Below are 222,846 nucleotides of genomic sequence, written 5' to 3'. Positions count from 1 at the left end.
GCATCAGATGGCCTATGACACCCGCAACCTGCTGCATTACTTCAGGCTGATGCCGGACAACCGGTTTCTGTTCGGAATGCGCGGCGGGCTGCTGGCTTCCCCCCGGGCTGAAGCAGGTATTCGCCGTAAACTGCGGCAGGACTTTGAGGCGATGTTCCCAGCCTGGCATGATGTGGAAACCACGCATTGCTGGTCAGGCATGGTTTGCCTCTCGCGCAACCTAGTCCCCTTCATTGGCCCTGTGCCGGAGCACCCCGGCATGCTTGCAGGGCTGTGCTATCACGGCAATGGCGTGGCAATGGGCAGCTATGCCGGACGGCTCCTGAGCGATCTGGTACAGGGGGCCGCCCCCAAGTTGCCCTACGCTCCGATGGTGCAGAAAATGGCACGCTTTCCTTTTGGCCGCGCCCGCCGGATGCTGATGCCTCCGGCTTATGCAGTTCTTGGCCTGATGGACTGAAGCGCCGCGCGCTCCAATCCCGAGGCCTGCAAGTCCTGCGCGCCTCCGCGTTCGGCCCGCCACTGGCAATAGGCTGCCATGCGCCAATGGAACCAAGGCTTCAGCGCCAAGGCCCGCCCGACAATCCGCGGGTCGGGATAAGCTTGCAGAAAGGCGTCTTCTTCATCCTTTGACAGCGCCGCGCCCCGGTACATCAGCTGCATCGCGGGCGACAGGAAAAGCGCCAGGTCCTCTGCCGGATCGCCGATTTGCGGGCATTGCCAATCAATCAACGTCAGCGTGCCGTCATGTGCCAGCAGGTTGCCAGGCACCGGGTCACCATGAATCAGCACCAGCTGAGGCAACGGCGGAACCCGGCCCAACGGGCGAAGCGCAGCCAACTGATCGCGATCGCGGCAATTTCTCAGAATTTCAACGGTTTGCTGTTCCAGCGCCGCGCTGCCATTCACGCCGCAAGGCAAGCCCGGCGGGGGCGCCAGATCATGCAATCGCCCCAAAAGCTGCGCCACATGGCCAGTGTCCTGCTGCCAGGGGCTGCCGTTGACATGCGCATAACCCAGCCATTTCCTGCCTTCAAATTCACCGGTCTGGACCAGCGGCGGAACCATACCAGTGCCGGACAGTGCCGACAGCACAGCGACCTCGCGGTCCGGGTCATTGGCAAACAGCGGGTTTGCGCCTTCGGTTAAGTAAAGTTTGATGACCAGCGCGCCGGCCCGCCAGACATGATTTGACCGCCCGCCTGCCAGCCGCCGGGGCGCGGGCACATGCAGACCTAACGCAGACAGATGCGCAAAAAAGCGGAGTTCGAACTGATCAGGAAGCGGTTGCAGGGCGGTCTCCGATGTTATGCCGCCCTGTTCTTAGACAGTTTTTCTGCCTGCGCATACCACCGGATCAAGCCTCGGGATCGCGCAGCGCGTTCACCGAGGAGGCCAGGACCACGGAGCCGCCTTCGGTAATCAATCCCACTTCGCCACCCTGCATCCGGGTTTCGTTCACCTTGAAATAGATCTCGGCATATTCCTGCAGCAGCAGCTCGTCCCCCTTGCTGCTTTCGATAACAAAGGCGTATTCCCCCGCCTCAAGCGGGTTGCCGTCATCATCCAGACCGTTCCATTGATAAGGCTCTGCGGAGACCGGCAGGGCGACGCGCTGCACTTCGGTTCCGTTTGAGTCCTGCACGACCAGCGTCACTGAATCCGCGGCAGCAGCCGGGTTGGGCGCAATAGTAATTTGATTGCTGCCATCAAAGTAACCAGGAGCCACGGCCCGTGCTTCCATGCCAACCCAGCCTGAAAGAGCCGCCATATTTGCCAGGCCAAGCTGTGATTGCAGTCCTTCCAGCAGGTTGTTGCTCTTGGTTTGCTGTTCGACCATCGAGAATTGCGCGAGCTGTGCTGCATATTCGGTGGAATCAATGGGCTCCAGAGGGTCCTGATACTTTGCCTGCGCGGTCAGCATCTTAACGAAGGTTTCGAAATCGGATGTCAGGCCTGAAGCCTGCTGCGACGATGGCGTCAGCGGGTTGGATTGCCCTGCGGCAGCGCCCGCGGATGTAACTGCTGTTGTCATGTGTTCAGACCCTCATATCCACACCGGCTGCTCCGAGCCGGAGGTTTTTTATTGCTGCTTCGCCGGCGTCCATTGCATCGGGGCCGCCTGTCTCTGTTGTTCCGCTGGGCAGCCCGGAACCGCCCTCCGCGTCTTCGCCATGGTGACCCCCGCCGGCCTGTCCGCCGCTGAATTCAAAAGAGATGTCTTCATATCCCATGCGGCGGAATTCCTCCGCAAGTTCATGGATGTGGCGGCGCATCAAATCTCCGGTTTCCGGACGTTCCGTCTGGATGATCATGGTGATGCCTGTTTCGGTGGAAACCACGCGCATTTTCACATGGCCCAACTCCTGGGGGTTCAAACTCACCTCAACCTTCTGCTCGCCTTTGGCTGCAAATGCTTCAGCCATCTGGGCCGCAATCATGCGCGGCGCTTCTGGCCGGTGCGCCCCATTTGTGCCAATTGAGGCTTCCGTCAGCAGCTGCGTCAATCCCGGTACCTCACTGGACAAGCCCAGCGTTCCGGCCAGCGCTTCATCGGTTCCGAACAACAGCTGCGATCCTGTTTTTCCAGCATTCATCCCGCCGGCAAGCAGTGGCTGCAGCTGAGCAGCTGACCACTGAAGGATTTGCGGCGCTGCGGGCAATGTGACCGTCCGGACTTCACTGCCTTTCAACGGATCGGCTAACGGGCGCTCAACTCCGGCTGATTCCGCTTTCACCTGCGCTCCATTTCCGTTCGAAACAGGTGTGAAAGCCAGGTCACTTTTCTGACCCGATCCCTTCACAGCAACCTGGTTGACCGCAATGCCCGGATTTTCTCCTTGCGCAGACGGATAGCCAGCCCTCGCTATGCTTTCAGGTTCTTCACCAATCGACTGAGGCACCGCTTGGGTACCTGAACTTGTACCAGTCTCGAGCGATTTCGGCTGTGCCGCGCTGATTGCTGTTCCGTTATTGATTTGCCTTAAGCCGTCGCTAGCTTGTGTCTTTTCAGCCCGAGCCCTTTCGGTGGCTGGCACAGCTGATTGAGCAGCAGTCTCAAGCGAAACGCGGGCAGCGTCTGCCCGGCGATTTCCAGATTCCCTTACGTCAACCCTGCGGGCCCCGGGTTCAGTACTATCCCCCCGCGGCTTTGTGGCTGAGTTCTCTGGCGCAGCTGCTGGCGCGCTTGCTGCTGCCTGTGGTGCTGATTGAACTGAAGGCTGAGTTTTCTCTGAGTTTCCAACTTCCCCGGCCTTCTCAGCAAGTTGCACGTTGCCTTCAACTGCTGGACCGTGATGAATAGCTGCCCCTGCTTTGAGGCCCGCAACCTGATCAGTGGGATTTGCGCTGGAGGCTGCTTTGGATATAGCACCTGGTTGATTGTTTTCCTCGACAGGTGGAACTGCCCCGGGATTAATACCGGCGTCGGCCCCAGAGCCCTTCACAATCGGCAGTCCGCTCCGCTGCTCAGCGGCCCGTGCTTCAACTCTTTCTCCAGCTGCTATACTGACGCCCTGCGGGGACTGAATTTTAGTCTCCGCGGCATAGGCCTCTTCAGCGGTGGAAGTTCCAGTTTTCTGCAACCCAGAAGCCACTTCCGCATCGGAGAAAATTGCTTCAACCTTGGAGTGTTTCTGTGCCGATGTATCCCGCCCCACTTCGAAGGGTGTGCCTTGGCTTGCCTGAACCGGTACGCCCTCGGGTACGTCCTGCACAGCCTTAATGCGTGTGCTTTGGCTTTCGTCGCTGTCCTCGGCCGTACTCTCCTGCATCCTGGGTTCAGCTTCGGTCTCAGCCGATTCGCTCTCGGTCGATTGCAGTTCATCCGCCCGTTCACCTGAGCCGGGATGAACAGACATAAAGTCTGAGAAGTCCCTGGAAGTGTTTGATTTTTTACCGCCTTCTGGAGAGACAGACGGTGACTTACCAGCAGAGCCGGCTTCCAAGCCAAGGATTGAATTCATATTCATGATCGTTTTCCAGACATTCTATCTCGACCCGGACAGAGATACCCCAAAGCGGTTACGGCAATTTTAACCGGTTCCTGTGCAGTCTTAGAAAAATCGATGAAATTCGACTTTCAACCGGAGAACCGGACATGTCAGATCTATTGCCAAACCTGCTTCAGACTGCACCTGCAGCCACCCCGGTGCGTCCAGCAGTCAACGATCCCCTGCGCGAGGCCGCGATTGAGCTCGAAGCCTCCTTCCTTGCAGAAATGCTGAAGTCCGCAGGGCTCGGCGAAGCCAGCGAAGGCTTCGGCGGCGGCGCTGGAGAAGAGCAGTTTTCCAGCTTTCTAATTCGCGAACAAGCCACGCAGATCGCCCGCTCTGGCGGGATCGGCTTGGCTGAATCACTTTACCACGCACTGAAGGAGACCCAAGATGAGTGACCCGAAACCCCAGCAGCTCATTGACGAACTTGATCTAATTTTGGACCGCGAGCGCAAGGCGCTGATGGCCGGCGATCTTGGCAAACTGGAAGATCTTCTGACCAAGAAAGAGAAAGTCATCGGCAAGTTGAATTCCGTGTCAGAGCTTGAACGCGAGTCGCTCGAGCAAGTCCAGACCAAGGTGTCGCGAAACCAGCAGCTTCTGAACAGCGCCAAGGACGGGATACGTGCCGTCGCCGAACGAATGGCCGAGTCGCGCCGCATCCGCAAGGGATTGGATGTCTATGACCATGCCGGCAAGCGGGCCCGTTATGGCACCCGTGGCGGCGGCAAGCTCGAGAAACGGGCCTGAGTGCAATTTTGGGAAAATTCTAAAAAACCAAATCCCGGCATTAGCACTCCCTTAGCAACTCCTGCGCCAATGTCGCCTTGCACCTTATGAAGGGTGGCGCGGAAGCCGGACGGCGGAACGCACAGTCAGAAAGACGTCACACAGCGCCCCTCGGGGCAAGTAATACTGGGGCCAAAGCGTCCCGCAGCTAAAGGAAAAAGCTATGACCAGCATTCTGACCAACAACGGCGCAATGGTTGCTCTGCAGACCCTGAAGTCCGTGAACAATAGCCTTGAGGAAACCCAGAACCAAATCTCGACCGGTAAAGAGGTCGGTATGGCCAAGGACAACTCCGCTGTATGGGCGATCTCCAAGTCCATGGAATCGGATATCTCCGCGTATGAGCAAGTGACCGATGCTCTGAACTTTGGCGAAGCTACCGTTGGCGTTGCCTCTTCGGGTATGGAGCAGATCGTGGAAACCCTGAAGGACATGCGTGACCTGGTGGTCGCTGGTGTTTCGCAGAACGTCGACCACGCTCAGATCGAGGCTGACTTGGCGAACAAGCGTGACACTATCGAATCGATCATCGACTCGGCATCCTTCAATGGTGCAAACCTGCTCGACAATGCTGTCACTGCACAGCTTGATGTTCTGGGCGGCTTGGATACGACCGCCTTAACCGGCGATATTATCTCTGTCACAGGTGTGGACTCAGCCACCAACTTGAACACTGGTGCCATGACCGCGTTGGCTGCCGGCAACGCAGATACGGTTATGACGGAAATCGAGACCATGCTGACCTTTTCGATCGGCGAAGCAGCAAGACTTGGTGCCTCCAGCAACCGCCTAACCGATCAGAACGACTTCATTTCGAAACTGTCTGACTCGATGAAGACGGGTGTCAGCTCCATGACCGACACCAACATGGAAGAGGCCTCTGCCCGCCTGAAGGCGCTGCAGACTCAGCAGCAGCTGGCAGTTCAGTCGCTGACCATCGCCAACTCGGCGCCGTCGACCCTGCAGCAGCTGTTCCGTTAACAGCCTGATCCGGGGCGCTGATGGCGCCCCGGTCTTCCCCTCTCAGAGAACCTGAAGAATAATACGTTAGGAAAACACGTGAATGCCCTTCTGAAGGCGAAGAGTGCCTATTCGGCGGCAAAGGCCCCGACCCGGACAGCAAAGAATTTCGAATATGAAGTGATCGCCCGCGTCACCCGCCGGCTGATCACAGCGGCGCAAAAAGGCCGTAATGAGTTTGCTGAACTTGCAGCAGCATTGAATGACAACCGCAAGCTCTGGTCAATTTTCACTGCTGATCTCGCGTCAAAGGGCAACCCCCTGCCGGATGAACTCAAACTCAGCCTGTTTGAGCTGGCAGAATTCACAAGGCAGCACACCAGCAAAGTGCTTCAGCGCAAGGCCGATGTCCGGCCGCTGGTAGAAATTAATACGGCCATCATGCGTGGCCTCCGTGGCGGAGCTTCCTGAATATGAGCGGACTTGTCCTGAAACTTGCCCCCAAGGAGCGTGTCCTTGTAAATGGCGCGGTGATTGAAAACGGCGACCGCCGCAGCCGCCTGTCCATTGTCACCCCCGATGCCAACATCCTGCGCCTGCGCGATGCGATCCATCCGGAAGAAGCCAATACGCCGGTGCGCCGGGTGTGCTATGCGGCGCAGTTGATCTTGTCTGGCGACACTGATCCCCAAGAGGAACACTTGCCGATGCTGCGCCGGATCGAAGAGTTGAGCCAAGTCTTCACCGATCCGGACAGCCGCGCATCCATTGCCGAGGCAACAGATGCTTTGATCGGAAATAACCACTACCGCTGTCTAAAGGCGCTGCGCACCCTGCTGCCGCGCGAAGACCGGCTATTTGCAGTCAGACCGTCCTAATCGCCTGCAACTTCTCCAGCCTGCCACAAGACTTGCGGGCTGGAACATCTTTCAAGCGCATTGCGCATGAAATGCACGCGGCAGCGCTGGACGGTCGCTCCAAGCACCTTGGTCGCGGCGGCTTTCAGGCCCTTGTGATCGTCCGTTGCCCGGCAGGCGCCTGCGCAGCATGCTGCCGAGAAGGGCGATGATCAGGCATGTGCCGCGCAGGCCGCGATTGGCGAGAGCGGCAGGAACTCGTCCCCAAAGACCTCCGCTTCATTGGGCTGAACAGCGATGCCCAGAACCTCGCGACGGCCATCCAGATTGACCGCCACGGCCACTATGGCCGCGGCGCTGATGATCCGACCGGAGCGGCGCACCTTAAGGCAGGTGGCATCCAGCCAGAGGTAGGGCCATTCCCCTTCCAAAGGGCGGCTCAGGAAGGCATCGACCTGTTCGTCGATCTCGCCGCAGAGCCGTGAGACCTGGCTTTTTGACACACCGGTCATGGCCTTGACCGGATCGTCCACCGAGCGCGTCGAGAGGCTCTGGACATAAGCCTCTTGGATCACCGCCGTCATCGCCCTTTCCGCCGCCCGGCGCGGCTCCAGGAACTCGGGAAAATAGCTGCCCCTGCGCAGCTTCGGGATTTTCACGTCAACCGTCCCGGCGCGCGTCCCCCACGCTCTGGACCGGTAACCGTTGCGCCGGTTCACCCGGTCGGCACCGCGCTCATACGCACCGGCGCCGCAGATCTGGCCGGCATCCAGCGCCATGAGACGGCCGGCGACAAACTCGAGCATCCCAGCAAGCAGGTGGGTGTCGGATGTCTCCGGCAAAAGCGCGCGCAAGGCCGCGGTCTTTGACAGGCTGTCCTTGGTCATGGCCGTTCACCTCGGTCAAAGTCAGGTCGGCAAACCAAACCTTAGCCGAAGAACAGCCGTGGCCGCCAAGCGACCCACATGAAAATGACACCAACCGTCGGGACACTGCTCGGAACTCCAACCGCCCGTTCGCGAGTTCGAAGCTGTCCACGTATTTGCGGCGTCCGCGGTCACCTCGTTCTTCTCGAGCGGGATCCACTGGCGGTCGTAAGAGAAGCCCAACTGGCGGCTGACAAAGCGCTCATCGCGAAAGCACGGGATTTCCCGCAGCCGATCCGGTCCGGCATTCAGAGGCAGTGCAGATCATCCGGGCAGGCCTGCGGCTTGAAGAACTTTGCATAGCCCTGTTCCATGAAACCGGGAAAGAACGTATTGGCTCCCGCCATGCTCGAGATGGCGGCCAGCTGCAGTTCCTTCACCAGCCGGTCCTGCAACGTACTGTTGGCCCGTTCCACGCAACCCTTGGCCTGGATCGAATAGGCGCAGGGGATCTCGATAGTCAACTCATTCAAAGCCCGGCCGAACTGGGTTGTTTCATGGCCGGACTTTGTCCTTGGTTGCGCTTGTGTTGCCTGTCTACCGACAGAGGGCTCGATACCGGCTTGGCCCAGCCGTTCGTTACTTGACCGACAAATACAGGGCGGATTCAAGCGGTCGTCGCAACAGGGCCTGTTTACACTACCGTAGGATCTCATCCAACGCCTCAGCCGGAGTTTTCCAGCCAAGTGTTTTTCTCGGGCGGCTTTTTAATGTAAAGGCGACGGCCTCCAGTTTGTATGGTCCATGGCTGCTGAGATCAGTTCCTTTCGGAAAGTACTGGCGCAACAGGCCGTTAGTGTTTTCATTGCTGCCACGCTGCCAAGGGCTTTGCGGGTCGCAGAAGTAGACCTGTATCCCGGTTTCGACCGTCAGTCTTTCATGCTGGGCCATTTCTGCGCCCTGGTCCCATGTCAGGGGTTTCCGCAGGTGCTGGGGCAGTTCAGTAATCTACTGAGCAATTGCAGCACGGACGGCCTCGGCACCGTGGCCGGCAAGAGCCGGGCCATTTTTCAGGCGAGGCCCGCCACCATGGCCAGGCATCGGCGGCAAGTGCAGGAGAAGGGTGAAACGCGTGCTGCGCTCGACCAGCGTGCCAATCGCCGGGCTTTTCAGACCAAGAATTAAGTCGCCTTCCCAATGGCCCGGCACCGCACGATCCGCAGCTTCGGCAGGGCGCTCGCTGATCATGATTTGATCGGAGACAAAGGCCTTGCCCTTTCCCTTGCGGCGGGCCCTCGGCACGCGCAGAGCTCGCCCGAAGCGGAGACAGGCCGTCAGTTCACGGCGCAGAACCCCGCGTCCCTGAATGAACAAGGCCTGATATAGGGCTTCATGACTGATGGGCATTGATGCATCTTCCGGATAATCCAACGGCAGCCGCCGGGCGATCTGTTCCGGGCTCCATGCAGTCGCCCATTCCCGGTGTCGCCGCCGCACGGAACGGCGCTTCGTCCAGATGACTTCGGGACCTCGCGCGACGCCGCCTTCTGGCCCGACAACATCGCCCGACAGGCGTTCTTCGACATACTGACGCAAGGCGGCATGCTGCGCCAGCTTTGTTGCCTTGGGCCGGCGCGCTGCTCTATCCGCATGCCACTGCGCGGTGGTTGCACGATACTCGAAACCGCCGCTGCGTGTCGCAGCATTCCGGCGCAACTCTCGTGACACCGTGGACGCCGAGCGCCCGATCTGCCGGGCGATGGCATTCACCCTCAGGCCGCTGGCACGATGCAGAGCGATCTCTTCCCTTTCGGCAAAAGACAGATAGCGCCGTGACAACGAAGGTGCAGACGCCGAATACTGAGACGGTGGCATTTCGCCGGCCTCCCGGAACCACCTGCCACCAACCGCGGGCGAAGCCCCAATTCCTGTCGCGGCATCTTCACTGGATAGTCCTTGCGCAATCAAGCGCCAAAACTTCGCCTGATCCTCTCGCCGAGCTGCTTTGGGGCAGCCGGGTGGACTCAGCTTCTTCCGTCCGCAACGGTCCGAACCACGCTTCCGTTCTATCATCACAACTTCCTCCATGGCCCTGTTGCGAAGACCGCTTGAATCCGCCCTGGCTGCCGCGACCGGAGAGGTGAACAAACCGCATCACCGCCGGGAACCATCGCTCATGAACGGCCTGTTCCAGGGCATCGGCAGCGAACCTGGCATGGGCCGGGGTTCTGACCAGCCAGCCGACAGTCTTGCGGGCTTAACGGCTGCATCTATTGCCGGTAGAGTTCTCCAGAACAATCTGGAAGCAGCCTTTTCTTGAAAGCTCGAAAGACTGCCAGGCCCCCTGTGTCAGGGAAGTTGTCCGCTGCTCGATTTCGTCTCTATTTTTCAGGTGGGCGGGATAGGACGATGACGTGGGATATTTACCGGCACGGAAAGCAGCTGTGCTGAAGCGGATACTTCCGCCGCACAACATGGCCATTCGGCAGCTGTCGCGGGAGGAAGGGATATCGGAGGGAACGCCGCACAAGTGACGGGCTGAGGCACGCGGCAAGGGGCAGCTTTTGCCTGATGCAGATGCGGGTCCCGAGGGCTGGTCTTCGCGCAACAAATTCGCGGCGGTGTTGGAAACGGCGGCACTGAACGAGGCCGATCTGGCCGAATATTATCGCACGCGCGGGCTCTATCCTGCGCAGATCACAGCATGGCGGTCAGCCTGTGAACAAGCGAACGATTGGGACCGCGCCCTCACTGCGCGCCTCGGTCAAGCGACAAAGGAAGAGAAGAAACGGGTCAAGGATCTGGAACGGGAACTGGCTCGGAAGGAGCAAACCCTGGCCGAAACCGCAGCGCTGCTTGTGCTGCGAAAAAAGGCGCAGGCGATCTGGGGGACGACGAAGACGCATGATCAGCGACCGCACCCTGCGGCGCTGGACAAAAGACGGGTAGGTTCAACCTGATCAGCCGCCCCTCGCGTGGCGCCCGGAACCGGCCAACAAGCTGAGCGTGTCTGAACGTGCAGCTGTGTTGGATGCCTGCAATTCTGAGGAGTTTGCCAGTCTTCCACCCAGCCAGATCGTGCCGAAACTGGCGGATCAGGGGCGGTATCCGGCATCTGAGTCCAGCTTCTGCCGCATCTTGCGCCGATGGACAACAGCATCACCGGGGCCGAGCAAAGCCACCGGTGCGGCGTAAGCCAACCACCAGCTACAAGGCCAGTGCGCCCTGCCAGGTCTGGACCTGGGACACAACCTGGATGCCAGGTCCGGTCGCAGGCACGTTCTTCTACTTCTACCTGATCGTGGACATCTTCAGCCGGAAAATCGTGGGCTGGGAAGTGCATGAGCGCGAAGGCGCGGAACTGGCAGCCGCCCTGATCCGTCAGGCGGTGCTGGCCGAGCGCTGCATCACGCGCCCCTTGGTGCTGCATGCCGACAATGGCAGCCCCAAGAAGGGCGCGCCGATGAAAGTGACGATGGAAAAGCAGGGGATCACGGCGTCTTACAGCCGCCCGCGCGTCAGCAATGATAACCCCTTCTCAGAAGCCCTGTTCCGAACCTGCAAATACCGCCCAAACTGGCCAGCCAAGGGCTTTGCCACCAAGGCTGGCGCCCAGGCTTGGGTGAAATCCTTGGCCATCTAGTATAACGGCGAGCACCTGCACAGCGCCGTCCGCTTCGTCACACCAGAAGCCCGCCACGCTGGCTTTGACCGCGCAGCGCTCACAAACCGCGCCATTCTCTATGCAACTGCGCGTGCGCAAAACCCGAAACGCTGGTCAGGAAAAACCCGAAACTGGCAACCCGCCGGACCCGTCTGGCTCAACCCAGAACGCGAAACCAGCGTCCCTGAAATCAGAGACGCCGCATGAAATCAGCGGACAACTTGTTTGACAAACACCGCAGGTTACCGCCCGGCCTTTGCGCGGCGCAGCAAAAGAAGCAGCCGGTTGAAACTGCTGGTGATTCCTTCCGGATCTTCGCGGCCAAAAAAACCGTCCAGCTCCGGCCACAGTTTCACAGCCTTGTCCAGCACCGTATCATTACCCTCAGCATAGAGACCAGCCCTGATCATCACTTCCGACTGTTCATAAGCGCCTAAGAATTTGCGCACATCCTGGATTGCCGTGTTTTCATCGGCAGTGGCCGCAGCAGGCAGACTGCGGGACACTGAGCGTGAGACGTCGATCGCCGGGAACCTGCCGCGTTCGGCGATTTCACGGTTCAGTACAATATGACCGTCCAAAACACCGCGAAGAATATCTGCAATCGGCTCATCCATGTCGGAACCGGCCACCAGGACGCTGAACACGGCGGTGATATCCCCCTGCCCGTCTGCGCCCGGGCCAGCCCGCTCGCACAGGCCGGTGATCAGCGGTGTTACGGATGGAGGGTATCCGCGCAAGGCAGGTGCTTCGCCCGAGGCCGCCGAAATCTCCCGGTGCGCCTCGGCGAAACGGGTAACCGAGTCGGCAAGGAACAGAACATTCTTACCCTGATCGCGGAAATGCTCGGCAACTGTCATGGCGGCCCAGGCGCAGCGGCGGCGGACCAGCGCGGACTGATCGGACGTGGCAGCCACCACAACGGCCCGGCGCATGCCATCGGGTCCCAGAACCTGTTCGACAAAGTGATTCACCTCCCGGCCGCGTTCCCCGATCAACGCCATGACCACCACATCCGCTTCCATGCTTTGGGCCAATTTTGCCAACAGCGACGATTTCCCGACGCCGGAACCCGCAAAAAGACCCACCCTTTGGCCGCGCACAATTGGGAGAATCGTGTTCAATACCGCCTGTCCGGTCGCCAAACGTTCCCCCATCGGCCGCCTGCCAGCGGCTTTGGGCGGGGACGCCATCAGATCCCGCGGCGCGGATCCTGGCAGCAAAGGGCGGCCATCCAGCGGCTCGCCAAAAGGATCAATCACCCTGCCAATCCAGTGATCGCTGGGCAAGAACTCCGGCGAAGGGTGCAGCACAACTGGATCGCCAACCGCGGCGCCATCTGGCGCCCTGTCAGGTAACATACTGATATTACTATTGCTAATCTTCAAGACTTCGCCATGCAACTCGTTTTGCGGGCCGCGGCGCAGCACCAGCCTGTCACCGATCCGCGCGACCGCAGCCAGCCCGCTGACTTCGATTTCCCCGCCAGAGATCCCGGTAACCCTGCCTACCTGTGTTGCCAGACGTTTTCCGGCTATTTGACGGGTCAGCGCTTGCAGCTCTGCTTTCATTGCAGCGGCCTCCATTGATGTCCTGAAAACAATTTCTAAAGGAATCGGGGTTAAGCCTTGATTGAAATCGATCAAGGGAGAAGCCCTGGTGTTCACAGAACTGAACGTATTCAAAATTTCTCATTCCATGGCAGTTCATGCCGGGAAGCGCCAGGCATTGGTGTCCCAGAATATCGCCAACGCCGATACGCCCGGCTACCACGCCAAGGACATCAAGCCATTCAAGGAAATCTTTGCAGCCGGGGCCCGTCCGAGCAGCATGATTGCAACCCGCGGCAGCCATCTCAACGGCACCGCCGGCGATGGTATGGACTGGGCAGTGACCTCAAGCGAGGACGGCAGCGATCCTAATGACAACTCAGTGTCTGTCGAAACCGAACTGCTCAAAGGCGTTGAAGTTTCCCGGCAGCACAAGCGGGCTTTGGCCATCTACAAATCCTCGATGAATGTCCTGCGCGCAAGCCTTGGCAAAACCTGAGGGAGGTGAGAGATGAGTGAATTTTCCAGAGCCCTTTCCGTCACTGCAAGCGGCCTCAAGGCGCAAGCTTCGCGTTTGCGCCACGTGTCGGAAAACATCTCCAACGCTGACACTCCGGGCTATCGGCGCAAGACCGTGCCGTTTGAAGCGGTGCGCGAACTGCAGACCGATGTGGAGCATGTGCGCACCGGCCGGGTCACATTGGACCGCAGCGATCTGGAGGAAGTCTACGACCCTTCGCATCCGATGGCCGATGAAAGCGGGCATTACGACGGCTCCAATGTCGATCTGATGATCGAGATCGCCGACGCCCGTGAAGCCCAGCGAAGCTATGAAGCCAATCTGAAGATGTTCGAGCAGACACGCACGATGTCGGCATCACTCATGGACCTATTGAGACGTTAACTAAAACATTTGGAGATCCAGAATGGATATTCGCAGTCTTTCCGCCGCAACCGGCTATGCCGCTGCCCGACCCGCCACCAAGGCCGATCCCGAATATGCGGGCGCTGGCGCAGGCCCCCGCCTGAAAGAGAGCTTCGAGAATTTCGCGGCGACTCTGCAGCAAAGTGAACAGGTCTCAATGCAGGCGATGACCTCAGGCGCCGACCCGCACGCTCTGGTGCAGGCCCTGGCGCAGACCGAACTGGCAGTCGAAACTGCGGTTACCGTGCGCAACAAGGTCGTCGAAGCTTACCAGGAAATCCTGAGGATGCCGGTTTAAGCCATGATGAGCGAAAGCCTCTTCTATGACACGCTGCGCCAGGCGCTGTGGGCCGCCGTCACCATGTCGACGCCGATTCTGGTAGTTGCACTGGTTGTCGGTCTGGCCATCGGCCTGTTTCAGGCTCTGACATCGGTGCAGGAAATGACCCTGACCTTCGTGCCCAAACTGACAGCGATCCTGGTCGTGTTCTGGATGACAATGGGCTTCATGACACAAACGCTGGTGGCCTTCTTCCACGGCCACGTTGTTCCGATGATTGCCGGAGGTTCGTAATGGAAAATGCAGGCTACGCAACCCTTTCACGCCAAACGGGCTTGATGCGGGAGATGCGCGTCATTGCCAACAATATCGCGAACTCGGCCACCACTGGTTACCGCCAAGAGGGCCTGATCTTCTCGGAGTTCGTGCAGTCCTCGCCTGGCCAGCAGTCGCTGTCAATGTCGCGCGCGAATATCTTCAATACTTCGATGGAGCAGGGCCAGCTGACCAAAACCGGCGGCTCCTTCGATTTTGCGATCGAGGGCGACGCCTTCTTTATGGTGGAAACGCCGCAAGGCGAAAGGCTGACCCGTTCGGGTGCCTTCTCTCCCAATGCTGATGGCGATCTGGTGACCATGGATGGATACCGGGTGCTGGATGCGGGCCGTGCTCCGGTCTTTGTTCCGCCGGATGCCGGCAAGGTCGAAGTCGGGGCTGACGGCTCGCTCAGCGCAAACGGGCGGCTGCTGGGGCAGCTTGGTCTGTTCAAGCCGATGGAGCAGCACGAGCTGGTGCGCGAGGACGGAGTGATGTTCCGCGTCGACGGCGAGATTGAGGACAGTTTTGATGCGAAGGTGCTGCAAGGCTTTCTCGAAGGTTCCAACGTGAATGCAATTTCCGAAGTGACTCGGATGATCGAAGTCCAGCGCGCCTATGAAATGGGCCAAAGCTTTCTGCAGGCGGAAGACGAACGCATCCGCAATGCCATCAAAAACCTGATCAAGACCTAGGAGAATCCAGATGCGTGCCTTGAAAATCGCAGCGACCGGCATGAGCGCTCAGCAATTGCGGGTGGAGACCATCTCCAACAATCTCGCCAATATGAACACCACGGCCTACAACGCCCGGCGCGCCGAGTTTGCCGATCTGCACTATCAGCAGATCTCGCGGGCCGGCAGTGTCAACGCATCGGATGGCACCGTGCTGCCGACCGGCGTGCAGGTTGGCCTGGGTGTGCGCCCCGCCGCCGTTTCGGTGCATTTGTCGCAAGGCGCGCTGCAGCAGACCAACAATGATCTGGATCTCGCCATCGACGGCAAAGGCTACCTTGAGGTCACACTGCCCTCCGGCCAGACCGCCTATACCCGCGACGGCGCGCTGAAACGCTCGGCCGAGGGGCTGATTGTGACGTCGGACGGTTTCGCAGTTTCTCCCGAAGTCACCATTCCCGATGATGCCGTCAGTATCTCGATCAACGCTGAGGGCGAAGTTTACGGGTACTTTGATGAAACCTCGGCAGGCCAGCTGTTGGGCCAGTTCACTCTGGCGGGTTTCACCAACCCCAAAGGGCTTGAGGCGATCGGCAGCAACCTGTTCACCGAAACAGAGGCCTCTGGTGCTGCCACTGTGTCTACGGCCGGCGAAGACGGGCTTGGCACCCTGCGCCAGGGCTATCTGGAGGCCAGTTCGGTGGATGCAGTGCGCGAGGTCACTGAGCTGATCGAAGCGCAGCGAGGCTATGAAATGAATGCCAAGGTCATCTCGGCTGTCGACCAGATGATGGGTGCAACAACACAGGTGCGCTGATGAAACTTGCTCTTGCCTGTCTGACCGCCGCCGCGCTGTGCGCGCCGCCCGCCTGGGCAGAATATTTGATCCCGCTGCGTACGATCCGCGCAAAGGCGATCGTCAATGCCGAAGACCTTGCCCTGAAAAAAGGCGAGATCCTTGGTGCCCTGTCAAACCCGGCAGCGGTTGTCGGTCAAGAAGCGCGCGTCGCCCTGTACGCCGGACGGCCGTTGCGGGCTGGCGACATCGGCCCGCCGGCCATCATTGAACGCAATGACCTGGTCACTTTGACCTTCCGCCAGGGGGGCCTGACCATTGCCGCCGAAGGCCGCGCCCTGGGACGCGGCGCTGCAGGTGAGCCAGTCCGGGTCATGAATCTTAATTCCCGCACCACCGTAACCGGGCGGATCGCGGCAGACGGTTCCGTTGAGGTAAACTGATGAAAAAGAAATTTTCCCCCGTCAAACCGTTGCTGTTCGGGCTCGTCCTTCTGGGTGCCTGCGGCCGGATGGATCATATGGGCAAACCACCCTCTTTCACCCCGGCCAATGAAAGCTCTGAGCATGTTGCGATGCTGTACCAGGGGCTGCCTGCGCAGACACAGAGCCGGCGCACCGTTGATGGCGCTTCACTGTGGAGTGGCTCGCAGCAATCATTGCTGGGCGACCGCCGTGCGATCAAGCGCGGTGATATCCTGACGGTAGTGATCGAGATCGATGAGGAGGCGGAGATTTCCAACGACACCCAGCGGTCGCGCTCGGGGTCCGAAAGCCTGAACATGCCGCATCTTCTTGGCCTGCCGCAGCGTCTTGACAGAAAGCTGCCGGAAGGCGCCACGTCTGCCGAAGCGGTGGAACTGGGCAGTTCCAGTTCTGCGGGCGGAAAAGGATCCGTCAAGCGCAGCGAAAAGCTGGAGCTGCGGGTTGCGGCGACCGTTGTCGATGTTCTGCCCAACGGCGTGCTGGCTATCAGCGGCACCCAGGAGCTGCGGGTGAATTTCGAACTGCGCGAGCTTTTGGTGACCGGCTATGTCCGGCCTCAAGACATCAGCCGCCAGAACGAGATCACCTATGACAAGATCGCCTCGGCCCGTGTGTCCTATGGCGGCCGTGGCCAAATCACCGACGTTCAGCAGCCGCGCTACGGCCAGCAGCTGCTCGACGCCATTCTGCCGTTCTGAGGATTGCCATGCTGTCTAAACTCCTTCCAGTCATCCTGCTGATCATCGGCACCGGGGGCGGCATTGGTGCCGGCATCATGCTGGCGCCTCCGCCTGAAGAAAATCAAGCCGCAGCCGGAGGCGAGGCCGCGCCAGCCCCGGAAGAGGCAGAAGTGGAAACCGCCGAAGAAAGCGAAGAGAACCAGCGCGAATACATCAAAGTCGGCGACCAGTTTGTGGTGCCGATTGTGGAGCGCGACCAGATGACATCCCTGGTGGTGATCTCGCTCAGCCTTGAGGTCAAGAAAGGCATTGCCGAGAAAGTGCATTCCTACGCGCCCAAGTTGCGGGATGTCTTCCTGCAAGTTCTCTTCGACCACGCCAATATGGGCGGTTTCCGCGGGGCGTTTACCCGCTCAGATGTCTTGGAGCCCCTGCGCACAGCGCTGCGCGAGGCGGCACAGAAACATATCGGCAAAGGTGTCTATGACGTTTTGATCATGGAGATATCGCGGCAGGACGTCTGACACGCGAGCGGCAGACCCATTCTAGGTAAGGCCGGTCCTGCAAGGGACCGGCCTTTTTGGTTTACACCAGACTCAAGGTATCTCAGCCGTCCAACAGCCGGTCCATGAAGGCCTTTGCTTGCTCCGCCTTGTGCCGCTTGCGTTCGGAAGCCGCCATGGTTTCCACCGCGTGTTTGCGCCCAAAGGCTTTGCGCAGCTGATCCATCATCCGCAGCTTTTGTGCCGTGGCCTGCGCCAGCTCCAGGTTCAATTGGCGCCGGGTGCGGGTATGCCAGCCCTGCCACAACAGATCTGCCCCCAAAGCCTTCATTGTGTGATCGCTGTCTGCCTGTTCCCGGACTGTCTGCACTTGGCTGTTCAGCTTAGCCAACTGGCCGCGAAGCTGCGCCTCCCGGGCCAGAGCCGGCTGTATTTTCGCATGTTCCTGCATATACTGCGCGGCAGTCACTGCCGCCATCTGATCCAGCATCTTCTGCTTCATGTGATTTTTCCTTTAGCACGCTTGCGCATCTCTTCGGCAAATCGGATGGCCGCCGCCACCGGTGCGTAATGCTCTTCCAGAATTTCGCCGCCGATCTCAATCGTGGCATGCAATGCCCGCGCCGTCGGCGGATCACTGTGAATCGGAACGCCGTTTTCATTGGCAACACGCCGGATCGCCGCGGCAACTTCATCAACCCCCTTGGCAACGCAGACAGGCGCGGAACCCTTTTCGCGGCTCCATTGCAGCGCCACCGCATAATGAGTCGGGTTGACAACCACTACGTCGGCTTTGGGCACATCGGCCATCATTTGCCCCATCGCGATCTGCTGGCCGCGCTGACGGCGCTGGCCTTTCATATGGGGATCGCCTTCGGATTCTTTCATTTCGTCCTGGATCTCCTTCCGGGACATCATGTTCTTGCGGTGGTGTTCCGCATGTTGAAAGGCAGCATCCACAATACCGATCGATAGCGCGATGAGCAGCGCCAAAAACAAAAACTCCATCGCCAGCTGCGCCAGCATCAAGACAACTGACTGCGGGCCAGTGCCGGACGAAGCGATCATGTCCGGAAGCCGGTAAGACAGGTAGACGCCCAGACAGATCGAATAGAGCACCAGCTTCACAAAACTTTTGAAAAACTCGAACAGCCCGGATCTGCCAAATTTATTCTTGGCTCCCGAGATGAGAGAAATACGAGACAGCTTTGGCTCCAGCTTACTGGGCGCAAAAACCAGCGCACGCTGTCCGACAATCGACAGCAGAACCAATGCAAAGGGAACCAGAAACCATGGCAGCGCAGGGCGCACCGCACTTCCGATGAACCCGCCCACAGGTGCCGCAGCCGGCCCTTCAAAGAACAGCGGGGCCAGCTTGTCCGGCTGGTCCAGAAAGGCCATCAGAGCAGTGCCTATCCCCTCAACGCTGCTGCTGCCGGCAGTGTAGACTGCTATGATCAGACCCAGATAGGCGGCGGCGACGGACAGATCCGTAGATTTGGCAACTTCGCCTTTCTCCCGGGCCTTGCGAAGTTTCTGTTCCGTCGGCTCGAATGATTTGTCTGAATCGTCGTCCTGGCCGCTCATGGCATGCCGCCTCCAGGATTCGACATAAAGGTCATCAGAGCCCTGGACCAAACATCCAGGATCATCGGACTGCCGACCATCAGGATAAACAGACCGCCGAAGGTAATCGCCGGCGCGCCGACCATGGCCACCATCAGCTGCGGCATAGCCCGGTTAATCACGCCCAGCGCCAAGTTGTAAATCACCGCTGTAATGACAAAAGGCGCCGCCAGTGTGAACGCCAGCGAAAAGCTTTGCGAAACCCGGTACACCCCCCATTCCGCCAACCCGGAAGCCGCAGGAAACTGACCAGCAGGAAACAGCTGGTAAGAGCCAATAAGCAATTCCGCCGCCCGGATATGCAGACCCATCATGACAGCAAGGGTCACACCGGAAATCATCAGAACGGCACCCAGAGCCGGCATCGGCTCTGCGCCAATGCCGCCCAGAACCTGTGACAACGACGTGCTTTGCGCCGCCATTGTACCGGCCGTCTGCAGCGCCAAAACAAAGATCCGGACACCAATACCCATTGCCAGGCCGATGATCGCTTCGGCAACAGCAATCCGGGCAAATTCTATGGCTCCATCCGGCTCTGGAAGGGCCGGAAGTGCAGGCGCCACCACAAAAGTAAAGGCCGCAGCAACTGCAAGTTTGACCCGGGTGGGGACATACAGCTCACCCACCGCAGGCAGCACCGATACCATGGCCGACACCCGCAGAAATACGATTGCAGCATGCCAGAATCCTGCCCCCAGCAGCACTATAAGCTCTGGCGGCAGAAAGTTCAGGTTCATGCTTGCACCATTCCAACCAGGGCAGGCCGCGCTTCAAGGCCGATTTCTTCGAAAGACAGAACCGGGTTGGTGATGCCCCGTGATTTCAGAATGGTCTTCAGGTAACGGCGGCGGCGGGTCGATGTCACCACCGCGGCAAACACACCTTGGTCGGTGATTGCCGACAGCTTCTCGGTCAGCCCATCCGCAAGCATATTGAACAAGTCGGGCGGCAAGGCTATGTCCAACCCGGCACCCTGCGCATCCACTTGATACGTCGAAAACTTGTCTTCCCACTCCGGCGCCAGTTGGATCAACGGAATGGTCCCGTCCTCGCGTTTCATCTCGGCCACCAGCTGGAACCCCAGCCGCTGGCGCACATGTTCACAGATCAGCTCGGGCTGGGTGGTGTGCTGCCGGGCTTCGGCAATCGTTTCCAAGATCAGCGGCATATTGCGGATGGAAACCCGCTCCTCCAGCAGCAGACGCAACACCGAGTGAAGCGTATCCATCGGAACCTTGTCCGGCACCAGCGCATCCAGCAGCTTGCGGTTCGCCTCAGACCGGAAGTTATCAGAAAGCTGCGTCATCTCATCCAACAGGCGGCGCAGCGATTTAAGTGTCAGCAAGCGGGAGAAATTCTGTTTGATGATCTCCAGCAGGTGGGTTGCCAGGATTTCCGGCGGTGTGACCACAGTAGCCCCGGCCAAGGCAGCCTGTTCCTGCGACTTGGCAGAGATCCAGCGGGCCGGCGCGCCGTAGACCGGCTCTGTCACATCAGTGCCGGGCGGCAGCGCGTCATGATTGTCCGGCATCAAGGCCAGAACCATATCGGGATGCAAAGTGCCGCGCACCTGCTCAACCCCCTGCACTTTTACCACATAGGTGCCTCTTTCCAGCTCATGCTGATCGGTCAGCCGGATTTCCGGCAGGATCAGGCCAAAGGTGGTGGCAATATGGGACCGCATGTTGGCAATGCGGGCATCAAGCCCGGTGCCAGCATCAAGCACCATGCTGACCAGATCCGGGGAAAACTCCAAATGCAGATCATCCAGATCCAAAATATCTCCCAATGGCCGGGTTGCAGTAGGGTCTGCAGCTTCTTCGATCTTTTCCTCAATCTCCGCCTCTGCGTCGTCCTGCTTCTTCTTTGCCATCCGGAAAGCTGCGTAGCCCAGCACGCTGCCACCGGTCACAAAGGGCAGAAATGGCAGACCGGGAACCAGTGCAAACAAGACCATCAGCACGGCAACAGTTGTCAGCGCGGCGGGATGGCGGCCGAATTGCTCGAACAGGGCAGTATCGGTGGCGCCGGTGGTACCGCCGCGAGCCAGCAGCAGCGCCGCGGCAATTGAAATGATCACTGATGGGATCTGCGACACCAGGCCGTCGCCCACAGTCAGGATGGCATAGGTTTCAAACGCGCTGCCAACAGGCATGCCATGGACCAGAACGCCCATGATCAGCCCCATGACCAAGTTCAGCAAGGTGATCAAAAGCCCGGCAATGGCGTCGCCTTTGACAAATTTCGACGCGCCGTCGAGCGATCCAAAGAAAGTGGTTTCCTGCTGATCACGCTCACGGCGTTCCTTGGCGGTCTGGTGGTCGATGGCACCGGCTGACATGTCGGCGTCGATCGCCAGCTGTTTGCCTGGCATACCATCCAGTGCAAAACGGGCGCCCACTTCGGCCATCCGGGCGGCCCCTTTTGTGATCACCATGAAATTAACGATCAACAGCACTCCGAACACCACAAGACCCAGGAATACGCTGCCCCCCATCACGAACTGGGCGAAACCTTCGATCACATTGCCGGCCGCGTCGGTGCCGGAATGCCCCTGGCCGATGATCAGTTTGGTGGAGGATATATTCAGTGACAGCCGAAGCATCAGCGAGGCCAGAAGGATCGTCGGAAAAGAGGAAAAATCCAGCGGCCGTTCGATGAACAGAGTGATGGTGAAGATCAGGATGGCAAGCCCAAAGGAGGCCGCCAGGCCAACATCCAGAACCCAGGCAGGCATCGGCAGGATCATCATTACAATGATCGCCATCAACGCCAGCGCCAGCAGGACGGTCGGACTGAATAGTTGTTCAGTGGTAAGCTTAGGCACAGTTCAGGCCCCGCAAATTTCTAGATTCAAACTGATGGAATGCCTGGATAGGTGCCCAAGGGCCCAATCTGAAGCGCATGTCCGTTTTCCGAGGCTTTGTCAGCACCTGCGGTTGCCGCGCAAATAGCCGTCTTCCAGCCAACCGGTGCCGACGATCAGGCTTTGCGATACCGGTTGCCGGCAGTCGGAGCCTGTCAATCTTTATCAAGAGAGGATTCAGAACGGCACTCGGTACTGAGCGCGTCCTGAACTCTGCGCCTATTGCGCGCAGAATCAGCCCTTTCAGGCAAAGTAAAATATAGTTTTCCGGCATTCTGCCCGTTCCAAATCAGGATTCACCCGATCATCACGTTATCGGCAGCCCGTTGACAAAGTGTTATCAGCGCAAACAAAGGCCGCCCTTGATCCGGGCGGCCTTTGTTTGTGTGAACATTCTGTCAGATCACTGAAAATACTAAGGGCTTTCCAAGTCTGTGCCAACTTTGTTCAAGAGATCAGCAATGCCGCCACGTGTGCCTGCACTGCTTTCAACCAAGGCCCGTGCGTGAGCCAGCGGAGACAGGCCCTCTGGATCTTGCGCGGTTTCGCCAATTTGCGTGGTGACAGAGGCAACGGCACCGAATTGCGCGTCATCTCCAGTCTCCATCGCTTCGATGGCTCCCAAGTTTTCGGAATGCCAGAACCCGCGGGCTGCTGCGTCGGCCTCATCTTCCGCAAGAAGGTACTCTCCGGCCCGGTCATATTCACCATTGCGCCACAAGGCTGCCGCACGCATCCGGTTGGCTTCGGAACCTTCCAGCCCCATCAACTCAACAAGGGCCCGATGCGGTTTGTCCAACTCCAACGCGGCCTCGGCCATCATCAGGCGGCGGGCTTCGTTTTCCGGCTCCAGCGCAAGCTTGGTTAGCAGGCCCTGTGCTTGTTCGGCAAACCCAAGATCCAGCAGCCTGCGGGCGACGGCCGGTGCTACCGATGCGGCTTCCGTCGCGCTTGCCTGGCTGGAGAAAACCAGTGAGTACTGCAAAAATGTCACGTCATCCGCACGTTCCGCCAACAGCAGCATCAACGGCTCCAGCGCCGCCGACCGTGCATTCGGGCCGTCTTGTTCAGACAGGCTGTTCAGTTCTTGAAATGCATCCTGAAACTGCCCCATCAGGGCTAGAGAGGCCACCTGCGCCTGACGCAACTCTGCTCCGAGCTTTGTATCGCGGTTTTCAAGTTCATAGGAGGCAATCAAATCCGGCACGTCAGGAGACAGCGCCTTGCGCTCCTTGACGCTGAGAGCAACCAGATCGATCAGTGCGGCCGGTGCATTTCCGTTCCGTTCTGCAACCTCGCTGGTCAGCTCTTCGGCCACCTTTTCGGTATCGCCTGCCAATTCGGCAATCGCCGCCTCAGCAAGGTTGATTTCCGGAACGTCCTCAACCCCGGTCCGGTCAACTGCTCTCAGCACTGCCTCGGCGATATGGTTATCTCCGGCTTCGGCAAACATCTTGCTGATCCGAGGCCCCAGGTGCACCCGCAGGTGAGTCGGCATTTTGGAAAACGCTTGCTGAATAGCGTCGGTGTTGGCGCTCTTCTTGACCAGACCATCCGCCAAAGCGCCCCACAGGGCACTGTCGCCTTCGCAGCCTTGCTGTCCTGATAACGGGTGATTAACCGGCAGAACCGCTCCATCCATCAGCATCGCCATTGCCTCGAGAAAGGCTATATCCGGCGCATCCTGATTTTCTGGAGGGAGAATAGTCAAAATGGAGCGGGCTTCGGCGCCAAAGCCGAAGTAGAGATACATCCGTGCGAGCGTAAAAACACTTGCTGGATTCACATCATCAAATTCCCGGACCAATGCGCTGCGCACCGGTGCCATCTGATCCGCAAACGAGCTTTCATTGCCCCAGGAATGGATGGCAACATCACGGTCTTGCAAACAATGCTCCGCTTCTCCGCTGCCATCAGTCAGGGCAGCCATTAGCCCGGTTTCACGATCGATTGCAGAGGTCACAGAAATGTGGTCCAAAGGGTTCAACGGCCTGTCTGTACGGCCCAGAGGATCCAATACAACAGCGCTATCCGCACCAGCAAGCCCATTTGCCGCCACACTCAAAAGTCCTTGATTTGCAGCCCGTCCGATCTGTTGCAGCAACCGTTGCTCGGAATCTTTGACCGCTGCCGCACGCTCAGTTTCTTCCATGCTGAGCAGCACTCTGGTCTCAGGGAGCCCGGAATCCGCATTGGCTTCAGCGGTTTCTGCCTGAACCGGAAAGCTGTTGCCATCCAACGGCAAAGCAACTTCCACAGCTTCTTCTTGCTGTTTGGCTGCGCCCGGTTCAGGCGCTTCTTCAGTGTCCTGCGGCCGGACTGTTTGCGCCGGATCCGCACGACCCGCGACCGCCGCAGCCAATTCCAGCGCCATCCGCGCGTCAGCTGCGGCCGATTGAGAGAAACTGAACCTGTAACCGCTCTGTGTGGCCTGAGGAGTGAGTGGCAGAATACTGCTGGTAGCAGAATACTGCCTCTGTGTTTCCGGTTTGCCGCCATCACGTATATCAAGCACCAAGTAGCCATTCTTCTGAACATAAGACGTGACCGTGCAGTCACAGCCTAGCTGCAATCGAAGCGGCTGACCTGGCCCGTTCTGCACGAGTGATTGCAGGCGGGTGCGAGGGATCAGGTTGAAGACACGTGACGTATCGAAAACTGCCTGTGGCGCGTCAATGTTCACTGTCGCCGTCGTGCCGCTTTGAGCCAGCGACCAATCCGCGCCATCCGGCAGGCGCATCACCAGGCGGGTGAAGCCGTTGTGCTCTCCTGACCGGGTCACAATTGTCTGCGCCTGGACAGCTCCTGCCGTCAGAAGCACGGCTGCAGTGGCAAGTGCTCGCCAAATCATGCTGCGTCCTGTTTCACCGATTTGAGGGCTTCTTCAAGTTCAGCGAAGCCGGGACGGAAATGCGAAGGTGTGTTCTGGCGCCCGACTTCGATGCAGATTGCTGCTGCATGGTTGTGCAGATTGGCCACCAAAACCTCACGGATAAGCTGATAAAAATGCGCGTCTTCCTCGGTTACCGCTTTTACCTTGGTCGCAAAGGGACCCACGAGGCCATAAGCCAGGAACACGCCAAGAAAGGTACCAACCAGAGCGCCGCCAATCAGCTTGCCCAGAACTTCCGGGGGCTGGTCGATGGACCCCATGGTTTTGATGATGCCAAGCACCGCCGCAACAATTCCCAGTGCCGGCAACCCGTCTGCCAGGGTTTGCAAAGCGTGGCTGGAGTGCATTGCATGATGCAGGTTGGCCTCCATGCGCTTTTCCAGCACTTCTTCCACCTGATGCGGATCGTCATAGTTCATCGAGGCCGACCGCATGGTGTCGCAAATCAGGTTCACCGTTTCCTTGTCAGCCAGAATCTTGGGGTACTTATTGAAAACAGAGGAGTTTTCGGGGTCTTCGATGTGTTGCTCCACTTCAACCGGATTCGCCCGCGCGATCCGGATCAGGGCAAACAGAAGGCACAGCAGGTCGCGGTAATCGTCCGGCTTCCACTTCGGGCCCTTGAAGACCTTACCGACGTCCTTCAACGTATGCTTGATGCCGCCCATGTCATTGCCGATCAGAAAAGCACCGGCTCCGGCACCGCCGATCATCATCAGCTCAAAGGGCATGGCCTTAATAATGATCGCCATCTTGCCGCCGGCCAGGAGATAGCCGCCGAACACCATGACAAAGATCACCACTATGCCTACAATCCCGATCATGGGTCCACTCCGAATTCCATTGGTTTTTATTAGCTTAGGCGAGTCTTCCTAAGGAAAGACTAAACGGCGGCGGCCGAATTACTCCTTCGGCACTGCTCCGTTACGTCCAGCCAAAACAACGCTGATAGTATAGGCGGCTTCCGGGCTCAGCCCTGCCATGATTCCCGCCGCAGCCTCGGGCTGCATCCGGGCGAGGAAACCGGCCGCAAAGGCAGGGTCCATTTCCTCAAACAACGCCGCGGCTTCTTTGGGTTTCATCTGTTCATAGACCGACGTCAGACGTGTCACATCCGCTTCGGTCGCACCATCCGCCAAGGCGAGGGTTGCCCGTAAATTCTCTTCTGCCTGTTCCAGCGAAGCCAGTTTCTTGTCGATTGCCTGATCGGCAATTTCCAGGGCCTTCATCCGGTCCTGAATTTCCGCTTCACGGGCGGCCAGGGCCTGTTCCCGTTCCTTGAAGGCTGCCAGCATCGTTTGCAGCTCTGCAGAAGTGGGCATCGAGTCGCGCTGCGGCTCCCCCTTATGAGGTTGCGCTTCGCCACCGGGTTCCTGCAGACTGGCCACTTCACGGGCAATTGCAGGCCCCGCTTCAAGAGCCAGCCGCACAGCAGCAGAGCCCATCAGCAGCACCGCCAGCATCATCAATGTGCCACTGCGCCGGAACCGCCTGGTTTTCTTTGCTGCCTTTGCCATTACGCCACCCGATTCTGGCTGCGGTTATGCCGGACGAACATCAAGCCGGAAGGCTTTGCGTCATCCTGCTCTTCGGCAGACGGCTGCGAATCGGCCTCGTATGCGGCAGCCATCGCGTCGTCCTCGGCCGAAGATTTGGCTGCCGGAGCCTCAGTTCCGGCCTCGGGGATGTCATGCATGGACGCCATCATCAGCTCCAGCCGCTGCGCCACGGTTTCAGCCCGGCCCGTCAGTTGCTGCAGCGCCTTGCTGGAGCCATCAGAGATCTGTTGCGCCGATTGCAGTGATTTGTTCAGATCATCGACCTGGGCAGACAGGACGGCAACTGCACCACCCACGCCTTTTTCCAAATCATTGAACCGCTTCAGCCTGCGCGACAGCACCAGACAGTAAAATCCGGCACCCAGCGCACCGGCCGCAAGCAGGATATCAGCAATAATTTCCATCCTGTCCTCCTAGTTCAGTACGAAATCCATAATCAGCAGATCACGCACCCGGCCCTGGCCGGTTGCAATATTGATCCGCCGCAGCATCTGCGCCCTCAGTTTCGGCAGCGCCATTGGATCAGTCAGATCCTCTAGCTCCAGTGCTCTCAGGTAGCTGTTCAGGACATCGATAACCCGCGGCAGGATTTTTTCGACTTCGGCCTGGTGGGCCAAGTCGACCTCTAGTTGCGCGCGGAACCGTAAATGCTTGATACCGCTGGCTTTACGCAGGGTAATCACAATCGGGTCCATTTCGATAAAGGCAAGATTGGCGATATCCTCCGCCGTCTCACCACTGTCCACGCCTTCTGGCGCCACTTCGGCCGCAGGCGCCGGTTCCGGCGCCGCTTTCTGACCAAAGGGAAGAAGGCCTGACTGAACGGCAAAGAATCCGCCGCCGCCGCCTGCCAATGCCAGCACCACCCCGATAATCAGGGGCAGTTTGCTTTTCTTGGCCGGGGCTTCTGCTTCCGTATCTAATGCAGCGTCTGTCATGGCTATCCCTAAAACGTCGTGCAGCATCTTCATAACCTGCGAGGAACTAACCGAATGTTAAGGCCGATCCGTCAAAAAGGTTGCACGCCGGAGAGAACGCCGGTGCGACGGAGGTTAATGTGCAGCAGATCAAGAATGTCTGGGCTGAAATGGACATGCGAAAGCGTCTGATAGCCGTGGGTGCCACGGTAATCATGATTCTCAGCGTGATCGCGATGTCCCATGTGGCAAGCAAGCCAACAATGACACTGCTCTATGCCGGGCTGGAAAGCGGCTCGGCCGGAGATGTGGTGCGGGCGCTGGAACAGCGCGGTGCCCAATATGAAGTGCGTGGCAGCTCAATCTACGTGCCGTCAACGCAGCGTGACGAACTTCGGATGACATTGGCCAGCGAAGGCCTGCCCGCCAATGGCGGCAAAGGGTACGAGCTGCTCGATTCGCTCAGTGGCTTTGGCACCACCTCGCAGATGTTCGACGCCGCTTATTGGCGGGCAAAGGAAGGCGAGCTGGCCCGCACTATTGTTGGCAGCCCGCATGTAAGCCAGGCACGGGTGCATATCGCAAATGCCGGCTCGAACCCCTTTCAGCGCACCGTAGAACCCACCGCGTCGGTTTCAGTCGTGCCGATGGGATCCCCAGTAACACCTGCACAAGCCAACGCGATTCGCTTCCTCATTTCGTCTGCCGTCACCGGCCTTGCCGTTGAAAACGTCGCAGTGATTGATGCCAACGGCGCGTTGATCGGGTCTTCGGATGCCACTGCAGCCGCCGGTGCCGGAACCGATGACCGGTCCCAGACGCTTCGCGAACGTGTCATGCGCTTGGTTGAGGCACGCGTCGGCCAGGGAAATGCCGTGGTCGAAGTGAGTGTCGCGACCGTCACCGACACCGAATCAATCCGGGAAAAGCGGGTGGACCCGAAAAGCCGTGTCGCCGTCAGCACTGACGTCGAGGAACGGGCCGACTCCTCTACCAACCAATCCGGAGAGGTCACGGTTGCCTCCAACATTCCCGACGGCGACGCGGCCTCAGGCCAGGGATCAAAAGCCAATACCAGCGCCACCCGGGAGCGAATCAATTATGAAATCTCGGAAACCGAGAAAGAGATCCTCCGCGGTCCCGGGGCCATCAAGCGCCTGACTGTTGCAGTGCTGGTCAATGGCTCTGCAGTGACAAATGACGCAGGTGAAACTGTATTCCAGCCCCGGCCGGAGGACGAATTGGCCGCATTGCGGGAGCTGATTTCCGCCGCTGTCGGTTTTGACGCGGACCGCGGGGATGTGATTACGCTCAAGTCCATGGACTTGCCGACAGTGGAACCGCAGGGCTCCGTGGCCACCGCAGGGTTCATGGACAACCTCTACTTTGATGCCATGTCGCTGATCCAGCTCGCGGCTCTGGCCCTGGTCAGCCTGATCCTAGGCCTGTTCGTTGTGCGTCCCATTTTGTCGAATCAGGCGGCTCCCGTAGCAGCGCTGTCCGGTCCGGATGGTGGCGGGCTGCCCGGGCTGCCAGGTGTTGGCGGCGACGGGTTCATGACGGCCCCGGATCTTGGTGCGGGACTCGCACTTGAGGGTGAAATTGAAAACAACGAAACCGGACAGTTCGAACCATTGGGCGACCTGCCTGCCATGGGAACTGGCGGTGACATGATGGGAGCGGCCGGTTTTCCGGCACTGGGCGGTGGCATGGATGACCCGGTCGACCGTTTGCGCAACTTGATTGGCGAGCGTCAGGAAGAAACCGTGCAGATCCTGCGCGGCTGGCTGGAAGAAAACAAGGAGCAAGCCTGATGACGATTGCACATTTGCTCGAAGACTTCGGAATGAACACCTCGGCAGAGCCTGCCCTGCCCGCAGTTTCCGAGGAGCTTATTGAAGAACAGCGGCTGGTCTCCTTTGAGAACGGCTACAGCGCCGGCTGGGATGATGCCGTGACAGCCAAAGATCAGGAAAGCAGCCGGATATCGGCAGAGCTGGCCAATTCTTTGGAAGATCTCAGCTTCACCTATCACGAAGCACAAAGCCAGTTGCTCGATTCACTGGACCCGATGTTCAAGGTGCTGACCAGTGCAGTGCTGCCGGACGCGATGGCTGCCTCTTTTGGGCATCATATTGTCGATCAGCTTGCTGATATGGCCAAAGGCCAGACCGATCAGCCAATGCAGATTGTGGTCGCTCCAGGGGAGGCGGCACCGGTGCGCAGCTTGCTGCCGGACAATTTCTCCGTTCCAGTCACCGTGCAAGAAGACAGTGTGCTGTCTCCCGGCCAGGCCTATCTGGGCATTGGCAGCACGGAATGCGAAATCAATTGCGACGCCCTTCTAGAATCGATCCAGGACTCGATTGAGGCCTTCACCTATCACGCGAAAGAGGACAGCCAGTATGGATGACGCTGCCGACCTGAACATGAAATCCGCTGATGCAAACAATCCCTTTGTTTCGGTTCCCGTCGAAGTGGTTGTCTCGGTCGGCAAAGCCCGGCCGCTGATCCGTGATCTGGTCAGCCTTGGCGAAAATGCGATTCTCACATTGGATAAGCGGGTCGAAGACCCCGTGGATCTTTACGTCGGCGACCGGCTGGTCGCCCGGGGCCAGCTCGAAGAGCTGGAGGGAGATCAGGCTGGCCAGCTGGCCGTGCGCCTGACAGAAATTGCGGATCTTCAAAGCGGTTTGGGATGACACACAAGACTATTGTGCGGGCGGCCCTGGCTGCAGCAATCCTGCTGGCCATGCCGCAAACCGCCCTGGCTCAAGAACTGAGCCTTTCGCTGGCAGACGGCGAGTCGATCTCTGCCCGTTCAATCCAGCTAATACTGCTGATTACCGTGCTCAGCCTGGCACCTGGCCTGCTGATCATGATCACCTGTTTTCCATTCCTGGTGACCGTGCTATCGATTCTGCGCCAAGGCATCGGGCTGCAGCAGGCACCGCCCAACATGCTGATCATCAGCCTGGCGCTGTTCCTGACCTATTTTGTGATGGAACCAGTTTTTACCGAAGCCTGGACCACTGGCATCAATCCGCTTCTGGAAGAACGACTGGAACCAGGCGAAGCCATCACCCGCAGCTTGGAACCCTTCCGTGCCTTCATGGCCAACCGGCTGGATCCGGACACATTTTATGCAATTGCAGACCTCAGGCCGGAAACCCAGGGCATGGACCCCGTGCCCGAAGCGCCTCTATCGGCGCTGGTTCCAAGCTTCCTGCTGTCGGAAATTTCACGCGCCTTTCAAATCGGATTTCTCGTCTTCTTGCCTTTCCTGGTTATCGACCTGGTTGTGGCCGCGGTCCTGATGTCCATGGGGATGATGATGGTGCCGCCCGCCATCGTGTCCCTGCCCTTCAAACTGGCATTTTTTGTAGTTGCAGATGGCTGGAGCTTGATCGCCACCGCTCTGGTACGCAGCTACTACCCCTGACCCCTTCCAATGACCTGGCGTAAGCCCCGGCATCTATGTAGTGCCCGGGCTTTCTCCAGATTCCAGATCACAGTAACTGTCCACAAGCATTCATAATTGACTCTGTTTTTGGAATCAAAGGCGTCCCAAAGCACCTCCCTGAAATTTCTACTCAGAGGCTCCTTCGGGGGATTGAGAGGTAACGATCCGACGTAGACCGCTGACGTGGGCAGTTCTCAGGTAGTGCCCTTGGGGGTTTTGGGTTTGCGGGGCCGCGGAGTCCATTTCTTTGCAAGCTGGTTAAGCCGCTCGACGATCCTGTCGGCCTTGGGATCGTCGGGATCAAACGAGCCACCCGACCAGCGGATCATGTCCTCGTGTTGCTCGTGGCCGGGATCAGCGAGGGCTTCGAGGAACTCTTCGTAGCCCCAAGCGCCGCCGACGTCCTCGGGCGGACAGGCGCCGGTGGCCTTGAGAAGCCGTGGGTAGAGCACGCCGGGGGTGGCATCGTTGACCCCCTCGACCCGGATGCTGTGGTCCCAGTCGTCGCCGAAGTCATAAATATATTGGACCGTCCTGACGCCGGTCCCCTCGAGCACCTTCTCCAGCGTCGTTTTCTTTGCGGGCAACGGGCCATCATAGAACCCATCCGGATCTGGTATGCCCCAACCAGCATCGCCGGCACGGAACTCATAGAGATGGGTATCGGTCCAGCCCATAGCTGCCTGCATAACCTCATGCAGCCAGTCGAGCCTGATCTTCAGCGGCACCTCGATATGGCGCATAGGCAGAGGATCAACGTCGTTCAGGATGATCCGCAGGCGGGCGATCAGGGTCATGCAGCTATCCTTTTCTCGGCCGGGGGCCAGTTCCAGGGCAATAGATCCGGCACACGGGATGCCGTCGTGCCGGGCAGCCGGGCGAGGACATCGGCCAGCCAGGCTTGGGGATCGGCATCGTTCATCTTGGCAGTGACGATCAGGGAATACATGAACGCGGCGCGGCCGCCGCCGCGCTCGGACCCGGCGAAGAGCCAGGGCTTCCGGCCGGGAGAAACGCCCCGCAGGGCCCGTTCGGCCGCATTGTTCGTCAGGCAAATACGGCCATCGTCAAGGAAGCGGCTGAAGGCCGCCCATCGGTCCTTGGTGAACATGTAGCTGATCGCCTTGGCAACTGGGTTATGCTTCGACATCCTGTCGCGCTCCGTGCGCATCCAGTCGTGCAATGCCTCGACCAGAGGGCGGGACAGCCGTTGCCGGATGGCGTGCCGTTCTTCGGTGGGCAGGCCATTGATGCCGCGCTCGATGTCGAAGACCGCGTCGATCCGGGCCACCGCCTCCAGCGCCACGGGCGAGATGTCATGGGCAGGCTTGCCCCTGCGGATTATTCCTTTGATGTCGGCGAGCTCAAAGAATTTGCGCCGGGCATGGCTCCAGCAATGAGCCGGTGAAGGCGCCACTGGTTCGAGCCCACCGGCGAATGCGCTGCTGACTGGCGCCGGATCGCGTCCGGCGCGGTAGAGGTCGTTGTAGCCGCCATAGGCATCCGCTGCCCGGCAGGCGCATGGCACTGCCATGCTGCCGAGAGGGGCTTGCAGGATGCCCTGCCACCCGGCGAGGTGCCGGTTCGGGTTGACCATTCCGCGGTCACGGGAGAAGTGGAACAGAGCGGCAGGTGGAGCGCCGCCGCCAAAGGGGCGTTCGCCATGGGTCGCGAACGCATGGCGAACGCCAGCAGGTTCGGCCCGGCCCAGCCGCGGGGCGTGGGATGGAAGGGCGCCGGGGGCTGGCTGATCTTCTCGCAAGCCCGGCAGGTGAACTTCTCACGGACCGTCTGGATCACTTTCCATTGCCGCGGGATCACCTCCAGCGTCTCGGCAATGTCCTCCCCCATCTTCACGATGCGATCTGAGCCGCAGCAGGAACAGGCGGTGGGGGCCTCGACCACCACACGTTCACGCGGCAGATGGTTCGGAAAGGGCTTGCGTGCCGGGCGGCGGCGTTCGAAGCCGGCCACGGCCGCGGCCTTCGTCAGCCTCATTGCCGCGGTCTCATCCTCGGCGGCCGCAGTTTCGAGCTCCTCGAGCTGCATCTCCATCTGGTCGATCAAGCGGGCACGCCGTTCCGAGCTGTGGCCATATTGTTCGCGCCGGAGTTTGGCGATCTCGAGCCGGAGATGCTTGATCATCGCCTCGGAGGTCGAGACCGCCGCCCGGACCTGCGCAAGTTCAGTCTGGGCAGCTTCGGCACGTGCTTCCGATGCCGCAAGTGCGGCGCGCAATCCGGCAATCCCGGTAGCGGCCTCTGGCATGGCCGAGACCTACCACGTGCGCACCGCAAAACCTATGGAAACAGGGCTGATGAGACCAGTTTATCCCGCCTTTGCAGGGCGTTGTGTCCAGCGCGGATTACGCCAGCCGATCCCCCCCCAGCAGGTATCCGAGCTGGGCAGCGGAGATCTGCACCGCTTCGCCGGTCCCGCTGACCGGCCAGATGAACTTCCCCGCTTCCAGCCGTTTGGTGTAGAGCGACATGCCGACGCCATCATGCCAAAGCAGTTTGACCAGGTCGCCCTTGCGCCCCCGGAAGCAGAAGATCTCACCCGCATGCGGGTCGCGCCCAAGACCCTGCTGAACTGTCAGAGCCAGGGTGTTCATGCCGCGCCGCATGTGGGTCACTCCGCCTGCGATCCAAACGCATACCCCCGCCGGGAAGGCGATCATCGCCCCTCCAGCACCGGAAGAAGCCGGGCCAGCATCTCGGGGTCCACTGTGGAGGGGACAAGGAGCCGGCGCCCGTTCCTCAGCACGATCTCGAGTTGGACATCGCCGGCTCCAGACTGTGCGACTGGTGCTGGCGCGGGCGACCCAGGCGAAAGCGTCAACGGGATAAATGCCGGTGAGGTCTCGTCGCCAGGTTCCCCGTCCCGGTATTGCCGCCGCCATATCGTCAAAAGAGAGCGCGATACACCATGCCGCCGGGCTGTCGCTGCCACCTTGCTATGCCCCGCAAAGCTTTCCTCCACGATCCGGATTTTATCCGCATCGCTCCAGTGCCGCCGGCGCGGAGCGTCAGCGGCGGAAAGGACTTCAATCTCGGGTCTGAACTTATGGTCGGCCATAAGGTCGGACTTATCACCAGCACCGTGATCTCGTCAGACGGCCTCCGCCGGAAGCATACATTGAGAGAGCGGATTGGTGAAGTTGGCGGTACAAAAAACTGCGAAGATCAGCGGGCGTATTTCCGTTAGGTTAAGTCCTTCAAGCAGATCTACCGCGAGTTTCAAGTTTCCGCGCGAGACGCGATAGATTGTGCATGACGCCCAATCGGACGGACCTGCACTCCCGCTTCCGGTTCGGAGAAAGGTCGGACCGAGAACCAGCTCGGCGTGATCCGGCGCCGGTTCTTCGTGTCTCGGTTAGAATTCAATTCTTATGGCGAGCTGAAGGCCCGGCTGAAAGCCCGCTGACTGGCCTATTTCCTGGCGCAACCGCATCTGGAGCTGCAAGGCAGAACGGTCCGGAATAGCGCACCAGCCTTGTTCCGTATGTCAGCCCGGTGTGATCAGGGCCTCTGCCGACCGATTGGACTGCTGGCAGTAAGGGCGTATTGTCGGCAGCCGCGCGCGCCTTCGGACCCGGCAAATCACTCTGCGACCCGCGACACTGTTTTCCTGTTTCAGCCCGAGATCCTGGGACATTGCGCAACGGAGCGCCGTTCAAGAATTGGGAACTGCCTACCGCGGTCAGACGCGGTCAGTGCAAACTGGAACGTCGGCCCTATGCTGACATACAAATGGCAGACATCCTTGGGGCCATCCTGGCTGATCGGCTGGCGGTCGTAGAAGCCGTCTGTGCCGGGGCACTTATCAATGGCATCTCACATTTTCCCAAAACAGGCAGGCTACAGTTCCCCAGTATTGCGGTTTTGGTTGTCAGCCGGTTCAGTGACTTGCAGCTCCGTTTTTTGGTGGACGGCCGCGCCGTTTGGCGGCGGCGGTGTGATGGGTGCGTTTGTGCGGGTGTGTTCAGGTATCAGATCGATGTGGCCGCGCAGGCGGTAGCTGGCGCCTTCGATCTGGATGACGGCGGCGTGATGCAACAGCCGATCCAATAGCGCTGTGGCCACGACGGGGTCGCCGAAGGCATCACCCCATCCGGCAAAGCCTCGGTTGGATGCCAGGATCATAGCCCCCTTTTCGCAACGGGCATTCACCAGTTAGAAGAACAGATTTGCACCGCCCTGGGCAATGGGCAGGTACCCGATTTCATCCAGGATCAAGAGCAATGGCCTTGCATAGAAGCGGATCTTGTCGTCCAGACGCCCCTCACGCTCAGCCTTGACCAGGGCCTCGATTAGCTCGGCCAATGTTGCACGATGGACCTGCTTTCCAGCCTTCACAGCCGCTACGCCCAGTGCCGTCGCCAGATGGGACTTGCCGGTACCAGGCGGGTCCAGGAAGTGGACGGTCCCGGCGTGGCGAATGAAGTCCAGCTGCGCCAGCGCGGTAATCCGTTCCCGATCAAGCGAGGGCTGGAAGGTGAAGTCAAAAACTTCCAGTGTTTTGATCGGCATCAGCTTGGCGGTCTTCAGTGCGACATCAATCCGGCGGGTTTCTCGGGTGGCGTATTCCTCGCTGAGAAGTGCATCCAGTGCCTCGATCCCTGAGATCTCGCCTTGTTCCAGCTTCTGCATCGTGTGGTCCAGCGCTTCGAGTGCGCGTGGCATCTTCAGGCCGACAAGTGCGCCCCGGATCCGGTCGAGTGTTGCGGTCATTGCACGCCTCCTGCGGCCAGCCGCTGACCGACCGCATCATAGAACGCGAGTGAGCGCTGCGGTACGCCCTTCGACCTTTGCGCTATGGTGCGTGGCGGCGGAGATTTGCGATGCGCGGGGTCAACCCGGCGCCGATTGCGCCCTTCCAGCACCGGGTGGCGAGCAATGCAGATGCCATCTTCGAAGACGCGGATCTCGTCGACGTGGTTCTGCACTTCGACCGTGCGCCTGCGAGTGGTGTCCGGCACCGAGTAGTAATTGCCATCGACTGAGACCATGCCTTCATGGCTGACCCGCCGTTCAACCGTCAGAACAGCGCTGTAGGGAATGGCGGGCAGCGATTTGAGCGCAGGTTTCTCCTCTGCAAAAGCTTCGTCAACGACCCGACTCGTGGTTGCGTGCACCCGGGGATTGGCGATCTCGCACCGCCATGCGTCGAACTGGGCGTTGAGATCGTCGATATTGCGGAACGTCCGAGCCAAGAAGAAGTCCTGCCTGATGTATCGGAACGGACGCTCAACCTTGCCTTTGGTTTGCGCTCGGTATGGTTTGCAGGCCCGTGGCGCTGCGCCGTAATGGTTCAAAAGGGCAACGAGCGAGCTGTTATACGTGACGACGCCAGCGCTATCCTCGCCAATCACGGCGGTCTTCATTCGGTCATAGAGGACCTCCTCCGGTGCCCCACCCATTTCCCCAAAGGCAGCGATGTGGCACCGCAGAACCGTCTGCAAGTTCTGGCTGGACGCAAACCGGCCCCAGAGCCGGCGCGAGTGACCAAGAACGAGCCTGCAAAGCCAGACTTTCCGGGTCATACCAGGCTCGTCTTTGAACTCCACCTTGAACTCGGCAAAGCCCACCTGCGCCTGACGACCGGGCGGTGTCTCAAACCGCTGCGCAAAACCGCGAAGATAAACAACGATGATGCGCAGGCATGGCTCACCTGGGTTCTGGCTCAGATTGCGGATCAAAAGATCACACCCATGAACGAACTGGTGCCATGGTGGTACGCTGCTATCGCAGCGTCGCAGGGAGCACCGGAACCGCGCCAAAGCGCCTTTGCCGGGCGGTTACTTCTGATTTGCGGCGCAGGCACCTGCATCCGGAACGACCGGTGCGGACCGGTCCTTGACGTCGTTGATCTGGTCGCAGACTGGATGCTGGAGCACGCGGAGAACGCCAGGTGCAAATCGCGGACCTGATCTTCCGCCCAGACTTCCTGATCCTGGATTAGCATTAATACCTGCCCATCGCCCGGATCGGCGGGCAGCTGCTGTTCCACCTGATCAGCAAGTACTATGTGCGCAACTCCATCACCGTCACAACCAACCTCGGTTTCGGTGAAAGCCAAGTGTTTTCGGCGACGCCAAGAGGGCAAGGCCAGTATTAGTTTTAGTGCTTGCAACTTTCATGTTGCAATACCCACGAAACTTGCGCGGATGAGCCCCCTTCTCCACCCAAACGAAACCGTGCAACAGCATGGGTCCTTGTCCAGAACTGCGTGTCCAGCCCGCATATCGCGATACAAAAAAGCCCTGGCCGCTGCAAGCTGGGCCAGGGCTCTTCTCCGCGTCTGCTCATGCTGATCTAACGGACAACAAACTCTGCATGCAATGCACCGGCCGCTTTCAGGCTTTTGAGAATATCGATCATGTCCCGCGGCGACACCCCCAAGGCATTCAAACCTGCCACGACTTCGGACAGCGAAGTTGTCTCCGGCACTTCGGCAAGTTGGACGCCCTCTTCTTCCTCAATAGCTGCACCGGTGCGCGGAACGACAACCGTTTCACCATTTGCGAAGGGATTAGGCTGCACCACCAGCGGCGTCTCTTCGATCCGCAAAGTAAGGTTCCCTTGAGCCACCGCAACGCGGGAAATCCGCACATCGCTGCCCATCACAATCGTTCCGGAACGCTGATCCACAACTACCCGCGCCTTGCGCTGAGGTTCAACCAGTATGTTCTCGATCCGGCCCACGGCGTGAGCCGTCGAACGGGTGTTTGTGCGCTTGATATCAATCTCGACCGTTCCGGAATCCCGCATCAGGGCAACGTTGCGGCCAAACTCATCGTTGATCGCCCGTTCAATCCGGCCGGCTGTGGTGAAATCCGGCTCCCGCAAGGCCAGGCGCATGGAGCTAAGAGAGGACAGATCAAAGCCGATCTCACGTTCGACCCGGGCGCCCGAAGGGATCACACCGGCCGTTGGCACCCCTTGGGTTACCGTGGCCGCGTTGCCTTCAGCAACCGCTCCACCCGCCAGAATTGTACCTTGGGAGACAGCATAAATCTGCCCGTCCGCTGCATTGAGCGGTGTCATGATCAGGGTGCCACCCAAGAGGCTCTTGGAGTCACCGATGGCTGACACCGTTACATCAATGGTGCTTCCTACCCGGGCAAAAGGCGGCAGCGTGGCGGTTACAAAGACCGCAGCAACGTTTTTTGGCCGGAACTGCTCACCGGTCACATTGACACCTAGCCGCTCCAGGATGTTGGACATGATTTCTTCGGTAAACGGCGAATTTCGCAGCCCGTCACCGGTGCCATCCAAGCCAACGACCAGGCCGTAACCGACCAGATCGTTGCCGCGGACGCCATCAAATTCAACCAGATCTTTGAGACGGATGGTATTTGCCTGCGCCATTGCAGGCATAAGGATCAGGCAAGCGATAAGGAGGCGAAGAAATACCAGCATCAGAGATAATTCAACAGTGAGAGCTGTGAGCTGCGCGAAGTGATTGTATAAAGACCTTCAAGCTGTGTTTGTGCTTCTTCCAGCCGTGTATAGGTTTCATAGGGATCAGCTGAGACCAGATTGTTTTTAACAATGCTCAAGCTGGTTTTCGAAGCCTCATTGCGGGTATTCACCGCTTCAAGCTGGCCTTCGATAAAGCCAACATCCGCTTGCAACTGAATCAGCTTGTCCACGCTGTCTGTAAGCTCGCTGCTGGCTTGGCGGACAAGGTCGACTTTCACATCATCCGTCAAACCGAGACTGGGTTCATCTGCTAATGCTGTAATGACGTAACTCTGCAGCGCATGTTTGAGATTGTCATCATCAGCGCGGATGCCCAGTGTTACCTGTTCACCCTCGCCAACAGTGACAGGCTGCAGCGAAGTGGTGGAACCGCTGTACATGACAGTGTCGAATCCAGCTGGATCATCAAACCAATCCTTCACGGCCTGAATGACGTCATTGCTTGTCGTCAGCCCGGAGACCTCAGTGAGGATAGCACTCATTAGGGTACCGGTATCGTTGAGCGGTTTAGTATCGGTCGCGGTCCCGGCAAAGATTGTACGTCCACCGGCAGATGCGTTCAAAAGATTGATTGCACTGGACATTCTTTGCTTGGCTTGGCTTCCGAACTGCTCAGCGTTGTCCACGTCAATTGCGGGTGACAATGTCAGGATGTCATTCCGCATCGCTTGCACCTGGCTTTGCACCTTATCAAGGCTGCCCTGCGTCGTGGTGGCAAACAGCTGCACTTCGCCATTGGCGACCATATAACTGTCGAGCCGGTTCAAGGTGTTTTCGAGATCCGCCAGATAGGTAAAGTCACCACCCAGACGTTCGGTCAGGTTAGACGACTTACCGGTCGCAAACTCTTCGGAGAGCGTGGTTATATTCTGCTGCAATTCCGCATTGCGGCTGCGGAGAAAGAGGTGCTGCGCCATATCACCATAGGAATTCAAAATCATGCGTCAGATCCTCAATAGTGTATCCATAAGTTCGTCGACAACGGTGATCACCCGAGCATTGGCCTGGTAGTACTTTTCCACCAGCAACAGGTTCTGTAATTCAGCATCCGTATCGACGCCGAGCCCCAGTTCCGCTTGGCTCAATTCGTTGAAGCTGGCCGCCGCAAAGGTAGATGCGCGCGACGCTGTTTCATTGTCCTGTGCAAACCGCGACAGAAGGTTTGCACTCAGCGTCGAGGCTGTCATGTTCGCTGTGCCTAGCCCGACCGAAGATACAGTCCGGGTGGCGTTCAGCGTGTCGGAGTAAGCCTGCAGCAAGCTGGAATCACCTGGATCACCTTGACCTGCTGCATAAAGACCGTCGCGGAACCGCCATGTTTCCCCGGTCCCGTCCAAGGCCACCAGATCATTCAATTCAATGCGGTTAGAGATGCCAACGACGTTTGCCGGGTCATAGAATCCGCCATCATCCGTGAAGATTCCGGCGTCGGTGACGCCAATCGTGGCATCCAGAGCAGGATCCTGAAACCGCTCGATCAGATCGGCGGCCATTGTGTCAAGATCCTCTTGCGCTTCCACAGCAGTTACATCCCGGATTTCGAACTGGGCTGTAAGTTTGCCACCCCGAAGCGGTCCGTCCGGGCTGGTGTCAATCACCTTGCCGTTGACCTCAAGGCCGGAAATCAATGCATTGCCCAGTGTCATGTGCGGAAGGATATCCCGCGACGGAGTAAAGCTCAGCTCGGACGCCTTGCCATCCAACAGCATAACCCCGCCGGTTGAGTAGAGCGTCACTTGGCCATTATCGCGCCGGACAACATTGACTGGAATGATTTCATTGACCTGATCAATCAGTTGATCCCGCTGGTCATGCATCGCTACTGCATCCATGCCACCGGCTTCGACGACCATTATGCGGGCATTCAGTTTTTCGATTTCCTTAAGCGCCTGGTTCACGGTTTCAACCTGAGAACCGATCGCATTGTCCGCATTGATCCTAAGATCCCGCAACCCTTCAGCCGTGCGGGAAATCGAGTCGGCCAGCGAATTCGCCTTCACAGCCAAATCATTCAGCCTGGGCTGTGAATCCGGGCGTGAGACCGCCTCAATCAATGAAGACTCGAAATCCGATAGGTGCGAAGCCAGTGACATCTCGTCGTCAACTGTGCCAACCAGTTCGGACATCCGGCCGTAGAAATCAGACTGAATCCTGGACGCGCCGTAGTCTGCCTCGGCAACTCTGCGGTTAGTGATCAGAACCGGGTCGTTGATGCGCTGAACATGCCCGACCCGGACGCCGGGAACGCCAGCGCCGGGACTGTTCAGATCCAATACCCGGCGTGAGTAGCCAGGTGTCAGAGCGTTGGCTAGGTTTTCCGAAACCACTTGCGAGGACCGGCTGGCCGCGGTTAAACCACTCATCGCGCTGTTAAGGGCGGAATAAATAGACATGTTCAGCCTGCTTTCGTGAAGCCAATGTCAGGGGGCATCAAGCGCTTTAGCGCTTGATGTTGGTGGTTTCCTGCAACATTTCGTCAACAGTCTGGATTACTTTGGCGTTGGACGAATACGCACGCTGTGTCTGGATCATATCCGTCAGTTCGGTCGCCACATCCACAGCGGATTCTTCCTGGGCATAACCCAAAATCTCACCCGTCGGCCCGTCGCCGGCATCCCAAAGGTAAAAGTCCCCGGATTCATCGGTCGGCATGTAAGTTTGTGAATCCAGTGCCCGCATTCCGTTGACGTTGGAAACATCTGCCAAAGGAACTTTATAAATAACCTTGGTATCGCCGGAGTCATATTCTGCAATGACTTCACCGCTCTCGTTGATCTCAACCGAGACAAAGGAACCTACTGCATTGCCGTCTTTTGTAGTGGTGCCTGGAACAAATTCATCGCCAAGCTGGCTCATACCGGTGTTGCCGCCGATGGCGCCAATGTTAATCTCAACCGGTCCGCCTGCGACGTTAATAGTCACCGAACCAGCGGTCGCGTCATACGCACCGCCTGTAACGGTTGCCACGCTCGCCAGAGAACCGCCCGTGGTGCTGCTGTCATCGAAGGTCAGCGTGTATTCACCGATATTGGCCGCGCCTGTCGCGGAATCGACAATTTCCATCGTCCATTCATTGGTACCGGACGTCGCCGGCGGTGTTGCAACATTCGGCGTGTAGGTGATTGTCAGCTCTTCAGCGTTGCCCATATTGTCGTAATACAGGACTACTTGCTCAAGCGGGTCGCCTGATGCCCCGACATCGGTTTCATCAGCAGGCAGGTTGGCTGTCAGGCTGATTTCCGTGGTGGGTTCTGCCGACAGGCGATTCAGATCGACATGGATAGGTTCCAGGGCATCGTCTGTATCACGTGCCGCATCCGGGACGCTGCCATCTGCAAGTGCAGGCCAGCCCATCAGCACCAGACCGGATTCGGTTGAAAGATACCCGTTGGAATCTGTGCGGAAAGATCCTGTGGTGGTTAGCATCATAGACGGGTTTGCGCCCGCCTCCACTTCGGTAATTGAAGCGACAGGCAGCATTCCACGACCGCGCACTGCAATATCTGTGGCATTGTTGGTTGACACCAGGGGCCCACGCTCATCGATCAGGCGAACATTTGTCGTACGCACACCACCAGCCGAATAGGTGCCGCCTGAATTCGACAAGACCATGGAATGGAAATCTGTTTGAACTCTCTTGTACCCGCGGGTCGAAGAGTTGGCGATGTTATCGGAAATGGAAGCCAACCGGCTGGCGTTGGCGCTCAATCCTGAAACACCCGCGTTCAGCGACGAAGAAATGGTCATAGCGCGCCTTTCTGCTGCATCTAATCATTCTGGATGCAACAGCTAGCGCAGGAGCGATTAACGGGCGGCTAACAGATAAAATATGAATTATCTGCTAGCCGCCTGCCGTAATGTTTTCAGTGACTTATTCGCGCAAAAGGATGATTTCGATCCGGTCATTGCGGGCTGCCATCGGGTTTCCGACCGCCAGCTTGCGGTCGGCATGGCCGGTCACCCGGTGAATCCGGCCTGTTGCCAGCCCACCCGATTCGAGCAGCGTGCGTGTTTTGTCGGCTCTGTCATGGGACAGCTCCCAAACCGGATTCTTTGCCAGTACAACCGGATGGGATCGGATGTGGCCACCAATGGCTACATTGCTGGTGACATTCTCTGACACCCGCGCAATCATCCTGACCAGATCCCGGAACAACGGCGTTGGCTCAGCCGCACCCTCTTTGAACAGCGGTATGTCTTCTGTGGCAAAAAGTTCAATGATCAGCCCTTCGTCAGTGACCCGGGTCACAATGTGGCGGGCCATCGCAACCGTCACCATGCTCTCGCCGCCGCGTCCAGACAACTGTTCTTCGATAGCGCGGAACTTGGAGTCTTCTTCCTCGCGCTTTTCGTTGGTCTCGACTCCGGTTTCTCCCTGCGCTTGCTGCGCGTCCATAGGATTGATGTCCGTTGCCCCGGTGCCTGATTGCGGCTGAATTTCCTCGGTGAACATACTGTCACCTTGAAACGCACCATTGCCACCGCCGGAAACCCGGCTTAGCGGAATTGACGGCGAGAAGTAATCCGCCAGACCCTTGCGTTGTTTTTCTGTCGTCGCGTTCAGCAGCCACATCAGCATAAAGAAGGCCATCATCGCGGTCACGAAGTCGGCATAAGCCACTTTCCACGCGCCGCCGTGATGACCATCGCCACCACCTGATTTTTTCTTCTTGATGATAATGGGCGCCACATTGCTTTGTGCGCTCATATCCACCACCACTATTTTCACCCATCCCCGGGATAACAGGCGGCGCGTTAAACCGGGCTTAACAATTAAATTTGCCGGCAGTTCTCCTTCTCAGCCACCGTCTGGTCCAGGCAGGCCGCACCAGCCTCCCTGCTGTAAATTCTGCATCTTAAAAACAACTTATCTTGACATCGAGAAATCTTATCGAAGGTTGATCGAGAGCAACCACCGGCAACAGGCTGAGGGCTAAGATCTCCTCAACACGGTAAATGGGACACGAAAAGGAGAACACTATGCTGACCCGCAGAGCCGCACTGATGGGGGCTGCAGGCGTAGCAGCGCTGCCCGTACTGGCCAAGGCCGCCAAGGCCGAAAGCACCACCGTCCACGAGGCTGCCGCACCGGTGGACCTGTCCAGTCTCCAGCGCATCAAGCGCCAACTGGTTGCGCCGCCCTTCGTGCATGAGCACGAACAGGTTGCACCGGGTGCGCCGCGCATCGTCGAATTCGAAATGACCATTGCCGAGAAGGAGATCGAAGTCGACCAGGGCGCCTATCTTCAGGGGATGACCTTTGACGGCTCCATCCCGGGTCCGATGATGGTTGTGCATGAGGGCGATTATGTCGAGCTGACCCTGATCAACCCTCCGGAAAACATGCTGCAGCACAACATTGACTTCCACGCGGCCACCGGTGCCCTGGGCGGCGGCGCGCTGACCCTGGTGAACCCGGGCGAGAAAACTGTGCTGCGCTTCAAGGCGACCCGGCCCGGCACCTTTGTCTACCATTGCGCACCGGGCGGCCCGATGATCCCATGGCACGTTGTGGCTGGCATGGCCGGCGCGATCATGGTTCTGCCGCGCGAAGGGCTTTCGGACCACAACGGCGATCCGGTCAGATATGACCGCGTCTACTATATCGGTGAAAATGAGTTTTACATCCCGAAGGACGGGAATGGCGACTACATCCGGTACGAAGATGTCGGCGAAAGCTACCCCGACACCTTGGAAGTCATGAATGGGCTTATTCCCAGCCATGTGGTGTTCAACGGCGCAGTTGGCGCGCTGACCGGCGAAACCGCGCTGAAGGCCAAACAGGGCGAGAAAGTCCTGTTTGTTCACAGCCAGGCCAACCGTGACAGCCGTCCGCACCTGATCGGCGGCCATGGCGACCTGGTCTGGGAAGCCGGCAAGTTCAACAACGTGCCGGACCGCGATCTGGAAACCTGGTTCATACGCGGCGGCTCTGCCGGGGCGGCGCTGTATGAATTCCTGCAGCCGGGGGTTTATGCCTACGTGAACCACAACCTGATCGAGGCGGTGAACCTCGGTGCGACCGCCCACGTAGTGGTCGAAGGCGAATGGAACAACGACCTGATGGAACAGGTGGTCGCCCCGACCGAATACTCCGGCTCCTGACCTTCGGCCGGATGGGAAACTGGATCGGGCGGCTGCATCACGCGGCCGCCCATATTTGTTTTCAAGGGAGCAGACCCATGAAAGCCGAACTCATCACTGCTGCCCTGGCTGCCGCGATCGGTATTCCCGGGCTGTGGCTTGCTACTCCGGAATCGGTGCTGCAGACCGAAACCGCCGCCATTGCCGCGGCCACGATCCGCTATCGGCCGATCGGCAATTTCCACCAGGGCGGCAAAAGCGTGGTTCCGCCAGAACAGATGCGGCAAGTGGCAGCGTTCGAGATCATGAAACATCAGGTCTCGCATGCCGAATATGCCGCCTGTGTGGCGGATGGCGGCTGCAAGCGGGCAGATGCAAACCCGGCAGATGGCAGCCTGCCGCAAACACACGTCAGCTGGCATGACGCCACCGCCTACGCGCAATGGTATTCAAAGAAGACCGGCCAGCCGTGGCGGTTGCCGGATGAGGCAGAATGGCAGCTGGCTGCGGCTGAAATCTTTGGCGATGCTTCGGTTGAAACGGATAGCACCGACCCGGCCCAGCGCTGGCTGCGCCAATACGCCCGCGGGGTGACACTGCGTGGCCAGCCAGGACCGGCACAGGACCCCAAAAGCGAACCCGGCACCAACAGCAATGGCCTCAGCGGCCTTGGCGGAAACATCTGGGAATGGACAGCCGGCTGCATGCAAAACGGCGAATTGCGCGAGGACGGCAGCCTCACGTTCGGTGCGCCCTATTGCAGCGCACGCATTACCGGCGGCCGACACCGGGCCGTGGTGATCGACTTCATCCGCGACGCCAGTGTAGGCGGCTGCGCGGTCGGACTGCCGCCGGACTACCTAGGGTTCCGGTTGGTGAAAGAAGGCTGACACAAACGAAAGCGAAATACTCCTGTGCCCAGCTGCACCGGAGCACCTTGGCGGCCTTGGGCATGGCAGCTGCGCTGCCAATTCTGCTGAGCCACAGTTCAAGGGAAATCCTGTCTTGAACAGCCACTTCGATTGCTGGCGTGGTGCAGGCCAGTGATGCAAGCGGTTGCGCTGCGCGATGCCAAGCAGTGAAGGGTATCCTTAGGATTCCCCGGGACAGGCTAGAGCACCCGGCTTCGGGATCAAGACGCCCGGCTGTAGCGCACCCCTTCAGGCACATGCGCATCAAAGCAGCTTGCGATAATCCGGGTCAGCGGCCGGCCTTCGGGCAGGATCTTCAGTGCCGCATCATCCAATTGCACCAGATCTCCGAACCGCGCCGCGATCCTTGCCAGATCCGCATCCAGCATCGCTGCAAGGCTTCCGAAACGCTGCCTAAGCTCTACCCGGTTCAGCCGGAATTCGCACATCAGCATCTCAATGGCGCGGCCGCGCAGCAAGTCTTCATCGCTCATCACATGCCCGCGGGCGCCGGTCAAATGCCCTGCCTCGACCCTCTGCACATACGCAGGCGTGGCCGCTGCGTTCTGGATATAGCCGCCGGTAAATCGGGAAATCGACGATGCACCGAATCCGATCAGCGTCGGGCAGGTGTCATCGGTGTAGCCTTGGAAGTTGCGGCGCAGATGCCCGGTGCGGGCTGCCACCTCAAGCCCGTCGCCGGGCTTGGCGAAATGGTCAATGCCAATGGCGGCAAAGCCCGCCTCGGCGAATTTTTCGGCCGACAGCCCGGCCAGATGATAGCGCGCCTGATCGTCCGGCAGCGTCTCTTCCTTGATCAGTTTCTGCCGCTTCGCCACCCAAGGCACATGCGCATAGCCAAACAGCGCCAACCGGTCCGGCTTCAAACTCAGCACCTTCTCCACCGTATCCGCCATCCGTTCCGGTGTCTGATGCGGCAGCCCGTAAACCAGATCGGCGTTCAACGAGGTGATCCCCGCCGCGCGCAAATCCTCAACACACGCCTTGGTCACTTCGAACGGCTGTTCGCGTCCGATCGCCTGCTGGACCAGCGGGTCAAAATCCTGAATGCCGATGCTGGCGCGGTTCATGCCCTCCGCCGCCAGTGCCGCGATCTTGTCCCGGTCCACCATGGTCGGGTCGATCTCCACCGAGAACTCCCAGTCATCAGTCTGCGGGAACACCGCCTTTACAGCCTGCGCCAGCCGATGAATAAACGCCGGCGGCAAAATGGTCGGCGTACCGCCCCCCCAGTGCATCCGCCCCATCCGCAGTCCCTTGGGAAGCAAAGGCGCCACTTGCTTCAGCTCTTGCTCCAGCGTTCCAATATAGCTTTCCACCGGGCTCAGCGTCTGAGTGCCTTGTGTGCGGCAGGCGCAAAACCAGCACAGACGCTCGCAGAAAGGGATGTGCAGATAGACGGAAACCGGCACATCCGGATCCAGCGCCTGCAATTCGCGGGCCTGATCCGCGGCGCCGACGGCTGCAGTAAACACCGGCGCGGTTGGGTAAGATGTGTAGCGGGGCACCCGGCTGTCGAACAGCCCAAGGGCTTGGAGGTGGTCAATCTGTTTCATGACTTTGCTATGCCCCTTTTCCAGCCGCGCCACTTTGCGCAGGATCAAACCAGAAATCATTTTGACGCCCGCAGCGACGTCAGAGACGCTTCTTCAACACTCTGATTTAAATCGAAAAAAATAAATCCCCGATTTTTTCGGGAATTCGGCGCCTGCGTGTATTTTCCGTTTGACGCCCCTCTCGAACCGGCTTATACGCCGGTTCCACGACACCTGCCCAGGTGGCGGAATTGGTAGACGCGCTAGCTTCAGGTGCTAGTGTCCGTATGGACGTGGAGGTTCGAGTCCTCTCCTGGGCACCATATCCCCCGAATATGTGAACTCTGCACTTGGCAACAGCAGGTATCCATCTGCTCCGGCAAGAAGGCACCCGCCGTTTCCGGCAGGCACAACGGCAGGTTTCAGGCCGCCGTGTATTGCGGAGCCGTCGCCAGGAACCGGCCATAAGCACTGGCATCCGGCGGTGCAAATTGCTCAACCACCAGGTTGAACCGCTTCCACTGAGTCGCCCCCATATCCATCAGCAGTTCGTCAAAATGCTTAAAATGGAACGGCGCCGAGCACAGGCCGCCATAGATCTGCGCGGCAGGCCGCTCCTTGCGGCGCCAATCAAGCATCATCCGGATATTACTCTCCATTTCCGACCGCGTGGGCTGGCGTGCCAGCTTGCCGTCGGCATAGCGGACCAGCCAGTTCGCCACCATCTCCGCCGATAGGATCGTGCAGAAGCTGGAGTTGAAACCAACAAATCCCATCTCCGGCAAGTCCGGGTTCACCGACAGCCGGTAGGTCCGGTACTGGCCATCAGCCTCGATCAGCTTGTCCAAATGCCGCTGGGCCAGATAGGGGATGCCGAGCTTCCAGCCCACCGCCGAGATCACCAGGTCAGCGCCGATTCTTTCGCCGTTTTCCAGCACCGCCTCATCGCCCTCATACCGCGAAATCGTTGTGCGCCTCGGAATAATCGAGCCGCTTTGGAAACTTTCAAACAGACCTGGCGTCACAATCGGAACCGAACAGGATACATCCTTTTCGATCGGCATTTCGGGCACCATGTCCCATTTCTTCAACCCCAGCTGAAGCTTCAAAAGCGTCTCCAACCCACGAAAATTGATCCAAATCAACGGTTTCGCCAGACTATAGATTGCCTTGTGCAGCCAGCTGCGGCCCCAACCGTTAAACTGCACCTCCTGCGCACGCATATAAAGCAGCTTCTTAAAGTTGATGCCGCCGACGAAATACGGAACCCGCCAGACATTCTGCCGATAAACAAGATGCACTTGCCGCGCACCATTCTGCACAGCATTCACAGCCACATCGGTGGCAGACTTTGAACCGCCCAGCACGACCACCCTCTTGCCGCGTGCATGGCCTGGGTCGAGATACTCCGAGGAATGCATCACTTCCCCGCCCTGCTCTGTGAAAGCGTCCTGCCCGGGATGGGTCAGGATGTTCCTCTCCGAAAACTGGCCGGTGCAGACCACGGCAAAATCCACATCCCGCACATTGGTTTCACCACCCAATTCTGTCACCAGCCGCCAGCCCGGCTGCCCGTCCGGCCGCCGGTCCATTTCCAGCACGTTTGTGCTCAGTTGAAACAGGTGGTGCAAATCATGCTTGCTGGCATAGGAATGCAGATAGGCATGCACCTGCGGTCCCTTGGGCCACTCCGGATACTCTTGCGGCATCGGGTGGTCGGTATAGCAGTAAAGTTCCTTGGGTGACTGCGTCTGGACCCCCGGATAAGAGCGCGACGGCTCCCACACTCCGCCCAGGTCATGGCTGCGCTCAAACCCCAGAACCTGATGCCCCTTTTCTGCAAAGGCCTTGGCAGCCGCCAGTCCGCTTACTCCGCCGCCGATCACGGCAACCGTTTTGCGTTTTACCATGTCCCGCTCCTTCACTCCGCCGGGGGCGGCAGAAAGTCGACCTCATGCAGCGCCGAAAGCCGCACCAGTTCTTCCGGATCGGTCACACCGTCCAGCACGCAAAACAATTCATACAGCTTACCGGAAGGCGCGACGCCAAACACGCAAGAGGACGAAGCGCCTGAGCGATTGAAGATGCCATGCGCTACGCCCATCGGCATCCGCACGGTATCTCCTGGCCCGGCCCGATGGACAATACCGTCAAATTCCACCTCCAGCGCGCCCTCCAGCAGAGTGATCCACTCGTCCTGCGCGGGATGGATATGCGGCGGCACAAATGTGCCATCCGGAATCAGCGCGTGCCAGATGAATGCGTTCTCGCTATGCAGCTTGGGCGTATAGGTGTGACCAACTACGTTCCAGGACAGGCCCTCCAGCCCGTCGGCCGCCTTGGTTATTCCCTGATCCAAAGCCATGCTTTTCTCCCTTTTGTCTCTGCCTTCCAGCCTAGGGGCGGCCCCGCAAAAGGATTATCCAAAATGCGCAAAAATAGCGCAGGCTGCCACAGTTGCCTGATCGGGCAACCGTGTTAGGCTGAACTAATGACCACACAACAGGTATCAACCAGGCGCGAGCCCTTGCGCGCGTGGCGGCAATTCCACAGCAGCGATATTGATGAAGCGCGCTCGCTTGTCGCGCAAAAATTCTGCGATCACCGGCTGGAACCGGCAGGGCAGGCCCGAAGCTTTGGCACCCGCCACAACCATGTCTGCGGACAGAGCCTCTCTCTAAATTACCTCAGCTATGGATCCACCGTGCAGATTGACCCCGGCGAGCTGCAGGATTTCTATCTGGTGCAGATACCCATCGACGGCCAGGCGCAGGTGAATAACGGCGCAGAAACCGAGGTTTCGGACTGCCGCATGGCCACTGTGCTGAATCCGACACGGGCCACACGGATGACCTGGCATGCAGATTGCCGGATGCTGCTTTTGCAGATCGACCGGAAAGCGTTGCATGAAACCGCGGAACGCGCTGCCGGGCTTGCTTTGGCCGAAGCCGTGATTTTCAACATTGCAGTTCCCGTTTCGGCAGGGCCTTTGCACCGTTGGGCATGTCAATTTGCCGCCTGTGTCCACGCCACCGACGCGCAGGCAGGGTTCGGTACCTGGAGCCCTCTACAGCAAAGATTGATCGAAGAGCAGCTGATCCTGGGATTCCTGACCCATCAGCAAAGCAACATCCGCCATCTTCTGTCGCCGCGAGCAGCGGCCGGCAGCAGCCAACAAGTCCGACGTGCGCGGGACTTCCTTCACGCGCATGCAGAAGATCCCTTAACCGTCTTAGAAATAGCTGCCGAGGCAGGATGCAGCATCCGCACCCTGCAAACCGGGTTCCGTCAGGCCTATGGTTTAACGCCGGTGGCGTATCTGCGCGATTTGCGGTTGGATCTGGCTCACTATCTGCTGTTGTCCCGGCCCCCTGAAACGCCGGTCAGCAGCATTGCATATGACTGCGGCTTTTCTCACTTAGGCCGGTTTTCCCAGCTCTACCGCGACCGGTTTGGCGAGCTGCCCAGCACCACCTGCGCTGCCCGAGGGAAACCAGAAAAACCCGCAGGATCCCCACTTGCACGGCATTCAAGCAGTGTTTAAACGGGTAGCACTGTTTTCAGTGGCAGGCAGAAAACAGCGCCGGTGTAGCTCAGCTGGTAGAGCACGTCATTCGTAATGATGGGGTCGTAGGTTCGAGTCCTATCACCGGCACCAAAAATCCTCCGCTGCCCGCACTGCAAATTGGCATAAGGCAACAATGCCCACCCAGGTACACGGGAACTCCTTCGCAAAGTACATGTGCAACACTTCCCCAGCGCCTTGGTATAGGAACTAGCAATCTATGTTCGCGACGTGGGAAGGATACACGTGCCGCATTGTAATATAACCGATACCGACGTCACACACCTAATTTGACCGACTGGTGACAAGCCCCTTCAACAGTGAGGGCCAGGCTTTGTATTGTCTATATTTCTTGCCATCACTGATCGTCATGCTCACAAGCCGCTCCGACTTGTGCACTAGTCCGAAATTTCACAGCTACCCGTCTTAGCTTCTGTACCACGCGGCCGCGATCAATGATGCGCGGGTTTTGCCAGGCAGGCTGGTCCATTTTCATTTGACGCTGCCTGCGACTCCGCTTATACGCCGGTCCCACGACACCTGCCCAGGTGGCGGAATTGGTAGACGCGCTAGCTTCAGGTGCTAGTGTCCGTATGGACGTGGAGGTTCGAGTCCTCTCCTGGGCACCATTGTCAAGCCCAAAAACCCTCGAAAACTTCGGTTCTCGAGGGTTTTTTGTTTGCGGCGCTAGAAGTTGCCACACAAACTGCCCCGCAGAGTGCGAAACCAGGCTCTTCGTCCACATGGCAGACACTGACCTCCTCCATACATACTCCTGCTCAATTAACTCATGGCGCCAAAGTCCATGCGCGGGCTGGTTTCCGGCTATCACGACATGCACCGACTTCCTTCCGGCAAAATCAAAACCGGAGGCAATATGAAACCGTCTATCTCAGGCCTGAAGCAGGCCTTTGACTTCATGATCCAAGTCGTTTCGGAGCGTTCAGATGGGGAGGGTTACGTGCCTATAGTTCTCCACCTTAAACAGCAGACTGCAGCGCACGAAAGCACAGAAACAGAGTATGAACGCATCCGCCAGCTGGCGCGAAAGAACGCCGCTTGAGGAATGCAGAACCAGCTATGTGTTGTCCTCATTCAGCCCACTTAAAGCCCGTGGTACATTCTCCTATCCGCAAACAGTCTGACAGCATGGCAGAGTGGCTTCCTGCCGAAGCTTCAAGGAGCCCTAATCCGAGATCCGACGCCACCTGCTCGAAAGCGACGTGGTCGAAGCCATCATCGCTCTGCCCCAAGAGATATTCTTCCGCACCGGCATCGGCACTTACACCTGGATTCTCTCAAACAAGAAGCCCGAACATCGCCAAGGCAAGGTCCAGCTAATCAATGCCACCGAGATGTTCGAGCCGCTGCGCAAATCAGAGGGAAACAAACGCCGCCGCGTCAGTGAGCAGGACACCCGCGATATCGTCTGCCTCTACTCGGAATACGGTTCGAGCGACGACCGCAAAAAGAGCAAGGTCTTCGATTATCAGTCATCCGGTTATCGCCGAGTCCGTGTCCCGCGCCCCCCCTGCGCAAGAAGATGGTCATTTCGCAGGAGGGCTTCACCAAGCTCGAAGACGAGAAGGCCTGGCAGAAGAGCTCTAATGCTGAGCGCGCGGCCTGTGACGTCGCGAGCTTCGGTATTCAGGCCGCCCAAGCCCTTTTGGTTGATCAGTACTTTCTGAACCCAAGGGGCGGGGAAAGCCAAGGTAATCCCCCCATTTTTGCGAGGGCTTGGTCGTAGAATTTTACGCGGCCAATCTTAGTTTCTGTGCAGGTGTCATTCCACCCACTTTCCGACGCCCGCCCTTGCCTCAGATCCGGTTTCCCAAGCCTGCAGGTAGACGCATTCGTATTTCAGCGGCCGCCATAGCCGTTCCACGAAGATGTTATCAAGGAACCGGCCTTTACCGTCCATCGAGATGCGCACGCCAGCCCGGTGCAGCCGGTCTGTCCAGGCGAAGGAGGTGAATTGCGAGCCCTGATCGGTGTTCATGATGCCGGGCGGGCCGAAGCGGTGGATTGCCTCGTTCAGCGCCTCGACGCAGAAGCCGGCTTCCAGCGTATTCGAGATGCGCCAGGCCAGCACCTTGCGCGTGTGCCAGTCAATGACCGCCACCAAATACAGGAACCCCTTGCGCATCCATTGCCCGGCAGGCGATTGCGAAGCAATCCGCCGAGAGGGGCAGGTAGGTGATGCCGGCCGCGCAGACCGCGCAACAGATAGGGGTATGTCTTGTGTCCCTTTGCCGCCTTGCTGATGTTGGGCTTCTGATAGACCGGCATCAGGCCCATGAGCCGCATCAAACGGCGGATGCGTTTCTCGTTCACCAGATGGCCTTCGCTCCGCAGGTGCCAGGTCATTTGGCGAACACCGAAGAACGGTGTTTCCAGGAACTGCTCATCGATTTGCCGCATCAGCATCAGGTTCAGAGCCGTTTCGCCCTTGGGCGTGTAATAGAACGACGGCCGCGGGATCGACAGCAGCCTGCATTGCTTGCCGGTAGACAGCTCAGGATTGGCAGGTTCGACCATTTTGCGCCTCACTTGCCGATCCGCGGCTTGCGCTTTCGTGGCAAAAAATCGTTGGCAACTGCCAGCTCCCCGATCTTGGCGTGCAGTTCTTTACCCTGCTCTTCGTCGATCTCCGGGCCTTTCTTGCTGCCACGCTCGAACACACCGGATGCCCCTCCAGTATGCCTCCGCGCGACAACCGGGCTTCCCAGTCCTTTTGAAGGCTCTCTTCTTTAGCGCGAAGCGCGCCATAGCCTCGTCGTAGTCCTGGGTTCCCAGAGTCTGATTGATTTCTCGCCGTGTCTCAACTTCAGCGAACTTCACTGGCACTCGGAACCGCATGTAATATACCCGACCACGGCGCTCTACACCGTCAATGCAAGTGTTCTCGGTTGCAATCATTCTGCCCCACAGGGGCTTTTCCACGACCTGCCGCCTTCCGGTCCGGAAGCGGCGTTTTCCGCAGTGAATGTGGGTAAACACGCTCGACCACGGAAATCACTCCTCGTGATCAGTGGTGCTTCTCCTGAGCACCATTTCACCAGACATGTGCATTCAGTTGTTTCCCTGTGCCGTGTGTGAAAATTTGCTTCTTCCCGCGTAAACCAGCTTGCCCTGCTGCAGTTGAGTTTGGCCGCCAAAGCGCCTATCTCCACTCCAGCACCTGTGGGCGCGTTGATCAGCAAAAGGGAATTCCAGTGGCCAACCACCTGTACAAGAACGACCTGCCCGACGGGCTGGATCTCGGTCCCGTTGTCGCAATTGACTGCGAGACCATGGGGCTGAATCCGCACCGTGACCGGCTCTGCGTGATTCAGATGTCGGGTGGTGACGGCAATGCCCACATCGTGCAGGTCGAAAAGGGCCAGACCGCGGCCCCCAACCTGTGCCGGATGCTGGAAGATCCGAATGTGCTGAAGCTGTTCCATTTCGGCCGTTTCGATATTGCTGCGATGCACCACGCCTTTGGCGCCCTCGCCGCACCGGTTTATTGCACCAAGATCGCCAGCCGCCTGGTCCGCACTTATACAGACCGGCACGGGTTGAAGAACCTGACCCAGGAACTTTTGGCCGTCGACATATCCAAACAGCAGCAGATGAGCGACTGGGGCGCAGAGGAACTGACCGAAGCACAGCTTGAGTATGCCGCCTCCGACGTGCTCCACCTGCACAAGCTGCGTAAGGCGCTGGACAAGCGCCTGGCCCGCGAGAGCCGCACCGAAATGGCGCAAGCCTGCTTTGACTTCCTCCCCATGCGTGCCAAGCTGGACCTGGCCGGCTGGCCCGAAATCGACATCTTTGCCCACTCATGACTGACACAGAAAAACTCCTCGTCACCGCACGGCAGGTGATCACCGATGAAGCCAGGGCGCTGGACACCCTGGCCGAAGGCCTGGACGAACGCTTTGCCGAAGCGGTGCAGCTGATACTGCAGGCCAAGGGCCGCATCATCGTCAGCGGCATCGGTAAGTCCGGTCATATCGGCCACAAGATCGCTGCCACCCTGGCCTCCACCGGTACGCCAGCCTATTTCGTGCACCCGGCAGAGGCCAGCCATGGGGATCTGGGAATGCTCTCCGAAGGCGATGTGGTGCTGGCGATCTCCAACTCAGGCGAGGCGCCGGAGCTGGCCAATCTGCTGGTTTTCACCCGCCGCTTCGGCATTCCCCTCATTGGCCTGTCGAGTAAGATGGACAGCACCCTGATGAAGCAAGCGGATGTGCACCTGCAAATCCCCTCGCTGGGCGAGGCCTGCGGATTTGGCATGGTGCCCTCAATTTCAACCACCCTGACACTGGCAATGGGCGATGCGTTGGCTATTGCACTGATGAAACACCGGGATTTCCGCCCGGAAAACTTCCGCGACTTCCACCCAGGCGGAAAACTGGGGGCGCAGCTCAGCAAGGTGCGCGACCTGATGCACGCTGGCGACGCCCTGCCGCTTGTCACTGAGGACACGCCGATGTCAGATGCGCTGATCGAAATCAGCCAGAAGGGATTTGGAGTGGCAGGTGTGGCTGCCGCAGACGGATCCTTGGCCGGCATCATAACAGACGGCGATTTGCGCCGCCACATGGACGGCCTGCTGGACAAGTCTTCCGCCGAGGTCATGACCGCAAACCCTGCTTCAATCGCCCCTGGAGCCATGGCCCAGGAGGCCGTCGCCGTGATGAACCAGCGCAAGATCACCTGCTTGTTCGTGGTTGATCCGGACAATGGCGGCAAGGCTGAGGGCCTGTTGCACATCCACGATTGCCTGCGCGCAGGCCTGGGCTGACGCAAGGCCGGGGGAGCAAAAACATGGACAGCTACTCCAGAGCCGTTGCCTATCTTAAGGTGCTGCTGCCGCTGGCCGCACTGGTTCTGATGTCCACCATGTTCCTGATCTCCCGCGGCGTGAACACCGACGCGGTGATCCCCTTTGCTCAAAAGGAAATCGAAGACCGGATGAAGGGCCAGCAAGTCACTGCCCCATTCTTTTCCGGCACCACCGCCCAGGGCGATGAAATTATGGTCACTGCTGCGCTCGCCCGTCCGGGCGGCGACGGCACACCCGCTGTTGCCAGCGACCTTTCCGCTGAATTCGACTTGGCTGAGGGCGGCAGGATCACGCTTAAATCGGAAAGCGGTGCGATCCACCCAGGCCGGGACATGGCACGATTTACAGGCAATGTGACTATCACCTCCGCAGACGGGCTGATTGTCGAGACCGAAGAGCTGAACACAGCGCTTAGCGGGTTGGAAGCCGACAGTCCCGGATCAGTCCGTGCGACAGGCCCAATCGGCGAGTTGACCGCAGGTAAAATGCGGATCGGCGTAAAAACCGAGGGCGGACCGATCCATATGCTGTTCAAAAACGGGGTTAAGCTGCTATATGATCCCCAGAAACCGGAAAGATAGCCTGTGTCCTATTTGCGCGCATTGATTTTTTGCCTGCCGCTCGCGGTATTTCCCGGCCTCGCGGCGGCGCAGACGGCCTCCGTCGCTTTTGGCGCTGTCAAGGCTGACCCCAGCCAGCCGGTTGAAGTCACCGCCGACAATCTGGCAGTTAACCAAGCAAATGGCTCGGCGGAGTTTACCGGCAATGTGCTCATTATTCAGGGCATTATGCGGCTGTCTGCAGACAAAGTTTTGGTAATCTACAAAACCGCTGGCGAAACAGGTGCCAAGGCCGGCATTGAACGGCTGGAAGCCACTGGCAATGTGGTGCTGGTCAGCGGCCCGGACGCCGCCGAGGCACAACGCGCTGAATACACCATCGACCAGGGCACCATCGTTATGACCGGCAATGTTCTGCTGAACCAGAAAAGCGGCACCCTGGCCTCTAACCGACTCGAGGTGAGCCTGACCTCAGGCACCGCCAAAATGGCCGGCCGGGTGAAAACAATCCTTAACCCGGACGGCGGCAGCAACTGATGGCGAAGCCAGATCTGACCGTCACCGAAGGCTCCTCCGGGCTGCGTATTGAAAGACTGCGCAAATCCTATCGCAAACGGGTAGTGATCCGGGACGTGTCGATGTCGCTGAACCGGGGTGAGGTGGTGGCCCTTCTGGGGCCAAACGGGTCCGGCAAAACCACCAGTTTCTACGCCATTGCCGGCCTGGTCTTTCCCGAAGCCGGCACTGTCAGCATCGACGGCCAGAACGTCACCGGCTTGCCGATGTACCGCCGCGCGCGGCTGGGCATCGGATACCTGCCGCAGGAGATGTCGATCTTCCGCGGGTTGTCGGTCGAGGACAACATCTCTGCCGTTCTGGATATCTCGCAAAAGCACGAGCACAAACGCCGTGAGCGGCTGGAAGAGCTGCTGTCCGATTTCTCGATCGAACACCTGCGCCGCGCGCCCGCCCTGGCGCTGTCAGGCGGTGAACGGCGCCGAGTCGAGATTGCCCGCTGCCTTGCCGCAGATCCGAAATACCTGTTGCTTGACGAACCCTTTGCCGGCGTTGACCCGATCTCGGTCGGCGATATCCGCCACTTGGTTGCCGACCTCAAGAAACGCGGTATCGGGGTGCTGATCACCGACCACAACGTGCGCGAGACCCTGGAGATCGTGGACCGGGCCTATATCCTGCATGACGGCCAGGTGCTGATGTCCGGCAGCCCTGAGGAAGTGGTTGAAAACGAAAACGTCCGCCGGGTTTACCTCGGTGACAACTTCCGCATTTCCTGACCCCGGCAGACTGCATTAGACAACCTCAATACATGCCTGAAACGCATGTTTCTTTTTTCGGGGTTATCCATTGACTCTCCCGCTGTCTTGCCGTCGAATTGACCCATGGCATACGCGCAGACCGATGCAATCCGCTTAACAGCCTTGGCGACAAGGCCCGGATGGATGCAACCGGGTGCCTGGCCTGCCCCCCGGTTCCGGACCTGATGTGACACCGCCAAGGATTGCCTTGGCGGCAGGCCCGGCCGCAATAATTCGTAAAGGAGATCACATGCGTTACAAAATCAGCGGCAAACAGATCGACATCGGCGAAGCTCTGCAAGTCCATGTGCAGAACGAGCTGGGTTCGGCCGTTCAGAAATATGCAGAACGGCCAACCGACGCGACAGTGGTCTTTTCCCGTTCGGCGCATGAATATGTGTGTGAAGCCACTGTCCATCTGTCGACCGGGCTGAGCGCTCAGGCCAAGGCGCACGAGACCGAAATTTATGCAGCATTCGATGCCTGCTGCGAAAAGATGGAAAAGCAACTGCGCCGTTACAAGCGCCGGCTGAAGGATCACCACAAGGACCGCAGCGAACCGGTTGAACATCTGGGCGCCAATTCGTATATCCTCGCCTCTGAGGAAGCGGATTCCGAACCGGACTCGCTGCAGCCGATCATCGTCGCCGAAATGGAAACCCGCATACCGTCGCTGTCGGTCGGCGAGGCGGTGATGCAGATGGAGCTGGCAGGGGCACCGGTTCTGGTTTTCCGCAAAGAAGGCAAAGACGGGTTGAATGTGGTCTACCGCCGCGAAGACGGCAACATCGGCTGGATCGATCCGTAATCACATCTAAGGCATCGGCGCCCCAGAGGGGGCGCCGGAACGGAGCAGACATATGCAGATTTCCAGCATCCTCAAGCCAGAGGCCGTCCGGGTAATCGGTGCGGCATCAAGCAAGAAGCGCTTGTTCCAGGAAATCGCAGACATTGCTCAACTTGCGTACGGGCTGAACGCCCAGGCGACGGTCGAGGCTTTGCTGGACCGCGAAAGCCTTGGCCCCACCGGGGTTGGCCATGGCGTCGCCCTGCCGCATGCCAGGCTGGACACTGTCAGCGAAGTCCGCGGCATCTTCCTGATCCTGGAGAAACCGCTGGACTTCGGAGCGGTGGACCGCCAGCCAGTGGATATTGCCTTTGCCCTGTTTGCCCCGGAAGATGCCGGCGTCGAGCATTTGAAAGCGCTGGCGCTGGTGTCACGCACCCTGCGCGAACAAAGCTTCTGCACCAAACTGCGCGCCAACCACGACCCGGCAACGCTCTATACCATCCTGACAGAAGATCAGTCCGTCCAAGCGGCCTGATCTCCGGGCTGTGTCTGACCGCATCTGATTTTCCCGTTTTTTTTCTGCTCGCTCACTTACGGCCAGGAGTTGCCTTTCCGCCGCTTCTTTCCCGCAAGCTCTCCTGCCTGTCATCAACCGCCATCCAGCGGAACTCTTTCCGTTGAGCCATGCCCAATGCCGTCGCGGAGGTTTGCCTCAGCCAAATCTTCGGCGGACACGGTAACACTCCGCCTGCAATCATGCTGCCGGATCAGCCTGCACGCCAGGGACCAAAGCCAAACGCCAGATAGTCGCGCTGGTAAACGGAGGCGATAAGCGCCTCCAGATCCGCGTCGTAAATATCATCCAATGCAAAGGGCACCTGCGGCGCAACAGCCGGCACCGTTCCCGGCTCCATCCGGCCCTGCCTGCGGGCCAGTGCGGGCAGATCTTCACTCATTTCTGTCTCGCGGATCAGCAGGTCCGGCGGCCCGAGTTCAGCAAACCCGGCCAGCACCTGGCTTTGGCTGACCCATTCCGCATCCACCCGGATCGACGTCTGCCCTGATAAATTGGCCCGGACAAAATTCAGAAAACCGGCAAAAGCGTCCCGGTGCTGCGCCCGGGTATAACCGTCGTCCGGCCCTTCCTCCGGCAAAACCAGCCCGAACTGCCGCCGCAGCGTATTGCGAATGGCCCGAAAGCTGCCCTCGCCGGCATTCAGGATCCGATGACAGAACACCGCATGGGCCCGCGCCGCAGGATGACGCAGAACGGTAAAGCTGCGGAACCCCTTATTGCCGCGTTTCCATTGGCGCAGCTGTTTCTGGTTCATACCCTGGATCAGCCCTTCCGGCGCCACGTGATCCAGCCCGGCCATCCACTGCACAACTTCTCTTTCCGGCCCGCCCTTGAGCGGTAAATACAACAGCGGCGTCACCACCCCCGCCACATAACCAGGCACCGCCGGGCCGCGGCGCGGCTCAAAATTCGGGGTGCGGGTCAGGTTGAAGCGGTCCATGCCCGACAGTGCCTCTTGCATTGCGTCAGGGTTTGCCACCTTGGCCAGCACTGGCGCCGGGTTCTGCCGCTTGAGGCTTTCATCCAGCGCCTCAAGCCGCTGGGACACTCCCAGCCAGCGCGCCAGCCCGTTCATCACCTCAACGCTTTGCAGATCCTCATAGGCTACGTAGAACGCCGTCTGACCCAGCGACTGCAGCCGGTTCAACAGCGTGACCTGGAAATCTTGCAACGCTTCTACATGGGCGGAGAATTCCGCTGCATCAAACCGCACTTTGGCTTCCTTGCGGCGCTTTACATCGGTCAGCTTCCACTGCCCGGTTGCCTTGGCAATCTTCCAGGACACATAACTGTCCAGTGGGTTTCGGGTCAGGATGATCTTGGCACAGCGCGGATCCTCCAGCATCAGGTCCAGCACCCGCGGATCATGGTCATGGAAGTAGCGGTAGCCGCCCAGCGCCCTTGGGTCTGCCTTGATCTGCTGGATCAGCCGGGCTGGATCCGATTCCCGCCTGGCCTGTGTCACCCCCAGGATATCGTTCTTGTTCGGATAACCAATGAAATGCGGATTGAAGGCTTCGCCGTGGCAAGCAAGCCCGTCAAATGCATTCAGATTGGTCTCCAAAAAATTGGACCCCGTCCGCATTTCAGCAAAGACAACAAAATAATCAAATGAGGAATCAGACATCAGAAATTATCGCACCAGATAGGGTTTGCGTTGCGGCTTGGAGAGGCTGACCGGGCCTTGCTCAACCGGGAAATCCCCCATCAAATAGGGATGCATGCCCTGGTTCTTCAGGTTCTGCAAAAACTGCCCAAAGCCCTCAAGCTCCGTCATTTTGGGGGCCTCGCTCAGATGACGCGCCGCAAGGGGACCGATTTCGTCAATGATCGTCTGCAATGGTTCCATTGGCGCCTCTACGAACTCCGCCATGCTCCAGATCCGCACCCGTGCCTTGGTCCATTGCGAGCGCAGGATCTGCAATTGCTCAGCCTCGGTCTGCTGCAGCTTTGCCGCTTCCTGCCGGAGTTCTGTAAAATTGCGGTTGGATTTGAACAGCGGCACCGCCCAGGCACCGCTTATGATAGAAATTTGCACATTTGCATCCCGTGCCAGCAACCAGTTCACTGCCTGATTGTCCCCTGGTCCGAACTGAAAACACTGGCGTTCCCCGCGGGTGTTCCAAATCAGGCTGGTGAGAAAGCTTTCCGGATTATAGTCGCGGATACTGGCATGGCCGTTGAGGCAGCCATTGACCAGGCTCTGCCCTTCGGAAAACGCCGCTCCTTCCGGTGCAAATATGTGCCCATGAACACGCGCCCCAGTGGTTCGAGCCAGCCAGGTTTCAAAATCATCAAACAGTTCGGTAAAGCCTTGAAACACTGAATACGGGCTGGAAGTGATCCCATTCTCCGAACCATGGCCGGGAAACCGGCTTTGCATGTATAGTCCAGACCTGCCGCGGGTGCGCCGCTCTACCGCCTTGGCAAAAATCCGGTCGATCTTGCCTGGGTTCGGCTCAGTCCGCTTCATGGCGCCAGCAGAGTCGGTTAGAAACGCCTGATACAGACGTTCTGCATGGGGCCAGATCTTGCGGGCAACAAAGCAATCAGACCGGCGCAGAAGCTGCAAATGGTCATCGTAGAAGATATGCGGCTTACCCTGGAAATCGAATTTCGACAGCGTCAGCGAGCGGCTTTCGATATTGCTGGAATACTGCCGTACCAAAGTCTGGAAATAGCTCTCATCCGGAATCCAGACCTTGCGGAAATAGGCATCATAAACCGGACGTTCCGGGTCCTCCAAGATCGCCGACAGGGTTTGCCGGGTCAGACACCACCACTGGCTGCCCATATGCGGCACAAGCCCGGGAGGGATCCGGCGCCTGATGCGCAGCCTGCGTTGCAGATCCACGTAGCGGTCAAACAGGTAGCGGTGTTTTTTCCAGGAAAACGGGAACCGCAGGGTGAACCGCTCATGGCTGAGCCCACCGACAATCCACGGCACATCCGCGGTGGTAGCACTTTCAATGAAATCGGTGCGCGGGCGGGCAGCCAGATAATCGATCAGCTCCTGCACCGGCCTGAGCGGCAGGCACGACCCGGAGGCCAGATAGACATGCCGCACTTGCGGAAACTCCGCCAGCATCACCTCGGATGCCGATTGCGAGGCTGCAACAATCCCCCAGGTGCCCCATTCGCACCGGTGGCGGGCGGAGAACCGGACCAAGGGATCATTCGCCAGAGCGTCTTTGAAGCGGGTGAACGCCTGATGCCCCACGTTGCGGTCCACATGCAGCACCACCGGGCAGCCGCTGGCTGTCCAGTGCTGCACCACCTGCACCCCCCGCTCTAGCGCGGTGTGCACCAGCATGACGACCCCAACCGCGCTCATGCCCAGTTTCCTTTGGACATCATTCCCAAAATCTCAAGCTGGCGCCAGTTGATGTATTTCTCACTCCATTTGCACCACAGCTCCGGCTGTTCCGACAGCTTGCCCGCATAGGCCTTGTACTCTGTAGACCCAGCATAATGCTGCCCGCGGACCAGCTCCTCTTGTGCCTTAATAGTAAAGGTATCGAGGAATTTGGTATGCAGCAGCGCCCCGCTTGCCTTCTCGCCGCCATCAGCTTCATAGACCTGGTTCAATCCTCGCGGCAGCAGCGCGTGTGTAGAGCTGGCATAGGCATAGCGGCGGTGCCATTTGACGAGCGGTATCTTGTTCAGCGCCGGCGCCCGTTGGGGCTGATCTGCAAAGAAGACCCGCGATCGCGGCCCGCCCTGGATCCACAAATTACCGTATTCAGGGTTGCGGCTGATCGTGTAGTTGCCGCTGTCAAACCAATGGGCAATCTCCAAAGGATTCTGACCAGCTTGATACGGAACCTCGCCAATCCTGCCCTTGGGATAGACATCGATCAGCATAGCCGAAAAACTGCGGATCGCGGAATTGTCCAACCAGTCAGTCAAAGCGCGGATCGGCCGGGTATCGCAGAACGGGTAGATAAAGAACTCATCCGGATCGACCACCAGAACCCAATGCCCATGCGCATATTTGCGTTTAAGGCCGTTCATCCAATCGATGCCGAAACCTGAACGCTTGTAGCTCGCCGTGGTGTGCCACAGCGAAACATCGCCCATGCCGCGCAGATAGTCTGCGCTGCCATCGGTGGAGCTATTATCGACAAACAGGAAATGATTGATCCCCATGCCGCGGTAATACTGCAAGAAATAGGGCAGCCGGATCTGCTCGTTGCGCATGGTGCAAACCAGCAGGATATCCCCCGGCCGGATTGCTTTCGTGTTGTCCTGCACAACGGTCAGCTCACTGGATTTGCGCACCGCACGGATCAGACGCCGCTTGCGCCGCAACCGCATCCGGTAAGAATCCCAAAGCCCCACGTTCACTCCAAACCAATATCCAGGGAGCACGCTCACCCGTTCAGGCCTAACAGGACCTGCCTCAAGTTTCCGCGCAATATGTCACGGGAATATTGTATTAACAACGAATTTAGAAACAGTTACGCATCCGCACGGCCTGGCTGCAACAGTTCAGTGGCCGTTCGGCAATTCACCAGATGACCGGAGTCATCAGCCCAAGCTCTGCCAGCTGTTCCGGATCCTGGTACCGAACTGATCCAGAATGCCACAAATCCGGAGTTCCCGAGATCCCATCATAGTAGCCGTCAAACTGGTGTGGTGTGTGAAAGTGCTGCTGCCGCTGTTTTTCTGTTGCTGATTTGGAAACAATCTCGGGCAGAAACTTGGTGTGCAGCAGTATTCCTGAGGGCTCCGCCCCTCCTGGCCCGTCATAAAGCACATTCATCTGCGGCGGCAGCAGCGAATGGGTTGAGTTCATATAGGCATAGCGGCGGTTCCAACGGATCAGCGGCAGCTTGTTCAGCGTTGGGGACCGTTCCGGCTGATCTTGGAAAAACATTCTCTCGCGAGCGCCGCCCTGAACCCAAAGGTTGCCCATCGGCTGCTGCCGAACGGCCCGGTACGGCCCCGCGTCAAACCACTGCAGCACATCACAAGGGTTCTGGCCCGGCACATAGCTTTGCGCGCCCAGCCGCCCCTTCGGATAGAGATCAAGCATCAGCGCGCCAAAACCCTGGCGCTCTTGCTGCTCCAGCCTTTGCGTCAGGTCGTCCAGCCCGTGACTTTCCATGCCGGAATAGACCAGCAGCTCATCCGCATCCACCGTCAGGCACCAACGACCATGGCCATAGCGGATCAACAGCCAGCCCAGCCAGTCCAAGCCAAAGCGCGCTTCCCGGTAGCTGGCAGCAGTCTGCCACACTGAGACATCGCGCTGGTCTGCCAGCAGCCCTGCGCTGCCGTCATCGCTGCCATTGTCGACAACCAGGAAATGCGCGGCACCCAGCCGCCGGTAAAACGCCAGGAAAAAAGGCAGGCGGCTGATCTCGTTACGCAAAACGATAAAGACCAGAACCCCTTTCGCGGGGATCTGGCCTGTACGGTCAGCCAAATTGCGCATCAGGCGCCGGGCCCGCAAAGCCCGCCACAGCATCCGCCGCCGTTTCCACCGCATCCGGTAGGCCCCAGCGAGGCCTAGGGGCGGCATGTCAGCAGCAGCGGAGCGCGTCATGTTATGATCAGGCCTCGTAGTGGCCTGTCTTATGCCACTCCCAGGCATCGGCGATCATCACCTCCAGGGTTGAGCGGCGCGGCTCCCAACCCAGATCGGTGACCGCCCGGGTCGAGCCCGACACCAGCTTAGTACAGTCTCCCGCCCGTCGCTCACCTGTGTTGCACGGTACCTTATGACCGGTCACCGCCTCGGCCTTGTCCATCACTTCGCGCACAGAAAAGCCAGAACCGGTGCCAAGGTTGAACACCTGGCTTCCCTTACCTGCTTCCAGCCACTTCAGCCCCAGCACATGCGCGTCCACCAGATCGCAGACATGCACATAGTCGCGGATGCAGGTGCCATCCGGGGTATCGTAATCGGTGCCAAAGATGGTCAGCGCATCGCGCTTGCCTGCAACAGCATCCAGCACCAGAGGCACCAGATGGGTTTCAGGGCGGTGGAACTCGCCCACCTCTGCCTCTGGATCAGCACCCGCCACGTTAAAATAGCGAAAAATAACCGAACGCAACCCGTTCGCAGCCCCAAAATCTTTGAGGATATCCTCCACCGCGCGCTTGGAGGCGCCATAGGCATTCAGCGGCAGCTGCGGCGTGTTCTCGTCCAGCACCACATTGTCATGCTCACCATATGTGGCGCAGGTCGAGGAGAACACGAAATCCATACAACCTGCCGCCACTGCGGCCTCAATCAGGTTCAGCGACCCGCCTGTGTTGTTGGCCCAGTAGCGGCCCGGCTCGCTCATCGCTTCGCCAACCTGGCTGAGCGCTGCAAAATGCATCACAGCAGCAGGATTGTACTTGGCAAAGACCTCATCCAGCCGCGCCCGGTCATTCAAGTCGCCCTGCTCAAACGGGCCGAACTTCACCGCGTCCTGCCAGCCAGTCACCAGGTTGTCGTAGGTTACAGGGGTGTAGCCCGCCGCTTTCAGCGCCTTGCAGGCATGCGAACCAATATAGCCGGCCCCGCCGGTCACCAGGATATGTGTCACTGTCTCTGCCCCATGCAGGGCCGCCCCGGGCGGCGGCCAGAGTGGTTATTGCGCGGCTTTGCCAACCTGCGCGATCTCAGAAATGTAGTTCATCAGATCATCCCGTAACTCTTCACGTGCCAGCGCAAAAGCGACAGTGGCCTGCAAAAAGCCGGCCTTGGAACCGCAATCAAACCGCTGGCCGCGGAACCGGTAGCCGTAAACCGGCACGTCCTGCGCTATGTCCTCGGCAATTGCGTCGGTCAGCTGGATCTCGCCGCCCGCACCCGACTTCATCTTGTTGAGGTTCTTCAATACAGAAGGCGACAGGATATAGCGGCCGATCACAGCCAGGTTCGAAGGCGCCTCGCCTGCACTTGGCTTTTCTACCATCCCATTGGCCGCAACCACCTGGCCCATGTCGTCTTTCACATCAAGCACACCGTAAGAGGACGTCTTTTCAGGCGGAACCTCCATCGCAGCCACCATGTTGCCGCCGGTTTCCTCGTAGGCTTCGACCATCTGCTGCAAGCAGGGTTTTTCTGCCGCGATCACATCATCCGGCAGGATCACCGCAAAGGGTTCATTGGCGATCAGCCGGCGGGCACACCAGACCGCATGGCCCAGGCCCAGCGCCTTGTGCTGGCGGATATAGGCGATGGCACCGGATTCCATATTGGTGCCTTGCAGCAAATCCAGCAGATCCTGCTTACCCTTTTTACGCAGTTCCTGCTCCAGAACCGGTGAATGGTCAAAATAATCTTCGAGCGCACCTTTGCCGCGCGACGTGACAAAGATGAATTCCTTGATCCCGGCCGCGCGCGCCTCGTCGATGGCGTATTGCACCAGTGGCCGGTCGACCAGAGTCATGATTTCTTTCGGAACGGATTTGGTTGCGGGAAGGAAACGAGTTCCCATGCCTGCAACGGGAAAAATTGCCTTAGTTACCTTTTTACGCATGGCGCTCTCTCAATACTAAAATTCCAGGCCGGATACCGCCCTCCCCGCAAGCGAGGAGAGATAAAGCTCCGCTAGACCTGGCTGTCCCCAACAATTTGCGATGCGGCTGCCAGCGGCCCCGGGCTGCATCCCATCAGTGTGCTTTTGCCTGTGTCAGTACTTTTTACCATTCTTCGCCTACTCGTGACCCATCTTCTTCATCATCGTCTCCAGCCGCGGCACATCTTCCGGGTTATTCAGCTCCCAAAACTCGCGCCCTCGGGCTTCGACTTCGACACACAGAACTTTGCGGCCGTTCTCCAAGAAGCGCAGCTGTTCCAGCCCTTCCAGTTTCTCCAGCGGCCCCGCCGTCCAGCCAGAATACGCCGCCAAGGCGTCCGGGCGGTAGGCATAGACGCCGACATGGTGAAAGACCGGCGTATTTTCGCCATCACCAAAGGTCTGCGCGCAGTACGGGACCACTTCCTTAGTGAAATAGAGCGCACTGCGGTCTTCGGCAAATACTGCAGTGGTGCCGCCAACCCGGCCGGCCTTGCGATCAGCCAGAAGACTGTTCAGCGTCTCGCCATTGCAGCGCAGAACCGGTGTTGCCAGACCCATGCCGGGTGCCGCCCACAGCCCTGCTACCAGATCCTCGACAAACCAATGCGGTGTCAGCGGGGCGTCGCCTTGCAGGTTCACCACGATCTCATAACCGCCGCCCAGTGCCGCATGCGCCTCGGCGCAGCGCTCGGTGCCGTTGGCGCAGGTTTCCGAGGTCATTACCACCTCGGCGCCAAATGCTTCAGCGGCCTGTTTGATGCGATCGTCATCCGTCGCCACCACCACCCGGTCCACACCCTGCACCAAACAGGCCGCCCGCCAGGAGCGCTCTATCAGCGTGCGGGCCTCACCGGTGGCACCGGTCAGCGGCACCAGCGGCTTGCCAGGATAGCGGGTCGAGGCATAGCGGGCGGGGATGACGATCAGGACAGACATCAGGCTTTCTTCAGCTCCACAGCCGGGGCATAGGCGATAAAGAACGGATTCGCATATCCCTCCTTGCCGTAGACAAGCGGGGAATGATCGTCAAAACGTACCACTTTGCCGCCAGCGCCCGCCAGCACTGCGTGACCGGCAGCAGTGTCCCATTCCATGGTGCGGCCGACACGCGGATACAGATCCGCCTCACCGGTAGCCACCAGGCAGAATTTCAGCGAGGAGCCGGCGCTCTTGCTGTCCTTCACATTGTACTTGCCAATGTAATCGTCCGTTGCCTGGTCGCGGTGCGATTTCGACGCCACTACCATCAGCGCGGCGTTATCACTGCTGGCAACCCGGATCGGGCGGGTTTCACCAATGGTCTCTGCATCAAACGCGCCGGTTTCCTCGACCGCGCTGCCATCCGCCATGGTGAAGAACATCCGTTCTTTGGCCGGTGCATAGACCACGCCGCGGGTCGGCACGCCTTTTTCCACCAGCGCGATGTTCACTGTGAAATCGCCGCGGCGGTGGATGAATTCCTTGGTGCCGTCCAGCGGATCGACGATCAGAAAGGTATCGCCGCGCTCTTTGTGCGATTCCGACTGTTCTTCGGTGACCAGCATCATGTCCGGGAAGGCCGCCCGCAGCCCGGCCGAGATCAGCACGTCCGCAGCCTCATCCGCTGCTGTTACCGGGCTTTCGTCGGATTTCACCTTCACGTCGAAATCGTCGGAATTGTAGATCTCCATGATCTTTGCGCCGGCCTCAATTGCCAGGCGGCGGATCACGGGCACCAGGTCTTCATACGTCACGCAGATCTCCCTAACACGGGTTTAATTGAAAATTTGCCTCTTGCCCCTTATGCTGCGCAGATAACAGAACGGCAAGCAGCCGCATCAAATTCGAGCAGAGAATACAGGTCTCATGTTTCAGCAGCGCACTCAGCAATCCTCGTTGTCCGGGCTCCTCACACTTAGCGAGGTGGTATTCCATTCGGTCGTGCGCAGCGTCCGTTCCAAACACAACAATGCCTTTGCAGCCCTGGCTCTGAACATCCTGCAGGCAGTCCTTTTTGTGGGCGCGTTTTTTGCAATGTTCGCGCTGCTGGGCCTGCGCGGCTCTGCCATTCGCGGTGACTTTCTGCTTTATGTTATGTCCGGCGTGTTTCTGTTCATGGTTCACACCAAGACAGTCGGTGCCGTTGCCAGCGCCGAAGGGCCCAGCAGCCCGATGATGCAGCATGCGCCGATGAACACGATGGTGGCCATTCTATCTGCCGCAATCGGCGCGCTGTACATCCAAGTGCTGTCACTGTTCATCATCCTGTTTGTCTACCACGTTGCATTCACGCCGGTGCATATCGAAGAGCCCATACCCGCCTTTGGCATGATATTGCTCGCCTGGATCACCGGCGCCTCTGTCGGGCTGGTGTTCCTGGTGCTGAAACCCTGGGCACCTGGACTGGTGAGCATTTTAACGATGATCTATCAGCGCGCCAATATGATCGCGTCGGGCAAGATGTTCCTGGCCAACACGCTGCCCAGCTTCATGCTTGCCATGTTCGACTGGAACCCGCTGTTTCACTGCATCGACCAGGCCCGCGGCTTTGTCTTTATCAACTACAACCCGCACTTCAGTTCCTGGCAGTATGCGGCCTGGGTAGCGCTGGTGCTGATCGTAATCGGCCTGATGGGCGAATTCTACACGCGCCGTCAGGTGTCCATCAGCTGGAGCGCTCGACGGTAACCGCCGCAGCTGGACCAAGACTTTCCAAAAATCTTGGTCAAAGTTTTCCGGAAAACTTTTGCGCCCCGCCGGCCTCACACGACCACTCTGAGTGTCAGATTGATCCGCCCGCCCTTGGGCAGCAGCCGCGAGGATTTGAACCGGATCCTGTCCACCCCGTGATAGGTCAGCCGCGCCTCGCCGCCCATCACCACCGCGTCGCCTGAGTTGAGCCAGACCGATTCCGTCTTTCCGCCACGACTGCGGTTGCCAATCCGAAACAGGGCGTCATCGCCCAAGCTGATGGATACCACGGGGTAGGAGAAATCCGCCTCATCCTTGTCCTGATGCAGCCCCATCCGCGCACCCTCTCCATAGTAATTCAGCAAGCAGCATTCCGGTGCCCGCTCCAGCCCGGTCAACTGCTGCCAGATCTCCAGTACCGCCTCAGGGATATCCGGCCAGTCCCGTCCTGAAGGATGCTGCTCCGCATAGCGGTAGCCGGAGGTGTCAGAATACCAGCCGAATTGCCCCGCCGACGTCATCCGTACCGACATCTGCCCGCCCCCCGGCACCTTGGGTGAGAACAGCGGCGCCGCCTTCAGCACCGGCCGCAACGCGTCTATCAACGCTGCTTGCCGGGCCGGATCAAGAAACCCCTTGTAAACATCAAATCCGCGCACACGCAGCAAGGTCATTGCCGTTCATCCATCCTTAACCATGACCCCTGCAAAAAAGCGCATTGATTCACGCATCAACGCGTGTCTGAGCGCTTGCAGGGGCGTTTTCTGCTCCCTATATACGCCGGGACGCGGCAAGGTGCAGACCAAACCGCAACTTCCATCGGGGCCAGGATGCCGCAACGGGTTCAGGCCTCGGGTAATCGCCTTGAGTAGTAAAAAGGGATCGCAAATGAGCAAAGTTATCGGCATTGACCTGGGTACCACCAACTCCTGCGTGGCCATCATGGATGGCTCCCAGCCCCGCGTGATTGAAAACGCCGAGGGCGCACGCACCACCCCGTCTATTGTTGCCTTCACCGACGACGAGCGCCTGGTCGGCCAGCCCGCCAAGCGCCAGGCTGTCACCAACCCCGACAACACCGTGTTTGGCGTCAAGCGCCTGATCGGCCGCCGCTTCGACGACGCCGCAGTCGCCAAAGACAAAAAAATGGTGCCGTTTTCCATCGTCAACGGCGGCAACGGCGACGCTTGGGTCGAAGCCAAGGGTGAGAAATACTCTCCGTCCCAAATTTCCGCCTTCACCCTGGGCAAGATGAAAGAGACCGCCGAATCCTACCTGGGCGAGGAAGTCACCCAGGCTGTGATCACCGTGCCGGCCTATTTCAACGACGCCCAGCGCCAGGCCACCAAAGACGCCGGCAAGATCGCGGGCCTCGAAGTTCTGCGCATCATCAACGAGCCGACCGCGGCTGCGCTGGCCTATGGCCTCGACAAAGAAGAAACCCAAACCATCGCGGTTTATGACCTCGGCGGCGGCACCTTCGACGTGACCATCCTGGAAATCGACGACGGCCTGTTCGAAGTGAAATCGACCAACGGCGACACCTTCCTGGGCGGCGAAGACTTTGACATGCGGATCGTCAACTATCTGGCGGACCAGTTTAAAAAGGAAAACGGCGTCGATCTGTCCAAGGACAAGATGGCCCTGCAGCGCCTGAAAGAGGCCGCGGAGAAAGCCAAGATCGAGCTGTCCTCCACCTCGCAGACCGAGATCAACCAGCCGTTCATCTCGATGGACCCGTCTTCGGGCCAGCCGCTGCACATGGTGATGAAACTGACCCGCGCCAAGCTGGAAAGCCTGGTCGGCGACCTGATCAAGCGTTCGATGGATCCGTGCAAGGCCGCGCTGAAGGACGCAGGCCTGTCCGCAGGCGACATCGACGAGGTGGTTCTGGTCGGCGGTATGACCCGCATGCCGCGCGTCATTGAAGAAGTCACCAAATTCTTCGGCAAAGAGCCGCACAAGGGTGTGAACCCGGACGAAGTGGTTGCCATGGGCGCCGCCATCCAGGCCGGCGTTCTTCAGGGCGACGTCAAAGACGTGGTGCTGCTCGACGTGACCCCGCTGTCCCTGGGTATTGAAACCCTGGGCGGTGTTTTCACCCGGCTGATCGACCGCAACACCACCATCCCGACCAAGAAGAGCCAAGTGTTCTCGACCGCGGAAGACAACCAGAACGCCGTAACCATCCGCTGCTTCCAGGGTGAGCGTGAAATGGCCGCCGACAACAAGATGCTCGGCCAGTTCAACCTCGAGGAAATCCCTCCGGCACCGCGCGGCCTGCCGCAGATCGAAGTGACCTTTGACATCGACGCCAACGGCATCGTGTCGGTCGGCGCCAAGGACAAGGCGACCGGCAAGGAACAGCAGATCACTATCCAGGCATCGGGCGGCCTCTCGGACGACGATATCGAAAAAATGGTCAAGGACGCCGAAGAGAACGCCGAAGCGGACAAAGAACGCCGCGAGCTGATCGAAGCCCGGAACCAGGCCGAAAGCCTGATCCACTCGACCGAAAAAGCAGTGGAAGAGCACACCGACAAGGTGGACCCGTCGACCGTCGAAGTGATCGAACTGGCCATTGCCGCGCTGAAGGACGACCTGGAGAACGAAAAGTCGACTGCCGAGAAGATCAAGGCAGGTATCCAGAACGTCACCGAATCCGCCATGAAGCTGGGTGAAGCGATCTACAAGGCGCAGGCCGAAGCAGACAGCGAAGAAGAGCCTGCCGCCGCTGACGAAGCCGCAAGCCCGGCTGACGACGACATCGTTGACGCGGAATTCGAAGACCTGGACAACGACAAGCGCTAACGCCTGATACGCAGGCCATAGCGGGCCGGTCCGGACCCCGGACCGGCCCATTTTCGTTGAGGCAGATGGGGTTATCCGATGTCAAAACGCGACTATTACGACGTTCTGGGCGTGGCCAAGGGCGCCACCGCAGACGAAATCAAAAAGGGCTTTCGCAAGAAGGCCAAAGAACTGCACCCCGACCGGAATTCCGACAATCCGGACGCCGAATCGCAGTTCAAGGAAGCCAACGAGGCTTATGACGTCTTGAAGGACGCCGAGAAAAAGGCAGCCTATGACCGCTTTGGCCATGCCGCCTTTGAAAACGGCATGGGCGGCGGTCAGCGCGGCGGTCAGGGCCAAGGCTTTGGCGGCGGTGATTTCTCTTCCGCCTTTTCGGACGTGTTCGACGACCTCTTTGGCGACTTCATGGGCGGCCAGCGCGGTGGCGGCGGCGGACGGCAGCGGGCCTCCCGCGGTGCTGACCTGCGGTATAACCTGCGGGTCTCGTTGGAAGACGCTTTTGGCGGCTTGCACAAGACCATCAAGGTTCCGACCTCGGTCTCCTGTACCTCTTGCGAGGGCACCGGCGCTGAAGGCGGCGTGGAACCCACAACCTGCCCGACCTGCTCCGGCATGGGTAAGGTCCGCGCGCAGCAGGGTTTCTTCACCGTTGAACGCACCTGCCCGACCTGTTCGGGCCTGGGTCAGATCATCAAAAACCCGTGCAAATCCTGCCACGGCCACGGCCGGGTCGAAAAGGACCGCTCACTGTCGGTGAACATTCCGGCAGGGGTGGAAACCGGCACCCGCATCCGTCTCGCCGGCGAAGGCGAAGCCGGCCTGCGCGGCGGCCCTCCGGGAGACCTCTACATTTTCGTCGAGGTTGCCCCGCACGCCCTATTCGAGCGCGACGGCAACAATCTTTACTGCCGGGTGCCGGTCAGCATGGCCAAGGCAGCCCTTGGCGGCTCCATCGAGGTGCCGACCATCGACGGCGGCCGCGGCCGGGTGCAGATCCCCGAAGGCAGCCAGTCCGGCCGTCAGATGCGTCTGCGCAGCAAGGGCATGCCAGCCCTGCGCGGCGGTGCCACCGGCGACATGTTCATCGAACTGGCGGTGGAAACTCCGGTCAACCTCACCGCCCGCCAGAAAGAGCTTCTGCGCGAGTTCGAGGAAATGTCCGAGGACAACACCAACCCTGAATCCCGCAGCTTCTTCTCTTCAGTGAAAAGCTTCTGGGATGGGATGAAGGGCTGAGGCGCGCCCGGAAAACCATCCACTGGATGGTTACTGCAGAAAGCGCCCCTATCAGGGGCGCTTTTCTTTTGTGCTCTGCCTGCCCCATGCCGCACCGCTGCGGTGTACAGCGGGTGCACAGGCCGTGCACGTCTGTCACCCCCGGCTGGCGCCGCAACGCGGCGCGCATTAACACTTTCTCAACCAAGATGGCGCCACCATGGCGCCATGGCCAAGGATCCCGCATTCGAGGAGATTTCGCTGCCGCTGTTTCCCGGCAGCGGCGAAGCCTCTGCGGCCCCCCTGCCCCAAGGCCGCCTACCCTCTTACATCAAGGACCACCGCGCCCGTCTGCGTGAGCGTTTCCTGCAGGGCGGTGCCGCTGCAATGCCGGATTACGAACTGCTGGAACTGGTCCTGTTCCGCTCCATCCCGCGCCGCGATGTCAAACCCCTGGCTCGGCAACTGCTTGATACTTTTGGAGATTTCAACCGCGTTGTCACGGCTTCTCCGGAACGGCTGGTGCAGATCCGGGGCATCGGCGACGCGGTGATCACCGACCTCAAGGTGCTGGAGGCCGCAGCCCACCGCATGGCCCGTGCCCGGGTGATGCAGCGCCAGGTGATCTCCAGCTGGGACGCGCTTCTGGACTACTGCCACACCACCATGGCGCACCGCGAGACCGAGCAATTCCGCATCCTGTTCCTGGACCGCAAGAACGTGCTGATCGCCGACGAGGAACAGGCCCGCGGCACCGTCGACCATGTCCCGGTTTACCCCCGAGAAGTCGCCAAACGGGCTCTTGAGATAAATGCTAGTGCTTTGATTTTGGTCCATAATCATCCATCCGGCGACCCCACGCCTTCGGACAGTGACCTCAGTATGACAGATCAGATCCAGGCCGCCCTGACCGCCCTTGGCATCACCTTGCACGACCACTTGATTATCGGAAAATCCACCGAACTCAGCTTCCGCGCCCGCGGGCTTCTCTAGCGCTGCCGCAGCGCGCGCCAGCGCGGTGCCCGGCCCAAGGATTTACAGGGCATCTCTGATGCCATGTCAAATGCGCGGGAGCCCGCCCGCCGCCCCGGCACTTAGCGCACCCAGACCTCAACCCGGCGGTTAATCTGCCGCCCCCATTCGCTGTCGTCACAGGCCATCGGCAAAGCCTCGCCAAAGCCATGTGTGCTGATCTGCACCCGGGCTGTATCTGCCGTCTCTGCTGCTTTGATCACAGCATCCCGAACTGCACCGGCTCGCTTCAAAGCAATCCGCCGATTGCCTTCAGATGGTCCGACCCCATCGGAAAACCCAGCAAAAACAATTTCTTTTCCGTCGAACTCTCCTGCCTCCAGCGCGCGGGCCAGCTGCTCGACGTTACTGCGGGATTGTGCATCAGGGCGCGTCGATCCAGGTTCGAACCGGAACGAGATGGTCAACCGCCGCATGGCGCCCAGCAAGGCCACCATCCGCTGAAGTTCCTCCAGTCCGGATTTGTCCTCCGCCGCCAAGATCGCATTTGCCAGACGGCGGCCTTGGCGGCTGACCGGGATCCGTTCTGGCGCCTGATCGACAAAACCCGCCCGGCGGATTACTGCTTGTGCCGCAGACCCCCGCACATAAGCCAGGAAGTCCCGCGCAACTTTGGGCAGGCGACGGGCCGGCAAGTAAAGGAACATGGGAACAGTCAGCGGATAGTCTTCAGTCTTTACTGCCCGGCGGCTGGCCTGCAGAGAGAACCCGCAAGGGCCCGTTAACGTCAGCATCCGCGCCGCGCCTTTCTCAGCAAAGCTGGCGATGCCAATTGCAAAGGGATCGACGAGAACCCGGCGGGCAAGTGTACTGCTGCGGTCATGGCGGCGGATTCGTGTTGTGAACCCAGCTCCGAAAGGCAACATCAGCCTATCCTCCACCGCCTGGGCGAGGCCTGAGCCCGAAACCGGCATATGCAGTGAAATCGCCGCATCAGGACCGCCAACCGTTTGCCAGTTAGTGATTTGACCGGAGAATATCCCAGCCAGTTGCGGCAGAGAAATCTCGCGCACCGGATTGCTAGGCGCCACCACCGGCACAAAGGCGTCCAACGCCAGAACCCGGCTGCGGCCCGGACCGGTCAGATCACCCAGTCCTGCGGCCCGGGCGGCTTTTTGTTCCAGCGGTCGGATTTCCCGCAGTGCCATCGTCACATCCGCCTCATCTGCGATAAGAGCCGCAAACCCGCCATCGGTATTGCTGGCCAGGAAAGTGAAGCGTGCGGCCGGCTTTTGCCCGCGCAGAAGGACATGACTGAAATTTCCGTCCGGCAATGCCTCCAATTGAGTCTGATAGCCATTTCGAAGGGCGAAGCCTTCAATCAGCGCAGGCATCAGAACTTCAGACATGGCTGAAGAACCAGCCAAAGTGATTTCCGAGACAAATCCGGACAGACTGGGGCAGCCTGGCCCATCACACGCTACGCCTGAACCATCGACGGTCAGTTCGCCGAACTGGGTCTGTACCCGGTAAAACTCGCCGTCGAATCCCAGCAACGTGCCGGTGATTTCTACTACGCCATCCGGGGAAGACAGGGTGACGTCCTGAGCAGCAAGACCGCGCGCAAGGACTGCCAGAAAAAGTGCGGCGCAAATGGCCGCACGAAAGAAGGTCATATGGATACCTGAAGTTACCGCAAATCAGTTGGATGCGATTTTCAAGTCTTCTACCAGATTATTCAACACCAGAAAGCTGCCTGTTGCATCGCAATCCGGCATTGCCATCACCAAATCCCGGCTTGTGAGCTGTCCAGCGCGCAATTGCAGTGCCTGAGCAGAAACATCCCGGCCGCAATTGACCGCCGTAACTTCAGCCTCAGCAGTCAAGGACACAGTGCCGGACTCGCTTGTGTCATTTGGCAGGCTGTAAACCTCGGCAATACGCGGCGCCAGTTGCCCGTCGTCACCCAAGCGGACGACCTGCCCAGCCCCGGCACCGGCCGTGCCGTGCCAAACATGGCCAGTGCTGCCATAAGCGGCACCGAACTCGCGGGCGTGGATTTCGAAACCGCTGTTACCGGTCCACTGCAGAACAATACGCTCAATGGTTTCGAGGCCATCAACCTTTGCAACGGCAACAGCGCCGCCGCCATTTGCGGTCTCCGCGATGAAGACAGCCGTCCGGGTCAAAGCCGGCACCAGCGCGCTGAACCGGCCGGACTGGTCCAGCGCAGCAGCAAAGGTCATGCCGCTGTGATGCACGGTCAGCCGCTCATTTGCCCGGCAAAGCGCCTCAACAGATAGTCTGGCCATCGCCATCGGCGCTGCTTCGGCTGCGGCGGTCATCTGGCAAGACACTGTCTGCACCGGTTCAGCAGGCTGGCTGCCCGCTTTCAACTTACTGGCAGCATGCGGCGTCGAGGTCAGGGTGATCTTTTCGATCTGCAGTTGAGCAGCTTCGGGTTCCCCTGGCAGTTTAGGATCAGCCGCGGCGGTCCGGCCGGTCACGTTGACCACCAAGCCAGGGACTGAGGTCTGCATGTAGAATCCGATACCCAAGGCGCAAGCCAGCGTCATCGCGCTCGTCAGCATCACTTGTTTACTTAACATTAGATCCTCCTGAACCTGTTTGGTTAAGGAAGCTTGTCTGGAAATGCCGGCCAGTTTGTGGCCGCCAGCAGGAGAGATTCCGGCAAATACGGCAATCACGCCATCTTTGTTGCGCATCGGGAAACAAAGACACCCCCTGCGCCAGAGGCTCTCTGGCGACCTCGCGCGTTGTGCCTTGCACAGCGCCATGCCCAACGGGAGCGGCCTTTGCCAAATAGCCGGCGACGGGCGGGAGATCACCCGCCCGTCGCTGGACGCAGGTTCAAAATGGAACCTACATGTCTTCTTCAGGTTTCAGGTAAGGCTGCCGTGGCAGTGCTTGAACTTCTTACCCGACCCGCAAGGGCATTTGTCGTTGCGCGAGGGGTTGCCCCAAGTCGCCGGATCATCCTCCACGAAACCCGGTGCCGGGTCTTCTGCCGAAGCTTCGGCAGCGGTTGGCTGCGGGACTGCCATTTGCTGCATCGCGGCCTGGCGGGCAGCCATTTCCTTGAGCATCTGCTGCTGCTCGTCCTCAGTCATCGGACGCACGCGGCCAAGCTGCTGGGACACTTCTTCACGCAAGGAATCGAGCATGCTTTCAAACAGCTGAAAACTTTCGTTCTTGTATTCATTGAGCGGATCACGCTGCGCATAGCCGCGGAAACCCACCACCGAGCGCAGATGCTCCAGCGTCAGCAGATGCTCGCGCCAGTTCTTGTCTATTGTCTGCAGCAGAACCTGCTTTTCAATATTGCGCATATTTTCCGGGCCAAATGCCTCGGTTTTTTCCGCCATCATCTTGTCAGATGCCTCAACCAGCCGCTCGCGGATCTGCTCGTCATCGACGCCTTCTTCGGCGGCCCACTCTGCCACCGGCGCGTCAATGCTCAGCATTTCGCGGACCTGCTCCTGCAGGCCTGCCGTGTCCCACTGATCGGCGTAGGTCTTTGCCGGCATGTGGGTGTCGAGCAGATCGTCGATCACTTCGTGACGCATGTCAGCGACAATCTCAGACAAATCCTCGGCGGCCATAATTTCGCGGCGCTGATTGAAGATCACCTTGCGTTGGTCGTTCATCACATCGTCGAACTTCAGCACGTTCTTGCGCATGTCGAAGTTGCGGCCTTCAACCTTGGCCTGGGCGCGTTCCAGAGATTTGTTCACCCAGGGATGAATGATCGCCTCGCCTTCCTTCATGCCAAGCGACGACAGCAGCTTGTCCAAGCGTTCAGACCCGAAGATGCGCATCAGGTCGTCTTCAAGGCTGAGATAGAACCGGGTACGGCCCGGGTCGCCCTGACGGCCTGAACGGCCGCGCAGCTGATTGTCGATGCGGCGGCTTTCGTGGCGCTCCGAAGCCATCACAAACAACCCGCCTGCGTCCAGCACCTTCTGCTTTTCTTCAGCGTGTTTGGCTTCCTCAGCCGCACGCAGCTCTGCGGGATCAGCCTCAGGGTTTTGCTCCAACACTTCCAGCACTTTCATCTCGACGTTGCCGCCGAGCTGAATATCGGTGCCGCGGCCGGCCATGTTGGTGGCAATGGTCACCGCGCCATAGCGGCCGGCATCAGCAACGATCTGCGCTTCCTGCTCGTGGTGGCGGGCGTTCAGAACGTTGTGCGGGATGCCGTCCTGCTGCAGCATCTGGCTCAGTAGTTCGGATTTCTCGATCGAGGTCGTGCCCAGAAGAACCGGCTGGCCCTTTGCATGCGCTACCTTGGCTTCCTTGATCATCGCCTCGTATTTCTCACGGGCGGTGCGGTAGACTTGATCATCCTCATCCACCCGCGCGATCGGGCGGTTGGTCGGCACTTCGACTACACCGAGGCTATAAATCTCGGCAAATTCTTCCGCCTCAGTCATCGCGGTGCCGGTCATGCCCGAGAGCTTGTTATAAAGGCGGAAGTAATTTTGGAAGGTTACTGAGGCCAGGGTGGTATTCTCCGGCTCGATATTGACCTCTTCTTTGGCCTCAATGGCCTGGTGCAATCCTTCGGACAGGCGGCGGCCCGGCATCATGCGGCCAGTGAACTCATCGATCAGAACAACTTCGCCGTTGCGGACGATATAATCCTTGTCCCGCTGGAACAGCTTGTGCGCGCGCAGGGCCTGGTTCACGTGGTGGACAACGGTGGTGCTTTCGGGATCATACAGCGAAGCATCTTCTTCCAAGAGCCCGTGCTCGCGCAGCGTCTGCTCCAGGTATTCGTTGCCGTCCTCGGTGAAGGTCACACCACGGGTTTTCTCGTCGATCTCATAGTGTTCTTCCGACAGAAGCGGGATCACTTTGTCGATGGTTGAATAAAGTTCGGATCTGTCTTCAGCCGGGCCGGAAATGATCAGCGGGGTGCGGGCCTCGTCGATCAGGATCGAGTCGACCTCGTCGACGATGGCAAAGTTGTGCTGCTTCTGGAACACTTGGTCCAGCGACGGTTTCATGTTGTCGCGCAGGTAGTCGAAGCCCAGCTCGTTGTTGGTGGTGTAGGTCACATCACTGCTATAGGCAGCCATCTTTTCGGCGTCGGGCTGTCCGGACCAGATCACACCGGTGGTCATGCCCAGCTGGGCAAACACCTTGCCCATCCATTCACTGTCGCGCGTTGCCAGGTATTCGTTGACGGTAACCACATGCACGCCCTTGCCGGTCAGCGCATTCAGATAGGCCGGGAAAGTCGCCACGAGGGTCTTGCCCTCGCCGGTCTTCATCTCGGAAATGTTACCCTGATGCAGGAAGATCCCGCCCATCAGCTGGGTATCAAAAGCGCGCAGACCCAGCGCACGCTTGGCAGCTTCGCGCACGTTGGCAAAGGCTTCGGGCAGCAGCGCGTCCAGGCTTTCACCACCCAATGCGCGCTTACGCAGCTCTTCGGTCTTATCCTTCAGCCCGTCATCGCTGAGCTTCGCGAACGTTTCTTCCAGCCCGTTGATTTGTGCTATCAGCGGCCGTGTCGCCTTGATTTTACGGTCGTTCGGTGTGCCGAAAACCTTTTTGGCGAGTGTTCCGAAACCCAGCATGTTTTCTCCAGCGATCCTATGTCCGGCCTTTGCATCGGGCAGGCTTGCCCGCCGTGTCCGCAACCCATAAACAATGGTGGAAAGACGGTCCTGCCAATGGCCTCAAGGCGATGTAAGCGGCAGGGTATAGAGTGTCAACGGCAGGCCCCTATACGGCCTATGAATAGGAAGGTTTCAATGCGTAAAGGTCTCACTTTTCTGCGTGGCGTGGCGGTGGCAGCCTGTACTGCGCTGCCGCTGGCCGCAGCTGCTGCGCCTCATGCCAACACGGTTGTTGCCTCGGTCAATGGCGAAGAAATCACCATCGGCCATATGGTCATGGCCCGCGAAAACCTGCCCGCACAGTACAAACAGCTGCCTGATGACGTACTCTACAATGCCATCCTGGATCAGCTGGTTCAGCAAACCGCGCTGAAACAGCAGCTGCATGGCGAAATGCCTCGCTACGTGCAATTGTCCGTCGAAAACGAAGAGCGCGCTATGCTTGCCGCCAACGTGATCGATATGATCATGGAAAAGGCCAGCGGCGAGGAGGCGCTGCGTGCCGCCTATGACGGAAAATACTCTACCGGAGACGGCGGAGACGAGTTTCATGCCGCCCATATCCTAGTCGAAAGCGAAGAGGACGCAGAAGACGTAAAGAAGGAACTGGACGCCGGCGCCGATTTTGCCACGCTTGCCAAGGAAAAGTCCACTGGCCCCTCCGGCCCCAGCGGCGGCGATCTGGGCTGGTTCACCACAGGCCGTATGGTGCCAGAGTTCGAAGGTGCTGTTTTGAAGCTTCATTCCGGTGAAATTTCAGGGCCCGTGAAAACCCAGTTCGGCTGGCATGTGATCCTGCTGCATGAGCGCCGCAAGACCGAAGCCCCCGAGTTTGAAGAAGTGCGGGCACAGCTGGCCGAGGAATTGCGCCAAAAGGCAGTGGAAGAACGCGTGAATGAACTGACCGCGTCCGCAGAAATCGAACGCCCCGAGATCGAGGACCTGGATCCAGCAATTCTCAAAGACCTTAGCCTGGTAGGGAACTGATCATGGCCGCACCCATGCCCGTCTCGCCGCTGGCGCCTGCCAGCTTCCCCGATCTTCCGGTGATCAAAGGCGTGCGTTTTGCATCAGCCGCGGCCGGGGTCAAATATCAAGACCGGACCGACGTAATGCTGGCGGTCATGGACCCGGGCACTTCGGTTGCCGGGGTATTCACCCGCTCCAAGACCCGTTCTGCTCCGGTTCTGGACTGCCAAGCCAAACTGGGCAGCAGTGCTGACGCCGGTGCGGCAATCCTGGTGAACTCTGGCAACTCCAACGCCTTCACAGGTCATTTCGGGCAAAGCTCGGTGGCTCAGATCACGACTGCAGTTGCGGATGCAACCGGCCTGCCTGCCGAGCGTGTTTTTACTGCCTCCACCGGTGTCATAGGCGAACCTCTGCCGCACGACCGCATTGTGGCAAAGATTGGCGAGCTGCACAGCAATTTGAACGAAGGCGCGCTGGAAGGTGCCGCCAAGGCGATTATGACAACCGACACCTTTGCCAAAGGTGCCAGCGCCACGGTTGGGATCGGCGGCCAGACAATCAAGATCGCCGGCATCGCCAAGGGTTCAGGCATGATTGCGCCGGATATGGCAACGATGCTGGTCTACATCTTCACCGATGCGAAGGTCGGGCAAGCTGACCTGCAGGAACAGCTCGCTGAGATCTGCGACCGGACTTTCAACTGCATCACCGTGGACAGCGACACCTCGACGTCCGACAGCCTGATGCTGTGCGCCACCGGCGCCTCCGGCGTGGATGCCACCGGCAATGCAGAATTTGCGGCCGGGCTGGAACGGGTGATGCTTGACCTGTCGCACCAAGTGGTTCGCGATGGCGAGGGCGCGACCAAATTCGTGGAAATCCAGATCACCGGTGCCGCTTCGGACGCGGATGCCAAGATCCATGGTCTGGCAATCGCCAATTCACCGCTGGTAAAGACAGCGATTGCAGGCGAGGACCCGAACTGGGGCCGCGTGGTGATGGCGATCGGCAAATCCGGCGCTGAGGCGGACCGGGATCTGCTGTCGATTTCCTTTGGCGATGTGCTGGTGGCCGAAAACGGCTGGGTATCGCCGGACTACAAGGAAGAGCTGGGTGCCGCCGAGATGAACAAGCAGGAGATCACTCTAAAGGTGGACCTGGGTCTGGGTGATGGCAAGTCGACCGTCTGGACTTGCGATCTGACGCACCAGTATATCTCCATCAACGCGGACTACCGGTCATGAAGGTTGTTCTGGTCTCAGCGGTTGCTCTCATCGACATGGATGGGCGCGTGCTGCTGGCGCAGCGCCCTGAAGGCAAGTCCATGGCCGGCCTGTGGGAGTTCCCGGGCGGCAAGATCGAAGCTGGTGAGACACCGGAGGTTGCGCTGGTCCGTGAGTTGCAGGAGGAACTGGGCATTGACACCTGGGCGTCTTGCTTGGCGCCGCTGACCTTCGCCAGCCATTCCTACGAAGATTTCCACCTGCTAATGCCGCTTTTTGCGTGTCGCAAGTGGGATGGCATTCCGCAAGCCAATGAAGGCCAAACCCTGAAATGGGTGCGGCCGCAGGATTTTCGTGACTATCCAATGCCGCCGGCCGATATCCCGCTGATCCCAATCTTGCGCGACTGGCTGTAGGGGCAAAAGGCTGCGGCGCCGAGTATCTTACATGATGGATTTTGCCGCTTTTCCAAGGCTTTAATTTCCCAACCGGAGCGTGTGAACACTTTATTAATCATTTTGTCCAAGCATCAGGGTACGGGTCATGTTGACTACCCGAAGTTGCAATTGGGCAGGAGAAGACCATGCTACGGACAATCGCAGTTGGCAGCTTTTCGCTAGTTCAGGGCATTTTCATACGGGCGCTCCCTGACGGGAAAATCGCGGTGCGGGTTGGCAAAAGAACATATGAAGGCCGCCCGGTATCACCGGCCGGCTAAGACGCAGGCCGGGCAAAAGAGGGCCGCAGGCGATGCTACCCTTCTTAGGTACCACCTTCCCGATTCGGTTTCCAGTTTACGCAACCTTTCGGATTTTCAGTCTGCTACTGCGTTCACGGGCACCGCTTGAACACGACTCGGCATTTCACCCGTAGCGCTGGCATGCCCTTTTAAAACGGCGAAAAATCTCCGCAAACTTTCCAGCTGATAAAAGTGTAGAACACGCGACTTGATCCGACATTTCTGCTCTTCAGGAGCGCAAGCAAGGAGTGCCGATCAATGACGAGTATTCAGAACAAGATCATCAAGCCGAAGCTGGGGCTGCTGGAGCTTGGGAAGCAGCTCGGCAGCGTTTCGCAGGCCTGCAAGGTGATGGGGTACCTATGCGCGGGTGGCGGCCTGTAAGCTCTGCACCGGGAAAACGGCGATCACCGCCGCCGGTCTGCTGAATGACAGGGTTACCCCTTCTTTGCCGGACACGGCATCAGCCTGTTGCGCATCCTGACGGACCGCGGCACCGAACATTGCGGCAAAGCCGGAAGCCATGCCTATCAGCTCTACCTGGCCGTCGAGGACGTGGACCACACGAGAACCAAGGCGAACAGCCCCCAGAGTGAGACCGTAAGGCAATCGATCCAGTAAATCGATTGCAGGGCGAACGGGATCTGCGAGCGCTTCCACCGGACCATCAAGGATGAGTTCTGCGAACATCGCCTTCCGCAAGAAGATCTACCGGCCGGTGGAGGAATTGCAAGTGGACATGGACGCCTGGCCGGCCAGATACAACGAGCAGCGGCCGCATTCGGGAAGATACTGCTATGGCAAGACGCCTATGCAGTCCTTCCGCGAAACGCTGCATATTGCCAGGGACAAGACGATCACGGCTTCCGATCCATCGGACAGTCGGCAACCCATTCTCAGCACAGAATGCTGAGGTGTCCGTCAGATCAAGTCTGAAGTTTTACAGATAAAGGTCAATAGCGACGCCCTGTTCTTTGCAAACGTTCCGACAGCTGCAGCGCGCCTTTGAGAACGGCCAGGCAAACCCCAGCGGAAAAAACAAGCCCCGGCAATTCTGCCGGGGCTTGTTTTCCATTTCAGCTTCCGTAGCGATCAATCGAGGGTACGGGTGACTTCTTCGCGTTCGAAGATCTCAATCACATCGTTCGGGCGGACATCATCGTAGTTTTCAAACGCCATACCGCATTCCTGGCCAGACTGAACCTCGGACACTTCGTCTTTGAAACGCTTCAGCGTCTTCAGCGTGCCTTCGTGGATAACCACGTTGTCGCGCAGCAGGCGGACACCTGCCGAACGGCGGGCAATGCCTTCGGTAACCAGACAGCCGGCAACCTTGCCAACACCGGTAACCTTGAAGACTTCCTTGATCTGCGCATACCCGATGAAGTTCTCGCGGATCTCGGCAGACAGCAGACCGGAGGCCGCCGCTTTCACATCATCCACCAGGTCGTAGATCACCGAATAGTACCGGATCTCGACGCTCTTCTGGTTGGCGGTGTTGCGGGCCGAAGCATTGGCACGGACGTTGAATCCCATGATCGGCGCACCGGAGGCTTCGGCGAGGCCGACATCGGTTTCGGTGATTGCACCGACGCCCGAGTGCAGCACGCGCACGCGCACTTCGTCGTTACCGATCTTTTCCATCGCCTGAACGATGGCTTCGGCGGAGCCCTGCACGTCGGCTTTGACCAGGATCGGCAGCTCGGAGACATTTTCGTCATCCTTGGCCTTCTGCATCAGCTGTTCCAGCGTGGTCGCAGCACCGGCAGCGGCGCGTTTATCCTTGGCGGCCTGCTCACGGTATTCTGCGATCTCGCGCGCCTGTGCTTCGGTGTCAGTCACGTTCAGCACGTCGCCTGCTTCCGGAGTGCCGTTGAGGCCAAGAACCTCAACAGGAACCGACGGGCCGGCTTCCTGAACGCGCTCGCCCTTGTCGTTGATCAGGGCACGGACCTTGCCGTACTGCTCACCCACAACAAAGATGTCGCCCTGGCGCAAGGTCCCGGTCTGAACCAGAACAGTTGCCACGGGGCCTCGGCCCACATCCAGCTGTGCCTCGATCACGGCACCTTGGGCGGCACGATCCGGGTTGGCCTTCAGTTCCAGAATTTCCGATTGCAGTGCAATGGCTTCCAGCAGCTCGTCCAAGCCTTGGCCGGTTACCGCGGAAACTTCAACGTCCTGCACGTCACCGGACATCGCTTCCACCACCACTTCGTGCTGCAGCAAGTCAGTACGGACCTTTGTCGGGTCAGCCGCCGGTTTGTCGATCTTGTTGATCGCCACGATCATCGGAACCTGTGCTGCCTTGGCGTGGTTGATAGCCTCGATCGTCTGCGGCATCACCGCGTCATCAGCGGCCACAACCAGGACCACGATATCCGTCACCTGAGCACCGCGCGAGCGCATCGAAGTAAAGGCCGCGTGGCCCGGCGTATCCAGGAAGCTCAGCACGGTGCCGCTTTCTGTTTTCACCTGATACGCGCCGATATGCTGAGTAATGCCGCCTGCTTCACCAGCCACAACGCGGGCGTCGCGGATCGCATCCAGCAGCGAGGTCTTGCCGTGGTCGACGTGGCCCATGATGGTGATGACCGGCGGACGCGGTTTCAGATCATCGTCTTTATCCACGACCTCCTTGATCACGTCTTCGACGTCGGAGTCGGACACCCGGACCACCTTGTGGCCGAATTCTTCGATGATCAGCTCTGCGGTATCGGCATCAATGGTCTGGTTCTGCGTGACCATCATGCCCATGTTCATCAGCGATTTGACAACTTCGCCAACGCGCTCCGCCATCCGGTTGGCCAGTTCCGAAACCACAATCGCTTCAGGCAGCTGAACGTCGCGGATGACCTTTTCACGCTCGACCTGGCCGCCCATGGCTTTTTGCCGGGCACGCTCTTGCTTGCGCTTCATCGAAGCCATCGACCGGTGGCGGTTGCCGCCGCCGCCAGTAGCCTGTCCCAATGTCAGCTTGCCCGAACGGCGGCCATCATCCTGGCCCTTGCCGCGGTTCTGACGCTGTTCGCGTTCACGGTCTGCTTTACGCGGCGCGGCAGCAGGCGCGGGTTTGTTCGGCGCCGGGCGGGCCGCTTTGGGCGTGTCCGCCGCAGGAGCAACAGCTGCAGCAGCGGCGCGTTCTTTTGCCACTTCAGCTTCACGCTTCTTGCGCTCTTCTTCTTCTTGCTTGGCCTTGGCGCGTTCTTCGGCTTCCCGCTGCTCGCGTTCCTTGGCTTCCGCTTCGGCGCGACGCCGGTTCCGGTCTTCTTCGCGCGCTTTTTCTTCCGCGGCCCGTGCGGCCGCTTCTTCGGCCTCACGCGCTTTGGCAGCCTGCAGCGCCTTCAGGCGGCGCTCCATTTCAGCGTCACTGATGCCGGCAGGCCGGCGCGATCCGGATGTGGAAGGCGCAGCGCCGCCGCCGCCCTTGGCCGCACCCGGCTTGGGAACCACAACGCGCTTGCGTTTGGTTTCCACTACGACATTCTTGGTCCGTCCATGGCTGAAACTCTGTTTCACGTTCCCCGGACGGGAACCCCCACGCAGACCCAGTGTCTTTTTGCCGTCACTATCGCTCATAAAGCTTCTTATCCTTCCGTGCGGCCGTCGCCGCCCACCATTTCGCGCAAACCTTGCAGTCGTTGCGCCTCATCTACAACACGTTTGCTGAGTCCGCCAGAGGCGAGGGCGGCATGTATTGCAGTTTGGCGCCCAAATGCCATTCCCAGCTCGTCCGCCGTGAGGCAGCCGATGAATTTGCCCTTGTAGGGGGTGCTCAGCTTCGACTTTCCGCGGCCTGACCCGTCGGACGCCTGGATCAGCACCCGGGCATCCTCTTTGTAAAGCCAGTCTTTCACCCGCTCAAAGCCGGACACCGCATCACCCGACTTGCGCGCCAGGCTGATCAGTTCAACAAGCCGGCGGACAACCTGCCGCTCAACTTCCTGAACCAATTCGTCCGGCACCTGAACCTGGGACTTGAAGCCGCGGGCGAACAGTTTCTTCTTGACCGCGGTTTCCAAGGCAGCCCGGCTGGAGGCCACATAAACGCCGCGGCCGGGCAGTTTGCCCATCACATCAGGCACAACTTGCCCGTCAGGACCCATCACAAAGCGGATGAGGCCCTGTTTGGGCTGGATCTCGCCGGTTGCGATGCATTTACGCTCGCTGCCGTCGGTCCGGTCTTTTGTAGCGCCGCCGCGTGTCATGCAGTTCTCCTCTGTGAAGCCTGCCCTCAGGCTTCACTTTCCTCTTCGCCAGCATCTTCATCTTCAGCCGCATCTGCTTCCAGCTCAGCCGGGTCAACCCAACCCAGCATGATACGGGCGGTCATCACCCGGTCCTGCGCCTGTTCCAGCGTCATGCCGAAGGGTTCCAGAATGCCATCGTCCTTGACCCGTTCGCCGCCGTCGTTGGTCCAGCCGCCGGCCAGTTCCCAATCCGCACAGGTGGCGAAATCTTCCAGCGACTTCACGTCGTCCCTGGCAAGCGCCTCGACCATCTGCGGTGTCAGGCCCTCGAACTGGATCAGGCTGTCTTCAGCGCCCAGTTCACGGGCAGCATCCAGAGCGGCCTTAGCCTTGGCTTCCAGGTAATCACGGGCACGGGCCTGCAGTTCCCCGGCGGTGCCTTCGTCAACACCGTCGATGACCAATAGCTCGTCCACCTCGACATAGGCGACTTCTTCGAGGTTGGTAAAGCCTTCGGAAACCAGCAACTGGGCAAAGAATTCGTCCAGATCCAGGGTTTCCATGAACAGCTTGGTGCGCGCTTCGAATTCCTTCTGGCGGCGCGCTGATTCTTCTTCCTCGGTCATGATGTCGATGTCGAGGTTAGTCAGCTGCGACGCCAGACGCACATTCTGACCGCGGCGGCCGATGGCCAGGCTCAGCTGTTCTTCCGGGACCACAACTTCGATCTTGCCGGCTTCTTCATCCAGAACAACCTTGGTTACTTCGGCCGGCTGAAGCGCGTTCACCAGGAAAGTCGGCTGGTCTTCGTTCCACGGGATAATGTCGATCTTCTCGCCTTGCAGCTCGTTCACCACGGCCTGCACGCGGGAGCCGCGCATACCCACACAGGCGCCGACCGGGTCGATCGAGCCATCGTAGGAGATAACAGCAATCTTGGCGCGCGAGCCGGGATCCCGGGCAACCGCTTTGATATCGATGATGCCGTCATAGATTTCCGGCACTTCCATTTTGAACAGCTCGGCCATGAATTCCGGCGCGGTGCGCGACAGGAAGATCTGCGGGCCGCGCGGCTCGCGGCGCACGTCCTTGATGTAGCAACGCACACGGTCGTTCGGGCGATAGCTTTCGCGGCCGATCTTCTCGTTGCGGCGCAGGATAGCTTCGCCAGCCCCCACATCGACGATGACGTTGCCGTATTCCTCGCGCTTGACCAGACCGTTGATGATGGTGCCGGCGCGGTCTTTGAATTCTTCGAACTGGCGGTCGCGCTCTGCTTCGCGGACCTTCTGCAGAATCACCTGCTTGGCCGACTGGGCGGCGATCCGCCCCATTTCAACCGGCGGCACTTCCTCGACATAGGTCTGGCCTACTTCAGGATTCGCCATGTACTGGCGGGCCTGTTCGACGGTCAGCTCAGCCTGATAGTTTTCCAGCTCTTCGTCCGCGACAACAGTGCGCACGCGGGTGAATTTCGCCCGGCCGGTCTTGCGGTCGATCGACACACGAATGTCCATTTCGGCGCCGTAACGGCTTTTGGCCGCACGGGCGAGGCTCTCTTCCATCGCTTCGATGACCAGACCAGGGTCGATCATCTTTTCGCGCGCCACGGCCTCGGCGGTTTGCAACAGCTCCAGCTGATTTGCAGAGGTGATAGCCATTACTTGTTCTCCTCTTCGGACTCTTCGGTCTCGATTTCGTCGAATGCGTCTTCGTTGAGCGTGCCGGCCTCTTTGCGCTGGCGCAGCATTTCCTTGATCAGATCATCAGTCAGAACCAGCTTGGCGTCGCTCAGCCAGTCGAATTTCAAACCAATGGTCACGGTCTCGCCCTGATCTTCGATGTTGATCAGGACTTCGTCTTCTTCGGTGCCCGCCAGCTCGCCCTTAAAGCGGCGGCGGCCGCCGACCAGCTCATCGGTTTCGAGCTTGGCCTCATAACCCTCGAACATATCAAAATCTTTCAGCCGGGTCAGCGGCCGGTCGATGCCAGGGCTCGACACTTCCAGCGCATAGGCGTCGATAATCGGATCCTCGACGTCCAATGTCGCGCTGACCGCATTCGAGATTGCGGCGCAATCATCCACTTCGATGCCGCCATCCGGCTTGTCGGCCATGATCTGCAATGTGGTTGCCTTACCAGACATCAGCCGGATCCGCACCAGCTCATAGCCCAGATCCTCGATCACCGGAGTGATGATCTCGGCCAGGCGCCGGTCGATGGCAGCTTTGGCAATCAGGTCGTTGGTCATCAGACCTCCACTTGGGGCTTGCAGGCAATGGCCTGCGGGCACAAAAAAACGGGCGCGCGGCCCGTTGAAATTCCCGGTGGAGCCTTAAACCAGAGGTTCAACGCGCCGCTGTTGTCAAAGGCATATAGGACGGTTCGGGCGAAACTGCAAGAGGCTCGTGCAGCGCACAGAGTTGCTAACCGCCGGACCGCTACCCCAGCTTGCCTTGAAGATCCGCAGCAACCCCATCCACAAAGCTCTGATCCTGACCGCCAATCACCAGATAACCGATACCATCACTGACCCAGGAGGCGGCGGCCATGCCAGCCAAAACTTCGCTTTGCATCGCCTTATCGGCACCAGAGGAGCGGATGATACAGAAGGCCACCGGCACGCCGTCCGGGCCGAGATAAGCCATTTGCAGTAGAGGCTTACCTTTGAAACCCAGCAACTGGGCGCGTTTGAATTCCAGTCCTTCGACAGTTTGAGCTGGAGACAAGTCCACGCCATGGCCGCTGCTAAATCCGTCCAGCACTTCGGCTGTCACTTCGGTCGGCTGACCGGCATTTACCACAGTGTCGGTGATGTAGAGTGACTGGTAAGATGCCACGACAGCTTTCCATCCCGGCGCCTTTTGAGGCTGGGCTCCGGGATGCAGCATGTAGGTGGAAAGAACTCCAAGACCAAAAGCCATCGCCAGCCCGGCAACCAGCCGCAGCGGTACACGGGCGGGGCGGGATGCGGGAATCAGCCCATCCGGCATCTGCGGAGCGCCCAGCGCCGCTGTGGAAAAGACGTCCCGCAACGCAGCCACAGGCAGATCCAGCGTCTGCAGACGCTGCGCCAAAGCCGCATCCGAAGTCAGCGCAAGCTCGACCCGGCTGCGCAGGGCTGCGTCCGCCTCGCCGTCCAGGTAGGCTGTCAGCTCATCATCGGTGAATGCCGCTTGCGCTTCATTCATGTTCCCGTCTCCGTTTCCGCCAACTCTCCCGCAATCTTCTTGCGGGCAGCCGCCAGTCTGCTCATCACCGTGCCGATGGGGATATTCAGGATTTCCGCTGCCTCCTTGTAAGCAAAGCCTTCGACATAGACGAGCAGAACCGTGACCCTCTGGCTTTCAGGCAGCTCCCCTACCTTTGAAAACACCTGACGGGCAAAAATATTCGTTTCCGTGTTTACGCGCTGATCCGGGATCTCGGTTTCTTCCAGCGCCACCAGCCCGCCGCCGGTGCGTACTGCCGTTGCCCGCAACTCGTTCAGCCACAGCCGGTGCGCGATCCGGAACAGCCAGCGGTCCAGATGCGTGCCTGCCTGATAGCCTGCGTGTTTTTCCAGTGCGCGCAGACAGGTCATCTGCGCCAGATCATCCGCCCGGTCCCGCCGCCCGGTCTGCATCAGGCAAAACCGCCACAATCGGGGGTAGAAGGGGCTTATCCCCTCCCGAACCTCTTCCTCAGCCGAATTTTTGCCGAACCAGCGAATAATCCGCGCTCCTGCCGTGTTTTGATCTCAGGGCCGGTCAAGACGCCGCGCCGCAAGGTCATTGATAATAGGAAGGACATAGGATGCTCAACTCACTGTTTCGTGGCGTTTCTGTTGCGGCGCTTATTTTTGCAGGCCAATCCGCGCTGTCGGCAGACTGGGTGCTGGACGGCGCAAGCTCCAAGCTCGCCTTTGGTTCGGTTAAAAAAGACACAGTGGGCGAAGTGCACAGCTTTGAAGAGCTGACCGGCAATGTGAGCAAGGACGGCACTGTCACTGTGGCAATTTCGCTGCCATCGGTGGAGACCTTCATTGATATCCGCAACGAACGAATGATTGATCATGTGTTCAATGGCGAACCTCAGGCCACGCTGACGGCCAAGGTTGACATCGCTGCGCTGGAGGCGCTGCCTGCAGGCGGCACCTTGGTTGCGGATGTGGAAGGCAAGTTGAGCCTGCTGAGGCGCGATATTCCTGTGGAAACGGAAATGTTTGTGGCCCGCCTGTCGGACCAGAAGGTCATGGTCACCACCAATGATCTGCTGTTTCTGGGTGTTGAGGACGCGGGCCTGACCAAAGGCGTTGATATCCTGCAAGAGCTTGCGAAACTCTCCGGCATTACCCGCACCGTCCCGGTTACCGCCCGGTTTGTGTTTGAAGCTGGTAGCAACACCGCCCAGACGGCCCCTGCAGCACAGGAAACAGAGGTGGCGCTGTCAGGCGATCCGGCCAAGGGCAAGAAAGTGTTCCGCAAGTGCCAAGCCTGCCACAGCTTTGAAGAAGGCAAAAACGGTGCCGGCCCCAGCCTGCACGGCATCATGGGTACTGGTTCCGCCGCGGCATATGGCTTTAAATACTCAAGCGCCTTTAAGGACGCCAACCTGACCTGGAGCGAAGGCCAGCTAGCGGCCTTTCTTACAGATCCCAAGAGTGTGGTGCCCGGTAACCGCATGGGCTTCAGAGGTTTGAAGAAAGATGACGATGTCCAGAACGTTATAGCCTACATTCGTCAGGAAAGCTGAAGCGTCAATACTGGGGATGGCCGCTCAGGCCATCCACCAGCGCTCAGCGATCCGCCCGTCATCCATCGGTTCGCGCTGACCTACTTTTCGCGGAATGCCGACATTGAGCCGGGCGGCCAAAGCCATATTGCTGGAAGACGGATGATACAGGAATTTCCCGCGCTTCAGGAGGCCGCGCGGTTCCGGCAATGCAGCGACATCGACATATCCGTCCCGCAGCGCTTCGGCACGGACTGCGGCATCAGGAATCACTATAATCTCTACTGTCTCAGCCCAGCCCGCGATGCCGGATTTGTAGTGATTTGCAACTCGGGACGCGCGGAAATGGCGGCCGTCCTGAGCTCGTTCCACCTTGTAGCATCCTGTGCCAATCGCAGCGGACAGCGGTGCTGGCAGTTCACCAGCGGGTGCAATCATCAGATCGGCACCAGCCAAAAGGTAGGGCAAATGCGGATTGGGCTGCGCCAATTCCACCAGCAATTGCAGGTTGCCCAACGCAGTGACCGCGCGGACTTCCCCCCCGGTAATGCCCTGTTCGGAAAGCGACGCGGCTGCATCCTCTGCCGTCAGCAGTGAGCCGTCATGAAAATCCACGCCCGCACGCAAATCAAAGGTCCAGGTTTTGGCGTCCGGCGTTGAATGCCAGCCTGTAGCCAATTCTCCGCGCAGCAAACCATCAGGAGCAATTTCTGTCAGCGTGTCATAGACTGCACCGCGGGCGGCCTGTTCCAAAAGCCCGCCGTCGCGAGGAACCGCAAGACGCAGCGCGCCACCGGCCTTGGGCGATGCATCTACGGCCCCGCCAGCCGCCGCCAGCAAGGCTGCGGCTGCACCCGAGGTGAACAGCGCGCGGCGGTCAATGCGCGTCATGGCACAAGCTCCCCTGCAATCCGGTCCATTGCCCGGACCAGTTCAGCACTGATTCCCGGCTCCGACAGAGCATGGCCGGCATTGCGTACCATCTTCAACTCCGCATTTGGCCACAGCTCGTTCAGGCGCCACGCGGAGGACGGCGGGCAGATCATGTCGTAACGGCCCTGCACGATCACCCCCGGGATATGCGAAATCCGGTCCATATTGGCGAGAATCTGACCATCGTAATCGAGGAAACCGCTATTGATGAAATAGTGGTTCTCCAACCGGGCAAAGGCACGTGCATAGTCGCCGGGGCTTTCACCGCTCTGGCCGTTGGAATGCACCGACGCCAGCGCATTTTCCCAGGCCGACCAAGCCCGGCCATAACGCACTTCTTCATCTAGGTCGCCGGAAAACAACCGCTTGTGATAGGCAGCGATCATGTCGCTGCGCTCCGCATCAGGGATCAGCGAGACGAATTTGGCCCAGGTTTCTGGCCAAAACTTGCCGGCACCGCCGCCATAGAACCAATCCAGCTCAGACTTGGTCATCAGGAACACGCCGCGCAGGATGATCTGCTGCACCCGGTCCGAGTGGGTCTGAGCATAAATCAGCGCCAAGGTAGCCCCCCAGCTTCCGCCGAACAGGATCCAGGACTCGATTCCCAGCTGGCGGCGAATCAGTTCCATATCGGCAACCAGATGCCAGGTGGTGTTGTCCTCGCACGACGCATAGGGGCGCGAGCGGCCGCAGCCGCGCTGATCGAACAGGATGATTCGATACACATGCGGATCGAAATACCGCCGCATCGCCGGACTGCTGCCGCCGCCGGGGCCGCCATGGCACACAATCACGGGAATGCCATTGGGATTGCCGCTTTGTTCGGCATATATATTGTGGCCCTGGCCTGCGTCGATCATGCGCTGGTCAAAGGGCTCGACCGGCGGATAAAGATAATGCACAGCGCGCTTTTGGTCCGGGTATCTATCCATTACTGACCTTAGTGAAACGTCAGACTACAAAAGAGCACACGGAGACAGGAATGCAAGCGCCTCAATCCACGGTCGACCCTGCGGAAATCGCCAAATTCGAAGCGATGGCGGCGGAGTGGTGGGATCCGAATGGCAAGTTCAAGCCTTTGCACATGCTGAACCCGTGCCGGCTGGACTATATCACCCGCCAGATCGCCGGGGAATTTGGCCGCGACCTGACGTCACAGCGTCCTTTCGAAGGGCTGCGGTTGCTGGATATCGGCTGCGGCGGCGGGCTTCTGAGCGAGCCGATGGCACGGTTGGGTGCCACAGTGGTTGGCGCCGATGCGGCAGAAGGCAACCTGCCGGTTGCCCGCATTCATGCCGAACAATCTGAGTTGGAGATCGACTACCGCCACACCACCGCCGAGGCACTGGCTGCTGCCGGTGAACAATTCGACGTCGTGCTGAACATGGAAGTGGTCGAGCATGTAGCCGATCCGCTGAGCTTCCTCGCCGCCTCCCGGACATTGCTGAAACCCGGCGGTCTGGAAATATGCTCAACCATCAACCGCAACCCAAAGAGCTTTGCCATGGCCATAATCGGGGCAGAGGTTATCATGCGCTGGCTGCCGCGCGGCACTCATGAGTGGTCCAAGTTTATCACCCCGGAGGAACTCTACGAACTGCTGCGCAACGCTGGCCTGAAGCCTGTTGATCGCAAGGGGTTCGTGTTCAACCCGATCACTTGGAACTGGTCCATATCCGAACGGGACCTGTCGGTAAACTACGTGACCGCCAGCATAAAGCCTGGCTAAGGGTGCCCTCGCCGGCCAGTTTTTTCTGCCTCCTATCCTAAAGGATAGGTAGTAATCCTTATGCACTCTTTGGCCACTGCATCCCGCTTGCTATCTTTATCAAGCGGGGTTTGAGTATTTTTCCAAGCCGCGATTGGGCGCAAGCTAAGAACCAAACAACTGCTTGCCATTGTGACTGGGGGTTTGCCCAAAGGCTAAATGATCGCCGTTCACGGCATGATGGGGACTGATGGGGAAGAGGGGCGCCTGCTTGCAGGCGTCCCCTTTTTTAACTCCGAGCAGATGACTCTTTGGAACCAGCCGCTCAGCCGCTCTCTTCCAGTTTGCCGCGCAGCTCGCGCAGAATAGGCAAAGTCGCCCGCACCCGGTCGCTGCCCAATTCACCCACAACTTCGGAGATCACCGGAATGATCCCGGCCAGTGCTGCATCCCGGGCCTGCTTGCCAGCCGGGCTGATCGCCACCATCTTGCGCCGTGCATCGTCCCAATCAGGGCGGACATGGATGTATCCCGCCATTTCCAGTTTGCTCAGCGTGTTGGTCATCGCCCCGCGGGTCACGTGAAACGCCTTGGCCAGCTGCGCGGGCGAGCGCTCCAGTCCAGCCCGTGCCAAGTGGTTCAACACCGAGAAATGCGACAGTTCCATCCCTTTGGGCAGCACTTTGCTGAGGCGCGACCGGGCCAGCTGGTCAGCCATTAGTATCTCGCTGAACAGAGATACCGCCAGGGAATGGGTTTCATCCATCAGGGTCCGTCAAACTCCCGGTCGTGGGTCAGGGAAGGCACGCGTTTGCGCGCTTCTGCAACTTTTTCGAGGTCGAGATCAACGTAAGTCACGCCCGGTTCCTGGCCGGCATCAGCCAGCACTTCGCCCCATGGGGCCACGGCAAGGGAATGTCCATAGGTATTGCGGCTTGGCCCGCGGGAAGCCGGATGTTTGCCAGTTTGCGCAGGCGCCAGCACAATGCAGCCGGTTTCAATCGCGCGAGCCCGCAACAGAGAATGCCAATGTGCGGCTCCGGTGATATATGAAAACGCAGCCGGCACTGTGATGATCTGCGCTCCGCCTTTGGCGAGCGCCCGGTGCAAATGCGGAAAGCGCACATCATAACAGATAGTCATGCCGATTCTGGCAAAAGGCGTCTCTGCCACAACCGCCTGGGTACCCGGCCTGTAGCCATCGGACTCGCGGTATGTTTCCTCGGGTGTGACCTCGACATCGAACATATGGATCTTATCATAGCGCGCCTTGATTTCACCCTGCGGGCTGATCAGGAACTGCCGGTTGGCAAAGCGCCCGTCGTTGTCGTGGGTCTTGATGCCCAGAGAACCCAGCAGCAGCCATATGCCGTGTTTTGCCGCCTCGTCACGCAGGTCGGCCAGCGTTAGGTCATCCTCTTCGTGACACAGGACACCATTCTGATGGGTCCGGCTGCCGGAGAGGCAATTGGTGACCTCGGGTGTCAGCACAAATCCCGCCCCGCCGCGCACAGCTTCCGCCATCATCGCCTTCACGGTCTCCAGGTTTTCAGCCGGGATGTCGGTGGATGTCATCTGAAGCAGAGCTGCGCGCATTTTGTCTCTCCGGGTTCAGGCCGCAAGCAGCGGGTCCAGTTTGCCCGCCTGTTCCAGCGCAAAAAGATCGTCACAGCCGCCGACATGGGTTTCGCCGATAAAGATCTGCGGCACCGTGCGGCCTCCATTCGCGCGCTGGATCATTTCAGCTTTGCGGTCCGGCTGCGCCAGCACGTTGATTTCCGAAAAGGTAACACCCTTCTGATTCAGAAGACGCTTGGCAGCGTGGCAAAAACCGCACAGCGGCGAGGTGTAGATTTCAACGGTATTCATTCAGGACCCCATGTTCTGGTTTCGAAAGTTGTGGAGGAATTGGGTATTCATTGCAACAATTGCCAGAGGCGGGCAGGCTGCCTCACGCTTGCGTGACCCGGGCCAGCACTGCAACCCGAACCTCTGCTGCACCTGCTTGCAAGCAGGCATCGGTGCAAGCACTAAGAGTAGCACCGGACGTCATCACGTCATCCACGATCAGAACGACACGGTCTTTCACCCTGCTGCGGTGTGCCGGATGCGCTGCAATTGCCGGACCCAATAGCTGATAGCGCTGATCCCGCGTCTTGCCCTCCAGCACAGGCGTCTGCCGGGTCCGTCTTAGCAGATCCGGGCAATGTTCCAGACCGGTGCGGCGTGCCAGCCCCTCCGCCAGCAGTGCCGATTGATTGTACTTGCGCTTCAGCAACCGGGTCCAATGCAGCGGTACCGGGCATATCAAAGGGCTGCCCTTCAGCAACGGCTGCACCGTCTGCACCAGCCATCCAGAAGCCATGAGCGCAATTTCCGTCCGGTCCCCGTGTTTCAATGCCAAAACCAGTTTGCGCCCTTGCTCCTCATAGAGCAGGGCAGATCGCCCTTGGTTCCAAGGACGCGGATGGCGCAGGCAGCTGTCGCATTCCAGGCGGAAGCCGTCCGCCTCCCCCGGCAGCGGAGCACCGCAGCCCTCGCAGACCGTGCCGCTGATAAAATGCATCCCAGCCCAGCAAGAACCGCACAGGCCAAAGTCGCTGCCAACCAGCCCCCCGCAGCCCATGCATTGCGGCGGGTAGATCAGCGAAACAGCGGTTTGAATCCTGGCCAGCAGCATCTAAATAGCTCCCATGACACAAGCACCCGCACAGCTTTTCGACCGCCGCACCCTGGCAGCCCGCCGCGCACGCCGGCGCCCGGATGCGTTGTTCCTGCACCAGATGGCGCGGGATGAGGCCGAGGATCGCCTGAGCATGGTTAACAGAACCTTTACAGCGCCTGCCATTGTCTGCCCTTTCCCGGAAGTCTGGGAGGGGTTTCTGCCTGGCGCAGCTGTGGTGCCGGATGACGATATCCTGGCTCTGGAAGAAGGTGCGCATGATGTGGTGATCCACGCCATGTGCTTGCATTGGGCCAATGACCCGGTTGGCCAGCTGATCCAATGCCGCCGCGCATTGAAAGAGGACGGGCTGCTGTTAGTTGTCATGCTCGGCGGCCAGACCCTGCACGAACTGCGCGCAGCTATGGCAGAAGCCGAAACCATCGTATTGGGCGGGCTATCGCCCCGCGTTGCGCCGATGGGAGAAATCCGCGATCTGGGTGGTTTATTGCAGCGGGCGGGGTTTGCCCTTCCTGTCGCCGATCTGGTGCCGCTGACCGCTGAATACCGCGACCTCACGCACTTGATCCACGACCTGCGCGGCATGGGAGAGACCAGCGCCCTCGCCCAGCGCCTGAGACGCCCGGCACCGCGTGGCCTGTTCCAACTTGCTGATCACATCTACCGGGAGCATTTTGCCACCGCAGATGGCCGGCTGCCCGCAACTTTCGAGATGGTCTGCCTCACCGGCTGGTCGCCATCGGACAGCCAGCAGAAACCTTTGCGCCCCGGTTCCGCCCAGATGCGCCTGGCCGATGCGCTGAAGGTGCCGGAAACCAAGCTCTGACTCTCATAAGTTTACGCTATCGCTGCGCCAATGCGATCCAATTGGCCATTCACTTGTAAAGACAGTAACTTCCCCTCGTTCAACGAATTCTCAGCCGCACAGGACCTGCCCATGCTGGACACCGCCCGGACCGCCAATTGCCCCGCTCACGCCCCTGCCGATCACCCCAAGATCGCGGCAGAGAAGGTCGGCATTTTGCTGGCAAACCTCGGGACACCGGATGATTACTCCTATTGGCCGATGCGCCGGTATCTGAGCGAGTTCCTGTCCGATAAGCGGGTGATCGACTATCCATCGTGGAAGTGGCAACCGCTGCTGCAGCTGATCATCCTGACCAAACGTCCGTTCTCCTCGGGCGCCGCTTACAAATCGATCTGGAACCACGATAAGGGCGAAAGCCCTTTGATGACCATCACCAAAGAACAAACCGCAAAAATAGCGGCCGAGATGAAAGAGCGCTATGGCGATCAGGTGATGGTCGATTTCTGCATGCGCTATGGCAACCCTTCGACCAAGTCCAAGGTGCGGGAAATGGTTGAGGCAGGCTGCCGGAAAATCCTGTTTGTGCCGCTCTACCCGCAATATGCCGGCGCCACCTCCGGCACTGCCAACGATCAGTTCTTCCGCGCGCTGATGGAGGAGCCCTGGCAGCCCGCCGCACGCACGATCGAACCCTATTTCGACCAACCCGCATATATCGATGCTCTGGCACGATCAGTGGAGGAGGCCTATGCCAAGGCCGAAAAGCGGCCCGATATCCTGGTGGTTTCTTATCACGGGATGCCAAAGCGGTATCTGATGCAGGGCGACCCCTATCATTGCCAGTGCCAGAAAACGACGCGGCTGCTGAAGGAGCGGCTGGGCTGGGACGACACACGGATCACCACCACTTTCCAGTCGGTGTTCGGCCCCGAGGAATGGCTGAAACCCTACACCGTGGACCACGTCGCCACGCTCGCCAGAGAAGGCAAGAAGCACATCGCAGTGATCGCTCCCGCCTTCTCCGCCGACTGCATCGAGACGCTGGAAGAAATCAACGAGGAGATCCGCGAGAGCTTTGAGCACGCCGGCGGCGAGGACTTCCTATATATTCCCTGCCTCAATGATGATGACGGCCATATCGCCGCACTGGCAGGTGTAATCGAGCAGAATCTGCAAGGCTGGCTGGACTAAAGCGCTCTCCCGGTTCAAATAGGATCCAATATTGGATCGCCGGGTACTCCGGCAGACCGGGGAGAGTTTGAATGACGCTTGCGCATTGGGCCGCCGCCCTGAAACAGCATTGGGGCATCGATGCGGAATTGAGCCGCCTGGATGGGGAATATGACCTGAACTTCCTAGTCAATGGGAGGGATGGCCAAGGTTATATCCTGAAGGCCATGCGCCCCGGCTGCGAAACCTGGCTGGTCGACATGCAGGTGAAGGCGTTTGACCACATCGCTGCACGGCAGCCCGATCTGCCCTGCCCGCGGGTGATTGCAGCAGCCAGCGGCCAGTCTCTGCTGACTCTCCCGGATGAAGACGGCCAGGACCGGCTGGTCTGGCTGCTGAACCAGCTGCCCGGTCGCTGCTATGCCAAGGCAGAGCCGAAATGCGATGCGCTGATCCATGAGATTGGTAAGGTTCTGGGCGGCTCGGGCAAGGCCCTGGCGGACTTCCGGCACGAAGGGCTGGAGCGTGATTTCAAATGGGACCTGACGAGGGCTGGCTGGATCACGGATCATCTCACCTGCATCGCTGATCCCGGACGCCGTGCGATTCTGAAAGGGATTTCTGCAGATTTTTCCAAGTTAGAGCCTAATATGGCGGAGTTGCCCAAGCAAGCCATCCATAATGACGCAAACGACTACAACATCATGGTGGCAGGTGTTTTGGCCGAACCACAAATGGTTTCTGGCCTGATCGACCTGGGTGACATGTGCGCCGCACCAAGGATCTGCGACCTGGCAATTGCTGCGGCTTATATCGTGCTGGACCACCCGGCGCCGGAGGCGGCACTGGCAGCACTGGTTGCGGGGTATCACGAAGCTTATCCGCTGACGCCTGCCGAGGTGAACATGGTTTGGACGCTGCTGCGCGCGCGGCTGGCGGTGAGTGTTGTCAATTCCACCATGATGGCAGCGGACAATCCGGATGACCCCTATGTGACGATCTCGCAGGCGCCGGCCTGGCGGTTCCTGGAAGGCACCGCACTGCACGGCGGATTGCTGACCGCCCGGCTGCGCGCAGCCTGCTGCATGCCGGTGGTCGAAGGTGCCGACCGGGTCCTGGCCTGGCTGGAGCAGCAACGCGGCGATTTCGCGCCGCTGATGGGTGAGGACTTGTCGGATGCGCCGATGGGCTCGCTGTCAGTGGAACACTCCACTTGGCCGCAGAACCCGTTCCACATGCCGCTGGAGGAAGCAGCCAGGGTTGGAGAGGAATTCGATAATCAGGGGCGTATCTGGCTCGGATACTATCACGAACCCCGGCTGGTTTACACTGACCTGGCCTTCCGCAAAGGCCCGTATAAGGCAAGTGACCGCCGCACCGTTCATCTGGCCGTGGATGCCTTTGCCCCGGCCGGCACGCCGATGTTTGCGCCTTTGCGCGGCGAGGTCTTTGCGGCTGAATACCGGGACGGGCATCTGGACTACGGCGGGGTGGTCATCCTGCGCCATGAAACGCCTGAAGGCGATCCGTTCTTTACCCTCTACGGCCATTTGGATCCGGAATTCCTGGACCGTTTGAAACCGGGTGATGTGGTGGAAAAGGGCGAGGAGTTCTGCCGCCTGGGCGATCCTTCCATGAATGGCGGTTGGGCCCCGCATGTGCATTTCCAGCTGGCTCTGACCACCGAAGGCATCGAGGTCGACTGGCCCGGTGTCGGCGACCCGGATGAGATGTACATGTGGCGCGCGGTTTGCCCGAACCCGGCAGCTCTGCTGAACCTGCCGGATGAAAAGGTCCGCTATCGCCCCACAGACAAGGACGAGGTCCTGGCCGGCCGCCGTGCGCATTTCGGCGGCAACCTCAGCCTAACCTACACCGACCCGGTGATGCTGGTGCGCGGCTGGAAGCACCATTTGTTTGACGAATGGGGCCGCCCCTATCTGGACGCCTATAACAATGTTCCGCATGTGGGCCACGCCCACCCGCGCATCCAGGCAGTTGCCGCGGACCAGCTGAAACGGATGAACTCCAACACCCGCTACCTTCATCCGGCGCAAACCGCCTTTGCCGGCAAGGTGCTGTCAAAACTGCCCGATCATTTCGAAGTCTGCTTCTTTGTGAACTCGGGCACCGAGGCCAATGAACTGGCCCTGCGCCTTGCCCGCGCCCATACCAGCGCCAAAGGCATGGTGACACCCGATCACGGCTATCATGGCAATACCACCGGCGCGATCGGCATCTCTGCCTACAAGTTCAACAAACCCGGTGGCGTTGGCCAGGCGGGCTGGGTGGAGCTGGTGGAAGTCGCAGATGATTACCGCGGCTCCTTCCGCCGCGGCGACCCGGACCGGGCCCAAAAGTTTGCGGACCTGGTGGACCCGGCCATCGCAAACCTGCAGCAAAAGGGCCATGGCATCGCCGGCTTTATCGCCGAAACCTTCCCTTCGGTCGGCGGCCAGATCATCCCGCCCAAAGGCTACCTGCCTGCGGTCTATGAGAAAATCCGCGCGGCAGGCGGTGTCTGCATTGCTGACGAAGTGCAAACCGGCCTGGGCCGCCTGGGCGAATACTACTTTGGCTTCGAACATCAGGGCGCGCTGCCCGACATCGTTGTGATGGGCAAACCAATCGGCAACGGCCACCCGCTGGGCGTGCTGGCCACCACCCGGGAAATCGCTGAAAGCTTTGACAATGGGATCGAGTTCTTCTCGACCTTTGGCGGCTCAACGCTGTCCTGCCGGATCGGCAAGGAAGTGCTGGACATTGTCGACGATGAAAACCTGCAAGAGAATGCCCGGACCATCGGCGCTCAGCTGATCGAGGGGCTGAGGTCGCTGGAACCAAAATACGCCTGCGTCGGCGATGTGCGCGGCATGGGCCTGTTTCTGGGACTGGAATTGATAAACCCGAACGGCTCCGAAGCAACGGAAATCTGCGCATACGTCAAGAACCGGATGCGGGATCACCGTATCCTGATCGGCAGCGAGGGCCCTAAGGACAACATCCTGAAAATCAGACCGCCCCTGACCATCGAATCAGAAGATGCCAAGATGATTATCAGCGTGCTGGACCGCATCCTTGCAGAACTGGAGACGGCCTGACGGCCCGCTCTGCACTTCAATCAGGCACCAAAAAAGGCGGTGGGAAACCACCGCCTTTTCCGTAACCGTGTATCGAACTTAGTTCGAAGCAACAGCTGCGCCGACCAGAACCAGCAGCAGCAGCGGCAGCAGAATGCCGCTGGAAGAACCCTGAGCTTCTTCCACGATGACCGGCGGTTCTACAACCGGCTCGGACAGGTTGCCAGCAGTGGCGGTCGAAGCAGCAGCAGTCAGCGCAGCAGCGATAACGAGTTTTTTCATGTTAACCTCCAGAATTCGCACGGATCATACAACTGAACCACGCACCCAAGACTTATCTCGTATTTTTTTCTAACCAGCAAAACCACGGGATTGCAATTGCTTGTTATAGTTAGCAGCTTAGCGTCCCGCCACGTGTCGTCAAATTAGCAACACCTGCGTGCCGACTTTGGTCAGGCTGAACAAATCGGCGATGTGTTCATTGTAAAGCCCGATGCAGCCATTCGATGATTTGCGGCCAATTTTCCGCGTATCGTGGGTTCCATGGATGCGATAATACTTCCAGCCAAGATACAGCGCATGGGTGCCAAGCGGATTATCCGGTCCCGGCGGAATGAACGCAGGCCACTCTGGGTTGCGCTTGCGCATATTAGGGGTTGGAGCCCAACCCGGACCTTCAACTTTTCGAACGATCTTGGTCCGGCCGCGGCGGGTCAGATCGTCGGACAGCGGCACCGAAGACGGGAACAGTTTATAAACGTTCTCATCCTGAGACCAGTAGTGCAAAGCCCGGCTGTCGATATCGACCAAAATCGCCCCGTTTCCCAGATTATCAAAGTATGGTCTCCAGGATTTGGCCCGGAATGCAGATATGTTGCGCCGGACAGGCGGTTCCGGCTCTGGCGGCGGGCGCAACGGATCAAAGGCCTGCTGCGTCTCGTCGCCGGTCTCTTGCGCCAAGGCTGACGAGGAGATCAATGCAGCGCTTCCGGCAAGAAAATGCCGCCTGCTGAGGGTATCAAAGGGGTTTCGGGGCATCACTCTTTCCAACTTGCGCAATCAGGATCAAAGGTTGCGCCATTTTATGGCCGGAAAGCCGCAGTCGCAAATCAATCCGACAGGCAGGTCTGCATATTTCTGCCGGTCCATTTGCACCTCTGCCACAGGAAGGATAAGTGCATCAGCAACCGACGGAGCGAGAGAGCAAAATGAAACGTGTTTTTCTGCTGATAGCTGCTGCCTTTGTAACTTTGGCGGCAGCATGTACGCCCGCAACAGATTCCGGCAGCACATACCGTATTAGAAACGCAGACAAAGTGCAGATCCGGATGCTCGATTCAGTCAATGCGCTGCGTCAGGCAGCTGGCGCGCAAACCGTTCAGCTGAATGCAGAGCTGACCGCGGCGGCGGCGACCCATTCCCGGGACATGTCAGTGCAAAACCGGCCCTGGCATTTTGGATCCGACGGCTCCTCGCCGCTGGACCGGGTGTCGCGTGCTGGGTACACCGGCTCGCTTCTGGGGGAAAACATCTCTGAGACCTACGAGAACGAGCAGCAGACCCTGTCTGCTTGGCTGGAACGCCCGGCCACTCGCGCCGTGATTCTCGACCCAAAAGCCGTGAACATGGGCTTCTCCTGGTTTCAGGAGCCGAATGGTAAAATCTGGTGGACAATGGTTATGGGCAGCTAAGCCACCGAGCCGTGCATCAGCACGGCGCCAGGCCTTGCCAGAAACTCAGGGCCGCAAAGCGATGGGTGTGCCGTCCTGCACCATGGCATAGATCTCTTCGATCTCTTCATTTGACACCGCAATACAACCCGCGGTCCAATCATCAACCCGGGCTGCGCGTTTGCGCTCCTTGCCGTTGTTCGGCTCTCCGTGAATAAAAATCTCACCGCCCGGACGCTTGCCTTGAGCATGCGCATTGGCCCGGTCCTGCCTGTTCGGGTAAGAGATTCCGACCGACAGATGATAGCGGCTGTTGGGATTGCGCCGATCAATAACATACGTGCCCTCAGGTGTTTTTCCGTCACCCTCGAACGCCTTGTGCCCCAATGGTGCGAACCCCAGATCGACCGCATACTCGCGCAGGATGTCTTCGTTGTGCATCAGGTAAAGCTTACGCGCACCCTTGTTGATCACAATCGAAGTCACTTGCGGCCCGTCATACGAGTGAAACCGGCTCACTGCGCCGCCGGAGGTGCTGCAACCAGCCAGCGCAAGGCTCGCGGCTGCACCGAAACCAAATGCCCTTCTGTCCATTCTCAAAGCCTGTATTTCTTTTATTGCCTCTATTCAGCCTTTACCGCGAATTGCCTGTTAAGGAAATTCACAATTTCCTGTCCGGGGCCGATTGACTGCTTAGCCTCTGTTCAATCGCTTCCAGCCGGCTCAGCACTTCGTCCCTATAGGCATCGGTGCGTTCCACCTCTTCTTCGCCATGGGCATCCTGCATGGAGTTCACGATCAGGCCGACAAGAAGGTTCACTACGGCAAAGGTCGTCACCATGATGAACGGTACAAAGAACGCCCAGGCGTGCGGATGCACCTCCATCACTGGCCGCACAATACCCATCGACCAGCTTTCCAGCGTCATGATCTGGAACAGCGAATAGGCACTGCGGCCCAGGTCGCCGAACCATTCCGGAAAGTCGTGACCGAACAGCTTGGTCGCGATCACAGAGCCGATGTAGAAAATGATCGCCATCAGCAGAAAAACCGACCCCATCCCCGGCAGCGCGGTGATGAACCCCTCGACCACCCGGCGCAGGCGCGGTGCAACCGAAATAACCCGCAACACCCGCAGGATACGCAGCGCCCGCAGTACTGACAGGCCTTGCGTCCCCGGTGCCAGCGCAATGCCGACGATCACGAAATCGAACACATTCCAGCCGCTCAGGAAAAACCGCAACCTGCGCACAAAGAGTTTGGCCAGGATCTCCACCACAAAAATAGACAAACAAATGTAGTCGATCAGGTGAATCAGACCGCCAATCTTAGCCATGACAGATGGGGCTGTCTCCAACCCCAGGGTGACCGCATTGACCAGGATGACAGCGGTAATAAACCGGCCGAACCGGTCACTGTCCAGAATGGCTGCCAGGCGGCGGGTCGGGGTGAAAGCAGGAGTATCGGTCATCTCAGTCTTTCATGGTAAATCGCGCAGCCAGTTCGGTATGGGCCGACCAACGGAACTGATCAACAACCTGCACCCAGTCAAGGCTGTAACCCGCCGCAACCAGTGCTTTGGCGTCGCGGGCAAAGCTCACCGGATTGCAGGATACATAGGCGATCACGGGTGTTCGGGCTTTGGCCAACTGGGCAGTTTGTGTCTCAGCGCCTGCGCGCGGCGGATCAATCACGGCAGCTTCAAAGGCAGCACCAAACGGGTTCAAATCCTCGGGCAACAGCGGATTGCGGAACAGGTCGCGGACTTCGGTGGTGACTTTCTTCAGACCCGCCGCCCTGCGCCAGCCAGCATCCAAAGCTTCCAGCATTGAACGTTCACCTTCCACCGCATGCACTTCGGCGGTTTCCGCCAAAGGCAGGGTGAAGGTGCCGCAGCCTGCAAACAAATCGACGATCCGTTTGGCTCCGCTTGTTATTTCCTGAACCGCTGCCAGCAACGCCGCCTCACCTTCCCGGGTGGCTTGCAGGAAAGCCCCCGGCGGCGGGCAAACGCGCGCGGCGCCAAAGCGTTGCATTGGCCGCTGCTCCATCGCGACCGGCTCATCCTCCCAGGTCAACCGGGCAATCCGGTGCTGGTCTGCCAGCCGCGCCAGTTCGATGCGCAATTGCCCGTCCAGCGGCTTGCCGTTCCTGACCAGCATGTCCAGCCCAGCGTCCGAGGTGGCGACCGTCACGACCAGCGGTGTCTTCCGGCCAGCCCCGGCCATCGCCAACGCCTCTACAACGGGAATCGCGGCCTTCAACGCAGGTTCCAGCAGCTGGCACTCAGGGATCTCCGTGATCACATCCGACGCCTGTCCATGAAATCCGGCCATCGCACCCTTCTTGGTGCGCCGCACCGCAAGCGTCGCGCGGCGGCGGGAGCGGGACGGCGAGGTGTGGATCGGGCGGAATTCAGTCTCTAACCCCTGTGCCGTCAACGCTGTGCGCACGACTTCCGTTTTCCACTCAGCCACAAATCCGTCACTTGCGTGCTGCAGCTGGCAGCCGCCGCAGGATTTGTAGTGGCGGCACGGCGGCTGCACCCGGTGCTCGGATGGGGTCTCGATCCGGATATTGGTCAGCCGGCTGCCCTCCGTGAAACCTGAGACGGTTTCTCCTGGCAAAGCACGCGGGGCAAACAAGGGTCCATCGGCCACGCCGTCGCCCTGATGGCCCAGCCGGCTGATCGTTGCTGTAGTTCTGGCTGCGTCAGTCATGGCTGCTCATTACCGCGGCAAGATGGTCAGCAAAAGCAAAATGCGCCGGAAAATTTATTCAGCTGCTGCCCTGTTCTCATCCGTACAGATGAAGCCGCCGGACTGGCGCGCCCAAAAAGCAGCATAAAGCCCGGCCTTGGCCAAGAGCTCTTCATGACTGCCGCTTTCAGCAATCCGCCCTTTTTCCATCACAATGATCCGGTCCATTTCGCTCAGCGTCGATAGCCGGTGGGCGATGGCCAGCACCGTTTTACCCTCCATCACCCGGTGCAGTGCGGTCTGTATGGCCGCCTCCACCTCGGAATCCAGCGCCGAAGTGGCCTCGTCCAAAACCAAAATGGGCGCGTCCTTAAGGATAGCTCGGGCCAGAGCGATCCGCTGCCGCTGCCCGCCCGAGAGTTTCACACCGCGCTCGCCGAGAAAAGCGTCATAACCTTTGTGGCCTTGCCCATCCTCCAACTCGGTAATGAACTCATGCGCCTCAGCTTTCTCTGCAGCGGCGATCAGAGCTTGCTCCGACGCATCCGGCCGCCCATACAAGATATTGTCCCTGGCTGAACGATTGAACATGGCAGTTTCCTGGGTGACCATGCCGATCTGGCTGCGCAGCGAATTCTGGGTGACACCGGAAATATCCTGTCCGTCGATCAGAATGCGCCCGTTTTCTCCGTCATAGAGCCGAAGAAGCAATGAAACGAGCGTTGACTTCCCCGCCCCGGAAGCGCCGACAATGCCCAGCTTCTCACCTGGTTTGATTTTCAGGCTGATGCCCTGCACCCCGCCCACATCGCGGCCATAGGCGAATTCCACCTGGTCAAAATCAATGCCGCCTTCACTCACAACCAGCGGCTTGGCACCGTACGTATCCTCAACTCTTTCGCGGGCCGAGAGAGTCTTCATCCCGTTTTCGATCTCACCAATGTTGGAATAGATCGCCATCAGCGTGAAGCTGACCCAGCCTGTCATCTGCGCAATCCGGATCGAGACTGCGCCGGCTGCCACGATGTCCCCTTCCGTTGCGCTGCCCGCCTGCCATAGAAACAGCGTCGCGCCAATCAGAAGCACCGGCAGGATGCCAGCCAGGCACATTAGGCAGAACCGAAAGCTGGCCGAAAGATAGCCGAATTGCAGCGACTTCTCACGGTAGCTAACCATAGCATCCTGGGCAGTCCGTTCTTCGTGATCAGCATGCGCAAACAGTTTGACCGTCTTGATGTTGGTAATTGAATCAACCACTTGCCCGGTGACCATCGCCCGCGCCCCTGCCCGCATGCCAGATCGCTTGCGGATACGCGGCAGGAACCGATGGATCAGCCCGAAGTAGCCAACCAGCCAGACCAGAAACACGCCGGTAATGCGCCAGTCTATAGAACCTAACAAGGCCAGTGACCCGGCGAGAGACGCCAATGCAAACGCAACGACACTGATCATCTCGGTGGTGACCGAGGTGACAGCCGTCGCCGTTTGCATCTGCTTCTGAGCGATCCGCCCGGCAAAATCATCGTCAAAGAACCGCACCGACTGGCCCAACGTCCAACGGTTCAGCCGAGACAGAACCAGCGGGTTCACGTTGGGCTGGACAATTATTGCATTTGAGGCTGCAGACAAACCGAACAACACCGGTCGCACAAACAGGAAAAACCCCAATGCCAGCGCGATCACCGCCACATTGCCGGCCGAAAAGAACTGCTCAGGCCCGCTGGTTATTGCGGTGTCGATCACAATTCCCAGGATATAGGCCGTGCCCGCCTCCATCGCGCCGGCCAGCGCCGAGAATGCCGCCGCCAGCAGCAGCATTGGCCAGGCGCCAGCCAGGCACCAATGCAGAAAGGCCCCCAGCCGCTGCGGCGGCGGGCCATCGGCCGGGCGGAAGGCGTCGATCAAATTGCCTATGTTCATTCTGCTGCCTCGATGTTCAGGAAGCCGCCGGACTGGCGCGCCCAGAGCTGTGCATAAAGCCCCTGCGCCTGCAAAAGCGTCTCATGCGAGCCTTCTTCAACTATACGCCCCTGGTCCATCACCAGAATACGGTCCATCTGCGCGATGGTGGACAGCCTATGTGCGATGGCGATCACCGTCTTGCCCTGCATCATGCCGTACAGCGTTTCCTGAATCGCCGCTTCGACTTCGGAATCCAGCGCCGAGGTGGCCTCGTCCAGAACCAGAATCGGCGCGTCCTTCAGGACCACCCGGGCCAGCGTCACCCGCTGACGCTGGCCGCCGGACAGTTTGACTCCGCGCTCACCCACATGGGCGTCATACCCCTTGCGGCCCTGGGGATCTTCCAAATCCAGGATGAAGTCATGCGCCTGCGCCTGTTTGGCGGCGGCGATCATCTGCTCCTCGCTGGCATCCGGACGGCCATACAGCAGGTTGTCCCGCACCGAGCGGTGCATCAGCGCGCTGTCCTGCTGCACCATGCCGATGTGGCTGCGCAAGCTGTCCTGCGGCACCGCGCGGATGTCCTGGCCGTCGATCAGGATCTGACCGCTTTCAGCGTCGTAGAACCGCAAGAGCAGCTTCACCAGGGTCGATTTGCCCGCACCTGACCGCCCGATCAGGCCAATCTTCTCACTTGGCTGGATGGTCAGGCTGATCTTGTCCAGCCCGCCGGCCTCGCGCCCGTAATGGTGCGAAAGATTGCGCAGTTCGATCTCACCCTTGCTCAACTGCAATGGGTCCGCATTGGCCGAATCCACCAGATCTATGGGCTGGGCAATGGTCTCCATCCCCTCGGCCACAACACCCAGCTGCCGGAAGAAGGAGGTCAGTGCCCACATAATCCAGCCGGTCATCGCATTCAGCCGCAATGTCAGCGCCGTGGCCGCCGCCACCAGGCCGACCGAGGCCGAACCCTGCATCCAAAGCGTGACCGCCCAGCCGACAACACCCACGATCAGCAGCCCGTTCAGGGTGACAAGCGCCGCGTCCATGACAGTGAAGATCCGCATCTCCGCCTGAAAGGTTTTGCGCGTGTTCTCGATCGCATCGCGGGCATAGGTCAGCTCGTGATCGTGATGCGCGAACATCTTGACTGAATGGATGTTGGAATAGCTGTCGACCACCCGCCCGGTCACAGTCGAGCGCGCGTCCGACGAGGCCTGGCTGGCCGGCCCGACCCGTTTGACGGTCCACATCACCAGGAGGCCGTAAAGCGCAAACCAGATTGCGAGCGGCAGCATCAGCCGCACATCGGCGACCCACAGCAGCACCGCCGCGCCGACAAGATAGGCCAGCGAAAAGGTGATGGCGTCAAAGACCTGAAAGATCACCTCCCCTGCGGCGGGCGGCGTTTGCATGATCCGGTTAGCAATCCGGCCGGCGAAATCGTTCTCGAACCAGCCCACCGATTGCCGCAGCACGTGTTTATGCGACCGCCAGCGGATCAGCGTGCCATAGTTCGGCAGGATCGCGTTGTTGAGCAGAACCACGTCCAGGAACTGGATCAGCGGCCGCAGCAGCAGGATGAACAGGGCAACCAAGGTCAGCTCGGTCCCATAATCCTCCCACACCTGCTCAGGCGTGCCGGACATGATGTCCACCACCCGGCCCAAGTAGTAGATCAGCCCGACCTCGATCGCGGCGACAATGACCGACATCAGCGCAGTCAGGATAAAGACGGTTTTGAACGGCCTGGAATAGTCGCGCAGGAACGGCCACAGCCGCGTTGGCGGCGTGTTGGTCTCAGGGTAGGCGCAATAAGGGTCAATGAGGTTTTCAAAGAAGCGAAACATGCGGGTGCTCCAGGCGTTCGAGCATTATTTTGGAATACAGATGAAGACAGCGGGCCGCCCATAGGCTCCGACGTCCAAACGGGGCAAAGTCTCAGGCGTTAGAGAAGCCAAATCCCGTAATACATCAGCATTCCTCCCGTCATGTGGTGACTGCCTAGTGCGTACGCAAGATTTTTTATTTTGTCACCCCCCAAGGTTGTGACGCTGCTGACACTCTGTGTCAGTGGAGGGAGGCGAGCAACTGTTCCCGGCTGAGCGAGAAGCCCGAGGCAATCCAGTCCGCCTCCAGCTTCCGCAGCATCGCCCCTAGTTCCGGGCCTTTGCAATCCGGCAACAGATCGCGGGCTTTGACTGGAAAAACAGCCTTTGCGCCCAGCGCGATATCATTCTCTAAATTGCGCAAAACCGGTTGTTCCAGCAATGCAGACCGCAACAGCAGCACATCCAGCGCCTGTTCCGCTCCCAATCGGTAGCCCAACTCTTTTGCCCCGGCTGTGCCAGCCGCAGCTTCGCGGATCGCCTGCAGGTGAGAGGCCTGCGCCTTGCTGAGCCGCAACGCCTCCTGAAGGCCCTCCCCCCCGAGCACGGCAAGCCGCCGGATGCTGGATGCAGCTCGCCCGGCCTCCAAGTGAATCAGCGGCGCCAAGGCGCGGTCATCGGCGCCAGGCAGAATCTGTGCCAGGACACCAGCCTGCCGCATGGCCGCGGCCGAAGGTACAGGATCAGGTGCCGCCAGCAGTTTCAGCATCTCCGCCCCGACACGTTCCTTGGAGAGCGTTGCCAGCCCCTCCAGGTTGGCCGCAATCGCCGCCAGCGCATCCGGGTCAAAACCCAGCGCGTGATCGCCGTACCAAGCGTAAAAGCGAAAATACCGCAACGAACGCAAGTAATCTTCACGGATGCGGTTCTCAGCCGTGCCGATGAACCGGATCCGGCGCTCTTGCAAATCCTCGACACCGTCCAGAGGATCGACAATCTCACCATCCGGACGCGCATAAATCGCGTTCATGGTGAAATCGCGTCGGTGGGCGTCCTCAGTGATATCGGTTGAAAATGCGACAATTGCCCGGCGGCCATCAGTCGCAACATCCTTACGAAAGGTGGTTATTTCATGCGGGATGCCGTTCTTGACCAGCGTGACGGTACCGTGGTCGATACCGGTGGGAACCGCCTTGATCCCAGCTCGGCCCGCTAGTTCCATCACCTGTTCCGGACGCGCATCGGTGGCGATATCCATGTCGGAGACCGGCTCGCCCAGCAGCGCATTGCGCACGCAGCCGCCGACAAACAGAACCTGCGCGCCGTCTGCCGTGACTGCCGCACAAACAGCCTGGGTTGCAGGATCCTTCAACCAGGATTGGTCAATCCGCATTACATCTCCATCCGTGCCGCAAAACCGCGCAGCATCCGCGCTGTGGCGCCCCATATGTAGTAGGAGCCGTATGGAACGGTATAGTAGCGGCGGCGGGTGCCGCGCCAGCGGCGGGATTCAATGATGTATTTTTTTGGATCCAGCACATGGGCCAGCGGGACGGAAAAAACCTCGGCCACCTCCCCCGCTTCCGGACGCACGGTGAATTCCTCCCGGATCAGAGCCACAACGGGCGTCACCGAAAAACCGGTCACCGTCTCATGCTCCGGCAGGCAGCCGACAATCTGCGGCAGCTCCTGCGGCAGCCCGATTTCCTCCCAGGCTTCGCGCAGCGCAGCAGAACAGGTATCCGTGTCGCTGGGATCCACCTTGCCGCCGGGAAAAGCGATCTGGCCCGGATGATGCTTCAGCGCAGAAGAGCGTTTGGTCAAAATAAGCCGTGGTGCATTTCCGGTGACAGAGATAGGTACCAGTACCCCGGCCGGCCGCAGCTTGCGCCCTTCTGGCAGCACGGTACCGGGGTTGAGGTCAAAGTCGGAAGAGCCGCCGCCCTGGTGTTTCAGCGCGGCGGAAATCCTGTTGGCAAGGTTCTGCGCGGCCTCACTCACCGGGCGGGTTTTCCGCTTCAAAACCCACGCTTTCCGGGTCCAAATCGTAATGCGCGCTGCAAAACTGGCAATCCGCCGTGACCCGACCATCTTCGTTTGTCATAGTGCCAATGTCTTTGGCCGAATAGATCGACAGGCTTTGACGTACTCGGTCTTCGGAGCAGGTGCAGCCGAAACGAACGGCCTGGACATCGTAGACCCGCGGTTGTTCCTCGTGAAACAATCGGATCAACAGATCGGTCGGGGACACTGACGGTCCGATCAGCTCCAATGCCTCCACGGTATTCAACAACATTGTGGCCCGGTTCCAGTTTTCTTCCTGATCACCGGACACCAAATCGCTGGCCTGCAGAACTTCACCCGACCCTTCGCTTTGCGCAGCAAAGGGTGACGCTTTGGGCATGCTCTGCAGCATGATGCCGCCCGCGCGCCAATGCTCGTCAACTCCGGGCTCGGATGATTTTCCAAAGCTCATTTTGAACATGGTCGGCAGCTGTTCGGATTGCGCAAAATAGGCCTCGGCACAGGCGCGCAGCGACCCGCCAGACAACGGGGTGATGCCCTGGTACGGCTTGGTGCCTTTGCCTTGGTCGATCATGATTGCAAAGTACCCTTCTCCAACCTGATCAAAGGGGTCGCTATCCGTAATCCGGTCACGGTCGAAGCTTGCGTAGGCACGGATCCGGCCGATTTCACCTTCTTTTTGCGGCGCATAATAGTCGGTCGCGATCATCCGCACAGCGCCCTTGGACTGCACCTGCAACGACAGCTTCCAGCGCAGGGAAATCGTCTGCCCGATCAGCGCCGTCAACAGCGCCATCTCGGCGACCAGCGCCTCAACCACTGGCGGGTAATCATGCTGTTTCAGGATGCCATCCAGCACGCCGTCCAGCCGCGCAACGCGGCCGCGCATGTCCGATGCATCAAGCTGGAAGGGCAGGACGGTGTCGTCCCACGCGATTTTCGAACCAAGTGTCATGGGGTTTCCTTACGCGCCGGGGATTGGCATACCGGGGCTATATAGGAGAATTGATACTGGAGTGAAGGGGCCAGCCCGTGATCAGGCGATTTGGTAAGACACCGGAGAACGGCCAGCGTTACCGGATGCGTCCGGGCGCCTATGCTCTGCTGCCGCGGGACGGCAAGCTGCTGATCACTTGCCAGTATGCTCCTCATCCAGACCTGCAACTGCCAGGAGGGGGTATCGATCCAGGTGAGTCGCCAATTCCCGCACTGCACAGAGAGGTTTATGAGGAAACCGGCTGGAAGATTGCCACGCCGCGCAAGATGGGTGTGTTCCGGCGGTTTGCCTATATGCCAGAGTACGCTCTTTGGGCCGAAAAAATTTGCCATATCTACATCGCCCGCCCATTGCGCCGGATTGGCCCGCCTGCAGAAGAAGAGCATGAAGCACTGTGGGTCACCCCGCAGGAAGCCGCCCTCCGGCTGGGCAATGCTGGCGACCGGCATTTCGCAGCCAAACTGGCAGCCCGGTTGTAAGAAATTGAGAAGTCTACAGCTGAAAAAGCAACATCCCAGCCGCGGCCAGGACAACATCAGACAACCAATCTGACTGGTTTACGGACCCTGATACTCGAACAATGTGGCCGAGACGTCATCCTCAAGCCCGTGTTCCTTGCTCATAACTTGTGTCAGATGCCAGTAAAGATCATCCAGAAATTCCTTACTGCTTTGCTCTGACCCGCATTTTTGAACCAGCTCCAGCAGACCTTCCGGCTCTAGCATCGAACCGTCTTCCAGCCGCGCCTCTGTAAAACCGTCTGAGAACAGCAGCAGGCGGTCGCCACGTTCCATGACAAATTCTTCCTGGCTGTAGCCGATATCGGGAACCAGCCCCACCGGCACACCACCCTTACCGATGAACTCCAGTTCACCGTTCTTGCGCAGCAACAGCGGGTGCGGGTGGCCTGCTTGCACCATCTTAACAACACCGCTGCGCAAATCGGCGATGCAATAGGCCATGGTGAAGTACTCTTCGATCCCGGTATCAGCGATCAGCCGTGCATTCAGCAGGCTGGCAACTTCCTCCGGCTGGCGCAGCGCATAAAACCGGTTGAAGCGTTTTTCCATCCCGACATTCTGATCGAAGTAATTCGAGGACAGATAGCCACCGAGACGCGCTGTCATCATCGCCGAAGTGATGCCGTGACCGGACACGTCGATAGAATAGAAGCCGATTCGGTTCACGCCTGGAGAGAACATTCCCACCAGATCACCGCCAATATGGCCGCAAGGTTTCAGCAGGAGGCTGACGGTGGAGGATCCGAAATCCTTGGACAGTTCCGGTACCAGTGATTCCTGAATCTTTCGGGCTTGAATCAGGTCTTTGTCGATCGCATCGTAAACCCGCTGCAATTCCCCCAGGGTTTCGGACACGATACGGTTCTTCTCGGACAGTTCCCTTTGCATTCTCAGGATACGCTCACCTGCGGAAATTCGCGCTCGCAGTTCATCCGAGCTGACCGGCTTGGTCAGGAAATCATCGGCACCTGCATCAAGCCCTTCTGCAACCTCGTTCTTTTCGCTCTTTGAGGTCAGCAAGATGAAGTAAGCATACTCCTCGCTGGAGCGGGTACGGAACGCGCGGCAGAACTCCAGCCCGTTCATGCCCGGCATCATCCAGTCGCTGAGGATCAGGTCAGGAGTTTCTGTCTGGCATATCTCCATCGCGGCCTCGCCGCTCTCAGCCTCGACGACCTCAAATCCCCATTTCTTGAGAGAAGCAACTAGAATGCGTCTTTGCAGGCGGCTGTCATCAACAACCAGCACACGGCGTATTGATCCGGCCACTGTGTGGTCCTCGTTGTCCATCGAACTTTCTGGCAGCACCGAAGGCACCTCACAAATGGCAAAATCAGACGATCTTGTGATACTATCGGTCCAGAAATTTAACAGGCGGTGAAACCTAAAATTTGAGCTTCCTCCTTTATTTCACTATATTTTTACTGCATTCAACTTAAGAAATCGCTCATGGCAAAACATCGTAAGGACATTACACATGATAGACTGGCCGCGTGTAACTGAGCTGCGCGAAGAAGTAGGCGCCGAGGACTTTGGCGAAGTTGTTGAAATCTTTCTTGAAGAGGTTGAAGAAGTAATCGGCAAGCTTCAAGGCGGCGATCACAGCCAGCTGGAACAGGACCTGCATTTCCTGAAAGGCAGCGCACTCAACCTCGGGTTTGAAGAGTTCTCCGCATTGTGCCTGAAAGGTGAGCAGAAGTCCGCGCACGGGAAGACTGAAGATGTCGACATCCCTGCAATCATTGCCAACTTCGAAACGTCCAAGTCCGCCTTTCTGACAGGTCTGTCCGAAAAGTTCTGATCTCCGGCTTCAGATCACAAATTGCGCCAGCGTCTCGTCCTGAGTGATGTCGGTGAAGGTCATCCCAGCCGCATCCAACCGCGCAAACAACTGCTCAAAATTCTCCGGCCGCTTGGTCTCAATTCCGATCAGCACCGAGCCGAAATTGCGGGCGGACTTCTTCATGTATTCAAAGCGGGCGATGTCGTCCTCCGGGCCTAAGATACCAAGAAACTCTTTCAGCGCACCAGGCCGCTGCGGCAGCCGCAAGATGAAGTACTTCTTCACTCCAGAATAGCGCTGCGCCCGTTCTTTGACCTCTGGCAGACGTTCAAAATCAAAGTTGCCCCCGGATGTAACGCAAACCACTGTCTTGCCGCGGATCCAGGAGCGCACATCCTGCAGCGCTTCAACCGACAGCGCGCCGGCCGGTTCCAGCACGATGCCTTCCACGTTCAGCATCTCGATGATGGTGGCGCAGATCCGGTCCTCGGAAATGCCCAGAACATCCGGCAGCGGCACATCCTTCAGAATGTCGAATGGCAGCGCGCCGATCCGCCCCACTGCAGCGCCATCGACAAAGGTGTCGACCTTTTCCAGCGCAACCGGTTTACCTGCGGCAAGCGCTGCCCGCAGACAGGCACCGCCGTCAGGTTCAATAAATAAGCTGTGCACTTCCTGACCAAACCATGAGGAGACCCCGGCAGACATGCCGCCGCCGCCTACCGGCAGCAGGACATGATCCGGCGCCTTGCCAAGCTGCGCCTCAATCTCCACCGCGATGGAGGCCTGGCCTTCAATCACATCGGCATCGTCAAATGGCGACAGGAAATGGCCGCCTTCCTTGGCGCACCACTTCTGTGCGGCAGCCAGACAGATATCGAAATAGTCGCCGACAAGATGGATTTCGATATGGTCGCCGCCGAACATCCGGGTCTTCTGGATCTTCTGTTGCGGCGTGGTGACCGGCATGAAGATCACCCCACGCTTGCCCATGTGGCGGCACATGAAGGCGACCCCTTGCGCGTGGTTGCCGGCCGAGGCGCAGACAAACAGCTCTTGATCCGGCTGCTTGCGCATCGCGTTCAGCGCACCGCGGATCTTGTAGGACCGAACCGGGCTCAGGTCTTCACGCTTCAGATAGATGTCGGCGCCGAAACGCTCGGATAGATGCACATTGCGCTGCAACGGAGTTGCAGGAAACACATCGCGCATCGCCTGTTCAGCGGCGCGGGCCTGGCTCTTGAAATCGTTCATGGATTATTCAGTGGCGCAAGCCCGCCCCCAAGACAAGGGGCAGGTGCAAAGCATACATAAGAATACCAGAGATCAGACCGGACGACCTTCGACGTAGTGGCCGTAAAGGGTGGTCAGCAGGCTGATGTTCAAAAGGGCCAAGGCAGCTGATACGAGGAGTGAGACACCAAAAGCCAACGATGGGGATGCCGCCAGCGCTTCGGCAGCGAATTGGGCTGCGTATTGTGCTGCAACCAATATGGCAGCCAAACCCAGAAGGTCACCAAAAGCGTTTCCAGTGGAGTTCCAAGCTTCGCGCAGCCCCATGTCCGCTCCCAACGCTGCCGCCGGCAGGATCACTGAAAGCCTGAGAACCAGATAGGTGACAAAAATTGCAATCGGCAGGTTGGCCAATTGCAGAACTGCCGCCCCTGCCCCGCTAAGCAGTGTTGTTACTAGAAGAACCATCAGCAGCACAGGAATCATCATGCACAAAAGAACCAGCGCAATCTGCACAGACCGTCCAAAGTAGGCCATCACGCGACCGCCTTCCAAACCCGGCAGCCAGCCCTGCGGCATTTCCTCAAGCAGAACAAAGCGGTGCCAGGAAACCACACTCCACATCCCAATCAAGAGCGAAAACATTGCGACCAGGAACAGCGGGCCGCTTAAGCCTGAATTTTCCGGCAGCGGTGTCATTACACCCCATTGCAGGATGCCCCACAAACCCGTCATTTTAAAAAAAGTCGCAAATAGTGCCGCAATCAGCAGCGTGGGAACCAAAAACACCCGCAGCATATCACCAAAATTCCGTGCCAGCATTCCCACTGAATGACTGAACAGCGCCCAAGGTTTCATCAAAATCTGCTCCAATTTGAAAACCACATCTGGCGCGGACCATAGTTGCAGCCGACTCTGCACGAAACCCCAGTTAACCTTGCCCTTCCGGACAAAACCCGCTACGCCGCAGGCGTTCTGACCTGAGAGGGAATTCCATGTCCGCGCCCAAGAAAGTTGTGCTCGCCTATTCCGGCGGCCTCGACACCTCGATCATCCTGAAATGGCTGCAGACCGAATACGGCTGCGAAGTTGTCACCTTCACCGCCGACCTCGGCCAGGGTGAAGAACTGGAACCCGCCCGCAAGAAAGCGGAAATGCTGGGTATCACGCCTGAAAACATCTTCATCGAAGATGTGCGCGAGGAATTTGTCCGCGACTTCGTCTTTCCGATGTTCCGCGCCAATGCGGTCTATGAGGGCCTCTACCTGCTAGGCACGTCGATTGCCCGCCCGCTGATCTCCAAGCGTCTTGTAGAGATCGCCGAAGCCACCGGTGCCGACGCGGTCGCTCACGGGGCCACCGGCAAGGGCAACGATCAGGTCCGTTTCGAATTGGCTGCCTACGCTCTGAACCCGGACATCAAGGTGATCGCACCCTGGCGTGAATGGGATCTGACCTCGCGTACCCGTCTGCTGGAGTTTGCTGAACAAAACCAGATCCCGGTGGCCAAGGACAAACGCGGCGAAGCGCCCTTCTCGGTTGACGCCAACCTGCTGCACACCTCCTCCGAAGGCAAAGTTCTGGAAGACCCGGCGGTGATGGCGCCTGACTACGTCTACCAACGCACCGTGCACCCCGAGGACGCGCCGAACGAGCCTGAGTTCATCGAGGTCGGCTTTGAAAAAGGTGATGCCGTCAGCATCAACGGTGAAGCGCTGAGCCCGGCAGACCTGCTGACAAAGCTGAACGAACTGGGCGGCAAGCACGGTTGCGGCCGTCTCGATCTGGTCGAAGGCCGCTTTGTCGGCATGAAATCCCGCGGTATTTATGAAACGCCGGGCGGCACCCTGCTGCTGGAAGCCCACCGCGGGATTGAATCGATCACCATGGACCGCGGCGCAATGCATCTGAAAGATGAGCTGATGCCGAAATACGCAGAGCTGATCTACAATGGTTTCTGGTATTCGCCCGAGCGTGAAATGCTGCAGGCTGCGATCGACAAGAGCCAGGAACATGTCACCGGAACCGTGCGCCTTAAACTTTATAAGGGCTCCGCAACCTGTGTCGGTCGCTGGTCGGATCACTCTCTTTACTCCGAAGCACACGTGACTTTTGAAGAAGATGCCGGCGCCTATGACCAGACCGATGCAGCAGGCTTTATCCAATTGAATGCCCTGCGCCTCAAGCTGCTGGCCGCCCGCGAGCGCCGGATCAAGAAGTGAGTGATTACGACGATATTGACGGCGAATTCGAAGACGATTTCGCGGAAGAGCTGGAAATGTTCGTCGAGGCTCAGGACACCGTTTGGGCGGCTGTACTGGCTGAACTCTCCGCAGGACAAAAGACGAGCCACTGGATGTGGTTCGTCTTTCCCCAATTGGCCGAACTGGGCCAATCGCACATGGCACAGCTTTACGGGATCGAAGACCTGGCCGAGGCCACAGCCTATCTGAACCACGAAAAGCTGCGCAGCCGCTTGGTGGACGCCAGCCGTCTGATGCTGCAGCATCAGGGTTCAGATCCCGTGCAAATCCTCGGCAGTACCGACGCCAAGAAACTGCGCTCTTCGATGACGTTGTTTGCAGCTGTGCCCAGTGCGCCGGCGGAATTCCGGCAGGTGCTTGAGATCTTCTATGGCGGTCAGCCCTGTCCACTGACCAAGGCAGCTCTTGCCGGGACGTAACCCGGCGCCCTCCCCTTTGGTCACTATTGCCCGGTATCCCTAACGTGCCTAACCCTCACCGCGAGCAAGGGAGGAACATATGGCACTTCAGGACATCGCCGAGGACATCCGGACAGGTCTGGCTGGAAAGAGCTTTGACGGCACGCTGAAATTCGACTGTGGGGAGGATGGCGTTATCGTGCTCGCCGAAGGCGGTGCCAGCACCTATGACTGTGACACCGACTGCACGCTTCAGCTTTCCAGAGAGAACCTGAAAAAGCTTCTCACCGGCAAGCTCAACCCGATGACGGCCGTAGTGATGGGAAAAATAAAAATCTCCGGCGACATGGGTGTTGCCATGAAACTGGGCAAACTGATCGGCTGAGCCTCTTCTTCTGACTGAAAACATCCTGGGGGTGAGCGCCGCAGGCGCGAGGGGGCAACGCCCCCTTCTCCCCTCAGATTCTCGCTGCCTTCATCTGCTCATATAAAGGCAGCGCCGCCTGCAGCACGGGCTGCAGGTCTTCCTGCACCTCCGGCAGCGAACCTTCCGGGCCGGCAAAACCGGTTGAATTCCAGACCGCACCGTACCAGTGCGCCGCCCACACGCCATCGTCTTTGTGTCCGCCCCTTGGCCAGGTCAGCATCTTCGGGGAATACGGCATGCCGAGCGTCTCGCACAACTGTTCCAGTTTGCCTGCCGGATCCTTCCGAATGTCATGGCTGTCCACGACAACCGGTGCATGTCCCCAGCTGCGTACCAGCTCGATCAGCTCCGCCTGTTGGCGGAACCCAATGTCCTCCAGCGTGGGATTTTCCCGTTTCACGGCATAAGAAGCTATCACTCGTGCCGGATGACGGATCAGGAAAACATTTGTGACCTCTCGCATCCACTGGCGCGGAACACCGGGGATCATGTGCTGTGTCATATGTTTTTGGTAGTAGTAGGGCCTGGCGCTTGGGACCTGCGCCAGCAGCGCCTTTGCTACCTCGTCCGGTTCCCGCGACTGGCTTTCCAGAATTTCCGCTCGCATCGGGTGATTGAGGCCGGTCATCGCCAGATAGGCCGCATAAAACGGTTCATCCACCACCGCGCAATCACCGCGGTTGCCAAAGGCATACATCATCGCCGTCGACAGATTCCGCGGCCCGGACCACATTGCAATCCGCATCAGGCACACTCCCTTTCAATCAGATCCTTGTAGAGAGCACGAAGGCGTTCAGTCATGGGCCCCATTTGCCCGCTGCCAATCTGCCGTCCGTCGATCCTGCCCACCGGAGTCTGTGCCCCGAAAGTGCCGGTCAGGAAGGCTTCGTCGGCGCCGTATGCATCCACCAAAGAATAGTTCCGCTCGTGAACCGGAATACTGTTGGCGCGACACAAGTCGATCACTTTCTGCCGGGTAATGCCATTCATGCAGTAATCCCCGGTCGAAGTCCAAACCTCTCCCCTGCGCACAATGAAAAAGTTGCAGGCATTTGTGGTGTTCACAAAACCATTCACATCCAGCATCAGCGCTTCATCCGCGCCGGCCTTCTCGGCGGCGATGCAGGCGATAATGCAGTTCAGCTTGGAGTGGGAATTCAGTTTGGGGTCCTGTGTCATCGGCAGCCCGCGGATATGCGGCACTGTGGCCAGTTTAATCGGGCGTGGCAGGTTGGGGCGGGAATGCTCCATAATAATGGTCATGGTCGGGCCTTGCTGCGACAGCGAAGGGTGCTGGAAGGGGCGCGTTTTTACTCCGCGTGTAACCATCAACCGGGCATGGGCATCAGTGATCATGCCATTGGCTTTCTGTGTCTCCAACACGGCAGTTTTCACGCCCTCCCTATCCAACCCGATATCCAGGTCAATCGCCTTGGCGGCCTCAAACAGCCGGTCCAGATGCTCGTCCATGAAGGCCCAGGTTCCGTTGTACAGCCGCAACCCTTCCCACACACCGTCCCCCAGCATAAAACCGCTGTCATAAACGCTCACCTTGGCCTCAGCCTTGGGGACAGTTTTTCCATTCAGATAGATCAGGATTTCTTCGTTGCGCTGATCTTCTTCAGCCTGGTGAGTGCTCATCTTTTCAGTCATGGGATCCTCCTTTGCCGGCACGTTAGTAATATTGGATCCAATTTCCAAGCAGTAACTTGCTGTCACCTGTCCGTGAAATCCGCCGCTGCCGGGTTGAGGGGCTGGGCATCAGCCGGCAGGGTGACAGCAAAGCAGAAGGGAGGCCCAAGATGCGTTTTCTGGAGAATCTGAGACCTTTTACTTTGATAGGGCTTATTGCGATCGGCACGATTGCACATGCCAATCCTGTGCAGGCGCAATCAACTGAAGTCCTGACTGTGGCCGGTGGATGCTTCTGGTGTGTGGAAAGCGATTTTGAAAGCGTGCCCGGGGTGACTGAAGCCGTGTCGGGCTATACTGGCGGCAAAACAGAAAACCCGACTTACAAGGACGTCAGCCGCGGCGGCAGCGGCCATTACGAAGCAGTACAGATTTCCTTTGATCCGGCAAAAGTCTCACGCGAACACTTGTTGGAACTTTTCTTCCGCTCGGTTGATCCGACAGACCCGGGCGGCCAGTTCTGCGACCGCGGCGAGAGCTACCGCACAGCGGTTTTTGTCTCTAACGAAGAAGAAAAGGCACTGGCTATGGAAGTGAAAGCCGAGGCTCAAGACGCCCTGGGACAAAGGATTGTGACCCCGGTCCTAACAGCAAAGGTTTTTTATAAAGCCGAAGAATATCACCAGGACTACTACAAGGGGAACAACTTGGTATTCACCCGATTTGGCCCCAAGCGGCAAGCTACGGCTTATAAACGATACCGCCAGGCTTGCGGGCGCGATGAACGAGTAGCGCAGCTATGGGGGGACGCGGCGCCCTTTGCAAACGGGCATTGAAGCGGGGCGCTGCCCCTTAGCCTGACGGCCAATTCTCCCAAAGTATTTTCAACCCAAAAGAAGCAGGCTGCCTCAGGTCAAAAGCGAGCCGCCTGCACTTCTTTCAGTTCTGGAATCACGTCCGCTGTGCCATGGCGTGCGACCATCAGCGCCGCAGCTTTCGCGGCCAGCGGCATTGCCTCTGACAACGGCAAACCTTGGTCCAGACCCGAAAGGACATATCCGGTGAAAGTGTCTCCTGCCCCTGTGGTATCTACAGGCGTAACCGGAAGAGCCGGAACATTCAGAACCGCACCGGTTTCGCCGTCGATATGCCGGGCCCCTTTAGCACCAAGAGTGATAATCACGTCTTTGATGCCAAGCTCATCGGGCGACTTGCCAGACGCCTCCTTCAGCTGTCCGGCTTCAACCTCGTTCAGGATCAAGAAGTCAAGAAACGGAAGAACCGCTTGGACTGCGTCGGCGTCAAAGGGGGCGGCGGCGTAGCAGACCCGCATCCCGTGATCGCGGCCCGCACGGGCGGCTTCGGCCTGCATATTGGTTTCATTCTGCATCACCAGAATGTCGCCTGCATTAGCCTGCGAAAGCGCTTGGTCCAACTGGTCCTGAGTCAGCGCACGGTTGGCGCCGAGAAACAGGATGATCTGGTTTTCCCCCTCCGGCTCCACCGCAATGATGGCGTGGCCGGTTGGGATGTCCACCTGGGCAATGTCTCGAATTCCAGTGCCATAATCCTTCAACCGCTCAACTGCCCAAGCCCCGTCAGGTCCAACAGCGCCGATGTGATTAACCTCGCTGCCAGCGCGGACGGCGGCAACGGACATGTTGGCGCCTTTCCCGCCTAGAAAGCGGTCAAGACGTCGGGCGGCAAGGGTTTCCCCCGCCACCGGCAGATGCGGCAAGGCATAGACCATGTCCGCATTGATTGATCCCAGGTTCCAGATTGCCATTCAGATCACCCGATGTTGCAGGCTGCCAGTACCGCCATATTCAAAATGTCATTGGTGGTGGAGGTGGTCGAGCAGATCTGGATCGGCTTGTCGATACCGGACAGGATCGGGCCGATAACCGTGGCACCGCCCATTTCCTGCATAAGCTTGACCGAAATCGAAGCTGAATGGCGGGCCGGTACAATCAGAATGTTGGCCGGGCCGGTCAAGCGCTGGAACGGGTAATACCGCTGGGCCCGCTCGTTGAGCGCCACATCAACGGTCATCTCGCCTTCGTATTCGAAATCAACACCGCGTTTATCCAAAACGGTGGGCGCGACATGCATCTTTTCCGCGCGTTCCGACACTGGGTAACCGAAGGTGGAGAAGCTGACAAAGGCCACCCGCGGTTCAAGCCCCATGTGGCGGGCAACACCCACCGCACGTTCAGCGATGTTTGCCAAGTGGTTCTCATCCGGCCATTCATGCACCAACGTATCCCCGATCAGCACGATCCGCCCCTTGTGCAGCAGCGCAGTCACACCAGCGGCACCATGATCGGCATCGGCATCAAACACATGGTTGATCCGCTCCAGAACATGGGCCGATTTCCGGGTTGCGCCGGTGACCAGACCGTCGCCATGCCCATGCGCCAGCATCAGGCTGGCAAACACGTGCCGGTCACGTCCCACCAACCGGTGAATATCCTTGTGATCAAAGCCTTTACGCTGCAAGCGGCTGTACAAAAAATCCTTGTACAAATCGAAATTCGGTGTGTTGGCAGCATTGACAATTTCCAGCTCACGCACGGCATCGCCAAGGCCGGCCTTTTCCAGCTTGGTCCGCACATCTTCCTGCCGGCCCACAACCAGAGATTTCCCAAAGCCGGAACGCTGATACATCACTGCAGCTCGCAGCGCACGCGGGTCGTCACCTTCGGCGAAGATCATCCGGGACTGGGCGGAACGGGCACGGGCATTCAATCCGCGCAGGATAGAGGCGGTCGGATCCATGCGGGACTTCAAACCCACCTCATAGGCATCCATGTCCACGATCGGACGGCGGGCGGCACCGGTATCCATGCCAGCCCTGGCCACTGCCAGCGGGATCCGATGGATGAGCCGGGGATCAAAGGGAGTCGGAATGATGTAGTCGCGGCCAAAAGACAGAGACTTGCCATAGGCCAGTGCCACTTCGTCCGGTACATCCTCGCGCGCAAGGGCAGCCAGAGCATGGGCACAGGCGATCTTCATCTCGTCATTGATGGCGCGGGCGTGGATATCCAGCGCGCCGCGGAACAGGTACGGGAAGCCCAGCACGTTGTTGACCTGGTTCGGGTAATCGGACCGGCCGGTGGCGACGATGGCATCGACACGCACCTCGTGCGCCTCTTCAGGAGTGATTTCCGGATCCGGGTTTGCCATCGCAAAAATCACCGGATTGTCGGCCATCGCGGCCACCATTTCCTGGGTTACCGCGCCCTTGACCGATACGCCCAAAAAGACGTCGGCACCGCGCATGGCTTCTTCCAGAGTGCGCAGATCCGTGCTGATCGCGTGGGCCGATTTCCACTGGTTCATACCCTCGGTACGGCCCTGATAGATCACGCCTTTAGTGTCGCAGACGATGCAGTTCTCGTGCCGCGCGCCCATGGCTTTCAGCAGCTCGATACAGGCAATGCCGGCTGCCCCTGCCCCATTCAGGACGATCTTCACATCCTCAATCTTCTTACCCGACAGATGCAACGCGTTGATCAGGCCGGCCGCGCAGATCACCGCGGTGCCATGCTGATCGTCGTGGAAGACGGGAATGTCCATCTCTTCCTTGAGCTTCTGCTCAATGATGAAACACTCGGGCGCCTTGATATCTTCCAAATTGATGCCGCCAAATGTCGGCCCCATCAGCTTAACCGCCTCGATGAATTTGTCCGGATCTTCGGTATCCAGCTCGATGTCGATCGAGTTCACATCGGCGAAGCGTTTGAACAGGACAGATTTGCCCTCCATCACCGGTTTGGACCCCAATGCCCCCAGATTGCCCAGCCCCAGCACCGCAGTGCCGTTGGAAATCACCGCAACCAGATTGCCCTTATTGGTGTAATCATAAGCAGTTTCAGGGTTTTCCGCGATCGCCTCGCAAGGCACCGCAACGCCTGGAGAGTACGCCAGCGACAGATCCCTCTGCGTTGTCATCGGGACAGTGGCATTGATCTCCCATTTGCCCGGAGACGGCTCCAGGTGAAACGCCAGGGCTTCCTCGTCGGTGATCTTTGTTTTGGGCATTTGATCTCGTGTCCTCTCCTCGTCGCGGTCCGTCTTAGCCCAGCCAACCGCGCCCCTCAATCCGGGCTTTCAAGAATCTGTATAGCCAGAATTGAGATAAATGCGACTAAAGGACGATGGATAGCGCCAGATTTTCACCTTAAAGTAGACGCCCGGCTGCAGTAATTTATTAATAAGTATTAACCCGCACCTGTAAGCCAGGTGGCGCTGCGCGCTCGAACTCATGAGTCTGAGAAGCACGTGTCAGAATGACATTTGTCCGCCCGGCACACGGGCCTAGGATCAAAGGAATAATGAGGAATGATAAGTTTCCAAAACAATTCCGGCGCGATGGTTGCCTTGCAGACATTGGGTGGCGTCAATAGCCAGCTCGACACCGTGCAAAACAGCATATCCACCGGCAAAGAAGTCAACACGGCGCAAGATAACGCCGCCCTCTGGGCGATCTCCGAACTGATGGATTCGGATATTTCGGGATTGCGTTCTGTCTCAGACACGTTGTCGCTGGGGGAAGCCACCGTAGCGGTTGCTTCCGCCGGAGCTGAACAGATCACTGACGCTTTAACCGAAATGCGGTCACTGGCAGTTATGGCGGCAAGCGGCATGGGGGATTTCAGCAAATTCGAAGCCGCCCTGTCGCAAAAGACCGAGCAGATCAATTCCATAATCTCATCCTCCAGTTTCAATGGTGTGAACCTTCTAAAAACGGATGTGGACGGCAATGGCGGCACAGCGCTGACTGTACCATCTGCACTATCCGGGGCCGGAGGCGTGACCACGCTCAGCGTAGATGGCGCGGACTTCGAAGGCAGCCCGCAGTTTGACATTGGCAACCGGATTGCCATCACCGACAGCACCAGTGCGCTGACCGCCCTAGGAGAAATCGAGGGGTTTCTGGCTTACGCAATCGACAGCTCCGCTGCTCTTGGCGCCAGCGCAGGCGGCATTGCCGAACAAAACCAGTTTGTCGGGAAACTGTCGGATTCGATCACCCAAGGAGTCAGTTCGATGATCGACACCAGCATGGAGGAAGCGGCGACAAAACTTCTGGCGCTACAGGCGCAGCAACATCTGAGCACGCTGTCGCTTTCCATTGTCAACACAATGCCAGACACACTGCGCAACCTTTACTGACAGCAGACTGCCGCCGGAGGTCTTGGCGGCAGTCACATCCGGGTTTTCCTCGCACCGCCCCCATTGTACACGTTTTACAACGACGACCCGGGGGATTTTTCATGACCGTAACGCCCATGATGGCGCAGTATCTCGAGATCAAGGCAGCGCATGCGGATGCGTTGCTTTTTTATCGGATGGGCGACTTTTACGAGATGTTCTTTGAGGACGCAGTCAATGCCGCAGAAGCCTTGGACATCGCGCTGACCAAACGAGGCAAGCACAACGGCGAGGACATTCCGATGTGCGGCGTGCCAGTCCATGCCGCCGAAGGCTATCTGCTGACGCTGATCCGCAAGGGCTTTCGCGTTGCCGTGGGCGAGCAGCTGGAAAGCCCGGCCGAAGCCAAAAAGCGCGGTTCCAAATCGGTAGTGAAACGGGATGTGGTGCGGCTTGTGACTCCGGGCACTCTCACCGAGGAGTCTTTGCTAGAAGCGCGCCGCCATAATTTCCTGGTTTCTTACTCTGAACTGCGGGATGAGGCGGCGCTGGCTTGGGCGGACATCTCCACCGGAGCGTTCCACGTGATGCCGGTCGCGCGGGTCCGCTTGTCGCCCGAGCTCGCCCGCCTGGCGCCGTCGGAGCTGATCGTTGCTGATGGCCCGGCCTATGACGCTGCCCTCCCTCTGGCTGAAGAATACAAGATCCAGCTCACTCCGCTGGGCAAAGCGAGCTTTGACAGCACCGCGGCAGAAAAACGCATCTGCACCCTGTTCAACGTCAGCGCCCTGGATGGATTCGGTACTTTCACCCGGGCCGAGGTCTCAGCCATGGGCGCACTGATCGACTATCTGGAAATCACCCAAAAGGGCAAGCTGCCGCTGTTGCAGCCGCCGCAGCAGGAGGCGCAGGACCGGGTGGTGCAGATTGATGCCGCCACCCGCCGCAATCTGGAGCTGACCCGTTCCCTATCCGGGGGCCGTGCCGGCTCGCTGCTGGCAGTAGTGGACCGCACTGTCACCCCCGGCGGCGCCCGCTTGCTGGAACAACGGCTGTCCAGCCCCTCCCGTAATCTCGATGTGATCCACCAGCGCCTTGCTGCATTGGATTTCACTGTTGAACAATCTCAGACCGCCGAAGATCTGCGCGCGGCTTTGCGCAAAACACCGGACCTCGATCGGGCGCTCTCCCGTCTGGCGCTGGAGCGCGGCGGCCCGCGCGATCTGGCTGCTATCCGCAACGGGTTGTCGCAGGCCGAAGCAATTGCCGGGTTCTGCGCAGGGCTGGAACTGCCTGCGCTGATGGCCGGGGCCATGTCGGATCTGCAAGGTTTCGACGATTTGCTGTCTCTCCTGGATGCAGCCCTGGTGGCCGAACCGCCGCTTATGGCACGGGACGGCGGTTACATCGCAACCGGCTACGACCCGGAACTGGACGAAGCCCGCACCCTGCGCGACGAGGGGCGCTCAGTGATTGCTTCAATGCAGAAGAAATACGCGGAACACACCGGTGTCACTTCGCTGAAGATCAAACACAACAATGTGCTGGGCTATTTCATCGAAACCACCGCGACACACGCGGACAAAATGATGTCTCCTCCGCTGAACGAAACCTATATTCACCGCCAGACGACTGCCAATCAGGTCCGTTTCACCACAGTGGAACTGAGCGAGATTGAAACCCGCATCCTGAATGCCGGAAACTTGGCGCTTGAGATCGAAAAGCGGCTCTATACTAGACTTTCCCGGGCAATTCTGGAAGCAGCCGCCCGCCTGAACACCGCCGCCCGCGGGCTGGCTGAACTGGATCTTCTGGCCGGGCTGGCCAATCTGGCGCGTGGCGAAAACTGGACCCGTCCCAAGGTTGACGGCAGCCGCGCGTTTCACGTTGAAGGCGGCCGCCACCCGGTGGTGGAACAGGCTCTGCGCCAGCAAGGCGGCGAGACCTTTGTGGCCAATGACTGCGATCTGTCAGCTCAGGATGGCGCCGCAGTCTGGCTGCTCACCGGTCCCAACATGGCAGGTAAGTCGACCTTCCTGCGCCAGAATGCACTGATTGCACTGCTGGCCCAGATGGGCAGTTATGTCCCTGCGGAAAGCGCCCACATCGGCCTCGTCAGCCAGCTGTTCAGCCGGGTTGGCGCCTCGGACGATCTGGCCCGCGGCCGCTCCACCTTCATGGTAGAGATGGTCGAAACCGCCGCCATTCTGAACCAGGCAGACGACCGCGCCTTGGTGATCCTTGACGAAATCGGCCGCGGCACCGCTACCTATGACGGTCTGTCCATCGCCTGGGCGACGCTGGAGCATCTGCACGAGATGAACCGCTCCCGGGCGCTGTTTGCCACCCATTACCACGAGCTGACCCAGCTCGCCGCCAAGCTCGAGGGCGTCGACAACGCCACCGTGGCGGTCAAGGAATGGGAGGGTGAAGTAATCTTCCTGCATGAGGTGCGCAAGGGTGCCGCTGACCGTTCCTATGGCGTGCAGGTGGCGCAGCTTGCTGGCCTGCCCGCATCCGTTGTTGCACGGGCCCGCGACGTGCTCGACATGCTGGAACAGGGCAGCCGCGAGGGTGGTTCAAAGATTCAGATCGACGATCTGCCGCTTTTCGCCGCAGCCCCGCAGCCCCAACCCAAAGCCCCAGCGGGTCCTTCGCCGGCGGCAGACCTCCTGTCAAAAATCCACCCGGATGACCTGTCGCCACGTGAAGCGCTGGAAATGCTCTACAAGCTGAAGGAAGCCGCTGGCTGAAAAGACAAAGGGCGGCCCCATCCGGGACCGCCCTTTCATCTTTTCAAAAGTACTCGCCGAAGGCACAGGTCCGAAGGGCCTGTTTTTTAGCCCGCCGGTGTCGAAGAAACGCCAACCTGTGCCGCCCGCAGCAGGCGGTCATGCAACATGAAGCCTTCTGCAGAAACCTGGATGATGTCGCCTGCCTTGGTGCCCGGAACCGGTGCTTCGAACATAGCCTCATGCACCTGCGGATCAAACTTGTCGCCAACTTCCGGCGACACAACCCGGATGCCGTGCTTTTCGAACACACCCAGCAGCGAGCGCATGGTCAGTTCCACACCTTCGATCAGTGCCGCCGCAACTTCGCGCTGCTCGTCGGTCGCCGCTTCGATCGCGCGCTTCATGTTGTCGTAAACCGGCAGCATGTCACGAGCCAGTTTCGAGCCACCGTAATTCTCTGCTTCCCGGCGTGCCTTGTCACCGCGCTTGCGGGCGTTCTCAGCATCCGCCAGCGCCCGCATGAACCTGTCCTTCAGCTCATCCCGTTCCGCCCGGAGTGCATCGATTTCCAACGAGGCATCATCAAATTCCTCGGTCTGCCCCGCCAGCTCTTCAGCCTCGGCGGCAGCGATATCATCCAGAAAGTCTTCGTCCTTGAGCTCTGCCATGTTTCACCTCTAACTCCGGTCCGACAACAGTTTGCCGACCAGTTGTGCCGTATAGTCTACAATCGGCACAATCCGTCCGTAATTCAGGCGCGTCGGGCCAATCACCCCTACCGCACCGATGATCTTTCGATCCGCGTTCATATAGGGAGACACCACCAAAGAGGAACCCGAAAGTGAGAAAAGTTTGTTCTCCGAACCGATAAAAATGCGCACGCCATCGCCGTCTTCGGTCAGTTCCAGAAATTCGGCGATGTCACGCTTGCGCTCTAAATCGTCAAACAGGGTCCGTATCCGCTCCAGCTCCTCCGCCGCACCGGTTTTGGCCAGCAGATTCGCCCGCCCGCGCACAATCAGCCGGGCCTGCTCGCTGCCATCCTGCTCCCAGACCGCCAGTCCGCTTTCAATCATAGCATGTGCCAGGCTGTCGATTTCCTGGCGCCGCGCCGAGATTTCGGTCTGGATCTGCCGCTGCACCTCGCTCAGTGTCTTCCCCTCAATCAGCGCATTGAGGAAATTCGCCGCCTCCCGCATCGAACTGGGCGTCTGACCCGGCGGCGGGGTAAACAGGCGGTTCTCCACATGGCCGTCCGAGAACACCAGAACCACCAAGGCCCTGTCATGCGCCAGGGACACAAATTCAATATGCCGGATCTCAGCCTCATGCTTGGGAGTCAGCACCAGCGACGCCCCCTGGGTCACACCGGACAACGCTGCGCCGACCCGGTCCAGCATCCCGCCGACATCGCCGGCATTCCGCCCAAGTGTCGCATCAATCTTCTCGCGGTCCTGCACGTTGAGGTCGCCAACTTCCAGCAACCCATCGACAAACATCCGCAAGCCCATTTGTGTCGGCACCCTGCCAGCGCTTACGTGCGGGCTGTCCAGAAGGCCAAGATATTCCAGGTCCTGCATTACGTTACGAACCGTGGCCGCGCTTACCTTTTCGCTCAATGAACGTGTCAGCGTACGGCTCCCAACTGGATCGCCGCTCTCCAAATAGCTTTCGACCACCGTCCGGAAAACTTCCCGCGAGCGGTCATTCAGGTCTTGCAGAATATTGTTCGCGTCGCTCATCGATATTCCAGCGTTTCTTGCGGATTCAACATAAGAACCCAAAGCTAGGTTGTCATTAAAGAGCAGCGTGGGAAAAGGTCAATCGGGCTTGCATAGCTTGGCATCCGGGGGATATCCCCAAGCCAGCAAATAAAGGATGTGCCATGAGACCCTCAGGACGAGAACTGAATGAAATGCGCGCCGTGTCGATCGAGACCGGATTCACCAAGCACGCTGAGGGCTCTTGCCTGATCAAGGCTGGCGATACCCATGTCCTGTGCACTGCCACCATTGAAGACCGGGTGCCGCCGTTTATCAAGGGAACCGGCTTAGGCTGGGTTACTGCAGAATACGGTATGCTGCCGCGCGCCACCAATACCCGGATGCGCCGCGAAGCTGCGTCAGGCAAGCAAGGCGGCCGTACGGTGGAAATTCAGCGTCTGATCGGCCGCGCACTGCGCGCTGGCGTCGACCGCGTTGCATTGGGCGAGCGTCAGATCACCGTCGACTGTGACGTCCTGCAAGCCGATGGCGGTACCCGTTGCGCCTCGATCACCGGCGGCTGGGTAGCCCTGCGCCTGGCGGTCAACAAGCTGATGAAAGCCGGCGACGTCCACATTGACCCGCTGATGGATCCCGTTTCTGCTGTGTCATGCGGCATCTATGCAGGCCAGCCGGTGCTGGATCTGGACTACCCGGAGGATTCCGAGGCCGGCGTCGACGGCAACTTCATCATGACCGGCTCGGGCAAGCTGATCGAAGTGCAGATGTCCGCTGAAGGATCCCTGTTCTCCCGCGATCAGATGAACCAGCTGATGGATCTGGCCGCCAAGGGAACCGCAGAACTCGCAGAGATGCAAAAGGCCGCCTGCAAATGATCCGCAAACTGGAAGGCGGCAAGCTGCTTGTCGCCACCCACAACAAGGGCAAGCTGAACGAGATCACTGAGATACTCGCCCCCTTTGGTGTCAGCGTTGCCGGCGCCGGCGAAATGAACCTGCCGGAGCCAGAAGAAACTGAGGACACATTTGTCGGCAATGCCCGCATCAAGGCCCATGCGGCGGCCAAGGCAACCGGCCTGCCAGCCTTGTCCGACGATTCCGGGATCACTATCGACGCTCTGAATGGTGCCCCGGGTGTCTACACCGCCGATTGGGCAGAAACCCCTAATGGCCGTGACTTCCAAATGGCGATGACCCGCGCCAATGACGAACTGAACGCTGCAGGCCCCGCGGCGGCCCGCACCGCCCAGTTCCGCTGCACCCTGGTCATCGCCTGGCCCGACGGCCACGACGAGGTGTTCGAAGGCGTGATGCCCGGCCAACTGGTCTGGCCGATCCGTGGCGAGCATGGTTTTGGTTACGATCCGATGTTCCAACCGGACGGTTATAGCATCACCTGCGCCGAAATGGACCCAACGGAAAAGAACAAGATCAGCCATCGCGGCAAGGCAGTCGCCCAGTTCATCCGGGGCTGTTTCGGTGGATGACTGGCGCAATGGGGGCTTTGGTCTCTACGTGCATTGGCCCTTTTGCCAGGCCAAATGCCCCTATTGCGACTTCAACAGTCATGTCTCCGCGAAAATAGACCAAAAACTATGGGTTAGAGCCTATTTGAGCGAACTCGACAGACTCTCGGAACAGCTCTCAGGCCGTGTCCTCAACTCAATCTTCTTCGGCGGCGGCACTCCCTCTCTGATGCAGCCGGAAACTGTCGCCGCTGTTATCGATAGGGCACGTGAAATTTGGCTCTTTGCCAATGACATAGAGATCTCTCTTGAAGCAAATCCCGGCTCGGTTGAGGCAGGTCGCTTTGCCGGCTACCGCGACGCCGGAGTCAACAGGATCTCCATGGGCATTCAGGCCCTGAACGACGAGGACCTGCGCCGGCTGGGACGTATTCACAGTGTCTCCGAAGCAAAAGCAGCCTTTGATATCGCCCGCAAATGCTTTGACCGGGTCAGCTTTGATTTGATTTATGCCCGTCAGGGCCAAACACTGAAAACCTGGGAAGCAGAACTTAGCGAAGCACTTTCCATGGCTATTGACCACCTGTCGCTCTACCAGCTGACAATTGAGGACGGCACCGCTTTTGGTGATCGCTACGCCCGGGGTAAACTGCGCGGCCTGCCGGCCGACGACACCGCCGCGGATATGTACCAGGCGACCCAGGACATCTGCGCGTCTTTTGGCATGGCCGGCTATGAAATCTCCAACCACGCCAAGCCGGGTTCGGAATCCCGTCACAACCTGATCTATTGGCGATATGGCGACTATGCCGGGATCGGCCCCGGCGCCCATGGCCGTTTGAGTATAGATGGTACCCGGTACGCGACGGAAACCCATCTGGCCCCAGGTGCCTGGCTGAAAGCGGTCAGCAAGGGAAACGGAGAATCCCTGCGCGACTCTCTTTCGAAGGAAGATGCTGCGGCAGAATACATGATGATGGGGATGCGCCTGTCCGAAGGTCTGGATTTGGCACGGTACACTCAACTTTCAGGCGTTATTCTCCCTGAGAGTCGACTTTCGGACCTTGTACAGATGGGCATGATCACTATCTCAGAGCAGAGGCTTTGCGCGACGGATCAGGGACGCGCACTATTGAATGCGGTCCTCCGCGAACTGTTGATGGATTGAAGCAATGCGCTTTGTTTACGCCGGCCTAGGACTGTTCTGTGTCGGTTTGGCCGTCATAGGTATTGTTCTGCCCTTGCTTCCAACGGTCCCCTTCCTTCTCCTCGCTGCGTTCTTCTTCGCCAACTCATCCGAACGCCTGCACACTTGGATCGTTGATCATAACATTTTTGGTCCTATGATCCTGGATTGGCGCGACCACGGTGCCATCCGGCCGGGCGCAAAAAAGGCGGCAACCGTTTCGATTACCGCCGTATTCGGACTATCTCTGCTGCTTGGTGCCCCTGGTTACATAGTAGGGATCCAAGCACCTGTCCTCTCTTTGGTTCTAATATTCATCTGGACCCGGCCTAGCGGCTGAGAAGATTGCACAGCTCATCCAGTTGATCCAGACTTTCGTAGCTGATCGTAACAGCGCCGGCCTCACCGCCAGGCTTGTGATCGATGGCCACTTTCATTTTCAGAACTGCCGACAGATCCCCTTCAAGGGCACGGGTATCCGCATCCTTTTCCTGCGGCTTTCTCGGTTTCTTTTCGGCAATCGTCTGAACTCCAGCGGCATCTTTCTTGACCAATGCTTCAGTTGCGCGAACCGACAAGCCACCTTTGACAATTTTCGCAGCAAGATCCGAAGCATTGTCCGAAGTGATCAATGCCCGGGCATGGCCAGCCGACAGTTTTCGTTCCTGCACCAGGGTTTGAACATCATCCGGCAGGTGCAGCAAGCGCACTAGATTGGCAATATGGCTCCGGCTCTTTCCAAGTGCCTCTGCCATCCGTTCCTGCGTATGACCGAATTTTTCCATCAGCTGCTTGTAGCTCTGCGCCTCTTCCAACGCATTGAGATCCGAGCGCTGGATGTTTTCGATGATGGCCACTTCCATCATTTCAAGATCCGAGTAGTCCCGGATCAGCACAGGAACTTCATGCAGCTGGGCCGCCTGAGAGGCGCGCCAGCGGCGTTCACCAGCCACAATCTCGAATTTTCCACCCGGCCGCGGCCGCACGATCAGTGGCTGAAGAACGCCCTTTTCCTTAATCGAGGCCGTCAGATCATCCAAATCTTCTTGCAAGAACTGCCGGCGCGGCTGATTTGGGTTGGCAATGACATTTTCGATCGGCACCAGAATTTCTGCGTTCCTAGGTGCCTCTGGCTGCGTGCTCACCGGTGCAGGGTTCACATCTGCCATCAACGCTGACAATCCCCGGCCCAGTCCGCGTGGTTTTGTTTTTTTGTCTGCCATGATTGCCTCCGGTAGGTATTCTGCATTTACGCCGCTATCTTGTGATGTTTAGTAAGGATTTCCTCTGCCAACGCTCGGTATGCCTGTGCGCCAAGAGAGTTTGTGTCATAGTTTAGAACCGGTTGCGCATAAGAAGGTGCCTCGCTCACCCGGACATTGCGCGGGATCTTTGTTTGAAACACCAAATCTCCCAGATTTTCCCGGGCGTCCTGCTCCACCTGCTGCGACAAGTTGTTGCGACGATCAAACATAGTCAGGACAATCCCTTCAATCCGAAGGTTTGGATTCGCTGACTGCCGCACTTCTCTAATTGTCAGCATGAGTTGGGTCACGCCTTCTAAGGCAAAAAACTCGCTTTGCAACGGAACCAGAACTGAGTGCGCTGCTACCATTGCATTGACTGTCAGAAGATTCAGCGAGGGCGGGCAATCAATCAGAACATAGTCCCAATCATATTCGTCCATCGCGGTTTGGCGCAGAGCATCATGCAGAAGGAAACTGCGTTTTTCATTGGTAAACAGTTCGATGTCAGCCGAGCTGAGATCAACAGTCGCTGGGATGATACACAGATCCTCAATCTCCGTCGTTTGAATGACGTCACTCAGAGATGAGTCTTCAACCAAAAGATCATATGTTGTCAGATCCCGATCCGACGGTTCAATCCCAAGGCCAGTTGAGGCATTCCCTTGAGGATCAAGATCGACGACCAACACACGAAGTCCGGTTTCTACCAAAGCAGCCGCCAGATTTATGGCTGTCGTTGTCTTCCCAACCCCGCCTTTCTGATTTGCGACCGCGATAATACGAGGCCCCTCAGGGCGGGAATAATCAGACACGTGCCACTTCCCTTATTTTTAGGATTACTGCTTCTTGTTCTGTCAGACTTTTAACCTGTTCCGCATCGAACTGCCATTGCTGCCGTGCGTTATCCACTTCTTTTTTCCAGCTCTCTCCCTTGGGAAACAGCGCTACCCCTTCGGGTGACAGATGGCGCTCTGAAAATTCTAGCAAAGTGGACAAGTCCGCCAAGGCCCGTGCAGACAGAATGTCAGCCGCCTGAGGTTTAGCCTTTTCAATTCTTTCCGTCAAAACAGTCGCTTTGACGGAACATTCTCGTGCAGCTGTTCTAAGGAATGCAGATTTCCTCTGATCACTTTCGATCAATGTTACCTTCATGTTTGGTGCTTCATCTGCGGCCAAAAGGGCGATAATCAGACCGGGGAATCCGCCCCCACTACCTATATCGACCCAATGCTCAGCAGGATCTGTACAACGAAAAACTTGTATTGAATCTGCAATGTGGCGCATCCAAATATGTTCCAAGCTCGATTTCGATACGAGATTTATTTTTGGGTTCCACTTTTGAATAACCTGTTCAAACACCTCAAGCCTCTGAAATGTTTCACGTGAAACATCAAGGCTTTCAAAAAGCATTCCTTTCTTCACGCGGTCTTCCCCTCTCTGGAAAGACCACGGCGCAAACGTGCGAGAAGAAGCGCAAGCGCAGCAGGTGTTATTCCATCAATGCGCGCAGCTTGCGCCAGAGTTTCTGGTCTGGACTGGGACAATTTGCTTTGAAGTTCCTTGGAAAGACCTTCAATTCCTTCAAATGAAAAGTCGGCGGGAAAGCGATAACCCTCATCCCTCTTCATCGCCGAAACTTCCCGCTCTTGGCGTGCAATGTAGTTAGCGTAGAGAGCATCACGCTCCAACTGCCGACGAATATCTTCTCCGACTTCTGACAACTTCGGAATCAGCGGGATAACATCCTCAAAGGAGACATCAGGAAACGCAAGAACGTCCATTCCATTTCGACGGTTTCCATCTTGATTGATACGTATACCAGCCGAGGAAACTTCCTTGGGTGTAAATGTTTGTGATTCCAAGATGTTTCGACCGGAGGTCAGACACTCATTTTTCTCCAAGAACGCAATCCGCCGGCCTTCGCTGACACAACCCAGTTCGATCGCTTTGGGCGTTAGCCTCTGGTCTGCGTTATCTGCCCGCAAGGATAGGCGAAATTCAGCACGGGATGTAAACATTCGGTAGGGCTCGCTGACACCATTTGTGGTGAGATCGTCGATCATTACGCCTATGTAGCTGGTCGACCGGCCAAACGTAACCGGTTCCTCCTTCCGAGCCATACGCGCAGCGTTCACGCCGGCAACCAAGCCCTGTGCGGCTGCCTCCTCGTATCCGGTTGTCCCATTTATCTGCCCGGCCAAATACAAACCTGGAACGTCCTTCACGGACAGGTCCAGCCTCAAAATTCTGGGATCTACATAGTCATATTCAATTGCATACCCTGGCTGGAGGATCTCTGTTCTTTCAAGCCCCTTGATGGACCGGACATATGCCTCCTGAACGTCTTGCGGCAGGCTTGTAGAGATTCCATTTGGGTAGACTTTGTGATCCGAAACACCCTCCGGCTCCAAAAATATCTGATGCGATTCCTTGTCAGAAAAGCGAACAACCTTGTCTTCTATCGACGGACAGTATCGTGGACCGACACCTTCAATGTGCCCGCCGTACATGGCTGACCGCTCCAGGTTTTTCCGGATGATGTCATGTGTCTGTGTATTTGTGTGGGTAATCCCGCAGGAAACTTGCTTAGCGCTTATTGCCCTTGTCATAAACGAGAAGAAAACTGGGTCATCGTCCCCTGGTTGGGCTTCCAGACTGTCCCAATCGATTGTACGCCCGTCCAGCCGGGGCGGCGTACCAGTCTTCAGCCGGCCTAGGGGCAGTTCAAAACTGTCCAGGCGTTCAGCTAGCCGTACGGAAGGTCTATCACCAATCCGGCCTCCAGGTCTGGAAACATCTCCAATGTGAATAACGCCACGTAGAAATGTTCCGGAGGTGAGAATAACCGTCTTAGCCGGTACTTCACTACCATCAGCCAACACTGCACCGGAAACCGACTTACCCGACATGAGAAAATCGGTCACTTCACCTTCTAGAATTTCCAGGTTCGGTTGCGCTTCAGTTAGCCTCAGCATTTCCTGACGGTAAATCGTTCGGTCAGATTGCGCTCTTGGACCTTGAACCGCAGGCCCTTTCCGGCGATTCAGGAGACGGAATTGTATCCCAGAAAGATCAGCAACACGGCCCATTACTCCGTCAAGGGCATCAATTTCCCGAACAAGATGCCCCTTACCCAATCCTCCAATAGCAGGATTGCAAGACATCACACCGATTCCATTGCGATCCAGCGTGATCAGTACTGTTTTCGCACCCATTCGTGCGGCAGCATGAGCGGCTTCCGAGCCGGCATGCCCGCCACCAACCACAATCACATCATATTTCGAATGTTTCACGTGAAACACTCCTTCACTTTCCCAGACAGAAGCTCGAGAAAATCTCATCTAGGAGATTCTCCACCCCGATCCGGCCAACCAGCGTTTCCAGGGCCCGGATTGCCGAGCGTATCTCTTCGGCGGCGATATCATAGAATTCCGAACCACGCGACAGAATTTCCTGTGCCTCGGCCAAACTCACCAACGCAGACAGCATAGCATCCCTGTGTCGAGCGCGAGTCGCGATTCCAGCTTGAGCTGACCGGTTTTGCAGAACTAATGAAATGTGTTCGACAAGCCTGTCAATACCCTGACCTGACCTTCCTGAGATGGCATTTACCGCATCTTGGCGGAGGTCAGCCTTTGGTTGAAGACGGATATCACCATCCTCCATCGCGACATCCAGAACATCACTATCTTCAGCCAAAAATACACGCATATCCGCATCTTCCGCGCGTTTCCGCGCTAAAGCGATGCCAATGCCTTCAACGTGGTCGTCGGTATCCCGCAAACCTGCAGTGTCCAGCAAAGTGACTGGCAAGCCGGCCAGATCCATGCGCACTTCGATAATATCGCGGGTGGTCCCGGCAAATTCAGACGTGATTGCCGCTTCGCGGCCGGCCAGCGCATTCAGCAGCGTGGATTTTCCCACATTGGGTGCACCAATGATGGCAACTTCGAATCCGCTGCGGATTCGTTCAGCAATTTTCACCCCATCAGTCTCTCTTTCGAGACCGGCTTGAACTTCAGCCAGCAGCGCAGAAACTTCCGGGGTTACATCAACAGGAACTTCCTCGTCAGCGAAATCAATTGTTACTTCGATCAAAGAAGCCGCGCGAATCAGACTGGTGCGCCAAGTTTCAGCCAACTTCCCGAGCCCGCCGGCAAGAATGACCTGTGCCTGCTTGCGTTGTGCGTCGGTTTCCGCATCAATCAGATCCGCGAGCCCCTCGACCTGAGCCAAGTCAAGGTTTCCGTTTTCCAAAGCACGCCGAGTGAATTCTCCCGGTTCAGCCATCCGTAAACCAGTGAAGCGGCCTAGATTTTCAAGCACAGCTGATACAACAGCCGTACTTCCATGTACTTGAAATTCAACAGTATCTTCACCAGTGAAGCTCTTGGGAGCCGAAAAGCTCAGCACCAATGCTTCATCAAGGCGCTCACCGGATTCTTCTTGCAAGATACGCAGGCTCTTACCCCGCGCCGGCAATACGCCTCCGCAAAGCTGCGCGCCGACTTCATGCGCCAAAGGACCGGAGATTCGGATTACCGAAACTCCGGCCTTTCCTTGTGCGGAGGCCAGCGCAAAGATCGTGTCCATGGGATGGCCCTTTTTAACTCGCCCGCCCGGATCAGGTGTTCATCGAGTCGAAGAACTCGGTGTTCGACTTTGTCTGCTTCAGCTTGGACAGCAGGAACTCAATCGCATCGGTAGTTCCCATCGGGTTCAGAATACGGCGCAGAACAAAGGTCTTGGCAAGATCGACCTTGTCGACCAGCAAGTCCTCTTTCCGGGTGCCAGACTTGAGGATGTCGATCGCCGGGAATACGCGCTTGTCGGCAATTTTGCGGTCCAGCACGATTTCCGAGTTGCCGGTGCCTTTGAATTCTTCGAAGATCACCTCGTCCATCCGGCTGCCCGTGTCGATCAGTGCAGTGGCGATGATGGTGAGCGAGCCGCCCTCTTCGATGTTCCGGGCAGCACCAAAGAAGCGCTTGGGACGCTGCAGGGCGTTTGCATCAACACCACCGGTCAAAACCTTGCCTGACGACGGCACAACAGTGTTAAAGGCCCTACCAAGTCTTGTGATCGAGTCGAGGAGGATCACAACATCTCGTTTATGCTCCACCAGACGCTTGGCCTTTTCGATCACCATTTCCGACACTGCAACGTGGCGTGTGGCAGGCTCATCAAAGGTAGAAGAGACAACTTCGCCCTTCACCGAACGCTGCATGTCGGTCACCTCTTCCGGGCGCTCGTCGATCAGCAGAACGATCAGATAGCACTCGGGATGGTTCTTCTCGATCGAATGCGCGATGTTCTGCAGGATCACCGTTTTACCGGTCCGCGGCGGTGCCACGATCAGCGACCGCTGGCCTTTGCCGATCGGCGCGACCAGGTCGATCACCCGCGCTGAGCGGTCCTTGATGGTGGGATCCTCGACTTCCATCTTCAGCCGTTCATCCGGATAGAGCGGCGTGAGGTTGTCAAAGGCGATCTTGTGGCGGGCCTTTTCAGGCTCTTCAAAGTTGATCATGGTGACGTTGGTCAGCGCAAAGTAGCGTTCGGTCTCCAGCGGCGCCTTGATCTGGCCGTCTACGGTATCACCAGTCCGAAGGGAGTACTGACGGATCATGTCAGGCGAGACATAGATATCGTCTGGACCCGGCAAGTAGTTAGCCTCAGGCGAGCGAAGGAATCCAAACCCGTCCTGCAACACTTCAAGCACGCCGTCACCGCTGATATCCCAGCCCTCATCCGCGCGTTCACGCAGGATCTGGAACATCATCTCGCCCTTGCGCATGGTCGAAGCGTTTTCGATCTCCAGTTCCTCAGCCATAGCCAGCAGAGACTTGGGGCTTTTCGCCTTGAGATCGGACAGATTCAGGGATTGCACGGTCATATAGATACGGCCTCTACTCCCCCGCTTACCCAGGGGTTGGTCACACGACAGGATTGGAAAACACGGTGGCCCGGACGGGCCCGTTGGGAGCCATACATAGGGACTCGTTCCAGATGAGTCAAACGCCGGCTGCAGACGTTCCAGGCCTGTCAGGCCCCTTTCTGCGCCTCTGTGCTAGAATTTGAAGATCACCGAGACGACAATCACCACCATCAGAGCAGTCGGCACTTCGTTCATCATCCGAAACTGCCGGCCCGACAGTCTGTTCTTCCCTGCAGAAAAGTCGCGATAGCGGAACAGCAGCCAATGATGGAACCAAGTCATGGCGATCACGGATACGCCCTTGGTCCAGGGCCAGACATAGCTCCAGTCGACGATCCCAGGCGTTAGCACAATGAACAGCCCTGCAGCCCACGATACATACATAGCGGGTCGCATGATGATCCTGAGGAGTTTCTCTTCCATTTGGAGAAAGATCGGTACCGTATCCTGGACCTTCTCTGCCTGCTCCACGTGATACACGAACAAACGGGGGAGATAGAAAAGCCCTGCCATCCAGCTGAGCACAGCCATGATGTGCAGCGATTTGGCATACGGGTAGAGCGTGAACATCAGGTCGCTCAGGTCCATTGGCAGTTCTCCCCGGTCAGATCAGTTCACCCTAATAAATAAAGAAATATTAGAAGGATGATGTTTTTGTAGTGTGCATGGATTCCGGTGGATAAGTGAATCCTCCTCCGCTTATCCCCAGCAGGGATAAGATTCCAGATGGGATGGGACAGGCGCATGGAAATTTTCTGAACGCCCTTTAAATAAGGCACATTAACGCTGTGTTTACCTATCCATGCTTGGGGATAAGACCGGGATGATCCGAGGAGAGCCGGCATATCCACGAAAATAAAGTTATCCTGCCCCACAAAGGACGACTCTGCGAATTGAATCCCGGGATTTGCGTCAACCCCGAGAGTCTTTACTTAACCGCGGAAAACCATACAAAACGTCCTGAAACCGTCTGCTTCTTTCCCACGGGGTTTTCCACATGACTGCCCACATAGTGCTGGCTTCTGGATCCGAAATCCGGGCGCAACTGCTGCGTCAGGCCGGAATAGAATTTGAAACCGATGTCCCGCGTCTGGACGAGCAGGCGATCAAGTCCGCGCTCTCGGCCGAAGAGGCTCTTCCGCGTGATGTCGCCGATGCGCTGGCAGAAGCCAAGGCACGCAAGATCAGCGGGAAGCATCTCGGAAAGCTGGTATTGGGATGTGATCAGGTTCTTGATTTCGAAGGAAGGCTTCTTTCGAAACCTGTCAATGCCGATGAAGCGGTATCGCAGTTGAAGGAGATGCGCGGCAAACGGCACATGCTGTTGTCTGCAGCCGTGATCTACCGCGACGGTGAGCCCATCTGGCGCCATGTCGGACAGGTCCGTCTGGTCATGCGGAACTGCACTGATGCATATTTGGAGGATTATGTTAGCCGGAACTGGCACAGCATCCGCCATGCAGTGGGCGCGTACAAACTGGAGGAAGAGGGTGTGCGGCTGTTTGTCAGCATTGATGGCAGCTACTTTAATGTCTTGGGATTGCCGCTGATGGAGCTTATCAGTTACTTGGGTTTGCAAGGGGTAATCGAGCAATGACAGTAGCAAAAATCCCGCTCGCCGGCGTGATCGGCTGTCCAGTTGCACATTCCAAATCTCCGCAGCTGCACCGCCACTGGCTGAACACCTATGGCATTTCCGGTTACTATGTGCCGATGCATGTGGAACCTGATGATCTGGCCGAAACCGTCCGGTTGATGCCTAAAATGGGGTTTGTAGGTGCTAATGTCACCATTCCGCACAAAGAAAAGGTGATGGAGATTGCAGATAAGGTCACTGACCGGGCTAAACTGATCGGCGCTGCCAACACGCTGATCTTTCGCAGGGATGGAACGATCCTGGCGGATAATACTGATGGTTACGGCTTTATCACCAACCTGCATCAGGGAGCACCGGACTGGGATCCGCAATCAGGCCCAGCAGTTCTGCTGGGCGCTGGCGGTGCCTGCCGCGCTGTAGTTGCTTCACTGCTGGAAGCCGGAGTGCCGGAGATCCTGCTGACCAACCGTACCCGCGACCGGGCTGACCAGTTGCATACGGACTTTGGCAACCGGGTCCGGGTGGTCGAATGGGTTCAGGCCGGCAATGTCATCGAGGAGGGTGCGCTGATTGTGAACACCACCTCCTTGGGAATGGTCGGCAAACCGCGTCTGCGGGTACCGCTGGATGGTTTGCAGCGCAATGCAGTTGTGACTGACCTGATCTATGCGCCGTTGAAAACAGACCTGCTGCAGACGGCTGAGGATGCTGGCTGCACTGTGGTTGATGGGCTGGGCATGCTATTGCATCAGGCGGTGCCAGGGTTCGAACGCTGGTTCGGAAACCGCCCCGAAGTGGATGCCGCAACGCGCGCGGCGGCTCTCAGATGAGTTTCAGCCTCGGCCTTACCGGCTCCATCGGAATGGGCAAAAGCACCACTGCCAAGCTGTTTGCCGCCCAGGGCTGTGCGGTCTGGGACGCGGATGCGGCTGTTCACCGGCTTTATGGCCGGGGAGGCGCAGCTGTTGCTGCCATGCAGGCGGCGTTCCCCGGGGCAGTCGAAGGCGGCGAAGTCAGCCGCGCAGCGCTGAAACGTATCATCGGTGAAAACCCTGATGCACTGAAGCATATCGAAGCTATCGTGCATCCGCTTGTCGCACGAGACCGGGCAGAGTTCCGGGAAGAAGCGCAAAGCGATATCCTGGTTTTTGACATTCCTCTGCTGTTTGAAACGGGCAATGATGCCGAAATGGACGCAGTGGCTTGCGTGTTCGTGGATGCAGAAACTCAGAAGGAGCGGGTTCATGCCCGCGGCACGATGACGGCTGAGCAATTCAAGCATATCCTTCAGAAGCAGCTGCCGATTGAGGAAAAACGCGCCCGTGCCGATTACGTGATCGAAACAGACACGCTGGAACACGCCAAGACGCAGGTGGCAGTAATCCTCGCAGACATCAGAAATAGGCTTAGCCATGCGTGAAATCGTTCTTGATACCGAGACCACCGGGTTTGATCCGTTTTCCGGCGATCGGATTGTCGAAATCGGAGCGGTGGAGCTTTTCAATCATATGCCCACCGGCAAGACGTACCACGAGTATATCAACCCGGAACGCTCTATGCCGGCCGAAGCGTTTTCGGTCCACGGCATCGGTCCTGATCTGCTGGAACCACCTCAAAAACCTGAACCCGGCGCCGTGACGCTGCGGGACAAGCCGGTTTTTGCCAAAGTCGGGCAAAGTTTCCTCGATTTCGTGCAGGATTCTAAACTGGTCATTCATAATGCCAGCTTTGACATGAAGTTCCTGAACGCTGAACTGGATTGGATGGGCCTGCCCAAACTGCCGATGGATCAGGCGCTCGACACGCTGGCGATGGCACGCAAGCGTTTTCCTGGTTCGCCGGCGACGCTGGATGCGCTGTGCCGCCGCTTCAACATCGACAATACCAACCGGACCCTGCACGGGGCATTGCTCGACTCTGAAATTTTGGCCGATGTCTATCTTGAGCTCATCGGCGGTCGCCAGCCGGATTTCGGTCTGTCTGCTCAATCAACTTCTGGTGCAACTAAGGCGGAAGATGACTGGCGCCCTGCCCCTCGCCCCTCGGCTTTGCCCCAGCGGATCACTGCGGAGGAGCAGGCAGCGCATGAAGAATTCGTGGCCAAGCTGGGTGATGAGGCTTTGTGGAAGGTTTCCTGAACCCTAGCCAGACCTGCAAAATAAAAACGCCGCTGAAACCCAGCGGCGTTTCTTATTCCGAATATTCGAAACCTTACTGAGTAGGGGCTGCTGCTGCCGCTTCGGTCTGACGGCGGGCCAGTTCGTTGCGGTAGATCGCTACAAAGTCTATGTTGTCCAGGTTCAGCGGCGGGAAGCCGCCATCGCGGGTCACGTCCGACACGATGCGGCGCAGGAACGGGAAGGTCATGCGCGGGCATTCGATCAACAGGAACGGGTGCAGCTGATCTTCCGGCACGCCGGCGATGTTGAACACGCCGACATATTCCAGTTCCAGAACAAACAGGACTTCGCCGCCTTCCTTGTTCTTGGATTCAACGGTCAGCTTGGTTACAACCTCATACTGGTTCTCGGCCGAGCGCTTTTTGGCGTCCAGGTTCACCTGCACGCTGACGTCCGGCTGCACGTCGCCACCGGTGCCTTTTTGCGCCATCACGTTTTCAAACGACATGTCGCGGATGAACTGGCCCAGAATGTTCATCTGGACTTGCGGCTGCTGCTGGGCTTCGCCGTTTTCGGCCATCGGGATACTCCTGAAAATATGCTTTTGACCGTGCTTAGCAGCTTGGTCCGGGTAGCTCAACGGGGGCCGTCAACCCAGCCTGACGGGCCGCTTGGACGCTCACCTGGGGTCACATCTTCGAAATCTCCGTCAATTATATCATCCGGCCTGCCGGCGGTTCCTGGATAGTGGCGGCCCTGCATGCTGCCGGGCCCCATTTGGAACTGTGCCACGGTGACACGGGCCCGAATGTAGCGGTAAACCGCCAGCCGCACCGGCGGCATCAGCAGGGCAAAGCCAAAGGCATCGGTAAAGAAACCCGGGGTCAGCAGCAGCGCGCCGGCAAACAGGATCATAGCCCCATGGGCCAAAGGTTCGGCCGGATCGGACAATTGTTGGAACGATGAGCGCAGCTGTCCCATTGCCATGCGGCCTTGGGTTTTCACCAGCCAGGTACCCAGCACCGCCGTCAAAACCACGATGGCCAGGGTCGGCCACAGCCCGATCGCGCCGCCAACTTGAATAAACAAAGCAATTTCAATGATGGGAACCATCAGAAAGGCCAGGAAGAGATACATGAGGGTTTCCTTGCGATCATACACCCGGACGGTAGACTTGCCCCCGCCCGTCACCTACATAAGGTCTGACCGCTTTGGTTTCAAACAAAGCACGAACGCCTAGCATGAGGTATCCATGGAGTCGCCTGTGATTCAGCTTTTGGTTCTGGCCGGTATTGCTGTGTTTCTGATCCTGCGCTTGAAAAGCGTACTTGGGACACGCGAAGGTTTCGAAAAGCCACCGCTGCCGCAATCCGAAGCGCGGAGCCGCCGCCCCGATCTGGAAGTGATCGAAGGCGGCCCTGACCGCGACATTACCGATTATGTGGCCGATGAAAGCCCGCAGGCCCAGGCCTTGGCTGCGATGAAGCGGGTTGAGCCGTCCTTCCAGGTCCAGGAATTCGTTCAGGGTGCACGCGGTGCATACGAAATGATTTTGATGGGCTTTGAGCATGGCAACCTGGACGACATCCAGCCGTTCCTGGCCGAGGATGTGTTCGAAAGCTTTGTAGATGCCGTTGCGCAGCGTGAGGATCAAGGGTTCAAGATCGAGGCCGAGTTTATCGGCGTGCGTGAAACCACCGTGGCGGATGCCACGTTCGACACGCAAACGGGCCGCGCTGAGATCACCATGCGTTTTGTTGGTGAGATGACGTCCGTTGTCCGCGATCGCGGCGGCGACATTGTCGAAGGCGACCCCAAGGCAGTGAAGCGTCAGAAGGACACTTGGGTCTTTGCCCGCAACATGGGTGCCGATGACCCCAACTGGCAGCTGGTTGCGACGGACGCATGATTGCGGCGCTTCGGGGGGCAATTGGGGCAGCTGCTATCGCAGGTGCCGCGATGACCGCCTCCGGGGCGCAATCTGAAGCCGTGTCCAGCATCCTAGACTTTGCCCAGCTGGATGGCTGGGCACAGGATGATCATGCCCAAGCGCTGCAAGTTTTTCTGGGAACCTGCAAGGACTTGAAGGATCCCGACTGGGCAGCCTTGTGCAAGGCGGCGCGATCGCAGACCTCCGCAGGGGCGCGGGCGTTTTTCGAACTGTTCTTCCGCCCGGTTCTGATTGAGGACGGCAATCCGGCTCTGTTCACCGGCTATTTTGAGCCGGAGCTGAGCGGTTCCCGCTACCGGACAGGCCGGTTTCGCTATCCAATCTACAAGATGCCGCCTGAGGCGCGCGGCACCGGTTTGTGGCTGCCCCGGCGGGACATTCTGACCAGTGGTGTCATGGAAGCCCGCGGGTTGGAGATTGCCTGGGTGGATGATCCGGTGGAGCTGTTCTTTCTGCAGATCCAGGGTTCTGGCCGGATCCGCTTGCCGGATGGCTCTATGATCCGGGTCGGTTATGGCGGCGCCAATGGCCACACTTATAAATCCATCGGCAAGGAATTGGTGCGTCGCGGTGTCTACAACCCCCATCAGGTCAGCGCCCAAGTGATCAAATCCTGGGTCCGGCGCAACCCGGCTGACGGCAAGGAGTTGCTGTTACACAATCCGTCTTATGTGTTCTTCCGTGAAGTGCGCAAAGTGGCCGCTTCCAAGGGGCCGCTTGGCGCGATGAACCGTTCGGTCACGCCAATGCGCACCATTGCCGCCGACCCTGCATACACCCCGCTGGGTGCGCCGGTCTGGGTGGAAAAGGACGGGCATATGCCGCTGCGCCGCCTGATGGTGGCCCAGGATACCGGATCCGCAATAAAAGGCGCGCAGCGGGCTGATATTTTTGTCGGTACGGGTGATGAGGCCGGCGAGACCGCTGGAACGATGAAAGACCCGGGGAGGATGGTGGTTCTGCTGCCGATCCAGCGGGCCTATGCGATGCTGCCGGAAGACCTTTGAATGACACGGCGGAAACTGACAGGAGATGAGATCGACCTCTGGCACAAGGTCGTGAAACACGCCGAACGTATTCATCCGGGCGCGCATTCCACGCCCCCTGCTCTGCCGATGCCGAAACCCAAACCGGTTAAGCAACCTGAGCCGAGACTGGATCCGTTTCAGATTGGAAGCCGCGCCAGGCCCAAACCGCTGAAACACGATCTGAAGCCTTCGATTGCCCGCAGCCTGGCCGGGGATCCGGTGCAGATGGATGAAAAATCCTTTCGCCGCATGAAGCGCGGCAAACTTAAGCCGGAAGGCAAGCTCGACCTGCACGGTATGCGGATCGACTCGGCACACCCTTCTCTCACCCGGTTTATCCTGTCTGCCCAGGCCTCCGGAAAGCGGCTGGTGCTGGTGATCACCGGCAAGGGCAAGGACCGCGACGAGCCAGGCCCAATGCCGGTCCCGCGCGGGGTGCTGCGCCACAAGGTGCCGCAATGGCTGTCACTGCCGCCGTTGGCGCAAGCAGTGATGCAGGTCACCCCTGCCCATATCAGCCATGGCGGTGAGGGCGCCTATTATGTTTATCTCAGACGCAGCCGGTGACTATCTGTTGTCCGCGGGCGTGCTTTCCAGTGCGACCTTGATGGTACTGTCCTGGATAACAATCTGACCGGGCAGAATTTTCTGCAGCAGGTCCTGGTTGTGCGTGAATGTGTCTGCGGTTTCCCGCGCACCGTTTAACAGAGCAATCAAGGCCGGCGACGAGGCTGCCACAAAATGCTGCGATTCCGCTTCATCTGCAAAGGCTGTGGTGTCGATCACTTCAACCGGCAGACCGCTGACTGCGTCAATACTGCCGAGATTTCCCAGTCTTTCACGGCCATTCAGGCCGCGCAGGCGCTGTGACAGTGTCAGGACGTTATCTTTTCGTGAAACGAAAATCAGGAACGGCTGCGGCACCTGCGTGAATCTCTGCATCTGGGATTTGAATACGTCAACATCCAGGTCAGGCGACATCAGGATGACACCGCCCAGGTTTTGCGATGTCCAGCCAGGAGTTTTGATCTCCATTTGACGCAGGGTTTCCATAGTGAGCAGCCCGCCCATGGAATGGGCAACAACCACAATCCGTTCGACCGCGGAAGCGCGCAATTTGCGCAGCAGAGTCTCCAGCCCGTCGCGGGCAAACAGCACGCTGTCACCATCGTAGGCGTAGCCCAGCGGACGGCCCTTGCTTGGCCAGGAATAAATGACCGTTGCCCCGGGAACATTAATGTCGTGAGTCAGCTGGGCGGCCCGGAAAGCGGTCTCGGCCTGGGTGGAGTTGAAGCCGTGAACAAAAACCGTGACTTCGCGCTCCTTTTTGGGAAACTTTGCCAGCTCTTGCTGCAGCCGGGCGGAAAAGGCTGCCTCTGACTCGAATGTCCTTCGTCCCGCCATAGTGAATTCAGTGGAGGGATCCGGGTTTGCGTAGCCGAACTTCAGCGAGCCAGGCTTATGATCCGGCGGGATTGAAACCGTGAGTTCAAGCAGGCTGACTCCATCGGTGCGCTCCGACCCAAAGGTGCCGTCGGGCAGCGGGTCTCGGTTTGTGGCTGCGAAAATGGTCTTGGGAGTGCCCAGTTCCAACGCCTCAGGAATTGTAGGTGTAAAGGATCTGTCAGTACAGGCCGCCAGAAGGACCATAATCACACCGGAAATCAGGCGCAGCCCGTGCATATTGTTCACCTCAATCAATTGGCGGCAGGCTAGTGCACCTGCCGCCAAAGTCCAGTGGCTGCTATAGATCCGGTGTTTTAGAGCACGTAACGGCTGACATCCGCGGAACGGCCAAGCTCGCCGAGGTTTTTCTTTACAAAACTCGCGTCCACGGTGACCGCGTCGCCCGACCGGTCCGGCGCAGTAAAGGACAGCTCTTCAAAAACCCGCTCCATCACTGTGTAAAGTCGCCGTGCGCCGATGTTTTCCACGGTCTGGTTTACCTCGGCGGCAATCTTGGCCAACGCGGCGATACCGTCTTCGGTAAAGGTCACCTCAACCTCTTCCGTACCCATCAATGCAGTGTACTGGAGGGTCAATGCGTTGTCGGTCTCGGTCAGGATACGCACGAAATCCGCTTCGGTCAGCGCCCGCAGGCTCACCCGGATCGGCAGACGGCCTTGCAGCTCCGGCAGCAGGTCCGAGGGTTTGGCAATATGGAACGCGCCGGAGGCAATGAAGAGGATGTGGTCAGTCTTGACTGGTCCGTGTTTGGTGCTGACGGTGGTGCCTTCGATCAGCGGCAGCAGATCCCGCTGCACGCCTTCGCGGCTGACGTCGCCGCCGCGGGTCTCCTGGCGCGCGCAGACTTTGTCGATTTCGTCCAGAAAAACGATGCCGTTCTGTTCCACCGATTCCAGCGCGGCGCGAGTGACGGTTTCATCATCCAGCAGCTTGTCGGCCTCTTCGCTGATCAGCACCTCATAGCTTTCGGAAACGGTCATCTTCTTGCGAGTGGTGCGCCCGCCCATTGCCTTGCCGAACAGGTCGCCTAGGTTCAGCGCGCCCATGTTACCGCCGGGCTGGCCGGGGATTTCGAACATATTGCCCATCGGGTTGGATGTGTCTGCAACATCCAGTTCGATCACTGTGTCGTCGAGTTCACCTGACTTCAGCTTCTTGCGGAACATTTCGCGGGTGGCTTCACGCGCGTCTGAGCCGGCGATAGCTTCCAGCACCCGGTTCTCGGCAGCTTTCTGCGCGTTGGCTTTCACATCCTCGCGCATAAATTCGCGGGTCTGGGCGATGGCGCTGTCTGCCAGATCCCGGATGATCTGCTCCACATCGCGGCCGACATATCCGACTTCAGTGAACTTGGTCGCCTCGATTTTGATGAAGGGCGCGCGCGCCAGTTTTGCCAGCCGGCGGGAGATCTCCGTCTTGCCGACACCGGTTGGGCCGATCATCAGGATGTTCTTCGGGTACACCTCATCCCGCAGGTCATCAGCCAGCTGCTTACGCCGCCAGCGGCTGCGCAGGGCCACGGCAACGGCACGTTTGGCTTCTTTCTGGCCGATGATAAAACGATCCAGCTCAGAAACGATTTCGCGTGGGGTCAAATCAGTCATTGGTACTTCCGTTTCAGTGGGATGGCGGCAGCCGGTCAAGCGGCAGCACGCCAGACAAGAGGGAGAGCAGCGCAGCACGGATATGGCTCCAGAAAGCCCCCAGAGCGACCAGGAACACGCCGAGCGCCAGAATCGTAATGGCGGTGCCTTCACCGTTGAAAACAGTTCCTGCAAGGGTAACGCTATAGCCGATTGCGGCAATCAGGAACGAACGCCGGTCAATGATGATTGCGATCATGGCAAACAGCAGCAGCACACCGAGCAGCAGCACGTTGGAACCTGAGGTTCCGGCGTCCAGCAAGCTGAGTGCAATTGTATTCACTAGGGCCGGCGCCGCAACGACGTGCAGCCAGAAACCTTGGGCCGAGCGTCTGGTTGCCCGGTGCGGATCGCTGAGATCAAAGGCCATGGCTGCTGTAAATACGGCAAATCCGACGGCCAGCGTGATCCAGGCAAACGGTCCGCTGGCCGACAGCAGGAAAAGGTCGCCTATGCCGGCAGGAGTGCCCGCCTGTATCGATCCTGATAAGAGGGCGAGAACAAAGACACCCAAGGCAATCAGTGCCATGGCAAAAGGAACGCGAAAGCGCAGCCAGAAAACAGCAATGGCAACGGTTGCCAGCGCAAATGGCAGCGGCAGGCTCGAAAAATCGTTTTGCGCGATCATGAAGGGCTGGGAGTAGCCTGCAGAAAAACCGGTGCCGGCGTTGCCGGCCCACAGAAGCGAGAGTGCGATCGCGGGTGCCACCATGCGGCGTCGGCGTATGAAGTATTCAGACAGCATCCATAGCACGGCTGCACCGGCGATGGCCGAATAGACGGCCTTGTCCTGATAGCCGCCGATTGACCCGGCCAGATCAACCGCTGTGAAGGCCATCCAGCCAGAGGCCAGGATTAACAGCCCGATCACAATGAAGATTTCATTAAATCCCTTGAACAGCTCAAAGGGTTCATCGCCAGGTGCCAAATTTTCCCGCGCGCCTCTGCGGCTGTGCGCCAATGCCAGAAGCGAGGCAGCTTGGGCCTCGGATAGCAAGCCGGATCCTACAGCAGCCCGCAGATCATTTTGATCAACCTGGGTCACGTCAACTTTCCTGACCTATGCTCTCAACTGTGAGGTTGCCATTGGTGTAGACGCAGATATCGGCAGCGATGGCCATGGCATCGCGGGCCACATCTTCGGCGGATTTGCTGCTGTCCATCATGCCGCGGGCGGCGGCCAGGGCAAAGTTGCCGCCCGAGCCGATAGCAGCGACACTATGCTCAGGCTCCAGCACGTCGCCGGCTCCGGTGATCACAAACATGTCTGCACCATCGGTGACGATCAGCATGGCCTCCAGTTTCTGCAGGTATTTATCGGTGCGCCAGTCCTTGGCCAGTTCCACGCTTGCCCGCGCCAGTTGTCCAGGAGTGGCCTCAAGCTTGGCTTCCAGCCGCTCCAGCAGGGTGAATGCATCGGCTGTTGATCCGGCAAAACCCGCCACCACGTCAAATCCGCCCGGCGACAAGCGGCGCACCTTGCGGGCCGTGCCTTTTATCACCGTTTGCCCCAGCGACACCTGGCCATCGCCGGCGATGACAACCTGGCCATCCTTCTTCACGCCGATGATGGTGGTGCCGTGCCAGCCGGGGAATTGATCGTCTGCCATTTGTGCCTCCGCATTGTTGCCCTCTATATGGAACCATCCCCCCGCCGGCACAAGAGAGCGCACAGAGTCCAGTGCCGCGCAGCATCGGCATGGCTGTTCACTGCTATGCAGAAATTGCAATTCGGGGCTGATGAACCGGCAATTGTGGGACTCAGCCGCACAGCCTACATGGGGCTCACAACCGGCACAGGGTCGGCTGTTTCTCAGAAGGACTAGCGCTATGACCACCGCAAACATCTACGCGCCGCTCGGAGCAGTCACCGTTCTCCGCGTGGTCGATGTACTGATCAACGTGAAGACCGCTCTCGTGGAATGGAACGAGACCCGTGAAACCCGCAAGGCTTTAGCACAGTTGTCGGATGCTCAGCTGGAAGACATCGGCATGAACCGCGCTGATATCGCCAATATCTGATATCAGATGATCAACAGTTTTGAATGAGCCGCCCGTAATCGGGCGGCTTTGTTCATTTTTGGATGCTGGTTTTATACTTGCCAGCCTGATCCGGCAGCCAGGCCTCAATAGCAGCCGTGGCGATCACATGACGCGTTCCGGCTTCTGCATCCTCTACATCCAGCCCGCCCATCACGGCGCGCACGCTGGCGCGGCCCCGGGGCAAATCCTGGGCCACAAGATCGCAATCTACTGCTTCCGGCTGCTGCACACCGATTGTCACGTCCACCCGCATTTCGCTGTGATCAATCCCGAGCTTAGCAAACAGGGTGATCGACGAATGGTGCAACGCGTCCTGCACCGCACGTCGGGCGGCCTTGGTGTAATCCTGGCCATACAAATCATTGCCGGTGCCCATTTCCAGGATGATGCGTTTTTCGGTCATTCCGCGGCCTCCATGTCAAAGGACACAACCACGGCCGCATTGGCGATTACCGTGCACCCGCCGTGGGGTTTTTCGATATTGAGACCACCCTCCACAACCCGGATGCCGGGCCGACCGTAGGGGAATATCTTCAGCAGCGCATCCTTGTCCACGGCTTCGGGTTTTTGAACGCCGATCTCTGCGTCGATGATCATGTCTTCTTTCTGGAAATCAAACAGTTCCGCCATGCTGACGGAGTTGTGCCACAGCGCGTCCTTGATCGCGCGGCGGGCAGCTTCAGTGTAATCTTCGCGCCTGAGCGATGTGCCCATGCCGAATTCCACCAATACCCGTGTCTTGGCCATAATGCCTCCTGTACCTGCTCCAGGCCGGACCGTTGCAGGCAATGGACGCAATGGAAAGCGCCAGTTTACCGTCCGCAGATACGCCAGCGCTTGCGTGCAAAAGAAAAGGGTTGTCCCTGCGGGGACAACCCTATGAAATCCGCAAAAGGGAACAGGATCAGATCGAGTCTTCGATCCAGCTTTGCAGCGCGGCTTTGGGAGCGGCGCCAGCACGGTTCGAAACTACTTGCCCATCCTTGAAGATAAACAGCGCCGGAATACCGCGCACGCCCATGGCGGCGGCCGAATTCGGGTTGTTGTCGACATCGACCTTGGCAATTTTCACCTTGCCGCCGAATTCCGCGGCCAGCTCTTCCAGAGCCGGGCCGATCTGCTTACAGGGACCGCACCACTCAGCCCAGAAATCCACCACAACGGGGATATCGGAGTTCTTGACTTCGGCGTCAAATGTGGCGTCGGTGACGGCTACGGTGGACATATGCATGTCTCCATGAGTGTGTGGCAACTGGAGTCGGAACCTAGGTACGGCTTAACCGATCGTCAAGGTTCCATCCGCCGCAGAAGCGCGCCTGTCACAAGCTCGTGCGGTAGCTGCATTAGGGTTGCATTGCAGGTCCAAAGCAACGCGGTTTCAATGGCGCGATCCGGATAAATCTGTGCAAGCGCATGGGCATAGGCGCCCATCTGCCGCAGCAGGCCTTCGGGGCATTTTTCAGGCGTTGCAGGTACAGTTGCGTTGGATTTGAAATCCACTGCCAGGACTTTTTCCGGGGTTACGATCAGCCTGTCGATAACTCCATGCAGGCGCGAACCATGCAAATCTGCGGTAATAGGCACCTCGGCCAGAGTGTCCGGCTTAAAAATATGACACAAATCAGCGTTTTTGAGAACGGCTGAGGCTTCGGCCAGAAGATCGGCGCTGTCTTCTGCACCTTGCAGAAGGTTTTGCGCGAGCTTTGGCCAATTCCCCTCGGATCGGCCGGGCAGGTGTTCCAGCAGCAGGTGCAGCCTGCTGCCGCGGACTTTGGCGGTCTCCTCTTCCAAGCCCTGATCCCCCGGCAAGGCCTTGGCCCCGCCCAAATCTGAAGGGCTGAGCGCTGGAGTTGGTGCTGCATAAGGTCTGGCCAGCCGGGTAAAGACTTCCGGCAAGGCGTGTTTCTCAACGTCCTGGGCAGGCTTTTCAATGAGCGGCAGCCCGTTCCAATCACCGTGTTGCAGACGTAATCCGGTGCCGCCCTCGTCTTCAAACTCCACCGCTCCGCCATCCCGCAAAGCACGTTCCGTCATACGGTACCAGCTGTCGTTCTGCTCACCGACGTCGCCGGCTGCGGCGACAATCAGCCATTTTTCTGCCCGAGTTAGAGCCACATACAATAGGCGCAACCGTTCATTTTGAAGTTTTTCCTGGGCGGCTTCACGGGCGGTCAGCATAGTGGCTGGCATCTGGTCCTTGGGCAGCTTCCACACCGGGGTGCTGCCGGCCAGCATGATTTCCGCATCGCGCGGCGCTTGGCGTTTGGCAGTATCCGGCAGAATCACAATCGGCGCTTCCAGGCCTTTGGAGCCATGCACCGACATCACCCGGATCATATTGCCGGCTGCCCCCATTTGGCGTTTGATTTCCAGATCGTCGGTCTGCATCCAGACCAAGAACCCGGTGAGACTGGGCACATCGGTGCGTTCATAAGCCAGGGCCTGCGAAAGCAGCGCATTGATGCCGTCCTCGGCTTCCGGCCCCAGCCGGCCCAGCAGTTTCTGGCGGCCGCTGTGGCGTGTCAGGATCCGTTCGATCAGATCATAGGGGCGCAGGAAATCCGCATTGGCGCGCAGGTCATTCAGCACCGCCATGGATTCAGGAAACTCCTCTGCCCGCTCACGCAGCGCCGGCCAGAGATACATTGCCTCACGCCGGTGGGCGAGGTCGAACAGCGCTTGTTCATTCCAGCCGAACAGCGGCGACTTCAGTGCTTCCGCCAGTGACAAAGAGTCCTCTGGCAGAGCCAGGAACCGCAACAGTGCAGCGATGTCCTTTACCGCCAGTTCCGCACCTACTTTCAACCGGTCAGCGCCGGCAATGGGCAGTTCGGCCTTCTTGCAGGCACGGATGATCTCAGAGAACAAATCAGACCGGCGCTGCACCAGAATCAGGAAATCACCTGCCTGAACCGGCCTTCGTTGGAAGGTGCCGCGTTCAGCGCCGTCCTCAGGGATTGTGACGCCGGTGCCGATCATCTGCTTGATCGACTGGGCGATGCGTTCCGCCAAGATCACTGTGTGATGGCGGCTGCTGGGCCGGTCAACGGGACTGGTCCAGTCAGGATCCTCGTCGTCCTCGACCTTTCCGACCACCGGCCAAAGGTCCACTCGGCCCGGCAGGTCGGACTTGAAGGCCCGATGCAGCGCTTCCTTGCGAAACCCTGCACGCGGGCTGTCCCGGAACACCAGATCCACCAGCTTCAGAATCGCAGCAGAAGAGCGGAAAGAGAAATCGAGCGAGGCATCCTGCAGCCCTGCCCCTGTTTCCGCCAGCCGGTGCCCGAATTCCTGTTGCATCCGGTCAAAGGCATCCGGATCGGCGCCTTGGAAAGAATAGATCGACTGCTTCTTGTCGCCGACTACAAAGATCGTGCGCTCAACATCCGAGCGCGCACCCACGCCGGCAGTGAATTCCTGCGCCAGCTTTTCAATCACGTCCCACTGCACCGGGCTGGTGTCCTGCGCCTCGTCCACCAGGATATGGTCGATTCCACCGTCCAACCGGTACAGTACCCAGGCCGCGACACCCGGATCGTTCAGCAATTGCCGCGCCTTCAGGATCAGGTCGTCAAAGTCGAGCCAGCCGCGCAGCTGTTTGCGGTGCTCATACTCCGGCAGGAAGGCGGCGGCAAAGCGATGCAGATCATGGCTCTTGCGAGCGGCAGACAAGGCCAGGCGTTTGGTGCGGGCATCTTCGATGCGCAGCATTAGCGGTTCCAGTTGGTCCATTAGCGAGAGATGCGATTCGCGTAGCTTTTTGGTTGGAAACTTACCGACTTTGGCAGTGAACGGCTCTTTGGCGCTGGCGCCGGTGAGGAAGATACTTTCCAGCGTGCTCAAGTCGGCAAGTGCCGGCTTGGCTAGGCCAGTCAGCTTTGCAGCTGCCTTTTGATCGGTCGCACCGCCCTGCCCCAGCATCTGGCGAGTGCGTTGCAGAAGTTCCTCCTCGCCGCCTAAATACACCAGGGTTTCCAGCGCGGATTCGTCAAAACCTTCAGGCAGCTCAAACAGCTCCAGCAGCCCGTCCCAGTCTAGCGGCTGGCCGAAATCGGCGCGGCGCTGGCAGATGGAGGAAGTCAGGGTTTCAAAATCGCTGTCGCTGACATGGCGCGCCAGGGAGTCGACCAGCGGGGCATCGGACCCTCGGGCGAAATCCTCCATGATTTCCGCACGCAGCAGCTGGCCTGCGCGGTCGTCCATCTCTGAAAATTGCGGGCTGACGCCGGCCTCCAGCGGGAAGCGGCGCAGAAGCGAGGCGCAGAAGGAGTGGATGGTCTGGATTTTCAACCCGCCTGGCGTCTCAATCGCGCGGGCAAACAGGGTGCGGGCCTGGGCCAGATCCTCAGCGCCGGTGTTGACCTCGCCCAGCTCCGTCAAGGCGGCGATCAGCGCCGGATCTGCCAGCATTGCCCATTCGCCCAGCCGTTTGAACAGCCGGTTCTGCATCTCGCTGGCGGCGGCCTTGGTGTAGGTCAGGCACAGAATGTGCTGCGGCTGCACACCCTTCAGCAAGAGCCGCGCCACCCGGTCGGTCAGAACTTTGGTCTTGCCGGATCCAGCATTGGCCGCCAGCCAGGTAGAGGCATCAGGACGTGCGGCGCGGAACTGCGCCTCGGAGGCAGCGTCGCGGATGGTCATGACAGATTCTCCGGGTGGGGCGTGGCGCTGCGGTCCCATTCGCCGTAACGCGCAAGGTGGTCGTAGTCGCCGGCAAAGTCGTCGCGATACACCATACGGCGGCTCGAATAGCCTTGTTCAGGCTCGAAATAGGCACTGATCAGAGTGTGCAGCTCGTCCCACACCTTGGCCGGCGGTTCTTCTTCCAGCGGTGCACGCACTTCCTTCATGCTGGATCCAAGCCCGATGAAAAGGGCGCGGGCAACTTCTGCCGGGCCAAGGTCGTCAAAGGCGCCCTGCTCGGCCATGGCGGCTTCGATCAGCAATTGCTTTTCAAACTTCTTCTGTTGCGATTCCGAGGGCGGCGCGCCGGTTTTGTAATCATAAAGATGCAGAAACCCGTGGTCGTCCATGTCGATCCGGTCGGCGCGGCAGGCGATGGTGAAATCCAGAGGGTCCAGCCGGGTGCTGCCTTTGGCCTCAAAGGCCACCGGTTTTGCACGTTCCTGGCGTTCCCGTTCAGCCAGCACAAAGTCTCCGGCGATCTTACGGATGCGGCTGTGCCACAGGATGCGCGCAACTGGCCAGGGGACGTGGCTTTCCAGCAGCTGGCGGGTTTTGTCGATCAGGTGACCGGCAGTCAGCAGGGAAGGATCCGCTTGGGCTTCCTTGATGAACTGCTCAAACACCTCATGCACCACAATGCCGCGCAGCAAGGCGTCTGGCTCTTGCACCAGCGGGTTCAGAGGCTTCAGCCGCAGAATATGCTTGGCGTAAATTGCATAAGGGTCGCGGATCAAGCGGGGGATTTCCGTGATGGTGAGCCGGCGCGGGCGGGCGGCAACCGGTGGCCGCGGAGACGGACGCGGCACTTGCGGGGTGGATGTTGGCTCCTCCAATACCTCTGCCTGGCCGAGCCACTTGCGGCCTTTCGTTCGCATGGTTTCCAGCGCATCCCGGCCGCCCTGATCCGGCAGTCCAGACAAGAGATTGGTCAGCCGGTTCAGCCAGCGCGAGGGCACCGTGTCTGCTTCCTCAGAGCGCTCGGCGCGAGTCAGCCATACTTCGGGTGCAGCGATGGCCTGTTGAAAGTCATGCGCTGACAGACCGATTCGGCGCTCTGGCAACAGCAGCCCTGCCTGGTTGCGCAGTTGCCGGTTCAGCCAGGGATCGGGGCTGGCGGCCTCTGGCCAGCTGCCCTCGTTAAGGCCGCCAAGAATCACCAGATCGGCGCCCTGCACCCGCGCCTCCAGCGTGCCCCAGATCATGATTGAGCCATAGGGCGCATCGCGGTCGCGGACCTCGCCCTGGCTCAGCAGCGCACCCAGCAGATCGGCAAAATCGCGGGCGGACATGTCGCCGCCATAGGGGGCTTCGGCTTCCAGGTTTTCAATGCAAGAGCGTGCGGCTTGACCAGCCTTCTTGTCCCACAGCGTACTGGTGCCGTCTGATCTGCTGCCGGCAGCGATGTATTCAGCGCGGTCACGCAGACGCCTGACCCAATCGGCCAAGGGAAGGGTGCCTGCGACTTCCTGATCTGCGAAACAGGCGCTGAGCCAGGACGTCCAGCCTGGGGTCAGATTGCGTCCCTCTTCAAATCCGGAAAATGCTGCGGCATCGGGGAAAGGCGGGCCGTTTCGGCGCAGGGACAGCTCAAGCTCGCGGGTTTGGCGCAGGTGATTGCCACGATCTGCGCCATCGTGGGTCAGCGGGTGCTTCAGCAGTGTCAGAAGGCTGTCGCATGCCAGCGGTTTGCAGAACAGCCCAGTCACATGGCGCAGGAAACGGCCCGGAGGCGATAGCTGCAGGGGCTGGCCGGCAGAATCGTCAGGAAGGATATCCCAGCGGTCCAGCGCTGCCGAGACCTGGCGGGTCAGCATCCGGTCCGGCGTAATGAGCGCGGCGGTTTGCCCGTCTTCCGCTGCTTGGCGCAGTCGCAGAGCGATGGCGAGGGCTTCGGCGCGGGGGTTGGCGGCCTCAATCAGGGAAACGTTATCTGTGGCGGGTTTCAGACCTGACAGTTTTGGGCCTTCGCTCATCCATGCATCGGTCACTGGGGCTGGACGCAAGGCAAGAGAAACCAGCTTGTTGCGCTCAGAAGAGACTGGCGGTGTCTCCGTCCAGCGTTGCACGTCTCCTGGTGAAAGCTCCAAGTCTTTCAATAATTTGTGGAACCGGTACTGTGGATGATCCTCCGAAATCATCGGATCATCCAGCCTGTCCCAAACATGATCCGGCTGGTTAAAGTCGAAGCCGGGAAGGACCACTGCGCCTTGCGGCAGCCGGGAGATGGCCTGCATCAGCATAAGCGTAGTCCCGCGCGAGCCGGTGGAGCCGGCAAGGATCACTGGATGCGCCGGCGGATTCTCCTGCCATTGCCCGATCAGGTTCAGCACCGCCTGCCGCTGCCGCGCCTGGGCATCCATCGCACCTTCATGCAGGCCGGTGAACTCATCGGCGATTCCGATAAAGGCCTGCGCCCGTGCCCAGTGACCGGACATGTCGGAGACATCCAGATCGCGGATCACATCAGTACTGACGCCTTCGCCCTGCATCTCGTCAATCAGCGCGGCAAGACTATCGGACAAGTCATAGAGCGACGCCCTGGAGGCCAGGTCGGGCTGCGCATCCAATAGCTTTGCGATCAACTGAGACAGTTCCAGCCGCCGCCGCAGCGGCGGCAAAGCCGGCGGCAGCCCGTCCAGTGTGGCACGCTGTGCCAGATCAGTCAGCAGCAGCATGCGCGGCAGCAGCAGGGCAGGTCCATTGTCAAACAAGGTGCGGACACGCCGCGCCATACGGGAGGTGTTGACGATCAGTTCAACCCTCGCCAATGCCTCGGGCGGTTGGTCTTGGCTGCGGATGCGCAGTCCGTCGGTCAGTGCATGCGGGAAGTCGACACCGCAGGGCAGGGCAAAGACGCGCGGTTTTGCGGAAGGTTCAAACATCATCTGCGGCTATCAGATCCTCGGCCAGTGTGATCCCCTCTGGATAGCCCACATCGCACCAGCGGCCAGGATATTCCAGGGCAAACAACCGGCCTTGTGCGGTCATCTGGTTCCACAGGACATTCAGAGAGAACACCTGCTCCTCAATCTGATGAAGATCCTGTGTTTTCAGGATCTGAACCCCGCCATAGACTAACTTCCCGCCGCGGCTGATGCGGCCGTCGGCATCCGCCGCGAAATCCCCACCGCCGGTGCGGCCCACTGCACGTTCCAGCGGCACACAGACCAGAAGTGCGTCCATGCGGTCGGGGTCCCAAGCTTGCAGGGCCAAATGCAATGGGTTCGGGCCCTTCCATATGGCGTCGGTATTCATGGTGAAAACCGGCCCGTCCTCCAACAGCGGCAAAGCCTGGCGCAGACCGCCGCCGGTGTCGAGAATTTCGGGGGATTCGAGACTGATGAGCACATTTTCATGCTCTAATAAGGTCTTTAGCGGCTCCGGCTTGTAATGCAAGTTTGCCACTATCCGGGCTGGCCGGACGGCTTGGGCGAGCTCCAGCGCATGGGCGATCAGTGGCCGTCCTGAGACTTCGATCATCGGTTTCGGCTTGTCGCGGGTCAGCTCCCGCATCCGGGTTCCAAACCCCGCGGCAAACAGCATAACGGCATCAGGAGAGCGCTGCATCAGGGCCTCAGCTTGTCCAGATTGTCCGGGGTTGGGGGCGGCAGGCTTTCACGCAACAGATTCGCAACCGTAGCCAGCGCAGGATGCTCCAGCCCGCGAATGAAATGGCTCCACACCCGCGGGATCAAGTCCACGTAATGGGGCTTGCCGTATTCCTGGCTAAGCCGGGAAAAGACGCCGAGGATACGCAGGTTTCGCTGCACGCCCAACACGTTATAGGCGGTGCGGAAACCGGACTCATCCACTCCGGCGGCAGAGATGTAGCGATCAATCATCTGCATTTCGATGGCAGCCGGCACGTCGCGGCGGGCATCCTGCAGCAGCGACACCAGATCATATGCGCAGTGGCCGGCGCGGGCGTCCTGGAAGTCCAGCAGACCTACTCGCGCCACCCCGTTGCGGCCCGGCAGCCACAGCAGGTTTTCGGCGTGGTAGTCACGCTGAACCAGAACAGGATCGCCTTTGACGGATTCACGCAGGATGTCTTCGAAGTGATCCTCGAACCTGGATTGCAAGTCAGGATCATGGCCGCCGAGGATGCCGTCGCGGTATTTCAGCAGCGCCAGACCGGCCATTTCTGCCATCATTCGCGAGCCATATGGTTCCAGATCCGGCATCGGTGCTTGGTGCAAGGAAACCAGCGCATCGGTGGCTGCCTTATAGAGCTCCATTTCCAGCGCCGGTTTCTGAAGAACGACGCGGGCAAAAAGATCATCGCCCAGGTCTTCCAGCAGCAAAAAGCCATTCTCAACGTCCTGTGCCAGGATCTCCGGGGCGCTGAGACCTTGGGCACGCAGGTATTCGGCAATGCGGATAAAAGGGCAGACATCTTCGCCCTTTTCCGGCGGCGCGTCCATTAGCACAACGGTCTTACCATTGTCAGCCGTCAGCCGTTCGTAGCGCCGGTTCGAAGCGTCGCCGGCCAGCGGTCCCCGTTGCCAGTCGCCAAATGGCGTGGCCGAGAGAAATGTTTCGCACAGTGTGTTGCGGTCAGTCATGCGCAGATGCGCTCCATCAGGGGCCGCCATTTCGCATCGCTCCAGCTGAGCGTCAGATGGCGGCGGTCTTCGTGTTCCGGGTCCAGCGCCAGCGTGAGGCGCAGGGCATGGGGCGGCGTCAGCTCAGCCAGCCGGTCGGGCCATTCCACCAGGCAGATGGCGGTCTCAAAAGCTTCAGTCAGTCCCAGCTCCTCCATCTCGTCCAGGGAGGACAGCCGGTAGAGGTCGGTGTGCCACAGCTCGCCGGCGGGCACGTCATAGGTCTGCACCAGTGTGAAGGTGGGCGAAGGGACGTCTTCTGGTACCTCCATCAGCGACTGGATCAAGTGGCGGGCGAAATGGGTCTTGCCGGCGCCGATTACCCCTTCCAGCAACAGGCAATCGCCGGGGCACAGGGCCCCGGCGATTTGTGCGGCCAAACGGGCCGTATCATCCGGTGAGTTCAGCGTGCAGGACGCGGTATCCGTGGTCATGGCGCTAGAATGGCGCCGCCGCCGGTCTGCTGCAAGCCGGTTTCCGGGCTCAGCCCTGACTGATAGCGGGGAAGCGCTGCTGGCCTTCCGGCAGGGTGACAGTTTCCGGTGCGCGGAAGCTGACCATTGTGGCACCGTTCTGGATTGCGGAGACCTTGCAGATCATGCGCGTGCCGTCGCGCAGCTGGACATTCGACCACCAGGCCTCGCGCCCTTCGCCGCCGGCGACAAAGTCGCGGATCTCACCCCAAACCGGGGTCGGCGCGCAGGTGTCCTGCCAGATCCGGCTGGCGTCCATGATTGACACTTTGGCAAAGCTCGCTTCCGGGTCCATCGACCAGAGGCTGCCATATGCACTGTTGGAAAAGGTCATGCTGCCATCGCTGGCGAAGACCGCAATCGCCTCGTCCATCTGGTCCATGATCGACTGACCCATCTCCAGCTCGGAGCGGAACTGGCGGGTGAGGGTGACCTCGGCTGTGATATCTTCGAACAGGAAGGCAATGGCGCCATCCGGATGCGGCCGGCCCGAAACCTTGTAGACGGACCCCGACGGCAGCGACCATGTTTCCTGGTACCGGCCTTCGGCAGCGGCCTCCAAGAGGTCAGCCATCTGGTGGCGCCAACTGGAGTAACTTTTCGGTTCCGGCATCATCCGCTGGTCGCGCAGCCGGTCGAAGAAAGTCAGCAGATTGGGACGCGAGCTGAGGAAGTTGGCGGGCAGGGCAGTGAGGTCTATCAGCACCGGGTTGAACAGCACCAGCTGGCGGTTGCGGTCAAAAATCGCAAGGCCGATCGACAGCTGTGCAAACGTCTTGGCCAGAGTCTGCACGAAATTGCGCTGGGCAACCTCGGCGTCGACTACGGCATTCACATCCACCGCGTGGCACAGCCAGCCGGCTTCGGTTTCTGTGGTGGAAACGTTGTACCACAGTTTTTTGTTGCTTTCCGGCAGCGGGATGTAGATCCGCTCCGGCTTGCCGCTGGTCATCGGGTCGTGGAGGTCAGTGAACAGAGGCTCGGCAAAGTCGGCATTGCGGCCGCGGATCTTCTGGCTGAGGTCGTCATAGGCGAGGTTGGACCAGGTGACGTTGCCCTCCTCCGACTGCAGCCAGACCGGGTAGGGCGCCTGATGCACGGCAGCGCGCAGGGTGGTCAGCTCCTGATCCAGGGATTTGTTCTGTTCCTCCAAGGTGCTGCGGCGCAGCTGGACGCGGGTGACCCCGTCGATCCATTCGCAATGCGCCTCGCGGCTTTCGGCGGATGCAGTGCCGGAAAGCACGAGCGGGCCGACATCTTTGAGGAAGCCCGGCGATTGCGGCAGGCCCGGGTAGCTGCGGGCCAGTTGGTCGCGCAGCATGCCCCAGTCAAAGTTTTCCGCCTGGTCGCCAATGAATTTGCGCGCGCCCGAAGACCAGCCGATCAGGCTGTTTTCGTCAAACAGGAACACCGCATCAGTACGGCCGTCGCCGGCCAGCAGATCAGTTTCCATGCCATTGCGGCGCGGATTAGGCGACAGCCACCAGACCGCCGCAGCCGCTGTTGCAGCACAAAGCACTGCCAGTACAAACCATTCGATCGAAGCGAAGTCCTGCATGTCGTCCTGCCCAGTTCAGCTCTCGTTTACCCGCATGGTTCCCTAATAATGGTTAAATGAAGTTTAATTGGTTGCCCAAAAGTGAATAGTTAAATTTCTAAAGGTATATTTTTCCCAATGACAGGGCCGCCGTCTGCCATGGCGTCGATTTTTTTGCGCGGCCAGGCTACTTCGACGATGGCGCCGCGCCGTTCGCGGTAGGGGCTGAGAGTCTGGAAAGGGTCTGCGCCATTGGCGAACCTTACCTGTGCGCCAGTGCGCTGCAGCAGCGTTTTAGCAATGAACAGACCCAGCCCCATGCCTTCATACTCAGGCCGCTGCTTCAGCTCGTTTTCGCCCCGTCGGCGGCGCACAAACGGATCGCCAATGCGGCCCAGCAGATGCGGCGGAAACCCCTGGCCATCGTCGCAGATCCGCAGGATGATCCGGTCGTTGTTCCACGCAGCATCGATCCAAACAGTGGAGCGGGAGAAATCCACTGCATTCTGCACCAGATTGCGCAATCCATGAATGATCTCGGGCTTACGCATCACCGTCGGCTGCTGGAAATCACCTCCCTCCAGCGGCTCCTCATGGTAGATGACGGATTTGCCGCGGTTCATGTGCGGTTCTGCCGCTTCGGTCACCAGGGTTGAAATTGGTGCCTGACGCAAATGCAAATCGTCATTTCCGGCCCGGCCCATGCCGCGCAGGATGTCGCGGCATCGGTCGGCCTGTTCACGGATCAGCGCCGCATCTTCGCGCAGGTCAGGGCGGTCGTCCAGTTCCTCGATCAGTTCTGCACTGGCGAGTTTTATGGTGGCCAGCGGAGTGCCCAGCTCATGCGCCGCCGCCGCCACCACGCCGCCCAGGTCGGTCAGCTTTTGCTCGCGCGACAATGCCAGCTGGGTGGCGCTGAGCGCATCCGACATCGAGCGCATTTCATTGCTGACCCGGAAGGAATAGGCGCCGATGAACAGGATGGCGATAACGATGGCGATCCAATTGCCGAAGATGAACACGTCGGGGATACGCAGGATGAAACCCTGCTCAGTGCGCAGCGGCAGGTGGAATTCCGCCATCAGGGTGACCAGAATGACGGCGGTGGCACCTATGGTCAGGGTGGAACGCAGTCCCATAACAGCGGCGGAAATGGTCACTGGCCCCAGCACCAGCAAGGCAAAGGGATTGTTCAGCCCGCCAGTCAGATACACCAGGAAGGCCAGCTGCAGCAGATCGAACAGCACCATCAGGAAGTTCTCAAATTCGGTCAGGCGCTTGTTTTCCGGGAAGGCGAAAATGGCGATAAGATTGCCTGCGGCTGAAATGCCAATAGCCAGATAGCACAGGCCCAGCTCCAACTGCAGGTTAAAACGGTGCTGCGCCACGGCAATGGCGGCGATTTGTCCGGCAATGGCCACCCAGCGCAGCAGGATCAGGGTCCGCAGGCGGATCCAGTGGCTGTGTTCCTGGCCGCTCATCAGTTTGAAGATGCGATCGCTCATTAGGTCTGTTGCTCCCGCAGATGTGACGCCGTGCGCCAGTTGCATCGGCTGTATTTCTTGATAGGTCTGGCGCAGCAAACGATCAACAACCCTTCCCTGACGAAAAGTGTGATCTCATGACCCGCGTCTATGCTCTTCTTGCTGTTGCTTTTGTTGCTGCCCTTGTGGGGGGCGCCTGGTTTATGACCCGCGGAGGGGCTGGAAGCGACAAATTCGCACAGTGCCGCAGCAGCCAGATCGCTGGAGGCACCGATACCATCGGCGGAGCGTTCGAGCTGGTCAATGCCAAGGGTGAGACAGTCACCGATAAGGATGTGATCACCGAACCGTCTATTGTTTACTTCGGCTACACCTTCTGTCCCGACGTTTGCCCGATGGATTCTGCCCGCAATGCAGATGCTGTGGATGTGCTGGCAGAGCGCGGCATCAGCGTGACACCGGTGTTCATTTCCATCGACCCGGACCGCGATACCCCTGAAGCTGTTGGCGATTTCGCCGAAAACCTGCATGAAAAGATGATCGGGCTGACAGGGTCTCTCGACCAGGTGAAGGCCGCCAGCAAGGCCTACAAGACCTACTTCAAGAAGAACGAAGGCGACGAGGATTATTACCTCGTCGACCATTCCACTTTCTCTTACCTGGTGCTGCCCGGAGACGGCTTTGTGGAATTCTACCGCCGTGATGAAACGGCCGAGCAGATGGCCGACAAGACCGCCTGCTTCATCGAAAAAATCTAAAGCAGGATAGCTGTTTGACCTTTTCCCATGCCCGGACATATTCTTGCGTGAACAGATAATAATTTCGCGGAGGACTGGGCATGGCCGAAACTGCTCTGCAGGATATTGGACCCGATAAGACACTGCTGCTGGTTGATGATGACGAGCCGTTTCTGCGGCGTCTGGCCAAGGCAATGGAAAAGCGGGGCTTCACAGTGGAGACCGCGGGGTCGGTTGCCGCAGGCAGTGCCATTGCAACGGCCCGTCCGCCGGCCTTTGCGGTGGTGGATCTGCGGCTGGAAGACGGCAATGGTCTGGATGTGGTCGAAGTGCTGCGGGAAAAACGCCCGGATAGCCGCGTTGTGGTGCTGACCGGTTATGGCGCCATCGCCACGGCTGTCGCAGCGGTCAAGATCGGTGCGACAGATTACCTGTCCAAGCCGGCCGATGCCACCGACATCATGAACGCTTTGCTGGCCAACGAGGATGTGCTGCCGCCGCCGCCGGAAAACCCGATGAGCGCCGACCGGGTGCGCTGGGAGCATATCCAGCGGATCTATGAATTGTGCGACCGCAATGTCTCGGAAACCGCACGGCGGCTTAACATGCACCGCCGCACCCTGCAGCGTATTCTGGCCAAACGCAGCCCGCGTTGAAGCTCAAAGCTGATTTATCAATTCCGCGTGGCGGTCTAAAAAAGCCACCCGGGTTTCCAGCGGCGGGCGCAGAACGATATTGAAGCCCTCGACGGTTTCCGGCTTTGGACGTCCAAAAAATCTGCTGGCCTCTTTTTCTGAAAAGCCAGCAATCTGCACCGCTTCCATCCAGGCACTGATCTTGTCGGCCCGCTTGATTTGCGTTTTCACAGTCTTGGGCAAGGCAGCGGGCAGGCCAAACCGCAGGTGAATGGCCGCGGTCAGTCGCAAGTCCAGTTCGCCATACCCCGGCCCCACAGCGGCTTTGACCGGAGAAATCATATCCCCGATCACATATTCTGGTGCATCATGCAGCAATGCAGCCAGCCGCCATTTAACCGGCGCCTTGGGATGCATCCTGGTGAACAGGTCTTCAACCAGCAGCGAATGCTCAGCTACGGAATAGGCGAAGTCCCCCCTGGTTTGGCCGTTCCAGCGTGCGACAAAGGCCAGGCCGTGGGCTATATCCTCGATCTCGATATCCATCGGTGTCGGGTCCAGCAGATCCAGGCGGCGGCCGGAAAGCATGCGCTGCCATGCACGGGCGGGTTTTGCGGGCATGAGGGTTTCCTGTCGCTGCACTCCCCCTTTGACTAACCGTTGTGCGGCAGCCGGGCAATGCTTGCCGGGTTTGGCTGCGGGATGCCTGAACACAGCCAAAAACGGAGTGTTTATGCCTTGTGAGTTTGAAACGGGCACTGCGCGGCCCAATATTATAGGTATACAAGGGGCACCGCCCCCTCTCTGCGGCAACCCCTTTTCGTGACGTGACACGCAATGGAAAGGAGTTTGTCATGTTTAAGCGTCTTCTTGGTATTTCTCTGTTATTCGGCATGGCAGCGACGGCGCCGCCAGCCTTGGCAGCCAGCTGCGGCGACCGCGAGGTCATGACCCGGAAGCTGGAAAGCGGATACTCCGAGCGGCTGACCGCCGGCGGATTGCAGAAAAGCCGTCCTGAGGCCACTGTGATCGAGGTCTGGTCGTCGGATGAAACCGGAACTTTTACTGTTCTGGTCACACATGCAAATGGGGTCAGCTGCGTTGTTGCGACCGGTTCCTCATTCTTCCACATTTCGAAAAATACGCCGGAACCAGGCACGCCAAGCTGACATTGGCCGCCTGACAGGCTCCCCCCAACAGCCTGCTCCACCATAAAAAGCCAGAGCCTTAGGCTCCGGCTGCGGGTATCTTCGTTGAATATCAACATTTGCAGTGTTAGGCCCTGCTGCAACTTTACTCGTAACCTGAATGGAGCAGACAATGGCCGGGGATTACATCGTCAAGGACATCGCGCTGGCCGGGTTCGGCCGCAAAGAGCTGGACATCGCCGAAACCGAAATGCCGGGCCTGATGTCCCTGCGTGCGGAATACGGCGAAAGCAAACCGCTGAAAGGCGCGCGGATTGTCGGCTCGCTGCATATGACTATCCAGACAGCTGTGCTGATCGAAACGCTGGTGGCGTTGGGCGCCGATGTGCGCTGGGCGTCGTGCAACATTTTCTCGACCCAGGACCACGCTGCCGCAGCGATTGCCGAAGCTGGCATCCCGGTCTTTGCGATCAAGGGCCAATCGCTGGAAGAGCATTGGGATTACCTGGATAAATCCTTCATGTTCTCTGAGGGTCCGAACCTGATCCTCGACGACGGCGGCGATGCCACCCTTTATGTGCTGCTGGGCGCGCGTGCCGAAGCGGGCGAGGACATTATCCCGGTGCCGCAGTCCGAAGAAGAAGCTGTCATCAAGGTGCAGATCCAGAAGCGCATGGAAGCGTCCCCGGGCTGGTTCACCAAGACCCGTGACGCGATCCTGGGCGTTTCCGAGGAAACCACCACCGGCGTTCACCGTCTGTATGAGTTGCAGAAGAACGGCCAGCTGCCGTTCCCGGCGATCAATGTCAATGACTCTGTCACCAAGTCGAAGTTCGATAACAAATACGGCTGCAAAGAATCGCTGGTCGACGGCATCCGCCGCGCCACTGACACCATGATGGCCGGCAAGGTTGCCGTGGTCTGTGGTTACGGTGACGTTGGCAAAGGTTCTGCAGCTTCGCTGCGTGGCGCAGGCGCCCGCGTGAAGGTCACCGAAGCGGACCCGATTTGCGCGTTGCAGGCCGCGATGGACGGTTTTGAAGTGGTGCTGCTAGAGGAGGAAGTTTCCTCCGCCGATATCTTCATCACCACCACCGGCAACAAGGACGTGATCCGCATCGAGCATATGCGCGAGATGAAGGACATGGCAATTGTCGGCAACATCGGCCACTTCGACAATGAGATCCAGGTTGCGGCGCTGAAGAACCACAAGTGGACCAACATCAAGGAACAAGTGGACATGATCGAGATGCCCTCGGGCAACCGCATGATTCTGCTGTCCGAAGGTCGTCTGCTGAACCTTGGCAATGCCACCGGCCACCCGTCGTTTGTGATGTCGGCCTCCTTCACCAACCAGGTGCTGGCCCAGATCGAGCTGTGGACCCGTGGAGACCACTACGGCAATGACGTTTACATCCTGCCTAAGCATCTGGACGAAAAAGTCGCCCGCCTGCACCTGGGCCGCATCGGGGTCAAGCTGACCGAGCTGAGCGCCGAACAGGCCGCCTATATCGGTGTGGCGCCGGAAGGCCCGTTCAAGCCTGAGCATTATCGCTACTAAGCGGTTCCTCTTTTCAATAAAATCAGCGCCGCTGGAGCAATCCGGCGGCGCTTCTCTATTGCCGGGCCTCGGATCAGCGCTGACTGGGCATATGGTCGCCGCGCCCCTCAGGGGTGAGGTCGAACAGATTCCACATCGGCCATAGTGCATCTACATGGCGCGGCTGCCAGGGACTTGGCTCAAAGAGCATCTCCGATCCCCAGAAATGCCGGATACCGTCCTCTGATCGGGTAAAGACATGCAGCATCGGCAGCTGCGCGCCCTCGCTGCTTTCACCCAAGTAGTCTTGCTGATAGCTGCTACCCGCAGCAGAATAGAGCGGCAGATCCTGCCAGTCCTTTGCGATCTGCAGTGCTGCAAGCCGTTCCGGCGACGATTGCGCGACAACCGCAAACCCCATGCGCGCGTGCACATGGGACACTTGCCCGCGCCAGCCATCAAGAATCGCTGCACACATCGGGCAGGCGGCCTTGCTATCCGGCCCGTACATCAGAGAATAAACCGCTAGGGCACTGTGCTGGCCGAACAGGTCCAGCAGGGATGCCGAAGCACCGCTGGTGCTGCGGAATTCATAAGTCTCCGCAACCCGCCCGCCGGCAGGCAAAGCCCGGCGCAGGGCGGCAACTTTTTCGGTTTGTGCGCGCAAAGCGAGCTCAGCTTGCAACAGTTCATTGCGGGCTGTGCGGTAGGCGGCGCTCTCGCTAGGGAAGTTTACAGGCATTGCGTGCCTTTCCTGACTGGAGATACCTTATATTAACAATAATGTTAAATAATATTACGATCTGTCAAGAGGCTTCACAATTTCCGCAGTGAGACCCGGGGTTTTGTGCCTGGCTTCCGGCGTCGCTGATTTAGTTCGCATTGTCAGGGTTATTGATTTGCGGAATCGTGTTTCAAAGAGCTACACATAAAACACCGGCCAGGACGGCCAGGTACCAGATTTTCAAACGCGTGTGGTGGATAGTGGAGCACGCGGGGTGGAAGGGAAGGTCCTGATTGTCTTCAGGTCCTTCCCTTTTTCAATTCAGAACAGGCTCAGTACCAGGCCAGCAATTGCGCAGGCCAGCGTCGCATAGCCGCCATCAATCAGCGTCAGCTTCACCGGCCGCATCCCATACATGTTGTTCAAGGCCATCCAGGGGCTGATGAAAAACAGTCCGACACCTGCACCGCCAACCAGGCCCGCGCCAAGGCTCTCGATGCCGGACAGAGTGAACACATGGCGCATCATGCCAACAACGATCAACTGCAAGAAAAAAGCCATCGCAAAAATCATTGGGCTCTGACCGCCCTTCGGGTTTCCGTCTTCATCACATTCAACACCAGCGGCCTCGACCCACGGTTTGGCGAGGGCGCCGTAATATCCTGCCCCCAGCGCAAATGCCGCCGCAGCCGCCACGATCACACTCAGAAATTCCATACTGTTCTCCTAAATGGTTTCAGCCACTTAGGAGCAGATTGACAGATCAGCTGGGATCTGTCTCTCCCAACGCGCAAATGGCAGACCATTCCGCCTCGCTCACCGGCTGCACCGACAGGCGGGAGTTCCTGACCAATACCATCTCTTCCAACTGCGGGTCGGACTTGATCCGATCCAATGAAACCGGCTTAGAAAAAGGCCGCACTGCTTTGATGTCGACGCACTCCCAGCGGTCGTCTTCGGTGGTGCTGTCAGGATGGGCCTCGGCGCAGACCTCAACAATGCCGACCACGGATTTTTCTTTCTGGGAATGATAGAAAAACCCACGGTCGCCGATCTTCATTTCACGCATGAAGTTTCGCGCCTGATAGTTGCGCACGCCGTCCCATTCCTCGCCTTCCTCGCCCTTGGAGACTTGGTTGTCCCAGCTCCAGGTAGAGGGTTCGGATTTGAACAGCCAGTAACGCATCAGCCGATGACCTTTTTCCAGGTGATCAATTCGACAGCTTCAAACAGGCCGGCCTTATTGTATGGGTCGCTTGCCGCCCATGCCTCGCCTGCAGCCATGTCTTCAACGTCCAGAATAACCAGAGATCCGGCCATATTGCCATCCTGATCCAGCAGCGGGCCTGCCTGCGCTACGGCGCCGGTGTCGTTGATATAGGCTAGATGGGCGTCACGGTTGTCCAGCCGGGTCTGCAAATGGCCGGGTTTGTCACGAGCGATCAATGCGATGAGCATTTTATTCCTCTTTTAATGGTCTTTTAAGCAAATGTGCCGCTGCCTCGCCAATCGTCAAGCGCTGATCGAGCAAATTGGTTACCGTGAGTGTGACCGGCATATCCAGAGCCATCCTCTGGGCCTGCTCTGCAACTGCCCGTGCTGTGGCTGCCCCTTCGACCGTGATGGTGGAATCGAAATCCTCCTCCCGGCCAATGGAAAGTCCAAGACGGTAGTTGCGGGACAGGTCGGAACTGCAGGTCAACGTCAAATCGCCAAAGCCGGAAAGCCCGGCCAATGTCTCTGATTTTGCTCCACAAGCCAGTGCCAAACGCTGCATTTCGGCATACCCGCGCGTCATTAGTGCGGCGCGGGCACTGTCGCCCAGCCCGGCCCCAATGACCGCTCCACAGGCAATTGCCATCACGTTTTTCAAAGCGCCGCCGATTTCGGCTCCAATGGTGTCCGTGGTGCGGTAGAGCCGCAGGTTGGCCGTAGTCAGCTGCTCCTGCAATGCCTTGCCTTGCGCTGGATCGTTGCAGGCAAGGGTTAGTGCGGTTGGCAGCCCGCGCGCTATATCCGCGGCAAAGCTCGGCCCCGTCAGCAGCGCTGAACAGGTACCTGGGAGAACTTCCTGGATGACCGCTACCGGGCCGAGGCCAGAGTCCAGCTCGATCCCTTTACAGCAAGCGACAAGCGTCTTTCCGGTCAGGTGATCCTTGTGCTGTTCCAAGGCACCACGCAGCGTTTGCATCGGTACCGCCAGCAGCAGGACGCCGGATTCGCAGGCTTTCACAATGTCGGAAGTGATCAAAAGGTTCTTGGGCAGTTCAACGCCCGGCAGCCGGGTCCCGTTGCGGCGGCTATCCTGCATCGCCTGAGCTTTCATCGCGTTGCGCGCCCACAGGGTCACAGGGCCTTTGCCTGCCAATGAGATTGCCAAAGCTGTGCCGAAGGCGCCGGATCCCAGTATAGAAATGCTCATGCCTTGGCTCCCTTTCGGCCGGATCCGATCAGTGCCGGGCTGCTTTGATCCAGCGGCCAACGGGGGCGGGCGGTCAGATCCAGCCCGTCGCGGGCGCCGGCCTTGAACCGTTCCAGGCCGGCATAGGCGATCATCGCCGCATTATCGGTGCACAGCCGCAACGGCGGTGCGGTAAAGGTGGCGCCTGCCTCGGCACAAACAGTCTCTAACGCGGCGCGAATGGCAGTATTTGCTGCAACCCCGCCGGCAACGGCAACGGTAGGTTGCGCAGGTTGTTCTTCCAGATACAGGCGGATAGCGCGCCGGGTTTTTTCGGCCAACGTGTCCACCACAGCGGCCTGGAAACCGGCGCACAGATCAGCCCGGTTCTGTCGGGAAAGGCCGCCTTTTTCCGCCGCGATTTGGTCACGCATCCGCATCAATGCAGTTTTCAGGCCTGAAAAGGACAAGTTGCAATCCGGCCGGTCCAGCAAGGGGCGGGGAAAGCGGTAGCGCTTGGGATCGCCGTTCTCCGCCTCTGCCTGCACCGAGGGTCCGCCGGGTTGCGGCAAGCCCAGCAGGCGGGCGGTTTTGTCAAACGCTTCGCCCGGGGCGTCGTCGATAGTGCCGCCGAGCCGGGTGAAATCCTCAGGTCCGCGCACCAGCAGGTATTGGCAGTGCCCTCCGGAAACCAGCAGCATCAGGTAAGGGTAGGCAATCCCATCGGTCAGCCGCGGCGTCAGCGCGTGACCGGCCAGGTGATTTACTCCGACCAACGGCAGGCCGGTTGCCGCAGAAATGCCCTTGGCGCACATAACGCCAGACATGACTCCGCCAATCAGCCCGGGGCCGGCGGTCACTGCGACCGCATCCATGTCTTTCAAGGTCAGCCCGGCCTCGACCAGCGCATCGCGCACGCAAATGTCCAGCTTTTCGGCATGGGCACGCGCAGCGATCTCCGGCACCACGCCGCCAAAGGGGCTGTGCAACTCCGTCTGGCCGAACACGACCGAAGAAAGAACTTCGGGCTGGGTGCCCTCCGATTGCCGCACCACGGCGGCGGCGGTATCGTCACAGCTGCTCTCCAGCCCCAGAATTGTCAGGGTCTTTGTCATGGCCTTACCGTTGCATCGCATTGCCGCCGGGGCTACCACCTAAGCGGCTTGCAAACAATCCCGGGAGCCCGCGATGGTGCCTTTGCTGATGACACGCCCGCTGCCAGTGGCAAAGCAGTTTGTGGCCGGGCTGCCCCAAGGGGCACGTGCTGGGCTGCAAGTGATCTATGCGCCGCTGATGCAGATCCGGTCGACACAGGCGCAAGTCAGCCTGGATGGCGTGAAAGGCGTGATATTCACATCGGCCAACGGGGTGGAGGCCGCTTCACGTGAAACTGCTGCCCGTCTGCCGGCTTTTTGTGTTGGCGAGCGCACCGCCAGGGCTGCTGCGGACGCCGGCTGGCAGGCGGTTGGCCTGGGGCAATGCGCGGATGAATTGGTCGAAAGAATGCTGCAACAACCGCCAGAAGCACCGCTTTTGCATTTGCGGGGCACCCATGCCCGGGGCGGGATTGCACAAAGGCTTACTAATGGCGGTATCCCCTGCCGTGCGCAAACCGTGTATGATCAGGTACTTCTGCCGTTGTCAGGCGAGGCGCAGGCTGTGCTTTCTGCGCAAAATGATGTGATCGTGCCGCTTTTTTCTCCCAGAACTGCGCGTCATTTTGCCAGTCTGTGCGGGGATGCTGTGCATTTGCACTTGATTGCGCTGAGCCAGGTTGTTGCAGAGCCATTGAAAAGCTTGAATTGCAAGGTGTTGCGCGTAAGTAAGGAACCCAATGCTGAAGCCATGGCAGAGGCTGTCCTTGATGCCGCAGCGCAGCTGTCGCGGCTTGAGGGCAAGGGGCGCGCAGAGTAGTGTCCGGCGTGTTCGCAGGAATGTATTTTAGGAATCGAGGGGGAGGCCGGCGTGGCTGACAAGAAAAATCCGAAAGACGTGATTGAGCCTGGCCCCGAAGAATCTCATCCGATTGAGGACACTGCTGAAGCGCTTGATCGGGATGTGGCTGACGAAAGCGCCACCGAGGCGGTTGACGTATCTGAGGACATGGAGTCCGCGGTTTCCGAGACCGAGACCGAGACCGAGACCGAGACCGAGACCGAGACCGAGACCGAGACCGAGACCGAGACCGAGACCGAGACCGAGACCGAGACCGAGACCGCGGTTTCTGGTTGGGAAGAGGCCCCGGAAGAAAAAGCCGCCTTTGAACCGGCAGAGCCAGTTGCTCACGCAGAGCAGCCTCGTGAAATCGAGCGGGTGGTGGAGAAGCGCGGCGGTTTCGGCTCTGCTGTGCTGGGCGGTGCCGTGGCTGCGGTTTTTGGATTTATTGCCGGCCAGGGCGGTTGGCTTGACAGTGTCTTGCCGGCTTCATTGCAAAACCAGGGCACAGATTTGACGGTACTGGAAACCCGCCAATCGGACCTGCAGGCATCCTTGGCCGCGTTGAAGCAGCAGGTTGAGGCTAACCCGGCGCCAGACTTGTCGCCTTTTACTGCGCAGATCCAAGCTCTTGCCGCCGACATTGAACCGCTGAAAACCGCGCAGGCCCCGGACGCGATGCTGCGTGCGGATTTGGAGACTTTGACCGCCCGCGTTGCGGCGCTGGAAACCCGGCCTTTGGAAGGCGCCTCGCCCGAAGCTGTGGCCGCGTTTGAAACCGAGCTGGGTAAGCTGCAGGACAGCCTTGCGGCGCAGCGTTCCGAAGTCGAACAGATGCTGGCAGACGCCCAGGCGATGGACGCGGCGAGTGCCGAGGCCGCACGGATTGCCAGCGCTCAGACGCAGCTGGCGCAGCTGCGTTCTGCCTTGGACACCGGTAACAGCTATGCGGCCAGTGTGCAGGAGCTTGCGGCCCTCGGTGTTGATGTTCCGGAAGTCTTGTCCGGTCCTGCGGAGAGCGGAATAGCCTCGCTTTCTGCCTTGCGGGACGGGTTTACCCCGGCTGCCCGCGAGGCGCTGGCCTCAGCCCGGGAAGACACTAAGAAGGGCAGCGGCCTGCTCGATTACGTGAATCGCCATCTGGGTGCCCGCTCTGTCACCCCTCGCGAAGGGGACGATACGGATGCGGTCTTGTCCCGTGCCGAAGCGGCTGTGGCCGGGGGGAAGCTGCAGGAAGCATTGTCAGAACTTTCTGCCCTGCCCGGCTCTGCCCGCGCTGCCCTGTCCAGCTGGGAAGCCGCGGCAAACGCGCGGGTGGCAGCTGTGACTGCCGCCGCTGATCTGGCCCAAAGCCTGCAAGCCAAATAAGGAAGCCGCCATGCTCTGGTCGTTGTTAAAGATCCTCGTTTTCGTCGCGATTATCGCGCTTCTGGCATTTGGCGGAGGCCTGCTGATGGAAACCGCCGGCGGGGTGCAGATCACCGTAGCCGGCACTGAATATACTCTGGGTGCGCTGCAATCGGTGATAGCGCTGGGCGTACTGGTCTTTGGAGTCTGGCTGTTCCTCAAGCTGCTGTCGCTTCTGGTTGCCACCCTGCATTTTTTGAATGGTGATGAAACCGCCTTGTCACGGTATTGGGACAAGGGGCGCGAGCGCAAAGGCTATCAGGCACTGGCCGATGGTCTGATGGCGCTTGCCTCGGGTGAGGGGCGTCTGGCGCTGGCCAAGGCGGCGCGGGCAGAGAAATACCTGCAAAAGCCGGATCTGACTGATCTGTTGGTGGCACAGGCTGCGGAGATGAGCGGTGACACTCGCAAAGCGGCCGAAGCCTATAAACGGCTGCTGTCGAACCAGCCGACCCGTTTTGTCGGTGTGCGTGGGATAATGAAGCAGAAACTGTCCGAAGGCGACACGGAGACAGCCCTCCAGTTGGCCGAGAAAGCACTGTCGCTGCGACCCAAGCATGAGGAAGTGCAGGATACGCTATTACGTCTGCAGGCTCAGGCCGAGGATTGGGCCGGTGCCCGCAAGACACTGTCCACCAAGCTTAAGACCGGCACCCTGCCGCGCGACGTGTTCAAGCGCCGCGACGCGGTGCTGGCGCTGTCATCCTCCAAGGGGATCCTGGACGAAGGCGCGACGGTCGAGCAGCAGGAGCAGGCAATCGAGGCCAACCGCTTGTCGCCGGATCTCGTGCCGGCCGCGGCAATGGCCGCCCGCGCCTATATCGCCAAGGGCAAGAAACGCCCGGCGGCCCGGCTGCTGAAAAAGACCTGGGAAAGCCAGCCGCACCCTGATCTGGCTCATGCCTTTGCAGAAATCGAGCCGGAGGAAAGCGCCGCCGAGCGCGTCAAACGTTTTGATCAGCTGGCCCGGCTCAAACCGCAGGATGACGAGACCCGTTTGATTATGGCCGAATTGAACATTGTCGCCGAAGACTTCCCCGAAGCCCGCCGCTGGCTGAATGATCTGGCCGAGCGTGCACCCGACGCTCGTGGGTTGACGCTGATGGCTGCGATTGAGCGTGGCGAAGGTGCTGGTGACAAGGTGGTGCAGGGCTGGCTGGCCAAGGCGCTGACCTCTCCGCGCGGACCGCAATGGGTCTGTGATAGCTGCAACCATATTCACGCGGAATGGGCGCCGGTTTGCGAGCATTGTGCTAGCTTTGATACCCTGTCCTGGAAGCGGCCGGAAACGCCGGAAGTTGCCAGTCTTGCAGCAGCACATATGCTGCCGCTGATCACTGGTGCGCCGGAAGAGAAGGTCTCGGAGACGGTGGAAGTGGCTGAGGTTTTGGAATCCGGTCAGGAACCAGTGTCAGAGTCTCAGGACCAGATCAAAGAGCCGAATTGAGATAATATTTATAACAAGGTACGGCAGGATTTCCGGCCGTACCTTCCACTCTCAGAGATGGGCGGCCATCAGCCTTAAGAAAAAGAAACTCTGAGAATACGGCGAATGCAGCGCCGGAGTCGCAGCTCATTTTGACAATCGGGAATGGTGCCCAGGAGAGGACTCGAACCTCCACGTCCATACGGACACTAGCACCTGAAGCTAGCGCGTCTACCAATTCCGCCACCTGGGCAGGTGTCGTGGGAGCGGCGTATAAGCCGGTTCGAGAGGGGCGTCAAACGGAAAACCGCCGAATATCCAAGCTAGGCCGGAATGTCGGTCCAGGCCGCCCTATCGTCTAGTAAGAAAGTCCCTCTTAAATGCCACATGAGTCAGGAATCTTGCCCAGGCTTGCTGTGTTTCGCTGTTCCAGTCCGGACCCAGCGTGTTGGCAAGGGGTATGCCAAGCTCTACGAGCCTGGTCCCGATGGCACTCGGCGTTTGCGCGAAGCGGCCTGTTGGACTTACTTGCGCCGAGACTTCCACGACTTCTGGACCTCGACCAAATCTGAGATCGCCCGCGAGGCGTTCGACCGGATCGGCAAGTTCTATGACATCGAGCGCGGCATCAACGGCCGGCCCGCAGAGGCCCGCCGTGCAGCGCGTCAAATGCTGGGCCGGCCAAGGCTTTCCGCTATGGTCTGAGCCGTCGGGACGCCTTTAGCCAGTTCCTGACCGACGGGCGTGTGGCCATCGACAATAATCCAGCCGGGCGTGCCCTGCGCCCCATCGGAATCGGACGGAAAAATTGGCTCTTCGCAGGAGCAGACACTGGGGCGGAAACTTTGGCCCGCGCCATGACCATCATCGAGACCGCCAAGCTCAACGGTCTCGGCCCGCAGGCATATATCGCTGACATCCTCGACCGCATCCACGACCACAAGATCAAACGGCTGGATGAATTGCTGCCGTGGAATTGGGCGCCAATGACCTCCGAGACAGACGCTCAAGCTGCATAAGCTGCGGTATCAATGGCGCGTTTACGGTGAAACTGCTTATGACGCCATGGCAATGGGCATCTGACACCTCAAGTTTGCGATGCTTTTCACCTTGCGTTTGCAAGATCGAATCCAGCGGTTCGGAGTCATCCAGCGCTTCGGCGATATGGGTCAGCGAGGCCAGCAGTTTTCCTTCTTGCGGGATCAGGTCGCCGGGAAACAGGCTCCGGATATCCGGGCAGACAGCAAAGAAATTTCCGTAGAACGCCGGCACAAAGGCTTCGATATTCATCCGCTCGCTTTCAAAGCTTAGCCGGATCAGCGTTTGTCCTACTCACAAACCATTGAAATTGACCTCCTGAACACGTGCAGATACAGGTGTTACCGCTGCATCACTCCATTCTAGCGCTGAAGAGTTGAAAGCAGTGTTAACCAACCCGTCCAATTCACTGAAATCTGTTAACGGCTCTTGCAGTTTCTGCCGCCATTGTGGCCGCAGCCCCCGTTTTGCGCCTTGTTTGGCGCCCCTTGCGGCGCTAGAGCTTAGGAGCAGCTAAGTTCAGGAGCCAAATGATGTCCAAACTGGTCACGGTCTATGGCGGATCCGGTTTCGTGGGCCGCTACATTGCGCGGCGCATGGCCAAAGAAGGCTGGCGGGTGCGGGTGGCTGTGCGTCGTCCCAACGAAGCCATGCATGTGAAGCCTTACGGCGTTCCAGGCCAGGTTGAACCGGTGTTCTGCAACATCCGCGATGATATGTCTGTTGCTGCGGTGATGCAGGGCGCAGATGCAGTTGTGAATTGCGTAGGTGTCCTGAATGAATTGAGCAAAAACACGTTTGGTGCCATCCACGCCGAAGGCGCAGGCCGTATTGCGCGCATCGCGACGCAGCAGGGGATTCCCAGCCTGGTGCATATCTCGGCGATTGGCGCCGATGCGGACGGTCCCAGCGAATATGCCAAAACCAAAGCCGCTGGAGAAGCCGCGGTTCTGCAGAGCTTTCCCGGTGCGGTGATTCTGCGTCCGTCGGTAATTTTCGGGACCGAGGACGGCTTCTTTAACCGTTTTGCAGGCATGACCCGGCTGTCGCCGGTGCTTCCGATCGCGGCGGGCGATACCAATTTCCAGCCAGTGTTCGTCGATGATGTGGCCAAGGCCGCGGTTAAGGGGGCATTGGGCGAGACCGCAGGTGGCATCTACGAACTTGGCGGTCCTGAAGTGAAAAGCTTCCGAGCGCTTATGGTGCAGATGCTTGAGGTGATCCACCGACGCCGCCTGATCCTGTCGCTGCCGCGCCCTGCCGCTTGGCTGGTGGCCTTCGGGTTCGACATGCTGCAGGCGGCCAGTTTTCAATTGATTGAGAACAAAGTGCTGACCCGCGACCAGCTGCGGAGCCTGAAGGCGGACAATGTGGTGTCCGAGGGCGCCAAGGGATTCTGTGATCTAGGTATCAGCCCGGTGACCGTGGGTTCGGTGTTGCCGGGTTACCTGTGGAAATTCCGCCCCTCCGGCCAGTATGACGAGATGACCAACTCAGCCCGGAATCTGCGCAACGGCGCCTGATACTATTATCGGTTCAAGGATAAAAATGCGCGGGGTTGTCCCCGCGCTTTTCGTTTCAGTTTCAGCTGCCGTAGGCGATGGCCAGCAGGACAGCACCCAGGATCACCCGGTAGATCACATAAGGCGTAAAGCTGACCGAGCGCAGCAGCCGCATCATCAGACTAAGTGCGGCCAGCGCCGCCACCATGGCCAGCACGGCGGCAATGCCCGCGTCGCGTACCAGTGCGGTGTTGGCCTCCAGCGCCACCTCGGTTCCCAGCAGTACGCCTGAGGCGATGATGGTCGGGATCGACATCAGCATGGCAATGCGGGCGCCATCCTCGCGGGTATAGCCCAGCTGCCGCGCACCAGTGATGGTGATGCCCGAGCGCGAGGTGCCTGGGATCAGCGCCAGCATCTGCCATAGTCCCATGACCAGCGCATCACGGACACCCCAGTCGCCAGCCTGCTTCACTTCGGCGCCTTTCTGATCGGCCCAGTACAGCACCAGCCCGAAGCCCAGCATGGTCCAACCGATTACTGTCATTGATCTCAGTGCATCGCTGAGGCCGGTGTAATGCAGCACAGCACCGAACAAGACTGTGGGAACAGTTGCGATGATCAGCCCCAGGGAGAGTTTGGATCCCGGCGTATCCGTACGGCCGGTCAAGGCACGTGGCAGGCCTGCTAGTCCTTCGCGTACTTCGCTCCAGAAATAAATCATCACGGCGGCCAGCGTACCGACATGCACAGCGACGTCGATTACCTGGCCTTGATCCTCCAGCCCGGTCAAACCGGGCAGCAGAATCAAATGGCCGGAGGAGGAAACTGGCAGGAATTCGGTGATGCCTTGGATCAACGCAACTAGGATCAACTGAAAAAGCGGCATGCTGAAATCATCCTTCGCTGGCCGCGGACGGACCGTAAACTGTCGTGACTCTGTATAAATCCCGGCTCTGGATTGGAAAGCGGATATTAAGGTCCGATTCGGACTTAATAACTCTGTACATTTCTGTGAAACACGGTATCAGAAATCAAGCGCTGGCAAAATAGGTCAGCACAGTTGACATAAAAGCGTACCCGTACCTGCAAAGGTGCCTGCGCAGCCAGACAAACGATGGAGTCCAGCCCGTGGCCAAGCAACCGATGCTGAAATTCGTGCAGATCGAACGCGACATGCCTCAAAAGCGTGACGCAAGTGTACGCAAGGAAGACTTCAATGAAATTTACGCGGAGTACGCCGCGGTTAAGGCGGAAGAGCAGGCCAGCCGCTGCAGCCAGTGCGGTGTGCCCTATTGCCAAAGCCACTGCCCGCTGCACAACAACATCCCTGACTGGCTGCGCCTGACCGCAACCGGCCGCCTGGAAGAAGCCTACGAGACCTCGCAGGCCACCAATACCTTCCCGGAGATCTGCGGCCGGATTTGCCCGCAGGACCGCCTGTGCGAAGGCAACTGCGTGATCGAGCAGTCGGGCCATGGCACCGTGACCATCGGCTCGGTCGAGAAATACATCACCGACACCGCCTGGGAAAACGGCTGGGTGAAACCGGCAGCACCGCTGGCGGAGCGCGGCGAGAGCGTCGGCGTCATCGGTGCCGGCCCCGGCGGGCTGGCGGCGGCGGACATGTTGCGGAAGGCCGGTGTGCAGGTCACCGTTTATGACCGCTATGACCGCGCCGGCGGGCTGCTGATGTACGGCATCCCCAGCTTCAAGCTGGAAAAGGAAGTTGTGGAGCGCCGCAACAAGCTGCTGGCCGACGGCGGCGTGACTTTCAAGCTGAACTGCAACGTGGGCGAGGACATCCCGTTTGAGGAGATCCGGGGCAAGCATGACGCGGTGATTATCGCCACCGGCGTCTATAAATCGCGCGATCTGGCAATGCCGGGCAGCGGCGCTGAAGGGATCGTCAAGGCGATCGACTTCCTGTGCGCTTCGAACAAGAAAAGCTTTGGCGACGAGGTTGCGGAGTTTGACAACGGCGACCTGAATGCCGAGGGCAAGAAGGTTGTGGTGATTGGCGGCGGCGATACCGCGATGGATTGTGTGCGGACCTCGATCCGCCAGGGTGCGACCTCGGTCAAATGCCTCTACCGCCGCGACCGCGCCAACATGCCTGGCTCGCAGCGTGAGACCCAGAACGCCGAGGAAGAAGGCGTGATCTTTGAGTGGCTGTCGGCGCCCAAAGGCTTCACCGACGAGGGCGGCAAGGTCGCTGGCGTGATGGTGCAGAAGATGCGCCTGGGCCAGCCGGATGCCTCGGGCCGTCAGGCGCCGGAGGTGATCGAAAGCGCGGATTACGTGGAAGAGGCTGATCTGGTCATTAAAGCCTTGGGCTTTGAGCCGGAAGAATTGCCTGTCCTGTGGAACCAGCCGGAGCTGCCGGTGACCCGCTGGGGCACAGTCAAGACCGCGTTCAAGACCGGTGCGACCGAGTTGGACGGCGTCTATGCGGTGGGCGACATCGTGCGCGGCGCATCGCTGGTGGTCTGGGCGATCAAGGACGGCCGCGACTGTGCCGAAGCAATCCTGGAGAAGCTGAACAGCAAGGCCGCGGTGGCGGCGGAATAACCCGGCACCCCCTGTACACCGTCTGTGCACCCCCTGTGCACCGGCGGAACAGCGAGCGAACCGCAGCAAGGTCAGCAGAAGGAAGATGGACATGAGTGAATTGCAGGGACAATGCATGTGCGGCGCGGTGACCGTCACCGCCACCCCGGCGCGCGAGTCTGTGTCGGCCTGCCATTGCGAGATGTGCCAGCGCTGGGCCAGCGGTCCTTACCTCAGCTTTCAGGCTGCCAGCGGCTATGCGGCGCTGGGGCCGGTGCAGACCTATCAGTCCTCCGGTTGGGCTGAGCGGGCGTTTTGCGGCAAATGCGGATCGGCGCTCTGGTACCGGATGACCGCAGGAGAACATAAGGGCCAGACGCAGATGTCGGCTGGCCTGTTTGAAAACGCAGGCGGCAATGAATTGCGCCTAGAACTTTACATCGACAAGAAGCCAGCGGGCTACGGGTTCGACAGCAGCAGCCGGAAACTGACCGGCGCTGACGTGATCGAGATGTTTGCCCCCTCCGTAGAAGGAAACAGCCAATGACCAAATTTGATGCCGATTGGGTGCGCGCCGAAGAAACCAAGCGCAAGTGGATGGCTGAAAATGGCCTGTATTCCGAGGAGGAAGAGCATTCCTCCTGCGGCGTCGGGCTAGTGGTCTCGGTTGACGGCAAGAAGAGCCGCAGGGTGGTTGAGGCCGGCATCGACGCGCTGAAGGCGATCTGGCACCGCGGTGCGGTGGATGCCGACGGCAAGACCGGCGACGGCGCGGGCATCCATGTTCAGATCCCGGTTCCGTTCTTCTATGACCAGATCCGTCGCACCGGCCACGAGCCGCGCCAGGATGAGCTGATGGCGGTGGGCCAGGTGTTCCTGCCACGCACCGATTTCGGCGCGCAGGAGCGTTGCCGGACCATCATGGAAACCGAAGTTCTGCGCATGGGCTATTCCATCTACGGCTGGCGCCATGTGCCGGTGGATGTGACCTGTCTGGGCGAAAAGGCCAACGCGACCCGCCCCGAGATCGAGCAGATCCTGATCTCCAACGCCAAGGGCGTGGACGAGGAAACCTTTGAGCGCGAACTGTATGTGATCCGCCGCCGGGTCGAGAAGGCGGCCAATGCCGCGGCTATTTCGGGCCTGTATATTGCCTCACTCAGCTGCCGGTCGATCATCTACAAGGGCATGATGCTGGCCGAGCAGGTGGCGGTGTTCTACCCGGACCTGATAGATGAGCGCTTTGAATCTGCCTTTGCGATCTATCACCAGCGCTATTCCACCAACACCTTCCCGCAGTGGTGGCTGGCGCAGCCGTTCCGGATGCTGGCCCATAACGGCGAGATCAACACTCTGAAGGGCAACCTGAACTGGATGAAAAGCCATGAGATCCGCATGGCGTCGGCGACCTTTGGCGACCATGCCGAAGACATCAAGCCGATTGTGCCGGGCGGTGCGTCGGATTCTGCCGCGTTGGACGGTGTGTTCGAGGTGCTGGTGCGTGCGGGCCGGTCGGCGCCGATGGCCAAGACCATGCTGGTACCGGAAAGCTGGTCCAAGCAGGCGGTAGAGCTGCCGCAGGCCTGGCGCGACATGTATTCCTACTGCAACTCGGTGATGGAGCCTTGGGACGGCCCTGCGGCGCTGGCGATGACCGATGGCCGCTGGGTTTGTGCCGGCTTGGACCGCAACGGGTTGCGCCCGATGCGCTATGTGGTGACCGGCGACGGGCTGGTGATTGCCGGTTCCGAGGCGGGCATGGTGCCGATTGACGAAGCATCAGTGGTTGAAAAGGGCGCGCTGGGTCCGGGCCAGATGCTGGCGGTGGACATGCAGAAAGGCAAGCTGTTCAACGACCAGCAGATCAAGGACAAACTGTCCCGTGCGCTGCCGTTTGGCGACTGGGTCAAGCGGATCAACGATCTGGACACCACCCTGGCCAGTGCCACCGAGCAGCCGCTGTTCACCGGCGAAGAGCTGCGCCGCCGTCAGGTTGCTGCCGGCTATACCATCGAGGAGCTGGAGCAGATCCTGGCGCCGATGGCTGAGGACGGCAAGGAATCGCTGGCCTCAATGGGTGATGACACGCCGTCTGCGGTGCTGTCCAAGATGTACCGCCCGCTGAGCCACTTCTTCCGCCAGAACTTCAGCCAGGTGACCAACCCGCCGATCGACAGTTTGCGCGAATTCCGGGTGATGTCGCTGAAGACGCGGTTCGGCAACCTGAAGAACGTGTTGGACGAGGATAGCAGCCAGACCGAGATCATCGTGCTGGAGAGCCCCTTTGTCGGCAACGCCCAGTGGGACAAGCTGGTGGACCAGCTGAACGCGCCGCTGGCCAAGATCGACTGCAGCTTTGCGCCGGGCCGTGGTTCCTTGAGCGCTGCGTTGGAGCGGATCCGGGCCGAGGCCGAGGAGGCTGTGCGTTCGGGTGCCGGCCATATCGTGCTGACCGATCAGTTCTCGGGCGCGGACAAGGTTGCGATGCCGATGATTCTGGCGACCTCCGCCGTGCATTCGCATCTGACCCGCAAAGGGCTGCGCACTTTCTGCTCGCTGAACGTGCGGTCCGCCGAGTGCATCGACCCGCATTACTTTGCGGTGCTGATCGGCTGCGGTGCCACCGTGGTGAACGCCTATCTGGCCGAGGATTCGCTGGCTGACCGGATTGAACGCGGCCTGCTGGACGGCTCGCTGACCGAGAACGTCGCGCGCTACCGTGAGGCCATCGACCAGGGTCTGCTGAAGATCATGGCCAAGATGGGCATTTCGGTGGTGTCATCCTATCGCGGCGGTCTGAATTTTGAGGCCGTGGGCCTGTCGCGCGCCATGTGTGCCGAGTATTTCCCGGGCATGACCTCGCGCATTTCTGGCATCGGTGTGACTGGTATCCAGACCAAGGCGGAGGAGATCCACGCCAAGGCCTGGACCTTGGCTGAAGGCGTGCTGCCGATCGGTGGTTTCTACAAAGCGCGTAAGTCGGGCGAGACCCACGCCTGGGAAGCGACCTCGATGCATATGATGCAAATGGCCTGTAATAGAGCCTCGTTTGAGCTGTGGAAGCAGTATTCGGCGAAGATGCAGTCGAACCCGCCGATCCACCTGCGCGACCTGTTGCACATCAAGCCGCTGGGCACTGCTGTGCCGATCGAGGAAGTGGAATCGATCACCTCGATCCGCAAGCGGTTTGTGACGCCGGGCATGAGCTTGGGCGCGCTGAGCCCCGAAGCGCACAAGACCCTGAACGTGGCTATGAACCGGATCGGTGCCAAGTCCGACTCCGGCGAGGGCGGCGAAGATCCGGCGCATTTTGTGCCGGAGCCAAACGGCGACAACCCGTCTGCGAAGATCAAGCAGGTGGCGTCGGGCCGGTTTGGCGTCACTGCGGAATATCTGAACCAGTGCGAAGAACTGGAGATCAAGGTGGCCCAGGGTGCGAAACCCGGCGAAGGCGGCCAGCTGCCGGGCATGAAGGTCACCGACCTGATTGCCCGCCTGCGCCACTCGACCAAGGGTGTGACCCTGATCTCGCCGCCGCCGCACCACGATATCTATTCGATCGAGGATCTGGCGCAGCTGATCTATGACCTGAAGCAGATCAACCCGCGCTGCAAGGTGACGGTGAAGCTGGTGGCGTCCTCCGGCGTTGGCACTATTGCTGCGGGCGTGGCCAAGGCAAAGGCCGATGTGATTCTGATCTCGGGTCACAACGGCGGCACCGGGGCGTCGCCTGCGACCTCGATCAAATATGCGGGTCTGCCGTGGGAGATGGGCCTGACCGAGGCGCATCAGGTGCTGGCAATGAACAACTTGCGCGAGCGGGTGACTCTGCGCACAGATGGCGGTCTGCGCACCGGCCGCGATATCGTGATGGCAGCCATGCTGGGCGCCGAGGAGTACGGCATCGGCACCGCGGCGCTGATTGCCATGGGCTGCATCATGGTGCGCCAGTGCCAGTCGAACACCTGCCCGGTTGGCGTTTGCACTCAAGACGAGGCGCTGCGTGGCAAGTTCACCGGCAACGCGGACAAGGTGGTGAACCTGATCACCTTCTATGCCCAGGAAGTGCGGGAGATCCTTGCCTCCATCGGTGCGCGTAGCCTGGATGAGGTGATCGGACGGGCGGATTTGCTGGCGCAGGTCTCGCGCGGCTCAGCGCATCTGGATGACCTGGACCTGAACCCGCTGCTGATCACCGTCGATGGCTCGGCCAATATCGTATATAACCGCGACAAGGACCGTAATGCAGTGCCGGACACGCTGGATGCGGAGATTGTGCGCGACGCCGCCCGTTTCTTGCAGGACGGCGAGAAAATGCAGCTGTCTTATGCGGTGCAGAACACCCACCGCACCGTGGGCACCCGCACCTCCAGCCATATCGTGCGCAACTTCGGTATGCGGAATTCGTTCCAGCCGGACCACCTGACGGTGAAATTGCAGGGGTCTGCCGGGCAGTCGCTGGGGGCGTTTGCCGCGCCGGGGCTGAAGCTGGAAGTGTCTGGCGATGCCAACGACTATGTCGGCAAGGGTCTGTCTGGCGGCACCATCGTGGTGCGCCCGCCGCAGGTCAGCCCGCTGAACGCGTCGGAAAACACCATCATCGGCAATACCGTTCTGTACGGCGCAACCGACGGCTACCTGTTTGCCGCGGGCCGCGCAGGCGAGCGGTTCGGGGTGCGCAACTCGGGCGCCTCTGTGGTGATCGAGGGCTGCGGCGCCTGCGGTTGTGAATACATGACCGGCGGTGTGGCGGTGATCCTCGGCAGCATCGGCGCCAACTTCGGCGCGGGCATGACCGGCGGCATGGCGTATCTTTACGATCCCGACGGCAAAGCGGAAACCATGATGAACATGGAATCGCTGGTCACCTGCCCGGTCACCGTGGCGCATTGGGAGGCGGAGCTGAAAGACCTGATTGCCCGCCATCTGGATGAAACCGGCAGCCGCAAGGCGGCGGAAATCCTGCAGCATTGGGACATCGAGAAGGCCAATTTCCTGCAGGTCTGCCCAAAGGAGATGCTCGACAAACTGGCGCATCCGGTAATGCAGGAACAGGCAGCGGTTCCGGCGGAATAAGCCAAGTTAGAGACTTGAAAATCGACCCCGCAGGCAAATGCTTGCGGGGTTTTCTTTTTGGCGGTTGGTTGCCGGGGGCATCCTGGCCTATAGAGGGGCATGGCAAAGGCAGTTGCGAAAAAGAAGAAAGCCAAGAGCAGCAAGAAGGCAGTAAAGCTGAAGGTACAACCCCTTCGCTGGCTGCGGCGCTGGCTGCTGCGCGTGGTGCTGGCTGTTGCGGCGGTTTTCTTCTTCCTCATCCTGTTGTTTTCGGTGGTGACCCCGCCGATCACCCACACCATCTGGGCAGAACAGCGCCGATTGGGTGAAGTGGACCGGATTTGGGTGCCGCTGGGTGAGATCGCTCCGGTCCTTGCGCGCTCGGTGGTAGCGGCCGAGGATGCGCAGTTTTGCCGTCACTGGGGGTTTGATGCCCGTGCCATTCAATCGGCGATTGAGGCGGGCGGTGCCCGCGGCGGTTCGACCATTTCGCAGCAGGTGGTCAAAAACGTGTTCCTGTGGCAAGGCCGCAGCTGGCCGCGCAAGGTGCTGGAGACGCTGCTGACCCCGGCGGTGGAGATCGTTTGGAGCAAGCGGCGGATTCTTGAGGTCTATCTGAACGTCGCCGAAATGGACGAAGGTGTGTTTGGCGCCGAAGCCGCTGCGCGCAAATACTTTGGTGTTGGCCCGGATCAGCTGAGCGCGCGCCAGGCAGCGCTGATTGCCGCTGTGCTGCCCAATCCCAAAGATCGCTCTGCCCGCCGGCCCAGCGGTTTCGTGCAGCGCCGCGCCGCACAGATCGCCGATGGTGCGGCTACCATTCGCGCAGACGGGCGGGCGGAATGTTTCGAGGATTGAATCTTTGCACCGGCCAAGGCATTGCTGGGGCATCCGCTGTTTTGTTTTTGGAGATACCCCTTAGCCATGGCTCGCCTGTACCACGTTCCGCTGTCCCCCTATTGCCGCAAGGTGCGGCTGTCGTTGGCGGAAAAAAAGATCGAGGTTGAATTGGTCGAGGAACGGTATTGGGAGCAGGATCCCGATTTCCTGCGCCGCAACCCAGCGGCCAAGGTGCCAGTGATCCGGCTGGACGGCCAGATGATGGCCGAAAGCGCGGCGATCTGCGAATATCTGGAGGACACAAGGCCGGAGCCGCCCTTGATGCCCAAGGATGCCGAAGGCCAGTACGAAGTGCGCCGCCTGGTGAACTGGTTCGATGACAAGTTCCACCACGAGGTGACCTCCAAGCTGCTGTATGAGCGTGTGAACAAGAAGATCACCGGTGAGGGCTATCCCGACAGCCGCAATGTCAAGGCAGGCGCCAAGGCGATCAAATACCACCTGGATTACATGGCCTGGCTCTTGGACCACCGGCGCTGGCTGGCCGGGGACATGATGACGCTGGCGGATTTTGCCGCTGCCGCGCATCTGTCGTCGCTGGATTACATCTCGGATGTGGACTGGAACCGCTCGGCAGTGGTCAAGGACTGGTACGCCAAGATCAAGTCGCGGCCCGCATTCCGGTCGATCCTGGCGGATCAGGTGCCGGGCTTCCGTCCGCCGCCGCATTACACTGATCTGGATTTCTGATATCAACGGGGCAAGGGGCGCTGCCCCTCTTGGGCCTGTGGCCCAATTCACCCCGAGGTATTTGGGACCAGAAAGAAAATGAGTGCAGCGCTGAAAGAACGGCTGGTAGCACAAGCACTGGCCGAGGGGTTTGTCTCCTGCCGGATCTGCCGTCCGTGGGACGTGCCGCAGGTGCCCGGGCGCCTGCAGGCGTTTCTGGAGGCCGGGTATCACGGGCAGATGGGCTGGATGGCGGAGCGTATCCATTGGAGGGGCGATCCGGCGCAGCTGTGGCCGGATGCGCGGTCGGTGATCATGCTGGCGGAAAGTTACACGCCGGACGAGGATCCGATGGCAGTGGTGGGCCAGGCAGACCGCGGAGCTGTCTCGGTCTATGCCCGTAACAAGGATTATCACGACCTGGTCAAGAAGCGGCTGAAACGGCTGGCGCGCTGGCTGATTGCGGAGGCCGGGGGGGATTGCGAGGTGAAGGTCTTTGTCGACACCGCACCGGTGCCGGAAAAGGCACTGGGTCAGGCGGCGGGACTGGGCTGGCAGGGCAAGCACAGCAATCTGGTGAGCCGGGACTGGGGAAACTGGGCCTTTTTAGGGTCTGTTTTTACCACGCTGGAGTTGCCGGTGGATCAGGCAGAGCCGGACCGCTGCGGGTCCTGCCGGGTCTGCCTGGACAGCTGTCCGACCGATGCTTTTCCGGCGCCCTACCAGGTCGATGCGCGGCGCTGCATTTCCTACCTGACCATCGAGCATAAGGGGCCGGTAGACGAAGAACTGCGCGGGAAACTGGGCAACCGGATCTATGGCTGCGATGACTGTCTGGCAGCCTGCCCGTGGAACAAGTTTGCGGTGGCGGCCAGCGACATGCGCTATGCCGCGCGGGAGGAGTTGAAGGCGCCAAAGCTGGCGGAGCTTGCGGTGCTGGATGATGCCGCGTTCCGGGCGATGTTCTCCGGCTCGCCGATAAAACGCATCGGGCGGGACAGGTTTGTGCGTAATGTTTTGTATGCCATCGGCAATTCCGGCCAGTCGGAACTGCGGGGCGTGGCGCGCGGGCTGACGGAGGACCCTGATCCGGCAGTCGCGGACGCGGCGCGATGGGCGGTTCAACAAATTTCGTGACGCAAACAGGATGGACGGGCCGCAAATAGGCGTTACACCCGGTCCGGCGAACAGAGATTGAAAGGGGCTGGGCATGGCGCTGTTGCTGGGTGTGGACACGGGCGGAACCTATACGGATGCGGTGCTGATCCGCGACGAGAAGGAAGTAATAGCCTCGGCCAAGTCGCTGACCACGCGCCAGGATCTGGCGATAGGCGTCGGCGGTGCGATCCGGGGGGTGCTGGAGCAGTCCGGGGTGCAGCCGGAGGAGGTATCTCTGGCTGCGCTCTCGACCACTTTGGCCACCAATGCGCTAGTCGAGGGGCAGGGCGGCCGGGTGGCGCTGATTTACATCGGTTTTGCCGAGTCGGATCTCGACCGGCACGGGCTGCGGGAGGCTTTGAAAGGGGATCCGGCGCTGGTGATTGGCGGCGGCCACACCCATGCGGGCAGTGAGGCGGCCCCTTTGGATACGGAAACGCTGGAGATGTTTCTGCGCACCGAAGGCCAGGGGGTGACGGGTTTTGCCGTCGCCGGGGTTTTTGCCACTCGCAATCCGGCGCATGAGGTTGAGGCGGCACGGATCATTCACGAACTGACCGGCGCTCCGGCCACCTGCTCGCACCAGTTGTCGGCCAAACTGAACGGGCCGAAGCGGGCGGTGACAGCAGTGTTGAACGCCCGTCTCATTGGCATGATCGACCGTCTGATCGGTCGGGCACAGGACACGCTGCTGGATCTGGGCATCGAGGCGCCGATGATGGTGGTGCGCGGCGACGGCGCGCTGATGAGCGGCGAGCAGGCGCGGGAGCGGCCGATTGAGACCATCCTGTCCGGCCCGGCGGCCTCGATCGTCGGCGCGCGCTGGATGACCGGGGCGGATCATGCGCTGGTCAGCGATATTGGCGGTACCACGACGGATGTGGCGCTGATCAAGGACGGCAAGCCGGCGATTGATCAGGCGGGCGCGCGAGTCGGTGCCTTTCGCACAATGGTCGAAGCCGTGGCGATGCGCACCACCGGTCTGGGCGGTGACAGTCAGGTGCATCTGGTCACCAGCGGGCTGTCAGGCGGGCTCACCCTGGGGCCGCGGCGGGTGGTGCCGGTGTCGCTGATCGCCACGGATGCGCCTGAGGTGGTGCATGCGGCGCTGGATGAGCAGCTGCGCAATTCGACCGTGGGCGAGTTTGACGGACGGTTCGTGCGTGCGGTGCCAGGGGTGCCGGTGGCGGGCCTGAGCGAGCGGGAGGCCGGGCTGCTGGCGCGGATCGGGATGCAGGTGCACCCGCTGGGCCAGATCCTGCGCACCCGGATGGAGCACGGCTCGCTGGGTCGGCTGGTGGATCGCGGGCTGGTGCAGGTCTCCGGTGTGACGCCTTCGGACGCCAGTCATGTGCTGGGCCGCGTTGATGCCTGGGACCGGGAAGCGGCAGAGAAGGCGCTGACGCTGTTTGCCCGGCGCCGGGTGGGCAGCGGCGACATGGTGGCTAAAGATGCAGAAATGCTGGCGCAGATGATTATTGATCAGCTGACTGAACAGACCGCTTTGACCTTGTTAGAGTCTGCTTTCTCCGAGGAGGCCGAAGATTTTGGTTTGCCGGCGGAACAGTTGGCGCGGCATGTGCTGATGCAAAAAGGGCTGGCAAAGCACCGCGGGCTGCTGGCGCTGAATGCGGCGCTGAACGTGGATGTTGTCGGGCTTGGCGCCTCTGCTCCCAGCTATTACCCAGCGGTGGGGGAGCGTCTGCATTGCAACATGATCCTGCCGAAGCACGCGGGCGTGGCCAACGCCATTGGCGCGGTAGTGGGCCGGGTCACTATGCGGCGCAGCGGCACCGTGACTTCGCCTTCGGAGGGCAAGTACCGGGTGCACCTGGAAAGCGGACCGGCGGATTTCCCGGCTTCGGACGCGGCGCTGGCGGCGCTGGAGGCGGCACTGGCGCAAGAGGCCCGCGGTGCGGCGGAAGCAGCCGGCGCCGAGGACATACACATGCATGTGGAGCGGGATATCCGCACCGCGCAGGTGGAATCGCGGCAGGTGTTTGTCGAGGGGACATTGACCGTGGAAGCCAGCGGGCGGCCGCGGGTGGCGGCTGAATAGGCTGCTGCCGGATTGGGGCCAGAAGAAGCTGGGATGTTTTCTGGGTGTCCGGCACGTGAAAGAGCCCCGCGCGAGTACGGCGGGGGCTTGAACTGCCTTATTAGAGCCTATTCCGCGGCAGCGTTGCGTTTCGACAGCACCCAGTCGGAGCGCGCGAAGTGGCAGGTGTAGCCAGTGGGCAGCCGCTGCAGGTAGTCCTGATGCTCAGGCTCGGCCTCCCAGAAGTCGCCAACAGGTTCGACTTCTGTCACCACCTTGCCGGGCCAGAGGCCGGAGGCGTTGACATCGGCGATGGTCTCCTTGGCCACAGCTTTTTGCGTCTCGTCCACGTAGTAGATCGCCGAGCGGTAGCTCATCCCCAGATCGTTGCCCTGGCGGTTCAGGGTTGTCGGGTCGTGGATCTGAAAGAAGAGCTCCAGCATTTCCCGGAAGGAGGTGACGGTGGGGTCGAAGATGATCTCGATCCCTTCGGCGTGGGTGCCGTGATTGCGATAGGTGGCGTTGGGCACGTCGCCGCCGGTATAGCCGACGCGGGTGCTGATGACGCCGGGGCGCTTGCGGATCAGTTCCTGCATGCCCCAGAAACAGCCGCCTGCCACGACGGCGCGTTCGGTGGTGCTCATTTCACGACCTCCACTTGGTTGATGTAGGCGCCATAGCCCTCTGCCTCCATCTCGTCCAGATGTACAAAGCGCAGGGAGGCGGAGTTGATGCAATAGCGCAGGCCGCCCCGGTCCATCGGACCGTCAGGGAAGACATGGCCGAGGTGGCTGTCGCCATGGGTGGAGCGAACCTCGGTACGGATCATGCCGAGGGTGCGGTCTTCCAGTTCCTGCACATGTGCTGTCTCAATGGGTTTGGTGAAGCTGGGCCAGCCGCAGCCCGATTCATATTTGTCGGAGGAGGCAAACAGCGGCTCGCCTGAGACAATGTCGACGTAGATGCCAGGCTCCTTGTTACTCAGCAGCTTGCCAGTGCCGGGGCGTTCTGTTCCCGCGTTCTGGGTCACATAGAACTCTTCCTCGGAGAGGGCGGCAATGGCGTCCGGATTTTTGGTGTATTTGGTCATGGTGTCCTCCCGCCTGTTTGCTTGTCGCAGAACATGGGGTGTGAGGGCGCAAATGCAATGCTCTGTTACAGGCGGCTCGCAAAGCCGTGTGCGGGGGCGGGTTTTGTCAGGCGGCGAAGGCGCCGGCCAGATCTCCGGGCAGGTCGAACTCTGTCAGCACCCGGGCGCGGGCCTCAGGCGACATCTTGAGGGCGGTCTTTTCAACGATGCGCTTCACTTTATCCGCCGGGTGTTTGGCGGCGAAGGGGGCGAAATACCATTTCAGGAAGACAAAGCAGATGATGTCTTCCAGTGCCTGCACCTGCGTGTCGCGCTTGATGCCCTCCTTTCGCAGCATGCGGGCGGCGGCCTCCGTATAGTCTGCGCCATAGCCTGCCTCCTGCATCAGGGCAGTGACCACCTGCGCGTGATGCTCAGCCTCTGCCTTTCGCCAGGCGAGGTAACCGGCGCGGCCTTCAGGGTAGCTGCTGCGCTGCAACTTCCAGCGTTCCACATGCTGGCCGCGGGCAGCAACCTGCAGTGCTTCGGAGGCGTCGGGGAACAGGCGTGCTTGCTCTGCGCTCATCCTTTGGCCGTAAAGGAGCGCGGCAGGCTGGCCGCCCTCCTGGTTGGGGTCCTGGGCGTTGGCGGCGTCGATGGCCACAAGCACCTGGGTCAATTGCGCGCTCATGCGGCGTTCTCCTGCTGGGTCATTGAGGATCAGAGTAAAGCGGAAGCGCGGAAGGTTGCAACGGTCCGCACGCCGTCAAGCATGCCGGTCCCAACGGGCGGGAACGGGCGTCAGCCCTGTTTTGCCGTGCGGGAGAGCGCCGCTGATGGCAGGGCAGGCTGGCGGGCAAGCTGGACGGCGAGAATGCCGCCGGTGACAATGGCCACCCCCAGCACATCGAGCGGCCCCAGTTTTTCACCCAGCAGCGCGCCGGCGACGGCCACGCCAAATACCGGGTTGAGGAAGTGGAAGGTGGCGGCCCGCACCGCGCCGATGCGGCTCAGCAGCATAACCCAGATGAGGGTGGCCATCAGCCCCGGCACCACCGTGGTATAGGTAAAGGCCAGCGCCAGCCGCAGGGTAGGGCGGACGAAGATTTCCTCGGTCAGCGGGGCTGCTAAAAACAGAATGGCAGAGCCAATCAGCATCTGCAGCCCCACCACCATCATGAAATTGCCGCCTGAGGTGGCGCCGCGCAAAGCCAGCGTTGCAATGGTCAGCGCCAGCACGCCGATCACGCACAGGACCACTCCGAACAGGTCCACCCCGGCACTGAGGCGGGTGCCCATGATCAGAGCCACGCCGAGGACGCCTGCCGCCAATCCGGCATAGCCCAGGGGCCGCAGCCGTTCGCCGAATAGTGCCCATCCGGCCAGTGCGACCAGCAAGGGCATGGTGGAGGCGATGATCGCGGCCAGCGAGGCCTCGATCCACTGCATGGCGACGAAGTTCAGGCCGAGGTACAGCGCGTTCTGGCAGATGCCGAAGATCACCGTGGCACGCCACTGGCCCGGCGTCAGCCGCCAGCTTTGCCCCATGGCGCGGGCAATTGCGACGCCGATCAGGCCGGAGATCAGGAACCGCACCGCCAAGGAAAACAAGGGGGAGGCATCCTCGACGATGATCCGGGCCGAAGTGAAGGCGGAGGACCACATCAGGGCAAAGGCCAGCCCCATGGCAATAGCGCGCGCATCCATCGTGAATTCCTTTCTCCCGCGGCGGACCTTCGGGGAATTGCGGGTGGAGATCAAGCCGGGATGAACCGGGATCAGCTGAGCCGGGCCACCAGAATCTGCCAGCTGGCGGCGCCGAAGGTGGCGGCAAAGACCGCCTCGAACCCGCGGCGCAGGCGGAGGTACATTCGGCTGGCAGTGCTGCTCGAGAACAGCAGCGCGTAGCCGTGGAAGATCAGGGTGCTTTGCACGGCAATCGCCGCCATCACCACCAGCAGCGCGGACAGAGGCGTGCCTGCCGGCAGGCCGATGGCATAGAGCGACCCGAAGAACAGCACGGCCTTGGGATTGGTCAAGTGCAGCGCCAGGCCCTTGCCGTAAGCGCTCCGCAGCGTTGGCACGGCGGAGGCGCGCAATTCTGGCGCGCCAGGCCGCAGGGCCGACCGTGCCGAGCGGATGGCGAGATACATCAGATAGCCGGCGCCGAAATAGCGGACTGCTTCGAACATCCAGGCATTGGCCAGCATAACCGCGCCAAGCCCGAAGGCCGCGGAGACCGACCAGATCAGCGAGCCGGTGCAGACCCCGGCGGCGAGCGCCAGGCCCGGCTTGCGGCCATGCTGCATGGACGTGCCGGCAATGGTGAGCGTGGCCGGGCCGGGGCTTGCGGCGCCCAGAAACGCGGCGGCCATGATCAGTACCAGGTTCACGTTTTCCACTGCGGCCCTCCCACGGTCATTGACAGGAGGGTGCGCCTGCGGGGGCGCAAAGGCAAGCAGCAACGCTGCGGCGGCGGACGGACTCTTGGCAGGGGCGGCCCTGCCAGGCAAAAGAATAGGGCCGCCCCCGGGGGCAGCCCTGAAACCGTCCGGTTTATCGCCGGTATCAGCCGTTCACGCTGTCTTTCAACGCTTTTGCAATGGTCATTTTCACAACCTTGTCGGCTTCTTTGGTGAACTTCTCGCCGGTGGCCGGGTTGCGCACTTCGCGCTCGGGGCGCTCGCGGCAATAGATCTTGCCGACGCCCGGCAGAGTCACGGCACCGCCGCCCGACACTTCGCGGGTGATCAGCGAGCAGACCGCTTCCAGGGCGGAACCTGCGACTTTCTTGTCGCTGCCCATTTCGTCAGCCAGAGCGGCAACAAGCTGGGTTTTGGTCATCGGTTTGGACATTCTTCGTCTCCTTAAACTGCCCGAACTCTAGGGCCTCATCGCCGGATATTATCGTTATGTTGTATGATAACACAACTTCTTGTGGGCGCTGGGCAGGCGAAAATAGGTATTTTTTCTAGGAAAACTGCAAAAAACAGCCCTAGAGGAAGGCCGTTTCATCGAACGAGCGCAATTTACGGCTGTGCAGCCGCTCCAAAGGCATTCCGCGCAGTCGCTCCATCGCTCTTATGCCGATTTGCAGATGCCGCGCAACCTGTGTCCGGTAAAAGTCCGAGGCCATGCCTGGCAGCTTCAGCTCCCCATGCAGCGGCTTGTCAGAGACGCACAGGAGCGTGCCGTAGGGCACCCGGAAGCGGTAGCCGTTGGCGGCGATAGTGGCGCTTTCCATGTCCAGAGCGACGGCGCGGGACTGGGACAGGCGCTGTACCGGGCCGGATTGATCGCGCAATTCCCAGTTGCGGTTGTCGATGGTGGCGACGGTGCCGGTGCGCATGATCCGTTTAAGGTCAAATCCCTTGTATTCGGTGATCTCGGCTACAGCCTCTTCGAGGGCGACTTGGATTTCCGCCAGCGCCGGGATCGGCGTCCAGACCGGCAGGTCGTCATCCAGCACGTGGTCTTCGCGCAAGTATCCATGCGCCAGTACAAAGTCTCCCAGTGCCTGAGTGTTCCGAAGGCCTGCGCAATGGCCGACCATCAGCCAGGCATGCGGGCGCAGCACCGCGATATGATCGGTGGCGGTTTTGGCATTGGACGGGCCGACACCGATGTTGACCAGGGTGATGCCGCCTCCGTCTGCGCGCTTCAGGTGATAGGTGGGCATCTGCGGCAGCTTGCTGATTTCCGGAATCGCTGCCGAAGGATCTGTGATCTCATGGTCGCCGGTGCTGACAAAGCTGGTATAGCCGGACTCTGGATCCGTCAGTTGGGCGCGGGCATAGGCTTCAAATTCGGCGACATAGAATTGGTAATTGGTGAACAGCACGTGGTTCTGGAAATGTTCGGCACTGGTGGCAGTGTAGTGGCTGAGCCGGGCCAGTGAGTAATCGATGCGCTGCGCGGTGAACAGAGCCAACGGTCCGGTGCCATTAGGCGGCTGATAGGTGCCGTTGACGATGTCGTCATTGGTGGTCGACAGATCCGGCACGTCAAACACGTCGCGCAGGGTGAACCCGGCTGCACCGTCCTGCGGCACCGTCAGATCGGGGCGCGAAGCAACGGCGAAATGCACCGGGATTGGAGTCTTAGAGACATCAATGGTCACTGGCTGGCCGTGGTTGCGGATCAGCAAGTTGATCTGCTGGATCAGGTAATTGCGGAACAGGTCCGGCCGCGTCACCGTGGTGGCATGGGTGCCAGGCGCAGAGACATGACCAAAGCTGAGGCGGCTGTCCACCTGGGCAAAACTCGTGGTGGAGAACCGGATCTCCGGGTAATAGGCGCGGATGCGCTGGTTGTCCGGCGCCCCGTCAGCCATTGCACGGCTGAATTCCTCGCAGATGAAGCCGGTGGCCTGCCGGTAAAGCAACTCAAGCCGGTCCACCGCTTCGGTTGCGTCGTTGAACGTTTCGGTCGGCGGGTGGCCAGGGTGTTTTGTTGTTATCATTGAGCAGGCTCGATTACCGGGATTTTCTGGAAAGTGCGCACGTCGACTAGACCAAGGTCGGAAATCCTCAGCTCCGGGATCACGACCAGGGCCAGCAACGAGTGCTGCATATAGGCATTATTCAGGCTGCAGCCGCAGGCCTCCATCGCCTCCATCATGACTTGTGCCTTGGCGGCCACGTCGGTTGCGGGGCTGTCGGACATCAGACCGGCAATCGGCAGCTCGACCAGAGCCAGTTCCTTGCCGTCCTTGTAAAGGGTGATACCGCCTCCCACTTGGGCCAGGCGGTTGGCCGCCAGCGCCATCTCGTCGCGATCGGTGCCAACGACGATCATGTGGTGGCTGTCATGCGCCACAGTGGAGGCCATTGCCATCTTACCCAGGTAGCCGAAGCCCGAGACAAAGGCGTTGGTGACGCCGCCTGTGGCGCGGTGGCGCTCGACCAGGGCGATCTGGCAGACATCGCCAGCGCCCTCGACCAGCCCGTCCACCACCGGAAGTTCTGCCTGCAGCGCCTTGGTCGGGGCTTGGTTTTCGACCACGCCGATCACATTGGCGGTGACCGCATTGGCGCCCTCGGGCGCGGCAAGTCCAAAGTCTTTCGCCGTCAGTTCGTGACCCAGATGCACGGTGCCACGGGCGCTGGCGGGCCAGTCGTAATGGGGACAGTCGACTTTGATAGAGCCTGATTCTGCGACGATCTGCCCGCGGGCGATGACAACTTCGACAGGCAGTTCGCGCAAGTCCGAGGTCAGGATCACATCGGCACGGCGGCCGGGAGTGATGGAGCCGATCTCCCGCTCCAGCCCGAAATGGGTGGCGGTGTTGATGGTGGCCATCTGCAGTGCAATTACCGGATCGCAGCCGCAGGCAATCGCGTGGCGCACCACCCGGTTCATATGGCCGTCATTGATCAAAGTGCCGGAATGGCAGTCGTCGGTGCAAAGAATGAAGTTGCGTGGATCCAGACCCTTCTCCGTGACCGCGGTGATCTGGTTTTCAACATCATACCAGGCAGAACCCAGCCGCATCATTGACCGCATCCCCTGGCGCACCCGGGCGATGGCGTCGGCCTCGCAGGTGCCCTCGTGGTCATCCGCCGGACCGCCTGCCACATAGGCGGCGAAATCAGGGCCAAGATCGGGAGAGGCATAATGGCCGCCCACGGTCTTGCCTGCGCGCTGGGTGGCGGCGATTTCTGCCAGCATCTTGGGGTCGGCATTTGCGACACCGGGGAAGTTCATCATCTCCCCCAGGCCGATAATGCCGGGCCAGTTCATTGCCTCCGCCACGTCCTCAGAAGAGATTTCATAGCCGGTGGTCTCCAGCCCTGGTGCCGAGGGCGCGCAGCTGGGCATCTGGGTGAAGATGTTGACGGGCTGCATCAGCGCCTCGTCATGCATGTAGCGCACCCCGTCCAGACCCAGCACATTGGCAATCTCATGCGGGTCGGTGAACATCGAGGTGGTGCCATGCGGGATTACCGCGCGGGCGAACTCCGCCGGGGTCAGCATGCCGGATTCAATATGCATATGGGCATCGCAGAGGCCCGGGATCATGTATCGGCCATTCGCCTCTATGATCTGCGTCTCAGGCCCGGTGCAATAAGAGGCATCAGGCCCGACATAAGCAATGCGGCCGGCCACGATGGCGATATCATGGCCCGGCAGCTGCTCGCGGGTGTGGACATTGACCCAGATCCCCTGCCGGATCACTGTATCCGCCAGCGCGCGGCCGGCTGCGACGTCGATCAATTGTGGGGCGGAGCCGGGCCAGCTCGGAAAAATGTATTCTGACATAATCCAATTGTTCCGATTGCGGGCGGGAAGGCAAGCGGATTGCTGGTTTTGCCATCAAAGCTTCATCCGGGCGGTGGAAAGGTGCCGAAGGCTGACCCATTTGGCGTTGCCGCAGGGTGGCATCCGGGGAAGACTGGACTCATGGATTATGAAACAACAGATGCGGACAGCTTCGGCCGCTCCTTGCGCGGGATCGGGATCAATCTGCTGGTGCGGGATGTTCCGGCAGAAGTAGCCCTTTTAGAGACTGTTTTTGATATGAGGTGCCATCAGGTAAGCAAGGATTTTGCTATCGTCACCTATGGCGGTCAGGTGTTCCAGCTTCACAGCGACGGCACCTATGCGGAAAGCCCGTTGCTGAGCCTGTTGCCGGAAAACCCGCCGCGCGGCGCCGGGATTGAGATCCGGCTCTATTACACCGACCCGGATGATGCCGTGGTGAGGGCGGAGGTATCGGGGTTCACCATTCTGCAGGCGTCCACGGACAAACCGCATGGCCTGAGGGAGGCCTATATCCTGTGTGAAAACGGCTACGCCTGGGTTCCGAGCCGGCCCAAGGGGTAAGCGGCGGGAAATCCTCCCCTTTCCCGGCAACGAAGGCCGGTCCATGCTGGGCGGGTTCTTTTGAGATGTTGCGAGGGACCGCTGATGCACGCCATTACCGATACAAATGCTCTGGTCGAAGAAGGGGTGCTGACTCCGGATCAGGCCAGCACCATCGAGGCCCGCTCGCGCGAGGTGATGGTGTCGCTGGCAGTGAACGCAATCCTGTGTTTCGGGATCATCGCCGCCACCGTCGGATTCATCTTTTGGCTGGCTGATCCGCTGGCGGTGGCTGTCACGGGCATCCTGATGCTGGGCGGCGGGCTGGCGGTGCTGGCGCGCGGCGGCGAGATGCTGCGGATGTTCGGCAACTCCGCCACGCTGATTGGGGCGGGGATGTTGCTGGGCGGTGCCGGGATCGAGCTGGTGGACAAATACGAGGACATCGCCGGCTGGGTGATGCTGCCCGGCGGGGCGCTGGTGACTGCGATTTGTGTCTGGCGCTGGCGGCATGGAGCCTGGTCGGCCGGTTTCGTGCTGGGCGCGATTCTGCTGATGGGGCTGGCGATGCATCTGGCGGGCATCGAGCTGCTGCTGCAGCAATATGAAATCGGCTCGCCGCAGCGGAATCTGATGCTGCTTTACTATGCTGCGGTTGTGGCGGCAGCCGGCTGGCAGGTGGATGTGCGCTTTGTCACTGCGCTTGCAATTGCGCCCTTTGCCCAGATGCTAGAGACCGGCACCAGCTACTTTCATGCGGCCTATGTGTTCTATTCGCCGGAATCGACGCTGACGATCCTGCAAATGGTGCTGCTGATCGTGCTGTGCGTTTGGGGCGCCGCCCGGCTGATGGAGCGGGACGCAAGGCATTTGCGTATCCTTGCGATCCTCGGATTTGTGGTGGCCAATCTCTGCGCCTTGGTTGGTTCGCTGTGGGGCGACGTGGTTGGCGAGACCGTTTGGGGGCCGGGCCGCAACAGCGATGGCTACGAGGATTGGGAGGCTTTCTCCGCCGCCCGCGATGTCTTCCGGGACGGCGCGCTGTTCATCTCCGAAGGCGTCTATTCCGTGCTATGGGCGGCGGTGCTGGCAGTGGTGATCTTCTGGGCTGCGCAGCGGCATCAGCGCGGATTGTTCAACGCGGCGCTGACCTTTGCTGCGATCCACGGCTATACGCAGATGTTCGATTCCTTTGCCGATGAGCCGCTGGCCTATGTGATCGGCGGTCTGGCCGCGATCCCGCTGGCCTGGGGGCTGTGGCGGCTGAATCTGTGGATGGCGGCCAAGCAAGGCTAGCTGTTTCGCAACGACCGGGGTGTGGTGCCGAATTCACTTTTGAACGCCCGTGTGAGGGCGCTGGGGTCGTCATAGCCGCAGCGCAAGGCAATCTCGGAAACGCTCAAATCCGTCTCTAACACAAGCTTTCTGGCCTGTATCAGCCGCAGCCGCCGGTAAACCGCCTGCGGGGTCGCCCCAAGTTCGGCTTTCATCCGGGCCTCCAGATCCTTCTGGCTGCGGCCAGTCCGGCGGGCCACCGCGGCGATGGGCAGCGGCGCCTCCAGATTGGCCTGCATCACCGCCACCGCGCGGGCCACGGGTTTGCTGCGGGCCAGGATCGGGTCCTGGGTTTCGGTTGCTTCGGGGCTCATGAACAGGGTGGCCACTTCCAGCCGCAGGGCGGCGCCGTGCTGTTCGCCGATCAGCTCCATCATGGTGTCAAAGGCCGCCAGCGCGCCGGTGCAGGTGATGCGGTTGCCATCCCAGACTTGCCGGGCACGTTCGGCCTGGACCTCCGGGAAGGCTTCGGTAAAGCGGCTGAGCTCCTCCCAGTGGATGGTGGCCTGCCGCCCGTCCAGCAGCCCTGCCTGCGCCAGCAGCCAGGCGCCGGTGTCAAAACCCGCCAGCACCCTGTAGCGGTGCGCCGCCGATTTCAGCGCCCGCTCCGTGGCCACCGTGGCATGGCGCAGGAAGTCATAAGACGGCATCGCGATCAGCAGATCGCCGCTGCACTCCGCCAGCCGCCCATGCGCGCGCACCTCCATGCCTGAGGAGGACACCGCAGGCCCGCCATCCAGCGTCAGGAACCGCCAGGCATAGACCTGACGGGCGGCAAAGGTGTTGGCGGCGCGCAACGGCTCCACCGTGTTGGCCAGGCAATGGGCCGAAAAGGCATCAAACAGCAGCACATCCGTTTGCTGCGCCGCAGCGTTATCTTTTGTCCAACTTCGCATGATTCCTTCTATCTCTGCACGATGCGGCGGCGCAAGGCGCCTAGTCTGATCCGCAACAGATTTGCCGAAGGAACACCGCCATGCAGTTCGGGATGACCGAAGAACAGTCGATGATCGTGGAGACCACCCGCGCCTTTGTGGAAAAGGAGCTGTATCCGCATGAGGCGGAGATCGAGCGCACCGGCCGCCTGGACATGGATGTGATCCGTGAGGTGCAGAAAAAGGCGATGGAGGCAGGGCTTTATGCGGCCAACATGCCTGAGGAAGCGGGCGGCGCCGGCCTCGATACGCTGACCTGGCTGATGTATGAAAAGGAGCTGGGCCGCGCCAACTATGCACTGCATTGGACCGGTGTTGCGCGGCCTTCGAACATCCTGCTGGCAGGCACCGAGGAACAGAAAGAGAAATACCTGGTGCCTTGCATGAAGGGCGAGAAATGGGACTGCCTGGCGATGACCGAGCCGGATGCAGGCTCTGATCTGCGCGGCATGAAGGCGACCGCGCGCAAAGACGGCGATGACTGGATCCTGAACGGCACCAAGCATTTCATCAGCCACGCCGACATTGCTGATTTTGCCATCTGCTTCATGGCCACCGGGGTTGAGGATACCCCGCGCGGGCCGAAGAAAAAGATCACCGCCTTCTTTGTCGACAAGGGCACGCCAGGATTTGAGGTGCGCGACGGCTACGGCAACGTCAGCCACCGGGGATACACCAACGCGGTGCTGGAGTTCGACGACTGCCGCCTGCCGTCCTCAGCCATCCTGGGCGAGGTCGACAAGGGGTTCGAGGTTGCCAACACATGGCTGGGCGCCACCCGCCTGCAGGTGGCGGCCACTTGCCTGGGCCGGGCGGAACGCGCATTGCAGCATTCGGTGGAATACGCCGCGGAACGCAAGCAGTTCGGCCAGCAGATCGGTAAGTTCCAGGGTATTTCCTTCAAGCTTGCCGATATGGCGTTGGAGCTGAAGGCGGCGAACCTCTTGACCTGGGAAGCCGGCTGGAAGTTCGATCAGGGCACAGTCACCGAGAGTGACATGTCGATGGCCAAGCTGAAAGCCACTGAGATGCTGGCCTTCGTCGCCGATGAAGCGATCCAGATTCACGGCGGCATGGGTCTGATGGACGAGCTGCCTCTGGAACGCATATGGCGCGACGCGCGGGTGGAGCGTATCTGGGAGGGCACCAGTGAAATCCAGCGGCACATCATCAGCCGCGAGATGCTGCGCGCCGTCGGAGGCTGATCCATGACCCTACCTGGGAAACCTGTTGTGACCATTACCTATTGCACCGGCTGCAACTGGCTGCTGCGGGCGGGCTGGATGGCGCAGGAACTGCTGCAGACCTTCCAAGGCGCCTTGGGCGGGGTGACACTGATTCCCGGAGATTTGGGCGGGATCTTTGAGATCCGTGTCGATCAGGAGCTGGTCTGGGAACGTAAACGGGACAGTGGCTTTCCGGATGTGAAAGAACTGAAAACCCGCGTGCGCGACCGGATTGACCCGGAGCTGGATCTGGGCCATCTCGACCGCCGTGCTGGAGGCGAGTGAGGAATGCCTCCGGCGGGGATATTTTCCGCAAGAGGAAAAGGGCGGCCAGCAAGAGCCGCCCCCGGTAAAGAGAGAAGCTCTCTTCCCCTTGCACGGCCATCGGCGTCCCCGCCTGTGCCGCACAGCCATTGAGTGTGATTCTGGTTAATGAAAACTTACTTCTTCTTGCGGAAAATATCCCCGCCGGAGGCATCCCGAACTCTCAAACAGCGGATCCGCTAAAGAATGACACGCGACCTTTCCCGCCTCTTCCGCCCTAAGACCATTGCCGTGATCGGCGGCGGCGCATGGTGCCGCCTGGTGATCGAGCAATGCCAGAAGATGGGCTTTGAGGGCACCATCTGGCCCGTTCACCCCAAGGCGGAAGAAGTTGCGGGGCTGCCTGCCTTCAAGGACGTGGACAGCCTTCCGGACGCACCGGATGCGGCTTTCATCGGGGTAAACCGCTTTGTCACCATCGAGGTGGTGTGGGCGCTGTCGGTGCGCGGTACCGGCGGAGCGGTGTGCTTTGCTTCCGGCTTCCTGGAAGCGGCCGCAGAAGATGCCGAGGGCGCCGATCTGCAGGCACAATTGCTGGAGGCGGCAGGCGAAATGCCGTTCCTAGGGCCCAACTGCTATGGCTTCATCAACTATCTGGATGGTGCCCTGCTGTGGCCGGACCAGCATGGCGGCGCAAGGGCAGAGAAGGGCGTGGCGCTGGTCACTCAAAGCTCCAACATCGCCATCAACCTGACCATGCAGACGCGCGGTCTGCCGGTGGCCTATGTGGTTACGGCTGGCAATCAGGCTCAGTCCGGCATTGCCGCGATTGGCGAGGCGCTGCTGGAAGATGAGCGCGTTACCGCGCTGGGCCTGCATATCGAGGGCTTTGGCGATCTGCGCGCGTTTGAGGCGCTGGCCGCCCGTGCCCGCGAACTGGGAAAGCCGGTCATCGCGCTGAAAGTCGGCAGATCGGCCGAGGCCCAGGCCGCAACTGTTTCTCATACCGCCTCGCTTGCGGGTGGTGACGCGGGGGCCGGGGCTTTGCTCTCACGCCTTGGCATTCCGCGTCTGGATGACTTGCCGTCCTTCTTGGAGACGCTGAAGTTGTTGCATGCGGCGGGGCGGCTGCCTTCGAACCGCATTGCAACCATCAGCTGCTCCGGCGGGGAAGCAAGCCTGGCGGCGGATACCGGCCATGGGCGCAACGTGGAATTTCCGCCGCTGAACGCGCAGCAGAAAACCGATCTGCGGGCGGCCCTTGGGCCGATGGTGGCGCTGGCAAATCCGCTCGACTACCACACCTATATCTGGCGCGACACGGAGGCGATGACCAAGGCGTTTTCGGCGATGATGGACCCGCAGCTGGCGATGACCATGCTGATCGCTGACTTCCCGCGCGGCGACCGCTGCGAGGCCTCGGACTGGGAATGCGCCATTCAGGCGGCGATTGGCGCGCATCAGAACACCGGTGCCAATGTCGGCCTGGTAGCAACCCTGCCAGAGCTGCTGCCGGAGGATGTGGCGGCGCGGCTGATGGAAGCGGGTGTGGTGCCTTTTGCGGGGCTCAGCGAGGCCATTGCCGCCTGTGAGGCCGCCGGCATGCCGCTGCCGGAAGCGCCGGCACCGCTGCTGCTGCCGACACCGGCTGTTGAACCGGACCTGGTGCCCGAGGCCGAGGCCAAGTGGCAACTGGCAAGTTACGGGCTGCGCGTTCCGCGGTCCAAACGGGCGGCTTCAGCAACAAATGCCCGCGCGGTTGCCGTGGATGTCGGCTTTCCCGTTGTGCTGAAGGGCGAAGGTGTAGCCCATAAGACTGAAGCGGGCGCTGTGGCGCTGAACCTGAATTCCGGCCAGGAAGTGAGCGACGCCGCCTTCAGCATGCCGGCCTCGCGTTTCCTGGTCGAGGAAATGGTCACCGGCGCGGTCGCTGAACTGCTGATCGGCGTGGTCAAGGATCCGGCGCATGGCTTTGTCATGACGCTGGCAGCGGGCGGTACCCTGACTGAGCTGATGGAGGACAGCGCCTCCTTCCTGCTGCCCGCTTCGGATGCGGAGATCGAGGCTGCGCTTCAGTCTCTGCGCATGGCGAAGCTGCTGGACGGCTACCGCGGTGCCCCGGCAGCGGACCGTGAGGCGATCCTGCGCGCGATCCGGGCGGTGGAAGCCTATGTGATGGAAAACGCGCTCGGGCTGGAAGAGATCGAGATTAACCCGTTGCTTTGCACCCCCTCGGATGCGGTGGCAGCGGATGCGCTGATGCGCAGGAAGTATTGAGGCTTCGGCCTGAAACAGCAATGGCATGGAGCATGCCAGGAGGAGACGACATGAGCGACAGCCCCGTGAAAACCCGCCGTGAAGGCGCCATTCTAGAAGTGGCGCTGGACCGGCCCAAGGCCAATGCCATCGACCTTAAGACCAGCCGGGTGATGGGGGACGTGTTCCGGGACTTCCGCGATGATCCGGAGTTGCGGGTGGCAATCTTGACCGGTGGCGGCGAGAAGTTCTTTTGCCCGGGCTGGGACCTGAAGGCGGCGGCTGACGGCGATGCGGTGGACGGCGATTACGGCGTTGGCGGCTTTGGCGGGCTGCAGGAACTGCGAGACTTGAACAAGCCGGTGATTGCCGCTGTGAACGGCATTGCCTGCGGCGGCGGGCTGGAGCTGGCTCTGTCAGCGGACATGATCATCGCCGCCGAACACGCCACATTTGCGTTGCCGGAAATCCGTTCTGGCACGGTGGCCGACGCGGCAAGTGTGAAGCTGCCCAAACGGATCCCCTACCACATTGCCATGGAACTGCTGCTGACCGGCCGCTGGTTCGATGCTGAAGAGGCCAACCGCTGGGGGCTCGTGAACGAGATCGTTGCGGCGGACCAACTGATGGACCGCGCCTGGGAGCTGGCGCGCTTGCTCGCGTCCGGCCCGCCGCTGGTTTATGCGGCGATTAAGGAGATCGTGCGCGACGCTGAGGACTCAAAGTTTCAGGATGCCATGAACCGCATCACGCAGCGCCAGCTGCAGACGGTGGATGTGCTTTATGGTTCCGAGGACAATCTGGAAGGTGCCCGTGCCTTTGCCGAAAAACGCGACCCGGTCTGGAAGGGGCGCTGACGCAGAACTCCCGCCTACTTAGGAACATCTGAAGAAGTCCCTGCACAGTTGGGCCCGGCCCGGCGCTTTCTTTTCACTGAGAAGTTCTTGAGGAGCAGTCTGCTCCTCAAGCAGCCAGTTCGAGTGCGTTTCCTGTTCATTCCGCCTCAAGGAGCTGTGCCCATGCTGGCGCATGGCGGCCTGCGGTCGTCCTTGATCCGGAAAGAACAGAGGGGCTTACATCTTCTGAAACAAGGCGATCAGGGCGGTGTCGTTCCTGTGCGTGCCGGTGGCGCCGGGGCCATAGATACGCAATTCCGGCAAGGTGAGGCTCTTGATCCATTGCCCCTGGAGCAGCCGGTCAAAGGCGTTTGCAAACCCAGCCTTTTCATAGAACTTTGCATTCACCGACAGAGCAAACCAAGCACCGGGTGCGGCCACTCGCAGCAGGGCGGGCAGCACTTCGGGGCCGAGGTGCCCGTGGGTGAAAGTCCCGGAAGACACCACACCGCGGTAGAAGCCGCGCGGCACCGGGATGCCTTCCAGAAGATCGGCCTCGATCACGTCGCGGTAGGCATCCTTGCGGAGGGCCTCGGCCAGCATGGCGGCGCTGATGTCGGTGGCGTCAACAGGCTCAATCCCGAGTGTTTGCAGCGCCTGGCCGCAGAGGCCGGTGCCTGCGCCGGCATCCAGCACCGGGCCTGTTCCCCCGGCGGCGGCAAAAGCCTTGGCAGTCAATCCTGGCAGCAGGTAGTCCTGCCCGGCAGCGAAATCCTGATCATATGTGCTGGCCCAGTCCCCGTACAGCTGTTTGGAACCGGCAGGGGTCTGCAGGGCGTATGCGTTCGAAAGTCCCGGTTTCTGCTTTTCCATGCGGGGCATGAAAAGGCGGATGAGGATTCGAATCAACCCTTGCGCCACCGGCCCGGCCAACGCATCTAGGAGTCATGAATAAAACACTGCTTTGTCTTGGATTTGGGTATACCGCCCGGGCGCTTGCACCGCGCCTCCTGGCGCAGGGATGGCGGGTCATCGGCACCTCGCGCGAGGTGGTGGAAGCCGAAGGAGTGGAGATGATCACCTGGCCGGGGCAGGCGGTGTCGCTGGATGGGGTGACACATGTACTGAGCTCGATCGGGCCCAATGCGGACGGCGATCCGTTGCTGGCAGCAATGGGTGACCAACTTGCCGCGGCCCGGGAACTGGATTGGGCCGGCTATCTCTCAACCACCGCCGTCTATGGCCACCACGGCGGCGCCTGGGTGGATGAGGCCACGCCCGTGACGCCTTCCAGCGAGCGCGGCGACTGGCGGGCCAAGGCGGAAGCGCACTGGCAGGCGATCCCGGGTCTGCCGCTGCACATTTTCCGGCTGGCCGGCATCTACGGCCCCGGCCGCGGTCCCTTTGCCAAGCTGATGGCGGGCAAGGCGCGGCGGATCGTGAAGCCGGGACAGGTGTTTTCACGCATTCATGTGGAGGATATCGCGCAGGTGCTGGCGGCCTCCATCGCGCAGCCCAATCCGGGTGCGATCTACAACGTCTGTGATGACGACCCGGCCCCGCCGCAGGATGTGCTGGGCCATGCAGCGGAACTGCTTGGCCTGCCTATGCCTGCCGAGGTGCCCTTTGACGAGGCCGGCATGACGCCGATGGCGCGCAGTTTTTACGGCGAGAACAAGCGGGTCCGCAACCGCCGCATCAGGGAGGAGCTGAGGGTTGAGCTGCTCTATCCAACCTACCGCGAGGGGTTGCGCGCGGTGCTGGAAGCCGAGGACATGGAGAGCTTTGTGCCGCCGGCAGAGCCGCCGGGGGTTTAAGGCATGGGCTGGCTGCATTTGGTCTTTGTTCTGTCGAATTTCCGGACGCTTGGGCGGCTTTATGCGCGGATTAGTAAGCAGTTTCCTGGGGTTCTGGATCAGATTTGGGAAAAGCAATCGTTTTCAGCCAAAGCGGACATCGTGTTTGGCCCCGCGGTTTTTGCCAAACGGGCCATGTTATTGAACGTTGCCGTGGTCTGCCCTTACAAGCTGCCTGTTCACCTGCTCGGGGACGACGAGGTCGCTGCACTGGTGCGCAAGCTGAATGAAAGAAAGCTATCTGGAGCTTACAGATATGCCTGTGAGGTGACTGGTTTTCCTTAACACGCAGCACACAACTGGCAGGCGCGGGCCTGTTGTTCCGCGATTAAGCCCGCTTCTCGCCTATCGTTGCGACGCCCAGCACTTCCAGCACCTTGGCTTCGATCTGCGGCGCGTTCATCGCCGCGACCTCATACATGTCCACCGGGCTGGCCTGGTCGATGAAAGTATCGGGCAGCACCATTGAGCGGAACTTGAGGCCGCTGTCGAAAACGCCTGCTTCTGCAAGCAGCTGCGCGACGTGGGAGCCGAAACCGCCCACTGCGCCTTCTTCGATGGTGATCAGCGCCTCGTGGTCCGCGGCCAGCTGCAGGATCAGGTCCCGGTCCAGCGGTTTGGCAAAGCGGGCGTCGGCGATGGTGGGCGTGATGCCCTTGGCAGCAAGCGCCTCGGCGGCCTTTTTTACCTCGCCCAGGCGGGTGCCGAAGGACAGCAGCGCCACGCGTTTGCCGTCCTGGATCATCCGGCCCTTGCCGATTTCCAGCACTTCCGGGGTTTCCGGCATCTCGACGCCCTCACCTTCGCCGCGCGGGTAGCGGAAGGCGATGGGGCCATCGTCATGAGCGGCGGCGGTGGCGACCATATGGACCAGTTCAGCCTCATCCGCGGCGGCCATGACCACTATGCCGGGCAGGTTGGCCATATAGCCAATGTCGAAACTGCCGGCATGGGTGGCACCATCGGCGCCGACCAGGCCTGCGCGATCGATGGCAAAGCGCACCGGCAGCCGCTGGATGGCCACGTCATGCACCACCTGGTCATAGCCGCGCTGCAGGAAGGTGGAATACATCGCGCAGAAGGGTTTCATGCCGCCCGCTGCCAGCGCGGCCGCAAAGGTCACGCCGTGCTGCTCGGCAATGCCGACGTCGAAGCAGCGCGAGGGGTAGCGTTCGGCCATCAGGTTGAGGCCGGTGCCGTCTGGCATCGCCGCGGTAACGGCGCAGATCTTGTCGTCCTTGGCGGCGAGCTTCACCAGCTCATTGCCGAAAACCGAGGTATAGGAGGGCGCGTTGGAGGGCGCCTTCTTCTGCTCGCCGGTCACCATGTCGAACTTGGCGGTGGCGTGGCCCTTGTCGCGGGCGCGCTCGGCGGGGCCGTAGCCCTTGCCCTTCTTGGTCAGCACATGGATCAGGATTGGGCCGGTGGCGCGCGCCTTGACCGTGCGCAGGACCGGCAGCAGCTGGTCCATGTCGTGGCCGTCGATGGGGCCGAGATAGGAGAAGCCGAGTGCTTCGAACAGGGTGCCGCCCACCGCCATGCCCTTGAGCATGTCCTTGGCGCGTTTGGCGCCTTCGCGGAAGGGTTCAGGCAGTAGGGAGACGGCGCCTTTGGCCGCGGCTTTCAGCTCCTGGAAAGGTTCCCCGGCGTAGAGGCGCGAGAGGTAGGAGGACAGTGCGCCCACCGGCGGGGCGATCGACATTTCATTGTCGTTCAGGATCACGAACAGCCGCTTGCCCAGGTGGCCTGCGTTGTTCATCGCCTCAAACGCCATGCCGGCCGACATTGATCCGTCGCCGATCACCGCGATGGCATCGCCGTTGCCTTCGGGGATCACACCGCCGAGGTCGCGGGCCACGGCAAAGCCAAGCGCGGCGCTGATCGAGGTGGAGCTGTGGGCGGCGCCGAACGGGTCATAAGGCGACTCGGAGCGTTTGGTGAAGCCGCTGAGGCCGTCCTTCATCCTCAGGGTGCGGATACGGTCGCGGCGCCCGGTCAGGATCTTGTGCGGATAACACTGGTGGGAGACGTCCCAGATCACCTTGTCCCGCGGGGTGTCGAATACCGCGTGCAGCGCGGTGGTCAGCTCCACCACGCCAAGCCCCGCACCAAGATGGCCTCCGGTGACGGAGACCGCGGCGATGGTTTCCTGCCGCAGCTCCTGCGCCACCTGCACCAGTTGGGTATCCGTCAGCCCCTTCAGATCCGCCGGGCGCGTGATCTGGTCCAGAAGCGGGGTATTGGGCCGGTCGGACATGGTGTCTCCTTGGGCTGCGCCTGGCCGGGAAGGCACGGGGCGTGGCGTGCGGGGTTAGCTGTCGCGCGCAATAACGAAACGCGCGGCGTCCTTCAAGGTTGCCGCGTCTTCACCGTAGGGTGAAAGCGCATCGCAGGCCTCTTCACACAGGACGCCGGCACGGGTTTTGGCCTCTGCCAGCCCCAGAAGCGAGACAAAGGTCGCTTTGCCGGCGTCAGCGTCCTTGCGCACGGCCTTGCCCACCTTGGCAACATCACCTTCCACGTCCAAGATGTCGTCGGCGATCTGAAATGCAAGGCCAAGGGCGGATGCGTATTGCCGTAGCGGAGCCGGGTCGGCACCAGCCAGCACCGCGCCGGCGGTGGCGGACCATTCGATCAGACAGCCGGTCTTGCGGCTTTGCAGGCGGGTGATCTGTTCAAGCGTCAGCGGATCAGCGGTGGTTTCCGCGGCGATATCCAGCATCTGACCCGAGACCATGCCGTCCTTGCCGGAGGACTGCGCCAGACCGCGGATCAGGGTCAGCGCATGCGGGCCAATCTTGGGATCTGCCAGCAGTTCAAAGGCGAAGGCCTGCAAGCTGTCGCCCGCCAGCACCGCCATTGCTTCGTCCCATTTCCTGTGCACGGTGGGCTGGCCGCGGCGCAGATCGTCGTCGTCCATGCAGGGCAGGTCGTCATGCACCAAGGAGTAGGCGTGGATGCATTCGATGGCCAGTGCGGCCTCGATGGCGGCCTCCGCCGGGACCCCGTGCAGGCGGGCGCTTTCCAGCACCAGAAAACCGCGCAGCATCTTGCCGCCGGTGATGGCGTAGCGCATGGCGGTGTGCAGCTCATCACTGCCTGCCAGCCGCATCTCCATATGCGCGGTGATGCGGGACTGTGCGTCTTTCAGCACTGCCGTAAAGGGGCGCGTTCTTGCGTCTGCAGCGGCGGTCATGGCTCAGCCGGCGTCCAGCGGCTGGGTGCCCTTAGGGGTGCCGTTTGCGTCAAGTGTGATGGCGGCGACCTTTTCCTCGGCGCGCTTCAGTTCATCCTCGCAGCGTTTTTTCAGCGTCGCGCCGCGTTCATACAGCGCGATTGAGGCATCCAGCGCCACGTCGCCGCGCTCCAGCTGGTCCACCACGCCTTCCAGCTCACGCATCGCCTGTTCAAAGCTCATCTGGTCTACGGGGGTCTCAGTCATGCCGGTGCCTTTATCAATTCTTCCACATGTGCGCGCGTTGCCGCGGCCAGCGCGTTCAGATCATATCCGCCCTCCAAAGTCGAGACGATACGGGCGCCGCAGAGTTCGCTTGCGAGGTTGCAGAGTTCGGCGGTGATCCAGGCGAAATCCGCGGTTGCCCAGTTCAGGCTGGCCAGCGGGTCGTCCTGATGGGCGTCAAAGCCGGCCGAGATGATGATCAGCTCCGGTTTGAAGGCGCGCAGGCGGGGGAAGGCCTGGGTTTCATAGGCTGCCTGCATTTCCGCCCGGCCCGAACCCGGTGCCAGTGGCATGTTGAGGATATTGCCATGGGCGCCGTCTTCATCCGGGCGGCCGGAGCCGGGCCAGAGCGGCATCTGCTGGCTGGTGATCACCAGCGCGCGCGCCTCGTCCCACAGCAGATCCTGGGTGCCATTGCCGTGATGCACGTCGAAATCCACCACCGCAACGCGGCTGAGGCCGTGATGATCCAGCGCATGTTTGGCCGCCAGTGCTGCATTGCCGAACAGGCAGAATCCCATCGCGGTATCGGTTTCGGCATGATGTCCTGGCGGGCGCACCGCGGCAAAGGCGTTCTGCACCTCGCCGCCCAGCACCATATCCACGCCGCGCACCACGGCACCAGCCGCGCGGAAGGCGGCATCCAGTGAGCCAGGAGACATGAATGTGTCGCCGTCAATCTGTGCCCAGCCTTCAGCAGGCGAGGCTTTGCGAAGGTTCGACAGGTATCCGGCAGGGTGGATACGCAGAATATCGTCTTCGGCGGCCATCGGTGCTGTGACGCGTTTCAGGTCAAGCGGTTCCAGCGCCTGCAGGATATGTTCCAGCCGCGCCACCTGTTCCGGATGCCCGTCCGGTGTCACGTGGTTCAGGCAATCCGCGTGGGTGATCAGGGCGGTTGTCATGGCGCGTGTCCTCCTGCGGCCGGGTTTGGCGCGACCCTAGGGGGCAGCGGTGCTGCGCGGCAAGGGGAATCCCGGGGCTCTGCCCCGGACCCCGGGATATTTCTGGCAAGAGGAAGAGGCGCGGTACGCTTTAGTCGGGTGCCAGCATATAGCCCGCGCCGCGTACCGTCTGCAGGTATTGCGGCTGTTTCGGGTTCGGCTCGATCTTGCGGCGCAGACGGGTGATCTGCACGTCCACCGCGCGTTCCTGCGCCTGGCCGCGGTCGCGGCCCAGATCCTCGACCAGCTTGGTGCGGGAGACCGGCTCGCCGGGCTGGGCCGAGAAGATTTTCATCAGCTGGCTTTCGGTGCCGGTGAGGCGGATCAGATCGTCGCCCTGCCACATCTCGCCGCGTTCAATGTCGTACCGGATGGCACCCAGATGCAGCACTTTGGGGGCGCTTTCCTGTGCGACGGTGTCCGGCATCCGCCGCAGGATCGCATTGACGCGCAGCAGCAACTCCTTGGGCTCAAACGGTTTCGGCAGGTAATCGTCTGCCCCTGCTTCCAGTCCGGCAATCCGGTCCTCGGTCTCACCTTTGGCCGTCAGCAGCAGGATCGGGGTGGCCATGGTGTCGCGTAAGGCGGTGGTCAGCGAGATACCGTCCTCGCCCGGCATCATCACATCCATGATAATCAGGTCGAAATCCAAGCCCGCCAGCACCCGCCGGGCATGGGCGGCATCGCGCGCAGCAGTGACTAGAAAACCCGAGCGCATCAGGAATTTCTTCAAAAGCCCGCGGATGCGTTCGTCGTCATCGACGATCAGCAGATGGGCGTCATTCATGCTCATGTGGCTCAATCCCGAAGCTTGGCATAGGCACGGCGCATATCCGCATCCATCATTGCCTCAAGCACCTTCTTGAAGCCTTGCACCGCCTCGGGGCCGGCATCTTTGTAGGCGGCGCGCATCCGGGCGCGCTGTGCGTCTGACAGCGTGGCTTCCAGCGCCGCGCCCTGATCGGTCAGGTACAGATGCCGCTCGCGCTTATCCAGCTCACCCACCTTGCTGATCACCAAACCGTCGCCGATCAATGTGCGCAGCACCCGGTTCAGCGACTGTTTGGTCACGCCCAGAATACTGAGAAGGTTGTTCACCGTCGTTCCGGGTGAGCGGTTGATAAAGTGGATCGCCCTGTGATGCGCCCGGCCATAGGACAATTCTGCCAGGATCCGGTCGGGATCGGCCGTAAAGCCGCGGTAGGCAAAAAACATTGCCTCAATCCCTTGGCGCAGCTGCTCATCCGTCAGAAACAGCAGGCTTTCGCCGCCGTATCCCTGCCCTGTCCGGCCTTCAGGCATTCGGTGCCCCCTTGTCTGTATTACCGTGCAGTTTATGTCAGTGTTGTTGACATTCCAAGGGTGAAGATGTATCGAATCTCAGCTTTGACGCAAGATTATGTCCGCTCCGGTCGTAATGTGCGCAATAAATGGAAATCCCGCAGAGTTTAGGAGGGTGCGGCATGGCAGGTTATGACGACCGCGACGGTGTGATCTGGATGGATGGAGGGCTGGTCGATTGGCGGGATGCCAAGGTGCATATCCTGACCCATGCGATGCATTATGCCTCCTCGGTGTTTGAGGGTGAGCGCGCCTATAACGGCAAGATCTTCAAGAGCCGCGAGCATTCCGAGCGCCTGATCGCCAGTGCCGAGGCGCTGGATATGCCGATGCCCTATACCGTTGATCAGATCGAGGCGGCCAAGGATGAAGCGCTAAAGGCTTCCGGCCTGCAGGACGCCTATGTGCGAGCGCTGGTCTGGCGCGGTTCGGGCGATGATATGGGCGTGGCCTCTGCCGCCAACCCGGTGCGCATGGCGATCGCGGTCTGGGGCTGGGGCGCCTATTACGGCGACGCCAAGATGCAGGGGGCCAAACTGGCCATTGCCGAATGGAAACGCCCGAGCCCGGAAACCATTCCGGTCCACGCCAAGGCGGCCGGCCTCTACATGATCTGCACCATCTCCAAGCATAAGGCGACCGCGCAGGGCTGCTCGGACGCACTGTTCATGGACTGGCGCGGCTATGTGGCTGAGGCGACCGGTGCCAACATCTTTTTCGTGAAAGATGGCGAAGTACACACCCCGCTCGCGGATTGCTTCCTCAATGGCATCACCCGCCAGACCGTGATCCAGATGCTGAAAGACAAGGGCATCACCGTGCAAGAGCGCCGCATCAAGCCGGAAGAGATGGAAGGGTTCGAGCAGTGCTGGCTGACCGGCACCGCCGCTGAGGTGACCCCGGTGGGCGAGATCGGCCCCTACAAGTTCGAGGTCGGCGCGCTGACCCGCGAAATCGCCGAGGACTACGAGAAGCTGGTGCGCAGCTGACTTTAGCCGGGCTTTGAATGCAAGGCGGGCGTCCCCCTCGGAGGGACGCCCGTTTTTTGTCAGCTGATCACCTCGACCATACCGCGCATATGCGGATGGTAGGCACAGAAGTAGGGGTAAGTCCCGGGCGTGTCGAAACGAAGGCTAGCACTGTCGTTCTTTTCAAGCTCGCCGGTGTCCCAGTTCACCTCATCGCCGGTAGCGGTATGAGGGGCGAAATCGTGGTTGATCCATTCGATACTTTCGCCTGCCCGGATGGTTACATGGGCGGGTTCAAAAGCAAAGGCGTGGATATCAACCCGTGCGGCAGGGGCGCCCGTGGCGGGAAGGGCGGGGGCCACTGCCACCGCCCCCGCGCCCAGGCAGAGCTGCCTGCGGTTTAGGCGCATTGCAGGCCTTTAACCATCATTTCAGCATGGCCTTCATGCACCTTGAATGTCACCAGTGCTTCGCTCAGCAGCTCTTTCAGTGGCTCAACCGTGACTGCGGGGATAAAGCTTTCCTCAACGGTCTTGTTCACCACTTGGTGATAACCGAGTTCATTCTGTGCATAGACGCAGTCGAAGGCCTTGCCCGACAGGCTCATCAGTTCGGCCCGTTTATCAGCGGCACCCTGAACCAGCGCCCGGCTGAGGTCATTGTCCTGCGGGGTCACGTTCAGTTTAGTGATCAGATTAACTGCAGCGGTGTTCACCGCCGCATGGTCGCGGAGCATGGTCTCGGCAAAGGCGCGCACCTCGGTGTTTTCGGACACAGCCAGCGCCAGATGGGCATAGCGGATGTCCAGCTGACCGGCGGTATAGGCAGTGTGCGCAATCTCCAGGTCGTTCATCTTTTCGCCTGCCTGAACGGTTTGCGCTAACAGGCTGGTGGCAATGGCAGCGGACAGGAAAAGGGTCTTCATCTTGCGTTTCTCCAACAATTGGGTTCTTCGGTAGGGCTAAGAATGGCGAAGAACGCTCGCATTAGAATGCGCGAAACACCAAAGAGTATTGCAGATCGTTCAGCCCTGTGGACGGGCCGGAAAAATGACGTATCCTACTGCCATGCTTGATCTGCTTAGTGATATCCTGACCCGCCTGTCCCTCAAGGGGACGCTCTATTTCTGCACTTCTTTTACGCCGCCCTTTGGAGTCCAGGTGCCGCAGTTTGAAAATGTCGCGCGATTCCACTTCGTGCAGCGCGGCGAGCTAAAGGTGCATGTCCCGACAACTGATGAGACATTGCGGCTGAAGCAGGGAGACCTGGTACTGATCCCGCATGGTGCCGCCCATATGCTCTTGTGCAATGAGGTGCAGCCGCTGGAGGCTTTGCCGCTGGAGCAGGTGCTGGAGGACGCCGGGTACGATGGTGACGGAGTACTGGTTTATGGCGGTGAAGAAGAAGGCCGCGATACCCAGCTGATCTGTGGCCATTTCTCTTTTGCGGGTGTGCCCGGGCGGCGCGGTGCCGGGCATATGCTGATTGACCGGCTGCCACCCTACATCGTGATCGAGAACTACGGCGAGGAGGCCGGCGCCTGGATCGAGGCGACCTTGCGGATGATCGGCTCAGAGGTGCACGGCGCCCGCATTGGCGGCGATTTGATTGCGCTGAAACTGTCGGAGGTGCTGTTTGCCCAGGCGATCCGCGCCTATCTGGAGCACCAGAGCCCCAGCGGTTCGGCCTTGGCTGGATTTGCAGATCCGCGGATTTCCCGGGCGCTGACCGCCTTTCACCAGTCCCCGGCGCAGGAGTGGAGCGTCGAAGGGCTGGCGCGCGAGGCTGGCATGTCGCGCACTGCATTCGCTCAGGAGTTTGCCGCCAAGATGGAGGTAACACCGATGCAGTACCTCACCGGTTGGCGGATGCAGATCGCCTGCCAGGGGCTGACGGAACAGGGATTGAACGTGGCCGACGCTGCCGAGATTGCCGGCTATGCGTCCGAGGCGGCATTTTCACGGGTGTTCCGCAAGCAAGTCGGCATGTCGCCCGCAGCCTACCGGCAGCAGCACGTGGCGGCCTGAACCGGGCATTCCTTCCAGATTCTGAACGATCTGCATGGTTATTCGGATGAATTGAAATTCACCGTTCGGAATAAACGGATCAATCTGGGGACAGAGCCGCAAATGATGCGGCCAGGACACTCTCAGTAACAAGGACCTGATCCATGCCTCTTCGTTTCGTGACCCGCACCATCCACGCCTATCTCGACTATCCGGTGGCAATCGCCCTGATGGGGCTGCCGTTTCTGCTCGGCCTTGGTGACAGCAACCCGTTGGCGCTGTGGCTGTCTGTGGCGACCGGTATCGCCGCTCTTGTGCTCACAGTGCTGACCGACCACCACCTGGGCCTGATCCGGGTGCTGCCGTACAGGCTGCATCTGACCGTCGACCTGATTGTTGGCCTGACCTTTCTGGCCGCACCGTTCCTCTTTGGTTTTGCCGGTCTGGACGCCGCCTTCTATTGGCTGAACGGGGCCGCCGTTGTTGCGGTGATCTCGCTCAGCGCGCCGGAAGAGGCTGAGGCGGCCTCGGCCTGATCCTTATTGGCGTAGCAGCCAGTCCACCACTGCCTTGGCCCGGCTTTTTGCGCTGGGCCACAGCACATGGAAGCCCTGGTCCTCCAGCCGGGGCGCTTGCCACAGCACCACCAAGGGCTGGCTGCCCAGAAAGATCCGGGGCACCAATGCGATGCCCTGGCCGTTCACCGCCGCATCCATCGCCAGCGCTGTCTGGTTGAATTGCAGGACCCTGCCGGTGGCTGTGAGGCTCTCCTGGCGCAGCAGAAGGTCCCAGTGGCGGTGCCCGTCCTGGATCAGCGTGTGCTGGGCCAGGTCCGCCAGTTCCAGCGACTCTTCCTGTGCCAAAGCCGAGTCCGGCCGTGCCACTGCCACCAGGTCCACTAGCGACAGCAGGGCAGAATTCAGCCTGCTGTCCTGCGGTTTGCTGCCTTGGCGGATGGCAATGTCGATGCCGTCCCGTTTGAAATTTGTCAGGCTCTCCTCTGCCACCACCCGAAGGTCGATGTCCGGATGCGCGGCCTCGAACTCCGGCAGCCGCGGTACCAGCCATTTTGAGGCAAAGGAGGGTGGCACCGACAGCGTCACCCGCTGCACCGCCGGGGCCAGCTTGTCTGTTGCATCCCCGATCAGTGCCAGGGCCTGCTGCACCGGCGCGTGGTAGCTGCGCCCGGTGTCGGTCAGCGTCAGCCCGCGGGCGTGGCGGTGGAACAGTTTGTGCCCCAGATCCGCCTCCAGTCGCCGCACTTGCTGCGCCACCGCGCCTTGGGTCAGGTGCAGCTCTTCTGCCGCGCGGCCGAAGTTCAGATGGCGGGCGGCAGCGTCAAACATCCGCAGGGCATTGAGATTGGGCAAGCGCATCAGATCCAAGACAGTAGTTTTTCTGCAGTCTCGCGCGATGAGACATGATTGGTCAAGCGCGCCTTCAACGACCATCTTGGGAACAAGCAAAGGAGTATGGAAATGACCAAAGTAGCACTCTTCACCGCCGCAGGCAGCGGCATGGGCGCCGACGCTGCCCGCCATCTTCACGCACAAGGATATGAGGTCGCTATCCTCTCCTCTTCCGGTAAGGGCGAGGCCCTGGCGCAAGAGCTGGGCGGCGTGGGCCATACAAGCTCTAACTTGGAACAAAACGACCTGCAGGCGCTGGTCGATAAGGTTATGGACCGTTGGGGACGGATTGACGTTCTAGTCAATTCCGCGGGCCACGGCCCCAAGGGGGACATCATGGAAATCAGCGATGACGATTGGCATCTGGGAATGGAATTCTACCTGATGAACGTGATCCGGCCCGCCCGGCTGGTGGCCCCGATCATGGCGGCGCAGGGCAAAGGCTCGATCATCAACATCTCGACGTTTGCGGTGTTTGAGCCCGATCCGCTGTTCCCCACATCTGGCGTGTTCCGGGCCGGGCTTGCCAGTTTCACCAAACTGTTTGCCGACAAATTCGCCGCCCAGGGCGTGCGGATGAACAACGTGCTGCCGGGCTTCATTGACAGTCTGCCGGAGACCGAAGACCGCAAGGCACGCATCCCGATGGGCCGTTATGGCACCGCGCGCGAAATCTCTGCGCTGATTGCTTATCTGGCCTCGGATGATGCGGCCTATACGACTGGGCAGAACATTCGCGTTGACGGGGGGCTGACCCGTGCAATCTGACGTACAGGCCCTGCCAAGACAGGTCACAGTCAACCCGGCGTTTGTTCTGAAATGGGCCGCGTCCATCGTGCAGATCCTAGGATATTCTGCCACTGCCTGGGGTTTGCACCCTTGGAACATCTATCTGTTCCTGGCGGGCCTCACGGGCTGGTTCCTGGTCGGTGTGCTGTGGAATGACCGTGCGATCATGCTGATCCACGTGGTGGCGTTGGGCGCAATGATTGTAGGCTTCTGGTCAAGTTAGAGCCTGTTATCCGCCCTTGGGGTCGATCATCGGCTTGGCCTTGCCGCGCTGCAGGCCCAGCCGGTGTTCGCGCCAGATCACCAGCACATTACCGGCAATGACCAGCCCGGCACCTGCCAGCATCACCAGTGTCGGCCATTCCTCGAACCAGATGTAGCCGATGACGATGGCAAAGATCATAGAGGCGTAATCGTAGGGCGCCAGCATCGAGGCCGGGGCGAAGCGGTAGGAGGAGGTGACCAAGATCTGTGCAATCCCGCCGACCAGCCCGGCGCTGACCAGCAGCGCGGTGGTTTGCGTGTCTGGCACTACCCAGCCGAAGGGCGCGGTCAGCAGCGCCAGACCGGAGGCCGTGAGCGAAAAATAGAACACGATCGCTGCGGTGTGTTCCGATTGCACCATGCGGCGGATATGGATTTGTACAAATCCTCGTGCCACTGTCGCCCCGACCACCAGCAGCACACCCAGCATGGCGCCGTCGCTCATATCTCCGCCAAGCCGAGGCCAGATCATGATCATAACGCCCAGCAAACCGATCGCTACTGCGGAAATCCGCACCAGCCGGATGGTTTCCCCCAGAAACAGCGCCGCCAGGATCAGGGTGAAGATTGGCGTGGCATATCCGATGGCGGTGACCTCGGGCAGCGGCAGCAGTGCCAGCCCCATGAAGGTCATAGCCATGGCTGACGTTCCAACAAGGCCGCGCCACACGTGAAACATCGGCTTTTTGGTGATCAGCCCGTGTCGCAGCTCTCCGCGCATGGATAGCCAGGCCACAATCACAGGAATCGCAAAGAAAGAGCGGAAGAACACCGCCTCGCCTGCAGGCACATGTTCGGATGTCGCCTTGATGATCCCTGACAGGGCGGTGAACAGGGCAATTGCTGTCACCTTCAGGAGAATCGCTAGCATCGGTCGATGCGATGTTAAGGATTTTGCCATGGCGTGAACCTGCGCCCGTGCGCCGCAAAGATCAATGGCTTGATTTCGGGGGATCAAGGCGCGCAAATGGCGCCGCCAGATGAAGGAGCTGCCGATGTATGATGCCAACCACCTGATCCGCCAATTGCGCGAGTCGTCCCTGGAGCGCGAGGAGGCTGTCTTCGCCCGGCTCCCGAACGGTGGCACGGTTACCTCCGGTGCGCTGTTTGCCGGTGCCGAGCGGATGGCGGCGGCGTTGGCGGCCTTGGGCGTGCAGCCCGGCGACCGGGTCGCGGTGCAGGTGCAGAAAACGATTCAGGCGATTGAACTGTATCTGGGCACGGTCATGGCCGGCGGTGTCTTTCTGCCGCTGAACACAGCCTATACCGGGTCGGAGGTCGCCTATTTCGTTGGCGACGCAACGCCCCGGGCCGTGGTCTGCGATCCTGCGCGTTTGGAGGAGATCAGCGCGATCTCCGGCGAGGCCGAGGTGCTGACACTGGATGCCGCGGGGCAGGGCACCTTGCGCGATCTGGCGGACGGGCAGCCCGGGTTTGAGCCCGTTTCACGGCAGGCTGATGATCTGGCGGCGATCCTTTATACCTCCGGCACCACCGGCCGCTCCAAAGGCGCGATGCTGAGCCATGACAACTTGGCCTCCAACTCGCTGACCCTGAGGGACTACTGGCGGTTCACCAAGGATGACGTGCTGATCCATGCGCTGCCGATCTTCCACACCCACGGGCTGTTTGTGGCGACCAATGTGGCGCTGTTTGCCGGTGCCCAGACGGTGTTCCTGCCGGGGTTCGATGCCGATGCCATCCTGGAGACGATGCCCACCGCCACCGCGATGATGGGGGTGCCGACCTTTTACACCCGTCTGCTGGCGGATGAGCGGCTGACCCGGGACCGCGCCGCAAACATGCGGCTGTTCATTTCCGGCTCAGCGCCCCTGCTGGTGGATACCCACGAGCAGTGGGAGGGTCGAACCGGCCACCGCATCCTGGAACGGTACGGGATGACCGAAACCAATATGAGCACGTCGAATCCCTATGACGGAGAGCGCCGGGCTGGCACCGTCGGCTTCCCGCTGCCGGGGGTTGAGGCGCGGGTGATGAAGGACAGCGCTGAGGTGCCCGCAGGAGAGATTGGCGCGCTGGAGGTGCGCGGGCCGAACGTGTTCCAGGGCTATTGGCAGATGCCGGAGAAGACGGCGGAGGAACTGCAGCCGGACGGCTGGTTCATCACAGGCGACATGGCAAAGATCGGCGCCGATGGCTATGTCACGATCGTCGGGCGCGAGAAGGATCTGATCATCACCGGTGGCTTCAACGTCTACCCCAAGGAGGTGGAGAGCCTGATCGACGATTTGCCCGGCGTGTTGGAAAGCGCGGTAATTGGTGTGCCGCATCCGGATTTCGGCGAGGCCGTGGTGGCCGTCGTGGTGCTGGAGGGCGCAGGCACCAGCGCTGAGGCCGTCAAGGCGGCTCTGTCGGGGCAATTGGCCAAGTTCAAGCAGCCCAAGGAGATCATCCTGTTGGACGCCCTGCCGCGCAACACCATGGGCAAGGTGCAGAAGAAAGCCCTGCGTGAGGCATACGCAGGGCTGTTTGACTAAGTAACACAAGGCAGGGTTTGTCCGCTTGCGGCACGGGCTCTTAGTGTAGGTGGGCTTCCGCGTGCGCCTCTTCCTCGCGCCATTCCCGCACCGCCTGCACCAGGATCTGGAAGGCAGAGCTCAGGAACAGCCCCCCCATGATGCCGGCCACGATCAGATCCGGCCAGCCGGTGGCAGTGCCCCAGACCCCCAGTGCTGCAATCATCACCGCCACATTGCCGATGGCGTCATTGCGTGAACACAGCCAGACCGAGCGCACATTCGCGTCGCCGTCCTTGTAGCGGGCCAGCAGCAGCACCGAGATCAGATTGGCGGCCAGCGCCATGAAGCCGATCACACCCATGATCTGCGCCTGCGGCACGCCGACGTAGAACACCTGATAGACAGTAGAACCAAACACCCAGAGCCCCATCAGCAGCAGGCTGATGCCCTTGCCAAGTGCTGCCAGCGCGCGGGTGCGCAGGGTGGCGCCGATCACAGCCAGCGAAATGCCATAAGTCAGCGCATCACCCAGAAAGTCCAAAGCGTCCGCCTTCAGGGCCTGGCTACCGGACAGCTGCCCCGCGCCCATCTCCACCGCGAACATGCCGGCGTTGATGACGATCACCAGCCAAAGCCTGCGTTTATAATCTGCCGAGACCCCGTCGAACCGGGCGTTGTGATTGCAGCAGCCTGCCATTTCTCTTGTCCTCATTTCCGATTCGGGATCAAAGTAGGACCTCTAGTCACTAGAGCATCAAGAGGTTTTATAAATGTTTTCCATCGGCCAGCTTTCCAAGGCGACTGGGGTGAAGGTTCCCACCATCCGCTATTACGAGGAGATCGGCCTGCTGCCCGCGCC

220 protein-coding genes, 4 tRNA genes and 11 pseudogenes (2 of these 235 only partly in view) are annotated in these 222,846 nt (G+C 59.6%); 104 read left to right on the top strand and 131 right to left on the bottom strand.

What is annotated here, in order from left to right:
- On the top strand, nt 1–460 hold the final stretch of the coding sequence (locus AQUI_RS0108330; RefSeq protein ID WP_027257108.1) for an NAD(P)/FAD-dependent oxidoreductase. Its footprint begins 860 nt before the window's first position; only the last 460 of its 1,320 coding nucleotides appear in the window; the start codon falls outside the window, past its left edge; the stop codon is at nt 458–460.
- On the opposite strand, the gene AQUI_RS0108325 is transcribed toward AQUI_RS0108330, so the two are convergent.
- From AQUI_RS0108325 to fliK, 3 genes are all read right to left on the bottom strand, one after another.
- Nucleotides 433–1,227 (bottom strand): phosphotransferase, encoded by a 795-nt coding sequence (locus tag AQUI_RS0108325; protein WP_245596890.1) that lies wholly within the window; start codon nt 1,225–1,227, stop codon nt 433–435. The two genes, AQUI_RS0108330 and AQUI_RS0108325, sit on opposite strands and share 28 nt — an antisense overlap.
- 130 nt (nt 1,228–1,357) lie before the next feature.
- Entirely contained in the window at nt 1,358–2,035 is a 678-nt protein-coding gene (locus tag AQUI_RS0108320) for a FlgD immunoglobulin-like domain containing protein (RefSeq protein ID WP_027257106.1), read from the bottom strand.
- A 4-nt stretch (nt 2,036–2,039) separates the two neighbouring features.
- Nucleotides 2,040–3,971 carry a flagellar hook-length control protein FliK gene (gene fliK / locus AQUI_RS29835; protein WP_084294332.1) on the bottom strand — a complete coding sequence of 644 codons (1,932 nt, stop codon included), beginning with the start codon at nt 3,969–3,971 and terminating at the stop codon, nt 2,040–2,042.
- Nucleotides 3,972–4,099: 128 nt separating this feature from the next.
- Here fliK and AQUI_RS0108305 point away from each other — a divergent pair, with 128 nt between their 5' ends.
- The 5 genes from AQUI_RS0108305 (at nt 4,100) to flbT (ending at nt 6,623) form a co-directional block, all read left to right on the top strand.
- Nucleotides 4,100–4,393 carry a rod-binding protein gene (locus AQUI_RS0108305; protein WP_084294330.1) on the top strand — a complete coding sequence of 98 codons (294 nt, stop codon included), beginning with the start codon at nt 4,100–4,102 and terminating at the stop codon, nt 4,391–4,393.
- The gene (locus tag AQUI_RS0108300) at nt 4,386–4,745 is read left to right on the top strand and encodes a flagellar biosynthesis protein FlgN (RefSeq protein WP_027257102.1); all 360 of its coding nucleotides are present in this window, start codon (nt 4,386–4,388) and stop codon (nt 4,743–4,745) included. The genes AQUI_RS0108305 and AQUI_RS0108300 overlap by 8 nt, the downstream gene beginning before the upstream one ends.
- Nucleotides 4,746–4,947: 202 nt before the next feature.
- On the top strand, nt 4,948–5,766 hold the full coding sequence (locus AQUI_RS0108295) for a flagellin N-terminal helical domain-containing protein (protein ID WP_027257101.1): 819 nt from the start codon (nt 4,948–4,950) through the stop codon (nt 5,764–5,766).
- Between the two features lie 78 nt (nt 5,767–5,844).
- Nucleotides 5,845–6,216 (top strand): flagellar biosynthesis regulator FlaF, encoded by a 372-nt coding sequence (gene flaF / locus AQUI_RS0108290; RefSeq protein ID WP_027257100.1) that lies wholly within the window; start codon nt 5,845–5,847, stop codon nt 6,214–6,216.
- A gap of 2 nt (nt 6,217–6,218) precedes the next feature.
- A complete protein-coding gene (gene flbT / locus AQUI_RS0108285) occupies nt 6,219–6,623 on the top strand; it encodes a flagellar biosynthesis repressor FlbT (RefSeq protein WP_027257099.1) in 405 nt (134 codons plus the stop codon).
- On the opposite strand, the pseudogene AQUI_RS27485 reads toward flbT, so the two are convergent.
- The 3 pseudogenes from AQUI_RS27485 to AQUI_RS0108265 form a co-directional block, all read right to left on the bottom strand.
- A pseudogene (locus AQUI_RS27485) lies at nt 6,620–7,489 on the bottom strand (IS256 family transposase). The gene flbT and the pseudogene AQUI_RS27485 sit on opposite strands and share 4 nt — an antisense overlap.
- Before the next feature lie 350 nt (nt 7,490–7,839).
- Nucleotides 7,840–8,013, bottom strand: a pseudogene (locus tag AQUI_RS29200) (ISNCY family transposase); the annotation flags it as partial.
- Between the two features lie 154 nt (nt 8,014–8,167).
- Nucleotides 8,168–9,541 (bottom strand): annotated as a pseudogene (locus tag AQUI_RS0108265) (IS30 family transposase).
- A gap of 401 nt (nt 9,542–9,942) precedes the next feature.
- Here AQUI_RS0108265 and AQUI_RS29830 point away from each other — a divergent pair.
- Nucleotides 9,943–11,339 (top strand): annotated as a pseudogene (locus AQUI_RS29830) (IS3 family transposase).
- A 35-nt stretch (nt 11,340–11,374) separates the two neighbouring features.
- Here AQUI_RS29830 and AQUI_RS0108245 read toward each other — a convergent pair.
- Nucleotides 11,375–12,703: a FliI/YscN family ATPase gene (locus tag AQUI_RS0108245; RefSeq protein ID WP_027257095.1), complete on the bottom strand. Its 1,329-nt coding sequence runs from the start codon at nt 12,701–12,703 to the stop codon at nt 11,375–11,377.
- 88 nt (nt 12,704–12,791) lie between these two features.
- Between AQUI_RS0108245 and AQUI_RS0108240 the strand changes: the two genes are divergently transcribed.
- From AQUI_RS0108240 to AQUI_RS0108200, 9 genes are read left to right on the top strand one after another with little or no spacing between them, the layout of a single operon-like run.
- Nucleotides 12,792–13,181 carry a FlgB family protein gene (locus AQUI_RS0108240; RefSeq protein ID WP_027257094.1) on the top strand — a complete coding sequence of 130 codons (390 nt, stop codon included), beginning with the start codon at nt 12,792–12,794 and terminating at the stop codon, nt 13,179–13,181.
- A 12-nt stretch (nt 13,182–13,193) separates the two neighbouring features.
- A complete protein-coding gene (flgC, locus tag AQUI_RS0108235) occupies nt 13,194–13,586 on the top strand; it encodes a flagellar basal body rod protein FlgC (RefSeq protein ID WP_024092263.1) in 393 nt (130 codons plus the stop codon).
- 22 nt (nt 13,587–13,608) lie between these two features.
- Nucleotides 13,609–13,905 (top strand): flagellar hook-basal body complex protein FliE, encoded by a 297-nt coding sequence (gene fliE / locus AQUI_RS0108230; RefSeq protein WP_027257093.1) that lies wholly within the window; start codon nt 13,609–13,611, stop codon nt 13,903–13,905.
- A gap of 3 nt (nt 13,906–13,908) precedes the next feature.
- Complete coding sequence (locus AQUI_RS0108225) at nt 13,909–14,181, top strand: flagellar biosynthetic protein FliQ (protein ID WP_027257092.1); 273 nt, start codon at nt 13,909–13,911, stop codon at nt 14,179–14,181.
- Entirely contained in the window at nt 14,181–14,897 is a 717-nt protein-coding gene (locus AQUI_RS0108220) for a flagellar hook-basal body complex protein (protein WP_027257091.1), read from the top strand. The genes AQUI_RS0108225 and AQUI_RS0108220 overlap by 1 nt, the downstream gene beginning before the upstream one ends.
- Before the next feature lie 10 nt (nt 14,898–14,907).
- The gene (flgG, locus tag AQUI_RS0108215; RefSeq protein ID WP_027257090.1) at nt 14,908–15,693 is read left to right on the top strand and encodes a flagellar basal-body rod protein FlgG; all 786 of its coding nucleotides are present in this window, start codon (nt 14,908–14,910) and stop codon (nt 15,691–15,693) included.
- On the top strand, nt 15,693–16,115 hold the full coding sequence (gene flgA, locus AQUI_RS0108210) for a flagellar basal body P-ring formation chaperone FlgA (protein WP_035919862.1): 423 nt from the start codon (nt 15,693–15,695) through the stop codon (nt 16,113–16,115). The genes flgG and flgA overlap by 1 nt, the downstream gene beginning before the upstream one ends.
- Nucleotides 16,115–16,855, top strand: coding sequence for a flagellar basal body L-ring protein FlgH (gene flgH, locus AQUI_RS0108205; protein ID WP_027257088.1), 741 nt, complete (start codon nt 16,115–16,117; stop codon nt 16,853–16,855). The genes flgA and flgH overlap by 1 nt, the downstream gene beginning before the upstream one ends.
- Before the next feature lie 8 nt (nt 16,856–16,863).
- The gene (locus tag AQUI_RS0108200) at nt 16,864–17,361 is read left to right on the top strand and encodes a flagellar basal body-associated FliL family protein (protein ID WP_027257087.1); all 498 of its coding nucleotides are present in this window, start codon (nt 16,864–16,866) and stop codon (nt 17,359–17,361) included.
- 82 nt (nt 17,362–17,443) lie between these two features.
- Here the strand turns inward: AQUI_RS0108200 and AQUI_RS0108195 are convergent, their stop codons facing one another.
- The 9 genes from AQUI_RS0108195 to AQUI_RS0108155 all read right to left on the bottom strand — a co-directional run bounded on the left by AQUI_RS0108195 (nt 17,444) and on the right by AQUI_RS0108155 (nt 27,222).
- Nucleotides 17,444–17,842 (bottom strand): hypothetical protein, encoded by a 399-nt coding sequence (locus AQUI_RS0108195; protein WP_027257086.1) that lies wholly within the window; start codon nt 17,840–17,842, stop codon nt 17,444–17,446.
- Entirely contained in the window at nt 17,839–18,927 is a 1,089-nt protein-coding gene (gene flhB / locus AQUI_RS0108190; RefSeq protein WP_027257085.1) for a flagellar type III secretion system protein FlhB, read from the bottom strand. Before flhB ends, AQUI_RS0108195 begins: the two co-directional genes overlap by 4 nt.
- Complete coding sequence (locus tag AQUI_RS0108185) at nt 18,924–19,703, bottom strand: flagellar biosynthetic protein FliR (RefSeq protein WP_027257084.1); 780 nt, start codon at nt 19,701–19,703, stop codon at nt 18,924–18,926. Before AQUI_RS0108185 ends, flhB begins: the two co-directional genes overlap by 4 nt.
- Entirely contained in the window at nt 19,700–21,733 is a 2,034-nt protein-coding gene (flhA, locus tag AQUI_RS0108180) for a flagellar biosynthesis protein FlhA (RefSeq protein ID WP_425411835.1), read from the bottom strand. The genes AQUI_RS0108185 and flhA overlap by 4 nt, the downstream gene beginning before the upstream one ends.
- Before the next feature lie 514 nt (nt 21,734–22,247).
- Nucleotides 22,248–24,683, bottom strand: coding sequence for a hypothetical protein (locus AQUI_RS0108175; protein ID WP_027257082.1), 2,436 nt, complete (start codon nt 24,681–24,683; stop codon nt 22,248–22,250).
- On the bottom strand, nt 24,680–25,549 hold the full coding sequence (gene motA, locus AQUI_RS0108170; protein ID WP_027257081.1) for a flagellar motor stator protein MotA: 870 nt from the start codon (nt 25,547–25,549) through the stop codon (nt 24,680–24,682). The genes AQUI_RS0108175 and motA overlap by 4 nt, the downstream gene beginning before the upstream one ends.
- Before the next feature lie 78 nt (nt 25,550–25,627).
- Entirely contained in the window at nt 25,628–26,242 is a 615-nt protein-coding gene (locus AQUI_RS0108165; protein ID WP_027257080.1) for a MotE family protein, read from the bottom strand.
- Nucleotides 26,242–26,688: a hypothetical protein gene (locus AQUI_RS0108160; RefSeq protein WP_027257079.1), complete on the bottom strand. Its 447-nt coding sequence runs from the start codon at nt 26,686–26,688 to the stop codon at nt 26,242–26,244. Before AQUI_RS0108160 ends, AQUI_RS0108165 begins: the two co-directional genes overlap by 1 nt.
- A gap of 9 nt (nt 26,689–26,697) precedes the next feature.
- Nucleotides 26,698–27,222 (bottom strand): flagellar basal body-associated FliL family protein, encoded by a 525-nt coding sequence (locus AQUI_RS0108155; RefSeq protein WP_027257078.1) that lies wholly within the window; start codon nt 27,220–27,222, stop codon nt 26,698–26,700.
- Between the two features lie 119 nt (nt 27,223–27,341).
- Between AQUI_RS0108155 and fliF the strand changes: the two genes are divergently transcribed.
- From fliF to fliP, 4 genes are read left to right on the top strand one after another with little or no spacing between them, the layout of a single operon-like run.
- Complete coding sequence (fliF, locus tag AQUI_RS0108150; protein WP_027257077.1) at nt 27,342–29,015, top strand: flagellar basal-body MS-ring/collar protein FliF; 1,674 nt, start codon at nt 27,342–27,344, stop codon at nt 29,013–29,015.
- A complete protein-coding gene (locus AQUI_RS0108145) occupies nt 29,015–29,614 on the top strand; it encodes a hypothetical protein (RefSeq protein WP_027257076.1) in 600 nt (199 codons plus the stop codon). Before fliF ends, AQUI_RS0108145 begins: the two co-directional genes overlap by 1 nt.
- Nucleotides 29,607–29,903, top strand: a complete 297-nt coding sequence (locus AQUI_RS0108140; protein ID WP_027257075.1) for a FliM/FliN family flagellar motor switch protein — start codon at nt 29,607–29,609, stop codon at nt 29,901–29,903. The genes AQUI_RS0108145 and AQUI_RS0108140 overlap by 8 nt, the downstream gene beginning before the upstream one ends.
- A complete protein-coding gene (fliP, locus tag AQUI_RS0108135; protein WP_027257074.1) occupies nt 29,900–30,643 on the top strand; it encodes a flagellar type III secretion system pore protein FliP in 744 nt (247 codons plus the stop codon). The genes AQUI_RS0108140 and fliP overlap by 4 nt, the downstream gene beginning before the upstream one ends.
- Before the next feature lie 215 nt (nt 30,644–30,858).
- Here fliP and AQUI_RS0108130 read toward each other — a convergent pair whose 3' ends face one another.
- From AQUI_RS0108130 to istA, 6 genes and pseudogenes are all read right to left on the bottom strand, one after another.
- Nucleotides 30,859–31,461, bottom strand: a complete 603-nt coding sequence (locus tag AQUI_RS0108130) for a plasmid pRiA4b ORF-3 family protein (protein WP_027257073.1) — start codon at nt 31,459–31,461, stop codon at nt 30,859–30,861.
- Nucleotides 31,458–32,932, bottom strand: a pseudogene (gene tnpC / locus AQUI_RS29825) (IS66 family transposase). The gene AQUI_RS0108130 and the pseudogene tnpC overlap by 4 nt, the downstream one beginning before the upstream one ends.
- 97 nt (nt 32,933–33,029) lie before the next feature.
- On the bottom strand, nt 33,030–33,344 hold the full coding sequence (tnpB, locus tag AQUI_RS27450) for an IS66 family insertion sequence element accessory protein TnpB (protein ID WP_084294328.1): 315 nt from the start codon (nt 33,342–33,344) through the stop codon (nt 33,030–33,032).
- Nucleotides 33,341–33,742 carry an IS66-like element accessory protein TnpA gene (gene tnpA / locus AQUI_RS0108115; protein WP_027257072.1) on the bottom strand — a complete coding sequence of 134 codons (402 nt, stop codon included), beginning with the start codon at nt 33,740–33,742 and terminating at the stop codon, nt 33,341–33,343. Before tnpA ends, tnpB begins: the two co-directional genes overlap by 4 nt.
- Before the next feature lie 782 nt (nt 33,743–34,524).
- Nucleotides 34,525–35,316, bottom strand: a pseudogene (gene istB / locus AQUI_RS27445) (IS21-like element helper ATPase IstB).
- Between the two features lie 77 nt (nt 35,317–35,393).
- A pseudogene (istA, locus tag AQUI_RS27440) lies at nt 35,394–36,290 on the bottom strand (IS21 family transposase); the annotation flags it as partial.
- Between istA and AQUI_RS32460 the strand changes: the two are divergent.
- From AQUI_RS32460 to AQUI_RS32620, 3 genes and pseudogenes are all read left to right on the top strand, one after another.
- Nucleotides 36,255–36,350: pseudogene (locus tag AQUI_RS32460) on the top strand (hypothetical protein); the annotation flags it as partial. The pseudogenes istA and AQUI_RS32460 overlap by 36 nt on opposite strands.
- 27 nt (nt 36,351–36,377) lie before the next feature.
- Nucleotides 36,378–36,596 carry a hypothetical protein gene (locus AQUI_RS32455; RefSeq protein ID WP_051371848.1) on the top strand — a complete coding sequence of 73 codons (219 nt, stop codon included), beginning with the start codon at nt 36,378–36,380 and terminating at the stop codon, nt 36,594–36,596.
- Nucleotides 36,597–36,637: 41 nt separating this feature from the next.
- On the top strand, nt 36,638–36,784 hold the full coding sequence (locus tag AQUI_RS32620; protein ID WP_483805638.1) for a hypothetical protein: 147 nt from the start codon (nt 36,638–36,640) through the stop codon (nt 36,782–36,784).
- A 197-nt stretch (nt 36,785–36,981) separates the two neighbouring features.
- Here the strand turns inward: AQUI_RS32620 and AQUI_RS0108090 are convergent, their stop codons facing one another.
- The 5 genes from AQUI_RS0108090 to AQUI_RS0108070 all read right to left on the bottom strand — a co-directional run bounded on the left by AQUI_RS0108090 (nt 36,982) and on the right by AQUI_RS0108070 (nt 42,859).
- Nucleotides 36,982–38,088 carry a flagellar basal body P-ring protein FlgI gene (locus AQUI_RS0108090; protein ID WP_027257070.1) on the bottom strand — a complete coding sequence of 369 codons (1,107 nt, stop codon included), beginning with the start codon at nt 38,086–38,088 and terminating at the stop codon, nt 36,982–36,984.
- Nucleotides 38,088–39,092, bottom strand: coding sequence for a flagellin (locus AQUI_RS0108085; protein ID WP_027257069.1), 1,005 nt, complete (start codon nt 39,090–39,092; stop codon nt 38,088–38,090). Before AQUI_RS0108085 ends, AQUI_RS0108090 begins: the two co-directional genes overlap by 1 nt.
- Nucleotides 39,093–39,095: 3 nt before the next feature.
- The gene (gene flgK / locus AQUI_RS0108080; RefSeq protein ID WP_027257068.1) at nt 39,096–40,544 is read right to left on the bottom strand and encodes a flagellar hook-associated protein FlgK; all 1,449 of its coding nucleotides are present in this window, start codon (nt 40,542–40,544) and stop codon (nt 39,096–39,098) included.
- 46 nt (nt 40,545–40,590) lie between these two features.
- Entirely contained in the window at nt 40,591–41,898 is a 1,308-nt protein-coding gene (locus AQUI_RS0108075; protein WP_027257067.1) for a flagellar hook protein FlgE, read from the bottom strand.
- Nucleotides 41,899–42,022: 124 nt separating this feature from the next.
- Complete coding sequence (locus AQUI_RS0108070) at nt 42,023–42,859, bottom strand: flagellar motor protein MotB (RefSeq protein ID WP_027257066.1); 837 nt, start codon at nt 42,857–42,859, stop codon at nt 42,023–42,025.
- Nucleotides 42,860–43,131: 272 nt separating this feature from the next.
- On the opposite strand from AQUI_RS0108070, the gene nirK reads away from it, so the two are divergent.
- Nucleotides 43,132–44,256, top strand: coding sequence for a copper-containing nitrite reductase (gene nirK / locus AQUI_RS0108065; RefSeq protein WP_027257065.1), 1,125 nt, complete (start codon nt 43,132–43,134; stop codon nt 44,254–44,256).
- 77 nt (nt 44,257–44,333) lie between these two features.
- Nucleotides 44,334–45,125 carry a formylglycine-generating enzyme family protein gene (locus AQUI_RS0108060; protein WP_027257064.1) on the top strand — a complete coding sequence of 264 codons (792 nt, stop codon included), beginning with the start codon at nt 44,334–44,336 and terminating at the stop codon, nt 45,123–45,125.
- Nucleotides 45,126–45,367: 242 nt separating this feature from the next.
- On the opposite strand, the gene hemN is transcribed toward AQUI_RS0108060, so the two are convergent.
- The gene (gene hemN / locus AQUI_RS0108055) at nt 45,368–46,723 is read right to left on the bottom strand and encodes an oxygen-independent coproporphyrinogen III oxidase (RefSeq protein ID WP_027257063.1); all 1,356 of its coding nucleotides are present in this window, start codon (nt 46,721–46,723) and stop codon (nt 45,368–45,370) included.
- Between the two features lie 215 nt (nt 46,724–46,938).
- Here hemN and AQUI_RS0108050 point away from each other — a divergent pair.
- A tRNA-Leu gene (locus AQUI_RS0108050) sits at nt 46,939–47,025 on the top strand.
- A gap of 99 nt (nt 47,026–47,124) precedes the next feature.
- Here the strand turns inward: AQUI_RS0108050 and AQUI_RS0108045 are convergent.
- A complete protein-coding gene (locus AQUI_RS0108045; protein ID WP_027257062.1) occupies nt 47,125–48,612 on the bottom strand; it encodes a flavin-containing monooxygenase in 1,488 nt (495 codons plus the stop codon).
- An 11-nt stretch (nt 48,613–48,623) separates the two neighbouring features.
- The gene (locus AQUI_RS0108040; RefSeq protein ID WP_027257061.1) at nt 48,624–49,067 is read right to left on the bottom strand and encodes a cupin domain-containing protein; all 444 of its coding nucleotides are present in this window, start codon (nt 49,065–49,067) and stop codon (nt 48,624–48,626) included.
- A gap of 126 nt (nt 49,068–49,193) precedes the next feature.
- Between AQUI_RS0108040 and AQUI_RS0108035 the strand changes: the two genes are divergently transcribed.
- The 5 genes from AQUI_RS0108035 (at nt 49,194) to AQUI_RS29815 (ending at nt 51,955) form a co-directional block, all read left to right on the top strand.
- The gene (locus tag AQUI_RS0108035) at nt 49,194–50,246 is read left to right on the top strand and encodes an AraC family transcriptional regulator (protein WP_051371847.1); all 1,053 of its coding nucleotides are present in this window, start codon (nt 49,194–49,196) and stop codon (nt 50,244–50,246) included.
- 38 nt (nt 50,247–50,284) lie between these two features.
- Nucleotides 50,285–50,360, top strand: a tRNA-Thr gene (locus AQUI_RS0108030).
- 449 nt (nt 50,361–50,809) lie between these two features.
- Nucleotides 50,810–50,896: transfer RNA gene (locus AQUI_RS0108025), tRNA-Leu, on the top strand.
- A gap of 176 nt (nt 50,897–51,072) precedes the next feature.
- Entirely contained in the window at nt 51,073–51,330 is a 258-nt protein-coding gene (locus tag AQUI_RS0108020) for a hypothetical protein (RefSeq protein WP_027257059.1), read from the top strand.
- A 160-nt stretch (nt 51,331–51,490) separates the two neighbouring features.
- Nucleotides 51,491–51,955: an N-6 DNA methylase gene (locus AQUI_RS29815; RefSeq protein ID WP_245596887.1), complete on the top strand. Its 465-nt coding sequence runs from the start codon at nt 51,491–51,493 to the stop codon at nt 51,953–51,955.
- Nucleotides 51,956–52,056: 101 nt separating this feature from the next.
- On the opposite strand, the pseudogene AQUI_RS29810 reads toward AQUI_RS29815, so the two are convergent.
- From AQUI_RS29810 to AQUI_RS32445, 4 genes and pseudogenes are all read right to left on the bottom strand, one after another.
- A pseudogene (locus AQUI_RS29810) lies at nt 52,057–52,413 on the bottom strand (transposase); the annotation flags it as partial.
- Nucleotides 52,302–52,688: an IS3 family transposase gene (locus AQUI_RS32450; protein ID WP_425411834.1), complete on the bottom strand. Its 387-nt coding sequence runs from the start codon at nt 52,686–52,688 to the stop codon at nt 52,302–52,304. The pseudogene AQUI_RS29810 and the gene AQUI_RS32450, both read right to left, overlap by 112 nt.
- Nucleotides 52,689–52,813: 125 nt before the next feature.
- Entirely contained in the window at nt 52,814–52,948 is a 135-nt protein-coding gene (locus AQUI_RS32215; protein ID WP_281171996.1) for a hypothetical protein, read from the bottom strand.
- Entirely contained in the window at nt 52,896–53,186 is a 291-nt protein-coding gene (locus AQUI_RS32445; RefSeq protein ID WP_425411833.1) for a DUF6538 domain-containing protein, read from the bottom strand. The genes AQUI_RS32215 and AQUI_RS32445 overlap by 53 nt, the downstream gene beginning before the upstream one ends.
- A 296-nt stretch (nt 53,187–53,482) precedes the next feature.
- Here AQUI_RS32445 and AQUI_RS0108000 point away from each other — a divergent pair, with 296 nt between their 5' ends.
- The 7 genes from AQUI_RS0108000 (at nt 53,483) to AQUI_RS0107970 (ending at nt 58,305) form a co-directional block, all read left to right on the top strand.
- Nucleotides 53,483–54,097, top strand: coding sequence for a ribonuclease D (locus tag AQUI_RS0108000; protein WP_027257057.1), 615 nt, complete (start codon nt 53,483–53,485; stop codon nt 54,095–54,097).
- Nucleotides 54,094–55,062, top strand: a complete 969-nt coding sequence (locus AQUI_RS0107995) for a KpsF/GutQ family sugar-phosphate isomerase (protein WP_027257056.1) — start codon at nt 54,094–54,096, stop codon at nt 55,060–55,062. Before AQUI_RS0108000 ends, AQUI_RS0107995 begins: the two co-directional genes overlap by 4 nt.
- A 23-nt stretch (nt 55,063–55,085) precedes the next feature.
- Nucleotides 55,086–55,685 (top strand): LPS export ABC transporter periplasmic protein LptC, encoded by a 600-nt coding sequence (gene lptC / locus AQUI_RS0107990; RefSeq protein WP_027257055.1) that lies wholly within the window; start codon nt 55,086–55,088, stop codon nt 55,683–55,685.
- A gap of 3 nt (nt 55,686–55,688) precedes the next feature.
- The gene (gene lptA / locus AQUI_RS0107985) at nt 55,689–56,201 is read left to right on the top strand and encodes a lipopolysaccharide transport periplasmic protein LptA (RefSeq protein WP_027257054.1); all 513 of its coding nucleotides are present in this window, start codon (nt 55,689–55,691) and stop codon (nt 56,199–56,201) included.
- Nucleotides 56,201–56,959 (top strand): LPS export ABC transporter ATP-binding protein, encoded by a 759-nt coding sequence (gene lptB / locus AQUI_RS0107980; RefSeq protein ID WP_027257053.1) that lies wholly within the window; start codon nt 56,201–56,203, stop codon nt 56,957–56,959. The genes lptA and lptB overlap by 1 nt, the downstream gene beginning before the upstream one ends.
- A gap of 271 nt (nt 56,960–57,230) precedes the next feature.
- Entirely contained in the window at nt 57,231–57,788 is a 558-nt protein-coding gene (hpf, locus tag AQUI_RS0107975; protein WP_027257052.1) for a ribosome hibernation-promoting factor, HPF/YfiA family, read from the top strand.
- 52 nt (nt 57,789–57,840) lie between these two features.
- Nucleotides 57,841–58,305 (top strand): PTS sugar transporter subunit IIA, encoded by a 465-nt coding sequence (locus AQUI_RS0107970; RefSeq protein WP_027257051.1) that lies wholly within the window; start codon nt 57,841–57,843, stop codon nt 58,303–58,305.
- A 232-nt stretch (nt 58,306–58,537) separates the two neighbouring features.
- Here the strand turns inward: AQUI_RS0107970 and AQUI_RS0107965 are convergent, their stop codons facing one another.
- From AQUI_RS0107965 to cysQ, 8 genes are all read right to left on the bottom strand, one after another.
- Nucleotides 58,538–59,974 carry a sulfotransferase family 2 domain-containing protein gene (locus AQUI_RS0107965; protein ID WP_027257050.1) on the bottom strand — a complete coding sequence of 479 codons (1,437 nt, stop codon included), beginning with the start codon at nt 59,972–59,974 and terminating at the stop codon, nt 58,538–58,540.
- Nucleotides 59,975–59,980: 6 nt separating this feature from the next.
- Entirely contained in the window at nt 59,981–61,681 is a 1,701-nt protein-coding gene (locus AQUI_RS0107960) for a DUF5927 domain-containing protein (protein ID WP_027257049.1), read from the bottom strand.
- Complete coding sequence (locus AQUI_RS0107955) at nt 61,678–62,664, bottom strand: glycosyltransferase family 2 protein (RefSeq protein ID WP_027257048.1); 987 nt, start codon at nt 62,662–62,664, stop codon at nt 61,678–61,680. The genes AQUI_RS0107960 and AQUI_RS0107955 overlap by 4 nt, the downstream gene beginning before the upstream one ends.
- 193 nt (nt 62,665–62,857) lie before the next feature.
- Entirely contained in the window at nt 62,858–63,898 is a 1,041-nt protein-coding gene (locus AQUI_RS0107950; protein WP_027257047.1) for a glycosyltransferase family 2 protein, read from the bottom strand.
- 7 nt (nt 63,899–63,905) lie between these two features.
- A complete protein-coding gene (gene galE, locus AQUI_RS0107945; protein WP_027257046.1) occupies nt 63,906–64,889 on the bottom strand; it encodes a UDP-glucose 4-epimerase GalE in 984 nt (327 codons plus the stop codon).
- Between the two features lie 45 nt (nt 64,890–64,934).
- Entirely contained in the window at nt 64,935–65,828 is an 894-nt protein-coding gene (gene galU / locus AQUI_RS0107940) for a UTP--glucose-1-phosphate uridylyltransferase GalU (protein WP_024092080.1), read from the bottom strand.
- Nucleotides 65,829–66,005: 177 nt separating this feature from the next.
- Entirely contained in the window at nt 66,006–66,806 is an 801-nt protein-coding gene (locus AQUI_RS0107935; RefSeq protein WP_027257045.1) for a 3-deoxy-manno-octulosonate cytidylyltransferase, read from the bottom strand.
- On the bottom strand, nt 66,806–67,603 hold the full coding sequence (gene cysQ, locus AQUI_RS0107930) for a 3'(2'),5'-bisphosphate nucleotidase CysQ (RefSeq protein WP_027257044.1): 798 nt from the start codon (nt 67,601–67,603) through the stop codon (nt 66,806–66,808). Before cysQ ends, AQUI_RS0107935 begins: the two co-directional genes overlap by 1 nt.
- Nucleotides 67,604–67,715: 112 nt before the next feature.
- On the opposite strand from cysQ, the gene AQUI_RS0107925 reads away from it, so the two are divergent.
- A complete protein-coding gene (locus AQUI_RS0107925) occupies nt 67,716–68,537 on the top strand; it encodes an ABC transporter permease (RefSeq protein ID WP_027257043.1) in 822 nt (273 codons plus the stop codon).
- A gap of 74 nt (nt 68,538–68,611) precedes the next feature.
- Here the strand turns inward: AQUI_RS0107925 and AQUI_RS0107920 are convergent, their stop codons facing one another.
- Nucleotides 68,612–69,214, bottom strand: coding sequence for an alpha-ketoglutarate-dependent dioxygenase AlkB family protein (locus tag AQUI_RS0107920; protein WP_027257042.1), 603 nt, complete (start codon nt 69,212–69,214; stop codon nt 68,612–68,614).
- Between the two features lie 22 nt (nt 69,215–69,236).
- Here AQUI_RS0107920 and dnaK point away from each other — a divergent pair, with 22 nt between their 5' ends.
- From dnaK to radC, 3 genes are all read left to right on the top strand, one after another.
- Nucleotides 69,237–71,351, top strand: a complete 2,115-nt coding sequence (dnaK, locus tag AQUI_RS0107915) for a molecular chaperone DnaK (RefSeq protein WP_281171995.1) — start codon at nt 69,237–69,239, stop codon at nt 71,349–71,351.
- 78 nt (nt 71,352–71,429) lie between these two features.
- Entirely contained in the window at nt 71,430–72,590 is a 1,161-nt protein-coding gene (dnaJ, locus tag AQUI_RS0107910; RefSeq protein WP_027257040.1) for a molecular chaperone DnaJ, read from the top strand.
- A 207-nt stretch (nt 72,591–72,797) separates the two neighbouring features.
- Complete coding sequence (radC, locus tag AQUI_RS0107905; protein ID WP_027257039.1) at nt 72,798–73,562, top strand: RadC family protein; 765 nt, start codon at nt 72,798–72,800, stop codon at nt 73,560–73,562.
- Nucleotides 73,563–73,663: 101 nt separating this feature from the next.
- Here radC and AQUI_RS0107900 read toward each other — a convergent pair whose 3' ends face one another.
- The 3 genes from AQUI_RS0107900 to secA all read right to left on the bottom strand — a co-directional run bounded on the left by AQUI_RS0107900 (nt 73,664) and on the right by secA (nt 79,147).
- Nucleotides 73,664–75,217, bottom strand: coding sequence for a phosphate ABC transporter substrate-binding/OmpA family protein (locus AQUI_RS0107900; RefSeq protein ID WP_027257038.1), 1,554 nt, complete (start codon nt 75,215–75,217; stop codon nt 73,664–73,666).
- A gap of 24 nt (nt 75,218–75,241) precedes the next feature.
- A complete protein-coding gene (locus tag AQUI_RS0107895) occupies nt 75,242–76,150 on the bottom strand; it encodes a hypothetical protein (protein ID WP_027257037.1) in 909 nt (302 codons plus the stop codon).
- Between the two features lie 294 nt (nt 76,151–76,444).
- Entirely contained in the window at nt 76,445–79,147 is a 2,703-nt protein-coding gene (secA, locus tag AQUI_RS0107890; protein WP_027257036.1) for a preprotein translocase subunit SecA, read from the bottom strand.
- A 177-nt stretch (nt 79,148–79,324) separates the two neighbouring features.
- On the opposite strand from secA, the gene AQUI_RS0107885 reads away from it, so the two are divergent.
- The 5 genes and pseudogenes from AQUI_RS0107885 to AQUI_RS31860 all read left to right on the top strand — a co-directional run.
- Nucleotides 79,325–80,176, top strand: coding sequence for a peptidylprolyl isomerase (locus AQUI_RS0107885; RefSeq protein WP_027257035.1), 852 nt, complete (start codon nt 79,325–79,327; stop codon nt 80,174–80,176).
- Between the two features lie 2 nt (nt 80,177–80,178).
- Nucleotides 80,179–81,405, top strand: coding sequence for a bifunctional glutamate N-acetyltransferase/amino-acid acetyltransferase ArgJ (gene argJ / locus AQUI_RS0107880; RefSeq protein ID WP_027257034.1), 1,227 nt, complete (start codon nt 80,179–80,181; stop codon nt 81,403–81,405).
- Complete coding sequence (gene mutT / locus AQUI_RS0107875; RefSeq protein ID WP_027257033.1) at nt 81,402–81,800, top strand: 8-oxo-dGTP diphosphatase MutT; 399 nt, start codon at nt 81,402–81,404, stop codon at nt 81,798–81,800. Before argJ ends, mutT begins: the two co-directional genes overlap by 4 nt.
- A gap of 581 nt (nt 81,801–82,381) precedes the next feature.
- Nucleotides 82,382–82,507: a hypothetical protein gene (locus AQUI_RS32210; protein WP_281171994.1), complete on the top strand. Its 126-nt coding sequence runs from the start codon at nt 82,382–82,384 to the stop codon at nt 82,505–82,507.
- Nucleotides 82,482–83,036: pseudogene (locus AQUI_RS31860) on the top strand (integrase core domain-containing protein); the annotation flags it as partial. The gene AQUI_RS32210 and the pseudogene AQUI_RS31860, both read left to right, overlap by 26 nt.
- A 179-nt stretch (nt 83,037–83,215) precedes the next feature.
- Here AQUI_RS31860 and infB read toward each other — a convergent pair.
- From infB to AQUI_RS0107820, 6 genes are all read right to left on the bottom strand, one after another.
- Nucleotides 83,216–85,702, bottom strand: coding sequence for a translation initiation factor IF-2 (infB, locus tag AQUI_RS0107845; RefSeq protein ID WP_027257031.1), 2,487 nt, complete (start codon nt 85,700–85,702; stop codon nt 83,216–83,218).
- Between the two features lie 8 nt (nt 85,703–85,710).
- On the bottom strand, nt 85,711–86,331 hold the full coding sequence (locus AQUI_RS0107840) for an RNA-binding protein (RefSeq protein WP_027257030.1): 621 nt from the start codon (nt 86,329–86,331) through the stop codon (nt 85,711–85,713).
- 26 nt (nt 86,332–86,357) lie between these two features.
- Entirely contained in the window at nt 86,358–87,974 is a 1,617-nt protein-coding gene (gene nusA, locus AQUI_RS0107835) for a transcription termination factor NusA (RefSeq protein ID WP_027257029.1), read from the bottom strand.
- Entirely contained in the window at nt 87,974–88,564 is a 591-nt protein-coding gene (gene rimP, locus AQUI_RS0107830; RefSeq protein ID WP_027257028.1) for a ribosome maturation factor RimP, read from the bottom strand. Before rimP ends, nusA begins: the two co-directional genes overlap by 1 nt.
- Before the next feature lie 190 nt (nt 88,565–88,754).
- Nucleotides 88,755–89,504, bottom strand: coding sequence for an anti-sigma factor family protein (locus tag AQUI_RS0107825; RefSeq protein ID WP_027257027.1), 750 nt, complete (start codon nt 89,502–89,504; stop codon nt 88,755–88,757).
- Nucleotides 89,501–89,977 carry an RNA polymerase sigma factor gene (locus tag AQUI_RS0107820; RefSeq protein WP_156916793.1) on the bottom strand — a complete coding sequence of 159 codons (477 nt, stop codon included), beginning with the start codon at nt 89,975–89,977 and terminating at the stop codon, nt 89,501–89,503. The genes AQUI_RS0107825 and AQUI_RS0107820 overlap by 4 nt, the downstream gene beginning before the upstream one ends.
- Before the next feature lie 131 nt (nt 89,978–90,108).
- Between AQUI_RS0107820 and AQUI_RS0107815 the strand changes: the two genes are divergently transcribed.
- Nucleotides 90,109–91,047, top strand: a complete 939-nt coding sequence (locus AQUI_RS0107815; protein WP_027257025.1) for a c-type cytochrome — start codon at nt 90,109–90,111, stop codon at nt 91,045–91,047.
- A gap of 24 nt (nt 91,048–91,071) precedes the next feature.
- Here the strand turns inward: AQUI_RS0107815 and AQUI_RS0107810 are convergent, their stop codons facing one another.
- Nucleotides 91,072–91,917, bottom strand: a complete 846-nt coding sequence (locus AQUI_RS0107810) for an ABC transporter substrate-binding protein (protein WP_027257024.1) — start codon at nt 91,915–91,917, stop codon at nt 91,072–91,074.
- Nucleotides 91,914–92,894 (bottom strand): prolyl aminopeptidase, encoded by a 981-nt coding sequence (pip, locus tag AQUI_RS0107805; RefSeq protein WP_027257023.1) that lies wholly within the window; start codon nt 92,892–92,894, stop codon nt 91,914–91,916. Before pip ends, AQUI_RS0107810 begins: the two co-directional genes overlap by 4 nt.
- 50 nt (nt 92,895–92,944) lie before the next feature.
- Here pip and ubiG point away from each other — a divergent pair, with 50 nt between their 5' ends.
- Complete coding sequence (gene ubiG / locus AQUI_RS0107800; protein ID WP_027257022.1) at nt 92,945–93,691, top strand: bifunctional 2-polyprenyl-6-hydroxyphenol methylase/3-demethylubiquinol 3-O-methyltransferase UbiG; 747 nt, start codon at nt 92,945–92,947, stop codon at nt 93,689–93,691.
- 304 nt (nt 93,692–93,995) lie between these two features.
- On the opposite strand, the gene AQUI_RS0107795 is transcribed toward ubiG, so the two are convergent.
- The 4 genes from AQUI_RS0107795 to AQUI_RS0107780 all read right to left on the bottom strand — a co-directional run bounded on the left by AQUI_RS0107795 (nt 93,996) and on the right by AQUI_RS0107780 (nt 96,350).
- A complete protein-coding gene (locus AQUI_RS0107795; protein WP_027257021.1) occupies nt 93,996–94,436 on the bottom strand; it encodes a MarR family winged helix-turn-helix transcriptional regulator in 441 nt (146 codons plus the stop codon).
- Nucleotides 94,436–95,266 carry a carbon-nitrogen hydrolase family protein gene (locus AQUI_RS0107790; protein ID WP_027257020.1) on the bottom strand — a complete coding sequence of 277 codons (831 nt, stop codon included), beginning with the start codon at nt 95,264–95,266 and terminating at the stop codon, nt 94,436–94,438. Before AQUI_RS0107790 ends, AQUI_RS0107795 begins: the two co-directional genes overlap by 1 nt.
- 15 nt (nt 95,267–95,281) lie before the next feature.
- Complete coding sequence (gene grxC / locus AQUI_RS0107785) at nt 95,282–95,539, bottom strand: glutaredoxin 3 (RefSeq protein WP_027257019.1); 258 nt, start codon at nt 95,537–95,539, stop codon at nt 95,282–95,284.
- A gap of 82 nt (nt 95,540–95,621) precedes the next feature.
- A complete protein-coding gene (locus AQUI_RS0107780; protein ID WP_027257018.1) occupies nt 95,622–96,350 on the bottom strand; it encodes a ComF family protein in 729 nt (242 codons plus the stop codon).
- A gap of 13 nt (nt 96,351–96,363) precedes the next feature.
- Here AQUI_RS0107780 and AQUI_RS0107775 point away from each other — a divergent pair, with 13 nt between their 5' ends.
- The 3 genes from AQUI_RS0107775 to AQUI_RS0107765 all read left to right on the top strand — a co-directional run bounded on the left by AQUI_RS0107775 (nt 96,364) and on the right by AQUI_RS0107765 (nt 101,432).
- Nucleotides 96,364–97,179 carry a methyltransferase domain-containing protein gene (locus AQUI_RS0107775; protein ID WP_027257017.1) on the top strand — a complete coding sequence of 272 codons (816 nt, stop codon included), beginning with the start codon at nt 96,364–96,366 and terminating at the stop codon, nt 97,177–97,179.
- 111 nt (nt 97,180–97,290) lie between these two features.
- Nucleotides 97,291–98,352 (top strand): ferrochelatase, encoded by a 1,062-nt coding sequence (gene hemH / locus AQUI_RS0107770; RefSeq protein WP_027257016.1) that lies wholly within the window; start codon nt 97,291–97,293, stop codon nt 98,350–98,352.
- Between the two features lie 71 nt (nt 98,353–98,423).
- Nucleotides 98,424–101,432, top strand: a complete 3,009-nt coding sequence (locus AQUI_RS0107765) for an aminotransferase class III-fold pyridoxal phosphate-dependent enzyme (RefSeq protein ID WP_027257015.1) — start codon at nt 98,424–98,426, stop codon at nt 101,430–101,432.
- A gap of 78 nt (nt 101,433–101,510) precedes the next feature.
- On the opposite strand, the gene AQUI_RS0107760 is transcribed toward AQUI_RS0107765, so the two are convergent.
- Complete coding sequence (locus AQUI_RS0107760) at nt 101,511–101,693, bottom strand: hypothetical protein (protein ID WP_024092111.1); 183 nt, start codon at nt 101,691–101,693, stop codon at nt 101,511–101,513.
- A 138-nt stretch (nt 101,694–101,831) separates the two neighbouring features.
- Nucleotides 101,832–102,449 (bottom strand): L,D-transpeptidase, encoded by a 618-nt coding sequence (locus tag AQUI_RS0107755; RefSeq protein ID WP_027257014.1) that lies wholly within the window; start codon nt 102,447–102,449, stop codon nt 101,832–101,834.
- Nucleotides 102,450–102,619: 170 nt separating this feature from the next.
- Here AQUI_RS0107755 and dalA point away from each other — a divergent pair, with 170 nt between their 5' ends.
- On the top strand, nt 102,620–103,102 hold the full coding sequence (gene dalA, locus AQUI_RS0107745) for a divisome-associated lipoprotein DalA (protein ID WP_027257013.1): 483 nt from the start codon (nt 102,620–102,622) through the stop codon (nt 103,100–103,102).
- Nucleotides 103,103–103,147: 45 nt separating this feature from the next.
- Here dalA and AQUI_RS0107740 read toward each other — a convergent pair whose 3' ends face one another.
- From AQUI_RS0107740 to hslO, 8 genes are all read right to left on the bottom strand, one after another.
- Entirely contained in the window at nt 103,148–103,675 is a 528-nt protein-coding gene (locus AQUI_RS0107740; RefSeq protein ID WP_027257012.1) for a L,D-transpeptidase family protein, read from the bottom strand.
- 67 nt (nt 103,676–103,742) lie between these two features.
- Nucleotides 103,743–104,552, bottom strand: a complete 810-nt coding sequence (locus tag AQUI_RS0107735; protein ID WP_027257011.1) for an ion transporter — start codon at nt 104,550–104,552, stop codon at nt 103,743–103,745.
- Nucleotide 104,553: 1 nt separating this feature from the next.
- Complete coding sequence (locus AQUI_RS0107730) at nt 104,554–105,801, bottom strand: class I SAM-dependent RNA methyltransferase (RefSeq protein WP_027257010.1); 1,248 nt, start codon at nt 105,799–105,801, stop codon at nt 104,554–104,556.
- 54 nt (nt 105,802–105,855) lie between these two features.
- Nucleotides 105,856–107,700 (bottom strand): ABC transporter ATP-binding protein, encoded by a 1,845-nt coding sequence (locus tag AQUI_RS0107725; protein WP_027257009.1) that lies wholly within the window; start codon nt 107,698–107,700, stop codon nt 105,856–105,858.
- A complete protein-coding gene (locus AQUI_RS0107720; protein WP_027257008.1) occupies nt 107,697–109,535 on the bottom strand; it encodes an ABC transporter ATP-binding protein in 1,839 nt (612 codons plus the stop codon). The genes AQUI_RS0107725 and AQUI_RS0107720 overlap by 4 nt, the downstream gene beginning before the upstream one ends.
- A 220-nt stretch (nt 109,536–109,755) precedes the next feature.
- Complete coding sequence (locus tag AQUI_RS0107715; protein WP_027257007.1) at nt 109,756–110,907, bottom strand: CCA tRNA nucleotidyltransferase; 1,152 nt, start codon at nt 110,905–110,907, stop codon at nt 109,756–109,758.
- Complete coding sequence (locus AQUI_RS0107710; RefSeq protein ID WP_027257006.1) at nt 110,907–111,515, bottom strand: CoA pyrophosphatase; 609 nt, start codon at nt 111,513–111,515, stop codon at nt 110,907–110,909. Before AQUI_RS0107710 ends, AQUI_RS0107715 begins: the two co-directional genes overlap by 1 nt.
- The gene (gene hslO / locus AQUI_RS0107705) at nt 111,508–112,494 is read right to left on the bottom strand and encodes an Hsp33 family molecular chaperone HslO (RefSeq protein WP_027257005.1); all 987 of its coding nucleotides are present in this window, start codon (nt 112,492–112,494) and stop codon (nt 111,508–111,510) included. Before hslO ends, AQUI_RS0107710 begins: the two co-directional genes overlap by 8 nt.
- A 77-nt stretch (nt 112,495–112,571) precedes the next feature.
- Between hslO and AQUI_RS0107700 the strand changes: the two genes are divergently transcribed.
- Nucleotides 112,572–113,015, top strand: coding sequence for an NUDIX hydrolase (locus AQUI_RS0107700; protein WP_027257004.1), 444 nt, complete (start codon nt 112,572–112,574; stop codon nt 113,013–113,015).
- 78 nt (nt 113,016–113,093) lie between these two features.
- On the opposite strand, the gene AQUI_RS0107695 is transcribed toward AQUI_RS0107700, so the two are convergent.
- On the bottom strand, nt 113,094–114,347 hold the full coding sequence (locus AQUI_RS0107695) for a PP2C family protein-serine/threonine phosphatase (protein WP_156916922.1): 1,254 nt from the start codon (nt 114,345–114,347) through the stop codon (nt 113,094–113,096).
- A 187-nt stretch (nt 114,348–114,534) separates the two neighbouring features.
- On the opposite strand from AQUI_RS0107695, the gene AQUI_RS0107690 reads away from it, so the two are divergent.
- Entirely contained in the window at nt 114,535–114,858 is a 324-nt protein-coding gene (locus AQUI_RS0107690; protein WP_027257002.1) for an Hpt domain-containing protein, read from the top strand.
- Between the two features lie 9 nt (nt 114,859–114,867).
- Here AQUI_RS0107690 and ilvA read toward each other — a convergent pair whose 3' ends face one another.
- Together ilvA and AQUI_RS0107680 are read right to left on the bottom strand one after the other, a co-directional pair.
- The gene (ilvA, locus tag AQUI_RS0107685) at nt 114,868–116,094 is read right to left on the bottom strand and encodes a threonine ammonia-lyase IlvA (protein ID WP_027257001.1); all 1,227 of its coding nucleotides are present in this window, start codon (nt 116,092–116,094) and stop codon (nt 114,868–114,870) included.
- Nucleotides 116,095–116,166: 72 nt separating this feature from the next.
- Nucleotides 116,167–116,931, bottom strand: a complete 765-nt coding sequence (locus tag AQUI_RS0107680) for a hypothetical protein (RefSeq protein WP_156916792.1) — start codon at nt 116,929–116,931, stop codon at nt 116,167–116,169.
- Nucleotides 116,932–117,068: 137 nt separating this feature from the next.
- Between AQUI_RS0107680 and AQUI_RS0107675 the strand changes: the two genes are divergently transcribed.
- From AQUI_RS0107675 to AQUI_RS0107665, 3 genes are all read left to right on the top strand, one after another.
- Nucleotides 117,069–118,295: an argininosuccinate synthase gene (locus tag AQUI_RS0107675; RefSeq protein WP_027256999.1), complete on the top strand. Its 1,227-nt coding sequence runs from the start codon at nt 117,069–117,071 to the stop codon at nt 118,293–118,295.
- Nucleotides 118,292–118,756 carry a DUF1810 domain-containing protein gene (locus AQUI_RS0107670; RefSeq protein WP_027256998.1) on the top strand — a complete coding sequence of 155 codons (465 nt, stop codon included), beginning with the start codon at nt 118,292–118,294 and terminating at the stop codon, nt 118,754–118,756. The genes AQUI_RS0107675 and AQUI_RS0107670 overlap by 4 nt, the downstream gene beginning before the upstream one ends.
- A gap of 79 nt (nt 118,757–118,835) precedes the next feature.
- Complete coding sequence (locus tag AQUI_RS0107665) at nt 118,836–119,120, top strand: SCP2 sterol-binding domain-containing protein (protein ID WP_027256997.1); 285 nt, start codon at nt 118,836–118,838, stop codon at nt 119,118–119,120.
- 73 nt (nt 119,121–119,193) lie between these two features.
- Here AQUI_RS0107665 and AQUI_RS0107660 read toward each other — a convergent pair whose 3' ends face one another.
- Together AQUI_RS0107660 and AQUI_RS0107655 are read right to left on the bottom strand one after the other, a co-directional pair.
- The gene (locus AQUI_RS0107660) at nt 119,194–119,907 is read right to left on the bottom strand and encodes a sulfotransferase-like domain-containing protein (RefSeq protein WP_027256996.1); all 714 of its coding nucleotides are present in this window, start codon (nt 119,905–119,907) and stop codon (nt 119,194–119,196) included.
- Complete coding sequence (locus AQUI_RS0107655; protein ID WP_027256995.1) at nt 119,907–120,815, bottom strand: D-amino acid aminotransferase; 909 nt, start codon at nt 120,813–120,815, stop codon at nt 119,907–119,909. Before AQUI_RS0107655 ends, AQUI_RS0107660 begins: the two co-directional genes overlap by 1 nt.
- Before the next feature lie 149 nt (nt 120,816–120,964).
- Between AQUI_RS0107655 and msrA (AQUI_RS0107650) the strand changes: the two genes are divergently transcribed.
- Entirely contained in the window at nt 120,965–121,630 is a 666-nt protein-coding gene (gene msrA / locus AQUI_RS0107650) for a peptide-methionine (S)-S-oxide reductase MsrA (RefSeq protein ID WP_027256994.1), read from the top strand.
- 77 nt (nt 121,631–121,707) lie between these two features.
- Here msrA (AQUI_RS0107650) and AQUI_RS0107645 read toward each other — a convergent pair whose 3' ends face one another.
- A complete protein-coding gene (locus AQUI_RS0107645) occupies nt 121,708–122,580 on the bottom strand; it encodes a ribokinase (RefSeq protein WP_027256993.1) in 873 nt (290 codons plus the stop codon).
- 5 nt (nt 122,581–122,585) lie between these two features.
- Nucleotides 122,586–124,841 (bottom strand): NADP-dependent malic enzyme, encoded by a 2,256-nt coding sequence (locus AQUI_RS0107640; RefSeq protein ID WP_027256992.1) that lies wholly within the window; start codon nt 124,839–124,841, stop codon nt 122,586–122,588.
- 300 nt (nt 124,842–125,141) lie between these two features.
- Between AQUI_RS0107640 and AQUI_RS0107635 the strand changes: the two genes are divergently transcribed.
- Nucleotides 125,142–125,975: a flagellin N-terminal helical domain-containing protein gene (locus tag AQUI_RS0107635; RefSeq protein ID WP_027256991.1), complete on the top strand. Its 834-nt coding sequence runs from the start codon at nt 125,142–125,144 to the stop codon at nt 125,973–125,975.
- A 101-nt stretch (nt 125,976–126,076) separates the two neighbouring features.
- Entirely contained in the window at nt 126,077–128,707 is a 2,631-nt protein-coding gene (mutS, locus tag AQUI_RS0107630; protein WP_027256990.1) for a DNA mismatch repair protein MutS, read from the top strand.
- A gap of 86 nt (nt 128,708–128,793) precedes the next feature.
- On the opposite strand, the gene AQUI_RS0107625 is transcribed toward mutS, so the two are convergent.
- Both AQUI_RS0107625 and hrcA read right to left on the bottom strand, forming a co-directional pair.
- The gene (locus AQUI_RS0107625; RefSeq protein ID WP_027256989.1) at nt 128,794–129,357 is read right to left on the bottom strand and encodes a nucleotide exchange factor GrpE; all 564 of its coding nucleotides are present in this window, start codon (nt 129,355–129,357) and stop codon (nt 128,794–128,796) included.
- 9 nt (nt 129,358–129,366) lie between these two features.
- A complete protein-coding gene (gene hrcA, locus AQUI_RS0107620; protein WP_027256988.1) occupies nt 129,367–130,431 on the bottom strand; it encodes a heat-inducible transcriptional repressor HrcA in 1,065 nt (354 codons plus the stop codon).
- Between the two features lie 143 nt (nt 130,432–130,574).
- On the opposite strand from hrcA, the gene rph reads away from it, so the two are divergent.
- Genes rph through AQUI_RS0107600 form a run of 4 tightly spaced genes read left to right on the top strand, consistent with a single transcriptional unit; the run spans nt 130,575 to nt 133,404 of the window.
- Complete coding sequence (gene rph, locus AQUI_RS0107615; RefSeq protein ID WP_027256987.1) at nt 130,575–131,288, top strand: ribonuclease PH; 714 nt, start codon at nt 130,575–130,577, stop codon at nt 131,286–131,288.
- Nucleotides 131,285–131,899: an RdgB/HAM1 family non-canonical purine NTP pyrophosphatase gene (gene rdgB / locus AQUI_RS0107610; protein WP_027256986.1), complete on the top strand. Its 615-nt coding sequence runs from the start codon at nt 131,285–131,287 to the stop codon at nt 131,897–131,899. The genes rph and rdgB overlap by 4 nt, the downstream gene beginning before the upstream one ends.
- Complete coding sequence (gene hemW, locus AQUI_RS0107605; protein ID WP_027256985.1) at nt 131,892–133,046, top strand: radical SAM family heme chaperone HemW; 1,155 nt, start codon at nt 131,892–131,894, stop codon at nt 133,044–133,046. Before rdgB ends, hemW begins: the two co-directional genes overlap by 8 nt.
- A gap of 4 nt (nt 133,047–133,050) precedes the next feature.
- Nucleotides 133,051–133,404: a YbaN family protein gene (locus AQUI_RS0107600; protein WP_027256984.1), complete on the top strand. Its 354-nt coding sequence runs from the start codon at nt 133,051–133,053 to the stop codon at nt 133,402–133,404.
- On the opposite strand, the gene AQUI_RS0107595 is transcribed toward AQUI_RS0107600, so the two are convergent.
- The 7 genes from AQUI_RS0107595 to AQUI_RS0107565 all read right to left on the bottom strand — a co-directional run bounded on the left by AQUI_RS0107595 (nt 133,394) and on the right by AQUI_RS0107565 (nt 140,837).
- The gene (locus AQUI_RS0107595) at nt 133,394–134,287 is read right to left on the bottom strand and encodes a ParB/RepB/Spo0J family partition protein (protein WP_027256983.1); all 894 of its coding nucleotides are present in this window, start codon (nt 134,285–134,287) and stop codon (nt 133,394–133,396) included. The two genes, AQUI_RS0107600 and AQUI_RS0107595, sit on opposite strands and share 11 nt — an antisense overlap.
- Nucleotides 134,288–134,313: 26 nt before the next feature.
- A complete protein-coding gene (locus AQUI_RS0107590; protein ID WP_027256982.1) occupies nt 134,314–135,123 on the bottom strand; it encodes a ParA family protein in 810 nt (269 codons plus the stop codon).
- Entirely contained in the window at nt 135,116–135,721 is a 606-nt protein-coding gene (gene rsmG, locus AQUI_RS0107585) for a 16S rRNA (guanine(527)-N(7))-methyltransferase RsmG (RefSeq protein WP_027256981.1), read from the bottom strand. Before rsmG ends, AQUI_RS0107590 begins: the two co-directional genes overlap by 8 nt.
- 8 nt (nt 135,722–135,729) lie before the next feature.
- On the bottom strand, nt 135,730–137,604 hold the full coding sequence (mnmG, locus tag AQUI_RS0107580) for a tRNA uridine-5-carboxymethylaminomethyl(34) synthesis enzyme MnmG (protein WP_027256980.1): 1,875 nt from the start codon (nt 137,602–137,604) through the stop codon (nt 135,730–135,732).
- 13 nt (nt 137,605–137,617) lie between these two features.
- Nucleotides 137,618–138,904, bottom strand: coding sequence for a tRNA uridine-5-carboxymethylaminomethyl(34) synthesis GTPase MnmE (gene mnmE, locus AQUI_RS0107575; RefSeq protein WP_027256979.1), 1,287 nt, complete (start codon nt 138,902–138,904; stop codon nt 137,618–137,620).
- Between the two features lie 31 nt (nt 138,905–138,935).
- Entirely contained in the window at nt 138,936–140,207 is a 1,272-nt protein-coding gene (gene rho / locus AQUI_RS0107570) for a transcription termination factor Rho (RefSeq protein WP_027256978.1), read from the bottom strand.
- Between the two features lie 174 nt (nt 140,208–140,381).
- A complete protein-coding gene (locus AQUI_RS0107565) occupies nt 140,382–140,837 on the bottom strand; it encodes a CopD family protein (RefSeq protein WP_027256977.1) in 456 nt (151 codons plus the stop codon).
- A 409-nt stretch (nt 140,838–141,246) separates the two neighbouring features.
- On the opposite strand from AQUI_RS0107565, the gene AQUI_RS0107560 reads away from it, so the two are divergent.
- The 4 genes from AQUI_RS0107560 to dnaQ are packed head-to-tail and all read left to right on the top strand — an operon-like array spanning nt 141,247 to nt 143,984.
- The gene (locus AQUI_RS0107560) at nt 141,247–141,846 is read left to right on the top strand and encodes a Maf family protein (RefSeq protein ID WP_027256976.1); all 600 of its coding nucleotides are present in this window, start codon (nt 141,247–141,249) and stop codon (nt 141,844–141,846) included.
- Nucleotides 141,843–142,676 carry a shikimate dehydrogenase gene (locus tag AQUI_RS0107555; protein WP_027256975.1) on the top strand — a complete coding sequence of 278 codons (834 nt, stop codon included), beginning with the start codon at nt 141,843–141,845 and terminating at the stop codon, nt 142,674–142,676. The genes AQUI_RS0107560 and AQUI_RS0107555 overlap by 4 nt, the downstream gene beginning before the upstream one ends.
- Nucleotides 142,673–143,266 (top strand): dephospho-CoA kinase, encoded by a 594-nt coding sequence (gene coaE, locus AQUI_RS0107550; protein WP_027256974.1) that lies wholly within the window; start codon nt 142,673–142,675, stop codon nt 143,264–143,266. Before AQUI_RS0107555 ends, coaE begins: the two co-directional genes overlap by 4 nt.
- Nucleotides 143,259–143,984: a DNA polymerase III subunit epsilon gene (dnaQ, locus tag AQUI_RS0107545; protein WP_027256973.1), complete on the top strand. Its 726-nt coding sequence runs from the start codon at nt 143,259–143,261 to the stop codon at nt 143,982–143,984. Before coaE ends, dnaQ begins: the two co-directional genes overlap by 8 nt.
- 73 nt (nt 143,985–144,057) lie before the next feature.
- Here the strand turns inward: dnaQ and secB are convergent, their stop codons facing one another.
- Nucleotides 144,058–144,546, bottom strand: coding sequence for a protein-export chaperone SecB (gene secB, locus AQUI_RS0107540; protein WP_027256972.1), 489 nt, complete (start codon nt 144,544–144,546; stop codon nt 144,058–144,060).
- Between the two features lie 56 nt (nt 144,547–144,602).
- Entirely contained in the window at nt 144,603–145,103 is a 501-nt protein-coding gene (locus AQUI_RS0107535) for an FxsA family protein (RefSeq protein ID WP_027256971.1), read from the bottom strand.
- Between the two features lie 115 nt (nt 145,104–145,218).
- On the opposite strand from AQUI_RS0107535, the gene AQUI_RS0107530 reads away from it, so the two are divergent.
- Genes AQUI_RS0107530 through AQUI_RS0107520 form a run of 3 tightly spaced genes read left to right on the top strand, consistent with a single transcriptional unit; the run spans nt 145,219 to nt 147,512 of the window.
- On the top strand, nt 145,219–145,875 hold the full coding sequence (locus AQUI_RS0107530) for a Tim44/TimA family putative adaptor protein (RefSeq protein ID WP_027256970.1): 657 nt from the start codon (nt 145,219–145,221) through the stop codon (nt 145,873–145,875).
- Nucleotides 145,872–146,924, top strand: coding sequence for a murein transglycosylase A (gene mltA, locus AQUI_RS0107525; RefSeq protein ID WP_027256969.1), 1,053 nt, complete (start codon nt 145,872–145,874; stop codon nt 146,922–146,924). Before AQUI_RS0107530 ends, mltA begins: the two co-directional genes overlap by 4 nt.
- A complete protein-coding gene (locus AQUI_RS0107520; RefSeq protein WP_027256968.1) occupies nt 146,925–147,512 on the top strand; it encodes a Smr/MutS family protein in 588 nt (195 codons plus the stop codon).
- Here the strand turns inward: AQUI_RS0107520 and AQUI_RS0107515 are convergent, their stop codons facing one another.
- From AQUI_RS0107515 to hslV, 4 genes are all read right to left on the bottom strand, one after another.
- A complete protein-coding gene (locus tag AQUI_RS0107515) occupies nt 147,513–148,628 on the bottom strand; it encodes an alpha/beta hydrolase (RefSeq protein WP_027256967.1) in 1,116 nt (371 codons plus the stop codon).
- 77 nt (nt 148,629–148,705) lie between these two features.
- A complete protein-coding gene (gene hslU, locus AQUI_RS0107510; protein ID WP_027256966.1) occupies nt 148,706–150,016 on the bottom strand; it encodes an ATP-dependent protease ATPase subunit HslU in 1,311 nt (436 codons plus the stop codon).
- Between the two features lie 13 nt (nt 150,017–150,029).
- Complete coding sequence (locus AQUI_RS0107505) at nt 150,030–151,100, bottom strand: hypothetical protein (RefSeq protein ID WP_027256965.1); 1,071 nt, start codon at nt 151,098–151,100, stop codon at nt 150,030–150,032.
- A 1-nt stretch (nt 151,101) separates the two neighbouring features.
- Entirely contained in the window at nt 151,102–151,665 is a 564-nt protein-coding gene (hslV, locus tag AQUI_RS0107500) for an ATP-dependent protease subunit HslV (protein ID WP_027256964.1), read from the bottom strand.
- A 220-nt stretch (nt 151,666–151,885) separates the two neighbouring features.
- On the opposite strand from hslV, the gene AQUI_RS0107495 reads away from it, so the two are divergent.
- Nucleotides 151,886–152,077: a DUF1127 domain-containing protein gene (locus AQUI_RS0107495; protein ID WP_027256963.1), complete on the top strand. Its 192-nt coding sequence runs from the start codon at nt 151,886–151,888 to the stop codon at nt 152,075–152,077.
- Nucleotides 152,078–152,129: 52 nt separating this feature from the next.
- On the opposite strand, the gene AQUI_RS0107490 is transcribed toward AQUI_RS0107495, so the two are convergent.
- The 10 genes from AQUI_RS0107490 to regB form a co-directional block, all read right to left on the bottom strand.
- The gene (locus AQUI_RS0107490; RefSeq protein WP_027256962.1) at nt 152,130–152,501 is read right to left on the bottom strand and encodes a Lin0512 family protein; all 372 of its coding nucleotides are present in this window, start codon (nt 152,499–152,501) and stop codon (nt 152,130–152,132) included.
- Entirely contained in the window at nt 152,498–152,845 is a 348-nt protein-coding gene (locus AQUI_RS0107485; RefSeq protein ID WP_027256961.1) for a Lin0512 family protein, read from the bottom strand. Before AQUI_RS0107485 ends, AQUI_RS0107490 begins: the two co-directional genes overlap by 4 nt.
- A gap of 157 nt (nt 152,846–153,002) precedes the next feature.
- On the bottom strand, nt 153,003–153,323 hold the full coding sequence (gene trxA, locus AQUI_RS0107480) for a thioredoxin (protein ID WP_027256960.1): 321 nt from the start codon (nt 153,321–153,323) through the stop codon (nt 153,003–153,005).
- A gap of 62 nt (nt 153,324–153,385) precedes the next feature.
- Nucleotides 153,386–156,739, bottom strand: a complete 3,354-nt coding sequence (gene addA, locus AQUI_RS0107475; RefSeq protein WP_027256959.1) for a double-strand break repair helicase AddA — start codon at nt 156,737–156,739, stop codon at nt 153,386–153,388.
- Nucleotides 156,736–159,669, bottom strand: a complete 2,934-nt coding sequence (addB, locus tag AQUI_RS0107470) for a double-strand break repair protein AddB (RefSeq protein WP_027256958.1) — start codon at nt 159,667–159,669, stop codon at nt 156,736–156,738. The genes addA and addB overlap by 4 nt, the downstream gene beginning before the upstream one ends.
- A complete protein-coding gene (locus tag AQUI_RS0107465) occupies nt 159,659–160,351 on the bottom strand; it encodes a nucleotidyltransferase family protein (RefSeq protein ID WP_245596885.1) in 693 nt (230 codons plus the stop codon). Before AQUI_RS0107465 ends, addB begins: the two co-directional genes overlap by 11 nt.
- Complete coding sequence (locus AQUI_RS0107460; RefSeq protein ID WP_027256956.1) at nt 160,351–161,349, bottom strand: aminoglycoside phosphotransferase family protein; 999 nt, start codon at nt 161,347–161,349, stop codon at nt 160,351–160,353. The genes AQUI_RS0107465 and AQUI_RS0107460 overlap by 1 nt, the downstream gene beginning before the upstream one ends.
- Complete coding sequence (tsaE, locus tag AQUI_RS0107455; RefSeq protein WP_027256955.1) at nt 161,346–161,822, bottom strand: tRNA (adenosine(37)-N6)-threonylcarbamoyltransferase complex ATPase subunit type 1 TsaE; 477 nt, start codon at nt 161,820–161,822, stop codon at nt 161,346–161,348. Before tsaE ends, AQUI_RS0107460 begins: the two co-directional genes overlap by 4 nt.
- A 49-nt stretch (nt 161,823–161,871) precedes the next feature.
- Entirely contained in the window at nt 161,872–163,419 is a 1,548-nt protein-coding gene (locus AQUI_RS0107450; protein ID WP_027256954.1) for a PAS-domain containing protein, read from the bottom strand.
- 89 nt (nt 163,420–163,508) lie between these two features.
- The gene (regB, locus tag AQUI_RS0107445; protein WP_027256953.1) at nt 163,509–164,903 is read right to left on the bottom strand and encodes a sensor histidine kinase RegB; all 1,395 of its coding nucleotides are present in this window, start codon (nt 164,901–164,903) and stop codon (nt 163,509–163,511) included.
- 116 nt (nt 164,904–165,019) lie between these two features.
- On the opposite strand from regB, the gene AQUI_RS0107440 reads away from it, so the two are divergent.
- Together AQUI_RS0107440 and AQUI_RS0107435 are read left to right on the top strand one after the other, a co-directional pair.
- Nucleotides 165,020–165,640 (top strand): SCO family protein, encoded by a 621-nt coding sequence (locus tag AQUI_RS0107440; protein ID WP_027256952.1) that lies wholly within the window; start codon nt 165,020–165,022, stop codon nt 165,638–165,640.
- 80 nt (nt 165,641–165,720) lie between these two features.
- Nucleotides 165,721–166,275 carry an ActR/PrrA/RegA family redox response regulator transcription factor gene (locus tag AQUI_RS0107435; protein WP_027256951.1) on the top strand — a complete coding sequence of 185 codons (555 nt, stop codon included), beginning with the start codon at nt 165,721–165,723 and terminating at the stop codon, nt 166,273–166,275.
- 3 nt (nt 166,276–166,278) lie between these two features.
- Here the strand turns inward: AQUI_RS0107435 and AQUI_RS0107430 are convergent, their stop codons facing one another.
- The gene (locus AQUI_RS0107430; RefSeq protein ID WP_027256950.1) at nt 166,279–166,875 is read right to left on the bottom strand and encodes an HD domain-containing protein; all 597 of its coding nucleotides are present in this window, start codon (nt 166,873–166,875) and stop codon (nt 166,279–166,281) included.
- A 233-nt stretch (nt 166,876–167,108) separates the two neighbouring features.
- On the opposite strand from AQUI_RS0107430, the gene AQUI_RS0107425 reads away from it, so the two are divergent.
- Both AQUI_RS0107425 and ahcY read left to right on the top strand, forming a co-directional pair.
- Entirely contained in the window at nt 167,109–167,423 is a 315-nt protein-coding gene (locus AQUI_RS0107425) for a hypothetical protein (RefSeq protein ID WP_027256949.1), read from the top strand.
- A 151-nt stretch (nt 167,424–167,574) separates the two neighbouring features.
- Entirely contained in the window at nt 167,575–168,963 is a 1,389-nt protein-coding gene (gene ahcY / locus AQUI_RS0107420) for an adenosylhomocysteinase (RefSeq protein ID WP_027256948.1), read from the top strand.
- 73 nt (nt 168,964–169,036) lie between these two features.
- Here the strand turns inward: ahcY and AQUI_RS0107415 are convergent, their stop codons facing one another.
- The 6 genes from AQUI_RS0107415 to tsaD form a co-directional block, all read right to left on the bottom strand.
- Entirely contained in the window at nt 169,037–169,684 is a 648-nt protein-coding gene (locus AQUI_RS0107415; protein ID WP_051371846.1) for a DUF899 family protein, read from the bottom strand.
- 303 nt (nt 169,685–169,987) lie between these two features.
- Nucleotides 169,988–170,383 carry a DUF1761 domain-containing protein gene (locus AQUI_RS0107410; RefSeq protein WP_027256946.1) on the bottom strand — a complete coding sequence of 132 codons (396 nt, stop codon included), beginning with the start codon at nt 170,381–170,383 and terminating at the stop codon, nt 169,988–169,990.
- Nucleotides 170,384–170,429: 46 nt separating this feature from the next.
- On the bottom strand, nt 170,430–170,852 hold the full coding sequence (locus AQUI_RS0107405) for an EVE domain-containing protein (protein WP_027256945.1): 423 nt from the start codon (nt 170,850–170,852) through the stop codon (nt 170,430–170,432).
- Nucleotides 170,852–171,124 carry a YciI family protein gene (locus AQUI_RS0107400; RefSeq protein ID WP_027256944.1) on the bottom strand — a complete coding sequence of 91 codons (273 nt, stop codon included), beginning with the start codon at nt 171,122–171,124 and terminating at the stop codon, nt 170,852–170,854. The genes AQUI_RS0107405 and AQUI_RS0107400 overlap by 1 nt, the downstream gene beginning before the upstream one ends.
- 1 nt (nt 171,125) lies before the next feature.
- Entirely contained in the window at nt 171,126–172,088 is a 963-nt protein-coding gene (locus AQUI_RS0107395) for an NAD(P)H-dependent glycerol-3-phosphate dehydrogenase (protein WP_027256943.1), read from the bottom strand.
- Nucleotides 172,085–173,182 carry a tRNA (adenosine(37)-N6)-threonylcarbamoyltransferase complex transferase subunit TsaD gene (gene tsaD / locus AQUI_RS0107390; protein ID WP_027256942.1) on the bottom strand — a complete coding sequence of 366 codons (1,098 nt, stop codon included), beginning with the start codon at nt 173,180–173,182 and terminating at the stop codon, nt 172,085–172,087. Before tsaD ends, AQUI_RS0107395 begins: the two co-directional genes overlap by 4 nt.
- Before the next feature lie 88 nt (nt 173,183–173,270).
- Between tsaD and AQUI_RS0107385 the strand changes: the two genes are divergently transcribed.
- From AQUI_RS0107385 to AQUI_RS0107375, 3 genes are read left to right on the top strand one after another with little or no spacing between them, the layout of a single operon-like run.
- Nucleotides 173,271–173,981: a uroporphyrinogen-III synthase gene (locus tag AQUI_RS0107385; RefSeq protein WP_245596883.1), complete on the top strand. Its 711-nt coding sequence runs from the start codon at nt 173,271–173,273 to the stop codon at nt 173,979–173,981.
- Nucleotides 173,982–174,032: 51 nt separating this feature from the next.
- Nucleotides 174,033–175,370, top strand: coding sequence for a hypothetical protein (locus AQUI_RS31485; RefSeq protein WP_027256940.1), 1,338 nt, complete (start codon nt 174,033–174,035; stop codon nt 175,368–175,370).
- A gap of 10 nt (nt 175,371–175,380) precedes the next feature.
- Entirely contained in the window at nt 175,381–176,856 is a 1,476-nt protein-coding gene (locus AQUI_RS0107375; protein WP_027256939.1) for a heme biosynthesis protein HemY, read from the top strand.
- A gap of 145 nt (nt 176,857–177,001) precedes the next feature.
- Here AQUI_RS0107375 and AQUI_RS0107370 read toward each other — a convergent pair.
- Nucleotides 177,002–177,088 (bottom strand) — tRNA-Leu (locus tag AQUI_RS0107370).
- A 200-nt stretch (nt 177,089–177,288) separates the two neighbouring features.
- Here AQUI_RS0107370 and AQUI_RS29805 point away from each other — a divergent pair.
- Nucleotides 177,289–177,854, top strand: a pseudogene (locus AQUI_RS29805) (IS66 family transposase); the annotation flags it as partial.
- Here the strand turns inward: AQUI_RS29805 and AQUI_RS30635 are convergent.
- Nucleotides 177,781–178,125 (bottom strand): globin domain-containing protein, encoded by a 345-nt coding sequence (locus tag AQUI_RS30635; RefSeq protein ID WP_156916791.1) that lies wholly within the window; start codon nt 178,123–178,125, stop codon nt 177,781–177,783. The pseudogene AQUI_RS29805 and the gene AQUI_RS30635 sit on opposite strands and share 74 nt — an antisense overlap.
- Nucleotides 178,126–178,406: 281 nt before the next feature.
- On the opposite strand from AQUI_RS30635, the gene AQUI_RS0107350 reads away from it, so the two are divergent.
- Nucleotides 178,407–179,396, top strand: a complete 990-nt coding sequence (locus AQUI_RS0107350; protein WP_027256935.1) for a complex I NDUFA9 subunit family protein — start codon at nt 178,407–178,409, stop codon at nt 179,394–179,396.
- 61 nt (nt 179,397–179,457) lie between these two features.
- On the opposite strand, the gene AQUI_RS0107345 is transcribed toward AQUI_RS0107350, so the two are convergent.
- Nucleotides 179,458–180,264: an undecaprenyl-diphosphate phosphatase gene (locus AQUI_RS0107345; RefSeq protein WP_027256934.1), complete on the bottom strand. Its 807-nt coding sequence runs from the start codon at nt 180,262–180,264 to the stop codon at nt 179,458–179,460.
- 242 nt (nt 180,265–180,506) lie between these two features.
- Between AQUI_RS0107345 and AQUI_RS0107340 the strand changes: the two genes are divergently transcribed.
- From AQUI_RS0107340 to AQUI_RS0107310, 7 genes are all read left to right on the top strand, one after another.
- Nucleotides 180,507–181,946 carry an NAD(P)-dependent oxidoreductase gene (locus AQUI_RS0107340; RefSeq protein WP_027256933.1) on the top strand — a complete coding sequence of 480 codons (1,440 nt, stop codon included), beginning with the start codon at nt 180,507–180,509 and terminating at the stop codon, nt 181,944–181,946.
- Between the two features lie 91 nt (nt 181,947–182,037).
- A complete protein-coding gene (locus AQUI_RS0107335; RefSeq protein WP_051371998.1) occupies nt 182,038–182,472 on the top strand; it encodes a GFA family protein in 435 nt (144 codons plus the stop codon).
- Nucleotides 182,469–187,001, top strand: a complete 4,533-nt coding sequence (gene gltB / locus AQUI_RS0107330) for a glutamate synthase large subunit (protein WP_027256931.1) — start codon at nt 182,469–182,471, stop codon at nt 186,999–187,001. Before AQUI_RS0107335 ends, gltB begins: the two co-directional genes overlap by 4 nt.
- A 99-nt stretch (nt 187,002–187,100) precedes the next feature.
- Nucleotides 187,101–187,838: a monofunctional biosynthetic peptidoglycan transglycosylase gene (gene mtgA / locus AQUI_RS0107325; RefSeq protein ID WP_027256930.1), complete on the top strand. Its 738-nt coding sequence runs from the start codon at nt 187,101–187,103 to the stop codon at nt 187,836–187,838.
- A 66-nt stretch (nt 187,839–187,904) separates the two neighbouring features.
- Nucleotides 187,905–188,570 (top strand): FtsZ-binding protein FzlA, encoded by a 666-nt coding sequence (gene fzlA, locus AQUI_RS0107320; RefSeq protein WP_027256929.1) that lies wholly within the window; start codon nt 187,905–187,907, stop codon nt 188,568–188,570.
- 78 nt (nt 188,571–188,648) lie between these two features.
- Complete coding sequence (gene queG / locus AQUI_RS0107315) at nt 188,649–189,686, top strand: tRNA epoxyqueuosine(34) reductase QueG (RefSeq protein WP_027256928.1); 1,038 nt, start codon at nt 188,649–188,651, stop codon at nt 189,684–189,686.
- Between the two features lie 73 nt (nt 189,687–189,759).
- Nucleotides 189,760–191,766 carry a hydantoinase/oxoprolinase N-terminal domain-containing protein gene (locus AQUI_RS0107310; protein WP_027256927.1) on the top strand — a complete coding sequence of 669 codons (2,007 nt, stop codon included), beginning with the start codon at nt 189,760–189,762 and terminating at the stop codon, nt 191,764–191,766.
- 107 nt (nt 191,767–191,873) lie between these two features.
- Here the strand turns inward: AQUI_RS0107310 and msrA (AQUI_RS0107305) are convergent, their stop codons facing one another.
- The 8 genes from msrA (AQUI_RS0107305) to ade form a co-directional block, all read right to left on the bottom strand.
- The gene (msrA, locus tag AQUI_RS0107305; protein WP_027256926.1) at nt 191,874–192,389 is read right to left on the bottom strand and encodes a peptide-methionine (S)-S-oxide reductase MsrA; all 516 of its coding nucleotides are present in this window, start codon (nt 192,387–192,389) and stop codon (nt 191,874–191,876) included.
- Entirely contained in the window at nt 192,386–192,835 is a 450-nt protein-coding gene (gene msrB / locus AQUI_RS0107300) for a peptide-methionine (R)-S-oxide reductase MsrB (RefSeq protein WP_027256925.1), read from the bottom strand. The genes msrA (AQUI_RS0107305) and msrB overlap by 4 nt, the downstream gene beginning before the upstream one ends.
- A 106-nt stretch (nt 192,836–192,941) precedes the next feature.
- Nucleotides 192,942–193,505, bottom strand: a complete 564-nt coding sequence (locus AQUI_RS0107295) for a DUF4202 domain-containing protein (RefSeq protein WP_027256924.1) — start codon at nt 193,503–193,505, stop codon at nt 192,942–192,944.
- Nucleotides 193,506–193,615: 110 nt separating this feature from the next.
- On the bottom strand, nt 193,616–194,521 hold the full coding sequence (locus tag AQUI_RS0107290) for a DMT family transporter (RefSeq protein ID WP_027256923.1): 906 nt from the start codon (nt 194,519–194,521) through the stop codon (nt 193,616–193,618).
- A gap of 71 nt (nt 194,522–194,592) precedes the next feature.
- Nucleotides 194,593–195,216, bottom strand: coding sequence for a LysE family translocator (locus tag AQUI_RS0107285; protein WP_027256922.1), 624 nt, complete (start codon nt 195,214–195,216; stop codon nt 194,593–194,595).
- A gap of 166 nt (nt 195,217–195,382) precedes the next feature.
- The gene (locus AQUI_RS0107280; protein WP_027256921.1) at nt 195,383–195,670 is read right to left on the bottom strand and encodes an HU family DNA-binding protein; all 288 of its coding nucleotides are present in this window, start codon (nt 195,668–195,670) and stop codon (nt 195,383–195,385) included.
- A gap of 139 nt (nt 195,671–195,809) precedes the next feature.
- A complete protein-coding gene (locus tag AQUI_RS0107275) occupies nt 195,810–197,276 on the bottom strand; it encodes an AMP nucleosidase (RefSeq protein ID WP_027256920.1) in 1,467 nt (488 codons plus the stop codon).
- Complete coding sequence (gene ade, locus AQUI_RS0107270; RefSeq protein WP_027256919.1) at nt 197,273–199,075, bottom strand: adenine deaminase; 1,803 nt, start codon at nt 199,073–199,075, stop codon at nt 197,273–197,275. The genes AQUI_RS0107275 and ade overlap by 4 nt, the downstream gene beginning before the upstream one ends.
- Before the next feature lie 141 nt (nt 199,076–199,216).
- On the opposite strand from ade, the gene AQUI_RS0107265 reads away from it, so the two are divergent.
- Together AQUI_RS0107265 and AQUI_RS0107260 are read left to right on the top strand one after the other, a co-directional pair.
- Nucleotides 199,217–199,639, top strand: coding sequence for a VOC family protein (locus AQUI_RS0107265; RefSeq protein ID WP_027256918.1), 423 nt, complete (start codon nt 199,217–199,219; stop codon nt 199,637–199,639).
- 84 nt (nt 199,640–199,723) lie between these two features.
- Nucleotides 199,724–200,914, top strand: coding sequence for a hypothetical protein (locus tag AQUI_RS0107260; RefSeq protein ID WP_211236005.1), 1,191 nt, complete (start codon nt 199,724–199,726; stop codon nt 200,912–200,914).
- Here AQUI_RS0107260 and AQUI_RS0107255 read toward each other — a convergent pair.
- Nucleotides 200,911–201,849 carry a GlxA family transcriptional regulator gene (locus tag AQUI_RS0107255; protein ID WP_027256916.1) on the bottom strand — a complete coding sequence of 313 codons (939 nt, stop codon included), beginning with the start codon at nt 201,847–201,849 and terminating at the stop codon, nt 200,911–200,913. The genes AQUI_RS0107260 and AQUI_RS0107255 overlap by 4 nt on opposite strands.
- A gap of 80 nt (nt 201,850–201,929) precedes the next feature.
- On the opposite strand from AQUI_RS0107255, the gene AQUI_RS0107250 reads away from it, so the two are divergent.
- From AQUI_RS0107250 to AQUI_RS0107235, 4 genes are all read left to right on the top strand, one after another.
- Nucleotides 201,930–203,093: an acyl-CoA dehydrogenase family protein gene (locus AQUI_RS0107250; protein WP_027256915.1), complete on the top strand. Its 1,164-nt coding sequence runs from the start codon at nt 201,930–201,932 to the stop codon at nt 203,091–203,093.
- A 3-nt stretch (nt 203,094–203,096) separates the two neighbouring features.
- A complete protein-coding gene (locus tag AQUI_RS0107245) occupies nt 203,097–203,399 on the top strand; it encodes an Rdx family protein (protein ID WP_027256914.1) in 303 nt (100 codons plus the stop codon).
- Nucleotides 203,400–203,624: 225 nt separating this feature from the next.
- Nucleotides 203,625–205,655, top strand: a complete 2,031-nt coding sequence (locus tag AQUI_RS0107240; protein ID WP_027256913.1) for an acetate--CoA ligase family protein — start codon at nt 203,625–203,627, stop codon at nt 205,653–205,655.
- A 50-nt stretch (nt 205,656–205,705) separates the two neighbouring features.
- Nucleotides 205,706–206,491: a carnitinyl-CoA dehydratase gene (locus AQUI_RS0107235; RefSeq protein WP_027256912.1), complete on the top strand. Its 786-nt coding sequence runs from the start codon at nt 205,706–205,708 to the stop codon at nt 206,489–206,491.
- A 216-nt stretch (nt 206,492–206,707) separates the two neighbouring features.
- Here AQUI_RS0107235 and AQUI_RS0107230 read toward each other — a convergent pair whose 3' ends face one another.
- Nucleotides 206,708–207,343: a class I SAM-dependent DNA methyltransferase gene (locus AQUI_RS0107230; RefSeq protein WP_027256911.1), complete on the bottom strand. Its 636-nt coding sequence runs from the start codon at nt 207,341–207,343 to the stop codon at nt 206,708–206,710.
- Between the two features lie 74 nt (nt 207,344–207,417).
- On the opposite strand from AQUI_RS0107230, the gene AQUI_RS0107225 reads away from it, so the two are divergent.
- Both AQUI_RS0107225 and AQUI_RS0107220 read left to right on the top strand, forming a co-directional pair.
- Entirely contained in the window at nt 207,418–208,287 is an 870-nt protein-coding gene (locus AQUI_RS0107225) for an SDR family oxidoreductase (protein ID WP_027256910.1), read from the top strand.
- A gap of 3 nt (nt 208,288–208,290) precedes the next feature.
- Entirely contained in the window at nt 208,291–208,611 is a 321-nt protein-coding gene (locus AQUI_RS0107220) for a hypothetical protein (RefSeq protein WP_027256909.1), read from the top strand.
- A 43-nt stretch (nt 208,612–208,654) separates the two neighbouring features.
- Here the strand turns inward: AQUI_RS0107220 and dxs are convergent, their stop codons facing one another.
- The 6 genes from dxs to AQUI_RS0107190 form a co-directional block, all read right to left on the bottom strand.
- Complete coding sequence (gene dxs, locus AQUI_RS0107215; RefSeq protein WP_027256908.1) at nt 208,655–210,583, bottom strand: 1-deoxy-D-xylulose-5-phosphate synthase; 1,929 nt, start codon at nt 210,581–210,583, stop codon at nt 208,655–208,657.
- 54 nt (nt 210,584–210,637) lie between these two features.
- Nucleotides 210,638–211,522, bottom strand: coding sequence for a polyprenyl synthetase family protein (locus AQUI_RS0107210; protein WP_027256907.1), 885 nt, complete (start codon nt 211,520–211,522; stop codon nt 210,638–210,640).
- Nucleotides 211,523–211,525: 3 nt separating this feature from the next.
- Nucleotides 211,526–211,768: an exodeoxyribonuclease VII small subunit gene (locus tag AQUI_RS0107205; protein ID WP_027256906.1), complete on the bottom strand. Its 243-nt coding sequence runs from the start codon at nt 211,766–211,768 to the stop codon at nt 211,526–211,528.
- Complete coding sequence (locus tag AQUI_RS0107200) at nt 211,765–212,691, bottom strand: histone deacetylase family protein (protein ID WP_027256905.1); 927 nt, start codon at nt 212,689–212,691, stop codon at nt 211,765–211,767. Before AQUI_RS0107200 ends, AQUI_RS0107205 begins: the two co-directional genes overlap by 4 nt.
- Before the next feature lie 130 nt (nt 212,692–212,821).
- The gene (locus AQUI_RS0107195; RefSeq protein WP_027256904.1) at nt 212,822–213,523 is read right to left on the bottom strand and encodes a response regulator; all 702 of its coding nucleotides are present in this window, start codon (nt 213,521–213,523) and stop codon (nt 212,822–212,824) included.
- A 5-nt stretch (nt 213,524–213,528) separates the two neighbouring features.
- Nucleotides 213,529–214,032 (bottom strand): MarR family winged helix-turn-helix transcriptional regulator, encoded by a 504-nt coding sequence (locus AQUI_RS0107190; protein WP_027256903.1) that lies wholly within the window; start codon nt 214,030–214,032, stop codon nt 213,529–213,531.
- A gap of 161 nt (nt 214,033–214,193) precedes the next feature.
- Between AQUI_RS0107190 and AQUI_RS0107185 the strand changes: the two genes are divergently transcribed.
- Nucleotides 214,194–215,060, top strand: coding sequence for a branched-chain amino acid aminotransferase (locus AQUI_RS0107185; protein WP_027256902.1), 867 nt, complete (start codon nt 214,194–214,196; stop codon nt 215,058–215,060).
- A gap of 59 nt (nt 215,061–215,119) precedes the next feature.
- Here the strand turns inward: AQUI_RS0107185 and AQUI_RS0107180 are convergent, their stop codons facing one another.
- Nucleotides 215,120–215,449 (bottom strand): cupredoxin domain-containing protein, encoded by a 330-nt coding sequence (locus AQUI_RS0107180; protein WP_027256901.1) that lies wholly within the window; start codon nt 215,447–215,449, stop codon nt 215,120–215,122.
- Nucleotides 215,440–215,964: a DUF4142 domain-containing protein gene (locus tag AQUI_RS0107175; RefSeq protein WP_027256900.1), complete on the bottom strand. Its 525-nt coding sequence runs from the start codon at nt 215,962–215,964 to the stop codon at nt 215,440–215,442. The genes AQUI_RS0107180 and AQUI_RS0107175 overlap by 10 nt, the downstream gene beginning before the upstream one ends.
- 142 nt (nt 215,965–216,106) lie before the next feature.
- On the opposite strand from AQUI_RS0107175, the gene AQUI_RS0107170 reads away from it, so the two are divergent.
- The gene (locus AQUI_RS0107170; RefSeq protein ID WP_027256899.1) at nt 216,107–217,066 is read left to right on the top strand and encodes an AraC family transcriptional regulator; all 960 of its coding nucleotides are present in this window, start codon (nt 216,107–216,109) and stop codon (nt 217,064–217,066) included.
- Between the two features lie 143 nt (nt 217,067–217,209).
- On the top strand, nt 217,210–217,581 hold the full coding sequence (locus tag AQUI_RS0107165; protein WP_027256898.1) for an SPW repeat domain-containing protein: 372 nt from the start codon (nt 217,210–217,212) through the stop codon (nt 217,579–217,581).
- A 3-nt stretch (nt 217,582–217,584) separates the two neighbouring features.
- Here the strand turns inward: AQUI_RS0107165 and AQUI_RS0107160 are convergent, their stop codons facing one another.
- Nucleotides 217,585–218,421: a LysR substrate-binding domain-containing protein gene (locus AQUI_RS0107160; protein ID WP_035920252.1), complete on the bottom strand. Its 837-nt coding sequence runs from the start codon at nt 218,419–218,421 to the stop codon at nt 217,585–217,587.
- A 96-nt stretch (nt 218,422–218,517) separates the two neighbouring features.
- Between AQUI_RS0107160 and AQUI_RS0107155 the strand changes: the two genes are divergently transcribed.
- On the top strand, nt 218,518–219,222 hold the full coding sequence (locus tag AQUI_RS0107155) for an SDR family oxidoreductase (protein WP_027256896.1): 705 nt from the start codon (nt 218,518–218,520) through the stop codon (nt 219,220–219,222).
- On the top strand, nt 219,212–219,466 hold the full coding sequence (locus AQUI_RS0107150) for a DUF6552 family protein (RefSeq protein WP_027256895.1): 255 nt from the start codon (nt 219,212–219,214) through the stop codon (nt 219,464–219,466). The genes AQUI_RS0107155 and AQUI_RS0107150 overlap by 11 nt, the downstream gene beginning before the upstream one ends.
- A gap of 6 nt (nt 219,467–219,472) precedes the next feature.
- Here AQUI_RS0107150 and AQUI_RS0107145 read toward each other — a convergent pair whose 3' ends face one another.
- Nucleotides 219,473–220,408, bottom strand: coding sequence for a DMT family transporter (locus AQUI_RS0107145; protein WP_027256894.1), 936 nt, complete (start codon nt 220,406–220,408; stop codon nt 219,473–219,475).
- 94 nt (nt 220,409–220,502) lie between these two features.
- On the opposite strand from AQUI_RS0107145, the gene AQUI_RS0107140 reads away from it, so the two are divergent.
- A complete protein-coding gene (locus tag AQUI_RS0107140; protein WP_027256893.1) occupies nt 220,503–222,005 on the top strand; it encodes a malonate--CoA ligase in 1,503 nt (500 codons plus the stop codon).
- 40 nt (nt 222,006–222,045) lie between these two features.
- Here AQUI_RS0107140 and AQUI_RS0107135 read toward each other — a convergent pair whose 3' ends face one another.
- Nucleotides 222,046–222,684 carry a cation efflux transmembrane domain-containing protein gene (locus AQUI_RS0107135; protein WP_027256892.1) on the bottom strand — a complete coding sequence of 213 codons (639 nt, stop codon included), beginning with the start codon at nt 222,682–222,684 and terminating at the stop codon, nt 222,046–222,048.
- A gap of 73 nt (nt 222,685–222,757) precedes the next feature.
- Between AQUI_RS0107135 and AQUI_RS0107130 the strand changes: the two genes are divergently transcribed.
- Nucleotides 222,758–222,846 carry the 5' portion of a MerR family transcriptional regulator gene (locus tag AQUI_RS0107130; protein ID WP_027256891.1) on the top strand. Its footprint extends 328 nt past the window's final position, so only the first 89 of its 417 coding nucleotides appear in the window; it begins with the start codon at nt 222,758–222,760; its stop codon lies off the right edge, out of view.

This window comes from Leisingera aquimarina DSM 24565 (assembly GCF_000473165.1).
GTDB classification, from domain to species: Bacteria; Pseudomonadota; Alphaproteobacteria; order Rhodobacterales; family Rhodobacteraceae; genus Leisingera; species Leisingera aquimarina.
This window is presented reverse-complemented; position numbering and strand designations above follow the sequence as displayed.

Coding starts and splice junctions, on each gene's coding strand:
- AQUI_RS0108320 (WP_027257106.1), bottom strand. CDS start 2,035: ATGACAACAGCAGTTACATCCGCGGGCGCTGCCGCAGGGCAATCCAAC.
- fliK (WP_084294332.1), bottom strand. CDS start 3,971: ATGAATATGAATTCAATCCTTGGCTTGGAAGCCGGCTCTGCTGGTAAG.
- AQUI_RS0108305 (WP_084294330.1), top strand. CDS start 4,100: ATGTCAGATCTATTGCCAAACCTGCTTCAGACTGCACCTGCAGCCACC.
- AQUI_RS0108300 (WP_027257102.1), top strand. CDS start 4,386: ATGAGTGACCCGAAACCCCAGCAGCTCATTGACGAACTTGATCTAATT.
- AQUI_RS0108295 (WP_027257101.1), top strand. CDS start 4,948: ATGACCAGCATTCTGACCAACAACGGCGCAATGGTTGCTCTGCAGACC.
- flbT (WP_027257099.1), top strand. CDS start 6,219: ATGAGCGGACTTGTCCTGAAACTTGCCCCCAAGGAGCGTGTCCTTGTA.
- AQUI_RS0108245 (WP_027257095.1), bottom strand. CDS start 12,703: ATGAAAGCAGAGCTGCAAGCGCTGACCCGTCAAATAGCCGGAAAACGT.
- flgC (WP_024092263.1), top strand. CDS start 13,194: ATGAGTGAATTTTCCAGAGCCCTTTCCGTCACTGCAAGCGGCCTCAAG.
- fliE (WP_027257093.1), top strand. CDS start 13,609: ATGGATATTCGCAGTCTTTCCGCCGCAACCGGCTATGCCGCTGCCCGA.
- AQUI_RS0108225 (WP_027257092.1), top strand. CDS start 13,909: ATGATGAGCGAAAGCCTCTTCTATGACACGCTGCGCCAGGCGCTGTGG.
- AQUI_RS0108220 (WP_027257091.1), top strand. CDS start 14,181: ATGGAAAATGCAGGCTACGCAACCCTTTCACGCCAAACGGGCTTGATG.
- flgG (WP_027257090.1), top strand. CDS start 14,908: ATGCGTGCCTTGAAAATCGCAGCGACCGGCATGAGCGCTCAGCAATTG.
- flgA (WP_035919862.1), top strand. CDS start 15,693: ATGAAACTTGCTCTTGCCTGTCTGACCGCCGCCGCGCTGTGCGCGCCG.
- flgH (WP_027257088.1), top strand. CDS start 16,115: ATGAAAAAGAAATTTTCCCCCGTCAAACCGTTGCTGTTCGGGCTCGTC.
- AQUI_RS0108200 (WP_027257087.1), top strand. CDS start 16,864: ATGCTGTCTAAACTCCTTCCAGTCATCCTGCTGATCATCGGCACCGGG.
- AQUI_RS0108195 (WP_027257086.1), bottom strand. CDS start 17,842: ATGAAGCAGAAGATGCTGGATCAGATGGCGGCAGTGACTGCCGCGCAG.
- flhB (WP_027257085.1), bottom strand. CDS start 18,927: ATGAGCGGCCAGGACGACGATTCAGACAAATCATTCGAGCCGACGGAA.
- AQUI_RS0108185 (WP_027257084.1), bottom strand. CDS start 19,703: ATGAACCTGAACTTTCTGCCGCCAGAGCTTATAGTGCTGCTGGGGGCA.
- flhA (WP_425411835.1), bottom strand. CDS start 21,733: ATGGCGATCATTGTAATGATGATCCTGCCGATGCCTGCCTGGGTTCTG.
- AQUI_RS0108175 (WP_027257082.1), bottom strand. CDS start 24,683: ATGATTTGGCGAGCACTTGCCACTGCAGCCGTGCTTCTGACGGCAGGA.
- motA (WP_027257081.1), bottom strand. CDS start 25,549: ATGATCGGGATTGTAGGCATAGTGGTGATCTTTGTCATGGTGTTCGGC.
- AQUI_RS0108165 (WP_027257080.1), bottom strand. CDS start 26,242: ATGGCAAAGGCAGCAAAGAAAACCAGGCGGTTCCGGCGCAGTGGCACA.
- AQUI_RS0108160 (WP_027257079.1), bottom strand. CDS start 26,688: ATGGAAATTATTGCTGATATCCTGCTTGCGGCCGGTGCGCTGGGTGCC.
- AQUI_RS0108155 (WP_027257078.1), bottom strand. CDS start 27,222: ATGACAGACGCTGCATTAGATACGGAAGCAGAAGCCCCGGCCAAGAAA.
- AQUI_RS0108145 (WP_027257076.1), top strand. CDS start 29,015: ATGACGATTGCACATTTGCTCGAAGACTTCGGAATGAACACCTCGGCA.
- AQUI_RS0108140 (WP_027257075.1), top strand. CDS start 29,607: ATGGATGACGCTGCCGACCTGAACATGAAATCCGCTGATGCAAACAAT.
- fliP (WP_027257074.1), top strand. CDS start 29,900: ATGACACACAAGACTATTGTGCGGGCGGCCCTGGCTGCAGCAATCCTG.
- AQUI_RS0108130 (WP_027257073.1), bottom strand. CDS start 31,461: ATGACCCTGATCGCCCGCCTGCGGATCATCCTGAACGACGTTGATCCT.
- tnpB (WP_084294328.1), bottom strand. CDS start 33,344: ATGATCGCCTTCCCGGCGGGGGTATGCGTTTGGATCGCAGGCGGAGTG.
- tnpA (WP_027257072.1), bottom strand. CDS start 33,742: ATGGCCGACCATAAGTTCAGACCCGAGATTGAAGTCCTTTCCGCCGCT.
- AQUI_RS32455 (WP_051371848.1), top strand. CDS start 36,378: ATGAACGAACTGGTGCCATGGTGGTACGCTGCTATCGCAGCGTCGCAG.
- AQUI_RS0108090 (WP_027257070.1), bottom strand. CDS start 38,088: ATGCTGGTATTTCTTCGCCTCCTTATCGCTTGCCTGATCCTTATGCCT.
- AQUI_RS0108085 (WP_027257069.1), bottom strand. CDS start 39,092: ATGATTTTGAATTCCTATGGTGATATGGCGCAGCACCTCTTTCTCCGC.
- flgK (WP_027257068.1), bottom strand. CDS start 40,544: ATGTCTATTTATTCCGCCCTTAACAGCGCGATGAGTGGTTTAACCGCG.
- AQUI_RS0108075 (WP_027257067.1), bottom strand. CDS start 41,898: ATGACCATTTCTTCGTCGCTGAACGCGGGTGTTTCAGGATTGAGCGCC.
- AQUI_RS0108070 (WP_027257066.1), bottom strand. CDS start 42,859: ATGAGCGCACAAAGCAATGTGGCGCCCATTATCATCAAGAAGAAAAAA.
- nirK (WP_027257065.1), top strand. CDS start 43,132: ATGCTGACCCGCAGAGCCGCACTGATGGGGGCTGCAGGCGTAGCAGCG.
- AQUI_RS0108060 (WP_027257064.1), top strand. CDS start 44,334: ATGAAAGCCGAACTCATCACTGCTGCCCTGGCTGCCGCGATCGGTATT.
- hemN (WP_027257063.1), bottom strand. CDS start 46,723: ATGAAACAGATTGACCACCTCCAAGCCCTTGGGCTGTTCGACAGCCGG.
- AQUI_RS0108045 (WP_027257062.1), bottom strand. CDS start 48,612: ATGGTAAAACGCAAAACGGTTGCCGTGATCGGCGGCGGAGTAAGCGGA.
- AQUI_RS0108040 (WP_027257061.1), bottom strand. CDS start 49,067: ATGGCTTTGGATCAGGGAATAACCAAGGCGGCCGACGGGCTGGAGGGC.
- AQUI_RS0108035 (WP_051371847.1), top strand. CDS start 49,194: ATGACCACACAACAGGTATCAACCAGGCGCGAGCCCTTGCGCGCGTGG.
- AQUI_RS0108020 (WP_027257059.1), top strand. CDS start 51,073: ATGCGCGGGCTGGTTTCCGGCTATCACGACATGCACCGACTTCCTTCC.
- AQUI_RS32450 (WP_425411834.1), bottom strand. CDS start 52,688: ATGCGGCAAATCGATGAGCAGTTCCTGGAAACACCGTTCTTCGGTGTT.
- AQUI_RS32445 (WP_425411833.1), bottom strand. CDS start 53,186: ATGATTGCAACCGAGAACACTTGCATTGACGGTGTAGAGCGCCGTGGT.
- AQUI_RS0107995 (WP_027257056.1), top strand. CDS start 54,094: ATGACTGACACAGAAAAACTCCTCGTCACCGCACGGCAGGTGATCACC.
- lptC (WP_027257055.1), top strand. CDS start 55,086: ATGGACAGCTACTCCAGAGCCGTTGCCTATCTTAAGGTGCTGCTGCCG.
- lptB (WP_027257053.1), top strand. CDS start 56,201: ATGGCGAAGCCAGATCTGACCGTCACCGAAGGCTCCTCCGGGCTGCGT.
- hpf (WP_027257052.1), top strand. CDS start 57,231: ATGCGTTACAAAATCAGCGGCAAACAGATCGACATCGGCGAAGCTCTG.
- AQUI_RS0107970 (WP_027257051.1), top strand. CDS start 57,841: ATGCAGATTTCCAGCATCCTCAAGCCAGAGGCCGTCCGGGTAATCGGT.
- AQUI_RS0107965 (WP_027257050.1), bottom strand. CDS start 59,974: ATGTCTGATTCCTCATTTGATTATTTTGTTGTCTTTGCTGAAATGCGG.
- AQUI_RS0107960 (WP_027257049.1), bottom strand. CDS start 61,681: ATGAGCGCGGTTGGGGTCGTCATGCTGGTGCACACCGCGCTAGAGCGG.
- AQUI_RS0107955 (WP_027257048.1), bottom strand. CDS start 62,664: ATGCGGTTGCGGCGCAAGCGGCGTCTGATCCGTGCGGTGCGCAAATCC.
- AQUI_RS0107950 (WP_027257047.1), bottom strand. CDS start 63,898: ATGACGCGCTCCGCTGCTGCTGACATGCCGCCCCTAGGCCTCGCTGGG.
- galU (WP_024092080.1), bottom strand. CDS start 65,828: ATGCGTAAAAAGGTAACTAAGGCAATTTTTCCCGTTGCAGGCATGGGA.
- AQUI_RS0107935 (WP_027257045.1), bottom strand. CDS start 66,806: ATGTCTGTCCTGATCGTCATCCCCGCCCGCTATGCCTCGACCCGCTAT.
- AQUI_RS0107925 (WP_027257043.1), top strand. CDS start 67,716: ATGTTTCAGCAGCGCACTCAGCAATCCTCGTTGTCCGGGCTCCTCACA.
- AQUI_RS0107920 (WP_027257042.1), bottom strand. CDS start 69,214: ATGACCTTGCTGCGTGTGCGCGGATTTGATGTTTACAAGGGGTTTCTT.
- dnaK (WP_281171995.1), top strand. CDS start 69,237: ATGACCCCTGCAAAAAAGCGCATTGATTCACGCATCAACGCGTGTCTG.
- dnaJ (WP_027257040.1), top strand. CDS start 71,430: ATGTCAAAACGCGACTATTACGACGTTCTGGGCGTGGCCAAGGGCGCC.
- radC (WP_027257039.1), top strand. CDS start 72,798: ATGGCCAAGGATCCCGCATTCGAGGAGATTTCGCTGCCGCTGTTTCCC.
- AQUI_RS0107900 (WP_027257038.1), bottom strand. CDS start 75,217: ATGACCTTCTTTCGTGCGGCCATTTGCGCCGCACTTTTTCTGGCAGTC.
- AQUI_RS0107895 (WP_027257037.1), bottom strand. CDS start 76,150: ATGTTAAGTAAACAAGTGATGCTGACGAGCGCGATGACGCTGGCTTGC.
- secA (WP_027257036.1), bottom strand. CDS start 79,147: ATGCTGGGTTTCGGAACACTCGCCAAAAAGGTTTTCGGCACACCGAAC.
- AQUI_RS0107885 (WP_027257035.1), top strand. CDS start 79,325: ATGCGTAAAGGTCTCACTTTTCTGCGTGGCGTGGCGGTGGCAGCCTGT.
- argJ (WP_027257034.1), top strand. CDS start 80,179: ATGGCCGCACCCATGCCCGTCTCGCCGCTGGCGCCTGCCAGCTTCCCC.
- mutT (WP_027257033.1), top strand. CDS start 81,402: ATGAAGGTTGTTCTGGTCTCAGCGGTTGCTCTCATCGACATGGATGGG.
- AQUI_RS32210 (WP_281171994.1), top strand. CDS start 82,382: ATGACGAGTATTCAGAACAAGATCATCAAGCCGAAGCTGGGGCTGCTG.
- infB (WP_027257031.1), bottom strand. CDS start 85,702: ATGAGCGATAGTGACGGCAAAAAGACACTGGGTCTGCGTGGGGGTTCC.
- AQUI_RS0107840 (WP_027257030.1), bottom strand. CDS start 86,331: ATGACACGCGGCGGCGCTACAAAAGACCGGACCGACGGCAGCGAGCGT.
- nusA (WP_027257029.1), bottom strand. CDS start 87,974: ATGGCTATCACCTCTGCAAATCAGCTGGAGCTGTTGCAAACCGCCGAG.
- rimP (WP_027257028.1), bottom strand. CDS start 88,564: ATGACCAACGACCTGATTGCCAAAGCTGCCATCGACCGGCGCCTGGCC.
- AQUI_RS0107825 (WP_027257027.1), bottom strand. CDS start 89,504: ATGAATGAAGCGCAAGCGGCATTCACCGATGATGAGCTGACAGCCTAC.
- AQUI_RS0107815 (WP_027257025.1), top strand. CDS start 90,109: ATGCTCAACTCACTGTTTCGTGGCGTTTCTGTTGCGGCGCTTATTTTT.
- AQUI_RS0107810 (WP_027257024.1), bottom strand. CDS start 91,917: ATGACGCGCATTGACCGCCGCGCGCTGTTCACCTCGGGTGCAGCCGCA.
- pip (WP_027257023.1), bottom strand. CDS start 92,894: ATGGATAGATACCCGGACCAAAAGCGCGCTGTGCATTATCTTTATCCG.
- ubiG (WP_027257022.1), top strand. CDS start 92,945: ATGCAAGCGCCTCAATCCACGGTCGACCCTGCGGAAATCGCCAAATTC.
- AQUI_RS0107795 (WP_027257021.1), bottom strand. CDS start 94,436: ATGGATGAAACCCATTCCCTGGCGGTATCTCTGTTCAGCGAGATACTA.
- AQUI_RS0107790 (WP_027257020.1), bottom strand. CDS start 95,266: ATGCGCGCAGCTCTGCTTCAGATGACATCCACCGACATCCCGGCTGAA.
- grxC (WP_027257019.1), bottom strand. CDS start 95,539: ATGAATACCGTTGAAATCTACACCTCGCCGCTGTGCGGTTTTTGCCAC.
- AQUI_RS0107780 (WP_027257018.1), bottom strand. CDS start 96,350: ATGCTGCTGGCCAGGATTCAAACCGCTGTTTCGCTGATCTACCCGCCG.
- AQUI_RS0107775 (WP_027257017.1), top strand. CDS start 96,364: ATGACACAAGCACCCGCACAGCTTTTCGACCGCCGCACCCTGGCAGCC.
- hemH (WP_027257016.1), top strand. CDS start 97,291: ATGCTGGACACCGCCCGGACCGCCAATTGCCCCGCTCACGCCCCTGCC.
- AQUI_RS0107765 (WP_027257015.1), top strand. CDS start 98,424: ATGACGCTTGCGCATTGGGCCGCCGCCCTGAAACAGCATTGGGGCATC.
- AQUI_RS0107760 (WP_024092111.1), bottom strand. CDS start 101,693: ATGAAAAAACTCGTTATCGCTGCTGCGCTGACTGCTGCTGCTTCGACC.
- AQUI_RS0107755 (WP_027257014.1), bottom strand. CDS start 102,449: ATGCCCCGAAACCCCTTTGATACCCTCAGCAGGCGGCATTTTCTTGCC.
- dalA (WP_027257013.1), top strand. CDS start 102,620: ATGAAACGTGTTTTTCTGCTGATAGCTGCTGCCTTTGTAACTTTGGCG.
- AQUI_RS0107740 (WP_027257012.1), bottom strand. CDS start 103,675: ATGGACAGAAGGGCATTTGGTTTCGGTGCAGCCGCGAGCCTTGCGCTG.
- AQUI_RS0107735 (WP_027257011.1), bottom strand. CDS start 104,552: ATGACCGATACTCCTGCTTTCACCCCGACCCGCCGCCTGGCAGCCATT.
- AQUI_RS0107730 (WP_027257010.1), bottom strand. CDS start 105,801: ATGACTGACGCAGCCAGAACTACAGCAACGATCAGCCGGCTGGGCCAT.
- AQUI_RS0107725 (WP_027257009.1), bottom strand. CDS start 107,700: ATGAACATAGGCAATTTGATCGACGCCTTCCGCCCGGCCGATGGCCCG.
- AQUI_RS0107720 (WP_027257008.1), bottom strand. CDS start 109,535: ATGTTTCGCTTCTTTGAAAACCTCATTGACCCTTATTGCGCCTACCCT.
- AQUI_RS0107715 (WP_027257007.1), bottom strand. CDS start 110,907: ATGCGGATTGACCAATCCTGGTTGAAGGATCCTGCAACCCAGGCTGTT.
- hslO (WP_027257005.1), bottom strand. CDS start 112,494: ATGACACTTGGTTCGAAAATCGCGTGGGACGACACCGTCCTGCCCTTC.
- AQUI_RS0107695 (WP_156916922.1), bottom strand. CDS start 114,347: ATGGACAACGAGGACCACACAGTGGCCGGATCAATACGCCGTGTGCTG.
- AQUI_RS0107690 (WP_027257002.1), top strand. CDS start 114,535: ATGATAGACTGGCCGCGTGTAACTGAGCTGCGCGAAGAAGTAGGCGCC.
- ilvA (WP_027257001.1), bottom strand. CDS start 116,094: ATGAACGATTTCAAGAGCCAGGCCCGCGCCGCTGAACAGGCGATGCGC.
- AQUI_RS0107680 (WP_156916792.1), bottom strand. CDS start 116,931: ATGAAACCTTGGGCGCTGTTCAGTCATTCAGTGGGAATGCTGGCACGG.
- AQUI_RS0107675 (WP_027256999.1), top strand. CDS start 117,069: ATGTCCGCGCCCAAGAAAGTTGTGCTCGCCTATTCCGGCGGCCTCGAC.
- AQUI_RS0107665 (WP_027256997.1), top strand. CDS start 118,836: ATGGCACTTCAGGACATCGCCGAGGACATCCGGACAGGTCTGGCTGGA.
- AQUI_RS0107660 (WP_027256996.1), bottom strand. CDS start 119,907: ATGCGGATTGCAATGTGGTCCGGGCCGCGGAATCTGTCGACGGCGATG.
- AQUI_RS0107655 (WP_027256995.1), bottom strand. CDS start 120,815: ATGACTGAAAAGATGAGCACTCACCAGGCTGAAGAAGATCAGCGCAAC.
- msrA (WP_027256994.1), top strand. CDS start 120,965: ATGCGTTTTCTGGAGAATCTGAGACCTTTTACTTTGATAGGGCTTATT.
- AQUI_RS0107645 (WP_027256993.1), bottom strand. CDS start 122,580: ATGGCAATCTGGAACCTGGGATCAATCAATGCGGACATGGTCTATGCC.
- AQUI_RS0107640 (WP_027256992.1), bottom strand. CDS start 124,841: ATGCCCAAAACAAAGATCACCGACGAGGAAGCCCTGGCGTTTCACCTG.
- AQUI_RS0107635 (WP_027256991.1), top strand. CDS start 125,142: ATGATAAGTTTCCAAAACAATTCCGGCGCGATGGTTGCCTTGCAGACA.
- mutS (WP_027256990.1), top strand. CDS start 126,077: ATGACCGTAACGCCCATGATGGCGCAGTATCTCGAGATCAAGGCAGCG.
- AQUI_RS0107625 (WP_027256989.1), bottom strand. CDS start 129,357: ATGGCAGAGCTCAAGGACGAAGACTTTCTGGATGATATCGCTGCCGCC.
- hrcA (WP_027256988.1), bottom strand. CDS start 130,431: ATGAGCGACGCGAACAATATTCTGCAAGACCTGAATGACCGCTCGCGG.
- rph (WP_027256987.1), top strand. CDS start 130,575: ATGAGACCCTCAGGACGAGAACTGAATGAAATGCGCGCCGTGTCGATC.
- rdgB (WP_027256986.1), top strand. CDS start 131,285: ATGATCCGCAAACTGGAAGGCGGCAAGCTGCTTGTCGCCACCCACAAC.
- AQUI_RS0107600 (WP_027256984.1), top strand. CDS start 133,051: ATGCGCTTTGTTTACGCCGGCCTAGGACTGTTCTGTGTCGGTTTGGCC.
- AQUI_RS0107595 (WP_027256983.1), bottom strand. CDS start 134,287: ATGGCAGACAAAAAAACAAAACCACGCGGACTGGGCCGGGGATTGTCA.
- rsmG (WP_027256981.1), bottom strand. CDS start 135,721: ATGCTTTTTGAAAGCCTTGATGTTTCACGTGAAACATTTCAGAGGCTT.
- mnmE (WP_027256979.1), bottom strand. CDS start 138,904: ATGGACACGATCTTTGCGCTGGCCTCCGCACAAGGAAAGGCCGGAGTT.
- rho (WP_027256978.1), bottom strand. CDS start 140,207: ATGACCGTGCAATCCCTGAATCTGTCCGATCTCAAGGCGAAAAGCCCC.
- AQUI_RS0107565 (WP_027256977.1), bottom strand. CDS start 140,837: ATGGACCTGAGCGACCTGATGTTCACGCTCTACCCGTATGCCAAATCG.
- AQUI_RS0107560 (WP_027256976.1), top strand. CDS start 141,247: ATGACTGCCCACATAGTGCTGGCTTCTGGATCCGAAATCCGGGCGCAA.
- AQUI_RS0107555 (WP_027256975.1), top strand. CDS start 141,843: ATGACAGTAGCAAAAATCCCGCTCGCCGGCGTGATCGGCTGTCCAGTT.
- coaE (WP_027256974.1), top strand. CDS start 142,673: ATGAGTTTCAGCCTCGGCCTTACCGGCTCCATCGGAATGGGCAAAAGC.
- dnaQ (WP_027256973.1), top strand. CDS start 143,259: ATGCGTGAAATCGTTCTTGATACCGAGACCACCGGGTTTGATCCGTTT.
- secB (WP_027256972.1), bottom strand. CDS start 144,546: ATGGCCGAAAACGGCGAAGCCCAGCAGCAGCCGCAAGTCCAGATGAAC.
- AQUI_RS0107535 (WP_027256971.1), bottom strand. CDS start 145,103: ATGTATCTCTTCCTGGCCTTTCTGATGGTTCCCATCATTGAAATTGCT.
- AQUI_RS0107530 (WP_027256970.1), top strand. CDS start 145,219: ATGGAGTCGCCTGTGATTCAGCTTTTGGTTCTGGCCGGTATTGCTGTG.
- mltA (WP_027256969.1), top strand. CDS start 145,872: ATGATTGCGGCGCTTCGGGGGGCAATTGGGGCAGCTGCTATCGCAGGT.
- AQUI_RS0107520 (WP_027256968.1), top strand. CDS start 146,925: ATGACACGGCGGAAACTGACAGGAGATGAGATCGACCTCTGGCACAAG.
- AQUI_RS0107515 (WP_027256967.1), bottom strand. CDS start 148,628: ATGCACGGGCTGCGCCTGATTTCCGGTGTGATTATGGTCCTTCTGGCG.
- hslU (WP_027256966.1), bottom strand. CDS start 150,016: ATGACTGATTTGACCCCACGCGAAATCGTTTCTGAGCTGGATCGTTTT.
- hslV (WP_027256964.1), bottom strand. CDS start 151,665: ATGGCAGACGATCAATTCCCCGGCTGGCACGGCACCACCATCATCGGC.
- AQUI_RS0107495 (WP_027256963.1), top strand. CDS start 151,886: ATGACCACCGCAAACATCTACGCGCCGCTCGGAGCAGTCACCGTTCTC.
- AQUI_RS0107490 (WP_027256962.1), bottom strand. CDS start 152,501: ATGACCGAAAAACGCATCATCCTGGAAATGGGCACCGGCAATGATTTG.
- AQUI_RS0107485 (WP_027256961.1), bottom strand. CDS start 152,845: ATGGCCAAGACACGGGTATTGGTGGAATTCGGCATGGGCACATCGCTC.
- trxA (WP_027256960.1), bottom strand. CDS start 153,323: ATGTCCACCGTAGCCGTCACCGACGCCACATTTGACGCCGAAGTCAAG.
- addA (WP_027256959.1), bottom strand. CDS start 156,739: ATGACCATCCGCGACGCTGCCTCCGAGGCGCAGTTCCGCGCCGCACGT.
- addB (WP_027256958.1), bottom strand. CDS start 159,669: ATGATGTTTGAACCTTCCGCAAAACCGCGCGTCTTTGCCCTGCCCTGC.
- AQUI_RS0107465 (WP_245596885.1), bottom strand. CDS start 160,351: ATGCAGCGCTCTCCTGATGCCGTTATGCTGTTTGCCGCGGGGTTTGGA.
- AQUI_RS0107460 (WP_027256956.1), bottom strand. CDS start 161,349: ATGACTGACCGCAACACACTGTGCGAAACATTTCTCTCGGCCACGCCA.
- tsaE (WP_027256955.1), bottom strand. CDS start 161,822: ATGACCACGGATACCGCGTCCTGCACGCTGAACTCACCGGATGATACG.
- AQUI_RS0107450 (WP_027256954.1), bottom strand. CDS start 163,419: ATGCAGGACTTCGCTTCGATCGAATGGTTTGTACTGGCAGTGCTTTGT.
- regB (WP_027256953.1), bottom strand. CDS start 164,903: ATGAGCGATCGCATCTTCAAACTGATGAGCGGCCAGGAACACAGCCAC.
- AQUI_RS0107440 (WP_027256952.1), top strand. CDS start 165,020: ATGACCCGCGTCTATGCTCTTCTTGCTGTTGCTTTTGTTGCTGCCCTT.
- AQUI_RS0107435 (WP_027256951.1), top strand. CDS start 165,721: ATGGCCGAAACTGCTCTGCAGGATATTGGACCCGATAAGACACTGCTG.
- AQUI_RS0107430 (WP_027256950.1), bottom strand. CDS start 166,875: ATGCCCGCAAAACCCGCCCGTGCATGGCAGCGCATGCTTTCCGGCCGC.
- AQUI_RS0107425 (WP_027256949.1), top strand. CDS start 167,109: ATGTTTAAGCGTCTTCTTGGTATTTCTCTGTTATTCGGCATGGCAGCG.
- ahcY (WP_027256948.1), top strand. CDS start 167,575: ATGGCCGGGGATTACATCGTCAAGGACATCGCGCTGGCCGGGTTCGGC.
- AQUI_RS0107415 (WP_051371846.1), bottom strand. CDS start 169,684: ATGCCTGTAAACTTCCCTAGCGAGAGCGCCGCCTACCGCACAGCCCGC.
- AQUI_RS0107410 (WP_027256946.1), bottom strand. CDS start 170,383: ATGGAATTTCTGAGTGTGATCGTGGCGGCTGCGGCGGCATTTGCGCTG.
- AQUI_RS0107405 (WP_027256945.1), bottom strand. CDS start 170,852: ATGCGTTACTGGCTGTTCAAATCCGAACCCTCTACCTGGAGCTGGGAC.
- AQUI_RS0107400 (WP_027256944.1), bottom strand. CDS start 171,124: ATGCTCATCGCATTGATCGCTCGTGACAAACCCGGCCATTTGCAGACC.
- AQUI_RS0107395 (WP_027256943.1), bottom strand. CDS start 172,088: ATGAGCATTTCTATACTGGGATCCGGCGCCTTCGGCACAGCTTTGGCA.
- tsaD (WP_027256942.1), bottom strand. CDS start 173,182: ATGACAAAGACCCTGACAATTCTGGGGCTGGAGAGCAGCTGTGACGAT.
- AQUI_RS0107385 (WP_245596883.1), top strand. CDS start 173,271: ATGACACGCCCGCTGCCAGTGGCAAAGCAGTTTGTGGCCGGGCTGCCC.
- AQUI_RS0107375 (WP_027256939.1), top strand. CDS start 175,381: ATGCTCTGGTCGTTGTTAAAGATCCTCGTTTTCGTCGCGATTATCGCG.
- AQUI_RS30635 (WP_156916791.1), bottom strand. CDS start 178,125: ATGAATATCGAAGCCTTTGTGCCGGCGTTCTACGGAAATTTCTTTGCT.
- AQUI_RS0107350 (WP_027256935.1), top strand. CDS start 178,407: ATGTCCAAACTGGTCACGGTCTATGGCGGATCCGGTTTCGTGGGCCGC.
- AQUI_RS0107345 (WP_027256934.1), bottom strand. CDS start 180,264: ATGCCGCTTTTTCAGTTGATCCTAGTTGCGTTGATCCAAGGCATCACC.
- AQUI_RS0107335 (WP_051371998.1), top strand. CDS start 182,038: ATGAGTGAATTGCAGGGACAATGCATGTGCGGCGCGGTGACCGTCACC.
- gltB (WP_027256931.1), top strand. CDS start 182,469: ATGACCAAATTTGATGCCGATTGGGTGCGCGCCGAAGAAACCAAGCGC.
- mtgA (WP_027256930.1), top strand. CDS start 187,101: ATGGCAAAGGCAGTTGCGAAAAAGAAGAAAGCCAAGAGCAGCAAGAAG.
- fzlA (WP_027256929.1), top strand. CDS start 187,905: ATGGCTCGCCTGTACCACGTTCCGCTGTCCCCCTATTGCCGCAAGGTG.
- queG (WP_027256928.1), top strand. CDS start 188,649: ATGAGTGCAGCGCTGAAAGAACGGCTGGTAGCACAAGCACTGGCCGAG.
- AQUI_RS0107310 (WP_027256927.1), top strand. CDS start 189,760: ATGGCGCTGTTGCTGGGTGTGGACACGGGCGGAACCTATACGGATGCG.
- msrA (WP_027256926.1), bottom strand. CDS start 192,389: ATGAGCACCACCGAACGCGCCGTCGTGGCAGGCGGCTGTTTCTGGGGC.
- msrB (WP_027256925.1), bottom strand. CDS start 192,835: ATGACCAAATACACCAAAAATCCGGACGCCATTGCCGCCCTCTCCGAG.
- AQUI_RS0107295 (WP_027256924.1), bottom strand. CDS start 193,505: ATGAGCGCGCAATTGACCCAGGTGCTTGTGGCCATCGACGCCGCCAAC.
- AQUI_RS0107290 (WP_027256923.1), bottom strand. CDS start 194,521: ATGGATGCGCGCGCTATTGCCATGGGGCTGGCCTTTGCCCTGATGTGG.
- AQUI_RS0107280 (WP_027256921.1), bottom strand. CDS start 195,670: ATGTCCAAACCGATGACCAAAACCCAGCTTGTTGCCGCTCTGGCTGAC.
- AQUI_RS0107275 (WP_027256920.1), bottom strand. CDS start 197,276: ATGATAACAACAAAACACCCTGGCCACCCGCCGACCGAAACGTTCAAC.
- ade (WP_027256919.1), bottom strand. CDS start 199,075: ATGTCAGAATACATTTTTCCGAGCTGGCCCGGCTCCGCCCCACAATTG.
- AQUI_RS0107265 (WP_027256918.1), top strand. CDS start 199,217: ATGGATTATGAAACAACAGATGCGGACAGCTTCGGCCGCTCCTTGCGC.
- AQUI_RS0107260 (WP_211236005.1), top strand. CDS start 199,724: ATGCACGCCATTACCGATACAAATGCTCTGGTCGAAGAAGGGGTGCTG.
- AQUI_RS0107255 (WP_027256916.1), bottom strand. CDS start 201,849: ATGCGAAGTTGGACAAAAGATAACGCTGCGGCGCAGCAAACGGATGTG.
- AQUI_RS0107250 (WP_027256915.1), top strand. CDS start 201,930: ATGCAGTTCGGGATGACCGAAGAACAGTCGATGATCGTGGAGACCACC.
- AQUI_RS0107245 (WP_027256914.1), top strand. CDS start 203,097: ATGACCCTACCTGGGAAACCTGTTGTGACCATTACCTATTGCACCGGC.
- AQUI_RS0107240 (WP_027256913.1), top strand. CDS start 203,625: ATGACACGCGACCTTTCCCGCCTCTTCCGCCCTAAGACCATTGCCGTG.
- AQUI_RS0107235 (WP_027256912.1), top strand. CDS start 205,706: ATGAGCGACAGCCCCGTGAAAACCCGCCGTGAAGGCGCCATTCTAGAA.
- AQUI_RS0107230 (WP_027256911.1), bottom strand. CDS start 207,343: ATGGAAAAGCAGAAACCGGGACTTTCGAACGCATACGCCCTGCAGACC.
- AQUI_RS0107225 (WP_027256910.1), top strand. CDS start 207,418: ATGAATAAAACACTGCTTTGTCTTGGATTTGGGTATACCGCCCGGGCG.
- AQUI_RS0107220 (WP_027256909.1), top strand. CDS start 208,291: ATGGGCTGGCTGCATTTGGTCTTTGTTCTGTCGAATTTCCGGACGCTT.
- dxs (WP_027256908.1), bottom strand. CDS start 210,583: ATGTCCGACCGGCCCAATACCCCGCTTCTGGACCAGATCACGCGCCCG.
- AQUI_RS0107210 (WP_027256907.1), bottom strand. CDS start 211,522: ATGACCGCCGCTGCAGACGCAAGAACGCGCCCCTTTACGGCAGTGCTG.
- AQUI_RS0107205 (WP_027256906.1), bottom strand. CDS start 211,768: ATGACTGAGACCCCCGTAGACCAGATGAGCTTTGAACAGGCGATGCGT.
- AQUI_RS0107200 (WP_027256905.1), bottom strand. CDS start 212,691: ATGACAACCGCCCTGATCACCCACGCGGATTGCCTGAACCACGTGACA.
- AQUI_RS0107195 (WP_027256904.1), bottom strand. CDS start 213,523: ATGAGCATGAATGACGCCCATCTGCTGATCGTCGATGACGACGAACGC.
- AQUI_RS0107190 (WP_027256903.1), bottom strand. CDS start 214,032: ATGCCTGAAGGCCGGACAGGGCAGGGATACGGCGGCGAAAGCCTGCTG.
- AQUI_RS0107185 (WP_027256902.1), top strand. CDS start 214,194: ATGGCAGGTTATGACGACCGCGACGGTGTGATCTGGATGGATGGAGGG.
- AQUI_RS0107180 (WP_027256901.1), bottom strand. CDS start 215,449: ATGCGCCTAAACCGCAGGCAGCTCTGCCTGGGCGCGGGGGCGGTGGCA.
- AQUI_RS0107175 (WP_027256900.1), bottom strand. CDS start 215,964: ATGAAGACCCTTTTCCTGTCCGCTGCCATTGCCACCAGCCTGTTAGCG.
- AQUI_RS0107170 (WP_027256899.1), top strand. CDS start 216,107: ATGCTTGATCTGCTTAGTGATATCCTGACCCGCCTGTCCCTCAAGGGG.
- AQUI_RS0107165 (WP_027256898.1), top strand. CDS start 217,210: ATGCCTCTTCGTTTCGTGACCCGCACCATCCACGCCTATCTCGACTAT.
- AQUI_RS0107160 (WP_035920252.1), bottom strand. CDS start 218,421: ATGCGCTTGCCCAATCTCAATGCCCTGCGGATGTTTGACGCTGCCGCC.
- AQUI_RS0107155 (WP_027256896.1), top strand. CDS start 218,518: ATGGAAATGACCAAAGTAGCACTCTTCACCGCCGCAGGCAGCGGCATG.
- AQUI_RS0107145 (WP_027256894.1), bottom strand. CDS start 220,408: ATGGCAAAATCCTTAACATCGCATCGACCGATGCTAGCGATTCTCCTG.
- AQUI_RS0107140 (WP_027256893.1), top strand. CDS start 220,503: ATGTATGATGCCAACCACCTGATCCGCCAATTGCGCGAGTCGTCCCTG.
- AQUI_RS0107135 (WP_027256892.1), bottom strand. CDS start 222,684: ATGGCAGGCTGCTGCAATCACAACGCCCGGTTCGACGGGGTCTCGGCA.